Source organism: Peribacillus sp. TH16, assembly GCF_016651095.1.
GTDB lineage: Bacteria > Bacillota > Bacilli > Bacillales > DSM-1321 > Peribacillus > Peribacillus butanolivorans.
Map to the genome: position 1 here is coordinate 1,268,774 of NZ_JAEKEM010000002.1, position 230,686 is coordinate 1,499,459.

A 230,686-nucleotide genomic window follows, 5' to 3' on the forward strand; every position below is an offset into this window, starting at 1 on the left:
GCACGGAAGTTTATATTGACGGAGCGGAATCACTGTTATAAGAATTGAAAAAAGCAGCCCTGATTTTTATCAGGAGTACTTTCTAAACAGGGTAAAAAGCTGAAACCCTATAAAAGGGATTCAGCTTTTTATTTTTATTTTTATGCTAATCCCTTTAACCCACGGCGGGCAAGAACTAGATAAGCCAACATGGCGATGGCATGACAACTTACCATCACAATACCCATCGGAAGGGGTGAATCACCTGAACCTAGACCCACTAGGGGAGCCATTAGTGACCCTAATATAAAAGGGAGCAGTCCAATTAAGGCCGAGGCACTGCCTGCTGTTTTTTTCTGATTCTGCATCGATAAAGAAAAACTTGTTGTACCGACAATTCCAACGCTAGAAACGGAGAAGAATAAAGCTATCAAGATTCCTGCTAACCCAATTTCGAGAAGGATAGATGAAAGAAGTAGGATCCCTCCAAATAATGCAAGACATAATCCTATTTGAAGGAGTTTTTCCTCTTTTACCTTACCTGCCAGCCTTCCAGTCACTTGAGAGGCAATAATGATACCCATTCCGTTTGTTGCAAAAATAAGACTGAACGTTTGGGGAGAGACACCAAAGATATTTTGGAGAACAAAAGGCGAACCGGAAATGTACGCAAACATTGCGGCACTTACGAATCCTTGTGAAAAAGCATAGCCCATAAATACACGGTCTTTTAATAAATTCCCAAAAGTTCGGAGTGTATCGGTTACCCCTCCCGCACTTCTATGATTAGGAGATAATGTTTCCTTTACACCGAAAAATGCTGCGGCAACCATAAGCACACTTAATACACAAATGACTATGAAAACTCCCCGCCAAGATGTGAACTGTAACAGCTGACCTCCAAAAACTGGAGCCAAAATCGGCGCAGCTCCATTTACCAGCATTAACATGGAGAAGAATTTTGTCAAATCCGTTCCTGAAAAAAGGTCACGAACAATGGCCCTGGAAATGACAATTCCTCCTGCTCCTGCGATACCTTGAATAAAACGTAATAATAAAAGCAATTCAATGGATGGAGCAAAAGCACATAACAGAGATGAAACGCAATAAATAGATAGTGAAATGATTAACGGTACCCGTCTTCCTTTTGCATCACTTAGTGGTCCTAGATAAATCTGCCCTAACGCCAATCCTAATAAACAGGCAGTCAAACTAAGCTGGGCTAAAGACGTACTGCTGTTTAGATCTTCAGCAAGCGTAGGCAGACCTGGTAAATACATATCAAGTGACAATGGTCCAATCGCTGCAAAGGAACCAAGCATAAGAGCCATCAACAGCCTTTTGGATTTAGTCATTTCGTTACCTGATGAAATTGTTTCTTTCAATTCAATCATTACTACCCCTATCCCTTTTAACAAGTTGTTTTTTCTAAAAAATACGTGATCTTCTTTATTTTACAAAAAATCCAGTCAATTTACGATAAGTATGCTTTCCTTAAGTTAAAGATAATCCGAGTAATTCTATTTAGCACTCTTTTAAAATGATAAAGAGGGGATTCAAATTGCTTTGCACCATATTAACCTGTACACAGCAGTCTATCAATATTAAGGTGTATGACGAGAAGTCATCGAAAGTTTATGAGAAAGAAGGAGAACTAACCTTATCCACCACAAATAATGAATTAAAAATCACACGTGATTTTAGTAGAGGGATAGAAATTGACGGTTTAGAGACAGGAGGATTTTAATAAAAAAGGCATTTTGGTTGATATTTCACTCTCAAAAAAGGACCCCATTTTTTTTGGAGTCCTTTTTTCACATGTCATTTTCATAATACTACTAAATTACGAGGAGTATCACCTGCTAAGCCATCCATCAAGTTTTGTGCAGCAAGGCTTGCCATTTTCAATCTTGTCGCAATGCTGGCACTCCCGATATGCGGTAACGTAACCACATTTGGCAATGTTAGCAGCGGATGATCCAATGAAACTGGTTCTTCTTCAAATACATCTAATCCTGCCGCCCAAATTACTCGGTTTTTCAACGCCTGATATAACGCCTTTTCATCAACAATCCCACCTCTTGCCGTATTTATGAGTACAGCCGTCTCTTTCATTAAATCCAGCTGATCTGCGCCAATCATATAAGTGGTTTCCGGAGTAAGCGGCAACATTACACAGACAAAATCCGAAACTTGGAGCAATTTTTCAAGGGGCTGATATTCAATTCCTAATTCTTTTTCCTGTTCATATTTACGGCTTCGATTAAAATAAACTAGATCCATATCAAAGCCCTTAGCTCTTTTAGCCAGTGCCTCACCAATCCTCCCTAACCCGATGATTCCCATCGTTGCACCGTGTACATCCTGCCCGGTCAGCTGCATAGGTGACCACGTTTCCCATTGTCCACTCTTTAAATAATCTTCTGCTTCTATCAGCCTTCTTGCCGTTGCAAGCAGCAAGCCAAAGGTTAAATCGGCTGTTGTTTCCGTTAAAACCCCCGGCGTGTTCGTGACCATGATGCCTCTTTTTATTACACTATGTATATCAATATTGTTATAACCAACCGCCATATTGGCAATGATTTTTAGATTAACCGCCTTTTCAATCAGCGCCTCATCTATTTGTTCCGTCAACAAACAAAGCAGCCCATCAATTTCTTCTATTTCTTTTTCAAGCACATATCTAGGAACCGGTATATCCTCTTGTTCCCACATCGTGACATGATAATTCCCTCTCAGCCTATTAACTATTTGTTCTGGCAATTTCCTTGTAATATAGATCTTAGGTTTCAAACTAGTCCCTCCTATACACTTTCTATTTTCTATAGAACGCTTTCTCTCAACATACATTACATCTTCAGTTTTAGTTATAAAAAATACACGATATGAAACCTCAACAGCTAAAACTAATTATAAGAATATTGGCTCAATTATTGAGATGCTTATTCAATTTTAAAATAAACAAGATAAATAAACCATCCATTACCAGTTATTTTCTCTATTAAAATCTTTTTCATTTGGAAGTTTCCGCTTGACAGTTTCATTTCATTCATCTCATCATAGATTAATAACCCTTTATATATACTTGCTCATTATTAGTAATATCACTATTTAGTTAATCTCAATTTGGGAGGATAGGCGACGTTCATGAAAACTAATACATTACTTGAAATTTATCCAATTATGGCTCAAAGTGCTTTATCATTGAAAAGCATAAACTTTTACTTAGTAAAACAGGATGAATCTTTAACATTAGTAGATGCTGGTATGAATGACGATGTTTGCTGGAATGCATTACAGAATACATTAAAGGAAAATGGTTTTACCATTAAGGATATTACAGAAATTTTGTTAACCCATCACCATGGAGACCATGTAGGTTTGGTTAACCGGATTACTGCACTCCACCCGATTCCTGTTTATGCCCATTCTAAATCCGTTCCTCGTTTAAAACGGGATCCTGACTTCTTAAGTATGAGAATTGAATTTTATAAACAGCTTTACCTTCAAATGGGCTGTGGTGAACTAGGTGATAAACAAGTCGCCTATTTATTCAATGCCGTTGATAATAATAAAGATCAAAGACTGAATTGTGACATCATTGAAATCACGGAAAAAAAATGGCTGAACTTTGAAGTAATCGAATTTCCCGGACATGCCCCGGATCAAATAGCCTTCCTTGACCAAAAAGAGAAACGGCTGCTTGCTGGTGATTTATTGATTGAACATATTTCAAGTAACGCCTTGATTGAACCTGATGAAAACGGCAATAGAATGCTGACGCTTGTGGATCATATCGATTCATTAAAGCGGTGTTTATCATTACAGATTAATCTCATTTTACCAGGACATGGTAATATCATCGAACACCCCGGTTCTTTAATTGAAAAAAGACTCAACAGTATTGAGTCAAAATCACAAAAAATCTTGGCTTTAATAGAATCCGGAATTTTGACGGGTAATGAACTGGCGAAAACCTTTTACAAAGAAAAATATGTAAAAGAGTTCCCGCTTGTCATGTCAGAAATTATTGGTCATTTAGATTACTTAGAATATCAGGAAAAGATCAACAAGGAAATTATCAAAAATGTGGTTCATTATTACGTTAAGTAAAAATCAAAAAGGCTGAAATCCACAAAGATTTCAGCCTTTTTATCTTCCCAATTAAGCTTATACACACAAAACAATCTGTCTGGAAAAAATGCCTTTCTTGGCCACACATCGATCTGCAATTTCAAACCCGGCTTCTTCAATCATGTGATCCATCGTATCAATGGTTACGACAACCACCTTGTCAGCAAAGCTTCTGGCATGTTTAAGGATTGAGAGTTGATCTTCCGGAGTCGCATGTGTATATAGATTGTAAGGCATATCAATAATCGCTACATCATAATTTTTCGTAACATCTGAGATTGGACCGGTTGTTACATCACCTTCGAGTCCGAAATAAGCAATATTCTCTCTCGATCCATCTGTCACAAGAGGATTGATATCGCGACCATCAATATCTATGCCCATTGATAGGGCTTCCACTAACACTGTCCCAATGCCGCAGCATGGATCAATGGCTTTCACTCCATCTGGATGTGGAACCGCAATGTTAGCAATGGCTCTGGCTACTCTTGTGCTAAGTGCTGTTGAATACTCACGAGGCTTTTTCATATGATGTAACCAAACAGCTTCCGGTTTAACATATTTCCCGAAATACCAACGACCACCAAGTGGCACAATACCAAAGACCTGATCAGGATTACGTACATCGGCATTTCCCTGAATGTGCCAGCCAATTTCCCGTTCAATTTCACGTTGTCCATCATAATCTATTTTTGCTTCTTTATCCAAATCATTAATTTTAACAAATAACACTTTAAATGTTGAATATGGTAAGTGAATATTTTTTACCTGCTCAACAATTTCGGATATGCTTTCCCCTTCGTACATCACCTCGACCCGTCCTTTAATAAACGGACTTCTGCTCGGTTCAATTTCAATATTACTTTTCAAAATATTAACTGATGCTTCTAAACCGAAGAACGAGCGCATCTCCATATTACATAAAGAGCGTTCATCTGGGCTGCACGTAAAGGTATATATATATGCCGGCAAACGGCTATGATTATTCAATGTATTCCCATCCTTCATAATACTTTAGATTATATCTTTCTATCAAACATAGCTTTAAAAGATTAGAAAAGCAAATAGAATCATGACGAAAAACAGCAGGAACGCTGTTCTTTCAGCGTACCTGCCGTTTTTAATAAAATTTAACCATTTACCTTCCTCCATCTAAAGCTAAAAAATATACGCAATATCTTACAACTTCGATTGGAAAAACAAGTGAATGTTAAACAAGTAATTAATCTAATGTATGCAATTGACTATTTATATAATTTGCCCGTGACTCTATGAAATTGAGGATGAAATCAGGTTCTTTATCGAAAATTTCAATATTATCCCTAATATATGGATCTTTCGGAACATACGGTCTGATTTGGTTATACATATCCTGAATAATAGGTTCCATATATCTTACGTTAAACTGATTGTTCATAATCTCTTTTAAAAGACGTTGATATTTTTGACGAAATGTATCTATATCCAGAATTCTTGCAGTCAATGTATTAAAGCCTTTAATACCAACATAGTCCTCCTCCATCACCTTTCCATTTACATCTCTCCCCCATGTCGCATCATAATCCCACGGGATGATTTCAAATAGTCCAGTGTCTCCATTTCGGTACAAAGCATAATTGTGAACAAATCCATCAAAGTTTTGTGTGAAAATGACACCAGCCAGCCACCGCAGATACTTTTCCACATCTACATATTTTACAATTTCCTTTTCAAAATCCACTCTTGGAATTGTATTAATATTGATAATTAATTCTTGTAAATATAATTCATCCTGAGCTGTCCCACATTTTTTTTGATAGCCCAATTCTAAAGATTGTTTAATTCCTTTGTCTAAATCACTCATTAACGAGAAATTAGCATCTCCATCAACTGCATAAAAAATAGATCCTTTAGGCAAGTTTCCATTCTTCAAATAATGTTCATCTACTGATTCTAATTCTAGGTATACCCCCTCGTCCTTCCCATTCAAATTCAGGAAAACAAATTGGGATCTTGGTGATAAAGTTCCTATATCTGCAAAAAAATCTAATGATAATTTATTTCTTAGTAAAGATTTATCCTTATATTCAGCGTTTAAATGCACTTCTTTGGCATTTCGATAAGTATTTGGCTTGTAAAAGATTACATTATAGGACTTCTTCCGAAAATCTCGGATATGGGAGCCACGGTAAACGATATCAATATCGAGTTTTTTTCTGTTTATTGTTAACTTTGCACATACCGGATCATTGCACCAAATGTCTCTACGAAGTTCCATTAAATTTACAGGTGGAATAAAAAGCTGATATATAGGCATTTCCTTGTCAGCATTCATATAACCCTTCCCTTTCATTTTCATTTTAATTTATGAAAAAAAGCGAAGGATGCCACAAAAATAACTAATTTTTTTAAAAAGGTTTTGTGATAATCAATAGCACATTACGTACAAGCAACATAGTTTATTATGGAAAAGGAGGATAAATATATGTCAAATATTTCTCGTGATATACAAAATGCGGTGGATAGGGCTAATTGTTTTGGGTTAAGCGACTTCATGTATCAGGACCCTCGTTCAAGAGCCCGTTCTACGAGGAAAAAGAATAGAAAAAGGCGGAGTACTCGTCGTTCACCACGGCGCACCAGCAGAAATCGGGCCACGTGTAGCATTCAACGACGTACCAGCAGGAACCGCTCTACTTGTAGCACTCAACGACGCACCAGCAGGAACCGGTTTACTTGCAGGTCTCTCCGACGCACCAGCAGGAACCGTTCTACTTGCAGGTCTCATCGACGCTCTTGCTGGAGAAGGAGATGTACTTGCAGGACTCAACTAGGCTCTTGCTGGAGAAGGAGATCTACCTGCAGGACTGAACGACGTACTAGCAGAAATCGGCGTTCTTGCGGAAATCGACGTTCTTCCAACAATCGGCGATGCCATAGAAGGCCTTCCATTTGCTTCCGAAATAATTGTAGATGGAACTTTTAATTGTATGAATGTTTTGAGGAGAAATCTTTAGAAGAGGCAACTTCAGAACGTTGAAAATATTTTTAAAGAGGTGATACTTTTTTATCACCTCTATTATTATGAAAAAATATAACTAGCTTTTTTTAAACTACTAAAGAATCTGTCAAATCTCATGAACGATCACCCAATGTAGAAATCAGAATTACTACCATATGCATTAACGGCAATTCAACACATGCCCAATTAGGGGGGCATGGACCACCTTCATTATTTTTGCACAATGAAAGTGCGTACCTTGCAATGCAGTCAAAAAAAGGATCCTACCGGCTTTAAGACCGGCACGATCCATTTTAATTCTTATTTAACGGAGACCAATTCGAACTGTGCATATACATCCTTCAGCCCTGCTTGAATCGCTTGACCTGCCTTACCACGATAATACATTTGCACACGATCAATCAATTCTTCGATACCATCTTTAAGACAATAACCGCGAAGTAGTTGACGAATGTATTCCCTGCCATGTTCTGTAGCAAGGGTACAGGATGCATCAACGATAACACCATATTTAAAGTCCAATTCTACAGTGATTGTGATGGAATCATATACATTCCTCGCTGCCATACCTTGTGGAAGTTTTGCATGTCCTGCAATAAAATATGTGTTCATCATCTGATCTCCTCTGTCTGTAATTAATGTACGGAAACCTGCTCGAAGGGCCATGCAGGCAATTGCTTACGTAGTTCTTTATCTTGTCTGAAGCCCAGAGCGTATTCCCCCTGCATTACAGTATGAATTTCACGCGTTCCTTCGTAAATGACTGGAGCTTTTGAATTCCGTAGGAAACGTTCCACCGGATATTCATCCGAGTAGCCATAGGCACCATGGATTTGAACCGCATCATTCGCTGCTTCGTTCGCTGCATTACATGAAACCCACTTAGCAAGTGATGTTTCCTTGGTATTACGTTTGCCTTGGTTTTTTAATGTTCCAGCTTTAAAGACCAGCAATCTGGAAATCTCTAGATTCGCGCTCATCTTAGCAATCATCTGTTGAACAAGCTGATGCCTACCAATCTCTTTTCCAAATGTACTGCGCTCATGGCAATACTTTAAGCTTGCTTCTAGACTTGCCTCGATTAACCCTACAGCACCTGCAGCTACTGTAAAACGACCGCTGTCCAATGCTGACATGGAAATTTTGAAGCCCTCTCCCTCTTCACCAAGTCTATTCGCAATTGGAACCTTTACATCCGTTAAAAAGACTTCGCCTGTATTTCCTGCGCGAATTCCTAATTTTCCTTTAATGGCTTTGGATTCCACTCCCTCAAAAGTACGTTCTACAATAAAAGCAGTAATCCCTTTGGAGCCAAGATCATGATCCGTCTTAGCAAAAATGAGGAAATGATCCGCATAATCGCAGAGAGAAATCCAAGTTTTTGATCCATTCAAAATGTAATAATCCCCATCACGCTTAGCCGTTGATTTCATTGCTGCTACGTCAGACCCTGCATTCGGTTCAGTCAGTCCGAAAGCGCCAATCTTAGTTCCTTTTGCTTGCGGTACTAAATATTTTTGTTTTTGTTCTTCAGTTCCCCATTGCAATAAAGTCATGCTATTCAACCCTGTATGTACTGAAACTGCAGTGCGGTAAGCCGTATCACCACGCTCTAACTCTTCACAAACGATAGCGAGGGTATTATAATCCATTCCGACTCCACCATACTCTTCAGGGATACAAACACCCATCAGCTGCAATTCTGCCAATCTCTTTAGAATATGAGGTTGAAACTGTCCTTGTCGATCCCACTCTTGAATGTATGGGATAATTTCCTTATCCACAAATTTCCTTACCACTTTTTTCACACTTTGCTGCTCTTCTGTTAATTCGAAATTCATCATCTAAATTCCTCCTAAATAATTTTATTTTGTTTAAATTTGATTATTTCGTCTGGTTTATACCCAATTCCAGCCAAAATCGAATCAGTATGCTCTCCATACAGCGGTGGATGCTTTCTCATCGTGACAGGTGTTTTCGAAAGTTTTAAGGGGGATCCTGTTACTCTCAGATTTTCAACAGTAGGATGCTCCATATTCACCAACATGTCTCTCGCTTTTATTTGGGGATCCTCTAACATCTCTGCGATAGTATTAATTGGTCCATTTGGAATCCCCGCGTCATCAAGCAGCATTTTCCACTCTTTTTTTGTCTTTCTTTTTAACAAATCTTCAACTATCGGTATTAATTCTTCCTTGTTAAGCAAACGATTTTCATTACGCTTAAACTGTTCCTGCTCCGCTAAATCCGGTCTTTCTAAAACATATGTGAATCGCCTGAACTGCTCATCATTTCCTACAGCCACGACTAACTCTCCATCGCTTGCATGAAAAGTTTGATAAGGCACAATATTCGGATGTTGATTTCCCATTCGCTCAGGAGTTATTCCATTGAATAAATAATTACTGGCAACATTTACTAATGAAGAAACCTGACAATCCATTAACGAAATATCAATTTCCTGTCCTTCCCCCGTTTTTTCCCTATGATGTAAAGCTGATAAAATGCCTATGCATGTATATAAACCAGTCAATATGTCAGCAATAGCAACGCCGACTTTCATGGGACTCCCATCCGTTTCTCCCGTGATGCTCATCAAACCACTCATCGCTTGAATGATATAATCGTAGCCAGGTAAATCTTTATAAGGGCCGGTTAAACCAAACCCTGTGATCGAGGCCATAATCAATTGGGGGTTGAATTCCTTTAATTCCTCATAACCTATCCCCATTTTTTCCAAGGTACCTGTCTTAAAGTTTTGAACCACTATATCCCCCGAAGACACCAGCTTACGGAAAATCTCTTTCCCTTTTTCAGACTTTAAATTCAAAGTCATGCTTTGCTTATTTCGGTTGGCGCATAAATAGTAAGCGCTTTCTCCTTGGGCAAACGGTGGACCCCAGCCTCTCGTTTCGTCACCTGATTCATGGTGCTCAATTTTAATTACATCCGCTCCCAAATCTCCGAGAATCATTGAACAAAACGGCCCCGCCAAAACACGGGATACATCGATAATCCGGACTCCATCCAAAGCTCCATTCATTTTATCACCCCTTTCTAACTTTCGGGATACACAAAAAGAGCCAGCAAAACCAACAATGTTATTACATTGAACGTTTCACTGACTCTTATCCATGGCTTGTCTACCGGCAAAGGAAGATCAAGTGAACAAAGTCAATTTTATAAATTCTAAGTTTAAACCAAGCCGGCTTTGCAGCAAGGTAACTTGCCGTCATCGGTTTGGTAAATTAAGTATAAAACTATTAATTGAATTTTGCAATAATTTTGTTTATTACTTAATAATAGCTAATTTAATTGTACCCCTCTCTAAACTGTTTAATTATGAATTTGAAATATTGACATTCCTAATACACTCTGAAATCTCTCTACTCATCTTTATGGTGTTTGGAATTGCCTTAATAGTTGTGACATGTGATGATTAGAGTACCTATTTCTATATGTAAATATGATTCAAGAGTACTTGCTTTCTTTTCTTATTTAAATTTTTTAAAATTTAATATTGATCGGCGAGGTAATTAATGATTCAAAGGGAGATGGCAAAATGGAAAATATTAAAAACGAAATAGTCGAAGCCATCAAGAACTATTCTACTATTATCATTCACCGTCATATTAATCCGGACCCGGATGCATTGGGATCACAAGTCGGTCTACAACAACTAATTAAACATTCCTACCCTTCCAAAGAGGTTTATGTGGTAGGAGAAGAAGTGAATAGCCTGTTGTTTATTAGTAAAATGGAAGTTATCCCTGATAAAACTTACAAGGGCGCATTAGTGATCGTTTGCGATACTTCTAACACTTCACGCATTAGTGATTCCCGATATACACTTGGGGACATGTTGATTAAAATTGACCACCACCCCGAATATGAACAATTCGGTGACCTTTCCTGGGTTGACCCTTCTTATAGCTCTGCAAGTGAAATGCTTGTTGACTTATTTTTGAATTTTCCAGAGGATTTTAAAATAAACAAAGAAGCAGCTAAAGCATTTTATGCAGGGATAATTAGTGATACAGGGCGTTTCTTGAATGGAAATACTTCTCCTAGGACCTTAAAAACGGTTTCGCTCTTACGAACTTATAATTTTCAACCAGAAAGAATCCATAACCTCCTTAATACAAAGACTAAAAATTCTTCAAGGCTTCAAAAAGATATTCTTATGAGCTTCAAAGTAACCGATAAAGGGGTAGCTTACTTTATTATGACAAAGGAACTGTTAAATAAGTATGGTGTAGACCGAGTAGAAGCTTCAAATTTAGTTAACACCCTTTCTTCTATTAAAGGAAACAAAATCTGGGCGTTCTTTATCGAATATCCGACGGAAATCCGTGTCAGAATTCGTTCAAGAAATATCCCTATCTCTTCAATTGCCCGGCAATTCAATGGAGGAGGGCATTCATTTGCTGCCGGTGCAACCATCCATTCGTGGGAAGAAGTAGATCATGTTATTGAGGCCTTAAATCAAGTTTGCCCAAAGTAAGCTAGAGAAAAATTGCCTGCTCCTAGGTAAAGTAAAAAGCCTCAAACCTATATCAGTCTAAGGCATGAGGCTCTCTCTACCATTTATTTTTTAACTGCCTTCAGCTCCACTTTACCCAGTTCATCTACTAAGAATGTTAAATTTTCAGATTTATCATAAGAAGTTATTGGGAAATTCACAGCAATGGTTGTTTGACTACTCTTTTGACTCATTTCAAACCTCTCCGCTTGATATTCGAATTCATCTATTACTTTCATATGATTTGCAAAAACATTTTCACATTACTATATAAACCGTATTTAACATTCAATATTTCTCAAATCTATTAAGGCGCACAAAAAAAACGCCCAAGGCCAAAAATCGGCTGAGGCGTTTTTTTACATTAATTACTTGGATACTTCTTTAAGAATAGATAAGTCAACCATACCCTTAATATCACTGCTAGGAACATATCCCGCTTCTTTGCTTATATCAGCCATTTCCTGAATAACTTGTTCATTAACTTCCGTCGTTACTTCTAAGCGTGAAAACGCAGAGGTAACTTCTTCTTTGCTTAATTCTTTTCCAGTTAGTTTCTTTAAATGCTTAATAACTAATTCTTGGCTTTCTTCAGGATTGTTTTGGATAAAATCCACTGCTTTTTTGTGAGCTTTCAAATAAGATGCGGCGAGCCCCTTTTTATCCAAGAACTTCTGACTTGCAGCCACTACCGTGTTTGGTGAATCTTTTCCCCATGCAAACTGATCCCAGTCAAGCACTAACTTTCCCTTTGCCTGGTTTTCCAATACGTATCCCCATGGTTCCTGGGTAGCTGCAGCATCGACTGATTTTTGGACAAAAAGTGCTGTTGTGTCAGCGGGTGCTGCCGCATATAACTCAACTGTTCCTCCGTTAGTAGTCGGTTTTAAGTCAACGTCTTGAAGCGCTTTTCTAAGCATGACATCCTGTGTGCTCCCTATAACAGGAATCGCTACTTTTTTACCGTCTAAATCTTTTAAATCCGTTACCTTGCTGCCCTCACTAGCCACAAGAACGGCCCCGCCATTAACAGCTCCAGAAATCAGGTGGTATTCCGGGTTTTTAACGTAAAAGTTAAGTAATGGACCAGGCCCAACTGTTCCGACATCAATAGCGTTTGTAGCCATTGCTTCCATAAATAGCCCACCATTAGCCACTGTTTTGGTTTCAATCTTAACATCTTCACCGAACTCTTCTTCAAAAAAGCCTTTTTCAAGTGCAATAATCGTTGCACTGTGAGTTAAGTTAGGAAAATATCCAATTTTCACAGTTTGTTTCCCAGTGCCTTTTCCCTCTTCTTTACTTGTGGATTGTGTGCATCCGCTTACTATTCCGATTAACAATACAGACATAATAAGGGCAAAAAATGATTTTTTCAGCATATTTCCCTCTCCTTTTAAACTATAATCTTATTAAACTACCGTTGATTTACTCCCCATTTCAGTTGAACATTTCGTTCTAGACGTGAGAAGACAACATTATCCACGATTGTTCCGATAATTGCGATAATGATCATTACGGAGATGACCAAATCCATTTGTCCGAGCGATCTACCCATTTCTAGCAATTGTCCAAGACCGCCGCCACCGCCAAGTAATTCACCTGCCATCAATGCACGCCAAGAAAATGCCCATGCAATTCGCAGCCCGGATATTATTTGTGGAACAGATGCTGGTAAAATCACGGTACGTAGAAAATGAAACCCGGTCGATCCATATGTTTTGGCAACCCGTTGATACAGCTGGGGCACATTCCGGAATCCACTGGTTGCATTAACTGTCATCGTCCAAGTTGCGCCGATAGTGACGATAAAGAGAATCGAAAAATCATTCAATCCAAACCAAATTATTGCTAAAGGGAACCAAACGATACTCGGTATGGACTGTAAAGCCGTCACGACGAATCCAAGCGTATCTTCAACCAGTTTAAAGCGCCAAATGAAATATCCTAATATCAGACCTATTATAATGGCAATCGTGAAGCCGATCAGGATACGGCCAAGGCTTTTTCCGATAGCATCGGTTATTTGTCCGCTAACTAGTCCATTAAACAGAGTTTCCAACACTTGAGTCAGGCTCGGAAACATGAAATCTGGAAGACTGGAAAGTCTAGATGTGACTTCCCATATCCCCGCTATCATCGCGATGAATATGATTCGTCTTAAAGCTGTAATCATTCCCCATTTCCTCCTTCAACACTTTTTCAATTTCCTCCTGCAAGATCGATAGAACCCTTTGTTCAGTGTTCAAAGTTACACTATCTGGCATAACTCCATCTTTCATGGATGGGACGGAAATCGTCTCTTTAATTTTCCCGGGACGGGTTGCAAAGACGATAATTCTTTCAGAAAGCTGAACAGCCTCACGAATATTATGGGTAACAAAAAAGATTGTCACTTTTGTTTTTCTCCAGATTTCGAGCAGCTCTTTATGCAAGACCATCCTCGTTTGCTCATCAAGCGCAGAAAATGGCTCATCCATCAACAGAATATCCGGTTCCATAACCAGCGCTCTTGCAATGGCCACCCTCTGTTTCATGCCCCCTGAGAGCTGATGTGGATAGGAATCCACATAGCGGCTGAGGTGAACCATTTTTAAAATGTCTAATGCCTTCGATTTCGCCTCTTCTTTGGGCATTTTCTTTAACTTCAATCCGTATGTAACATTTTCAAGTACCGTTAACCAAGGAAATAACCCTGCCTCTTGAAACACTACGACTCGTTCCGGTCCTGGCTTCATCACCTTTTTTCCAGCTACACGGATCTCCCCTTTATCAGCCTTATCCAGACCAGCAATTAGATACAGGAGTGTCGATTTACCGCAGCCTGATGGCCCAACAATCGAAACGAAGCTTCCTTTCTCCACCTCTATGTTAATCTCATCGAGCACCTTTATGCTTTCTTTCTTTTCATTCAAAAAACTTTTTTCAATTCCATCTATTGTTAAATACATAAAGTCACCCCACTTTTAAATCGCATTGATTTACTAAACATTATTTCTTAATAATGATTAATCCAATGGTTTTTGTCAACTATAAAAATGCAAAAATTCTAATTTATCGGTATTTTTCAATCAACTCTTTTTATTGTATAAATAAAACAATACTACTTAATTTCGTAAGAAACATTATTCTAGTTCCAACCCATAAATAGACAAATAGCCTGAGACCCTTAATAAAACAAAGATCCAGACTATTCTGCAATGATTATTTTTGTAAACGCGCAAACCTTTCACATTTAAGAAAAGTAGTTGGACCAATTTCTAGCGCAAACATACTTGACAGACTTCAAAGACTACCCTACCTATTTGACGAACTGGAGACATACATATATTCTCGTTTCTATTTTAAAAAATTCTGCTTCCATATAATTTATCCTTCATTTTTTGCGTTCTAGCATGCAATGGTTTCTTCAGAACGATACCTAAGATGAGAGTGATTATTAAAAAGAGAAATAAGACAAAAATATCCTTGCCAGCGACACTCCAGGTTATTCCCCCAACCGATTCACGAAGTAAACCAACTGCATAGGTGAATGGCAAGAAGGGATTGATATGTTGAAAAAATGGTGGTGTCACTTGAATAGGGAAGGTCCCGCCTGAACTTGATATTTGGAGGACCATTAAGACAACACTTATTCCCTTTCCCACATTTCCAAGAACTGAAACAAAGGTGTAGACAATGAGTGTAAATACTGTACTAATCAAGACAGAAAACACGATGTACTCAAATTTATCAGCTACATATACATCAATTAGGATAATATTGCCTATAGAAACACTGAGTGCCTGCATTAACCCAATGATGAAGAATATTAGGTACCGCCCAATATATATTTGATACGGGCTGTAAACTTTATGAGAAACATCCACGCTTAGCATGGAAATTAATATTGTGCCACCCACCCAAAGTGAAAGTGCGGTGAAGAATGGGGACATGGCTGATCCATAGTTTGGAATCGGAAATAAACTGTGTTTATTGAGTAGCACTGGTTCTGAAAAGAAGTCGCTTTCTTGCTCGATGTCATTTTTTAAGAAAGCAATCACTTCTTCCATGTTATAAGACTTATCGATTTCTCTCATTTTAGCCGCTAGAGCCTTTATTTTCGTTTCGATTTCTGGAAACTTATTCTGTAACTTATCGATTTCTCCTGTGCGAGTTTCCAACGTTCGATTGGTCTCATTTAACAGTGTCCTTACTTCGGGAAGAACCTGGCTACCCTCTTCCATTGTGAGCTGAACTTTTTTCAATATGGAATCCGTTTCATTCCAAATTTCATTGAATTTTGGTCCTGTTTCCTTTGAATAGTTATCCTGGAAGCTTGCCAAGACTTTATCATTGTTCTCACCAAGATCTATAAGTGAGCCAAAGGAACGGTTATTCAGCGCTTGAAGTTGATTCGAAGCATTATCCCGCAGATTATCCATTAGCTTTATTTCTGGTTGAAGCCAGTTATTCTCACTAAATTGATTGACTCTCACCAATAAATTATACATACTGTCCAACAGATACAACTCTTTTTTTATCCTCGTTATCCCTTGTTCAACTATCTGATCCACTTCATCGCTAGGCAGCTCCTGATTCGTTAACCGGTTTGCTAGCACTAAAATAGATTCATTATCGCTTCTTACATTTGCAAGATCATTTTCTAATAATGGATTGATCCCCTCGAATGCCTGCCTTGTTGAATCTACATAACTAGAAACGTCTGACACTAATTTGTCTTTTTGTGACGTTATTCCTTCAATTGAATCCAGACCATCATTAACCATCTTAATGATGTCTTCAGCCCTTTTTACATGTGTTTGGACTGTTTTGATATTTTGCTCAAGCTCAGGCAGTTTCTCCTCTAATAAATACACCATATTCTTCATTTTTTGAATGGTCGGTAACTCATTTTGCAACGTGATTCCCAGTTCATTGAAGATTGAAAGGATACTCCCGCTAGCTGTTTTAATAAAGCTTTTGCTCACATTGTCCACAATACTATTAGCCCCTGCTGCAGTCATTTTAGGAGCAATGGAATTGATTTTTTCATTAACATAGTAATCAATCTCCGCTTTAATGGGGTCATCTGTCATGATGGTCGCAATATGTTCTGAAAAATCAGCTGGAATGATGATAGATGCGTAATAATCTCCCTTTTTCACCTTTGCAATGGCATCTTTTTCTGTTGTGAATCTCCAGCCTAAATCTGAATTCCCCTTTAGCCCCTCTATAACTTCATTGCCTAAGTTCACGGCTTTACCATTTAACTCTGTACCTTTATCATTATTGGAAACACCGACAAGGATTCCTTCCGTATTGGCATAAGGGTCCCAAGAAGCAACAATGTTGAACCAAGCATAAATAGACGGGATAAACATTAGAAAAACAACAACGATACAGACAAACAAATTCCTATAAATACTTTTTAAATCGTCAATGAAAATTTCTCGAATATTTTTCAAACCTTACCCCCGCGCAAATAGTTTTTTGTTACTATTATTAGAAAAATAGTCTCGATCAATACTAAGTAAACATATCCATAGTCTTTCCCCATATTGAAAAGAAGCCGGTGTCGTTAACGACACCCGCTTCTTAGAGTTTTGACTTATTTCTTTTTTTTGACTTATTTCTTTTAATAAAGAATTGCTAGTTGGTACGAATACTTTTTATCCTCTTCTGATTTTTACCTTACCTTCAAACATCTCAATAACACTTCCCAACCAGTGCCCGAGGCCCTTGTTTACTGTATCCTGAATTTTACTGTATAAGCGGTTACAATTTTGAGACCATAATTACTAACATTCCGGGTTCGTTCTTTATTATATTTTCTAAAAATTAATCAGAAATTCATTGATAAAAAAGTGATTTCTCCATGAGGAAAAACCACTTTTTTTGTCATATTATGTTTTAACGTTTTTCAATTACTTTTATCAATTCTCTTAAATAATCTGGAAGATCTGGAGGACGTCTGCTGGATACAAGATGTCCGTCTACTACAACAGCCTTATCTATCCATGTTGCCCCGGCATTCTCCATATCATCTCTAATACCAGGTGTACTCGTAACATTCTTCCCCTGCAAAATTTTAGCAGAGATTAAGACCCATCCTGCATGACAGATTTGTCCGATTGGCTTTTTACTTTTTTCCATGTTCTGGATAAGTGTAATCACTTCAGGAAAACGACGAATTTTATCAGGGGCCCAACCTCCTGGGACAAGGATGGCATCATATTCATCCGCTTTAATACTACTATATGCAAAATCTGATACAGCAGGCACACCATATTTTCCAATATATGTTTCATTCGCCTTTTCTCCAGCGAGGTGAACAATCGCTCCCTCTTCTTTTAAACGCAAGATTGGATACCAGAGCTCTAAATCTTCGAAATCATGGTGCACAAGACTGATAATTTTCTTTCCTACTAATCGCATGTAATCTCTCCTTCTTTATTAAAATACATGGTTCCCCTTCACTTACTTCCACATATATTGCCCTTTCCTGCTACCAGCTAATCTTTTAATATAACAATGAAAGTATCTATTTTTGCTACTCTGTTCCCATAGTTATTTTACCATTTAATTACCTTTTTAATATTTTCCTTGAAATTAAATTTTTAGTCTTTCATGATTTTTTCTCCGAAACTAGCATTTCCCCATACAGAAATTTACATTTTCAAATATCTATTATCGACACTGTTCCATTCTATTCTATGGACATAGAAAACCCCCGAACAAGATATTCGAGGGTAAGGTTTATACGTAACGATCTTCTTTGTATAGTAAAATGATAAAATAAAAAACGGCAAAAACATTGCTTAACAATGCTTCCGCCGTTCGGATGACCTGTGAGGGATTCGAACCCACGACCCCTTCCCTGTCAAGGAAGTGCTCTCCCACTGAGCTAACAAGTCGTATGTATTATTTAGCTTGTTCTATTACTTAAGTACATAATTTATTATAAGTTTTTTTAATAAAAAGTCAACGAATTATTTCAAAAAAATTTTATGTTTATCTTTCAAGGAATTTCTCTCCCAAAAATACGAACTAGTGTTCTTTTTTTATTTGCATAAAAAACATACGTTCGTATATAATAAAAGTAAGCTAAGGAGTGATAAAAAATGAAATATATTCTTCGTAAACATATGGAGGAAAATATTCCCTTAGAGATTATTTATCTCTCCGAACAAGGGAAGATTACCCAGCGGAAAATTCAGGTGCTTGAAATAAATCCAGGACATATTCGTGCCTATTGTTTTCTAAGGCAGACAAAACGAACATTTAAAATGGACAATATTCTTTCTGCCCGCCTTATTAAACCTAGGTATGATAGATCCGGATGAAAAATATGGTATTATTTCGTAAAAATTTAACCGATTAATTCTTCCTCTTCCTGAATGTCCTTTTCTTTCTCAGTTAATGATTCTTCTTCATCTCTAAGACGATGTGCTAATCTTGAAGCGGCACTCGCAGCAATACTTGCAACGATATCATCCAGGAATGTATGAACGACTCCTTCTTGCTTTTTATCCAGTTCGTGAATGACACCTATTTTATTTTTATCTAAATGTCCAAAGGTTGTTACAGCAATGCTTCCGTAGCCTAGAACTGCACCAAAGGCAATGGTTTCATCCACTCCGAACAAGCCTTCATCCGATTCAACAATTGATTGCAGCGGTTCTGATAACTTCTTTTGCTCAGCAAGTTTATCAAGCTCCACACCGACTAAAATAGCATGTTGAATTTCCCTTTTTAAAAGAACGCGCTCTACGCTGCGAATGCATTCCTCCAATTTCAAATCAGCTTTGTAAGGGAACTGCAATTCATATACAATTTCTGCAATGGCTTCCACACTGACACCACGTTCTATTAATGTTTGCTTAGCCGCTCTTGTTACTTCCCTGCTGTGTACGTGTACATCTGTCATTTCTCTGCCACCTCTTTTTTGTAATATTTTTCTATATCCTTTCATTATAGCATCTTATATTTTAAATTTTCAGAAAATAAAATGAAATTTTTCTATTTGAAATTCTTGTCACGAGAAAAAGATGCGAAGCTGTGATAAAATAGCCAAGTAAGTGGTTTTTCATTATTAATTATAGAGGTGCGGAAGAATGAGTTTACGTAAAGGCACGATAAAAGAGTACATGTTTAAAAGTGAAGCTTTAGCAGAAGAATTGGAGCTACTTGTTTACTTGCCTGCTAATTTTTCTCCACTATATAAATATTCGCTTGTCATTGCTCAGGATGGCCGTGATTACTTTCAGATGGGACGGATTGGTCGCGTAGCCGATGAACTATTAGGGAACGATGAAATTGAGAATATCATCGTCGTCGGTATTCCTTATAAAGATCGATTTGACCGCAGACGTAAATATCATCCAGATGGGGAACAGCACGTTGAATACATACGTTTTCTCGCCCATGAACTTGTTCCGTTTTTAGATGATGAATTCCCAACCTATCAAATGGGGCATGGTCGTGCTTTAATCGGTGACTCTCTTGGTGGCACTGTTTCTTTATTGGCTGCTCTTCAATATCCTCATACATTTGGGAAGTGCATCATGCAATCTCCTCTTGCAAATGAAGCAGTATTGGATGCCGTCCGTAATTTTGAGAATCCGCATCTCCTAGAACTTTATCATGTAATTGGGACCGAGGAAACCGATGTTCCCACGACAGATGGAAATCGGGCTAACTTTATAGAACCTAACCGGGAATTGCATAAATTATTAAACCAAAAAGGATTTCCTTGCTTCTATGAAGAATTTGAAGGTAATCATACCTGGAAGTATTGGCAGGCAGATTTAAAAAGAGCACTATTGGAAATGTTCTAACAAAACTAGAAACCCTTCTTTTAAGAAAGGTTTCTATAAAACATATCCAAATACAATATTACAACTATTAAAAATTTCAGGAGGTTTCAATTATGAAATATGGTGTTGCAATTTTCCCTTCAAAAAAACTTCAAGATTTAGCTAACTCCTATCGAAAACGTTATGATACGAAGTACGCTTTCATTCCACCACATATTACGCTTAAACAAACGTTTGAAGCTACGGATATGGAAATTTCTACTGTTGCAGAACGATTAAAAGACATTGCAAAAAAATTCCAGCCTTTTAAGTTAAATGTAACGAAAGCGAAGTCTTTCCAACCCGTGAGCAATACAATTTATTTTAAAGTCGAATTATCCGAGGAACTTCAAGAGCTGCATGTAGCACTTCACGATGAGAAATTTTGCAAAAGTGAAAGTGAACATGCCTTTGTTCCGCATATTACGATTGCTCAGGATTTATCCGATAATGAGCACTCTGATGTTTTAGGCCAACTTAGTATGCTAGATGTTAGCCATGAAGAAGAAGTAAAGCGAATCCACTTATTGTACCAGCTTGAAGATGGGGCATGGACTGTATATGAAACATTTAGATTAGGAGCTGAATAATTTCGTGTTTGTAAAAATTGCCGAAAACACCCAAGAGCGTGAGTATGCTTATATGATTAGAAAAAAAGTATTCGTCGATGAACAAAATGTCCCAATTGAAGAAGAGATTGATCAATACGAAGAAGACTCCACTCACTTCGTTTTATATAATGAACAAGAACAGCCGGTTGGGGCCGGGCGATTCAGGATCATTGACGGCGTTGGTAAGGTCCAGCGCATATGTGTACTTTCAACAGCACGAAAAAATGGAGCTGGTGCTATGATTATGAGTGCTATTGAGGAATTTGCCGAACAAAATAAAATTCCTCAATTAAAGCTTGATGCTCAGCTACACGCGATTCCTTTTTATTCGAAACTAGGTTATCAGATTGTTTCCGACGAATTTATGGACGCTGGCATACCCCATAAAACGATGAAGAAAAACATTTAATAATACAAAACGCTGTCCATCCATTTTTCTGGATGGGCAGCGTTTTTTTTTGTTTTCACGAGTTAATTTTTAAATCTTTAAAAAAAACCGTTTCCGTTCAATGGCAATCTTCGCAAATATACATAGTCTATATATAGAAAGCAAGAAGGAGGGAAAATTTTATGAGTAACAATGAATTTAACCTGGAGGAGTCTCAAAAAAGACTAATGGAACTGCTGGTTTCACGGACTTTGAGAAAAAATGGTTTCAAAAAAGAGAAAGTTGATTTGTCCGAAAAAGAGAGAAACAACTTAAAAGAAACCATCCGCTATTTACAGGAACAATCACAAATTCTCATAAACCAAGAAAAGAAAATCACGGAAAATGATGTTAACCCAGTAACAAATTCTTATCAAACCAAATATAGGGATTCGAAAGATAAATAACTTCACCATTATTTATCTAAAGAAACCTTACTTGCTGGAGAATTAAGTAAAACTAGACCTAGCAACACTTACATTTCATTCCTGAATTTCCAGCTTCGTTATAATTTCATCCCCGTCTCACTAATAATTTGCTTAAGTATTAAAAAATAGACGAATGAATTGATTTATTCGTCCAACCAGATTAACCATCCAAGCATATTTTAATAGGGAATAAAACCTAAGGAGGAAAAAACGACATGAACCAAAATGTATTTCGTAGCAACTGTAACACTCATGAAGACTCTGACAGATCATGGTCGGCTCTAGATTCCGCTTCACGCCATCCCTTAACAGGATTCTGCAACGAAGAAAACCAGATTGAACAAGAGGCAAGACAGGAGAATTCTCAACTTCAACTTTCTGAAGAACTAATTTACATTAAAGATTCTTGTAATGTAAATGTTACTTCTACAGATGTTAAAGCGGCACTTTCATTACAAGCGGCTCTACAAGCAGCAATTGCGGTCATCGTAAGTATTTCCATTGCAGATTCTGAAAATGCTGATCGAATTACCCAAGAGTTAATTCAATCTTCTAATGTAAGACAAATTACACGCCAAAAAACGATTGTTGAAAACAGCCGTGATATCGATATTACAACAACTGATGCAGATATCGCCATTAACATCCAACTTTTACTGCAATTGTTGTTAGCTTTAATTGTAGAAATAGACATTCTTTAAGAAAGAACAAAAAGGACACTTACGTGTCCTCTTTTGTTTTTTATTAAAGATTTACACTACTTCGTTAAAATCCCCCCTATTCCTGTTATCTCAGCCTTTAGTTCTTCTTTCTTCCTCATCCCGATTTGAATCTTATAAGTTCCTGTTCCATTTGTTATTTCCTGGTTTTGGTAATAAATTTGGTATTTTTTTTAAAACGTCCCGTTACGTCTTCCATAACTTGATTATAACGGATAGGTTGAATGGGTGCTGTTCCTTTCACATTTCTTACATTCTCTGCAGCCTTGACTATCCGGTTGGCGTATTGAATATAATCAAATTGTGTTACAGGTGCTATGTATCCCATCGTTATCCCTCCCATTATAAATAGAAATAATGTAATTTAATTTACTTACCTATCTGGGATGATATTGAAACATCATTTTCACATTCTTATTTTACTAATCTTCTGGTATGATGAATATTGCCGATATTTTTAATAGATTAGAGGTATCCATTTATATGAATCAAGCAAAATCTGGCAATGAAATCGTACATTTACATACTGTTTCAGCTGGTGAGCTGCAGACACTTTTTGAAAAAGGAAAACGTGACCAGCTTTCTTGTATCATTTGTCATAAACCATTAAAATTATTTATCGGGATCCATGAGACACCCTATTTTTATCATAGTGACCCTTCACGGTCAGACTGTGAAGTGCCAAATTTGGAACCAATAAATGAGGATAAACCATTAGAATATATGGAACAGAATGGGTTTAAGATTCCTAAATCACGGACCATTACTGAAACGAAAACAATTACTGAACCTTACCTAAAAAGCCGAACGATTACAGGTAACCCGCCTTTTACAGATAAACCTTCTATCCTAGAACAACTAGAAGACCCTTACTTTCAAGAATTATCCGTACGAGGAGTAGTACTCGATTCGGAGCAATTAAAAGCAGTAATGACGATTGATGGACCACTTCTTGTCCTATCGGGAGCCGGCAGCGGAAAAACTCGGGTATTAACTGTTCGCACTGCTTATATGCTAACGGTAAAAAAAATCAATCCAAAAAGTATCATGCTTGTAACCTTTACGGCGAAATCCGCCAAGGAAATGCAACAGCGCCTGCTAAGCTACCCTTATATGACTCCTTCCCTTGTTTCTCAAATTGTTAGTGGTACCTTCCATAGTATCTTTTATAAAATACTGATTTTCCATGAGCCAACCAAATGGCAACGGGATTTACTATTAAAGTGGGATTGGGAGAAAGAAAAAATATTGAAACAGGCTGGTCGGGAATTGGAACTCGATGATAAGGAATTTGCATATGATCAAGCTCTTCAGCAAATTGGTCTTTGGAAAAACTCATTGGTTTTTCCAGACGATATCAAACCGAATGACGAATGGGAAAAATCCTGTCTATTTTTATATAAGAATTATGAAGAATATAAAGAGCAAACAGGAAAATACGATTTTGATGATATGCTTGTCGGCTGTTATACATTTTTTAAAAATCACCCAGAATTTTTAAAAAAGTATCAGCAAAGGTTTCACTATTTTTTAGTTGATGAGTTTCAGGATATAAATAAAGTTCAATATGAACTGATAAAACTTCTTTCGGCTGAATCAAAAAATGTTTGCGCCGTCGGAGATGACGATCAAGCCATCTATTCATTCCGTGGGAGTGATCCGAAATATATTCTAAATTTCAATTACGATTTCCCCGGTTCTCAAGTTGTAAAACTAACCGAAAATTACCGGTCTTCACATGAAATTGTCGCTACAGCCAACCGGATGATTAAGCGCAATCAGCACAGAATGGAAAAAAAGATGCGTGCACAGCATAATCATGGCAATCCTCCTGTGTTATTTTATCCTCATGATGAGGAATTAGAGGCCACGATGATTGTATCCGATATCCAGGAAAAAATCGCCAAAGGAGCAAACCCTGGTGACTTTGCGGTTTTGTACAGAACACATACAATGTCGCGGGCCATTTTTGAAAGACTAGCAGCTTCCAATCTGCCCTTTGTAATTGAAAAAGATGCGGATTCGTTTTATCAGCGCCGAGTGATTCGAGGTATGCTTGCCTTCATGCGTTTGAGTCTATTTCCTCAGGATAGCAAGGCAGCATCGGATGTCCTTTCTTCATTATTTTTAAAGCAAAGTATACTACAGGAATTAAAGGCACAGACGATACTTCAGGATTGTGATTTTATTGATGCATTTGCTTTTGTTAAAACGGGGCATGCTTTTCAGGAACGGAAATTAAAGACGATTCCGACACAAATCCGTGCTATAAAAAGTATGTCACCGCTCGTAGCTTTAGAAATCATCGAGAAAGATTTAGGGTATCAAGAATATGTAAAAAAACGCGGAAATGAAGCCAATCTCGAAAAAGGTTCTGATGATATCCGCGACCTAAAAGTGGCTGCAAACCGTTTTCCAACCGTCGCCTCCTTCCTAGACCATGTCGACCATATGACAGCCATGGTCCAGGAGGTTAAACAGCTGTCAAAACATTTTAAAGATGCCATACAACTAACGACCATACACCGTTCCAAAGGGCTTGAATATCAATCTGTTTACGTTCTTGCTGCTGTCGATGGCAGCATTCCGCATGACTTTGCGCTTGAATCATACCGGAAAGGGGAACTTGCACCTCTTGAAGAGGAAAGACGCTTGCTCTACGTAGCAGCAACCCGGGCGAAGAAGGATCTTTACCTTTCCGTCCTGCAAACTAGACGCGGACGAACCGCCCACCCTTCACGATTCTTAAAGTTTTGACCCAAGGTTAACCTGTAACTAGATATTAAAACAGGGGGCTGCATCTACCGCAGGCCCCTGTTTTGATTATTTTTTATTTATCATATTAGAAATCGTCCCGAAATCCAGTTTATTCCCTTCAGCTACGATGGAGTGAACAATTTTATCCTCCATTTCCTTAGTAACAGGTTTATTAGCTATTTTCGAAACACGTTTAATAACGCTCCTTACAGTAGATTCATCTTTAAAATTGGCACCCTGTAGAGAGTTTGCCAACTCTAATACATCTTTCATATTTACGCCCGTTTTACCTTCTATGTTTTTAAAAAAGTTATTATCCATGCCTAAGCCCCTCCTTTTCTGTACCTATCCTATGGAAGTATCAGAAAAATGGTGCAAGGATTATGTAAATATAAATAAAAAGAAATGGAATAGGCTTCTTCTGCCTATTCCATTTCTTTTAGCAGAAGGAAGCCCCTACAATGATCAATAGGATAAACAAAACAACAATTACAACGAACGTAGATCCACCGCTGAAACCGCCGCCATATCCATAACCGCCACCGCCACAACATCCACCGTAGCCGCCGCCGTAGCCACCGTAACCAAACATACTCATTCACCTCGCTCTCGCTTAGCTTACTGATAACATATGTAGGTCAGGACAAATATGTATAGGCCATGTCCTAGTCCAGGCTGCCTATTTCTACTGAAACTTTATCCTTTAGGCCTAAAGACTAAGGCACCGATAAATCCAAAAATGATGGCTGCCGAGATACCGGAACTCGTGATTTCAAACATACCGGTAAGTACGCCAACGAGTCCATGTTTATCCGCTTCTAGCATGGCACCGCCTACAAGCGAATTCCCAAACGATACGATTGGTATGGTAGCTCCTGCCCCGGCAAAATCAACAAGCGGTTCATATAATTCAAACCCTCCAAGTACAGCTCCAATTACAACGAACAGGCTTAAGGTATGTGCTGGTGTCAGCTTAGCCACATCGAAAAGAAGCTGGCCGACTACACAAATCAAGCCCCCGATGACAAAGGCCCAAAAAAACATTGCTAACATCCAAATCTCTCCTTTTTCACGAATTCATCCCATACTCAATGGCCACCGCATGGGCAATACATGGAATTGAATTTTTTTGTTGAACAGATAGCGGTGATAATAATGCTCCTGTTGCAACAAGCAGGATTTTTTTATATTTACCTTGAATCATTTCATTAAGTATATGGCCATATAAAACCACTGCTGAACATCCCGCGCCACTACCGCCTGCCATAACAGGCTGGTCCTTTTTAAATATCATCAAACCGCAATCTTTGAATTTTTCCTGATTGATCTTGCAGCCTTTCTGCTTTAATAGATCCATTGCCGTTTCTCTGCCTATTTGTCCTAAATCACCTGTAATGATCAAATCATAATCATCTGGGGTCAGACCCGTATCGTTGAAATGTGCTAAAATCGTATCGACAGCCGCTGGGGCCATTGCTCCTCCCATATTGAAAGGATCTTTCAATCCCATGTCAATGACCTTACCGATAGTGGCTGAAACAATATGGGGAAATACTCCCTGCTTGCTACCGTTTGGAGCAACCAGCGCTACCCCTGCCCCTGTTATCGTCCACTGAGCTGTGGGTGGTTTTTGCCCGCCATACTCAGTCGGATAACGGAATTGCTTTTCAACAGCTGCATTATGGCTTGAAGCCCCCGTTAACACATAGTTCGCTCCTCCATAATTGGTTATGAAGGCCGATAGTGCAAGCCCCTCCATTGAAGTAGAGCAGGCACCAAACAGACCGAAATATGGAATACCATTTGTTCTAGCCGCAAAACTTGTGGGTGTAATCTGATTGATTAAATCACCCGCCAAGAAAAATTGTACCTTTTCCTTGTCTATCTTACCTTTCTCCAATGCAAGCTCCACCGCTTTCTCCATCAAATGACGATGAGCCTTCTCATACGAATCCTGCTCCATCCATAAATCACTGTACAGGATATCGAAATCTCCGGCGATTTCTCCATTTGCCTCAAAAGGCCCACCGGTTACCCCTGTTTCCAAAATGACCGGTTTATTGGCGAACGTCCATGTTTGTTTTCCCTTTAACACCGCTTAGCCCCCAATCATTTGATAAATCGTTTTAATCAACGCCACGACAAAGGCTGAAAATACACCAAATAGAATCACCGATCCGGCCAATTTAAACATATTGGAACCAACACCAAGAACAAATCCTTCCGTCCGGTGTTCGATTGCTGCTGAAATAACTGCGTTACCGAATCCCGTTACTGGGACAGCACTCCCTGCTCCCCCAAACTGTCCGATGCGGTCGTAAAATCCGAAGCCAGTCATTAAAAGTGCGAGAAACACCATGGTCGCAGTCGTTGGGCTTCCGGCTGTCTGTTCCGTAAAGTTGAAAAAATAAATATAAAAGTAAGAAATAGCTTGTCCTACTAAACAGAAAATACCGCCTACTAAAAAGGCTTTTATACAATTCTTCAGGATCGGCCTTTTTATTTCATGCTTCTCTTGAAGCTCTTTATACGCATCCTGCTGGGGGGTTGTGTTCTCCTTGCTGCTCATATTGAGAAACCTCTCTTTCTATATTAATTCTTTTTGAAGTTCTTCAATTTCCTTGAACTTCTTTATTGCCTTTTTCTCAGGAACCTCTTTTTCCTTAAGAAACTCATTCAATCTTAAAGATTCCAAAAAGATTTTATAATCGCTCGAAACGATAAAATCATACTTTGGAAACTTTTCTTCCAACTTGCCAGTCACGTTCTTTTCAATTTTTTTCATATGAAAACGTTTCAAGTGCTTAACTTTATAGGCGACGATAATCTTTTTTCCATTTTTCACCACGATTACATCATAGATGGTGTCTTCGTTGGCTACTGTCTCCTTGACCTTTGAAATGAGTCCTTTTTCATCCTTTTCATCCATTCCATTAATGATATCCATCGGTTCAGGATTCGTGCGCTTAATTAACGCTAAGTTTTCTGTTTTTCCGTCTCCTTTACTGCTACAGGCTGTTAGCAAACACACAACTACTGCAAAAACCATCCAGATAACATATAAATAACTTCCTCGTCTGAACATAGAATCACATCCTAATTTATTGTTCTATTTTTATTTTCTTGTTTAACTGTTTTTTTATGAATGGTAGGATTAGGAAATAAAAAAACCTTCCCAATTCTGAAAGGTTTCAGACTGTAGACAAACTCGATGAAAATCGAGTTTGTCTACAGTTTTTTTGAGGGGTTGTAAAAATTCGAACGTTGATTGGAACGTAGGGCACTCGCTTTCCGCGGGCGGTCAGGGAGCCTCCTCGGCGCCTTTGCGCCTGTGGGGTCTCCCTTGGACACGCTTTTCCCGCAGGAGTCTCGCACCTTCCGTTCCAATCAACTTTGTTTTAACAATTAGAAATAAACACTTTTTCCTACAGTCTTTTTTGTTTTAATATAGGAGTATTAAAACTTGTGGTGATGACGATGCTTTCGAAACATAATTCTATTCAGCGAGATCAACTTGAAATGATTACTTTGGATCAACTGGTGCCAGCGAACCATTTGGTTCGTAAAATTGAGGGGGCCATTGACTTCACTTTCATTTATGACTTGGTGAAAGAGATGTATTCAGAGATAGGCCGCCCAAGTATTGATCCAGTTATTTTAGTTAAATTGACATTCATTCAATATACCTTCGGTATTCGTTCGATGCGTAAAACGATTGAAGAAGTTGAAACGAATATGGCTTACCGTTGGTTTTTAGGTTACGGTTTCCATGATAAAGTACCTCACTTCTCAACGTTCGGGAAAAATTATGAGCTTCGCTTTAAAGATACAGACCTGTTTGAACAGATTTTTTATCGTATCTTAATGACAGCCTCAGAAAGAAAGTTAATTAGTGCAGAGCACGTATTCGTTGATTCAACACATGTGAAAGCCAGTGCGAATAAGCGGAAATTCGAAAAGAAAATCGTTCGTAAGGAAACACGAGCATATCAAGGACGCCTTCAAGAAGAAATAAATCAAGATCGTGAAAACAATGGAAAGAAGCCTTTTCCACCGGATAAATTTGATAAAGAAGAAACCAAAGAAATTAAAGAAAGTTCAACTGACCCTGAGAGTGGCTACTATGTAAAAGATGAACGAACAAAACAGTTTGCCTATTCATTTCATGCGGCTGCAGACCGCAACGGTTTTGTGCTGGGGACGATTGTAACACCAGGAAATACGCATGATAGTCATATCTTAGAGCCTCTTGTTGAACAAGTGATTGAGAAAGTTGGAAAACCTGAAGCTGTTGCCGCAGATGCAGCTTACAAAACACCAGCCATTACAAGCTACCTTTTTGGGAAAGAAATCACACCAGCTTTACCCTATACACGTCCACGAACAAAAGAAGGGTTCTTTCGCAAGCATGACTATGTTTACGATGAACATTTTAATTGTTATCTCTGCCCATCGGGCGAGATTTTAAAGTACTCAACAACAAATAAAGAGGGCTATCGCGAGTACAAATCACCCAAACACACTTGACATGCTCATTTTTATCACAGTGTACAGTAAGCAAAGACCATCAAAAAGTGGTGACACGCCATATCTGGCAAAATTATATGGAAGAAGCAGTCACCACAAGGATGTAAAACCTATATATGCGAAACGCAAAGAAACAATAGAGCGTGTATTCGCAGATGCAAAAGAAAAGCATGGTATGCGTTGGACTACTTTAAGGGGACTTAAAAAATTGTCGATGCAGGCGATGCTTACATTCGCTGCCATGAATTTAAAGAAGATTGCCAATTGGACATGGCAAGGTCCAATAATGGCTTAATAAAGTGGGCTCGTAGAGGCCCAATCTCTTAATCTTGATCAAAATTCAAAGGGAATTTCAAAAGGGGTCCAGAATTAAAACATTCTGGACCCCTTTTGTCTACAAACTGAAACCTTCCCAATTCGGAAAGGTTTTTTTTTCATTCAATAGCCCTTATTTTTATTATTATTATTATTGCAGCCACAGTCTTTTTTTATTTTGACCGGTTGTTCCTTTTTCACCGGTTTTGCATACGTCCATGGACTTTGCTTGTTATTCAATTGTGACTCCCCCTTTTCCCTCTATACCATACTATATGATTGAAGAGACAAGTTGTTTCCAATCAAATGTCCAAAATTCTGCTGATTATAACCTCTAAGATTGACCCTACTGCGGCAACTGCGAGGATTAAAATCAGCACTTCCCCTATAAATAACTGTTGTAGATAAAGCAAAACCAGAAATAGACTGACCCAGATACCCACACACCAAAAACAGCTTAGCAATTGTCCAAACCAGCCAAGCAAACCCTTTTCCTTAGGAATTAAATAAATCTCCACATCACCCTTTTCATTCTTTTCTTCTATCTCTTTAAAAAAAGGACGGCGCAAAGGTTCCATAATTTTATCGAAAACAATTAAGCGTGTCAGCCTAAATGAAGCTAAACCTAATAGAAGTATTAAGGTGAACTCATGCTGTGAGAGAAACATTCAATTCTGCTCCTTCACTTGGATTCTTCAATAATTTTGGCATCAATAATATTCGGGAGACCGACGAAGCGAATATGATTTCCTCTTTTAATTTTCACTGATTCCCCCCTCATTCCCAATACCTGAAACTTAAGCGTTTCTCCGTTAATAACCGCCTCACATACCGGCTTTGGATAACCTTGATGCTTGGATAGACGAGTTATGATTTCACTTGAGGATTCCTTTTTCTCCACCTTATCCTCCACCTTTTTCTTTTTCTTCTTTACAACCTTTTCCTTTTCTTCTTGTACAGGAAGTTCAGTTTGCTCAACTGATGGCTGCTCTGGAACATATTGATCAGTAATTTTTTTAATAGCCGTAATTTCTGATTCAATTTCTTTCATAGCATCAAATACTCCAAATTCCCGCTTGATTTTTTCTATTTTCTCTTCTCCCTGCTCCGTTTCCACAGATTCATGCTCTACCGTTTCCTGATGTGTACCTTTTTTCGTTCGGTAATCACTTTGCATATTCCCTCGTTGATCCGATATCTTAGCCTGATTGACATATAAAAGGGGTTTGGAGTCCTTATCGCTTTTATTCTCTGACATGCAAATCCTCCTTAATATTTCAGAATATCCACAGACTGCAGCTGCTCTATATGGTATTGAACAACCTTTTTACCAAATTTATGCCTAATAAAAAGACTGGATTCTTTTTTATGTTCCAACTTACCAAACATTGTACGACCATTGATGATGAACTTACAAACTGGTTTAGGTGCAAAGGCTGGAAGTCGGGACAATAACTCCACCATTTCTTCGGTACTAAACGAAGTGGTGAAGTTTTCTCTATTCAAATTTATTTGGCTCTTCGGAGTATTGTGTACTGTTTGCTTACCAACAGTACAAGGCAGACGATCCTTTTTCACGTCCATGATGTCCTCCTCCTTTTCTCATCGACCCAATAAGGTAGAAAACAGGATTCTGCTGATTTTCCCCAAACAATGAATATCTGCTCTATGTATCAACTATATGAAATTCACCCTTTTTTATGCTGGTGTTGTGCCCTTCTCCTAAAAAAGGGACACTCATTAAAACTTGGATAAGCTGGGGGTTAATGGAGTAACCTAAAAAAATAATGGTTATTAAAGGAGTATATTATAGATGGTTAAAAATGGTAAAATTTCAATCGTACAACTATCTTTAATCGTAATGACTGCGATCGGACTGAAAAACCATGTAACGATTCTTCCTCATTTGTTACCGGCTGCCAAAAGGGATGCCTGGATTTCTGTTCTATTTGCTTTTGGCCTGATATTGATTTGGTGTCTGCTCTTATTCTATATCCATAAAGCCACAGGTCAGGCAAATATATTTGTATGGGTGGAAAAAAATATCGGGAAGGTACCAGGCAGGATTTTATCCATTACTGTGAGTCTCTTTTTCACTTCATTAGCTGCGGTTTCATTGAAAGAGATGGTTGTTTGGACAGAGGTATCCTACTTGCCCGTAACTCCACCGATTTTTGAAATAATCCTATTTACAGGTTTATGCCTTTTCCTTGCCTCAACAAACATACAAACGATTGCTATTGTCAATACGTTCGTATTATCGGCGGTAATCTTGTTTGGTTTTTTTGTAGCAATCACAAATATTCAATTTAAAAATTATTCACTTTTGCAACCAATTCTTGAACATGGCTGGTCTCCTGTTTTTGCAGGTATTATTTATCCTTTGTCTGGGCTTATTGAATTGATCGTGTTTCTCTGTTTGCAACAAAAAGTTCATGGGAAAATAAAATTTAAAGTATTTGTTATAAATACCTTTATCCTTACCTGGCTTATCCTTGGGCCCCTTATTGGCTCCATTACTGAATTCGGTCCAATCGAAGCTTCAAGACAAAAGTACCCTGCCTTTGAGCAATGGGGATTAGTCACCTTGGGAAGATTCATTGAGCATCTTGACTTCTTGTCGATTTACCAATGGTTAACTGGAGCCTTCATAAGGGTATCCTTTTTCCTGTTTTTATCACTTGAAGTGCTATCTATAAAAAACAAGCGAAACAAAACGAAATTGCTCATTATCTATTCAGCTATTCTTATCGTTTCCAATTCATTTAGCTTCAGTGATGTCATTTTATATGACATTATTAAAACATTTATTATGCCGATTACATTCTGGTTCTTTTTAGCGGTTTCCATACTTTTAAGTATTTTTGTTTTCTTCAGTAATCGTAGAAAAAGGAGGTCCTCATCCGGTGTTCAAAAAAATGAAAAAGCAACCATCCAAACCGAATAGTAAAATTGAAAAATCAGAGAAGCTCGTAATAAAAGACGAATACGATTTAAAAGAAATTTTTCATAGTTCAGGAGATGTATTTTTCCAAAGCAGTTTATATCGTGATGAGTCTCCGATAAAAGTCACATTAATTGGATGTGAAGGGCTTGTCGATACTGAATTGTTAAATAATCTTGTATTTGAAAGGCTAACTTTATTTTTCCGCAAACATCCAAAAGGAACATTAACTATTAATGACATAAAGGACTCTCTTTATCTTCCTCAACTTGCTGATATAAACACAAAGGAAGAGTTGTTCGCAGATATCTATTCTGGGAAATTATTGATTTACTTTGAAGGATACGACTATTTGGTTTCTGTAAACATTGCAAATCGACCCCAGCGTAGTCCTGAGGAAACAACTACAGAAGTAACTATAAAAGGGCCGAGAGATAATTTCATTGAAGATTTATCCATTAATGTCGCTTTAATTCGAAAGCGAATGCGAACAAATTCCTTAAGTGTAAAATACTTCGAAGTGGGCAGGCGAACATTGACTAAAGTTGCCCTGTTATATATGGATGATATCTCTGACTCTGAAATGGTTCAAACTGTAGCTAAAAGGATTGAAGCAATTGATATAGATGGGATATATGGGGGCAATCAATTTATGGAGTTAATTGAAGAGCAGCCCTCTTTTCTCTTTCCAAGGCATGACTATTCTGGTAAGCCTGATTTTGCAGTGCAATGCCTTTTAAAAGGCCGACTATTAATTCTAATTGATGGCGTTGCCTACACAATGATCACACCCATCAACCTATTTATTGTGTTAAAAACATCGGAAGATCATGAATACACGTCTATCTATGCTTCCTTTGAAAGAGCTCTTCGATTATTTGGCATTTTTGTCGCTGCGCTTTTGCCAGGATTTTGGGTTGCTTTAACCACCTTTCATCAAGACCAAATTCCACTGATTCTGCTTGCTACTGTAGTCGAATCAAGAAGGGGATTGCCACTTCCCACTTCATTGGAAGCGATTACCATGGTCATCGTGTTTGAAATATTCAAAGAAGCAGGCATGCGATTACCTACTTCAGTCGGGCCAACATTAAGTGTATTGGGTGCTTTAATCATTGGAGATGCAGCAATTCGTTCCGGTTTGACAAGTCCCGCCATGCTCGTAGTCATTGCTGGTTCAGCGGTCGCTACTTACACATTGGTCAATCAATCCATCAATGGCGTCATCAGCTTAATAAGGCTCCTAGCTATTATTTCTGCTTCTTTTTTAGGACTTTTTGCATTTATGCTGGTAGCTCTATTTCTATGTGTGTATGTATGTAATATCCGAATATTAGGTGTTCCTTACATGGAAGTGACCGCCAACTTAAGCTTGTCCAATATTGTAAAAACTCTTTTTCAGATACCTCCCTCTTTGGATAAAAAACGCCCTTCTATCTTTTCTTCAAAAGATCCTACGAGGAAAGGCGATGATGGACAAAAATGAAAAAAATGAAAAATACACTCCTCCTACTGTTGTGCGTTACTATACTTTCAGGCTGCTGGGATTCAAATGAACCTGAACGTCTCGTTTATGCAAACGGTTTAGGAATCGATTACAAAGACGGGAAGGTCATTGTTTACCTTCAAATTATCAACGTGAAAGGGTTAGCAAGATCGGAAGCAAGAGGAGACCTCAGTTCACTTAGCCAAGCAGATGTTGGGCGCGCTACCGGAAACACATTGGACGAAGCCATATTTAATTTGTATCATACGACCGATCGCCGTATTTATTGGGGTCATCTCTCTTTTGTAATTTTTTCGGAAGAAGCCATGAAAGTAGGCGGCCTCAAGTATATTGCTGATTTTTTGGACCGCTACCGCGAAACACGCTACCGGATTTACTTTTTTATGGCTAAAGACCCACTTAAAGATGCAATGCTCATTTCTCCTATCGAAAATGTTTCCATGGCCTTTTCAAAATTAAGCGATCCAGATGGTAACTATAAGCAAAGCTCTTTTATCCCACCTATTAATTTAAGAGAACTCATTATTGAACTTGATGAACCTGCTCATCAAGTGGCGATTCCACAATTAAAAATCACAGAGCAATGGACCGGTCAGAATGAAAAGAAGCAGGATTTATTAATAGAAAGGGTAGCTATCATTTCAGAAAATAAAATAAAAACAATTCTACCTAAGAAGGTGATGAATGGAGGAAGATGGTTCAATAAAGATTTCGTTCGGGACAACTTAACCATTTTCCCAGAAACTAAAAATGACGCATTTGTTGTTATTTACGATAAAAAGACTAAAATAATTCCTGTTGTAGAGAAAAATGGAACAGTTCGTTTTGATGTAAAAATGAAACTTAAAGCTAGTGTTGAAATGATGATAATGGATATAACACGTAAACAATATGAAAAAGAAATAATGCGCTCTATCAAAAAGGAAATAAATAAAACGTATCAATATACACAAAAAAGGGAGATCGACCTCCTCAGGCTTTCTGAAACACTCTACCGCAAGGATAATAAAGCTTGGAAGAAAATTGAAATCAAAGGGAGAATTCCATTAGAAGAAGACACACTCAGGTCTATCCAGATTGATGTAGAAATTCAAGATACCGGAAAACAAAGATTAACACCAATCTTTGATGGACAGAAGGATAAAGGAATTGAAAATCAATAAAAAGGGGACCTTGATTGGTCCCCTTCTATCATCCGATTATATGGTAACCGGAATCCACATGAATATTTTCACCAGTAATCCCGCGGGACATGTCACTGAGTAAAAACACAGCCGTATCTCCCACTTCTTCAGGTGTCGTCGTACGACGGAGCGGTGCTTCTTCTTCAATCTTCTTCAAGATTGTATTAAAATCACGTACTCCTTTTGCAGATAATGTACGTATTGGACCAGCAGAAATTGCATTCACACGAATGTTATCCTTACCAAGGTCACTCGACAAGTAACGTACATTGGCTTCAAGTGACGCCTTAGCCACTCCCATTACATTATAGTTTGGCATAACTCGTTCACCGCCAAGGTACGTCATTGTGACAATACTGCCGCCTTCTGTCATAATTTCTTTCGCTGCTTTAGCTACAGCTGTTAAAGAGAACGAACTAATATTATGAGCAAGCAAGAAACCCTCACGGCTCGTGTTAACAAAATCACCGTCCAGCTCTTCCTTATTTGCAAATGCGATACTGTGTGCTACACCATGAATGATACCTGCTTCTTCCTTGATCGTCGCAAAACATTTTTCAATGCTTTCGTCCTTTGTTACATCACATTGCAATATGATTGCAGGCTCACCTTCCAAAGTGGAAGATAGCTCCCTGACGCTCTTTTCTGTACGTTCTTTCCCATAAGTAAATATCAACTTGGCACCTGCTTTGTGTAAGGAACGGGCCACTCCCCAAGCAATACTTCTTTTATTGGCAACACCCATTATGACAAACGTTTTTCCCTCTAATGAAAAAGTCATCGTATGTGACCTCCTATTTTGATACAAGTTATTAGTACCTGCTACTAATGACAGTATAACAAATTTATGGTGAGAAAAACACCGTTTTCTAATCTACTGCTTGCATTAAACATTTTGAAATCCTGTTAGCGAGTGGTTAACCTTTTCGCTACAGTAAATACCCCATGAATAATGTTGCCAATCCGAAGTAAATCAGTATACTAATAAGGTCGTTGATGGTTGTAATGAAAGGACCGGAAGCTACCGCTGGGTCAATCTTCATTTTATGCATGAGGAGCGGGACAAGTGAACCTGCAAGTGTGGCAACGATTAGAGTAATGAAAATCGAAATACCGACTAATAATCCAAGCATAAAATCATCTTGCCAAAAAAAGACGATAAAAATGATGGCAATTCCGCATGTTAGACCAATAATAAGGCCAGTTCCAGCCTCTCGAAGGACCAGTTTCCACTTGCTTTCCTGTTCTAATTCCCCTGTTGCAATTCCTCTAACCGCTACTGCCAGTGCTTGTGTTCCTGTATTTCCAGCCATGCCACCAATCAATGGAATAAAAACAGCAAGAATGGCTTTTTGGCTTAGTGTCTCTTCAAATCGACCAATCAGACTCGCAGTCAACAAACCTAAAAACAAGAGAATGACCAGCCATGGCAGCCGTTTTTTTGCAGCTGAAAATGGACTCTTATCGACGTGGTCAAGATCTGATATACCCGCTAATTTAGAATAATCATCGGATGCTTCTTCGTCCATGACATCGATGATATCATCAACTGTAATGATCCCTAACAAATGGTTTTGAAAATCTACGACCGGTACAGCGAGGAAATTATAATCCCTTATTTTACGGGCCACCTCTTCTTGATCTTCTGTTACAGGGACGGATACTACCCTGTCATCCATTAAATCACTAATTAAAGCCTCTTCATCAGCGATAATCAAGGTCCGGAGCGATAACACACCAAGCAGTTTCTTATCTTGGTCTGTAACAAATACATAATAAATCGTTTCTGCTTGCGGTGCTTCCCGTTTCAAAATCTGCATCGCTGAGCGAGCCGTTTCGTTCGCCTCAATAGCAATGAACTCTGTCGTCATTATGCTTCCTGCTGTAGATTCCTCATAGTTTAGAAGCTCCTGGATTTCACTAGCTGCTTCATCATCCATGATCGTCAAGTAGCTAACGGCCTGCTCATCATTTATCTCATTCAACACGTCTGCAGCATCATCCGCATACATATGGGATAGCATATCAGCTACGTAAGAAGGATTCATTTCAGCGAGGAGACTTTCGTAATCGTCTTCATCTATTTCAATGTTTTCAAATAGACCAGCCATTTCTTCCGGAGATAAATATTTGTACACAACTGACCTAAATTCATCCGACAAGCTTGTATAAAATTGAGCCTGATCGTATGGATGCATTTCTAGGAACTCCGTGCGGAACTGATCTAGGTTTTCTGTTTTAAGTGCGTCAAGCAATAGTTCATTATTCATTTGATTTCTTTCCAGTTCCCTCAACTCTTCCATAACTAAACACCTCCAATAAACTTATTTTTTAATTTCCTCGTTTATATTTTATTTTTTTAAATAATACTATACTAATACCATAAACATATACAAAACAAACAAAGGGTGTGACAAATGAACATTGATATCATTGGGGACATCCATGGATGTTTCACCGAATTTAGGCAGCTGACAGAAAAAATGGGATATACCTGGGAAAGCGGCATACCTGTCCATCCCTCGGGAAGAATTCTTGGCTTTGTAGGGGATTTAACCGATCGCGGCCCAAATTCTCTCCGTGTAATTGAAGTGGTCTATGAATTAGTCATTAACCAAAATATTGCGCTATATGCTCCAGGTAATCATTGCAATAAACTGTATCGTTATTTTTCAGGCAATAAAGTGCAAGTATCTCATGGTTTAGAGACTACAGTAGCTGAATATCAATCCTTAAACGTTCGGGAGCAGAAGAAAATCCGAAAAAAATTCATCGATTTGTATGAACGATCCCCACTCTATCAACTCATCGATGAGGGCCGTTTAATTATTGCGCATGCTGGTATTCGGGCCGATTATATCGGTCAATATGGAAGTAAAGTAAAAACTTTTGTCCTTTACGGAGATATCAATGGCACCAAGCATCCAGACGGCTCGCCGGTCAGAAAGGACTGGGCCCAGTACTACAAAGAGAAAGCCTGGATTGTGTATGGGCATACACCGGTTCCGGAGGCAAGACAAGTCAATCATACATACAACATTGATACAGGCTGTGTCTTCGGTGGAAAACTAACTGCTGTCCGTTATCCTGAAATGGATCTTCAAGATGTGCCTTCAACAATGCCTTATATAGCAGAGAAGTTCAGGACTTCTTTTGATTAACCAAAAAAAACTCGCCATTTTGGTGAGTTCTTTTGTGACGACAGATTTAAATTATATTCTTATTTTTGACGTTTTACCTTCATTACAAATGCAATGACCTCTCAACCATTAATTCCCATCAAGCAAATGTATCATATCCTGCGGTAATTTTTCTTGAAACAACATCACCTTCTTGGTAAAAGGATGAAGAAATTTTAATTCGAAACAATGCAGGGCCTGACGGGCGATCATTTCCCTGTGTCCTCCATATAAATCATCCCCAGCAAGCGGGTGTCCAATATGAGCCATATGGACCCTGATTTGGTGTGTCCTCCCAGTTAGGAGCTCCAAATTAAGAAATGTATAGGTTTCAGTTTGGGCTAATACCTCAAAAAGAGTACAGGCATAGCGGCCATCCTCCCGAACTTCCCTTTCAATAATGCTGGTCGATTTCCGTCCGATTGGCGCCTCTATCATTCCTTTTGGTCCGTTAACAAGTCCTTCAGCAATTGCTTGGTATCGCCGTTTAACTTGTCCAGATTTTTGTTGCTCACTTAAAAGATGATGGATATGTCGATGTTTGGCAATTAAAACCAAACCCGATGTATCACGGTCAAGTCTTGTAACAATATGAATCGTTGCATGGATTCCCATCTTCCTATAATACCCTGCCAACCCATTCGCAAGACTGCCATTGGGATGCTCACGAGATGGAATCGTGTTCATAGAAGGAGGCTTGACAACTACCAATACAAATTCATCTTCGTACCTGACAAGAAGTGGGATGGGTTCCGGCAGAAGGCCCTCACTTGCCTGTTCCGGAGGAAATATTACTGTGACGCTGTCACCAGTATTAATCCGCTCCCTCACTGTCACTTCTAAGCCGTTCACCTTGATTAAACCACCTTTAAACTTAATATCCGTTAATGCTCGTTTTGAGATATCGTATTTGCTGAGAAATTCCCGCAGTAAAGAGCCAGAATCCTCTTCAGAAACCGACCAAGTTAAAGAAAAGTTTTGATTTGACATGTAGTGATCTGAGCTCCTTAGTTAGCAATAAATGAATCATGAACTCTTTTCCAGAATGGAAATGGGCGGAATCTAGCGAAACGAATCTTTTCATCAGCAACACGGCATTGAATCGATTTTACATCTTCCTGAAGCAGGGTTAAATGATCAATCGTGATTTGAAAATTGACGGCATTGACGGGCCGGAACATACATGTATGATGAGCCGGCAGCAGAAGTGGTGATCCGACCGTCCTAAACACCCGGTTATTAATGGATGCCAATTCGGTAATCTGGATTGCATCAATCGAAGGATGGACAATCGCTCCCCCAAGCGCTTTATTATAAGCTGTGCTTCCTGACGGTGTCGCAATACATAAACCATCACCACGGAACGTCTCAAAGTGCTGGCCACGTATTTCCACATCCATGACAAGGGTTCCTTCAACACTTTTGACTGTAGATTCATTTAATGCCAAAAATCTTGCTTCACGTCCTCCATGCTGATATCGGACAATCGTTTCAAGTAGCGGATATTCAACAATTTGAAATGGTGTTTTTGCTAATGCTATCACCAATTTTTCAATTTCATCCGGGGTCCAATCTGCATAAAACCCAAGATGACCTGTATGTACTCCAACGAAGGCTGTCTTATCTAAGCGGTTCTTATAACGATGAAAAGCATATAACAATGTACCATCACCACCGACCGAAATTACAATATCCGGCTGATCTTCGTCATATTCCAAATGAAAGTCCTGAAGATACGTTCTCATCCTTTGCATTAAAGTATTAGATTTCGCATCTCCTTTTGACGTAATCGCAAATTTCATATAATCCCACCTTACTATTTTAGATTTCTTCTTATTTCACTATTATCGTTTTTAAGAATCTTTTTTCTTGAAAAAAGACGCTGTGCTTCCTGAATTTCCGTACGTATTTGCGACATTTCTGCATCCAGCAGAAATGCTGCTTCTGCTGCTCGTTTCAACCGTATTTGAATATCTTCGGGAAAAATACCTTTATATTTATAATTTAACGAGTGTTCAATCGTCGCCCAAAAATTCATCGCTAAAGTTCTAATCTGAATCTCAGCAAGAATATTTTTCTCGCCATGAATTGTCTGAACCGGATAGCGTATGACAACATGATAAGAACGGTAGCCGCTTGCTTTTTTATGAGAAATATAATTCCTCTCTTCGACTATTTCGAAGTCATTGCGACCGCGTAAAAGCTCTACAACCTGTTCGATATCATCCACGAACTGACACATCATCCGAAGGCCTGCGATATCTTGTATTTCAGTGCCTAATTTATCAATAGGAATATCCTTCTGACTCGCCTTATCCAAAATGCTGACAATCGGCTTTACTCTGCCTGTTACAAATTCGATAGGCGAGTGAATATTCTCTCTTTCAAACTGTTTCCTTAATCCCTTTAACTTAACCTTCAATTCTTCAACAGCCTGTTTATAAGGCGCCAAGAAATCGTCCCAACTCTCCATTGCCACACCACCTATATCTATCGAAAAAGCGCCTGTTCAACTCTGGTATGGGCAGGACGCTTCGATTCTTCTCTCTAATCCGGCAGCTCTATAGCTAACTGCCTTTACACATGGATCTTTTAAAATCGTCCAGAAATAATAATATGTATAATTTCTCTATATACTGTAATCCACTTCATCATGCTTAACGTTTATATTTTATCATATCCGGCAATTGATTCCTAAATATTCAAGTACAATAACTAAAAATTATTGTATTCAATTTGACAGCAGGAATGGTTCTTATATGATTAATCTAAGATAACAGGCAGAAAGGAAGGAAACACATGAGCCAGCATATTGAAATTGAATTTAAAAACCTTTTAAATGAAAAGGAGTTTAGTCAACTAATTGATTATTTTCAAATCTGCACCTCGAACTTTAAATCTCAGCAAAATCATTATTTTGATACTTTGAAATTCAATTTAAAAAATCAAAACTCTGCACTTCGAATCAGGGAAAAAAATGAACGATACGAGCTAACTTTAAAACAACCGGCAACAGAAGGACTATTAGAAACGAATCAAGATATAACTAAGGAAACCGCTTATTTATTTCTAAACCATAATACTTTTCCTGAAGGGCCAATCAAGCATCTAATTCTCGAAAGCGGGCTCAATCCTAATGAGTTTACTTGCTTTGGGACCCTACAGACAGACCGTTTTGAATTTCCATACCAAGGAGGGATTCTTGTTTTAGACCACAGTTCGTATGTAAATCAGGAAGACTTTGAGCTTGAATACGAAGTAACAGATGCTGAAACTGGAAAAAAAATTTTCCTTACTCTCCTAGAAACCCTTCAAATTCCGGTAAGAAAAACCGAAAATAAAGTTAAGAGGTTTTATATGGCCAAATTCCAGGACTAATCCTAACAAAACCCAAATTCGGAGGTGGAGCGTTTGAAAATCCAAGATTTCAAGACATTTATTGAACTGCTGTCCATCCAGAAATTCACAACTGGCGACATCACAAATACTAATTCATCTCAATCCATTTTCCAGGACATGCTGTCGGAACTGGTTTCGAGTGATACTTTAAAAGGTACATCGCAGTCATTGGGATCCTTGCTGTCTAATGTGGAAACTGAAGCAAAATCCATTCTTCAATCCACCAACCTGACATCTATAAATCCGTTAAAAACCGCCAATACTAGCCATAAAGCTAGCGAAACTGTTACAAATTATGATGACATTATCAGCCAGGCGGCCACTTTATATAATCTCCCAGAAAAACTAATTAAATCAGTTATTAAACAAGAATCGAACTTTAATCCTAAAGCTACTAGCTATGCAGGTGCTGCAGGCCTTATGCAGTTAATGCCCGCAACTGCCCGTAGCCTAGGTGTGGATGATATCACAGATCCAGAACAAAACATTATGGGTGGGAGTAAATATTTGAGCCAAATGCTAACTCGTTATAACGGAGATATCCAAGTTGCCCTTGCTGCTTATAATGCCGGACCAGGTAATGTCGATAAATATAACGGCATTCCACCTTTTAAAGAAACACAAAACTATGTTCAAAAAGTTTTCACCACATTCTCCAGCTAAAAAAAGCTGGCCCTTAATTTAAATTGGGTCAGCTTTTTTTAGTGGAAAGATATAGCTATATTTACACCTCACACAGATTTAAAAACCGCCAAAAAAGCGGTTTTTTTTATTTATTTTCCCTTGTCATAATACAGATGTAAAACTTTCTTCAAGCTATATAATTGTTTTATGAGTACGTCATTGTTAAAATATGAATAAATATCAACCATCTTTCTTTTAAAAGGAGTAATCAGCATGATGCAAGGGAACCCTACACCATATGAATTAATTGGAGAAGGGCAATTACACAAGTTAATTGATGTGTTTTACTCCAACGTTAGTCAACACCCGGATTTGCAGCCGATTTTCCCTGACGACTTAACAGAAACGGTCCGTAAACAAAAACAATTTATGACTCAATATTTAGGTGGACCCTCTTTATATACTGAAGAACACGGTCATCCTATGTTGCGGGCTCGACATATACCTTTTGAAATAACACCAGAACGTGCGAAAGCATGGCTTTCCTGCATGTATCAAGCTATGGACGAAGTAGGCCTTGAGGGTGAAGTACGGGAGTTTTTCTATCACCGCCTCTATTTGACGGCACAACATATGATCAATACATCCGGTATGGACGGGAAAGGAGAAGACAGTTGAGCGCACATAAACCAGTTTTCAATATTTCCGATTGGATAAAGACACAGCATTGTTATGATATAGGAAAAAAGCCAATTGAAATTTATGTTTTTGTTGATCCACTTTGTCCCGAGTGCTGGGGCTTAGAACCAATTATAAGAAAATTACAGATAGAATATGGCCAATTATTCAGCTTACGCCATGTTTTAAGCGGTAAAATCGATTCTCTTAATATGGGGAAAAATAAAAATTACGAAAACCTTGCTCAAGTTTGGGAAAAGACTGCCAGCCGCTCGGGAATGTCCTGTGACGGAAGCCTTTGGTTAGAAAACCCAATCTCTTCTCCATATTCAGCTTCCATTGCCATTAAAGCAGCCGAATTACAGGGCAGAAAACTAGCGATTCGCTTTTTAAGACAGCTTCAAGAGCATGTATTCATTGGAAAAAGGGATATCTCTAATATAGAAGTCCTGACCGATTGCGCCAAAACCGTAGGATTAGATGTTGAGGAATTTCTACATGATATCAATTCTTCCAGTGCAGCAAAGGGCTTTCAATGTGACTTAAAAATCACAAGTGAAATGGAAGTAACAGAAATACCCTCCCTTGTCTTTTTTAATCAAAATATTGAAGAAGAAGGAATAAAAGTTTCCGGTGTCTATTCTTACGAGGTATATGTTCAAATTTTGGAAGACATGCTGAATGGTCTTCCTGCCCCTGCTGAACCGCCATCGCTCGAAGAATTTTTAAGTTGTTTTAAACTAGTTGCTACTAAAGAAATCGAAACGGTTTACAATATGAATAAAAATAACGTCGAGTTAGAAATGAAGAAACTTGTTTTAAAACAAGTTGCTGAAAAAATCCCAGCTAAATACGGTACATTTTGGAGATATACAGAGAAGCAGTCATTAGAATGACTGCTTCTTTTTTAATTATAAAAAGGGAAAAACCATGCAAATCATTCTTTGCATGGTTTTTTTATAAGAAATAAGGGGATGGGAGAAACTTTTCACGATCAAACAAAGGGGTATAAGTTTGTTTGTGATTCACTTCACAATAAATAATATAACAGATAACTCACCTATATTTCAACTACATTGTGTAACATTTCACAATTTGTACATAAAATATTTTTTCTGTATTTGCAGTTCCTTATTAATATAATCAATAATCAATAAACCCTTGATTTGGAGCCTTTTTCAAAATAAGTGTTAAAAATTCATTTTATAATTAAAGATGGTGTGAATATATTGTGAAAAATTTCACAATATATTCACACCACCCTTCTTCTTATTTTTTATTTATTTGTATATTTTTTTATTAATAAAATATTTTTTGCAAACGTATTCACAGAGCTCAAAACCAATTTACAGAAGTGAATTCCCTTAAATACCTGCATTTTTCACTATATTTATCACTGAAAGTATGAATTATATATTTTCTAATGAAAAAAAACCGGCAAATCGCGAAATTTGCCGAGTTTTCATCTATTTATACGAACAAAGGGGATGGGAGAAATTTCACGACGATCAAACAAAGGGGTATATGTTTGGATGTGATAACTTCTATATCTGTACTATATCAGATAATACTTATCTAACGCAAGCACTTTGTGCGTCATTTCACATTATTGTCATATTCTTAGAATACTACCTATTCTAAAACATAAAATCTTATAAGGAGGCTTCAGATTTTCTACTTCTATCAGGTTGGAGGTGGCCAAATTGAAAGGCACTATTTTACTAATTCTCTTAATAGGGTCGCTGTTTGTCCAGCTACTCGGTATCATGAATCTCATTCCTCTGTATTTCACCTCCCCTATTTTATTTTTTGTTTTTTTCATGATTCTTCACAGTTTAAATCAAAGAAATCGTTTTAGAGGATTATAACGTAAGCTGAAAAGGACCCGCATCTTTGCGGGTCCTTTTTCCGATTCTTATTTAGCCAAAAGTTCTTCCAACTCATTTAATTTTTCTTCAAATACATTCATGGCTTCTTGCACTGGCTCTGCTTTTGTCATATCGACGCCAGCCTTTTTGAGAACCTCAATTGGATAATCGGAGCTTCCTGATTTTAAGAACTCCAAATACCTTTTGACAGCTGGTTCTCCTTCTTCTAGAATTTGCTTGCTTAAGGCTGTAGCTGCACTTATACCAGTCGCATATTGATAAACGTAGTAATTATAGTAGAAATGTGGAATTCGAGCCCATTCCAGACCGATTTCCTCATCAATGGCTACATTCTCTCCAAAGTATTTCTTGTTTAGTTCATAATATTCCTTCGTCAGCATATCTGCTGTTAATGCCTCTCCATTTTGAGCTTTCAAATGAATTGTATGTTCAAACTCAGCAAACATCGTTTGACGGAACAGCGTACCACGGAAGCCTTCTAAATAATGATTTAATAAATAGATGCGTTTCTTTTCATCCTCGATTGTATTTAATAAATAATCATTCAATAGATTTTCGTTACATGTCGATGCAACTTCTGCTACAAAAATAGAGTAATTTCCGTATGGGTATGGCTGATATTTACGTGTATAAAAGCTATGGACCGAATGCCCAAACTCATGAACGAGAGTGAATAAGTTATTCACGTTATTCTGCCAGTTCATTAAAATATAAGGATTCGTCCCGTATGTACCAGAGGAATAGGCACCGCTTCGTTTCCCTTTGTTCTCATGCACATCAACCCAACGATTTTCAAATCCTTCTTTTAAAACATTTAAATAGTCTTCCCCAAGTGGAGCAAGGCCTTTAAGGACATAATCTTTCGCTTCCTCATATGTCACTTCCATTTTCACTTCTTTTACAAGCGGAGTGAATAAATCATACATATGAAGTTCATCTAATTCTAATACTTTTTTACGTAATTCAAGATAACGGTGCAGTAACGGCAAATTGTCATTGACCGTTTTAACGAGATTATCGTATACGGTCTCCGGAATGTTATTGTTACTTAAAGCCGCATGGCGTGCCGAATCATATTTTCGAACTGTCGCATTGAAATTATGATTCTTCACTTCACCTGACAAGGTTGAAGCAAATGTATTGCGAAACTCTCCATACTTACTATATACCCCTTTAAATGCATCCTCACGTACACGACGATCTTCACTTTCAAGGAAACGAATGTACCTTCCGTGAGTTATTTCCACTTCATTCCCCTCTTCATCCTTGATGGTCGGGAATTTCAAATCTGCATTGTTAAGCATGCCGAAAGTATTACCTGATGCATCGAGTACTTCTGATGCTTGTGCCAATAAAGCTTCCTGCTCAGCAGACAAGATATGAGGCCTCTGAAGACTAATTTCCTCCAATGAATGTTTATATAAATTCAATTCTTCTTTTTCTTCTAAAAATCCAGCCACTTTGCTTTCGTCAATACTCAATAGTTCAGGAACCATATAAGAAAATGCCGCTGCTGCCTGGGCGTATAAAGCTTTTGCACGGTCTTCCATTCCTTGATAAAAAGGATTGGTTGTATCTTGATCATTGCGCATATGTGAATAAGAATAAACTTTCCCTAGCTTCTCAAATACTTCATCTTGGAATTGCAGGGCTCTAAATAACTTTTCAGCGCTTTCACCTAATGTTCCTTTGTGCGCATCCGCTTTCTTAAGGTCTTCTTTTACAGCTTTGAAGGCAGCTTCCCAGTCTTCTTCAGTCGCGAAGATATCTTCCAACCTCCAAGTATCTTCAGCTGCAATTTCACTTCTTGAGGGCAATGTATTTACTTTTGTTTCTTGTGTCATAATAATTTCCTCTCCATTCTATAGAAAACTTTCCAGTTAGCTAACCCTTTCCTTAAACCGGATTGAACGTTGTATTTACTATATACAACAATCACGCTTTCTTAAAGTATAAAAATCCTTCTTCTTACTATTTCTCCATTAACAAAAATAATCCTGCCCTTTCATCTGAATTCAAGGTAAATCGCGCTAGTATCATTCATTATTATGGATATTCCCCTTTTCTATCATCAACTTATGCTCATTATAAAAAATTCTTTCCATCACTTGACTTTCATCACTAGTCGAAGGAAGGGAGAAATGATTTACAATTTTAAAAACCCCTTCTTCCAACTCTGATATTAAACCCATTTGCTCTAAAAGCTGAATATATTGCCTAACCGGATACTCTATGTCTATTTCCTTAAGCAAGGGCAATGATCTGAACTTTATTCCCCCGTTTTTTGCCCGCTTCTTAAAAAAATGGATAACATCATTCATAATAATCTTTTCCCCAGGCCTTTTCTTTTGAAACACATCCATGTAAAGCCAAGCTTGCCATTCAATCGGCGGTGTTTCGATCAAAAGCATTCCTCTAACCGGCACCCCTATTTCAATAGGAATCGTCGCAGGCGAAATATGATGTGAATAAAGTCCCTGGAAAAATGAATCACTTCTCCGTGCAGTTTTCACACGGTTAAGGCACCAGTTTTTTCGTTTACTTCTCCAAGCAGATAGAAAAGGAAAGCTGAAGCAGTTTCGAGGCGATATCTGACTAGGTGGAAGTATCACTAATGAAGCAGTAGTTAATTCGGCAAACACGTTTCTAGGGGAAAAAGGGGTGAGGTTTTTTAAAGCTGATAATTGGTTAGTTTCTGGACAATACATCCAAAGAAACGGGTGATTGTAGCTGCCAGTAACAAACAACCAATGAAAGCCTGATAAACTGAATTCATGCAGATTCCTTCTTTTCAAGTGTTTAGCCGCCAGGATCCAAATTGGTTTGATACCGACACTTTGATAGGCGTTTGTTCGTTCTATGAATTCAGTCTCGGAAATAACGGAACATTGGAATTCTACTGCATAGCGTATACCTCCTATCGTTACTAAGATATCTGCCCTTTTCCTTATTTCAGGAAGGTAGGCTTCTAAATCAGCTTGATAGTGGTGTGATAAAAACCAATGAAACAATTTTCTTTTCCCCATTAAATGATAAGCGGATTCCGGTTCTGACGAAGCACGGCACGAAGAATTATTTTTGTGGGCAAAATGGGGGATTTTAATCATTCCAGCCTTGATTGTCATTTCTGCTTTGCAGCACGGACAGTAATAATCTGTTGACATTCTCAATTCAGCAAGCAAGTTTGCTGTCATTCTTTCAGGAAGGGTAATCCAAGTCCCATCCTTTTTTATCGCAGTTAGCATACATCACCTCTTTAATTTATATCCATTCGCTATTATCACATAGGATTCCTTTTAAATTTAAGCAAAAAAAAATGCCTGATTGGCATTAAAAGGTGCAAGCACTTAAAGAAGTGGTGAAAGTAATCTGCAAGTGGACTCCAGTATTTTTAACCCCATATTCCGTTTGGTGAATTCATCTAGATTCACTTCTTGTGAAACCTTTATATCTTCCAAAAAGTCATTCACCAGGTGTTGTGTACTTTCCGTCCGGTAGAGAAAGGCATTGACCTCAAAATTCAAGTGAAAACTCCTCATATCCATATTGGTTGTCCCAATTGAAGCCAGTTGATGATCAACGATGACAATTTTACTATGCATGAACCCTTCATTATATTGAAAAATCCGGACTCCAGCCGCAAGCATTTCTGGAAAGTACGTTCTGGAAGCATGGAATACAATACGCTTATCAGGATTCTTCGGAACGAGCAGTCTGACATCCAAACCACTCAAAGCAGCAACCTTTAATGCCTGAAAAATATCGTCATCAGGAACGAAGTAAGGAGATGCAATCCATACAGACTTTTCTGCAGATGTAATCATCTTAAAAAAAATGCTCTTAATGATTGTCCACTCACTATCCGGACCACCTGCAATCATTTGTACACCACCATGTTCATGATGAAGCGGCAGGCTGGTTTGGAGATATTCATCAGATAAAAAGCTATGGTCGGTACTGTAATACCAGTCCTGTAAAAAAATGAGCTGTAACGACCTTACTGCTTCTCCCTTCACCATAAGATGCGTATCACGCCAAAATCCAAAATTCGGATTACGTCCCAAATATTCATCACCTATATTGAGTCCCCCCATAAAACCAACAGACCCATCTATCACAATTATTTTACGATGGTTACGAAAGTTGAATTTATTGTTTAATAGAGGGAGACGCAGCGGGCCAAAGGCAACAATTTCGACCCCTACATTCCTCAGCTCATAAATATAGGATCTGGCTAACTTCCAAGAGCCAACCGCATCATATATAAAACGAACCTTTACCCCTTCTCTTACTTTTTGTATCAATACATCCTTTAGAACACCACCAATATGGTCATCCCTAACAATATAATATTCTAAATGGATATGATGTTTGGCTTTTTTTAATTCCTGGATGATATTAGAAAATGTTTCCTCTCCATTTGTTAAAATTCGAGTTTCAGTTGTAAATGAGATGGGACTATTCCCAAGCCTTTGTGCAAGAGAAAATAACTTCTGGGGGTCTTCCCCCATCTCCTTAAATTTCCGATAATTAAGTTCTGCTTCGCTGTCTACTTTTACGAAACTTTGCTTATCTAAAAAATATTTCTTACGAAATATCCGTTCTTTCCGGAAATTACGTCCAAACAAAAAATAAAACATGAAACCGATAATTGGGAAAGCACCAAATACAACAAGCCACGCTATGGTATGGGCGGGATCCCGATTTTCGAGGAAGATGATAAATCCAATAATCACCAAGAAAAGAGTCAATATCAGACTGAAATAACCGAAGAGCCCTCCATTGATCTCCTTTAATAGAAAATACCACGTGCTACCCAACAAGAGAATAAGCAGACTAATGCCGACTTTATTCTTCACCTAGACTACCTCCAATTAACAAACACAGGCACACTCTAATAAGACCTTCCTGTCTAAGATAAAAACATTCATTCTAGGGCGAAAAAACCGATTTCTACTGAAATCGGCTCCACAGTTATTAGTTATACGAAATATTTATCAACCGTTGCGAATACATCATTTTCTATCACTATTTTACCGTATTCGTCTAGCATGTGTACGGTTATCGGTGACTCCTGACTGTATTCCAATAAAAGACTTAAAATATTATCAATTTCTTCCTCGTCAATTTCGGCCTCGGAAAATTCGATATAGAGGTAATATTTATTTTGATAAACATAAAGTTTCGTTGTCCAGCTATCCAAGCCATGACGCTTGCTTAAAGAAATAACATCTTCGAAATCCTCGAATATTGTGATGAATTCAATCATTCCATCTTCAAAGGTAATACCGCTTTCTTCATCCTTATCATGAAAATGTTGGTCAAGAAGTGTATCCATCTTCTCTGATACGTTCAAATCCTTTAATTTATCTTCTGAAAGAGGCAGCTCGAGTTTCTGACCATCTTTGGCAAGTTGGGCTTTTGTGACCAAAACTTCCAAGCCTTTTTCAAGAGCTTGAACTTGAATCCATAAAGGTCCTTCAATCATGAATTCCTCTTCTTGATGCACTTCATCCATCATTTCCCAAAAAAGCTCCTCACTTCTTTCACGACTGTACCAAATCTCTTCGCGATCAAAGCCTCTTTCCTCAATATCTATATAGGAAATATAAAATTTAACTGTATCGTCATTAATGCGTTCGATTTCCATGATTCCCCTCTCCCTTCCTTTCTCATTTTGAAGGGATAATAACCCCCAAGCGAAAATTGCTCTTAAAAGCTCTTTACCCGTAAGTGAATACTGTAAATCATGTTAGTCATTAAAACAGACTATTTTACATCATTTTATGACAAAACCTTTAAGAAGGGAAATAAAAAACATTACTTTTCTAAAAAACAATTGTTTGCCTAATATTCCATACATTCTATAAAAAAATTCATCCGCATGCAACTATATCGGAACTTCCTTTAATTTTAGTTAATGCTCTATTATATACATAACATCGTGAGTTACATTCACCTTTTATCTTTAAAGGTGACCAAGTGTAGCCAAATCGAATGCTAATATCAAAAAGGTGCATTTTCCTAAAATCCAGATTAAAAGGTGAAATTTAAGTGGGAATTCAGTTATGTATAAAGAAAAAGCTCTGCACAATTCTCGGCAGAGCTTGAAAACCTTATTAATTGACCATACGTTGTGCTTCTCGTAACTGGAACGTACGAACTTTACGTGGTAAAAAGCGTCTAATCTCATCTTCGTTATATCCAACTTGAAGCCTTTTCTCATCAAGGATAATTGGACGTCTTAACAGTCCTGGATTTTCCTTAATCAATTTATATAATTCTTGAAGAGGCAGGCTCTCCAAATTTACGTTTAATTTTTGGAAAGTTTTTGATCTTGTTGAGATGATTTCATCCGTACCATCTTCAGTCATACGCAGAATCTCTTTAATCTCATCAATCGTAAGCGGTTCTGAAAAAATGTTTCTCTCTTTATATCCAATTTCGTGTTCCTCTAACCATGCTTTTGCTTTTCTGCATGAAGTACAACTAGGCGATGTATATAATGTTACCATGTTTACTCACACTCCCTAAATATAGAATCGGTGATCTATGAGGGGAAATCTACTATTAGTATTCATAAGTACCACTCTAATTTGAAATAATTTTAAATAAGTATTTCATAATGTTAATTATACACTAATTTATTTAAAATGAATACCCTTTTTCAAAATTGAAAAAATCCTTTAAAACTTCTTGTTTAGCCTGTACTATAGCTAATTCATTTTTTTATGTAATACATTTTAATCCACTTTTTCTAATTGAAAATACCTAGCTACCATTCTCATTTAACTCTCATTTTAACCCTCATATTTTTTTAATTAGTTCGTTACTTTTATTTACCCCCATTCCTTGTCAATAAACAAGTTCATTTTAATATATTTTCTTTAATGAAGAACAAAATCCTCCTTTCTTTCAAAAAACCATTCTTTTAGCACATATAACCATAAACATAAAAAAAAGGTAAATCAAAAGAATCAGAATGGGGTGAGATTTGTAAATATTCAAGAAGTTAATTCTTATTCGGTAGCCCAGCAAAAAATACATAAGAAAAGAGCCGGTAATTTTACCGGCTCTCAGTTTGTAGACAAAAGGAGTTCTATCTAAATGTTAAAACAAAGTTGAGTGGAACGAAAGGTACGAGACTCCTGCGGGAAAAGCGCGTCCAAGGGAGACCCCGCAGGCGCAATGGCGCCGAGGAGGCTCCCGGACCGCCCGCGGAAAGCGAGTGCCTGGAGTGGAAATCAACGGTCAAATTTTAAAAACAAAAAAAGACTGTAGAGCCGGTAATATACCGGCTCTAGTTATTCATGCTTATCTCTTCAAATATATCCGTTTCATGCCCCATACTTATACTCAGTACATCCTCTACATTTTGATAAGACTTTCCATAAAGGTGATTGTCCTTATAGGTATGAATTTCAGAGTAAATCTCTTTCATGAAATTAAATACGTCTTCGTCTTCTATAGATGAATCAGATGGCCAATATAAGATTTCCATCGGTGTATTCTCCTTGGTAGCAAGCGATTTCCTGCTATATGATATAGAAGAAGCATGCTTGAACCCTTCCCTTTTATAAAACCGTAGTCGTTTTAATGTATCATCATCATGTTCTTGCACAGGCTCAACTTCAAGTAATATTGTTTTTTGCCTTTTTTGCAACTTTTGAATCAGTTTTCTTCCTAACCCCTGCCCCCTTGATTTCTTGGAAACAAACAGGTAATCAATGAAAATAAACTCATCCCCTTCCACATATAATAAAACATGGTCAGGACCTTCATCTTTTTTGTAAATTTCCTGCTTATCCGTTAAAAGAATTTCTATATGCTCTTTTGACTTCATTTCTTCAATTGGAAAATACTGATTTAACTTTTCATACCAATTCATAATTTAATCTCCTCTTTTACTACTTTTTACTTTCCACAATTTTTCTTATCCACTACAATAGAACTTAAATAACTTGAAAATATTAGGAGGGTTAGGATGATTAGTTATTTTACAGACCTGATTTTGGTCGCGGTTTGCGTAATTGGCATTACAGCCGTGAATGGCGTAGTGACGAATGGGATCGGCGAAAAATGGTTTGGCGGTAAACGTCACTCTCATATTTTCGATCAATCAAAGCGAATTCAGTCAGGATGGAATCAAGTTGGTGGAAATAAGAAACGGTAATTCCTACAGAAATTGGATGACCGAAAGCCATTCCCTAACGGTCATCCATTTTTCACGGCGTATAATCTACCCCTTTGGTATACCGATTCGCTGCATTCCATAATAAATATTCATCAATTCCATTATCATTTAAAGCTTTAATTTGGGCTTCCACTTCTTCCTTACCATACTTTTGATAATTCCCCGCCCCTAAATAAGAAGCTGTAAAATCTTGAAGCCAAGGTCTAGAAGTCGGTGGTGCTTCCAGTTCTTTCAGCTTCCTATTCTCCAATTTTGCATATTCCTTAACGAGGTCATAAGGCTCCAAATCAGGTTTCTCGATACCGAAATAAGATGTCCAATGACTTGGATATATCATCGAGGAAATAACATCAACATTTTCAGATATTTTGGTGAAATTTTGGCCAATTCCTGGAGCTTCCGGTAACGTAGCGGCATAGCCAAAAATATCCACTGATACATCCACTCCGTATGGTTTTAGTTGTTTCTTCGCATAACTGACGAAATCCGTTACTGCCTGTACCCTTTTTGCAGTATGACTAATTTTTGCTTCATCATAGTCACCCATATTATATTTCAATTGGTCTTCTTTTTTTTCAAACCCTTCCGGAAAACGGACATAGTCGAACTGAATTTCTTTGAATCCCATCTTTGCCGCTTCAATAGCTATTCCAACATTATAATCCCATACCTCTTTCATGAATGGGTTAACGAAAGATTCTCCACGACCATTTTCCCATACCTTTTTTTCATCTAAAAATGACCATTCCGGCTTCTCTTTTGCGAGAAGGGTATCTTTGAACACAACTACCCTGGCAATCGGATAAATCTGTTTATCCTCCATTTTTCTCAGCATTTCCTTAGGATCTTTTATATGGTCTTTACCAATCCCAGCATAAGGAGAATCAGGATCTTCTGACTTATACGTAACGTTTCCCCAGTCATCCTTAATATCAATGACCATCGCATTCAAATCGGTTTCATCTACATATTTAATAAGTTCGTTGAATTTGTTGCCACCCGCTGCAGGTCCAGTCACATAAATTCCGCGCACAGCATCCGGATAGTCAAACTTCAAACCCGAATCAAATACAAAACGCGGGGCCCTCTCAGGCAGTTCTTTACTTTCAAGTGCTACATATCTAGTCTCGTTCATACTTTCTGCATGAACAGGCTGCTGAATCAGGAACATACACATCCCTGTCATCAACCATTTAGTCATTGGTTTCATTTCTCCACCTCATTCGCCATCAGTCTTCAATTTTATTTTACAATTACAACAGACCCCTTTCTTTAATACCACAACGATTGAACTTTACTCCTATATCTAGTTAATAAATAAAAGAACTTTGGGTTTTAGTCTCAAAAAAGGTAATAAAATCTATGTGTACCTTTGAATTACGTTGTCATACACGATAATTTTGTTAGAAACGTATTACCTTGTATCCTTCCCCAAAATCGTCTACACATTGAAAAATAAAAAACAATCTCACATTCTTGAAATCGTCTTATATAATTCAGAATGGTTATAGAAGGAAATAAAATTTCCTTTCATGGGCTCGATAATAGTCTTTATGCTGTTTCGATTATACATTTAATATGAATAAATGCTAAAATACATTTATAGTGGACAATTCGTATTTCTGGAATGACGTCGATACACGAAGTGATCACTTCAAAACGTCCCCTCCACGAGATATAAATGAGCGCTTTCCTATCTTAATAAGGCGCCAGTTACTTTCAAAAAAAGTGGCTTCATTTTCTATTTATCCTTTACAATAATGAAGAGCGAATATCCATTTACTTAATAAACGTATTTAGAGGAGTGACTAGCAGTTGAAAAGGATTTTCTCCGGCATTCAGCCATCCGGTTCCGTTACTTTAGGGAATTATATCGGAGCAATGAAACAATTTGTTAACTTACAAAATGAATATGATTGTTTCTTTTGTATCGTTGACCAGCATGCAATTACAGTTCCACAAGATCGTCTTAAATTAAGAAAAAACATTAAAACATTAGCCGCTTTATATTTGGCTATTGGCCTCGATCCGGAAAAGAATACAATCTTTATTCAATCAGAGGTACCTGCGCATGCTCAAGCAGGCTGGATATTACAAAGTATCTCTTATATTGGCGAACTTGAGCGTATGACTCAATTTAAAGACAAATCAGCCGGTAAAGAAGGGGTTTCTTCAGCACTGCTGACCTATCCTCCGCTGATGGCTGCCGATATTCTTCTTTATAGTACAGATGTTGTTCCTGTCGGCGAAGATCAAAGACAGCATCTTGAATTAACACGTGATTTAGCTGAACGATTCAATAATAAGTACAACGAGATTTTCAAGATTCCGGAAATCAGCCTTCCGACGGCAGGGGCGCGTATAATGTCGCTTCAAGAACCATCTAAGAAAATGAGTAAATCAGATTCTAACAAAAAGGCCACGATTGCCCTATTGGATGATCCAAAGCAAATCGAAAAAAACATCAAGAGCGCGGTTACCGATTCCGAGGGTATTGTCCGTTATGATAAGGAAAACAAAGCTGGGGTTTCCAACTTAATGTCGATTTACTCCATCTTTAGCGGGAAAACCTACCCCGAAATTGAAGAATTATACGTAGGAAAGGGTTACGGAGACTTTAAGAGTGATTTAGCTGAAGTAGTACTTGGAGAAATCTTACCAATCCAAGAGCGCTATTACAAATTAATTGATTCTCCTGAATTGGATGAAATTCTTGACCGTGGTGCAGAAAAAGCGAACATTGAAGCGAATAAAATGATCAGAAAAATGTATAACGGTATGGGGCTTGGCAGAAAAAGATAAAAGAAAAAGACGATCCTAATCGGATCGTCTTTTCTTTTTAAGAATGTTAAATGCTCCTATAATATTGATGGACTATCTCCTGTCTCAACTTGCCAAAGCTTTTCAAAAAATGGCTGCCCCTTTACTAAGTTTTCGCATAGTTGTAGGTGTTTCTCTGACCAGCCTTCCTTCATTTCCTCATATAACTCAAGCCAAGCTATTTGAAAATCCATTTCTTGAATGCTCTCATATTTTTCTGGAGCCCATTCTGTATACCAATAACGGATTTCAGCAGTGTTTTTCGCTGTAAATAATTGATCCATGGCCATGAATAGAAGCTGCTTTAGCTGTCTTTCTTTTCTTGTCAATCCATTCATAAATAAGGGTGACGGCGATAAAATATGATATTCTTTCTCAGATGTAGGTTTTTCAGTAAAAGTGTAATCCATCTCATCATGGTTTTCTATCATGTCATAAACAATTTGTTCCTGCCGAGGAATTATTCTGCTTTTCCGAATCGGAATATGATAACCTATTGTATCTACAGCTAGAATTCCATTTCCATCGGTAACGATAAAACAATAGTCAAGCTGAATTCGTTCATGGTTTTTCCTTGCATACGCTTTTTGATAGACATCGCTAAGCAATGGCTTAGGTAATTCTGATAAGTCATTTTCTATGTAGTGGAAGAGTGTTGCTGAGACTTTCAACAGAGGAACTTGATCTAATAGCTCGATCCCATCATCCTTCCTCCATTCATGAAAATGACAAATATTATAGCCGTTTTCTTCTCCTTCAAACCAATTAACCCATACATCATGAAGATATAACATCATTCATCCCTCACTTAAACAAATTTCTGTTTGTCAATCAGTATAGGCAGGAACCAGACATTTTATTCCTATTCTAGAAAACAGATTAAGAAAAATAGAACGTATAAATTAGTCCTTTTCTGTTAAGAATTCTTCAGATTGGATAATGAATGATTTTTTTACAGAGAGTTTTTCAGCATTCTTCGCCAGATAGTATCCTGTACAGTATCCTAGCATATACGGATACCCCTTCTTCCCCAGCAGAAGAACATCATGAAGCGGGTCTGTACGCTTTATGGTATGCTTTGCTTTTAAGTGCTTACTCCAAAATCCCCGGAGTTTGTCTTCCTGATATAACTTTGTCCATTTCGCTAAATATTTCGTTCCTAAATATTTACAAACAGTTCTTTCAGCGAGCCCTTCCATAATCATCGTATCGAGAAGTGTATAATCTTTCTGTTCTTTTTTCAATTGGTGTAATCGGCAAACATGATGATATTCATGAATCAAAAGGGCCTCCATTTCCCTTTCCGCTATACCATTGTCATAAAAAAGAAACAATTTATCTTCAAAGGCCAATCCTGATTTCGTTTCAATAGATTGCTTCCACATACCTGAAGACATAAGAGGAAAGATATAAACGGGAACGTCTGGCCCTTCCCATAACTTCTTATAAGAAGTAAAAAGGCTTTGTGTCTTTTCCCAAACATTATTTTCTGTTAAGTTTCCCCATGTATTTTTCGTTTTTTGATTTGGAGAATACATGCCGTGCTTTTGTAAGTGGCGATAAATCATATCTCCATTAATATTGTTGTTGAATTTATCTTTCAGTCTGTCCATCATCTGAACCGGGCGGTCGAAATCCTTCTTCAACCATTCATTTGTTGAAATAACACCCATCCCATACACCCCCGCCTCTTTTAACTATCGTATGATTTTATAATTGCGGGTGACACATATTATTTCCCTATACATGTTTAAGAATGAAACAAAGCTTTCTATCAATGAAGGTAACCGCTTCGATCCATGGACCATCACAAACAAAAAAAGAGCAAATCTCTAAAGATTTGCTCTTAACATTAATTATTGATATTTTTTGAAAAGAATAGTTGCGTTATGTCCGCCAAACCCAAGTGAATTGCTGATGGCCGCATTAATTTCACTTTTCCTTGCTTGATTTGGCACATAGTCCAAATCACACTCAGAATCCGGTGTTTCAATATTAATAGTCGGTGGCAAAATGCTGTCTCTGATTGCCTGAATGGTGAAAATTGCTTCGACTCCACCTGCTGCCCCTAACATATGTCCAGTCATTGACTTTGTAGAGCTTAATGCAAGTTTATATGCATGGTCACCAAAGACTTCTTTGACTGCCATCGTTTCATATTTATCATTGTAAGGCGTACTTGTTCCATGGGCGTTTACATATTGGATGTCTTCCGGTTTCAAACCTGCATCATCAATCGCAATCTTCATCGCTCTTGCTCCGCCTTCTCCACCAGGCGCTGGAGCCGTAATGTGGAAAGCATCTCCAGTCGATCCATATCCAGCTATTTCAGCATAAATCTTGGCTCCACGGTTTAATGCATGTTCTAAATCTTCAAGAATAATTACCCCAGCTCCTTCTCCGATTACAAACCCATCACGGTTTGCATCAAAAGGACGGCTTGCCGTTTTTGGATCAGGATTTGTCGATAAAGCCGTGTTCGCACAGAAGCCTGCAACCGACATTTTCGTGATCGGCGCTTCGGCACCACCTGTGATCATTACATCGGCATCGCCACGTTGAATTGCTTTAAACGCGTCACCAATTGAATTTGTTCCAGTTGCGCAAGCTGTTACCGTACAAGAATTGATTCCCTTAGCTCCTAGTAAGATAGAAACCTGGCCAGCAGCCATATCCGGAATCATCATTGGCACGAAAAATGGACTTACACGCTTATAGCCTCTATTTAAAAAGTTTTCATGTTGTGTTTCAAGCGTCTCTAGTCCACCAATACCTGAACCGATCCAAACACCAACACGTGTGGCATTTTCATCTGTTATTTCTAGCTTACTATCATTTAATGCCATAACTGATGCAGCAATGGCATAATGCGTAAAACGGTCCATCTTACGCGCTTCTTTACGATTGATATATGTCTCAATATCGAAGTCTTTTATTTCAGCAGCCACTTTTACAGGGAAATCATCAGCATTCAAGCGTGTTAATGGCCCTATCCCTGAGTTCCCCTCAATTATATTCTTCCATCCAGTTTCTGCATCATTACCAACTGGAGAGATTGCTCCAATACCTGTTACAACAACACGGCGATTAGTCATTAGAAATGGCTCCTTCCTTTTATAAAACTCGTACGATTTTTTTGTTTTCTATTTTTATTTCCCCCACCTTAGAGCAATTGCTCCCCAAGTGAGTCCTCCTCCAAAACCGACCATGACGATTAGGTCATTTTCCTTAATCCTGCCCGCTTCCATTTCTTCTACAAGAGCAATCGGAATCGATGCTGAAGAGGTATTTCCATATTTATGAACGGTTTTTGTCATTTTTTCAACTGGCAGTCCCAAACGTTCCCTCGAAGCTTCCATAATTCGAATATTGGCTTGATGAGGGACAAGTAAATCCACATCTTCTTTTGTCAATCCCGCTTTATCAAGTACATTCAGGCTAGATTCTCCCATCTGACGGACAGCAAACTTAAACACTTCACGTCCGTTCATGGAAATATAATCTCCTTCCTGTAATAAATGCTTACCACCAGTTCCATCTGCACCTAATTCGAAGGAAAGAATCCCTTTTCCTTCTGCAACAGGCCCAAGGACAGCAGCACCCGCTCCATCCCCAAATAGGACAGCAGTATTGCGGTCTTCCCAATTGGTTATTTTTGAAAGCTTTTCAACACCAACAATTAACACATGCTTATAAGCACCTGACTGAATAAATTGCTGTGCTGAAATCATCGCATACATAAAGCCAGCACATGCAGCACTAACATCCATAGCAGCCGCCTTATTTGCTCCTAATTTCTCCTGAATCATACAAGCAATAGAAGGAAACGACTGATCAGGTGTCACGGTAGCTACAAGAATTAAATCTATCTCGTCCGCTGAGATGTCTGCATTTATCAATGCAGCTTTTGCCGCTCCATAAGCCATATCAGAAGTATTTGTATTATCATCGGCTATTCTTCTTTGCTCGATACCTGTTCTAGTCCGAATCCACTCGTCAGAAGTGTCCATGATTTTCTCTAAATCCGCATTTGTAACGATTTTTTCGGGTAAGTAGCGTCCAAGCCCTAATATTCCAGCGTTCATTTTGCCATCCCCTTATTTATTTTAATAAATAATTATCATCATCTATTATTACCTGGTACTAATTTTATATAAAAAAACTCTTCCTTGCAAGAGCTAACAGTTTGAAAGTATAAAAGAATCTGTTTCTTGAATCGGACAAGGGCCTACGCCAAGGTGTTTTATAGACATACATTATAGAAAAAAGGAGGAATTTATTATGGACATTTTCACTCGCAACAATCGAAGTACACAAGATGATCATTTTTCGGATTTGATGTTTGGTAGAAAAGCGGAGCCTGAACTCCAAAAGGAGGAATCAAAAGTTGACTACATGCAATTGATGGTGAGCGTAGAAACATTAATGGGATTATATGACCAATACAAACCAACCATTCAGAAAATGAACCCATTGATTACCAAGTTCTTAAACAAAGATTAACTGAAAAAAATGATGGCTGTCCGCATGACTGGACAGCCTAAGCTTAATTAACGCTGAGCATCTTGTTTTCCAAGCTCATAAGCTTCTTGCATAACTTTTTTAAACAGGTCCATGAACGGCTCTGCCATATCCATTGAAAAAGGAATTCCATTTGCCTCCAGCTTTGCTTTAGCCTCTGGGAAGTATTTCATAGCGATTCCCATAAATTCAAGTGTTTTATCTGAACTCATTTTTAGTTGCCTCCTTATCTACTTGATAATTTACCAGATAATCATTTTTTCACTTAAAGAATATCTCATTATTATCATAATTCCCCGTAGCCTTTTCGTAAAGGCACAGACATTAAAAAATGAATTTCCTGATAGTTTTATTCCATTCATTAAAGTATGAGGCATATAAGATACAGGCCAAATTAACAGGTTTTGGATTTTCCCTAGAATTAATGTCTATTGATACTGTACCTGCCTTGTCATATACATTTACCTAAAATAGGATTTGATATTCATGTTTTTAGTTTCTTGAATTACTCGCACCCTTTTTAACAGTGCTTCTAGAGTTTAACCAAAGGCTCTCTTTAATCACGCATTCTCCACTTTTTAAGTAAGTTTAATCGTTTATTATGTTTCCTTTGTAAGGAAACACCTTCTTCTGGACCCGTTTTACTTTGCACCTCAAAGACGGTCCCTTTTATTATCTTAGTTGCTGGTTGAATAAATAAGTAATCAATACTTTCTCCAAAAATAAACTTGGCACATTTATTCCAGTGATCATCTATACTGCTGCACAGCTGGATGTTTCTATCTGATAAGGTAGCAACTCTTTCTAAAGCGTTCACAAAATCAGTAATAAAGAGCGCATCCTCGGTATATTCACGAGCAAGCGTAGCTTTGATAGCTGATTGTTCAAGTTGGTTGATTCCGGCTTCAAAGCACATGCTTTCTGGTTGCCAGGGGCCATAAATCGTCGGTAAAAATATGATTTTAACAGAAGCAATTCCTTCAATTGAGGTTATTATTGACTGAAAATCCTCCACATCGTCTTCAACAGGCATGAGAATCACAATATTTGGCGTTTTATCTAAGCCATTTTTTTTGCATTTCTCAAGAAAGAAAACGATATCGTCTATAAGACAATTGATTCTACCTATTTTACCTTTTCTAATATCGTAACAAGATATAAAAACTGTGTCCTGCTGGGAAATATCTAATAATCTAAGTTTATTTATCGGAAAATATATATAATTAGCACTTCGACCAATTTCAAGTTCCTTTTCTTCTATAATACACTGACTTGCTTGGGAATCTGTCCAATCAATTCCGATTACCTCTTCGCCCTGATTCAATAAATATTGGGTCACATAGAAACCTACAAATTGATAAGAGCCAATGACAATGAATGTTTGCATAAATACAGCCTCCTCGTATGCCATCAAGCTCGCTTCATCCGGCACGTCAAGTTTTTTTAGATGCTGTATCGTATGCAAACTATTGTGAAAATATATCCACTCTTATAAAGACTCTTCATTCTCATTAAAAAACTTCTGAATTTGATAAGGTATTTTATAGCGTTTTTCAGGTAATAAATAAGTTAGCTGCAAGTCAGCCTTTCTAGCCAGTTGGATTTGCCGATAAAAGGAGGCTTGTTCTTTACGCAAGCTTCCAAAAACCTGAATTACTTTTACAGGGATGTTCTCCGCAATTAACGGATCTTCAGAATCCAGAATATGCTGTTCACATTCGGCTGGGTTCATCTCATAAGCAGCCGAAACCTCAGTCAACCACTTTTTATAAAAAAACTTATTTTCCTTTTCTTTTTCCAGTTGTGCTTTCAATGAAAAAACCGGATCAATAAGAACGACAGAACGTATTTTACTTCCTAGTTCATTCATTAGCCTTAATGCGAGAAGTGCGCCTGTCCCCTCTGCCAACACATGAAACCTTTGATTGACTATTTCCTTTTTCATGAAGAGAATATATAGTTTAAGGGAAAGATCAAGAGCTTTTGGACTACCCCAGCTGGCTCCGTGGAAATTGGATGAAAATAGTGTGTATCCGCATTCTTTTAAATACTCCAATATTCGTAACCTGCCAGGATGCTGGAGCCAAAAGCTGCTGTCTTTTTCGACAAAATGACTACGGTCTCCGATTACCATTACGGAAAAACCACTGGGCTGCTCCGGATAATAGACGATACTCCATTGGTCATCAATTTGAAAAGTTCGCTGTTCCAGTTCCATCTTTTAAACTCCTTTAAGGAATATTCCTACAAATACTACTACTACTTAATTTATGTTGAAATATTGAAAAGGTCAGGGGAGACGCCTATTTTCTTTTCATAAATTAATCAAGGTGGAATAATTTCGTGAAGATCTCGAAATATTATCGTTTTTCTTCTTACTAAAGACAACTTTTCAATCCCAACCCATCTGTCAGAAAAGATTACCTTTGTTATACTGTATTTAATTATTTAATGGTTATTATGAAAAAGCCGTTTTAACTGTATATTAATTATGGTAAGATAAAAATGAATGTAGTGGAATGAGGTGAAATTCGATGCGTTATGCTTGGACAATTTTTTGGACATTCTTATTAGTGCATATGACTGTATATGTTGTTTCTTCCATGATCGGAGTTTCATACGATGCTGCACAGGGAACAATTTTAGGAATCGCTGCGGCTATTCTAATATGTATTATCCCTGCTGTTATGCCTGCTGGGCCAACAAAAGACTCTCATCAACATTAAGAAGCAAAAGAGGACATCCTTTGGGGATGTCCTTTTTGTTATACCGTTCTTTGCTTTTGATTAAACTACATTTCATAAACTTTAGATTAGTACTAATTCGTTATGAACATAATCAATCGTGATTCCTTCTTCGTTTTCAACTGTCCCCGCTATAATTCGGCGAGCGATTTTTGTTTCCAAATGCTTTTGAATAAATCGCTTAAGCGGTCTTGCCCCATATACCGGATCATACCCTTGTTCGGCAATGAATTCCTTAGCCGCTTCGGTGACGTGGAGATTTATATTTTGTTCAGTTAACCGCACTTGTAATTGCTGAACCATTTTCTCTACAATTCCAACGATTTCATGTTGAGTAAGCGGTTTGAATAACACAATGTCATCTACTCGATTCAAAAATTCAGGGCGGAAATGTCCTCTTAATTCTTTGAACACTTGATCCTTTATTTCTTCTTCAATGGCTCCATCGCTACGGTTGGACTGCAACAAGAAATGGGAGCCAATATTGGATGTCATGATAATAACCGTATTTTTACAGTTAATAGTTCTACCTTGGGAGTCTGTTATACGTCCGTCATCCAACATTTGCAGCAAAATATTGAAGACCTCCGGATGTGCCTTTTCAATTTCGTCCAGTAGCACGACGGAGTATGGGTTTCTTCTAATAGCTTCGGTTAGTTGTCCGCCCTCCTCAAAACCAACATATCCAGGAGGCGCACCGACTAGTCGGGAAACGGAATGTTTCTCCATGTATTCCGACATATCGATTCGAATCATATGTTCATCACTATCGAATAACGTTTCTGCCAACGCTTTGACCAGTTCAGTTTTACCCACTCCGGTCGGTCCCAAGAAAATAAACGAACCAATCGGTCTGTTTGGATCCTTAATTCCTGCCCTAGCCCGTAAAACAGCATCAGATACAAGTTCCACCGCTTCTCCTTGGCCTATTACGCGTTCGTGAAGAATTTCCGAAAGACGAAGCAGCTTCTCTCTTTCACTTTCCACCAGCTTGCTTACCGGAATACCCGTCCACCTCGCAACAATCGATGCGATTTCCTCTTCCGTCACTTCTTGGCGAAGCAATCGTGATTCCTGCTTTTCCTTTTCCAATTCATCTTCCATAGCGTCCAATTCTTTTTGAAGCTGTGGAATCCTTCCGTGCCGTAGTTCAGCAGCCCTGTTGAGGTCATAGTCATTCTCTGCCTGTTCCAGTTCATGACGAAGCTTCTCGAGCTCTTCACGTTGGTCCTGTACTTTTTGAAGCGCAGATTTCTCCATTTGCCACTTTGCTTTCATGCTATTCGCTTGATCCTTAAGTTCTGAAAGTTCTTTTTGGAGTACACCTAGCCTTGCTTTACTTTGAGGATCCTCTTCATTCTTCAAGGCGGCTTCTTCAATTTCGAGCTGCATAACCTTTCTTGTAATTTCATCTAGCTCTGAAGGCATTGAATCAATTTCCATTCTGATCATCGCACAAGCTTCATCCACTAGGTCAATCGCTTTATCTGGTAAAAATCGCTCCGTTATATAACGGTTGGAAAGGACAGAGGCAGCAACAATCGCCCGATCATGTATCCTGACGCCATGGTGAATTTCAAACCGTTCCTTTAATCCGCGCAATATTGAAATAGTATCTTCCACATCTGGCTCGGGAACGAGAACTTGCTGGAAACGGCGTTCTAGAGCGGGATCCTTTTCAATATACTGGCGATATTCATCCAGGGTTGTTGCACCGATACAGTGCAGCTCACCACGCGCAAGCATCGGCTTTAACATATTCCCTGCATCAAGTGCGCCATCCGTTCTGCCTGCTCCTACAATTGTATGCAATTCGTCAATGAATAAAAGAATTTTACCATCACTCTTTTTAATTTCATTCAGTACAGCTTTTAAACGTTCCTCAAATTCACCACGGAATTTGGCCCCGGCAACAAGAGCACTCATATCAAGTGAAAAAACTGTTTTGTCTTTTAGTCCTTCCGGGACATCCTTCCTGACAATCCTTTGCGCCAATCCTTCGACAATCGCTGTTTTACCTACCCCAGGTTCCCCAATCAATACTGGATTATTTTTAGTCTTTCGTGATAGAATCCGGATGACATTGCGAATTTCCGTATCACGCCCGATGACAGGATCAACCTTCCCCGATTTAACTTCAGCAACGAGATCTCTGCCATATTTTTTTAGGACTTCATATGTGCTTTCTGGATTTTGACTAGTCACTCGTTGATTCCCCCTTATATCGTGTATAACTTGTTTTGCTTTATCGTAATCTATTCCACAAGTTGAAAACAGCCTGTTTATATTCGGTTTTTTTTCCTTTAACAACGCCAACAGGATGTGTTCGACAGATAAATATTCGTCCTCCCACACTTGCATTTCTTTTTCTGCAACCGTCAATAACTGTTGTAGGGAAGCTGACATATATACCTGAGCAACACTGCCGCTCACTTCCGGCAATTTATTAAGTTCCTTATTTAGCTCTATTTCAAAACGACTGACCGTTTTATCGGAATCAGATAAAATTCTAATTAATAAACTCTCGTCCTGTTCCATTAAGGTTTTTAATAAATGAAGCTCCGTCAGTTCCGGATTTCCCCTATCCTTGGCTAGTTCCTGCCCGCCAATAAACGCCTGTTGGGTTCTCTCTGTCATTTTATTAATATCCATCTTAAAACCTCCCATTCATCAATTCCATGAACGAACTCTTACAACGTTTGACCATTTTTGACCTTTATGGTTTCATTATACTTTTTATTTTTCCCTTGTAAAGAAATGTTATAAAAAATACAAAGGTTATTAAGGGATAAACAGTAAAAGCCTCTCTTCATAAGGAAGAAAGGCAAAAATCTAATATTGATTTAAAAAATATGCTAACCACAACTTTTGGATGAATGAAGCAAATGCAGGTTATTATGCTTTTACAAACGCTTTGTTGTAACCGTGGAAATCATCAACAAATTTAAAATCCTTATCCGTGCGATTTAATAGAATCGTATCACGAAGCAGTATCCCCGCATCGGTAGTATTGTGGATAATTTCTCCCCACATTCTTGCACTTGTTTGAACGTTCGCTGTACGTGGAATGCGTTCTTCTTGATATTCCAAAAATGCCTGCTCCACATTATTCCCATTCTTATGAAGCATATCAGTCAAATAAGCCGCATCTTCTAAAGCTTGGCAAGCTCCTTGTGCCAAGTATTGAAGCATTGGATGTGCAGCATCTCCCGTAAGTGTGATCCTGCCTTTTGTCCAGTTATTAATTGGCAAACGGTCGTACATCGGCCAGCGACGTTGACGCTGAATGAATGAAATCGCATTTTGAACAAGCTCACAAGTTCCTGCAAAGACACGGTCCATTTCTTCCGGGGTACCCCATTGATCTGTTTTTTCATTTTCTTCGGTGTATTGAGAACTTTTGAAAACAACTACCTGATTGTAAAGCTCTCCTCTTCTAACCGGATATTGAACAAGATGAAGATTCGGTCCAATCCACATATATACATCATCTAAATCTCCGTGACTCGTTACCTCTTCCATTGGAAGCGCACCTCTGTAGGCAACATATTGAGAGCATACCGGTTGATCTTCCACGAATAATTTACGGGCATTAGACCATAAACCATCCGCACCAATAACAGCCGTTCCTAAATGTTGATCTCCATTTGCAGAAGTAACAGTAACTTGACCTTCATTTTCTACCGTTTCAATAATGGTTTGGTTCGTTACAAGTTCGATATATGGGCTACTTTCACATGCTTCAGCTAACACTCGATGCAAATCAGAGCGATGTAACACAACATAAGGTGCTCCATATCTTTCTTTATATACGTCACCTAAATCTAAAGCGGAAAGCTCTTTGCCCGAAAAAGCATCCATCAAAACTAATCTTTTTGGAAAAACTGCAATTTCGTTGATTTTATCCATAACGCCTAAACGTTGTAAAACATTGGTTGCATTCGCAGCAAGCTGAATTCCAGCTCCAATTTCACCAAATTCAGGAGCTTGCTCCAAGACTTTTACATACTGTTTTGTTTCCGCAATTCCTAGAGCCGTTGCCAACCCGCCTATTCCTCCACCGATGACAATGAATGGTTTTTTTTCTGTGTTCATTATTCAATTCCCCCTAAAATAAGTTGTCATAAGTCCAAAGTTGTAGACCATTAACACAGTAAGCGTTTTCATTCGACCAGCATTATCGTAATATTTATGACAATCAGGCTGGAAGTACCAACCTGATTTTTCTTATACTAAAACAGCCTTAAATTCACTTTCAACTTTTTGGAAACCATTGTTTGTATCAAGTGACTGTTGTTGTTCTAAATCAAATCGCTCCATTATTGGAAGATCGTTTACCGAGAATAAGTAAGAATCTACTTCTGCAACGTGCTCATGCCAAGCCCAGTTTGGAACTACAAAGTAGTCACCCTTAGACCATTCAAACCGTACTCCATTAATAACTGTATAGCCGGAACCCTCATGCACTTGATAGATTGTTGAATGAGTATGGCGATGTGCTTTAGAATGGAAACCTTTTGGAAGTTTCTGCATCCAAGCTCCCATCGTTGGATTAGCTGTTTGTCCATTAGATGGGTTGATATATTCAACGGCAAAGCCTTCATATGGATCTGGTTCAAAGTTCATTAACCCTTCAATCGCTGCTTTCGTGCCTTTCCACTTGTAGTTTGCAAGCGGAGCTACTTGTGAATAACGATCGGATACCGGACGAACCATTCCTCCTTGATAACGAAGTTCCGAAAAATTATCCGGACGTTTCGGCGTTTCAATACGGTCTGGATACGGTTCAAAGAAAGTACCGCCAATAGAATAGATAGTAGGGATATCAAGAGCGTCCATCCAAATCATCGGTTTATCTCCAACATGACCATGTCCATGCCAAAGATTTTTAGGTGTGATTAAGAAATCTCCTTCTTCCATGAAGATTCTTTCTCCTTGAACAATTGTGTAGGCACCTTCACCATTCGTAATAAATCGAAGAGCGCTTTGAGAGTGACGATGAGAAGGAGCTACTTCACCTGGCAACAATAGTTGAACCGCTGCATAAAGCGTTTGGGTTGTTGAAGCCCAGCCCCAAGGCTGGCGATAAGTTAGGCCAGGGTTTTGAAAATAAATGGCTCTGCGCTCACCGCCGCGATCAGGTGTGAAGATTTCAGCTGCTTCCATCAACTTTTTTGTCAGAAGCTCTTCTTTCCACAAATAAGCATGGGCATGTGGTTTAGGTTCATGATCCATTAGAGCGGGAATAGCTTCCCATAGGGGTCCAAGATTGTACTGCTGAATATCCCTTGTAAAATCTTTTACAATTGCACTGTTCATGTAATCTGATTTTTCAGCCACATTACTCCCTACTTTCTTTTTTCATTTTTTATCACTTAATTTTAGAAAGATTTCGCTTAATTTGGTCATAGTGCCCTGAAACATGGTCATCGATGAAATGATCTACGATATAAGAAACAGGTTTGTTACCGAATTTGGCAAAGTTCCGGTGCGGTGATTCTTTAGATAGTGTTTCTTCATCTAATTTCCCGAGGCCGCTCTCAACTTTATATTTCAGTTCATCCACTTGTTTTAAAACTTCATCAACTGATAGTTTTTCCGTATCAGTAACCGCTGCTAGTCGAGCTGGATCTTGCAATCCACGTCCCCATTTTGAGCCCGGAGTGGCTACTACCGTTTCCACTTCACCTAGCCAGTAAGGAATGGCTTCCGCTATATGAGAAAGGATTTGCATGATTGACCACTCTTCCTCTGTCGGGTTGAAACGGATTGTTTTCTCTGAAAGGTTAGCTGTTGTCTCAAGAATGTGATCGATTGATTGTTGAAAAGATTGGATCGATGTACCGATTGATTGATAAGCCATTCTTATTTTCCCTCCCCAGCACGTTTCACACGGTTTTCGAGATAACCGATTTTGTCGATTTCGATTTTGACAACGTCACCATCTTTTAAGAACACTTGTGGATCGCGGGCTACTCCTACTCCACCCGGCGTTCCAGTTAGGACGATGTCACCTGGTTCAAGAGTCATTAAGTTCGATAAAAATTCAACTAAATATTTCACATCGAATACGAAGTTAGATGTATTCGTTTTTTGGCGTTCTTCACCATTTACAGTTAAGCGGACATTTAATCCAGAAGGATCAGATAACTCATCTGATGTAACTAGCCAAGGTCCCATTGGTGCACTGCCTTCGACTGTTTTCCCTTGAAGCCATTCAAGTGTACGGCGTTGAATATCACGATACGTGACGTCATTCGCAATTGTATAACCTGCTACATAATCAAGTGCATCATCTTGAGAAACATTGCGTGCCCGTTGGCCCACTACAAAAGCAAATTCTGCTTCATAATCTAGTTGTTCTGAAATAGGAAAAAACGGAATATCATCTTGAGGTCCAATTACTGCATTAGCGAATTTGGCAAACACGACCGGGAATGGAGGCAGTTCGCGACCCATTTCTGCAATGTGTTCACGGTAGTTATGTCCTACACAAATAATTTTCCCTGGCTTTTGGACAGGTGCCTCAAGCTTTACGTTTTCAACAGCATGTACCAGAGTACGTTTGAATGAATCGCGATTATTCAATGCATAATCCGCAGCTTTTCGTGCGATGGAAAGGCTTTCATTCCCACCCTGTAGAAATGCTTCCATAGTTGAAGGTACATAAGCTTCAGCGATTTGTTCACTACGAAGTTTCCCTTCACTTTCAAGAAGTGCTTGATAAGCATAGTTTAGGTCTACAATCTCTTTATTTGGATAAATTGCGCCAATACGTGTAAATCCTTCACGGCTAAAAGTTACTAATTTCATTTTTCATTCTCCTTTATTTATCATTATTTTTTAAAAGCTGTCTTTTAGTTGTTTTATTGATGCACCTATCTTTGTCTGAAACAAGGCATTGTTTATAAAATGAATGTCCTTTCACAAACTAGAGGACAAATGGTAACTATACCTCGCATCAATTTTTCATTTTTCACTTATAGATAACTTAGTTCACTATTTATATACATGATAACTTAATTTTCGGAAAATTGTCAAGAAAGTATTCAAAAATTTTTATGAAAATGATATTATCAACATCATTATGAAGCTTTCAGTAGCAAATTTAACAAATACATATATGACTAGACTTATCTAAAACTAGAAGTATATTAAACAGATGTGTTTATGCGGACGTTATGGAGTATACTTTTTATTTATTTTCATTTAAATTTTACATACTCTGATATACTAGACCTAAATTAAAACAGATTAGGGAGATTGTCATATGGAAATCGTAAAATCTGGTTCAACGATTCAATCCTTGCAAATCGGGATGAGCATTATTGATTTACTCGCTTCACAAAGAAACCCTTTAAGATTCTCTGATATTCAAGAATCTACAGAAATAACTAAAAGTAACCTTTATAAGTATTTAAATACTTTGACCCAACTCGAGTTACTATATCGCGATAAGACAACTGGTATGTATTCCCTCGGGAGCAAACTGATTCAATATGGTATGGCAGCCATTGGGAATGAGGACGTCACAAGCCGAATTACTCCTTATTTACAGGAAATCAGCCATCATACCTCCTGCACGGTGTTATTTTCCGTTTGGACATACGATGGACCAATCACAGCAAAAATATGGAATTCCAATCAAAACTTAAATATTGGGGCCCAGCTAGGCACGCGCCTTCCCCCATCTTCTTCTTCCGGCAAAGTATTCACTGTATTCCAGGATTCTTCCATAACGGCAGACTGGATAGAAAAAGATAATAATGTAGGAACTAAGGAATATCAAGCGATACAGAAATACAAAATTGCTTTTGCAAAAGAGCCTTTAGTACCTTCTGTTTCTTCCATGTCCATTCCGATTTTTAACTATAATGCAGAATTATTGGGAGCGATTACTGCTGTTGGCTTCACTGAAAGTATACCGGATCATTATGAAGATCCCTTAAGCCAATATTTAAGAAAGAGTTTTTTAGAAATCTCGAATATTTTCGGTTATTCTGAAGAATAGGATAGGTTATTTCCCATAAAAAAAGCAGGAAAAGGAAGTGAATTGTCCCTTTTCCTGCTTTTTATTTTATTATGGCTTTCGCTGATAGGTCCATATCCTGTTATGATTTGAAGTTTCAGGAAAAGTATCTCCTGCTTCTAGCTTTACCTTTTTCGGATTTAATACCGTGCTACCCGTTTCACCGATTTCTACGTAAGCCCCATTATTAGGTGCCTTCTGACCTGGTTTAAATTGACGATTTTGCCCCATAGATTTCACCCCTTTACATGCTTTCCATTTTATTATTACCGGGTTCACTTCTTTCATGTCTGAAAAATTCAGGGCAAAAAGGAAATTAGTCCATGGGAAACAAATCGTATTGGTATAAAAAAAGCGTCTGCTCATAGAGTAGACGCTTTTTTTTAAGACATTAAATCCACAAGAACCGCCTTTTGAGCATGAAGACGATTTCCAGCTTGGTGGAAAACGACGGAATTCGGTCCATCGATGACTTCAGCGGTTACCTCTTCTTCTCTGTGTGCAGGCAAGCAATGCATAAATATATAATTATCCTTTGCATGCTTTACAAGTTCACTATTGATTTGATAATCCTTAAACGCCTCTAAACGGATACTATTTTCGATTTCCTGCCCCATAGAGGTCCATACATCAGAATAGACGATATCTGCATCCTTAATAGCTTCAACTGCTGAACTCGTCACAACAATTTCACATCCATTTTCCTTTGCCACTTTTTGAGCATAGGCGACAACATTTACATCAGGTTTATAGTTATCCGGGCATCCAATAGAAAAATCCATGCCCATTTTTGCGCAGCCAACCATCAATGATTGTGCCACATTGTTACCATCACCGATGTAGCTCATTTTCAAGCCTTTTAATTGTCCTTTTAACTCTATAATTGTCAAGAAATCCGCCATCACCTGGCAAGGATGGGCAAGATCTGTTAGCCCATTGATGACTGGAATAGAAGCATTTTCAGACAATTCCATAATTTTTTCATGCTCGAAGGTACGAATCATGATGCCATCAATATATTCGGAAAGGACTTTGGCCGTATCGGAAATAGATTCTCCACGTCCGATTTGCAAATCATTACCGCTTAAGAACAAAGCGTGCCCGCCAAGCTGCATCATGCCCACTTCAAAAGACACGCGGGTACGGGTGGAGGATTTTTCAAAAATCATCCCCAGCGTTTTCCCTTTTAAAGGCGTATATTCCTCGCCCGCTTGTAATTTGGCTTTAATGGTCTGCGCTAGCTTTAACAGATCTGCAATGGCCGTGGGTGTAGACTCCTTCATGGTCAAAAAATCTTTCCCGTTTAAAATCTTCGTTTGTGTCGGTGCCGTTAGTGAACTCATACGTGTGACACTCCTTTCGAATATGTTACAAGCCATTCCTGCAGCGCGGTAACGCCTGGATCAGCATTTTCTAACGATTGAAGATAGGCTTTAAAAGTCTCTTCTTCTGTAAATGCTAGAAGTCGATATTTTGCAGCCAATAATCTTAGCTTCTTATCTTCTTCTGTAGTTCCATAAGCTAAAACAACAGCTGCATTTCCTTCATTAAGCCATTTGTCAAAATCGGAATCCATCAATGTCAACCCAGCTTCATTGATTAGTACAAGCAATTCTTCACTTAATTGGACAGATTCGGATTGATACACACCTGAAGTATGTTTAGCCTTTTGAGCATGAAATACTTTTGTTAATGCTTCTGTCATCGTTTTTCCGATAGCGATGCCTTCACCAGTTGATTTCATTTCCGGCCCTACTTTTGAATCAAGACCGCTTAGTGCAAACGTTGAGAACACTGGATATTTGACGACTGAATACGGAATTTCTTCCATTAACCCTGTTTTTTCGAACACATTCGACAACGAGTATTTCCCAAGCAATATTTTTGTCGCAATCTGTACTAAAGAAACATTAGTGATTTTACTGATGATTGGAATCGTCCGGCTAGCACGCGGGTTTACTTCCAAAACATATACGTCATTGCCTTCAATCACAAATTGGATGTTCATAAGACCTTTATAACCAAGCTCTACTACTAACTTTTGTGCAAAAATAGTCATTTTATTTTTGATATCCTCTGATAAGGATTGAGCTGGTAGTAATGCCATGCTATCTCCCGAATGGACGCCTGCTTTTTCTACATGTTCAGCAATAATTGGAATATAAATCTCTTTGCCATCCGCAATCAAATCGATTTCCGCTTCTTTACCTGGAATATAAGAATCGATTAACACAGGAAATACAAGTGCCGTTCCATTTTCAATTCTATTCAGTAAGCTTTTCTTCGAGCGGATAATTTCCATCCCCTGACCACCAATTACATAGGATGGGCGTAATAGAACTGGGAAGCCAATCGCCTCAGCACACTCAATTAATTGCTCTGCACTATTGGCCATCGAACCCGGCACATGTGGAATCTCCAGCTTTTGCAGAAGCTGATAAAAGCGATCACGATCTTCTAGTTGGTCAAGCGTATCAAATGAGGTACCCAACAAATTAATTCCGTAATCTTCCAGTCCCTTTGCCAGATTTATGGCTGTCTGTCCCCCAAATTGGACAATTACATCCTCAATACCTTCCGCTTCTATAACATTCAGTACATATTCCAAGGTTAATGGCTCGAAATAAAGACGGTCTGCTGTTGCGAAATCCGTACTTACCGTTTCTGGGTTATTATTAATCATGATCGTTTCAACATTTTCATCCTGAAGTGCATAAACACCATGAACGGAACAGTAATCGAATTCAATTCCCTGTCCGATTCGGATTGGGCCACTGCCAATCATCAATACTTTCTTTTTATCTGTTTTTTTCTGTTCGTTCTCTCCAAAATATGTTGAATAATGATAATTCGTATGTGATTCAAATTCAGCTGCACATGTATCAACCGTTTTGTAAACGGCGGTAATGCCTAGTGATTTACGGTGTGCTCTCACTTCGATTTCACTTACTTTCCATACGGAGGCAAGATAACGGTCAGAGAAGCCCTTTTCCTTGTACAGCTGCAGTTCTTCTTTGGTGACCAAATCGATTGTCTTAGCAGTGATTTCATTTTCTTTCTCGATCAGCGAAGCAAAAGATTGAAGGAAGAAATAATCAATGATGGTTGCTTTATGGATTTCTTCAACTGTCACACCTTTACGAAGCATTTCAAAAATGACAAAAATGCGTTCGTCAGATTTTTCAGCGAGCTTTTCCCAAAGTTCTGGAACAGTTTTATCTTTTAATGATAAAAGTTGCAGTCCATTCGTTTTTAATTCTAATGAATCGATAGCTTTTTGGACTCCACCTTCAAAGCTACGGTGTAATGCCATAACTTCGCCTGTCGCCTTCATCTGAGTTCCTAATTTGCGGTGGGCAGTCGTGAATTTATCGAATGGCCACCGTGGGAATTTTACTGCTACATAATCAAGAGCAGGTTCGAAGCTTGAATAAGTACTCTTCGTTACAGGATTGATAAGTTCAGATAAATGATAGCCGATAGCAAGTTTTGCAGCGATGCGTGCAATCGGATAACCGGTTGCTTTGGATGCTAGTGCCGATGAACGGCTAACACGTGGATTTACTTCTATTAAATAGTACTGTTTGCTATTCGGATCAAGTGCAAATTGAATGTTACAGCCACCAATGATACCTAAAGCAGAGATAATTTTAATAGAGGCAGCACGTAACATTTGAAACTCATCATCAGATAAGGTCTGGGATGGAGCTACAACAATGGAATCACCTGTATGAATACCGACAGGATCGATATTTTCCATATTACAGATGGTAATGCATGTATTGTTTCCATCGCGCATAACCTCATATTCGACTTCTTTATACCCTGCTATGCTTCTTTCAATCAAGCACTGTGTAATCGGGCTTTCTTGAAGTCCGCCTCGTACAAGTTCCTTGAATGTCTCCATGGTCTCAGCAATCCCTCCGCCAGTACCTCCAAGTGTATAGGCAGGACGAACGATTATGGGGAAACCAATTTTGTCGGCGAAAGCTTGCGCCTCTGCTAAAGTATGGACAATTGTACTGTCAGGAACAGGTTCATCAATTTCAAACATTAGTTCACGAAACAGTTCACGATCTTCTCCTTTTTTGATGGAGTCTATTGGTGTTCCTAATAGTTTGACATTATATTTTTCAAGCACTCCTGCATCATCCAATTGATAAGCAAGATTCAATCCTGTTTGCCCCCCTAATGTAGCAAGCAGGCCATCCGGCTTTTCTTTAGCAATGATTTTTTCCAGTACATCTACTGTTAAAGGTTCGAAATAGACAGCATCCGCGTTCATATCATCCGTCATAATCGTTGCCGGATTGTTGTTAACTAGGATGACTTTATATCCTTCCTCTTTTAAAGCGAGGCAGGCCTGTGTACCTGCATAATCGAATTCAGCAGCCTGCCCTATTACAATCGGCCCTGAACCAATTACTAAAATAGTCTGTATCGTGTTGTCCTTAGGCATATGCTTTTTCTCTCCCGCTATATTCATTTATCATTTGTAAAAAGTCGTTAAACAATAGTGAGCTTTCTATCGGTCCTGGATTCGCTTCAGGGTGGTATTGAGTCGTAAATATCGGTAAATCTTTATGCATAAGTCCCTCAACGGTACTATCATTCACATTCCGGAAGCGAACTTGAAGCGATGTTCCTTGTAAGCTTGGCTCATCCACTTCATAGCTATGATTTTGAGAACTCATATACACCTTTTTCGTTTTCAAATCGACCACGGGCTGATTCGCACCACGATGTCCAAACAGCATTTTTTTTGTATTTCCCCCAAAAGCAAGGGCCGTTAATTGATGACCTAGGCAGATGCCCATTGTAGGAAAATTCGTAATGATTTTCTTAATATTTTCCAATAGATATTCAAGCTGTTTTGGATCCCCAGGCCCATTTGAAAGCAAAATACCATCCGGATTCAAGTCCTTGATATGTTCGAATGTAGTATCAAAGGGAACGACTGAAACTCGGCATCCCTGTTCAATCAATGAATTTAATATGGATTTTTTATAACCAAAATCCATCATTACAACGTGTTTAGAACCTTTCCCGAAGCTTTCAATCTCTTTAGTAGAAACCGCGGCTACGTGCGCTTCTAGTTCATTCAAACTGGATTCGAATGTGAATGCAGTTTCTGCTGTGATGGCTGCCTGCATGGAGCCTTCTTGTCGTATATTTTTAACTACCGCTCGCGTATCCACATGACTCAAAAGAGGGATGTTCCATTTGTCTAAATATTCACCAATGGAATATTTAGCTTGATAATGAGAATGGCTCATATTTCCTTCATATACAATAACACCGGCAACATGCGGCTTCTTACTTTCGAAATCAATTTCATTAATTCCATAATTTCCGATTAAAGGATATGTGAAAATGACAATTTGGTCCTTATATGAAGGATCTGTCAATACTTCTTGATATCCGGTCATTCCTGTAAAAAAGACAATCTCTCCAGTGATTGCTTTTTTAATTGATTTAGTCAACAGTTCCCCTTCAAAGACGGAACCATTCTCTAAATGTAGATAGTTTTTCATGTTCTTCACCTCTGTAGATGACGTATATTTATATATAGAATAGCATAATTATTCATTTTATTCTATAAAAATTCATTAAATTTAGATTGTTTGTTTTATTGCTAATACTTTTTTTATTTTCTTAATTGCAGTATCGATCTCTGATTTAGTCGCTGTCAGAGGTGGAAGTAAACGAAGAACATTAGGTCCTGCACTTAATACGAGTAGGCCATCTTCTTGAAGCTCCATTAAAAACGACTGAACATCTTGTTTGCATTCGATCCCGACCATCATCCCAAGTCCACGAATTTCTTTGACTTCTTCTGAATCCTTTAATGCCTTTGTCAATTCACATTCAAGGTATTCAGCTTTTTCCACGACTTCTTTTAAGAATCCCGATTGGAAAATTTCTTTTAAAACAGCTTCTGCTGCTGCAACACTTACCGGATTACCGCCAAAAGTGGATCCATGGCTTCCAGCACTAAAGAATTCCGACAACATTTCTTTGCCAATCATCGCCCCGATAGGTAGACCATTTCCTAGCCCCTTGGCCGAAGTAATGATATCTGGTTGGATATTAAAATGCTGAAATGCAAATGGTTTGCCTGTACGGCCAATTCCCGTTTGTATTTCATCGATAATAAGAAGTGATCCGTATTTTTTACATTGAGCTTGAATTGCGTCCAAATACGATTGCTGAACAACATGAATGCCGCCCTCTCCTTGAACTACTTCGATCATTACCGCTGCCGTATCCTCATCTACTGCAGTTTCTAAAGCATCGTTGTCATTGAATGGCACATATTCAAACGAAGCTAGCATCGGCCCGAAACCAATCTTGATTTTTTCCTGTCCCGTTGCTGCCATCGTTGCAAATGTACGGCCGTGGAATGACTGCAGACATGTGACAATTTTACTTTTCCCTGTAGCTTTACGAGCAAGTTTGATAGCTGCCTCATTTGCTTCAGCGCCGCTGTTGGCAAAGAACACTTGACCTAATCCTGAGGCATCTGCTAGCATTTTTGCTGTCCGTTCCTGTAAAGAACTTTGAAACATATTCGATACATGCCAGTATTTATTAAGTTGCTCCGTAACAGCCTTTTTCACCTTTTCATGACTATGGCCAAGGTTTAAAACTCCGATTCCCGATGTAAAATCAAGATACTCCTTACCTGTTGTACTGATAAGTTTCATTCCATTCGCTGTTTCCGGTTCAATGTTCCACCTTGCATATGTAGGAAATAAAGAACTCATTAAAATACCCCTTCTTCCTGTAGAAATTTCGTTCCGATAAATTGCCCGTTTTCATAGAAGTGTTCCTTGCCGCTTACAATCATCACTTTCTCAACTCCTTTATTCAACACCGACAATGCTGTGTTAACTTTCGGAATCATACCGCCATAGATACTGCCATCTGTAATTAAAGCCTGTGTCTCCGTTTCAGTCAGTTTTTCGATAATCTGCTGATTCTTTAAGACCCCTTTAACGTCTGTGACAAATAAGCACATTTCAGCCGAGAGTGCCTTCGCTACAGAACCTGCAGCCATATCCGCATTCACATTTAACTTATTTCCATCTTCTGTAGTCGAAATCGGTGTCAATACCGGGCAATAGCCTTTTTCAAATAGAAGTCCAAGTAATTCTGTATCGACTTGATGAATCTCACCAACAGCCCCTAACTTCTTTTCATCAATATACTCACCAGTCAGGATTCCGCCGTCCGACCCATTTAGACCGACAGCCTTAATACCATGTGCCTCCAATTTATGGACGAGACATCGATTAGATTTGCCTGCCAACATCAGTTCTACAACTTCCAATACTTCAGTGGTCGTTTTTCTTAAACCATTTTCAAAGACCGGTTCAATTTCATATTTTTCAAGCATCGAATTGATATCAGGGCCGCCTCCATGAACAAAGACAATCTGGTAACCGCGGCTTTGTAACTCTTTAACACTTGTAAAAAACGACTCTGATAACTCGTTAATAATACTACCGCCGCACTTTATGACTAAAATGTTCACTCTTTTCAACACCCCTTATGATCGATAACTTCCGTTTATTTTTACATAATCATAGGTTAAATCACAGCCCCATGCCGTTCCTGATTCCTTACCATCTTTCAAGTAAACATTAATGATAATACTTTCATTTTCCAAGTATGCCTTTGCATCTTCCTCAGAAAACTGTATAGGCTCGCCATCTTTCAGTACAATGATTTCACCAAATGAAATCGTTGTTTGTTCCGGTTGGAACCCTACTCCGCTTCGACCCATTGCAGCAATAATACGTCCCCAGTTTGCATCCGCTCCAAAAGCTGCCGTTTTCACTAAATTTGAACCAACAATCGTTTTCGCCATCATTTGTGAATCTTGTTTGGAATTCATGCCATGGACATTCACTTCAATTAATTTTGTCGCGCCTTCTCCGTCTTTCGCAATTTGTTTAGCTAAATTTTCAGAAGTCTGTTTTAATAATTCCAAAAATACAGACCATTCTGGGTGCGTGTTTGTCAAAGGTTCATTTCTTGCTGCTCCATTTGCTAGGACCAGCACCATGTCATTCGTCGAACAATCACCGTCAACAGTTATTTGATTAAATGTATCATTCGTTATAGAAGATAATGCTTCCTGTAAATCATTCGGTTCAATGACAGCATCCGTTGTAATGAAACCGAGCATTGTAGCCATGTTCGGATGAATCATCCCTGACCCTTTCGCCGCTCCGCCCATTTTCACGCGTTTACCATCAATGACTGTTTCATAACCGCAACTTTTAGTTACTATATCCGTTGTTAAAATAGCAGTACCAAAGTCTTCAGCAGCTTCAGCTGTATCTGTTGGCTCCAATAAATCTATGCCGTTTTTAATTTTATCCATTTCCATAAATTCGCCAATAACTCCAGTCGAAGCAACTGCAAATGAATGATCTTCCAAGCCGAACTTTTGGGCAGCAAGCTTTCTCATTTCAATAGCATCCTTTAACCCTTGCTCTCCAGTACAAGCATTCGCACATGCACTATTAACTACTATGCCATGAAGCTTTCCAGTAACTGCTATGCTATCCTTCGTTACATTGATTGGAGCCGCTTGAACTACATTTTGTGTATAAACAGCAGCGGATGATGCTGCAGTTTCTGTATAAATAATGCCGATGTCTTTTTTTGAGTAGCGCAACCCTGCATGAGCGCCTGAGGCTTTGAACCCTTTAGGCATTAAGATGTTTCCTTCTTTAATTTGTTTGATTTCTTCAACTGGCTGTAGTGTATTCATTATTTACCTCCAATAATTTTACGGATATAGTGGGCTGCTCCATAGTCCTGCTGTTTCCTCTAGCCCCATTAATATATTTGCACTTTGAATGGCCTGCCCTGCAGCACCCTTTACTAAATTATCAATAACTGAAACAATCGTTACCTTACCTGTTCTTTCATCATATGCGACGCCTATATCACAAAAGTTTGAACCATACACTTGTTTCGTAGACGGGAAGCGATCAAGCGGCTGTACCCGTACAAATGGATGATCCTCATAAACAGTTTCATACAAATCTCTTAGTTCAGCTGTTGAAGTCTGCCTGTTTACCTTAATATACATCGTAGCCATGATACCCCTAGTCATAGGAACAAGATGGGTATTAAATGTTATAGGTTGTAAATCTGATGACCACCTTCCAAGCTGTTGTTCGATTTCCGGTATGTGTTGATGCTGATTCACTTTATATATTTTAAAGTTTTCATTCATTTCACTGTAATGTGTATCGGATGAAAGTGATTTCCCTGCCCCGGACACTCCGGATTTAGCATCAATAATGACATCTGTGGCTGTAGCCCATCCTTCAGTGAATAAAGGAGCAAGACCAAGTAATGAAGCAGTTGGGTAACATCCTGGATTCGCAATAATAGTGGATTGTCTAATTTCTTCTGCATTCCATTCAGCCAATCCGTATACAGCTTTTTCAATAATATGCTGAGGCGCGGCTGTTTTTTTATACCAGTGTTCATATTCACCTGGAGTTTGAAGCCTAAGATCCCCTGACAAATCGATTACTTTAATATTAAGGTCGGAAAATTCCGAAATTAACTGTGAGGAAACACCCGAAGGAGTAGCAAGAAAAACAATATCAGATTTTTTTGCAATTGCTTCCGGGTCAATTTCTTCTAATTTATCTTTCATATGCATTAAATGTGCATTTTCTTCATATAAACTTCGACCAAATTGGGATGACGTATGCAGTGATTTTATTTTCAAATGAGGATGATTATTCAGGAATCTTATCAATTCCACTCCTCCATACCCTGTTGCGCCTACTATTGATACGTTCACAAAAACCAACTCCTAGATTTTAAGTCCCTGCAATTCTTTGATTCTATTATTATAAGACTGAATAAAAATAAAATCAAATGTATTTTTATAAAATTCTAAACTTAAATTTCAAAAACAAGTTCCACCGCGCAAACTTCTAGTTTTATCCAAAGTTGTTGACTACTAGTGTTTTTTCCGTTTAAATCAAATAAGGTAGTAACTGAGTTATAACGGTATCTGAAAGGCGGTTGTAATAAATGAACGAATTTACGTTATCTAATCGAATGCATGCATTTTTTGATAATAGACATCATGTTAAACGTATAGAAAAAGGGTGCTTCCTTTTTCAGGAGAACACCCTTGCTAGTGATTTGTATTACATTTTAAAAGGCAAAGTTGAAGTGAGTAAGGTTGTTCCAGACGGTCGAGAATTGACAATGCGCATTTGTTCAGAGAATGACCTAGTTGGAGAAACTGTCCTTTTTTCTCAGAACCCTAAATATATGATGAATGCAAAAATGTTAGAAGATGGTGTTGTAGCGGTTATTTCTAAAGAATTATTAGAAGAGAAAATCGCGTCGGATAGTCATCTTGCAGTTGAAATGATGACATGGTTATCCGCTCAAAATCGTAAAAATCAGGCTAAATTCCGCGATATGCTCCTGCACGGTAAGAAAGGCGCATTTTACTCCACTCTCATTCGCTTATCAAATAGCTATGGTACTGAAGTTGAAGACGGTATAGTCATCACTCTTCCCTTTACAAACCAAGAGCTTGCTAATTTTTGCGGCACATCCCGTGAAGTAGTCAATCGAATGCTCTCTCAATTAAGAAAAAACAATGTAGTTTCTATTAAAAAAGGACGCATTAAGATACTTAACCTTGAGTATTTAAAGCAGGAAATTGACTGTGAAAATTGCCCAATAGAAATCTGTACTATCGAATAACCCCCCGCCCTCCATAATTAGCAGAGAATACTTCATATACTGACCAGTACCTTAAATATATATGTAATGGATTAGATTCATTTTAAAGTCCTTGCATCTCTTTCTTTACTGGGTCATTTGATTTATTTTTACTTTAATAAAAATGGATAGTTATTATGATATAGCATTATAAAAATGTATAAATTTAGTATAAAAATACATTGAGATGAATTAATCCAAATCAGGACAGACATTCATGGCCTTACCAACTATACATAAGAAAATACGGGATGGCATAGCTGCCATCCCGTATTTTCTTATCTAGAGACTCTTCAATCACAATAATTTCACATAGTTAAATAAATCATTGTTCTTCTGAGCTCATTGAAAGTTAGCCGCCAATAAATGACATTTCTATTTTTTCCTGTTTCTTTCTCGTTCCGGCAGCCCGCTCATCTGAATAGCGGTCGTCTCTATGGTTCCAAAGTGAAATGATAAAGTCAGTCAATTCTTCATCTGACATCTCTGAACGAAGCAATGACTTCAAGTCATGTCCTTTTCCATTAAATAGGCATGTATATAAACTGCCATTAGCAGAAAGACGAGCACGGGTGCAGCTTGAACAAAAAGACTCAGAGACGGATGTTATGAAACCTACTTCGGTAGTCGTCCCCTTATAGCGGAAGCGCTTCGCGACTTCTCCAAAATAATCTTCTTCCACCGGTTCCAGCTCGAATTCAGCCTGCAGCATCTCGAGCAATTCTTTTTTCGTTATGACGTTTTTCAACTGCCAGCCATTTGTATGCCCAACATCCATGAATTCTATATAACGTAATTGAATACCCTCTTCTTTGCAAAAACGGGCCATCGGCAGGATTTGAGATTCATTGGTTTCTTTTTTAACAACCATATTTACCTTAACACCAAGCCCCGCTTCTTTTGCAGCAGCTATTCCCTCCATAACCGGCTTTGTCCCGATATTTCTTCCGTTCATCTGCTTAAAAAGCTCATCATCGAGGCAGTCTAAACTGATATTTACCCGCTGTAATCCAGCTACCTTTAAATCTGCCGCGTGTTTTTTCAAAAACACACCATTCGTAGTCAATCCAATATCTTCTATTCCTTCAATTGAAACAAGTTCGGAAATGAGCGTAGAAAGATTTTTTCGCAGCAACGGTTCCCCGCCTGTCAATCTTAGTTTTTTAACCCCTAAGCTTGCAAATATTTTAGAAATCCTTACGATTTCTTCATAAGATAAAAGCTCACTTTTAGGAAGGAACTGAAAATTTTCATGGAAAATTTCAGCCGGCATACAATACTGACAGCGGAAGTTGCAACGATCAATGACAGAAATTCTTAAATCCCTTAACGGCCTGTCTAATGAATCCTTTATATGACGGTTCAATTTCCCACCCCTAACCGGACGTATTAGAAAAAGCCAGACCAATAAAAAGTAGCTCCATAACAATGGTTCACTGTTTTTTGGACTGGCTTAATATTCTATTACCTGTTAATTATTTAATTCCTAACGCGATTTTGGCATATCTGGACATGCGATCCCTAGACCATGGCGGACTCCACACAATCTTCACGTCTGTTTCTTTAACTTCTGGAATATCTTCCAGCACTAGTTTCACTTGATCGACAATCGTTCCAGCTAGCGGACAGCCCATGGCAGTCAATGTCATCGTTACTGTCGTTAGTCCTGCATCATCCATATCCACATCATACACCAAGCCTAAATTCACGATATCTATTCCAAGCTCCGGGTCAATGACCTGCTCTAAAGCTCCAAAAATAATGTCTTTTGTATCTTGATCCACTTCAATCACTCCTTTTATGAATAATACTCCCCGATTTGTAATAATCGGTTTATAGTCGGTTGCGGCAATAAATGTCCGATTCAGACTTTACACAATGTCCTTAATAGAATCATACCAGATTTAGCATGTGTGCTTAAGCTTTTTGCACAGCTGGTCGTAAATGTTTCTCGAACCATTCCGCAGTCCGAAGCACACCTTCTCTACTTACCTTATGCCCAGCCTTCTGATCGAGGATAAAATCAATTTTTTCATGTGCTTCATTATAACCCGCTTTTACTCCTTCATAAAAGCGATATGCATGTTGATATGGTACAACAGGATCTTTAGCACCATGCCAAAACAGAAGCGGTCTGTTTGAAAGCTTGTCTTGATTGAGGCTTAAGTCAAATGGTTTGAGCTTTTCAATCACTTTATTTACTTCCTCATCCGTGATTGGGAAATTCACTTTCCTTTTCTTAATCTCCTCTATTTGAAGCTCCGCATACGCTACATAGGATGGATTCCCCATTAAGCTAACTCCAACTGTAATCCAATCATAGGCCGCCAGAGCTCCGTTGGTCACAATACCTCCCATTGAGGTACCCGCTACACCAATTTTTTTAGAGTCAATTAATTTTCTGGCTAATAAATCATCCTTAATCAAAGCTAAATCCTTGATGGTCTGTAATACCATTTCCCAAAAACGGGGCATCAATTGCGAATCACTATATCCAACTTCCCTCTCCCCATGATAAATTACATCAGGAAGAAGCACACGAAAACCCTTTTCAGCCATTAAATAAGCATAATGAAGATTGTGTTCTTTTGCACTTTGAAAACCATGTATAAAAATAATAAGCGGCAGTTCTTGATTGAAAGCCGACTGCTTACTTAAGTGTAAAACAGGAATATGTCCAATCTTTTCTTTTTCAATTATTATCAAGATAATCCCTCCGAATATTTAAATACTGTCGGTTTTTTCATTAAAGAAGCTTCAGAAGCTTTCTCAACAAATCTTTCGTTGTCCCTTTGCTGATTCCTAGTCATGTACTATGCTTTAAATATTATAATCCTTCATATAGTAATATCATACAGGAATGCATAAAGAATGAAAAAGATTTACAATTACTTTAAAATAGTCTTAACAATATTTGCATATAATGAAATCAAAAAGAACAGAAGGTGTGTACATGAATGAGAAACATTTAATCGTATTGGATCTTGATGGTACTTTACTTACTGATAATAAAACAATTTCTCCTAGGACTAAACAAACACTACTAAAACTAAAAGAAAATGGGCACGAAGTTATGATCGCTACCGGGCGTCCGTTTCGCTCAAGTGAACTTTATTACCGTGAATTGGGATTGACTACACCAATCGTTAATTTCAATGGTGCTTTCGTGCATCACCCATTACAGACAAGCTGGGGGGTATACCATTCACCACTGGATATAAGTGTTGCGAAAGATATTGTAGAAGCTTGTGATCAATTTGAATATCACAACATAATTGCTGAAGTTCGTGATGATGTATATGTCCATTATCATGATGAAAAATTGATGGACATGTTCAATGTAGGAAATCCGATAATGAAGACGGGTGACTTACGTAATTTCCTTGAGGATTCACCCACATCGATGCTCATTCATACAGATAGTCAGCATGTCGGCCAGATCCGCCAGCATTTATCTGATGTTCATGCCGAATTAGTTGATCATCGCCGCTGGGCAGAACCATTTCATATCATCGAAATTATTAAGAGCGGATTAAGTAAAGCGGTTGGTCTGCAACGTGTTTCCAACTATCTAGACATCCCAAAAGATAGAATTATCGCTTTCGGTGATGAAGATAATGACTTGGAAATGCTTGATTACGCTGGAACTGGTGTCGCAATGGGAAATGCTATTTCCCCTGTAAAAACGGTCGCAAATACGATGACTTTGACGAATGAAGAAGATGGCATAGCAGTATTTCTTGAGGAAAAATTCAACTTAAAATCCAAATCCTAATCCGCCATTTTTTACCTTTATAAAATCTCTTTTTGAAGCCAAACTAATAGGGACAACAGCTTCCTGTTATGTTGTCAAACGCTCAGAATCGGAGGAGATAAGCATGGGTAAAAGCAGACGATTTGTACAGCAAGGCAAAGAAAGTGTTGCCAAGCATGCCGAAAGAATCCCTTATCACACTACGTTTGCAGAAGCTGAAAAAGACAGATTGAGAATTATGTCAGAACAAAGCTATGGTGGCTTCTAATGGGAAACAAATTATTCCAGAAAGCTAGAGAATTTGTTGAAGAAGCTCTCCACTCTGAGCATGATGGTGACCAGCAAAAAACTGAGGAAATCGCTAAAAATGCTCTTTCATCGGCTTTTGCCAATACGAATGATGCTGAAAAAGAGCAATTACGCGAACTTCAAGAGGAACTGGAAAACCACCCAAAATAAGTAAAAGCCTCCAGGATTCTGGAGGCTTTTACTTATTTTATTAGTAGTTGTTTCGTGCTTTTCCACCTTTTTCACCGATTTCTTTATAAAAATCTTTTCCATGAGAATCGGAAGTGGCCTCTCCTCCCTTTTGTCCAATCTCTTGATAAAATTCTTTATCATGGTTGTCCGATGTAGCTTCGCCGCCTTTTTGTCCAATCTCCTGGTAAAAATCTCTATCGTGATTTTTCGAGGTGGCTTCGCCGCCTTTACGTCCTGCTTCTTCTCTACTCATTTTTTCGTTGTTAGCCATTATTATCACTCCTCATTAAGATTTAATATTGGCGCTACATTATTAAAATTAGCCGATTTGTACTGGCAATAAACGTAAAACACCGCAATAATTCTATTTGTCATAGAAGTGTAATGGCCTTAACTTTTTGTTAATATTCTTATTCCCTTCGGAAAGTACCAACAATTCCAGAAGTTTCGATGATATTGGTAAAAGCATGTGGATCAACTTCTTTAATGATCCGTTCCAGATCATACAGTTCATACCTTGTAATGACTATCAAAAGCATTTCCTTACTTTCGTTTGTAAATGCTCCTTTTGCCGGTACCCTTGTAATACCGCGAACTAACTTAGCATGAATTGCCTGTTTAAGTTCTTCGCTTTTCTTTGTAATAATCATAGCTGTAAGCTTTTCATGACGTGTATGTATCGCGTCCACCACACGGGTTGATGTGTAAAGCGTAACAAGTGTATATAATGCTTTTTCCGGTCCATAAACAGCGCCTGCCGTTACAATAATCACGCCATTTAACAGAAATAAATAAGTACCTACAGGCTTATCTTTCTTCCGTGAAAGAAGCATCGCGATAATATCCATCCCGCCTGTTGATGCCCCGAATTTCAAGGTAATCCCAACTCCTACTGCAGCTATAACTCCGCCAAACACCGCGTTCAATAATATGTCCGGTGACCAGCGGGTAATTGGAATGATTTCCATGAAAAGAGACATTAAGATAACACTGAGAAAGCTATAAAAGGTAAAGGACTTTCCAACTTTTCTCCAAGCAAGGATGGTTACTGGGATATTTAATAAAAGCAATAGAATCCCGGTCGATATATTAAAAGGTGCAAAAGATCCTATAATCCTTGATAGGAGCTGTGCCACCCCAGTAAAGCCGCTCGCATATACGTTAGCCGGGATTAAAAAAAAGTTCATCGCGATGGCATTCAATAATGCACCAACTATTACTATGAGAATTTTCCTTATTTCACTTCTATACATCCTAAAAACCTCCATTTCACCCTAATTCTATTATCTTTTTACCCTTAATTATTTATTCTATTTATGAAGAGATTGAAATTTTGCCGTTACGTGCTACACTAAAAAGAGTAAAACCCATTTACTAAAAATTGTAAAAAGAAAGCAGGTGTATTATGGCTATCACAATTCTTGCAGATAGTGCATGTGATTTGCCATTGTCTTTCTATAAGGAAAACAATGTATCATTAATCCCTTTACAAGTTCATCTTGATGGGGAGAATTATGAAGACCTACTTACCATTAATTCTCATGAAGTCTATCAAGCGATGATTGACGGAAAAGCTCCAAAAACATCGCAAGCTTCTCCGGAATACTTTATAGAACTTTTCACACAGTTTGCTAAGGAGAAAAGACAAGGTATCTATATTGCATTTTCCTCTGAGTTATCAGGAACTTATCAAACAGCTGTAATGATTCATAATCAGGTAAAAGATGAATACCCTGACCTGGACATTGAAATCGTCAATACGAAATGTGCTTCAATGGGAGTCGGGTTAATCGTAAAAAGGGCAGCCGAACTAGCAGCAAGCGGCGCCTCTAAAGAAGAGATTTTAGCTGACATCGAATTCCGCACTCATCATATGGAGCATCTATTCACAGTAGATAATCTTGAATACTTAGCTCGTGGCGGACGTATATCCAAAACATCTGCCCTTGTTGGCGGATTATTAAACATTAAACCGTTATTGCATGTTGAAGAAGGAAAGCTGGTTCCACTCGAAAAGATACGCGGTAAAAAGAAATTAATTAAACGAGTTATCGAATTAATGCATGAACGAGGCAAAAATTTGACAACCCAAACGATCGCTATCAGTCATGGTGACGATGCAGAAACCGCATTGGAGTGGAAGGACGCCATACAACATGAATTTGGGACAACTGAGTTCATGATTCATTCAATTGGTTCCGTAATTGGTGCTCATGCCGGTCCTGGAACAATTGCTCTCTTCTTCTTAAACGATACCCCTGCGAAATCATAAACATACATACTCTCTTTCATAATTGTGAACAATATATATTGATCATGATTATGAAAGGGAGTTTTATTATGTCAAAAACAACTGATAACAATAAAAAACCAAAAGATAACCAAGCTATAAATACTGAAAGAAATATCTCTTATCAGGAAAACCTCGAAGCGAGTAAGCACTCTTATTCGAAGAAAACAGACCATAAATGAGGCGGGGGCTGTCCCCTGCTTTTTTATATGTAGTTGTCGATATATACATATACAGCCTATATGGTTGTCTTCCTATCCTACTTTCTCTATAATAAAGGAAATAAACCCTGCTGGAGGTAAGTGATGGCAAAGGAAAATTCATTTGATATTGTATCCAAAGTAGACTTTTCAGAAGTAACAAATGCAGTTACTATGGCTATGAAAGAAATTCAGACCCGTTATGATTTTAAAGGAAGCTTAAGTAGCATTACCATTGATAAAGAAGACTTAGTTTTAGTATCTGACGATGAGTATAAACTCGATCAATTAAAGGATGTTCTAATTAGTAAGCTCATTAAACGTGACGTACCTATTAAGAACCTGGATTACGGAAAATTAGAAGGCGCTTCTGGTGGTACTGTTCGCCAACGGGCTAAACTCATTCAAGGCATCGATAAGGAACAAGCGAAAAAAATCAATACCATCATTAAAAACAGCGGACTTAAAGTGAAAAGTCAAATACAAGATGACCAAATCCGTGTAACTGGAAAAAACAGGGATGATCTACAAGGTATTATCTCTGCTATCCGAGGCGCTGACCTATCCATTGACGTACAATTTTTAAATTACCGCTAATATTAGAGGCTCACCCACTATGGGTGGGTCTCTTTTTATGTTCTAGGACGCTCTCAGTCCTTTTTCCGAATGAATCACCATAATGGAATATGGAAATGCTATTCATGTTCCCTTATATCCGAAGAATCTCATATACTTTTTACTTAGACATTATGCCCTTCTTCTAGGCTTTCTACAGGTCTTATTAAAAAATGATTTAATCTATTGTTTTAAGTTAAAGTAATGGGGATTTTACTCCAGATTTATTTTATTGGTTATTTTTACCGTGTTTTCATATTCCAAAAGCAAGGAATAGGAATAGTGTAGATAATTAAACAGGAGGGGTTTTAATGACTAGTCAAAATCAAAACCAAAATAAACAAGGATTTCCACCGCAACATCAACAGCATCAGCCTGGTGTGGAAACAAAAATGAATCCGAACCCCAAGTCGGTTAAACCTGAATATAAAGGAAGCGGCAAATTAAAAGGGAAAACCGCAATCATAACTGGCGGAGATAGCGGAATAGGTAAATCCGTCGCTATCTATTACGCAAAAGAAGGAGCTAATGTTGCAATTGCATACTTAGATGAACATCAGGATGCTAAAACAACAAAAGAATTGGTCGAAAAAGAGGGACAGAAATGTTTACTCATTTCCGGAGATATTGGCGATGAAGCCTTTTGTCAGGATGTCGTCAAAAAAACTGTCGATGAGTTCGGCGGTTTGGATATTCTAGTCAACAACGCAGGTGAACAACACGTTCAGACAAGCATCCTTGATATTTCAGCTGAACAATTAGAAAAAACGTTCCGAACTAATATCTTCTCGATGTTCCACTTAACAAAAGCTGCGTTGAAACATCTCAAAAAAGGAAGCAGCATCATTAATACAACCTCTATCACAGCCTATCAAGGTAATCCAAAATTAATCGATTACTCATCAACTAAAGGCGCAATTTTAGCATTCACAAGAGCACTTTCGAATTCTATTTCAAAAGATGGAATCAGAGTTAATGGTGTTGCTCCAGGTCCAATCTGGACACCACTTATTCCTGCCTCATTCGGAGAAGAAGATGTTGCCAAATTCGGTCAAAATACACCTATGGGCCGCGCTGGCCAGCCAGAAGAATTAGCACCTGCCTATGTATATCTGGCAAGCGATGATTCATCCTATGTCAGCGGACAAGTTATTCATGTTAACGGTGGTTCCGTTGTAAACGGATAATGAAATAAACTTCAAAAGCAGTGGTTTTCGTAAATGAAATCCACTGTTTTTTTTCATTATTTACGAAGGATTTTGACTGAACATATAGAAATCTAAGTCTAAGTGAGGAGTGATTTTCTTTGACGTACATTGTGGATCCATGGTTTACCGTTCAAGAATTAGACTCGAAAACGTTTGCGATCAGTGAATATGGTCATTGGGAGAAGGTACATTCCTTTTTACTGTTGGGAGAGAACCAGGCTGCGTTAATTGATACTGGGTTAGGCATAGATACGATTAAACGGATAACAGACCAGTTAACAGATCTTCCTATTATCGTCCTGACGACACATGTGCATGCAGATCATATTGGGAGTCATGGTGATTTTGATACTATTTATGTTCATAATGATGATGCCGACTGGCTGATTAACGGAATTAAAGGATTGTCGTTGAAACAAATTAGAAAAGATATGTCTCGCGATATCACCATACCCGTCCCAGAATTATTTGATCCTTTTACATACAAGCCATACCAAGGGAATCCTGATAAGCTCCTTTCAGATGGGGATACTATTGATATAGGAAACCGGATCTTAGGTATATTTCACACACCGGGGCATTCCCCGGGACACATCTCAATTTTAGATTATAAAACAGGATATTTATTTACCGGTGATTTACTTTATGCCGAGACTCCAATTTACGCCTTTTATCCCTCAACAAACCCAGTAGACCTTGTTAATTCATTGAAAAAAATTGCTAAGATCAAAGGAGTTTCCAAAATCTATGGAGGACATAACCAACTCGGTCTCGAACCAAAGATTTTTGATGAAGTCCTGGAAGCCTTTCAGTACCTTAAAGAGAACAAACTAGCCAAACACGGAACCGGTGTCCATACATTCAAAAGCTTCAGTGTACAATTTTAATAAAAGAGCATTGCTTTTACACAATACTCTTTTTGTTTAATAAGTCATAGCCATCGCTTCTTGCTTTATTGGTCTGCAAGAATGTCTTTCCACAAAATGATGGGGAATAATGGACCCTGCCGGAGTATCACCATTCTGTAATTTTTGAATGATGCTTTTAGCGGCCTGATATCCTAAATCGAAAATGTTAATATCTATAGAAGTTAGGGCAGGTAGTGATAGCTCAGAGAAAAGAACATTATTAAAGCTGACAATTGACATTTCCTCAGGAGTCCGTACTCCCATCGCTCGAAGAGAATGTACGACTCCTAGTGCCATAAGATCATCACTGACGACAAGAGCGGTTGGTGGCTCGTCAATCGATAGTAATCTTTTCGCTGCTGCTAGTCCACCTTCATGTAAAAAGTCCTCATGTATAGTATATTCCCTTATTGGAACGATACCAGCCCTTTTCAATGCACGTTCATATCCTAATAATCGATCGAGGGTCATCACAAAAGTTACATCTCCTCCAATGAATCCAATCCTTTCATGGCCTAATTGAATGAGATAGTCAGTTGCCTGTTCGGCAGCCAAGACATTATCGTTATCAACATACGTTATCTCCTCAATAAAATCATAGGGTTTCCCAATGACAACAAACGGAAAAGCCCTTGCTTGTAAATAGGTTAGAATGTGATCATTCATCCTTGAATACATAAGGATAATTCCATCCACCATTCCCCCTTGAACCATATTCACGACTCCTTCGTAGACTTCCTCCTCTGTTTTCCCCGTGCTTAGTAACAGAGAGTAATGCTCTTCCTGAGCCCCTTCACTAAGACCCTGGAGGATAGCCGGGAAAAATGGATTTTGATAAAAAACGTTTGACGAACTTGGTAACACCAATCCAATGATCCTAGTTGATTGATTAGCAAGACTACGAGCAATGAAGTTTGGATGATATCCTAACTTTTCCATTGCCTTACGAACTCGTACCTTTGTTTTTTCACTTATCCGAGGATTATTAGCAATCACTCGAGAAACTGTTGAAGGAGCAACATTCGCCAGTTGTGCCACATCTTTTATCGTGACGGCCATGCGTTTCCCCTCTCCCCTCTTTAGCCTTTATTGACTTCATTCAAAAAAAAGGTGAAAACCAATAAACACTTTTCTAATTTATTTTATAATTATACATTTGTATGTATCTATAATACACTCACTTCAATAGTTATATCCATACTTTTTTAACTGTTTTCAACAATTTTCAGAAAATACTTACTTTTTTGTTTTTTACTTCTCTTTTAAAAATCAAAAAGAAGCTGATTTAAGATCAGCTCCTAAAAAACAGCATGTGTCTTTGGGCGAGGACAGAAGTCAGACGACTAACAATACTGGATTTAAAGCTTATTTCCATTTATAATCCAGAAAGGTATTACAGGTTAATAACGATAAATCCTTGTTTCATATGGTCGCAAATTAACCATTGTTTCTTCCGGACAATCATCATAATTCGCTAGTAAAAGTTCCATTTTCCCCCAATGAGACAGGTCAATTTGATGATAATTTGTGCTAAAGTTGCATACAACCTTAGCTGAATCACCATTCATATTCCTTGTATAAATATAAAGTTCAGGATGATCTTCCCATAATAATTCATATTCTCCGTAAACAAAAACCTGGTGTTTTTTTCGAAGTTCGATCATCTTTTTGTAAAAATGATAAATAGAAGATGGATTATTCTTCTGCTGTTCTACGTTAATTGCCCGATAATTGGAGTTGACCTTCATCCACGGTGTGCCATCCGTAAACCCACCATTTTTCTTATCGTTCCATTGCATTGGTGTTCGAGAATTATCACGGCCGCTATGCCATATGATGTGCATGATTTCATCATGTGAACGACCTTTGGAGGTCTCAATCCGGTAAAAATTTTTCATTCCGACATCATCATAATCATCTATCGAATCAAATTGGACATTCGTCATACCTATTTCCTGCCCTTGATAAATAAACGGAGTCCCCTGCATGAAAAAGTATAGGGCCCCAATCATTTTCGCACTTTCCAACCAATATTGATGATCATTTCCCCATGTCGATACACTTCTAGGTTGGTCATGATTTTCAAAAAATAAAGCATTCCATCCTTTGTTTTGCAGCCCTTTTTGCCATTTAGTCATGGTACGTTTTAGACCATTAACGTCAACATTCTGATTCTGTCCACGATTCCAAAGTCCAAGGTGCTCGAATTGAAAAATCATATTGAACTTTCCATTCACTTCTCCGACCCAATCTTCAGCTTGCTCAATCCTGACACCATTGGCCTCACCGACCGTCATGATATCATACTTAGAAAAAGTCTCATCTTTTAATTCCTGTAGATAATCCAGAATCCCTTCCTGATTGGTATGCATTTCAAAGGCAGGTACATACTGATGCCAATACGGATTAGGCATATCCGGTAGGCCTTCACGCTTATGAATATGTGTGATAGCATCTATTCGAAAGCCATCAATGCCTTTATCGAGCCACCAATTAACCATTTTATACAGAGCCTGCCTTACATCTTTGTTTTTCCAGTTTAAGTCTGGCTGCTTTTCTGCAAATAGGTGTAAATAGAATTGATTGGTCAATTCATCGAATTTCCAAGCACTTCCGGAAAAAATACTTTCCCAATTATTCGGTTCCCGGCCATCTTGGCCATCTCTCCAAACATACCAATCTCGTTTCGGATTATCTCGGGAGGAACGCGACTCAACGAACCATGGATGTTCGTCACTTGTATAGTTCAAAACAAGATCAAGTATCACTCTCATGCCACGTTGGTGAACCTCTTTCAACAGAAGTTCAATGTCTTCAATCGAACCAAACTCTTCAGAAACTGCCTGATAATCACTAATATCATAGCCGTTATCTGCATTGGGTGACTTATAAAATGGACAAATCCAAATAACATCGATTCCAAGTTCCTGCAGATAATCCAGCTTTGAAATTAACCCCCTTAAATCTCCCACTCCATCACCATTACTATCCATAAAGCTACGGGGATAGACTTGATAACAAACCGCTTCTTTCCACCAGGTCTTATTCATGCTGTAACCTCCCGATTCTGTTTTCCACAAAGCCAAGGGGACAATGTTTTGCAGCTACCAAAAATCGAGAGGTATATGATTATTTTGGCTGGTTTCGTTTTGAACGTTTAATAACCAAAGCAATAAATATACCAAATATAACAAGAACCAATCCTATAACAAACAGGTAAGGAATATTTATAATCGACTTAGGTGATAGAGTGTAGACTTCTGTCGTCTCCCTGTCGATTACGATTGAGTAGCTGTTGTCCTTACTACGGACCAGATCCCCATTCAGCATACCTCTCAACTCTTTATTCTTTTCAAGTTCCTTATCAGTGAGGATTATCGATTGAGTTTCAGTCGTATTATTCATGGCGACAACTATTGTTTCATCACCATAGACGCGCTTGAATACCGATGTTCCTCCCTTTTCATATAAAAGCTCCATATCCCCTTTTGTCAAAGCAGGATACATGTCTCTAAGTTCAGAAAGCTTCGTTATATAATCCACTAATTCCTGTTCCGTCTTGAAATCCATTAATTTATGATTATCAGGGGCCTTATCGCCGTTTAAGGCAATTTCCGATCCATAAAATACGATTGGTACTCCTGGCATCGTATAAAGATATGATAACGCCATTTTCCACCGTGTACCGGGGTTTTCATTATGATCGGCTGCAGCCTTTGTAAAACGAGGCATGTTCTGAGTATCCATAAACAATGCCTGCGAACCTTTGCTCTCGCTTACATCTTCACTTTTCATAAATGCATCAAACACCGGATTCAAATCTTTATCGGGCGCAGCAAATGTCTCCTTTAACTCAACATTTTGCGGATAAGCCATAAAAGCATCGATACCCGTTTTCTTATAGCTGGAAATCAGGTCGGCATCACCTTGAACATCGCCAATTGTATAGAAATTTGATTTTTCAGACTTGACTGTTTCGACAAAATCCTTCCAGAAATCCTTTGCTACGTATTGGACTTTATTCAGACGGTACCCATCAATATCCGTTTCCGTAATCCACCATTTGGCAGCATCAAGCAAATAATCTCGCGTTTCCTTGTTATCCTGATTCAAATCCGGAAGGCCATCGATCCAGGCTGTTTCCAAATCTTCCTGATTACTGTCATTAGAAATCTCTTTTTCTTCATGGAACCAGTCTTGTTTATTAGGATCAGTTAACCAAGAATGATTAGGGCCTACATTATTGACCTGAAAGTCAATAATTACTTTCATATCACGGTTATGAGCCTCATTCACAAGTTTTTTAAATTCTTTAATCGTACCGTAGTGCTCATCTGTTTTATAAAAATCTTTAACCCAATCCCCATGATAGCCATTTTCTTCATTAGCGAAAATCGGCGATAGGATGATAGCGGTATATCCCATATCTTTTAAATAATTTAGTTTCTTTGTAATACCTTCAAAATCTCCACCATTAAAAGCAGAAGGATTATTTACATCTGCATCTCCATTATTTTGTGTATTACCATCGAAAAATCGGTCAATCATTAATGAATATACGATTTCGTCCTTCCATGTTCGTTGTTCTTTTTCAGCTGCTCCTACTGGAATGGCGTAAAAAAGAAGCAACGGAATTAAAGCGAGTGATAACACTCTTTTTCTCATATCCGCTCTCCTCCTAGCTATCTCTTTACGCCTTTAAGATTAGCCTTTTGCCCCAATAACGTCAAATCCAAATTATAAAAATCTTTACACTAAAGGGACAAAATGGAGATACAAATGAACGCGGTCGAATTGGAAAAAGTAATTCGCAAATTAATATTCTTTTTTTATCCTCTTTACTGCTTCATCTAAAGTCCTTTTCGGCTTTGATTTTCCAGAAGCTATCTCTTTCATGGCAGATTTCATCGGCTTCCATACTTCATTCATTTCCGGTATATTCGGCACAGGTTCAGCATATTGTAATTGTATGCTTAAGGCTTGTGCTCTTTCATTTTCATTGATTGCTTCATTGTTCATGATAGATTTTACAGGAGGTATTTCTCCTGTTTTTTCATAGCGGAGCATTGCATATTTATCTTTTGTCAAAAATTCTACTAACTTTGTAGACCAGTAAGGATATTTTGTGAAGGCTGTTACATGCCAGCCTTTGATATCCATGAATGTTTTCATCGGCTGGCCATTTGGCAATACAGGCAATGGCGCCACCCCTGTATTCTTCCTATCAGAAAGTGTACTACCTTTACTCATGAAAGAAGCCAATTTCCCTTCTATAAACAACTTCTCTATCGCTGCTTCGTCCCCTTTTGGCATCACATCTGCTTTATACCATTTTTGAATATACTTAGCACCCTTTACAGCACTTTTATTATTTAATCCGATGTTCGTAGGATCTAGATCCCCATCTTTTTCTTTAAATACATAACCGCCCATCCCGGCCATTATTCCATACGCATCATATAAGTCATTCCATTCAGCATAGAAACCGTATACTTTTCCTTTTCTCAATTCCTTCGCCTTTTTATATAAATCATCCATCGTTTCAGGAACGTTAGCCATTAATTTTTTGTTGTAAATTAAAACAGAGGTTACAGCGTACTTTGGAAGTCCAAAAACCTTTCCTTGATACATTTCGGCTCGGATTGAGGATTCAATAAAGGTATTTAGTACGTCTTCATTCACCTTCAGTTCCTGAATCAGGCCTTCTTTCACAATCCGCCCGACCTTTTCATGCGAAAAAGTCACTACATCTGGAGCTTTCCCGATTGGCCCATTGCGACGAAGTTGGTCATACATCTCATTAGCCATTTCTATCTCTTCATATTCAACCTTGATTCCGTATTTCTTTTCAAATGCTTCAATCGCCGGCTTTAGACCATTTGCTTTACCTTTTTCCTCCCAAACGATCAATTTTTCTGGTTTCGCTTCATTCGTGTCTTCTTTTTCGATTTTTTTATTTTCTTTTACTATTTTACTTTCCAATTCTGAACTGGATTCACAAGCACTTCCAATAACAATCAAGAACATGGACATGAATAAATGAAAAATCAACTTCTTCACTTTCATTCTCCTTTTTAAAATGTTTATTCTATCATGTCCAAAAGCACCAGATTGTTTACACTTCAGTTTGCCAGCCCATCTAATCGAATAAAGTTTTTTAATAATGAAAGCGGCACCAAATCCTTCTGTTATCATTATATGAAAGGCTTCGATTTTTACAACATTTTCCTTTATCTATTTATTTTCTTGTAGTGATGAGTACTTTTTGTTATTTTTTAATTAATAGGTGCTTTTTTCTATTAATTGGGTATATAACCATATTGGAAAAATAGCATTTAATACTACTTAAAAATGGCTAAATTTTAACTACATATAGAAAACCTCATAACAGCCTAAAATTCCCTGTTTTCAATATTAATTTCCTCAAATATTCTTTTAAGAATTGGAGTGGTTTTCTATGGAACGTTCATCCATCCATCATAGAGCTAATGACAATTACGCTTATACCACCAACGCTGAAACTCTTCATATCCGACTTCGTACAAAAAAACAGGATATCTCATACGCCGGACTTATTTTTGGAGACCCATATATTTCGGATAAAGGACAATGGCAGCATGAAGAAAAAGCAATGAGCCTCTCCGGCAGCGATAACCATTATGATTATTGGCATATTTATGTGAAGCCTCCCTACAGAAGGATTCGGTATGGATTTAAAGTTCTCTCTGGAGATGAAGAGGTCATTTACACGGAAAAGGGATTCTTTAATGAACCTCCGAATGACCCCGGGAGCTATTTCGCCATCCCCTATCTTCATCAAAATGAAGTATTTGGGGCACCAGAATGGGTCAAAGATACTATTTGGTATCAAATATTCCCTGAACGCTTTGCGAACGGAAACCCTAACAACGATCCTGAAGGTGCAAAACCTTGGGGTAGTGAAGACCCGACCGTAGATAATTTTTTTGGTGGAGACTTCGAAGGAATCATTGAACACCTTGATTATTTAGAGGAGCTTGGCATTAACGGAATCTATTTTACGCCGATCTTCCTAGCATACTCTAACCATAAATACGATACGATTGATTATCGGGAAATTGATCCGCAATTCGGAACAAAGGAGACTTTGAAAACACTAATCGAGGAATGCCATAAAAGGAATATCCGTGTCATGCTGGATGCCGTTTTTAACCATAGTGGATACTACTTTCCTCCTTTCCAGGATCTCCTTGAAAAAGGCGAGAACTCAGAATATAAGGATTGGTTTCATCCTCACGGCTTTCCTCTAAAAGGAGGGGAAAGACCTAATTATGAAACATTCGGTTTTTTTGAATCGATGCCAAAATTGAATACTGCGAATCCGGATGTAAAAAAATATCTGCTCGAAGTCTCAACTTATTGGATTGAGGAATTCAATATAGACGGCTGGAGACTTGATGTGGCCAATGAAGTAGATCAACCATTCTGGCGTGAATTCCGAAAAACGGTGAAAGATATCAAACCTGATCTTTATATTCTCGGTGAAATTTGGCACGACTCCATGCCGTGGCTACGCGGCGATCAGTTTGATGCCGTCATGAATTACCCATTTACTAACCATGTTTTCCGCCTGGTCGCTTCGCAAACCATCCATGCGCGCCAGTTTATTGAGGAAATGACAGCTGTCTATCAAAGTTATCCCACCAATGTTTTTGACGTGATGTTCAATCTTCTCGGTAGCCATGATACACCTAGGATTTTCACGGATTGTGGGGAAGACGTAGCTCGAGCTAAGCTCATCCACGCTATCTTGCTGACATTCAATGGCAGTCCCTGTATATATTATGGAGATGAAATTGGCTTAACCGGAGGCCAAGATCCAGGTTGCCGAAAATGTATGGTTTGGGAAGAAGAAAAACAGAATAGCGAGCTTCTTAATGAAATTAAAGCTTTAATTTTGTTAAGAAAAGAGGAACGATTGCTTGCAAATGATGGAAAGTTTAAATTCCTTGATACAACCGGAAACGAAAATATAGTTGCCTACCAAAAGTACAACGATGCTCGTTCTGTCGTGATACTAATTAATCCGACGGATGTCCAGCAATCATTTACGCTTCCTTTTGATTTAGAAGGCCGTTCACTTACAGATTTAAGGACAAAAGAAACAACGAAGGATAGTCAATTTGAAATAGATGGCTATCAATATAAAATTCTCGCATTTAATCATTGAGAAAAGAGAAACGGGGCAAAGAATATCATCCAGCCCCGTTTTTTCATTCAATAATCTGAATATCATATTCCTTGAACCACACATGAGTTTGCGCCAAATGGGCTAGTAACTGAGGGCCAGACATCAATTGCCCGAACCATGGTACCTTAAAGGCAGCACCTTTAGAATCTACAATATCGGTTAGCTTCTGTTTATCGAAAAACTCATGCAGGACCGAACTTTTGTCCGTTAGTAAGTCTTTCAGCCACCCTTGAACACGGTCCGTATATATCGGGTTATGGGTTTTAGGGTATGGACTTTTTTTACGGTACAAAACCTCATCCGGTAACAATCCTTCCAATGCTTTTCGCAGTATCCCCTTTTCACGGTTTCCAGCCATTTTCATTTCCCAAGGAATGTTCCATGCATATTCCACAAGGCGATGATCGGCAAACGGCACGCGAACCTCCAGGCTGGCTCCCATACTCATTCGATCCTTCCGATCAAGAAGTGTCGTCATAAACCATAATAAATTCACGTAGAAAAGCTCCCTGCGCTTTGCCGCTTCACCACTTTCTCCTTCCAATCTAGGTGTTTCAGCAACAGTTGTTAAATAGGCTTCTTGCGCATATTCTTCCAACTTTAATTTCTCACGCCATCCCGCTTTCAATAAAGATACCCGCTCTCCAGTCGATCTCATCCATGGAAACCCAGCACGACTCAAATCGTCTTCACGATGAAACCATGGATAACCTCCGAAGATTTCATCCGCGCACTCTCCAGATAGACCCACGACAAAATCCTGCTTAATTTCCTTACAAAACCAAAGCAAAGAAGAATCGACATCCGCCATGCCGGGGAGGTCACGGACATGAACCGCTTCGGTTAGATAATCTGTTAGCTGTTCTTGAGTAATTATCGATGAATGGTGCACCGTATTAAAGGTATCCGACATCTTTTTAATCCAGTGCCCATCAGAGTTAGGCTGGAAATCATTAGCCTTAAAATATCGTTCATTATCTTCATAATCAATAGAATACGTATGAAGCGGGCCTTTACCTTCTTTTTGATAGGCATTTGCTGCAATAGCCGTAATAGCGCTTGAGTCCAGTCCTCCTGACAAGAAGGTACATAGTGGAACATCAGATACGAGTTGTCGCGTCACTGCATCTTTAACAAGGAAGCGGACCTTCTCGGCCGTCTCATCGAGGGTATCTCGATGTTCTTCACTTTTCACATTCCAATACCTCCAAATTCGGAGCCCTTTCCTTGATAAGGTAAGCGCATGGGCAGGTCTTAACTCCTGGATATTATGAAATACACCTGATCCTGGCTTTCGGGAAGGACCAACGCCAAACACTTCAGATAAGCCTTCGCGGTCGATCTCCGTTTTGACGTCAGGATGGGCAAGGATTGCCTTTAATTCCGAACCAAAAATGAGCCCACCGTCTCTTTCCGCATAAAAGAATGGCTTTACTCCCATCCGATCTCTTCCGATGAATAATTTCTGTTCTTTTTCATCCCAAATCGCAAACGCAAAAATCCCATTAAACAAGTCGACACATTTTTCTTTCCATTCTATATAAGAAGTTAGTAAAACTTCTGTATCAGAATGACCTTTAAAGGAATATCCTTTTAATAATAGCTGTTTTCGAATGTCTTCGGTGTTATATAGCTCTCCATTATAACAAAGCGTATATCTGCCGTATTCGTGTTCTTTCGTCATCGGCTGTTTTCCGCCTTCTGCATCGACAACCGTCAACCTTTTATGACCAAAAGCAACATGGGCTTCGCTCCAAACATTTTCCTCATCCGGGCCCCGCTTTGCCAACGTTTTTGTCATATTTTCAAGTGTTTTTGTTTCTGTCCGTAAATCCTTTTGAAAATGCACCCAGCCTGTAATCCCACACATCACACTTCATCCTTTCTATCCGGTCTATCAAAAAAATATCCGTCCCTATATTTCTGAATTGAGCGCCAATTGCAAAGAAATCTTAAGTATTTATTAGCATGATTCCGTGGGACTCCCCTACCCTCAACATTCATGTAAATAATGAATTGTTGAGCAAAGCATCCACTGTTTAAACATAGCCTATGCAAAGACGGAAAGTTGGTTATTTGTCCATAATATTTTAAAATATACAGTTATATTTTCATTGGATTTTGACTAAAAAGTAGGTGAGGATTCCACTATTGGAGGTATATGTATGAGTCAGCAACAACGAACTAAGTTAATGAACAGACAAACGAGAGCTTTTACCGAAGGAACAGTGGAAAATATCAATCAACAATGGATTTTTTTTGATGATGAAACTGATGAGGCTTGTTCCATTGAAGACCACATTGACAGTATCATCGAAGTGTACAGGGGGGGCCGTTGGCAGCAAGGAGTGGTAGAAGAAGAGGGGAAAATCCTCCTTCATCGAGAAATAACCTTCTTAAGAGAAAATGAACCCATCCGGATTCGCAAAAAACTGCTTTACTCTTTTGAAAGATTATTGGAAGAATTGAACGACGACTCTTTTTTTCAATTTGTAACGACCTTAAATTCACTTGATTTTTCTATTTATGATTGTATATATAGCTATAATCAGCTCACTTTTTTAAGGGCACTCTCTAACCAGTCCGGGGTAAACTTCTTCACCTTTGATAATGAAGCCCAAATTTGCCTCGTTCAGCACCATTTTTCATATGGTAAAAAGGATCACGATCGCTTTGAGTTCACCCTGAACACAGGAAAACGGATCATCATAGAAAAAGTGAATTCACAATAAAAAAATATAACACAATTCCCACCAGTTTCGAGTATAAAAAAAACGGGCGAATGAGATATCCTCATTCACCCGTTTTCATTATGTCTTAAAAAAAGTCCATTCCTTGTGGTAGGGAGAGCCCTAAATAAAGGACGAAAATAAATGCAACGATGAACAATATCCACATTGCACTCGTGCCTTTTCCTTTTTTCGTACGGACCAACACCATTTCCATCGCGGCAATAACGATGATTCCGACAATCATTTTCACTGCGTAAACACCAAAATCTGTAATCAGCATTCCGCCAGTAAGGAAAATCAATAGATAGAATAAACGTGTTATCATATGTACCATTTTTGCTTTCGGATTTCCACTTTTAAGCATCGAATATGTGACAAAGAAAAGAATGATTCCGATAACCCAAGCTGTAATGTGTATATGAGTCATTTTTTTGCCCCCTCGTTCAGTTTCTATTTCATCATATCATAGGCTTTTACAAAAAAACAAAACTAAGGTTTCGCCTAAATAGTTAAAACCAACAATTTAATGAACATCATTTACATTTCTTCTCCACTAGTCCTCTCCGACTCATAATTGGTTTTTTACCATATGTAACAAAACGCCATACATATTCAACCGGTCCGTATCTATACATTTTCATCCACAATAGGCTGAGTAGAATTTGAACGAAAAACACACCAAGAAGTAAGATAAACCCTGTTGTGTAAGAGACTGTGCCATATAAGCCTAGGCCATACGAGTAAAAAATGGACGTACAAACAATCGATTGAAATAAGTAATTACTCATCGACATCCTACCGACATACGAAAGCGCTTGGAACAGGCGAGAAGCTCTGGTTTTTTCAGCCAGCAGAGTAATCCCAGTGATATAAAACATCGTCAGTAGCGGTCCACCAAAATAATCCTGCACAAATATCGTGCCAAAATGGTATACGGTCACATATGGCAGAACCTTAATCGACAATCCTAATATCAAGCTTACGATCGATATCGCCTTCAATTGTCGTTTATACCGAACTGGATTATGTAGCCAGCCTTGCTTTGCTACGCCAGCACCAATTAAAAAGAACGGAAAAATGGATAAAAAGAGGATAATAGCATTAAATGGGTTATTCACCATATACCAATCTAGTGCCCTTTGACTTATTATTTCCGTAAATGTACCAGATTGATAAATTTGAAGAGACTGTTTCATCATCGTCAAATCAGTCGTAATCTCCATCTCTTCCCTATCAAAAACTCCTATAATAAGAAAAAGCGAGCCCAATATCGCAAAAGGCATGACATAAAAAAACGAGCCCAGCAAAATCAAATTCTTTCCCCGCACCTTATAAAAAAGTAAAAATGCAAATCCAAATATCGCATAATTAATAAGTATGTCCCCATGCCAGATGGCAAAGGCATGAATGCACCCAAGCATTAGTAGAAAAAAGAGTCTTTTCATATATAGGAAAGGAAATGAAACACCCTTTTCCTCACATCGTACCGCTAGTATGATTGCCCCGAAACCGAATAGAAACGCAAATAGCGGATAGAAACTGGCTTGCGCAACAATATCACTGAATCTGTACAAAATCCGGTCCCAACCTTCAGTCCATCGTTCAACACCATCTATATACAAGAGCGGAGAATGAAAAGAAGGCATATTCACTAAAAAGATCCCCAAAATGGCTAATCCCCGTAAAATATCAATGCTGACAATCCGTTTACTTTCCTGCAATGGAACCATCGTGTCCTTCACAGTTTCACCCTCTTTCATTCAGATTTAGCTCCAGTCCTTGTTGCAAAAAGGTACAAGAATAAGAAATGGAGCGTACACGAATATTTTATAGCCTCATTGCATCATCTTTAACCAATAAATCCGATTTTTGTTTTTTTATTAGTATGATAAACAAGCTACCCAATACGCAAAAGATTCCTGCAAGAAAGAATGCCCATGTATAGGAGCTGAATATTTTAAATATAAGTCCCCCGCCATACGCCGCCACTGCTGCACCTGCCTGATGGGACGCGAATATCCAACCGTATACAATTCCACTTTTCTCTATCCCAAAGACTTGTCTTGAGATACTAATGGTTGGAGGTACAGTCGCTATCCAATCCAATCCGTAAAACACAGAGAAAATAATCAGTAGGATGATTGAGCCTTCTTGTAGCGCAAAAGGTAGTAATACGAGAGAAGCCCCCCTTAGACCGTAATACCAAAACAACAACCAACGGTTATCAAAACGATCTGATAACCAGCCAGATACAGTCGTACCAATTAGATCAAAGATTCCCATAAAAGAAAGCAGAGACGCAGCCGTAACAACAGGTAATCCAAAACTAATACAGTAAGAAATGAAATGAGTCCCTATCAATCCACTCGTTGAAAGTCCACATATAAAAAAGCTTCCTGCTAATAACCAGAATTCCTTTACTCTCACTGCTTCAATTAAAGACTGGAAAGCCATAACAATGGGATTCTTCTTTTGAACTAAAATAGCCTCTTGGCTTTCCTCTTCTAGTCCATATGGAAGAATGCCAACTTCCTTCGGGGTGTTTTTCATAAATAATAGGATGATTGCTAGCATGATTAAGCTAAGGACCATAATTAAGCCAATCGCCCATCTCCAAGAATAATTCTCTATAATAATGGCTAAAACAGGCAGTAAAACCAGTTGACCTGTAGCCGTACTTGCTGTTAATATCCCTACTGCTAGTCCCCTTCTCTTCTCGAACCAACGATTCGCCACATATGGACTTAATACCGTTAAAAATAGTCCGGACCCTAATCCAATAATAATCCCCCAAATTAGAATTAGTTGCCACTCATGCTCCATGAAAAATGTGAGAATAACCCCTGCCAATAAAGTTGACATGGCAAACACCATCATTTTCTTTAATCCAAGCACTTCAATTAAAGCGGCCATAAATGGACCTGATAATCCATATAGAAAAAGACTTATCGCAAAGGCTAAAGAAATGACGGAACGATCCCATCCGAACTCATTTTCAAATGGTACGATGAATACCCCTGATGATGACCTAACTATTCCCGCTACGATAATGGAGAAGAATGTAATGATTAAAATAATCCAGCTATAATGAAAACGATTCATGCTCACACCCACATTCTCAATAATTTGAAATATTAATAATATTAACACTATATAGTTCAACAGGAGCTTTTTTATTGAACAAATTCAAGGATAATATCTGATAAAATAAAGAATATTAGAAAAATGAGCTTAGAGGAATGGTTTACAAATATACTTTGGAAAATTGCCAATAGGTTAAAATTACCTTTACTTTACTAATTGAATATGAGCTTTCTGATATAAAGATTGTTTTTACATGCAGGGAAATGTTGGGCCGCTAAAGTGGTCATATGTGCCAATCAATCCTACTGTACATTATAAAAGGGATTTTGATATTCGAAAGAGAGTATGTATATTTTTTTGTGAGGCACCTTCTCTAACGATTTAGAATAGGAAACAAATAATCAAGCTGGGAACACAATTAAAATAAGTGCAGATCCTCCCAATTTTATTTCATTTTCCAACTTCCACATCTCTGGATCTATAATACAATTTAGCAGTGTTAGTCGTCGAACATGAAAAAACGCTGCCCATCACTGAGCAGCGTTTACGAGCATTAATTAACGAATCTACCTGATTTTCCTTTAGCCTCCCAATAATCATTACGAAGATGGATTTTTTGTATTTTTCCGGATGCCGTTTTTGGCAGTTCCTTAACGAAAGTTACACTGGTGACTGACTTGAAGTGAGCTAATTTTTCTCGTGTATAGGTCTTGATATCCGCTTCGGTTAACTCCACCCCCGATTTTAGCACAATAAAGGCATGTGGCGTCTCTCCCCATTTTTCATGAGGAACGGCTATGACTGCCGCTTCAAGAATATACGGGTGTTCATATAGTATTCCTTCGACTTCAATGGAAGAGATGTTTTCTCCTCCGCTTATAATTATATCCTTCTTACGGTCGACAATATCGACATTCCCATCCTTATCAATTGTCGCCATATCTCCTGTATGCAACCAGCCATTTTTCAGTGCCTGCATGGTCGCTTCTTCATTTTTCCAATAACCTAACATTACCCCGTGACTGCGGATAATGAGCTCCCCGATATCCACGCCATCATGAGCTACTTCCTCACCGCTGTCATGAATAACCTTTACTTCACTGCCTATGATAGGATAACCGGCTTTCGCTTTCATTTTGTATTTTTCTTTTTCAGAAAGGTCGTCGAATTCAGAACGAATCAATGAAATCAAACTAATCGGGGTTGATTCAGTCATTCCGTATATTTGGATAAATTCCCACCCTAGCTCTTTTTCTACCCTTGTGACAAATGCAGGCGGCGGAGCGGAACCCGCAACAACTATACGGATATCCTGCTCTATTGTGGGCACATTCTGTTCATAATATTGAAACAATGAATTAAGAACGGTTGGTGCCATATGCATAATGGAAACCTTATGCTTTTCAAGCGCATTAAATATCAATTCAGGGGTGGTTTTTCTTAAACAAACTTGAGTGGCACCATTGGCCGTATAATAAAATGGAGCGCCCCAGCCATTCACGTGGAACATTGGCAGAACGTGCAAATATGTATCGCGATCATTGACTCTGATATGATGCATCGCACCTAGTGCATGCAAATAGTTATTGCGGTGAGTCAGCATGACCCCTTTAGGGTTACCGGTCGTTCCGCTTGTATAAAGGAGACTCGAAACATCATTTTCATCAACTTGCTCCCGATCGAAGCTCTCTTTATCAAAATGCTCCAACCACTTGTTGTAATCGGTTTCATTTATTTCTTCCTCTTTATAGTGCACAATGATATGTTCCACTGATTCAAGTTGGTCCTTAACAGATGAAATAAGATGGTACAAATCCTGGTCTACGAAAAGCACCTTGGACTCACTATGATTCAAAATGAATACATAATCAGCAGGAGTTAACCGGATATTCAAAGGAACAATTACGGCTCCAAGTTGAAATACCCCATAAAAGCCTTCAAGCATTTCAATCGAATTCGGTGCCAAATAAGCCACTTTATCTCCCTTTTTAATTCCAATATCCCTTAACCCATTAGAAAGCTGGTTGACACGGCCATTTAACTCCAAGTACGTTAAGAGCTTATCATCTCCAATAATAGCTTTCTTATCGCCATATAGTAAGGCTGCTCGATCCAAAAAATGCGATAATACCAAAGGTACGTTCATCTCATCACCTCTTATTTTATTTGAAAATTGCGAATTTATCATTATATTACCATATCTGTATCTTATTATCCAATGACATTTATCGCTGTTCTATAACAATATGAAATAGACAGATGAATCACATCAATAAGGAAACAACATACAATACATTGAAACTTCCAATAACAAGGTAGGCTTACTGCCTATTCACTCGGGAAAAAACAGAAAAAAAAAAGGGTGATTTTTCATGCCGGCTATCGTAGGAGTTGTTCAAGTTATTAACGTCGGTAGCAGTGGAGTTGTCCATATTGGCGACGTCTTTAAGATAAGTCCATATTCCACTTCAAAAACATTTGCAGGTGCTGGCTCTTTTAATACAGGGGAATCCGTTTCACTATATAATGCCTACAGTACCACTAATACGTATGATTCTGATGGTATTGATCAGCCATTGGTATTAAATCTCTAGCCGTATTATTTTAGAAAGGAGGTCGCCATGATCTTCAATATCCACCAAACGATTCAAATCAATATGATTAAAATTGAAAGCATAGCCAATTCATCCGTTTTTCAAATAGGCAGCGCCGGAGTGATTAAACCATACTCCGAGTTAGCCAATACCGGGGGATACACTACAGCCGCTCCTCAGATTGAGGCTGATGTAGTTCCAGAGACCACTTTCGTCCCATTTAGACCTCCAAATTCTTAGGCATTCACCTACATCCATCAATTTCATATACTGTCATATATGAAACTTATATCAGGTAAAGTTGAGGTGTTGAATCGTGAATCATGATTTATATTCATATTCCATACAAATGCAGCGTTTTCTTGAAGCCCAGGATAAGCGGATTATGAAACTTGAACACGAACTCAAACGCCTGACAGATGAACTTGCCGAATTGAAAAAAAAACCGCCAATCCACGTTGATAAAATTGAATATAAATTTGATCAATTAAAGGTCGAATCTTTAGATGGAACGCTGAATATCGGTTTAAACCCTAATGATTTAAGTAACATTGATGAATTTGCTGTAAATAACCAAACGGTCCCACCTGCACCTTATCTATTTCCTGGCCGGGAGATTGTCGCACAGGAAATCTACAACGAGATTCTTTCAGACTTAGAAAATATGATCAGTGATACGGAAGGACAATTGAAAATATCTCTTGAACCTGCCTATCACGACTTCATGAGACAGGATGTGGAGCGCCAGCTACATCAACGCATCAACATGTATTTTGATAATCTTACGTTTCCAGAACGCGCACCGCAGCAGCGGGATAACGTTAAAGAAAAAATCAGAGAAAAAGTAAAGTCTGATATTCAGGCAGCTTTGATTCAATTCATTACCAACTCACAAGCCGAGACAGGAGGAAATTCAAATGGAGTTTAATGTAACCAATCACCAACTATGTGTTGGCGATATTCAAATTACCGGGGTAGCAAGCTCTGCTTTATTTCTCATTGGGGACGTCCAAACCGTCCAACTATCTTCCGCATTCGATACGCCCCCAGAATCTTTTATCGTCGGACCATTTGTTCCGCTAGGTCCAAAAGCATAAAAGACATGTTTTCAAGAATCTCAAAAGTAAAGTCCCTTTCTTCCAAGACGTTAATTTTAAGTTCCACCATGCAAATCGGAGACTGTTCTTATATTGACGGAAATTCACAAGCATTGGCAATTCAGAAGAAAAGCGATAATTTCCAGCCACAAGAATTTCAATTCAGCGATTTCAGCATCTTTAAGAGGCCCCTCTATATTCCGAGGATTGATGAACCTTTTCTTCCACAATTTTCAAACCCTAACCCCTTTATCCGTGTTGGCAATGTCCGCATTATTGGGATATCATCTTCATCCGTTGTCAGTGTTGGCAATGTCGGCCATATACGCATGGAATCCAGAGTGCATCACATTCGACAGGTTCAAAAAAAAAATGAAGAGACACAAACAGAGGATGGATCGAATGAAACTTAAAATGAAAAAGGAGGAATTCATATGCCAGCCATTGTCGGCCCAGTTCAAGTATTCAATGTAGCGGATGGAAATCTATTATTCGGTGATGCAGCCGTCATTTCGCCGAAATCTTCCAACAAAACTGTCACTGGATCCGGCTCAGCAAACACAGGTGGAATCGTCTTTACGGCCAGTGGTCTGAACGGAAACAATATCCTTGATATCAATGGAGTCGATCAACCCATTTCAGGGAATAATTAGCCAAACAAAAGCCTCCTATTTCCAGGAGGCTTTTCCCATTACATTTATTTATCAAGCATTTTAAATACTTGCTCTACATCTTTATCACCACGTCCTGATAAATTAACAATTAATATGTCATCCTTTGTTAACTCTTTTGCCAAATTCAGCGCGTGCGCTACAGCATGAGAGCTTTCGAGAGCCGGAATTATCCCTTCTGTTTTGGACAAAATTTGAAAGGCCTCAAGAGCTTCTTCACCTTTTATTGTTACATACTCCGCTCGACCACTATCTTTCAAGAAGCTATGTTCCGGACCCACGCTTGGATAATCCAAACCTGCAGCAATTGAAAAAGTTGGCTGCGGGTCTCCCTTTTCATCCAATAACGTCAAACTTTTAAATCCATGCAATACTGCCGGTACACCTTGTGAAATACTTGGGGCTTCAGCCGGTTCGACACCAACTAAACGGACATTTTCTTCATCGATATAGTGAGTAAAAGCACCGATGGCATTACTTCCACCTCCAGCACAGGCAATAATGGCAGTAGGCAGCTTGCCCTCTTTTTCAAGAATCTGGCGTTTTGATTCTTCACTTATGATTGCCTGAAAATGCTTAACGATAGATGGATAAGGATGTGGCCCTACAGCTGAACCAAGCAAATAAAAAGTATTTTCGTAGTTATGGACCAAGTCATTTAACGCCTCATCAACAGCATCCTTTAATCGTCCCTGTCCTTTTTCAACTGCAACAACCTTGGCACCCAACAATTCCATCCGAAAGACATTCAGCGCCTGTCTCTCTGTATCTAGCTTGCCCATATAGATAACACACTCTAAACCAAACATCGCACAAGCTGTCGCAGTCGCTACACCGTGCTGCCCTGCTCCTGTTTCTGCAATGATGCGTTTAGCACCCATCCGTTTAGCCAGCAGGATTTGGCCAATCGCATTATTGATTTTGTGAGCACCCGTATGATTTAGGTCTTCACGCTTTAAATAAATTTTGGCTCCACCAATTTTTTTCGTTAAATTTTGTGCATAGGTTAAAGGATTTTCACGTCCCACATATTCTTTTAGATAGTATTGAAACTCCTCTTTAAATTCCGGATCATCCTTATATTTCAAGAATTCTGCTTCTAAAATATCCATTACTTGCTGAAGTTCTTCCGGTACAAAGCTTCCCCCGAACTCACCAAAGTATCCTCTGCTCTCCATCTTACTCGTCATACTCAGCTCTTCTCCTTTAGAAAGGTATTTTATACATTAGTATATAGCAACCTTGCAATATTTTTCAAACAATTCTGTTTATTTTTTAAGTAAAAAGAGTGCCTTAGTATTATCACCTACTGTCTACCTATGTGGGGATTTTTATATGGCAAAACGGTCTTTCCCCGATTGAATATCGAGAAAAGACCATAGCTTAATCTATTCTTTTTTTCATTGTCTATTTGCCAGGGTTTTACGCACTTCTCTTTATACTTCCAATAAATGCGCTCCATCGAAGAAAAATAAATAACGGCTCGTTACTTTTTTATTTAATATTCCTTCGACAGCCCTTGTGTAAAGCTGTAGCTGCATCCGGTATCGAGCGGCAAGAATCTCTTTTGCCCCTTCATACCCACTAGCAAAACGACCAGTTATTGTATCCGTTTTATAATCAAGCAACACAAGCCCTTGTTCATCCTCAAAAATACAATCAATAACACCCTGAATCAGAATTTCCTCTTCTCCAGTTGCCCAATCACTGTAAGCCTCTTTAGCCGGCAATGACATTGTAAATGGCACTTCACGGCGAATACTTTGAGCCTTCTGCATTCTTTGACCGATATCACTGTCAAAGAAATCAACAATCGTATCCGGATTCACAGCTTCTTTCTGTTCGTCGGTCAACAACTCGCGTTGAATCAGTTCAACCATCAATTGCTGAATCGATTGAATGGTAATCTCGTTTGATAAATCGATATGCTGCATGACTAAATGGGTAATCGTTCCTCTTTCAGCAGGAGTTAGTGACTTTTCTTGCATAAAAGTCGGACGCTTCGTGATTGGCCGCTTAAATTTTCTCAACAACTCTGTGGAACTTTGCTCATCCTTCAGTTCATATTGACGTTTTAGTTCAGAAACGGACTGCTTGGAACGATGCACGGAAGACTCATGTTCTGGGTACTCCCATTTAAGCTGTTCCTTGATATCCTGAGAAAACTCGGAAACCATTTCGACCTTCTCTGACTTATGAACATGCTCTAGTAATTGCTCTTGTGCGAGTGCCTCTTCATCATCCAGAACTGCCAGCTCTTCACTAGGAATGACAGAGATGGACCAATTTGATGGATGTGACTCCATTTCCCAGCCAAGACCAGCTACCCCCTGAAAGTCTCGATGACGGACAAGGGATGGACCGATCCAATCAAGATAGCTTTTTGCACCTGCTCGTACATAGTCCTTTAATAACCAATCACCGTGTGTCGCATTACTTGCCCAATTATGCTGCATTTTTTCTGCATCACTGATACTGGCAATTAAATACAGCTTTTCCTTAGCCCTTGTAAGCGCAACATAGAGGACACGCATCTCCTCTGCAATTAATTCAAGCTGCTTCTTCTTCTTAAAAGCCAACTGTGGAAGGGATGGATACGTTATCCGCAATTCAGAATTCACATACTTAGCCGCAAAACCATAATCCTTATCCAGTAAATAAGGCTTTCGTAAATCCATCATATTAAATTGTTTAGAAAGTCCGGCAATAAACACAATCGGAAACTCCAGACCCTTTGAGGAGTGAATCGTCATCAGGCGGACTACATCTTCCTGTTCACCTAAAGCCCGAGCTGCCCCTAAATCATCTCCACGTTCCTGCATTCTATCAATGAAACGCAGAAAACGAAACAGACCACGGAATGAACTCGCTTCATATTGCCTTGCCCTGTCGTACAATGCCCTTAAATTGGCCTGACGCTGTTTGCCACCCGGCATTCCTCCTGCAAAATCATAGAACTGAGTTTCACGATACAGCAACCAGATTAAGTCGGACAACGCCTCCTGCCTGGCAAGCTTTCGCCATTTTACTAGCTTTTTATAAAATGATGAAGCTTTTTCATAAAGCCCAGGATGCTCATCTGAGTCACTCTTTCTGTAAAAATCAGCTAATGCTTCATAATAGCTACCTGTATGGAATAAACGGACCTGCGACATTTCTTCTTCATCCATCCCGACGATAGGTGAACGCAGAACGGAAGCCAAAGGAATATCCTGCTGGGGATTATCAATCACTTTTAATAAGGAAATCATGATTGCTACTTCTGTCGCCTCAAAATACCCTGATGACAAGTTAGCATAAACAGGAATCCCCTGCTTCTTAAATTCTTCCATAATTTGCGGTGCCCATGGCATAGAACGAAGGAGAATGACCATATCACGATAAGTCGCAGAACGGTATTGTTGGGTTTTCATATCATATATCTGATTCTTTTCGTTTATAGTCTTTTTAATGAGCTTGGCCATCAATCTTGCTTCGAGTTGCGCCTTTTCAAGTTCCTCGGCCTCGAATCCGATTTCCGACTCTTCTGTTTCTGAATGGGATTCTGCTCCATCAATTAAATGGAGTTCAATAGGGTTTGGTTTGTCTTCGGGATACGGCGCTCCTTTTTTCAACTGGGCGTCCTCATCATAATTAATCTCACCGACTGTAATCCCCATCAGCTGTTGAAATAAGAAGTTCGTTCCATCGAGAACTTCCTTTCGGCTCCGGAAATTCCGGTTTAAATCGATCCTCAGACCGGATTCGTTCCCATCATGGGTAAAGCGTGTGTACTTTCCAAGGAAAAGATTCGGTTCCGCAAGCCTGAAACGGTATATCGACTGTTTGACATCGCCCACCATAAACAGATTCCCACTATATTCTCCATCTGCCGTCACCAGTTTTAAAATTGATTCCTGAACTAGATTGGTATCCTGATATTCATCGACAAGTACCTCTTTAAACTGTTTCCGATATTCAATAGCGGCTGCTGATGGCTTTCGTTCACCATCTACGGTTTCCTCTGTCAAGATTTGAAGACAGTAATGCTCCAAATCAGCGAAATCGACCAAGTTTTTTTCCGCTTTTGCGGCGAAGAATCTTTCGTCAAACTGTTTAACGAGCATAACCAGGGTATCGACATATCCCTTCAGTTCTCTTATATCACGTAGATAACTTTCGGGCTTACGAGAAAATAACTCTTCCTGCAACGATTTTATAATTTTCTTTGCCTTATCACGATATTTGGTAGCCTCATCTGCAATATCTTTGATAAAGTCTGCTCCCGTGCATCGTTTTGCCGTACCAAACTTCACGTTTTGGATTTCTTCATAAAGAGCGTTCCAAGAGTGATCTTTAACTCCCGATAATTTGGCAACAAGAGCAAGGTCAGCTAAATAATTCTCTGCCCTTGGTGCTGGCCCCCCTGGTACCTTTGTCAGTTCGAGGGAGCGCTCCAATAAATCCTTGGCTGTATCCAACTGCAAACCAATATCGAATTTCAAGGACTCTATAAATGTAAGATCGTCTATTCCTGCATCATCAGCCAGATCATACATGGCAGCGGCACTATTTAGCCATTGATTTGGATCTGGATTCGATCGCGAAAAATCATAGAGAGATCGGACTATATTCTGAAGTGCATCGTCGTTTCGATCACTTGTAAAAGCATCAACCAAATTAAAGAACTCTTCATTATCACTCTGACCATACTGCTCTTCGAAAAGCACTTCCATTACTTCATCACGTAGTAGCTGTGCCTCTGTAGAGTCCGCAATTCGAAAGCCTGGGTCGATTTCCGTCAGATAATAATACTTCCTAATCACCTCTAAACAAAAGGAGTGAAGCGTGGAGATCGAAGCTCGATTAATCAAGCTCAACTGCTTACGCAGATGCTGTGAATGCGGATTTTCATTAATCGCTTTTTCTAATGCCTCGCTGACCCTGTGACGCATCTCGGCAGCCGAAGCATTCGTGAATGTCACAACAAGGAGTTCATCAACATCAATCGGATCATCTTCTGAAACAACCTTTTGAATAATCCGATTGACTAGCACCGCAGTTTTCCCTGAACCTGCCGCCGCTGCAACCAGAATGTCCTGATTTTTTGCCCAAATCGCTTTCCATTGATCTTCCGTCCAAGTAACGTCACCCGGAAGCGCAGGAATTATTGTTTTACTCATCTTTCACCCTCCCCTCTTAATAAATCCAGAACATCATTTTGTTTCTTCTGTGCTAAATTCCTAAATTGATTCTCCTCCAAAGACTGATCGAATTGACATACTGATTTAAACGAACAGAAGGTACATGGGGTTTTTTCCTTTAATTTATATGGTGTGATATCTACGTCACCATCGACCATTCGATCACCAGCCTCCTGATAGACCCGGCGTACGTGATGATTCAAAAGTGAAAACTCTTCCCTACTCGCAACTTTGGAAGCTGCTAAAAGCGATCCATCCTTTTTAAATCCAGCTGGAATGATGTCAGATTTACTGGAAGTCTCTATATCAAGCGATGTATCCATCATCTGAATAACATTTGTATGATCTAATACAAGTCCATTCATTTTAAAGCTCTTATAGATTTCTTCCTCAATTTTATCCAAACTGAGCATACCCTTTGATTTAACAACCGGATTATGAACATGAAAATACAAAACACCAGCTGGAATCGCTTCTTTGCCGATAAGTGAATGGGAGTGGGTAACGACGATATCGAGATATGTCAGCATTTGCAGAGCAAGTCCATAGTACACTTCACTCATGTTTAGCTCCTTTTCACTCGATTTATAATCGAGCACTCGCAAATAGACACCCTCACCTTCTTCCGCTTTATCAACACGATCAATCCGCCCAATTAATTCCATTTCCGTCCCGTTTTTCAGTGTGAATGAAAGTGGCGGCAGCTCTCCATTTTTCCCGAAGCCAAGTTCCAATCCTATTGGAGCAAATCCGCTCACCTTGGCATGTTCACTTAAGACGATTGATGCCCGACCAATTACATGTTCCAATTTCCTTCGCAAATAATGATGTCGGTTCGTACTTAACAAAATCTGATTTTGAAGCTTTGGAGCAAGCCTTTCCACTGCGTTTCTAGCCAATTCCAAGCATTGCTCTTTTGTCAATGAAGACCAAGGAATATCATTTTCCTTTAAATAATCCGAAATCATTTTTAGCGCTCCATGGAACATTTCACCAATATCCGGTGCATCCAGACGAAAAATCTGCCTTTCCCTTAATTTCAAACCATGAGCAGCGTAATGGGAAAACGGGCAGCTATTAAACATTTCCATCCGCGATACACTTGTAAGAATGCTTTCACCATATAATTGCTTACTTGTTTCTTCAGATAATTTCTTCGTTTTATTTTGGTAAAAAAGACTCGATAATACCTTAGCTGCTGCGGGACCAACCATTTCATCTTCAATAATGGTATTGTATACATCCCACCAGAGTGAATGGATGGGGTAGTTTCGTTTTTTCAACTGCAATTGGGCAGCCAGATAAGACAGGGCCACATCATAATTCGCGGCATACTTCACCTGCTCCTCAGCAGACAGGTCCGATGGGTCGTTCATATAAAAAGAATCGGTAACGTGCGGCAGGACGTCCCTTACCCTCTTTAAATAAGAAGAGGGTAAGAGAGCTTTTCCTTCCTCATCGGCAAGCGGATACGATAAATAGAGCGCTTCAGCCGGTGTAGTAAATGCTTTATACGCTGTAAACTCCTCATCCAAGAGGCGAACCTTCGAGCTTGGGGCAACGTCAAGTCCACTTGCCAAAAGCGTTTCGCGATCACTATCGGAAAATACTCCATCAGATACAGCTTTTCCTGGCAAGACCCCTTCATTTAGACCAATGACAAAAGCTGTCTTAACATCATCAAGACGAGATAGATCGAGATTAGCGACAAGGACTTGGTCAATTGCCGGCGGTACTAAAGAAAATTCAAGGGATTCCAGACCTGCTTCAATGATTACCGCAAACTGTTTCATAGAAAGCTCTTCTTCGCTTAACAGCTCGACGAATTGATCTAGCAGGTCGACGACTGCGTTCCACGATTGTTCATGCTCTCTAGCTGAAACCAAATCTCCTGCTTCTTCGGCCTCCAGCTTTAGCTTTTCCAATTTTTCCGGTACATGTAATTCTTCAAGATATAGATAAAGGGCTTCGCATATTTCTCTACCATTTTGAGACTTTTTCACTCGTTTTGAGAGCTTCAAAATGGGCTCAGTAAATAATTGCTTCAGCTCATTCAGTTCCTGCTCAAGCTTCATTTCCCTATCCGTTTGGGCTCGGTCTTCGAGCTCTAGTCCACGGAAGCGGCGGTAGGTCCATCGATCTTTAGAAGTCCACTTACCTCCTTTAATCCCACGAGCAAGCACATAATTTTCAAGCTTATCTACCTGCTCACGCATTCGGTCGTGGCTTTTTTGAAGCGGGAATAGTAGCTCCGTTTTGATTGCCCGAAATACTGGTTCATAACGCCAATAGCCATTTATGATCTCCAATGTCGATCGAATCAGTTCAATCAGGGGATGATTGAGCATAGTTCGTTTTGAATCCACGAACAGTGGAATTTGATAATCCCGAAAAACTGTTTGTAAAATATCTTCGTATGCTTCTCCATTGCGAACTAAAATCGCAATATCCCGAAAGCGGTGCTTGTTTTGTCTGACAAGTGTCAAAATGTTCCGGGCGACCCCTTCAATTTCAGCCCTGCGGTTAACTGCCTGAGCAATCGTTACTTCAGAGGGGTTCTCAAAAGTTCGCGCAGGACGTTGGGCAAAATAGGTTTCCAGATGATTCAGCCCTGGACTCCCACCAAACCTTGCTGTACCGTTTAGGATGCGATCTTCTGCTATTGGAATTCCAGCCCTTAATCCCGCTTGATAAAGCTGATGATACAGATTCCCTGTTTGCCTGAAAAGCTGCAGATCATCAGGCGCATATTGTCTGTAGGGCTGATCTAATGTCAACGCAATTGTTACACTCTTGCACAGCTTCATCATTTCTTCTACAATCAATAATTCCTGTGGTGTCAAACTGTAAAAACCATCGATGTATATATCCGCGTCTCTTATATATGAAGACTCTGACATTTTTTCTATAAGTAAAGTAAAATAGTCTTCAGAATCTAAATATTTTCCAATCATTTCATCCTCAAAAGCCTGATAAACCAGTTCAAGGTCATGTAGTTTATCCTGAATTCCATTGCCTCCCGGTGATGTTTCGGTCAAATAGTTTTGAATGTCATCCGGTTGGATGCAATATTGCTTGAATTCAGCCAGTATTTGTTCCATTTGAGCAATGAATCCCTGCTTATCAGCAGATCGGCGAAACATTTTCAAATCTTCTTTTTTATCATCCACAATCTTTCGTATCAACATATTAACGCCAACACTGTCCAAATGAAGACGGCTCATTCCTCCAGTTTCCTGCAGAACGCGCCAAGCTAGCCTACTAAAACTGAATACCTGTGTCCGTATCATTCCAGCGAGGCCTGGCGTTTTAATTAATTTATATTCCGATAGAAACGTCATCTGATCAGGAACGAGGTAAATTATTGGATTGCCTTCGGGGTCCTTATCCAATCTGGAGCGAATTTCGTCCAAAACATTCGAAGTTTTCCCTGCACCCGATCTTCCTAGTAAAAAACGTAGTGACATCTTTTTCCCCCTTATACAACATAATATCTAGATCTATCATACCAGAAATACTGCCGTCTTTTTGACCTGGTTTCTGTTTCCAGTTACGATTTGTTTCCTATTATTTTACCGTTTCCTTAATAAAAATACCAATCGTACGTTCGTGTTTTAATCAAAAGAAAAAGCCCTCAATAATTTCGGGCTTCCGCAATCATTCACCTTTAAACTGCAAATTAAATTCTTTGATTGGCCAATATCGCACATCAACTTTACCAACTACATTTTCAACTGGTATGTAACCAAAGTGGCGGCTGTCCGCACTTTCAAGACGATTATCCCCCATGACAAACAGCTTGCCATCTGGGACAGTGGTCGTATCAGTGATTTCTTTTAATGTAAAATCACCCGTAAAGTTCTGCCCCGGGAACCCCTCCTTAAACTTCTCAAGATAAGGCTCATTCACTTTCTCACCATTTACATAAAGCCAATCATCCTTGTAACGAATACGGTCACCTGCAATCCCTATAACTCGTTTAACATAATCTTCGTGTGAATTCGCATGAAAAACAATTATGTCAAATCGGCTGATATCCCTGATTTGATAATTAATTTTATTCACAACAAGTTTGTTACCTTCTTCAAGTGTCGGCTGCATCGACTCCCCTTCAACATCATAGCTTGAAAAGAAAAATGTACGGATTAAGATGTAAATAACAAAAGCAATCATGGCTGCTTTTACCCAGTCGGATAAAGAATTTCTGTTTGTTTTTTCCATCTATTTCAACCCCTACTGCTGCATTTATATTCTAATACTTATTTCCCTTCTTCTCTCTTCATGCTTTTATTTAGCCGGACTTCCAGTCTTTTTCCTACATACCATAAGATAAAAATGACAATACCTATGATGATTGTACGCACAGGCTTATGAATAAGCGATACAAGATCATAACCTACGAAGCTAATCGTAAAGATCATCACCGCTTTCCCTCCTATGACAGCTAGTCCATATTGCAACGGGCTGACCTTTGAAAGACCCGCCACTATGTTCACAATAGCCGATGGTGTAAAAGGGAAGCAGAGCAGTATAAACAGCGGTCCGAATCCATGATTTTCTACCCAAACCATTAGCCTTTGCACCTGTTTATGTTTCTGCAAAAGTCGAAAAAGCCTCATTTGACCATATCTTCTAATAACTAAAAAGATCAGAAAAGCTCCCGCTACCGCCCCAATCCAAGAAAATAAAAAACCCCACCAGAGACCAAAAGCCGTTGCGTTAGCGAGTACAAACACTACTAAGGGTAAAAAGGGCAAAAAAGCTTCCAGCATCGGTAGCAAAATTCCCGGGATTGGACCGAATGAGCGATATTGCTGAATAAGTGCCGATATATTATCAAGTGTAAACCACTCACGTATAGTATCCAAGTCCATAATTATCTCCCTCGACATGCCGACTATTAAAGCAGCATAAACTTATTAAAAAGCTGTTCTATTTTAGATATATCACTTTCCTCTGAAAAATTGCAAGAATTATTATCCATATATAATCATACTTTCCCTATCTCAGGAAAACATAATCTTATTAACAAAAATTTCATCATTCCAACAAACCGCTTGCATATCAACTGATAATCCATTAAGATGGATTAGAGAACATATGTTCTTATTTTTACGAAGCATACATATTAATATGGAAACCTGCTTTTTTAGAAAGGAGCGGTCATGATGACCCGCATTCCAGAGGATGACCGAAATATGATTGAAAAAGCCATCTACCTTCCTATGGTGATTACAGTCTTAAACCGGGATCTCAAGGTCATCGAAATAAGTCCGTTTAAATTAAAAAGGCCCTATTCAGAACTAGTGGAACATGTTTTAAAAGCCGTTCAGGAAGAGCTTGCCGAGGTGCGGCGCTATTTGCGCAAGGAGAATATTAAGGTAAGTGAAATTAAACGCGATGAATCCTTTACGATGTATTGTTTTTTATATAAAGGATACGAGGAACATCATAATTATTTCAATCCCCGCCTTCGCAACAAAACCGAAGACTTATTGTGTAATTACTTTTTCGAAAGAAGTCAACGATCCAAGGAAGTTTAGGGGATGTATTTGTTTAAAACCGCCTATTGAAAGTTATAATAATTTAAATGATGGGCTACTTGGTTTTATTATTCATTTCAGAAACTTCATGCACTTACTAGGGGTTGTTTATTCCTATATATGAATGTGAATATTTACATTCAAAGAAATTCGTAGAGAGATATATAAGGGGTTAATGGAACGCTGTTGGCTATATTTTTCTTGGAAAAATAGTGTTATAGGCTCAAACTCTTCAGAAGAAGTATCTGTATATCACTCACTCCAATTGCTTCATAACTTTTAGTCAATATAAACACCTTAATTATGGTTAAAAAGGTTCTCCATGATAATAACAATATTGTTAAAGAAAATGACTCCAGAAGATTTAAAGGATTAACACCTTTATTCCATAACTATGTAAATCCATCTGGTGCGTTATAAAGAAGCATTTCTGACTGGATTTTTTCAAAAAGGGCATGTTTTAATCGTATGGTGGTTCTCTTAAAAAAAAGATTGGTCATCTTCTGTCTACGATGTCTCACAAGTCCCCTATTGTTAACAACTAACAACATAAGTATAAGAGATATTAAAATGGCAGATAAACGAAGTATATACGTATTGTTTGGAAAGGGATGTCCCTCTCTTTATACCCCTTACCAAATATTCATTTTAAATGGGGGCATATAAATATCCCCCATTTAAAATGAATATCAGATTCAAACAGCATCTTGGTGTATAAAAGGACTCGTCATGCAATCGTGAATTTCGCAAGGTAGTTTTACAACGCCACCATTTCGAACAAATCCTCTTAAAAAATAAAAGAGTACTAAATTATAAGTATAACAAAATCATTTTCTTTAATATCATGAAACAATTGACATCCATTATACTGATGCCTATACCACTAATAGTATAATTCGTTTAATATTTTTTAATTTTTTGAAAAAAAGCATTCCACTCAAAACGCTTATGCCATCTGAACCAATACCAGTCCAGATGGCATAAGCCTATCCTACAGGAAGAGTTTGTATGGCCACAGATAATAAATAAAAGCTAATTCCGGCGAAAAAAGACAAGAAATCGTTGGTTGAATTTTGTAAAGCCATCTGTAAGTTTCAATGAAATCACACCGCCAATTTATGCTAATATTGCCATTATTAACATGACCCATGCCGTTTTTATCATTTCTTCTTTACTTATAAAATGCCAATCTCTAACATTCCTCTAATAAAAAATAGAACCTAGCTATATTATCACCTCTTGTTTGTCATTCTATTCCAATGACGTTTTTCACTTTATTTTCAATTGTTATTACGATGATGTCATCTTTAAACCAATGACCCCTATTAAAATAAGACCAAGTGATATAAATTGAGAAAAAACAAATCGTTCTTTAAACCATAATATACCGACTAAAGTGATTCCTACACTACCAATACCAGTCCATACTCCATAAGCAACTCCAGCAGAAAGTACTTGCATAGCTTTAGAAAGACAGTAAAATGAGAGTAAAAAGCCGATCGTCATCACGTATATAGGCCATTTTTTTCTTGTACCATCCATGTATTTCATTGCAATCGTAGCAATGACTTCCTCAAGACCAGCTATTAATAATAATCCCCAAGCCATTAATGCTCACCTCTTGTTTTCTCATTATCTTTTTTAGTGAATGTCTTCATTCCGATAATTCCTGATAAAAGAATCATTAGAAAGAAAATTTGTCCAAAAGAGTAAGATTCACCTAAAAATACCCCCGCGATATATGTGCCTACAGTTCCAATTCCTACGAATACAGTATAAGCCGCGGCTACAGGAATCGTTTTATAAGAACGAATGAGTAAAATGAAACTTACTGCAATTAAAAGAAAGGTGATTACCCAATCTAAAAAGGAATCTGCATACTTAAGTCCTGATGCCCAAACTACTTCTAAAATACCAGCAACAAGCACTAATAACCAACTCATATTAATCACCTCTCTTACTGAATGAATGTCAGTCATTTTTAATGAAATAAAAAGTATTGGAAAAGATCCAATAACTTATTTATGTTCTAAATAACGCTCTTTTTAAAAAGTTAAATATCTCACCCTTAAATACTTCGAGGGTATCATCTTGCTCATGACTTATAAAAAATCGTTCCGCTGAATTTTCAATAAGGTTTATAATCATTCTAGCCGTCCATTTAACATTAATGTCACTGATTATCTGGTTATTTTTAATGGCATTATCTATTATATCCTCAAGCCAAGAATAATAAGGCTGATATATCGATTCCCATTTCTCCATTGAATAATCTATAGCAAGCCCGGAATAACAAAGGACAATAACATCTTTATGTGCATCTGTTACGTTAAAGGTTTCATCAATCACAACTTCCAAGACGTCCCAAAAGTTTTCTTCCGTTTGAATCTTTTCCTTAATTCCTTCTAAAGTAATGGTAAGAAGGTTATCTGCAATAGCTGGTATTAAAGCCTTTTTTGAAGAGAAATATAAATAAAAAGTTCCTTGTGCCACTCCAGCCTTTTTTACGATATCTGAAATGGAAGTCTTATCAAGGCCTTTTTCAGGGATGACATCAATGGCGGCCTTTAAAATTTTTTCATATTTTCCATCAGGACTGCTTGCCATATTATGAACCTCCTTCGCGAATGAATGACTGTCATTCATTATATATTAATACTAATGAAATGTCAAAAAGGTTATGATGTTTTCCACAATCGAATGCATATAAAAGGATGCTCAATTCCTGATTCAGCGAAAAGGTTGATGGGTTTTTCATATCATTGTAAAATATATCTTTCCATTGATTTCATTATAGGAGATATACTTATTACGGCACATCTATCTAAATGACGCCTGTCTTACAGTTTTGTAAGGCAGGTTTTTAATTTAGGGCAGTTTATATACCTGCTTAAATTAGAATAGGCGAACCTCCTCTTAGGAAGTTCGCTTTTTGAGGTTTTAATATTGATTGATACAAATCAACACTTCTTGCAAATGCTTTGCTTAACATAATTAGCTAGCGTGGATTATACTTTGACATCATCTCTGAAGCTTTTCCCCCATTTGCATCGGTGAACAAATAGAAAGACTTCCTCTTTGTTTCCTCAATCCTTTGAATTAGTTTAGTTTTTAAAAAAGATGTCCGATGCAGCTGGTTTTCAAAAGAACTGCATGATACTTCTATATCGATGGTTTGTTTATTTCGGAATGTAACCTTTGTATGTTTTGAATCTACGCGATCATAGGATACCACATGCTCATGAGATAACCAGATGCATTGAGGACGTAAGGGAGATGTAGTCGGAAAGAAGAAAATTGAACTAGTTGGGTCAATCGCGATCGGTGCTTTATGAGTGATATTTATAAGCTGTTTCGTTCCATCCTTTCGTCCCTCATAACTCGATCCAAAGTACTCACAGCTTTTCTTGACAATTTCCAAAGGTTTGAAAGGGGAAATGAACTCGTCCTCCAATTCAACGATTTGGGCGTATATTTTACTTCCATAATTGATTGGCATTACCATTAAAGTATAGGGAGTGATTTCATATTCTTCGATAATTCCCTGACAACTTTCCTTCAACTTACAACCACCTCTTCCTCACTGCATTAAAAAGTGTAACTTTCAGCATTTGGTTATTATTTTCCCTCTACTGAGAAAACAGCTAAGATTTCGATCAAACCTTTTACCCTGTCCCCTCCCTAATACCTCATATGGCTATAGAATATAGGACAGTTAGTTAATATGTGTTAAATTCCTCACTATAATAGCACAATTAGAATAGGTTATAAGCAAGTTCACAAAAAATTAAAAATTCTTTTTAAACGTGGTCATTTCGTCATCTAAACGACACATTTCCAAATATTTTAAATTTTCTGTTGATTTTATCCACTTAAATCCATATACTAATAAAAAGGGTCAGGGGTGGTTACTTTGAAAAATGAAAAATCTTATTCAGAGTCAGTGAAGTCCTTATCAATGAGCGAAATGAAAAACGATGCTGTAGTTCAGGAAATGTTAATTGATATGATTATTCTAGAATCCGTCCTTAATACCAAAAAGAATATCCTTGCGAAACAAATTGATGAAGCGTTAGATACTAAAGACAAACCTTTATTCCTAAAACTAAGTTCTGAAATGAACATTTTGCTAAAACAGTTTGGAAATTAAAAATGTTTGATTAAAAATAGCTAAATAATCAAAAAGCCTCCCCAAATGTCGGGAGGCTTTTCTATTTCTTTATCATTCTTTATGAAACATCCCCATGACCTCGGCTGTTTCAGTAATATTTACAAAAGCATTCGGATCCACTTCTTTTATCATAGCTTTTACATCGGTTAATTGATAACGAGTAATGACGGTCATCATTACTTTACTCTTTTCTCCGGAGTATGCACCTTCACCATCCATGACAGTAATTCCCCGATATAAGTTGGTAAGAAGCTTCTCTTTCAATTCGTCACTCTGTTTCGTAACAATCATTAATGTTAATTTAATGTGATTAGAATGAATTGTATCGATCACTTTTCCTGCTGCATATATTGAAATCAATGTATATAATGCGGCATCCCAACCAAAGATGAACCCTGAGATAACAACCACAACTGCATTCATCACCGATAGTAATGAACCAAGTGGAAAGTCGCTTTTCTTAGCCAAAAGCATTGCAATGATATCAAATCCGCCGGAAGATCCTGAAGCACGGAAGATGATACCGATACCAACCCCCGAAATGATTCCTCCAAATAAAGAAGACAGAATTGGTTCAGTGGACACTCCATGAATCGGAATGATATACAAACTGACAGATATTACGACAACTGATAATATCGTATATGTGATAAAACGTCTTCCTAATTTTATATATCCCAGAATCAACAGTGGCAGATTTAACAGGAAATTCAATATCCCTGTGTTAACTGGGGTAATGATTCCTAACATAATCGCAAGCCCACTAAGTCCGCTGCTCAAAATTAAATGAGGAATCAAAAATAGATTGTAGGCTAATGCAACAAGCACTGAGCCTATAATGATGAAAAGTACATTATACATAACTGATCTCCTTATAAACCAACTGGGAATTTAATTTATTATAGTAGAGAACCTAAGATTTATAAATTAAAAGTTTTTTCTGAAAACAAACTACAAACTTCCACTTTCCCCGAAATAAGGCAAGTAAAAAAGCCAGCTGATTTTCAGCTGGCTTCAGTTTGTAGACAAAAGGGGTTCGGAATGTTTTAATTCCGGACCCCTTTTGAAATTCCCTTTGAATTTTGCTCAAGATTAAGAGATTGGGCCTCTACGAGCCCACTTTATTAAGCCATTCTTGGACCTTGCCATGTCCAATTGGCTATCTTCTTTAAATTCATGGCAGCGAAAGTAAGCATCGCCTGCATCGACAATTTTTTAAGTCCCCTTAAAGTAGTCCAACGCATACCATGCTTTTCTTTTGCATCTGCGAATACACGCTCTATTGTTTCTTTACGTTTCGCATATATAGGTTTTACATCCTTGTGATGACGCAGATGATCTGCTTCTTCCATATAATTTTGCCAGATATGGCGTGTCACCACTTTTTGATGGTCTTTGCTTACTGTACACTGTGATAAAAATGAGCATGTCGCACAAGTGTGTTTGGGTGATTTGTACTCGCGATAGCCCTCTTTATTTGTTGTTGAGTACTTTAAAATCTCGCCCGATGGGCAGAGATAACAATCAAAATGTTCATCGTAAACATAGTCATGCTTGCGAAAGAACCCTTCTTTTGTTCGTGGACGTGTATAGGGTAAAGCTGGTGTGATTTCTTTCCCAAAAAGGTAGCTTGTAATGGCTGGTGTTTTGTAAGCTGCATCTGCGGCAACAGCTTCAGGTTTTCCAACTTTCTCAATCACTTGTTCAACAAGAGGCTCTAAGATATGACTATCATGCGTATTTCCCGGTGTTACAATCGTCCCCAGCACAAAACCGTTGCGGTCCGCAGCCGCATGAAATGAATAGGCAAACTGTTTTGTTCGTTCATCTTTTACATAGTAGCCACTCTCAGGGTCAGTTGTACTTTCTTTAATTTCTTTGGTTTCTTCTTTATCAAATTTATCCGGTGGAAAAGGCTTCTTTCCATTGTTTTCACGATCTTGATTTATTTCTTCTTGAAGGCGTCCTTGATATGCTCGTGTTTCCTTACGAACGATTTTCTTTTCGAATTTTCGCTTATTCGCACTGGCTTTCACATGTGTTGAATCAACGAATACGTGCTCTGCACTTATTAACTTTCTTTCTGAAGCTGTCATTAAGATACGATAAAAAATCCGTTCAAACAGGTCTGTATCTTTAAAGCGACGCTCATAATTTTTCCCGAACGTTGAGAAGTGAGGTACTTTATCATGGAAACCGTAACCTAAAAACCAACGGTAAGCCATATTCGTTTCAACTTCTTCAATCGTTTTACGCATCGAACGAATACCGAAGGTATATTGAATGAATGTCAATTTAACTAAAATAACTGGATCAATACTTGGGCGCCCTATCTCTGAATACATCTCTTTCACCAAGTCATAAATGAAAGTGAAGTCAATGGCCCCCTCAATTTTACGAACCAAATGGTTCGCTGGCACCAGTTGATCCAAAGTAATCATTTCAAGTTGATCTCGCTGAATAGAATTATGTTTCGAAAGCATCGTCATCACCTCAAGTTTTAATACTTCTATATTAAAACAAAAAGGACTGTAGGCAAAAGTGGTTATATCTAATTGTTAAAACAAAGTTGATTGGAACGGAAGAACGGAAGGTGCGAGACTCCTGCGGGAAATGCGTGTCCAAGGGAGACCCCACAGGCGCAAAGGCGCCGAGGAGGCTCCCTGACCGCCCGCGGAAAGCGAGTAACTGGAGTGGAAATCAACGTCGAATTTTTACAACCCCTCAAAAAAACTGTAGACAAACTCGATTTTCATCGAGTTTGTCTACAGTCTGAAGCCAGCTGATTTTCAGCTGGCTTTCAATAATCCTTTGTATCATCATTTTCAACAGTAGAAATCCGCTCAAGCATCGTTGGATGGGAATAACGCAGCCATTTAACTAGTAATGGGGGATTCACCTGACTCAACCCCGCCCTCGTGAGTTCCTGGAACGTTGTGATTGCCGATTCTTTATCACCAGTCATTTCAATAGCATAACGGTCAGCCCTTGTTTCTTGATATCTGGAAACATAATTGGAAAGCGGACTGGAGGCAAACAGTAATACAGCCGTAATTAAGAGAAATAATGGAAGTGAAGAGATGCTATCAACCGAATGTATTTTTAACATGTGGCCCCAACGTCTAATAAAGTAATTCATGATTTTCGATGTCAGCCACAAACCAACTAAAGTCATTCCTAAATAACCTGCTATACCAATATATATATGCTTTTCAACATAATGAGCCATTTCATGTGCCATGATAAAAAGTATTTCATCTTCTTCTAGTTTGTTCAAGATCGTATCCCAAAGAACAATTCTTGAGTTCGAACCTATACCAGTTACATATGCATTCAAGGCATTTGTCTTTTCTGCCATATTTACTTCATATACATGTTCCGCCGGAATTTCGGCCTGTGCGGCAAGTGCCAATATTTCCGTTTCTAATTCTTTATTTTTCAGTGGATAAAATTCATTATACAGCGGATCAATCAATACAGGCTGTAAAAACATCAGGAACAATGAAAATGGAATCGACAACAACCAAGCGTAGAGCCACCACTTCTTCACACTTTTCTTCATTAACCAATATAAAACTGAAACGATGATGAACATCATCCCAAAGTTCACCCAGAAATCGATGACTTCATCCTTCATCCACGAAGAGAAACTCTGGGTACTGATATGGTAACTTTTACTCATCCTGTAACCAATGAAACTGATTGGAAACAGCGCTAGATAAGAAACCACCGAAAGCCAAAATAAATAAATACCTGTTTGGATCACTTTCCATTTAGAGGTCCCCAAAGCCGATTTTTCAAATGCTTTTGAAAACCCAAATAATAAAACAAAAAAATACATTAGCCATTCATATGGAGTCGAAACGAAAAAAAGAAAATTCCGCAACCCTGAATACTCTTCGCTAAGCTTTAGTTCCCTTGCATTCAGAAATGTTGCAGGATCTGCTGCAGTACCACGTAATGCTTGGGGAATAGAGGTATCTGCCCCATAGAAAATATACCAATACATCACTGCTACAAAAAGTATATATAAAAGAACTGCTCTTCCTGCCCATTTCCTAACCATTACGACCCTCCTTTAAATCTAACCTACCTCTTATAGTTTAATCCAAAATGGACAGGTTAGAACCGTATTTCCGTCTCCATATCATATAATGACAATAAATGTTCAAATAATCTTCATTATTTCGCCCGTTTTCATTCCATTGTTTAGAATTCAGTCCTGTATAGTGAAGATAGATAATTATAAAGACTTGGGGTGACCAACAAAGATGAAAAAATTTATATTATTTTTACAATTTTATTAGTGATGGGCATTGGATCAGGTATCTTTTATTTTACAGAATACCGTCAGTCAAAAATGTATTTTCCAGATGATATAGTGATGAAAACACAAGAGGGTGAAACATTCAGCTTCTCTGAATTAGAACCTAAAGTCCGGCTATTGGAGTTTATGTATATTGATTGTCCAGATTTATGTCCAAATACCACATTTCAAATGCAAAATATTCGAGATCAATTAGTTAAGAAAAATATTTTTGGAAGTAAAGTGGAGTTTTTAACTATCACTTTTAATCCGGAAAAGGATTCAGCTGAAAAAATAGATGCGTATGCAAATACCTTTGAAGTAAATAAAACGGATGGCTGGGAGATATTACGAGGTTCACCTGAAGATACCAAAAAGCTAACTGACCAATTTGATTTTCTTTTTCGAGATTCAGGAACCGGCGAATTTGTCCATACTACCGCAACCTATTTGCTCGATGTTGAAAATCGTGTCGTCAAAGTTTTTGGAATGGGTGAATTTGATTTCGATAAAGAGGCAGTGTATAAAGCTATTTTGAAAGAAGTCGATTAATTGCGAAAAAAACACCCTCTTGAGTAGTAACCCTTTCATACTCCATATAGAACTCCTGTTTTTAATCACAAAAAAAGCTATCACCGTATATTTTCAGGATGATAGCCTTTTTCTTTGTTCCTCATCAATGAGTTTGTCTAGTTGGATTATGCTTTCCTTTGCACGTTGGAAATCAATTTTGCGATAATGGTGTTTTCCACCTTCTTCTTCATCTTTTTCGTCGGCCCATTTGACGACTTGCTGAAGCGGTGTTCGAATAATATCATTTGAAGGTAAAAATGAATCGGTGTGAAATAAAATGGCGAGGGAAATAGTCTTGGCTTTAACCGGATTTTCTCCAAGCCGGATTAACAGTTTATGCGCTCTTTCTGCACCTTTAATAGGATGGATATCATTTTGTTTGTACAAGTCATAATCCCATTTCCCATTGCGATACCAGGTGAAATGACCCATATCATGCAAAAGACCAGCTTTGGCAGCAATATCAGGATCTACGTTATATTCGTTTGCTAGGTGAAACGCATGATAGGCAACGGCAATCGCGTGTGCAAGGCCTGATCTGTTCAAGTATTTTTGAGCAATAGGATGTGTAAAAATATCTAAAAGCTCTACATCTCTCATCTTACCCCTCCTTACATGTAGTGAAATTTTTAATGACAATCATAACTCTTTTTGAAATAAGAATCAAGACTTTAAGCTCCCCACTATATACTTTATGCATGGCGATACACTTTGCTTGTACAAAAAGGAGACTATTGCATGTGATAGGCAATAATCTCCTTAGATACAAATCATATTTAGTTTTGAGTTACATGAGTTTTCAAGGAACGACGTAAAATTTTTCCTGTCGTATTTTTTGGAAGTTCATCTAAGAACTCAATTTTTGTTGGGACCTTATATTTAGCTAAATGTTCTAAACAATAAGCAAGTAATTCTTCCTCGGTCAATGCATTATTTTTTTTCACCACGAAGCATTGAACGACTTCACCTTGATTAGGATCCGGCACGCCTATCGCTGCGGCTTCAACCACTTCAGGATGGGCGTATAGAACCTCTTCGACTTCACGCGGATAGACATTATAACCACCAACAATGATTAATTCCTTTTTACGATCTACAATAAAAAAGTAGCCTTCTTCATCCATCCGGGCTAGGTCACCAGTATATAGCCAGCCGTTTTTTAAAACAGCAGCCGACTCTTCCGGCATTTTGTAATACCCTTTCATTACATTCGGACCTCTGACAATCAATTCGCCCACTCCATTGACAGGCACTTCTTCATCAAGCTCATTTACGACTTTGTTTTCAACATGAAGGATTGATGTTCCGATTGATCCGGCCTTCCTTGGACGATCCAAAGGGTTAAAGCATGTGACAGGTGATGCTTCAGACAAGCCGTAACCTTCTGAAACAATAATATTAAATTTCTGTTCAAAGGATTCCAGCAGCGAAACCGGCATGGCAGACCCACCTGAAATACATATTCGTAACGAATTCAAATCTTCTTCTTTACCATCTGGATATTGGAAAAGGAAATTATACATTGTTGGTACGCCAGCAAAAACAGTCGCATTAAATTTTTTGATTAGCCTGAATATTTCCTTTGGACTAAATTGCGGGACAATTAACAGTGTACCTCCGCTCAACAATGGAGCATTCACAACGACTGTTAAACTGAAAACATGAAACATTGGCAGTGTCGTAACAACACGGTCATTTTCCGTGATTTTTAAATATTCGCCGACATCATGTGCATTGGAGTAAATATTTGTATGTGAGAGCATGGCCCCTTTTGGTTTTCCAGTGGTCCCAGAAGTATATAGAATGATTGCCGTATCTTCAGGATCCAGTCTCGGTCCTAAAAAGTGGACATCCCCCTTTTTCAGCATCTCTGTAAACGATTTCATTTTAGGGTAAATATTCAGTTTACTTATATCCCCATTAGCCGGTTGCGTTTCACAAATTACATATTGTTCAACACTTGAAAGAATGGGGTTCATATTCTCTAATAAGGGTAAAAGCTTATCTAAAGCTACAACGACCTTTACATCGCCATTATTCAGGATGTACCCAATTTCATCAGGTGTGTAAATTGGATTTACTGGTATTACGGTCGCCCCTGCTCGTAAAGCCCCATACAACGAAATAATAAAATGTGGAGAATTGCCTAAAACCAACGCAACATTATCACCAGTTGAAACACCAAGCTTATGTAGTTCGTCTGCAAACTTTGTTACAGCTTCATCCAATTCTCCATATGAAGTGGATTGATCCATAAAATAATAAGCTGGCTTATCAGCCTTTCTTAAAGCCGTTTGATGAAGCTGTTCAGATAAATTCATCGTTCTCCCTCCCCTGTAAAAAGCATGAATGAATAATCATTCATTTTTAGCTCAAACTAAATACAGTTTTATTATATTAAAAGTAAATGATTACAGCAACATTTTTATCCAAATTCAAGCAATTAATGTCATTATTAGACACAAAAGCCGTCCTTATAGGCTCGGACGGCTTTTCAAAATTAATATATTAAAGCTACTATCTCATCTTTTGTTACATTGCCAAAATAATGTCGAACATCTATTTCACCTAATACCGAGCTGATAGATTCTTTTTCATAACGAGTTCCAGTAAGCTTTTGTTCTATGTCAATAACTTCGCCAACTCCAAAGAAGTCACCGTAAATTTTACAGTTCTCAATGATTCCCCTATTCACTTCAAGACGGATATCAACCGACCCAACCGGGAACCTATGTGAGTTTTGCAAGTTGAATTTAGGTGATTTTCCGTAGTTCCACTCCCAGTTTTGATATCTTTCCTCTGAGATTTTATGAATCTTATCCCAATCTTCTTCTGTTAAAACATACTCTGTAATTTCTCCACTATCTTTAAAAATATTTTTCAGAAGGAAAGAACGGAATTCCTCAACAGTCATCGGTTTTTTTAGAAAATCAGCGATATTACCGACACGGCTTCTAATTGATTTAATCCCTTTTGACTCAATTTTATCTTTTTTCACTTTTAAAGCGGAAACAATATGGTCCATTTCTGAATGAAACAACAATGTCCCATGACTGAACATCCTGCCCTTCGTTGAAAACATCGCGTTGCCAGAGATTTTCTTTCCTTCAGCAAGAATATCATTACGTCCACTTAATTCAGCATGAATTCCTAGTTTTTCAAGCGTTTCTACCACAGGTTGAGTGAATTTCTTAAAATTATGGAAGCTGTCCCCATCATCTTTCGTGATGAAACTGAAATTGAGATTTCCTAAATCATGATAAACCGCTCCACCCCCGGAAAGACGTCTGACAACAGTAATACCGTTATCTTCAACATAATCGGCATTAATTTCTTCAATCGTATTTTGATTTCTCCCTATGATGATTGAAGGACGATTAATATAGAATAAAAGATAGGTTTCATCTATATTTAAGTGTTTGAGTGCATACTCTTCAATAGCCAGATTAATCTGTGGATCTGTGATTCCTTTGTTATCAATAAAAAGCACCGTTGTTCCCCCTTGTCGACTTCATTCATACCCCTGATGATTCATTTATAGTTGAAATTCGAGATTGCTTTTCGCTACTGCAATTTCCCGTTTGAATACCTCTGATGCTTCTTTTTTCAGTTGATTCAGATCACCATAATGTGGAAGATGAGTTAAGAGTAAAAGCTGGACGTCTGCCTTATCAGCAAGTATGCCCGCTTCCCTAGCTGTCATATGACCGGCCTTTGAGCCGTCCATATTACTGTAAAAGTTGCTTTCACATAATAAAACATTTGCATCCTTGGCGAAATCAGCCAACTCATCCATATAAGAGCTGTCCCCTGTGTATACAATCGAATGATTTTCAGCCTCTATTCTCATTGCAAAGCATGGAACTGGATGTTTTGTTTTCATAAAAGTAAATTTGCATGGACCGATGGTTAAAGGCTCATCAGCAGAGTAGGCAATCCCCTTTGTTATATCTTTATAGGTTAACTTTTCAAATTCGGCTGCATCTAAATCATGACCATAAATAGGAATAGTCCTTTTTTCGCTGCCCAGTATTTGCTGAATTAGCGCAGCGTGTTGCAGGACACCTACATCCGCTACGTGATCTGGATGATAGTGGGATAATACTACCGCACTGAGTTCCTCCGGCTTCATATGATTTTGTAGCTGTGATAGAACACCGCTACCGCAATCAAGCAGAATGCGAAAATCTTCATATTCAAGCAAATAGCCAGAACTTGCCTCATTTTTAGCTGGATATCCGCCCCAACAACCAATTACGGTGATTTTCATGCTTAGGCACTCCTTTTTTCTCACAATGACTTCCCCATTAATATAAACTATTCTTCCCCTATTTTCATCTTTTTTACCCATGTTATAAAACATACATTGACACAGTGATTCTGTTATAATACAATGAATACTATAGAAAAGAAATTAATAAAAAATTCAGGAGATGATGTTCATGATTCAAAGTAGCGTTGAGTTCTTTAAAAACCTGCCTCCTAAACAATGCACGGAATGCGGAAAAAAGATTGAAGAACAGCACGAATGTTATGGAAACCACTGTGATCATTGCCTTTCTGTAAAGTAATAGTTTACGTGTTTCACCATCCGCTTCCCAATTAGCAGGATGATCCCATATAAAGTTCCAGTTTCGCAGCTGGACCTATCCCCAAATATAAAAAGACGATCCAATTAATTGGATCGTCTTTTTATATTTCCTTCAATTTGAATGTGCTGTTTTAGGTCATATAAGCAAAAAAATAGAATTATCAAGTAACAGATAATCCTTTAAATAAATATATTTTGAATAGCTCAGCAATTTCTTCTTTTCCTAATGGTTCATGATTCCTCTCCCAATCGAAAATAAGGGCAAGGTACATTTTTAACATGAGGAAAGCTGTTATTTCTGGATCACAAGGCTGAATATAGCCTTTATCAATCGCTGATTTAAGTTTTTCTTTAATATAGGAAACAATAGCTTCTTCCATTTCATTAACCATTTCCTGAACAGCCGGTGTGCCAATTTCCCGTTCTTCCTGAAGAAGTTTTAAAGATAATTGATGTTCCTGTCTAAACTCCAAAATACGATAAACAGCTCGATGAAGATTTTCAAAAAAGGAGAATTGATCATCCAGGGATTGTTCAGCCTCATATTTCATTTCCTCTATCATCCGCTGAACAATTTCTTTAAAAAGCTCTTCTTTATTTTTATAAAAGGTATAGATTGTTCCTTTTCCGACATTGGCAATTTTAGCCACTTGATCCATTGTCGTTGCCTTGTATCCAAAAAGGGAAAAAGACTTGGTCGCGGCTTCTAAAATTAATTTTTTACGATCAACAGACATTTTCCACCTCAATTCCGACCAAACGAACAGAATAGTCAATAAGTTCAATAATATCTTACCAAAATCTTTCTGTTTTTTCAATTAATTTTTTGCGAACTTACAGAACATACACAGTATTCATCTTAAACGTATATAGAAAGTGGCTATCCTCGTTACTGGACAGCCACCTTATTAGAATTGAAGATGTTATTTTGTTTGATGAACTCAACGACTTTATCGACTACGGCCTCAGATTGATCAATGCAGTCCGGCAAACTGAACCCGTCATATACTACCTGCAAGGAATACTCAGCTGCAGACCAGTTATTCCTCCTCCGATTATAGCAATCGTTTTCATTGTATGATTCACCATTCATCGCCCTATTTTGAAAATTATTTCTCCTGTAATTTCTTTATAATAATTGTAGACAAGGCGTCGATAAATGCAGGTTTTACATTTGGCATATCAGGTCGGTAGTAACCGGCTCCAATTTCTTCTGTAACAACTTTACATTCATAATCATTATCATAAAGAACTTCAAGATGCTCGGATACAAAACCAACAGGAATATAAATGAAGGCCTTATAACCTTTTTCTTTATAGAGATCTCTAGTCAAATCCTGCACATCCGGTCCTAACCACGGTTCAGGCGTTTGTCCGGCACTTTGCCAGCCTACTGCATAATTGGAAACCCCTGCGCCTTCAGCGATTAGATTCGCCGTTTCTTCAAGTTGCTTTGGATATGGATCTCCTAATTGTAAAATCTTTTCCGGAAGGCTATGTGCAGAAACAACCAAAGCATAATTATCGCGTTCTTCCGAAGTCATTTTTCCAATTGTCTCTTTTAGTTGGTCCACCCAATATTGAATGAATTTTGGCTCATCATACCAGCTTTCAACAGAAGTAATGGTCAGACCACCCAATTTAGCTGCTTCATCCTGCGCACGCCCATTGTAAGACTTCACACTGAAAGTTGAAAAATGCGGTGCCAATACGATACTGACCGCTTCCGAGATACCATCATCATGCATTTGTTTAACAGCGTCTTCAACAAATGGTTCGATATGTTTAAGCCCTAAGTATGCCTTAAATTCAATTTCTTCCTGAATTGAATTTAATTGTTTTTCAAGCGCTTCTGCTTGTCCTGCTGTGATTTTTGCAAGGGGAGACAATCCACCAATCGCTTCATATCTGCCTTTAAGATCGGCAATCAATTCTTCACTAGGTCTTCTTCCATGACGAATATGTGTATAATATCTTTCAATATCCTCTTCTGTGTATGGAGTACCATAAGCCATGACTAAAAGGCCCATTTTTTTTCTTGACATGAATTTACACCTCTTTTAAAAATTCCGTTCTTTTATTGTGCATCCACATAAGGTTTTTTAGCAAACAGTTCGATCAGGTTTACTTCTTATTTGATGAGTAATCATGAATGAAAGCGGTCAATTTCTTCAAAGTTTCCGGATTCACGGAAGGGAACACCCCATGTCCAAGATTGAAGATGTAGCCATCCTGCTGCATACCTTGGTCAAGGATTTGTTTCGTCCGCTCTTCTATAACATCCCAAGATGATAAAAGGAGGGCCGGATCAAGGTTACCTTGAACTGTTTTCTGTATACCCATCTTTCTTGCTTCCGAGATAGGAAGTCTCCAATCCAATCCCACCACATCAATCGGCAGATCATTCCACTCCAATGCCAAGTGACTTGCACCAACACCAAACATAATTAAAGGTACATTTTCTTCACGTAAGGAGGCAAAAATGCGATTCATGATCGGCTTGATGAACACCCGATAATCTTCTACATTTAACGCCCCAACCCATGAATCAAAGATTTGAATGGCTTTAACACCCGCTTTAATTTGTGCCTTTACATAGATGATAATCATATCTGCTAACTTGTCCATCAAAGCAAACCAAGCTACCGGCTCAGAATACATAAAAGCTTTCGTCTTATTGTAGTTTTTGGAAGGACCGCCCTCTATCATATAAGAAGCAATCGTAAATGGAGCACCTGAAAAACCAATCAAAGGTACAGTCAATTGCTCTGTAGTTAATAATTTGATAGTGTCCAACACGTATGGTATGTCTTCCTCAGGATTTAATTCTCCTAATTTTTCAACATCTTTCACCGATTGAATTGGATTAGATATGACTGGACCGATTCCTGACTTAATTTCTACATCCACTCCAATGGCTGGTAGCGGTGTCATAATATCTTTATATAAAATCGCCGCATCTACATCATATTGCTCCACAGGCAATCTTGTCACATAGGCGCATAATTCCGGCTGGTGAGTAATTTCAAAAAGGGAGTACTTTTCTTTCAATTTACGGTATTCTGGCTGTGAACGGCCAGCTTGACGCATATACCAAACAGGCACATGATCCGTTTTCTCACCTCTCGCAGCTTTTAAAAATGTATCATTCGTAATTTCCTTAGACATTAATATCCACCTTTCAAGCAGTCACGTTCTATTTTTTTATTCATACTTACATAGAATATCAGATGGAAGTTGAATTTCAAATTGAATCTCCTTAAACTATAGCTTTTTCTATAATAGAAGTATAGCCAAGCTAATTATTTGTCAGAAAATCGACGTTTTTAGGATTTTCTCAGACTAATTTCCAAAGCTATTTGAATTGGACATGAAGATTTATATTTGATTAGAAATGGTAAAAACACTATTGATTGGGTAAAATGGGTATACACCTACTATTAGTGTTTGGAGGGGATCTATATGAATGTATTCATTACATCAGGCACATACGATTTTTTAAAAATCAAAAAAGATAAGCACCCGAATGAAAAAATATTACTTATGCAAAATTCTGAAACTGCAGTACTTTTGCATGAAACACCAGGGAAAACAATCTTTAGCTCACCACGTAAATTTGAAGTAGTGGATGGAAAGGGTGACCTTCAAAATCATGGATATGTGGTAATGAACAATATCCCTGTCAGTGAAGAAGGACGTCCGGTATTTGAACACCGTTTTAAAAACAGAGCAGGCTTCATTGAAAAAGAACCTGGATTTGTCGCCCTCCGTGTCCTGCGACCAACCAATTCAGAAACTTATGTCATCTTGACTATATGGGAAAAGCAAGCGGACTTTTTGAATTGGAAAAAATCTAGTTCTTTTCAAAAAGCACATAATGGCGATTCTAAGCCTCCTGTAACGAATTCCAGCCAGAAGATGTTCTCAGGGGAAGCGTATGTGACGCAATATACTTTGATGAAGGATTCTGAAGAATAAAATATTCTTGTCGCAACCCCGCATCAATAACAAAAGGCCCATCCTTAAGAGGATGGGCCTTTTTATCTTTCAAATCCGAATTGTTTGATTTAGATTAGCTGCTTGCGACCTTCCAAAATGATACTGACATACGGCTTTGAGTGTTTTAATTCCTATGAAATACGACAAATTTCTTCTTTATTTCCGGGGAAATGATTTTGTTAGTTACAAATATCGCACCTGTAAATCAATGTTTCATATTACTCTCCGTTCCAGCCACTGATACAAACACAGACACGTTAAACTATATCCAACACCAAGCACAAAACCAGCCAGGACATCCGTGGGAAAATGTACTTTCAGGGCAATCCTGCTGATTCCTATGACGAGTACTAGAAGAGTGAAACTAATTCCTACTCCCCATTTTACCGATTTCGATTTGACTTCTTTTATTATAAAGTAAGCAATCATACTGAAAAAAATAAGGCCCACCATGGAGTGGCCACTTGGAAAACTGAAGCCAGCTGCATTGACCAAATGATTTTCCGGTCTTTCTCTTTGAATAAGGTTTTTTATCCCTCTCTTCAACAAGTCCCCTCCAGCAACTCCAATCGAGAAAACGGCTATAGCCAAATAATCCTTCTTTTTCATCCATAAATAAAGGATAAAAAGTAAACTTCCAAAGCCAATAAATATCGAACTGCCGAAATATGTAATCGATTTAAAAAATGTAAACAAATATGTATTCTCCACCACGGTTAAATGATCCAAAATAAATTCATCAAACGCTAGAACCTTCCCATTTTGAACTTCATTCATCAAAAAAATGAATATGATCATGCAAAGCAAAATTACGGTAATCCTTGCATATTTAATCATGATATAACTCTCCTCGGAGTGGTATTATAATACTTTTGATTATTCAGATTATGATATACTATTTACAATTAACAATCATTTAGGAGGTGCATAATGATACACCAATTACACGCTCTTTTAGAAGGGTCTTATGAAGAAATGGTTTCCATTAGGCGATATCTTCATCAACATCCAGAGCTTTCTTTTCAAGAAACCAAAACTGCAGCCTTTATCTCTGATTATTATCAAAATCTAGGTATAGACTGTCAATCAAATGTGGGAGGTAATGGCGTAGTTGCAAAGATTACCGGCAGTAAACCTGGTAAAACAGTGGCATTGCGCGCTGATTTCGATGCCTTACCTATTCAAGATGAAAAAGAAGTATCCTATAGGTCTACTGTCCCAGGGGTCATGCATGCATGCGGTCACGATGGCCATACGGCGACTCTTCTAGTCCTTGCAAAAAACCTTCATGAACTGAAAGATGAGCTCGAAGGTCAGTATATTTTTATTCATCAGCATGCGGAAGAATATGCTCCAGGGGGCGCTAAACCAATGATTGATGCTGGCTGCCTTGATGGCGTGGATGTAATTTTCGGCACCCATTTATGGGCTACGGCTCCTACAGGAACGGTTCAATACACTTTAGGGCCAATAATGGCTGCTGCTGATCGATTTGAAATCCTGATTCAGGGGCAAGGAGGACACGGAGCCCAACCACACAAAACCCGTGATGCGATTGTTGTAGGTTCACAGCTAGTGGTCGCATTACAACAAATCGTAAGTCGGCGTCTTAACCCATTAGATTCTGCAGTTATCACTATTGGTTCCTTCGTGGCCGATAATGCCTTTAACGTCATTGCAGATAAAGCTAAAATTGTGGGGACCGTCCGCACTTTCAAGGAAGACCTCCGCTCATTTATAAGCGAAGAAATAGAGCGGGTTGTCAAAGGAACTTGTCTAGCTGCCGATTGCACCTATGACTATCAATATTTTCAAGGTTATCCAGCTGTTATCCCCCATAATGAGGAAACAAAATTTCTTATCGAATGCACCAAATCAGTCAAAGAAGTTCTAGTTACAGAGGAAATTGACCCAGATATGACAGGAGAAGATTTTTCTTATTATTTACAAAAAGTGAAAGGTACATTCTTCTTTACAGGAGCCAAACCCAAAAATGATGTCCATACCTATCCTCATCACCATCCTTTGTTTGACATCGATGAAAAGGCGATGCTCATTGCCGCCAAGACATTAGGCACTGCAGCGGTTACATATCATAATAAATAAAGATAAAGGGCGGGATATCCCCGTCCCTTTATTTAGTTAGAAGTCTAACTCGGTAACAATTAACTGCTGTCTCGCCAAGGTGTTCAAGCAAATGATGATTAGCATATGCACCAACTGCAGCCCCAAATCCTGGTACCAGCTGAAACATTTTGATTACATCTATGTGATCGCGATATTCCTGTTGAAATTCCTGCCAGTTGATTTCGTGCACATTCTCTGAATCCCATTCTTCTATAAACTGTAATGTTTCCATCTTTTTTTCCTCGCTTGAAAAAGCCAGCTGAAAAATATGAAGAATAAAAAGGCGTTCCTCATACTTGTTTGGGTCAAAACCATACAAACGTGATATTTCAAATAATAACTTCATCTTAATGCTTAAAAGGAGAGGAAAATCAGCCAACCCTATTAAAAGACCGGCTGCTCCTGTTCCTACACCTTCAATAACAGCTGTTTTTCGATAGGCCGCTATAGTTTCCGCAACCCATTCTTCTTTTTGTTGTAAAGATAGCAGCATCACATTTTTTTCTTTTGACATATATTTAGACCCTGATAATACGGCATCTACCATACTTTTAATGCTATCAGCAATTACTTTATGCACTCGGTTTGGAATATAACTGTTCACTTTTATTTGAGCCTTTTTGGACATGCGCTCAAGCATGCCCGATTTCTTAGCAATTTTCTTTTTCCATGAAACAAGTTCAGAAAGTGCCATTTGTTCGTATGCATTCATTTCCCCACCCCCACTATTCATGTATATACTCCTGATATGGCTTTTAGTTTCAATTTTCTTTCTTAAAGGCTCAGTTAAACAAACATGTTGATTTTTTGAAAAATTAAAAGGGCCGTTACCGGTCCTTTTGGAAGTACCTTGATGAACTAAAGCACCCGTTCAGAGTAATTTTATGTTGTAATTCAACATTTCTTCCACGATTGTGAAAGAAAAACTTACTATCGTTTAACAGAGCCTTTTTAAAAGATGAAGCTGATTTTTCTTTTGAAAAATCAGCTTCATCTTTAAAAGTTTTTTATTTTCTTTATTGCATAATTTTTAAAGCCCAACAGGAAAACAAGCCCCATCGCCAAAGCAGCTAAAGCAGACATCCATTCCCCTTTTATAAGCAGGACTATACTGAAGACAAGGTCCTCAAATAATAGGAAATAAGAAATAAGCTTTATTACTGCGAATTCTCTCATTTTTGCTGGCAAAGGATACAGTGACACCCATACTTTCCATTCATGTGCCTTCCAAACCGGCAGAAGTTGGAGAGCTGTCATAAATAGGAAAATAAAGGTGACAATCAAATGTGCCCATATGTTTGTAAAAACAGCTAAAACAACTGAGCCAATTACCGTTAATCGCAGGCAAAGTCCAACATAATCATTGGAACGCAGTAATGTTCGGGCATAAAGATAATTATACGTTGATTTCTTACCATACGGTATGAAGTCTAACAGCCAGTCCATCCATTTCCTTCTTGCAACCTTCCCTCTCAAATGAGGAACATCAGTAAACATATTCGCGATCTTGTAAAAGGAAGTCATTCTTTTGTTTTCAAGATCAACAAGCCGCTCCCACTTCAATACAAAGCCCCTAGTTGCACTACGGTAATACCTATACAGTCCTACCAATAATATGAAGGTTATAAGTACAAATAGAATATTGGCTTTTGTGCAAACAAAATAGAGCAGCACACCATTAAGTAAAAAACGGATGTAGGAGTCCCAATGACTCACTGATGCATCCTGATATTTCAACACGTGCCAACGCATAATTAAATTTAAATATTTAATTATCAACAAAACAACAAGAATGACCCCAAAGTCTGCACCGCTTGCACCCGTAACCTTCGCATACATCGGTATAAATGCAGTTAAGACAATCAACAGGATAAAGCCTTGCATAACCCAACTTAATAAAAGAGAATTTTTGAAATAGCTCTTCAATTTAGTTTCAAGCGGAAGCAAAAACACTGTATCTGGTTCTTTTAAAAATGTATTTATTGGGCTTCTGGTTACAATGATTGCTAAAACAAAGGCCATAATCAATTCAGCCGGGAAGTTACTGTCTAATGTTCTAACCCAGTCACTGTAATAATAAGCCAAACCACCAAATGCCAATACCATTACGAAGACAAGATGGCCGTTAAAAATATAGCGCAAATATTTTTGCATTTCCTTGATGTAGCCTAAATATCTTTCCGTCCAGAGATTTTGACTATTCATGACCAATTTCTTCTTTCGTTAATTGGATATACAAATCGTCAAGTGTTGCCCCCGGCATGGAGAATTGTTCGCGAAGTTGCTCTAGATTACCTTTTGCCCTAATTTCTCCATTGTGCAGAATGATGAAAGAATCACAATACCTCTCGGCCGTTGCCAGAATATGAGTGGACATTAAGATCCCGGCTCCACTCTCTTTCATTTTCCTCATTAAATCAAGCAACGATTGAATGCCTAGCGGATCGAGACCTACAAAAGGTTCGTCAACAATATATAAAGATGGCTGTATTAAAAAGGCACACATGATCATGACCTTTTGTTTCATCCCTTTTGAAAAGTGGGCCGGAAACCATTTCAGTCTCTTTTCCATATGGAATTCCTTTAAAAGGACATTCATCCTTTCTTTATATGTCGCTTCTTCCAAATCATGCGCCATGGCCGTCAACTTTAAATGCTCCTCAAGTGTCAGCTCATCATACAAGATAGGAGTTTCTGGTACGTAAGAGAATTGTTTTCGATATGTATCCGGATCCTGCGCAAGTGTTTTTCCATGAATCGAGACACTTCCGCCTTTCGGTTCCATGAGTCCGATAATATGTTTAATTGTTGTACTTTTCCCAGCCCCGTTAAGCCCGATTAATCCAACTAGCTCATTGGGTTGAATGTCAAAACTTATTCCTTTTAAAACGGGCGTTTTCGTGTATCCCCCGACTAGTTGCTTAATTTCCAATAAGGACATATAAACGATCCTTTCTATATAGAGGTTCTTATTTCCATTTTATCAAATTCTTCTGCTTTTATATAGTCGAGTGTCCCCAGAAATAAATTTCCACAAATAACCAATTATATTTTTTCACTTAATGGCCATCATAATTAAGGAAGAAGGGGTTAGTCATTACGTGTGATTCACATCATATTGTAAATGAGGTGTCAGTTAAAGACGTATTACACTGAAATGCCCAAACGTTTTATTACAAATGATTCACATCATATTGTAAATGAGGTGTCAGTTAAAGACGTATAAACTGAATTAAACCAGAAGCTTCATAAAAAATCGTATCGAGCAAGGAGATGGTTCGCTTGCACGTAAAAGCAGAAAAATCATTCAATAATTATCATTTATGCTTTGAAAGTTGATGAAACTTTAAAGATATAGGAGATGGTTGCTTTGAATGGAAAATCTCTAATCAGATAACCGTATTTTACTTTACTTTACTGTAGATGAGGTGTTTGTCGCAGAGAATTTATGCTAATGCGAATTGAAGCAAAACCCCCTTTTTCAAACAGACAGGGTGCAACTTTCCGTTGCATCCTGTTTTTATGGTTTTTTCTTTTCTCAGGGAATCAAGCTATGGTACGATTAACCAAATACATTAATTTTTTTAAAGGGGCGTTTTTAATGAGTGATTGCATTTTCTGCAAAATAATCGATGGTGAAATTCCAAGTACGAAAGTTTTTGAAAATGAACATGTGCTAGCTTTTCTTGATATCAGTCAAGTAACAAAAGGCCATACTTTGGTGATTCCTAAAGTACATAAGGAAAACCTTTACGAGTTAACACCGGAAATCGCCAAAAATCTATTTGAAGTCGTGCCTGAAATTGCCCGTGCCATGAAACAAGAATTCCAACCTGTCGGCCTTAATCTTTTAAATAATAACGGGGAAGCAGCCGGACAGTCCGTTTTCCATTTTCATATGCACTTAATTCCACGACACGGAGAAAATGACGGCTTTGGGGCAGTTTGGAAAACACATACACGTGACTATACACCCGATGACCTGAAACAAATAGCCGACTCTATTGCACAGCATATTAAGTGAAACTCCCGCTACCAGTAAAGGGTTATTGTCTATCTCCCAAAATGTTTAGAAGATTACAACTTACGTTCAATACTATTCAGTTGTACCGTGACAATTAAATACCCTAAATAGGTCCTCACTCACAGTGAAGGACCTATTTATTTCCTCCTCTTCTACTCCTTCCTAAATCAAAATGATTATCCATCTAAAATTCTAAATTTTCCTCCTATTGAATTTAGTTTTCTGGTAGGATATAAATAGACTAAAATACTTTAACACATAGCCGTATAGGAGGAAGAAAATTGAAACGTGCACGCAATTTTAACGCTGGGCCAGCCGCCCTTCCCTTAGAAGTTTTACAAAGAGCTCAAAACGAATGGTTGAATATTGAGGATTCTGGTATGTCTGTCATGGAATTAAGCCATCGAAGTGCTGAATTTGAAAAAATTCATAACCATGCCATTCAATCCTTAAAAGATCTTTTGGAAATTCCTGAAAATTATGAGGTTCTTTTTCTGCAAGGGGGAGCCAGTCTTCAATTCTCTATGATTCCTATGAACATTTTGAATGAGGGACAACGCGCAGATTTTGTACTAACAGGTTCTTGGTCGGAAAAAGCTTTAAAGGAAGCCGAAAAAGTTGGTAATACAGCAGTCGTTGCTTCATCTAAGGATGAAAAATATACGTTCATTCCTAAACTTGAGGATATCAAATTGAATGAAGATGCGGCATATCTTCATATTACAAGTAATAATACAATTTACGGAACACAATGGAAACATTTCCCAGAAACAGGTAACGTTCCACTAGTAGCTGATATGTCAAGTGATATCCTTAGCAAAAAAATTGATGTTAGTAAATTCGGAATCATTTATGCTGGTGCACAAAAAAATCTAGGACCTTCTGGAATTACCGTCGTTATCATCCGTAAAGATTTAATAACTGATAATGAAAAAATCCCATCCATGTTGAATTATTCTATTCATTCAAAAAATAACTCATTATATAACACACCGCCGACATTAGCGATTTACTTATTGTCACTTGTGTTGGATTGGGCCAAAGAACAGGGCGGTGTAGAGAAGATTGCCGAAGTAAATGGAGAAAAGGCAAAAGTCATTTACGATGCTATCGACAACAGCAATGGTTTTTACAAAGGCCATGCCCTTCCAGACAGCCGTTCACATATGAATGTAACGTTCACACTTCCGACTGAAGAAGCTGAAAAACAATTCCTGAAAGAAGTTAAGCAAGCTGGATTTGTGGGACTAAACGGTCACCGATCTATTGGAGGCTGCAGAGCATCCATTTATAATGCGGTACCGCTTTCACATTGCCAAGATCTTGCTGACTTCATGAAAAAGTTTCAAGAATCCTATAAAGCAACTGAAGCACAAGCCCTCTAGTTTCTATGCAAATTTAAGACTTCTAAAAAAATAGGTCTTATGATATACTATTTTAAACTTCTTGCAACAAGCAGTAGTGCATTGTTGAAGAAAAGATTTTAGTTGAGATGAGAATAGGAGAGATGAGTAAATGAAAACGAAAACTCTTGTGTCAATATCCCTTTTAATCGGGATTGGGGCTGCTTTGCATTTTATTGTTCCAGGATTCTTCCTAGGAATGAAACCGGACATGATGCTGTTGATGATGTTTTTGGCGATTGCACTGTTTCCCGAGAAAAAGAATGTATTCATTGTAGCCTTGGCTGCTGGAGCTATCTCTGCCATGACAACAACATTCCCCGGAGGACAAATTCCAAATATCATAGACAAGTTGGTAACAGCTTTTCTGTTTTATCTTTTATTCATCAGTCTTAAGAAGTTTTCAACATCCGTTGTCACCGTAAGTATATTGACTGCCGTAGGAACAATTATTTCCGGCGCTGCCTTCCTTGGTTCGGCTTATTATATCGTCTCCCTACCAGGGCCTTTCGTTGCACTATTCGGAGCTGTTGTCCTTCCTGCCGTACTGCTAAATACAGTTGCGATGGTTATCATTTATCCAATTGTGAACGGCATTGTAAAAAAATCAAATATACCCGCTCATGCTTAAACAGCAGGAATATCATACTTAAAAAAGCACCGGAATGACCGGTGCTTTTTTTTCTCCTTATGAATCTGGGATTTAGTCAGCATCTAGACTTATCTCTGACATTAAAACAAATCCTCTGAGGCTTAATGAATCAATACCCACATAAACCAAATAAAAAGCAGAAAGACCCCAGGTAGGCCCAAAGCGAACGCTCTAGTTTGATGCACCCTCTTAGGAGGATAGATACCAGGATTTTTTGCTTTCCTTAGAAAATACCCCATTCCACACAGGCATATTAGGCCTAATAAAAATATAAATTTCATTATTACCCACCAATGCCATCAATGATCCGACAGCTAGTTTTTTACTATCTATATGCCGTTCTTTTCTTTATATGAAGCATTTATAGATTAATTTTCAAGTTATTTTTAAATATTATATATTTAATATCTAAGTTTAAAAAAATATTTTTGTGATATAAAGATAAAATGGTAGAGACTCTTCCCTAAGGATGAAAATTATGGTATTTTGTTATCAATAGTATTTATATCCCTATATAACTTAATTTCCAATTGATGTTTTTCCAGCAGGGATTTAGACCATGTAAAGCGAAATCAATATTATAAAATGAGGTGATCCTAATGAAAGCAAAATCATTACTAATTGGCTTTTTAACTGGAACAGTTGTAGCGGGAGCAGCAACCTTACTTTCTGCACCAAGTTCTGGTAAAGACTTACGGACTCGCATCAAAACAAACACGGAAGAAATTAAGGCAGCCATTGATGAGTTAAAGGCAAAATTGTTAAATATTAAAGATGACACAATGGAAGCTACACAAATCAGCAAAGAAACGGTGAAAACCTTCATTTCAGATGTTCAGGTGGTCATTGAGAACTGGAAGCAGGAAATTGAACCAAATAAAACGGAATTATTGAAGAATGTTCAAGAAATTGAAGATTCTCTGAAAGAATTAGAAACAGCATTACCTTCTCCTAAAAACTAAAAGTTAACACCATCATACAAGGCTGATTCTCCATTTTTCCCAATAATTTACATAGTTTATTAGAGAAAAATGGAGAATCTATTAAAAAACCTTAAATTTTCTAAAAATTTTGCAAATATTATCTTTATTAATTTTTATTTTATTGTCATAATAAATATACAGAATCTGATAAGTAGGTGAGCCCATAAAATGCAGAATAAAAATTATTCTATGAAAGAAGCAATGATTTTTAGTCAACGAATTGCACAATTAAGCAAAGCATTATGGAAATCGATTGAAAAAGATTGGCAGCAATGGATTAAGCCCTATGATTTAAACATCAATGAGCACCATATTCTTTGGATTGCTTATCATCTTAATGGCTCTTCCATTTCAGACGTTGCAAAATTTGGGGTCATGCATGTTTCAACAGCATTTAACTTTTCAAAAAAATTAGAGGAACGTGGATTTTTAACATTCTCCAAGAAAGAGAATGACAAAAGAAATACGTATATTGAGATAACTCCAGAAGGTGAAAGAGTTCTACTTGAGTTAATGGAGTCATATGACCCAAGTAAAAACTCAGCTTTCTCAGGTGCACTTCCACTTCGTGAACTTTATGGTAAGTTTCCGGATATGATTGAAATGATGGCTGTCATTCGTAACATATACGGGGAAGATTTCATGCAAATCTTTGAACGGTCATTCGATAACATTGATCAGGAGTTTACTGACGTTGAAGGCAAAATCACAAAAAAAAAGATAGAGAAAGAAACTGAGCCAGTTTAATTTAATCTCACACTCTATTCATTTCCTTCATGAATGATACATATAAACCTTGTGAGAGGCATGCGTTAATACATTCTTTTATGGTTATTTTAGGATTCAACCTTTTTTCAAATTGAATAAAAAGCGGTCGAAAGTTCATGTACCCTTCCGCTTTTTCTATTTCATAGCGTTTGCTCAATATATCACATGTCTCCAACAACTCTTCCGCTTCCTTCTTCGTGAAATTTTTTTCCACAAAAAGAAAGTCTAACTTTGCCTCCGGATTACGTATAAGGTTTAATAATAGTTGCTGATGAAAACGGAGTATTTCTATTTCTTCATTTATATTTCCCATACATTATTAATCCCCAATCAATCATTATTTAGCATAAAGACTCCAAACCATTATTCCGCCCAAAATCCACCTTATTCTTCATTTAGAACTCGATTTTATCTTATTGTAGCCTTCTTCATTCTGCACTGTTTTTTATCTTCAAACTAAATCCAAAAATTCTATTGCTTTTTCAACTCATTCATCGTAATGTATGTAAGTAAATTCAACGGTCTATGGAGGGCTGATTTCAAAATGAATTCGTGGAAAACAATAGACGTAACAAAACAATATGGGAGTTGCCGTTTAATTATTTTTTCAGTTTTTACTATATTGATGTCTTTTGTTATGATCTATACATTATTAAGTGTCTTTTCAACTCATGTCGTTTTGTATGACGATCAAACAATGGTATTTTTTAGCCTATTGCTCTTATTATATCCTGTTCACAAACTATTACACTATTTACCTCTACGATTACTATGTAAAAAAGTGAAAACATCCTGGTCTTTGAAGTGGAGACTCGTGCTCACATGCAAAATAAATGTGCATTACCCCATTCGAAAGCACCTATATCTCTTGACGCTAGTGCTACCCTTTTTAATTATGTCTGTCATATTAATTGGGTGTGCCCTTAGTTATCCACATTACATCCATTATTTCACTATTTTATTTTCCCTGCACACCGGATTATGTGTATCGGATTTCATTTATATAAAAAATCTAGTTGGTTCGCCAGGGCATTCCTTTATTGAAGAACATGGAGAAGGATACGACATCCTCATCCAAAAGTAATTGATTGTCTTTTTATTCATAAAGATGACTGACAGATTTTTAGGTATCTTTTTTCATTATAATTTGGTATCGTATTTATACATGATGTTTTGTAAGGAGGGATTTTAGGTTTTGATCTCGTTCTGGTTTATTATTTTTGCTATACTGATTCTTTATAATATTAATAGAATGACAAATTCTTTATGTATTCAAAAGGAAATTGCTGAAGACCGGCAGCCTAAAGTATTCAGGACCATTAATGTATTAATTACTATTATGTTATTATCCTCCTATATTGAAATTTTGTATACGTAGAGATGAGCAACAAATGTTGATTATCATTTGTTACATACATTGATGATACCCGGGGCATTATCCACATAAAGAAAAGGGCGAAGCGAGCAGCTTCGCCTTTTTGTTTATGAGTTTATAACCAAGAAGCTCCAATTATGACTAACAGGATGAAAAGAACGACAATTAGAGCAAAGCCTCCACCTATTCCTCCAGACATTGATCTTCCTCCTTTCCATTCTTAAGTAATAGCAATTTCATGCACACTCTTATATCCGCTAAAAGGAATCATTCCTTTCATTAGCTTGATAAGCATTTTAATCATTTCTTGTTGAGCGGCTACCCTATCCTATTCAACTCCATTGCAAAAGGAGTGGGCTCTTTCCATTATTAATTTTGAGTATAATTAGCAAAAGGCTGCCCCTACAATTATTAATAAAATGAATAACACTACTAACAAAGCGAAACCTCCGTTAAATCCATTACCCATTTTCCTACCTCCTTTGTTGTCCTCGATTTATCATATGTTAAGGTTTATTATCCGGTTAGGTATTTACCCAATTTTCGTAAAATTCTTATTCATACATCAATATATTATTTTTTGTAAAGTAACCAGAATATGTTATAGTTAATTTTGTGGAAATACTAAGAAGAGCAAACAAGAAACTTAAAACTAGGAGTTGTTTTTTAATGAAGAAATGGGCATTATCGATTGCTGTTACAGCAGGATTGATCGGACTTACAGCATGCAACAGCGACAAGGAAGCAGTCGTAGAAACTAAAGCAGGAGATATATCTAAAGAAGAGTTTTACAATGTCATGAAGGACCGTTATGGTGATACAGTTCTTCAAGAACTTGTTTATGAAAAAGTTCTTTCTGAAAAATATACCGTAACGGATAAAGAAGTTAAAGCTAAAACGGACGAGCTGAAAGAGCAAATGGGTGAGAATTTCGAAACAGCTCTAGCCTCTTCCGGATATAAGAGCGAAGATGATCTTAAACGTGCACTAAAAATCGGCATGCTTCAAGAGAAAGCAGCCATCGCGGATATTACCGTGAAAGAAGCTGAAGTAAAAAAAGCTTATGAAGACTATAAACCACAAATCAAAGCTAGGCATATCCTTGTAAAAGACAAAAAAACAGCAGACGAAGTTAAAGCAAAATTGGATAAAGGCGAAGACTTTGCTAAACTTGCTAAAGAGTATTCTACTGACACAGGCACAAAAGATAAAGGTGGAGAGCTAGGCTGGTTCGGTAAAGGTGATATGGTTCCTGCATTTGAAGAAGCAGCCTACAAAATGAAGAAAGACGAAATCAGCGCACCGATTAAATCTGATTACGGCTACCACATTATCCAACTGCTTGATACAAAAGAAAAGAAACCATACAAAGATATGAAAAAAGATCTTGAATATGATTTGAAGGTCGCTCAAATTGACCAAACTAAAGTTCAAGATATTCTGGATGCAGAGGTTAAAAAAGCAGACGTGAAGATTAATGATAAAGATTTAAAAGATGCTATTACATCTGGTGGCACAACTAAAGAAGAAAAGTAATTTTGAATAGTAAAAGCGACAGGACTATGTCCTGTCGCTCAGTTTGTAGACAAAAGGGGTCCAGAATGTTTTAATTCTGGACCCCTTTTGAAATTCCCTTTGAATTTTGATCAAGATTAAGAGATTGGGCCTCTACGAGCCCACTTTATTAAGCCATTATTGGACCTTGCCATGTCCAATTGGCAATCTTCTTTAAATTCATGGCAGCGAATGTAAGCATCGCCTGCATCGACAATTTTTTAAGTCCCCTTAAAGTAGTCCAACGCATACCATGCTTTTCTTTTGCATCTGCAAATACACGCTCTATTGTTTCTTTGCGTTTCGCATATATAGGTTTTACATCCTTGTGGTGACGCAGATGATCTGCTTCTTCCATATAATTTTGCCAGATATGGCGTGTCACCACTTTTTGATGGTCTTTGCTTACTGTACACTGTGATAAAAATGAGCATGTCGCACAAGTGTGTTTGGGTGATTTGTACTCGCGATAGCCCTCTTTATTTGTTGTTGAGTACTTTAAAATCTCGCCCGATGGGCAGAGATAACAATTAAAATGTTCATCGTAAACATAGTCATGCTTGCGAAAGAACCCTTCTTTTGTTCGTGGACGTGTATAGGGTAAAGCTGGTGTGATTTCTTTCCCAAAAAGGTAGCTTGTAATGGCTGGTGTTTTGTAAGCTGCATCTGCGGCAACAGCTTCAGGTTTTCCAACTTTCTCAATCACTTGTTCAACAAGAGGCTCTAAGATATGACTATCATGCGTATTTCCTGGTGTTACAATCGTCCCCAGCACAAAACCGTTGCGGTCTGCAGCCGCATGAAATGAATAGGCAAACTGTTTTGTTCGTTCATCTTTTACATAGTAGCCACTCTCAGGGTCAGTTGAACTTTCTTTAATTTCTTTGGTTTCTTCTTTATCAAATTTATCCGGTGGAAAAGGCTTCTTTCCATTGTTTTCACGATCTTGTTTTATTTCTTCTTGAAGGCGTCCTTGATATGCTCGTGTTTCCTTACGAACGATTTTCTTTTCGAATTTCCGCTTATTCGCACTGGCTTTCACATGTGTTGAATCAACGAATACGTGCTCTGCACTAATTAACTTTCTTTCTGAGGCTGTCATTAAGATACGATAAAAAATCTGTTCAAACAGGTCTGTATCTTTAAAGCGACGCTCATAATTTTTCCCGAACGTTGAGAAGTGAGGTACTTTATCATGGAAACCGTAACCTAAAAACCAACGGTAAGCCATATTCGTTTCAACTTCTTCAATCGTTTTACGCATCGAACGAATACCGAAGGTATATTGAATGAATGTCAATTTAACTAAAATAACTGGATCAATACTTGGGCGCCCTATCTCTGAATACATATCTTTCACCAAGTCATAAATGAAAGTGAAGTCAATGGCCCCCTCAATTTTACGAACCAAATGGTTCGCTGGCACCAGTTGATCCAAAGTAATCATTTCAAGTTGATCTCGCTGAATAGAATTATGTTTCGAAAGCATCGTCATCACCTCAAGTTTTAATACTTCTATATTAAAACAAAAAGGACTGTAGGCAAAAGTGGTTATATCTAATTGTTAAAACAAAGTTGATTGGAACGGAAGGTGCGAGACTCCTGCGGGAAATGCGTGTCCAAGGGAGACCCCACAGGCGCAAAGGCGCCGAGGAGGCTCCCTGACCGCCCGCGGAAAGCGAGTGCCTGGAGTGGAAATCAACGTCGAATTTTTACAACCCCTCAAAAAAACTGTAGACAAACTCGATTTTCATCGAGTTTGTCTACAGTCTGAAGCGACAGGACTATGTCCTGTCGCTTTTTTTATTTCAGGCTAGGCTCCCTGGTTTATATCCTTTTTACGCCTCTCTCTTTCCTCTTCCATCCTTTCAATATACTTCTGACCTTCCTTCTCAATCCAAGCATCATCTATAAGGCGTTCTTGCCTAGCTGTCCATATTGACATGACTGCACTAACGATGATTCCAATAAACACAAACCAGATCCATATTGGCATGTCCTTTTCCCTCCCAAATAAGTCTCCTAGTCATTTACTAGAGAATATGCAGAAACAAAAAAAATATGCTTCTTTCTCGATTGAGAAAGAAACATATTTCATTAAAATGTTGGTTTATAGAATGAACGGTTATCGAGTGCAAAGACTCTTTCCGTAAACTCACCCGGTTTTACTTTTTCCAATGCCCGGTCCATCATATTTATTTTGGCATCCATGTTATCTATATAATGAAGTACTTCTGCTTCCCTTACCATTGGTGGTTTAGGACTGCCCCATTCAGCTTTACCATGGTGACTTAATATTAAGTGCTTGAGGATCATGATTTCTTCTGCATCGATCCCTAATTCCTCTGCAGCTTTACCGACTTCATTTACCATGATGGTGATATGGCCTAGAAGGTTACCTTCAACCGTATATACAGTCGACACAGGTCCAGATAGTTCATGTACCTTTCCAAGGTCATGTAGAATGACCCCTGCATAAAGAAGATCCTTATCGAGCGAAGGATATAGGCTTGAAATGGCTTTAGCTAATCCCAGCATCGACACAACGTGATATGCGAGTCCTGACATATACTCATGGTGGTTCTTAGTAGCAGCAGGAAACGTCAAGAATTCATTCTGATATTTTTTGATAAGGTGTCTGGTCACCCTTTGGATATTTGGGTTCCTCATTTCGAAAATGAATTGAGTAATCGTTTCCATCATTTCATCCTGACTTAAAGGTGCCGTTTGAATCAAATCCGCTTTTGTGATGCCATCAGCATCCGCAGTAAGTCTAATATTACGGATCTTCAATTGGCTTCGTCCTCGATAATTCTGGACTTCCCCCTGAACTTTCACCGTAGCTTCTGCACTGTATGTTTTCTCATCAGTCTCGGAGACATCCCATAACTTAGCCTCAATCTCCCCAGTTTTATCAGACAAAATCAGTGTCAAAAACGGCTTTCCATTACTCGCAACCGCCTTTGTACTCGTTTTAATATACATATATATATCTACTACTTCACCAATTCCATAGTGAATAATCCCATTTCCCATGCGACTGCCTCCGTTCAATTAAATATCAACATTATAACATATCAACCCGATTAGTGCGTTTAGTTTCTATAATAAGTGATAGACAACCCGAAAGAAAAAGACTGGACAGATGAAACTTTTCATCCCATAAGAAAACCAGGCTCGAAGTCAAAGCCTGGTTTTCTTATGATTATCTATTCAACAGTTCTTATTCGGACAGTATGAGCATTTTTCCTGACCGTCAATCTGGTAATATAAACAGCATGTCACTCGTTTATAAGGATTCATGGACTCAGGAATGGTTTTTTCTCCAATGAATCGTTTAAATGGTGAATGCCTTTCTATATTCATCCAAATCTCATCTTCAAGCAGCCTTTCAATGTCCGTTTCAACTCGTGTTTTTATATCTGGCTGTTTCAGTAACTCGGCATACATCCATACCGTATAGCCCCAAATGTTCTCCCAGAGTACAAGTTTTGATATTTTAGTAGCTTTAGAAAGTGGAAGAATAGCTTCCGCACCAAACCTGCTTAATATGGATTTGAGTGCTAAAGGGCTATCCTTTTCCGAAACATCTCTCCAACTGTTATTTTTCAGCCAAAAGTTTGGCAGCCAATTTTTATCTTCGGGATTATCCAAGACACCCATGTCCTGAAGTGTACCATTCCAAGTAAGCCGATGCTTGCTGATCATGTACAATTGTGCCGTAACAAAAAAGGCATAACGTCTGAACCACATTGAGGCTGCAACTCTTGTCGTTTCCGCTCCAGTCCGGGCTTGTGCATACTGAAGCAGCCCATCAATATGATCAAACGACTTGGAAACTTGAGCTTCATCTTTGAGGGAAATCCGATACGTTTGCAGCTCTTTTTCTATAGAAGAAGAAAGTTTATGCATTTGCCAGCGCTTTTACCTGACTTTGGGCATAACGCCCCTTTCCAAACGGGATACACATTGGGCTGCCAAAAATCGGATCAAACGAAATTTTACACTTCATTCCGAATACTTGATGAACCATTTCAGGAGTGATTATATCCTCTGGCCGTCCCTGATCATATATCGCTCCATCTTTAAGAGCCACCAGATTATCCGCATAGCGGCAAGCCAGATTCAAATCATGAAGCACCATCACAATTGTTCGATTCTCAGATTCATTCAAATCGAATAATAAGTCCAAAATGTCGATTTGATGTGCCATATCAAGATATGTAGTCGGTTCATCCAATAAAATGATGTCCGTATCCTGCGCTAGGGTCATCGCTATCCAGGCCCTTTGCTTCTGACCTCCTGATAATTCATCGACCGCCCGATCCTTCAATTCTGTTAGGTTCGTTGCTTCAATTGCCTTTTGAACTTTTTCCTCATCCAAAGAGCTCCACTGCTTCAACCAGCTTTGATATGGATATCTTCCTTGTTTAACAAGTTGATAGACCGTAAGTCCTTCAGGGGCAATAGGCGATTGTGGAAGAATCGCCATCTTCCTTGCTACATCCTTCGATGACATGGAAGAAATAGCTTTTCCCTCAAGTAAAACTGAACCGGATTGAGGCTTTAACAAGCGGGCAACCGAACGAAGAAGTGTTGATTTCCCACATCCATTTGCACCAATGAATACGGTGATCTCCCCATGAGGTATTTCTATATTCATTTCATTTATAATTAATTTTTCACCATAACCGAGCGATAAAGACTGTGTGTTAATAGCTGGTCGCATTAAAATACTCCCCTTATTAGTCTAATAATATCAGTTTAATGAAAATGATTATCAATGTCAATTTTAAAAAAGATAAAAACAAAAAAACATAGTTTCTGTTCTTCTTTATGAATACAAAAATAATTATCCTTTAATAAAGTTATCCTTCGATTAAATATATGAAGAATCCTTAGTTAACATTAATATCATCCAATCAAAAATGAAAAAACTGAGTCCATTATTCAGACAAAGGTAATTTGCTGAAATAACACACAAGCTACATCGTTTAATTTAAGGCATTGCCATATCGGTTAAATAGTCCACCATCAACTTCTTGTTACATGGCACATCTACCTGTATCAGCTCTACTAGGCGGGAACTTAGTATGCAAGCATGTTAATTCTGCCACCACTTGAAATAAATGCGGGCTTTTCAGTAAGGATAGATGACCCTTCTTCATTTATAGGTAAAATCAAGAAAAAACAAAAAACCTCTCCTATATTGGGAGAGGGTTTTTTTCAACCAACAAGCAGGCGGTTTGTGCAATAAACCAATGATTCATTTCTAATTAGGAAGAACAAATCCTGATCGATAAAAGGAATTAGTTCCTCGGCAATATTCCATGCATTGACTTCTATTTGATAAAGGATATCTGGATTTTTCGTACAGGATAACTCCTCACTCAGCATAGCAAGATTCGGATCTAACGCGTGACCTAGCTCATGTGTGAAGATAATCCAGGTATACTCCTCAAGTCTTTCAAGCGAGCCTAGGACACCTTCGCACTGAATTTCGATATCTCTATTATATAAAGTGATTGTATGTTCTTCTGCAGAATACTTCCCCCCAACACACCGTTTATCAGGAAACTCCTTTTCGATGATTAACTGTAGAGAAGAATCATGATGGCTAACAAACTCATTCATATTCAATGCCTTCACTCTCTTTATTAGTAATTTAAATTTCATTATATTTCAGAAATAATTATATCCTTCTCATTTTGATGCAAAACTTGCTTAGATAGCCGAATTACTTGATTTTCTGTGAAATGTTCCAATACATGTTGGTGACATGTAAAAAAGAAAATTTGCCGCTTTTCCGACACCTTCTTCAATAATTCAAGCATCCGTTTTGTTCTTACCCCGTCAAAATTAACAAAACTATCATCAATGATGAGTGGGAATGAATCATCCTCAAAAGTATGATCAGCAAGCGCGAGCCTTAAGGAAACATAAATTTGCTCTGCTGTTCCACGGCTGACCTCCTCAGCACTGAAACTCAAGCCATCACTGCGCTCTACCCAAAGTCCATCACCTGACTGATCAAGGTTTATCTTCCTATAGCGCCCATTTGTTAAAAAGGCAAAATGTTGTTCTGCTTCAGCGATGACCTTCGGGAGACGTTCTCGTTTATATCGGTCTAAGGTTTTATTTAATAAGCTTTTGGCTATGGCAAATTTTGCCCATTCCTTCGCTTCCTCGTTAAAAGCCGCTTTTTCTTCATAAAAATGATGAAGTAAATCGTCATAAATACCTGAAGCCTCAAGCTGTTTGATTCTTTGCTTCGTATCGGACCGCTTCTCCAATAAAAGTGATTTTTCCTTTACTAAATCCTTACGCTTTTGTTCCAATTTTTCAAGAGTATATGTGCTGATTCCCTGTTTATAGAGAGTTTGAATCAGTTCAGACTGCATTCGGGATTGCCCTATTTGAATGTTTAGCAAATCATATTGTTTTTGCAACATGACTTTCTCCTCAGACAAGACCGCGTTTTGACGAAACTCTTCCTCACCCTTAACATGCGCTATGGCAAAAAGCTGTTCCTTTTCCACATCAAGATAGTCTTTTTCTATCGACAGCCGCTCTATTTCATTCGTTAAACGGCTCAGTTCCTGCATCCATTGTGTAAGTTGAACGTTTTTTTCCATCGTATTGTTTATTTCTCGTTTCAAAAGGCTGATTGCGTCCCTCCAAGTGGAGGGCTCCAGACCACTCCCTAGAGCAAATTGAAATAAAGCCTCCGATTTACCTTCAAACTCTGAATCTAAAAATTGATATTGTCTGATTTTTTCATGTTTCCTTTCAACGGCTTCCTTCCACTTCTCAAGCAATTCAAATACGGATTCAAGATTGATTTCCACTCCGGAATAAGGCATCCCCCAGCCATTAATGATGGTGCTCACCTCTTTATTTAGTCGGTCCCTGCTTGCTTCCCAGGCGGCGTATTCCTGGATAGTCGTTTCGAAGGCTTCCTCTCGCTCTTCATATTTAAACCGTTCATTTTCGAGCTGCCTTTGAAGACGGTAATCTTGTTCCAGCAGTTGCCCCATCGACTCTCCTTCAATCTCTCTGTTAGTTTTTGCCTCACTCTCAAATACAGCCCTTTTCCTTTTCGCTTCATCAAGTTGACGGGTAAACCCGGACAATATATCATCTCCCTTGAATAAAGACCTAGAAACTGCAAACAAAACGGCCGCTGTCAGAAGTATACTTCCTACTAATATCTGGTCACTGAAAAAACTTCCTATTGCACCCAAACAAAAAAGTCCTATTAAACTGCCATTTATGAGCAGCGAACGTTTGCGATTATTCTCCTCCTTCTTCTTCTGTAATTTTAATTGTTTTTCAAGCTCCAAAATTTGCTCATCAAGAAGCAGGATTTTAGCTTCTTCAGAACCGGTACTATTCTGCTTGTTATATAAAGACTCCAGCTTGTTTCTTTTTTCTTCTGTCAATAGCTGTTGCTTTATCTCCTTCAAGCGTGCTTCCGTCGTTTCTAGATTCCCTTTTTGCAATCCATATTTTTCATCGAGCTGTCTTTTATCATTTTGCAGACGATGCTTCTCCCTCTCTGCTTTTTTTACCTTTTCCTTATTGAATGTACTGATATCGAGTTTCCTGATTTCTTCATCAGAAACATCCCAGAATAATTCCTGCTTTACCTTTTCAATATTCTTTTCTTCCATCAGCCTTTCATGTTCCGCTTTGCGCATGTCCAACTCAAGCTTATCCAGCAATGACCCTTGGTCGATTGCATGTTCGATCCGTTCTTTATGATCCCTGATAAACGGGTTGATCTCGATTTGTACTAGATTTTGTTCAAGTTGCTCTACCTTCTCAGTCAAGGCGGCTAGTTGGGCATTAATTGGCATTCCAACTGCTTGTAACTGTTCAAACCTTTTTAAACCATCAACAGGAAAACTGACATCCTTAATCTTACTGTGTCTTGATTCAATTTCTTCCCGTTCCTCAAGCAACGGTTTAATTCGTAAAAAAGTACTCGAGTTAACATGGCTTACCTCTATCTCTTGGATCTGGTCCGTGATTTCAGAAAGTTCACCTGTAAGTTTTGTTTCTTCCAGCAGTAAAGCCGTATATGACTTTTGTTCATCTTCTGCCGCTTTCACCTTTTTTTGAACTTCTCTGAGTTCTTTTAATCTGACATTTAGTAGAGGTTTATGACCTGATGGCTTGAACCTGAGATCCAATTCTTTTTGCAGCTTCGTTTCTGCCTCGAGAAGTTTATCGTTCCCAATCAGCCCGGCTGAAAGCAAATATTTACTCATGGTTCCTTCACTGAGTGTATGTAATCCCTGCAGACCCTGAAGGTCGAAAGAAAAAATGGCTTGGTAATAGTTTTTATCAACTCCATGGAGAATATCATTCAGTTCTTGCTCGCCTCCAACCCTCCCGTTTTCGAAAGTCACTTTCACATCACCGGTGGCTTTTCCCTTCACCCGTTCAATAAAGATTTCCCCGTCCTTTTTTGTGATGAGAGTGAGTCTCCCGCCATATTTGGCATGCATTTTAGGCTCGTAACGCGGTTCATTTTGAACTTTTGTTGGAAACCCAAAAAGAATACTATGAATGAAAGACATAATTGTGGATTTGCCCGATTCATTTTCTCCAAAGAAGATTTGCAGCTGTTTCATTTCTGGAAAACGTTGATTTTCCAGTTTGCCATAACCATAAACATGGAGGTCTTTAATTATCAAACCATTTTCCTCCTTTTTATAAATATCCTTTTGATTCAAAAACCTGCAAAAGCCATCTTTCTGCTTCATCCATAAGCTCCTGCTGCTCTTCTGCCTCTAAGGAATCAAGGAATCTTCTTGCTCCTGGCTGCTTATAAAGCGGTGACAGGGCAGTCTCAATATCCTCAAATTCAGAAGCAAGCATTGATATTTCAGCCACAAACGGCGTTATTTTTTCTCTCGAACTTACCACGGATATAGGCTGAATGATTTTGATTCTATACAGCCAAACAAACGACTCACCTTGCTCCTCATCCTGTAAAATCCTGGTCAATTCTTCAAGAATTTCACCATAATAGTTTACCGAACCTACAATGTCCAACTTTATCTCTAAAAGATAGCATCTACCATCAAAGCGCTTTTTCTCAAGAATATCCTTGCATACCTTATACAGAGCATCAAAATTTGAATCTGCAGAAATTTTTATTGTTTCACTTTCCCATATCACCCCGGAGGTTTCGATAAAGGAATGTCGCTTAGTGTCACCGTCCAGTTCGACTAGTAGGCAGCCTTTTACGCCAGACTCCTTACGATTTCTACCTTGAATATTCCCTGGGTAAATTACAAGCGGATTTTCTGATACCACCTGATGCTTATGAATATGGCCTAATGCCCAGTAATCAAAATCTTTGGCACAAAGTTCCTTTAGCGAAAAAGGGGCATATGGGCTATGCTCAGAATTTCCTTCTAAATTGCCATGAAGTAGACCGATATGGTAATCTGCCCCTTCAGCTTTTATGTATGTTTCGATCATTCGCTCTGTTACATGACGCCGTGGATAACTAAATCCATAAAGGTGGACAGACGTTCCATCGCTTTTTTGAAATAATTTCACTTCGGTTTGCCCCGAAAAAACGTGAACATTTCCCGGAAGCTCAACCATGACCCATGATCCGCTGAGATGATCATGATTTCCATGAATGATAAAGGCTGGAATCTGGTGTTGCTGAAGTTTTTCCATTTCGCTTCGAAAGCGGACCTGTGTCCGAAGACTTCGATTTTCCCCATCAAATAAATCACCCGATAACACAATAAAGTCAACCTGATGGAAAATTGCCTCATTAATCATTTTTTGAAAGGCCTTAAAAGGACTTTCTCTTATTTCCTTTAATAAAGATGGCGGCATATCCTTCAATCCGGAAAAAGGACTATCCAAATGTAGATCGGCCGCATGAATGAACTTCACACTGCTCACTGAAATCACCTCGGTTCCTAACATCAATTTACTTTTATTTTAACATAAATAGAACATACTTTCTCATCCGAATTACAGTACTGCCGTTATAGTAATGGATCGGGATAACCAGTATCGGCAATTTCAGGAGAAAAAAGACCGAATGGCAGACACTTTGTTTCGTGCACAGCATTCGGTCTCTACTATTTATTTAAAAATATCCATACTTAAGTAACGTTCACCATTATCCGGTGCAATGCAAAGGACACGTTTTCCAGTTCCAAGACGACGAGCTTCCTGAAGGGCAGCCCAGACAGAGGCACCGCTTGAAGGCCCGATTAATATACCTTCCTTCGCAGCCATATCCTTCATCGTCGAAATCGCATCTTCATCTGCCGCTTGCACAATTTCATCAAGTACTTCGGTATTTAAAATGCTTGGTACAAAACCAGGGCTTGTACCTACCAGCTTATGGGGACCTGGCTTCCCTCCTGAAAGAACAGGAGAACCTTTAGGCTCGACAACGACGACTCTTAAATCAGGAAGTTGTTCTTTTAACGCTTCACCCGTTCCTGTAATCGTTCCACCTGTTCCAGCAGTTGCGACAAACACGTCCAACTTGCGGTCCATCTGCTCTAAGATCTCGACCGCTGTCGTTACTCGATGTATATCAGGATTGGCTTTGTTTTCAAATTGCTGAGGAATAAAGCTATTAGGAATCTCTGCAGCAAGTTCTTCGGCTTTACGAATTGCTCCTGGCATCCTTTCTGACGCAGGAGTGAGGACAACCTCCGCTCCGTATGCTTTTAATATGTTAATTCTTTCTTTTGACATATTATCCGGCATGACCATAATAGCCCGATAGCCTTTTGCTGCAGCATTCATTGCAAGTCCGATACCTGTATTTCCAGAGGTGGGTTCAATGATTGTTGCTCCAGATTGAATAATTCCATCCAGTTCAGCCTGCCTAATTAAGTTAAAGGCAGCCCGATCTTTTACGCTGCGACTCGGATTAAAATATTCAAGTTTCACATATACTTCCGCGTCACCCTCTGCTGTTAAATGATTAATTCTAACAACTGGTGTATCTCCTATCAATTCCGTAATATTATTTACGATTTTTACTGTCATTCAAAAAAGTCTCCTTTCGGCTTATGCACTTTCTACTACATTATTATATCATTTATGATTTTTTGTTTTAAGGAAAGAATTCCGCTTAAATAAATAGGTTTAATTTTCATTCTGTCCAAATCAGTGTCCAAAAATAAAAAGCATACTCATAGAGCCCTGTAGGCTATAGAGTAGCCTTTCTCATTATTTACCAGCTTTTATTTCTTTTAAATCTTGTTCGATATATTTCTTTTCAATCACTAAGGATGTATCCCGTTTCTTATATATTCCCCACTTAATATTGAAAGTCTGCTTGTTTCTGATGCGGCTATGCACAGTCAGGCGTCGCTTCTGATAAAATGAAGTCGGATTTTTCAAAAGCGGCCTGAATGAAAACGGAATCTATTGATATTCTATAAATTAATAATGTTTACTAAATATATTTTCCTTACATAGTAATAGTCAAAATTTACAGAAAATGATAAAATTTTCAATAACCGTTTAAATATTACGAAAAAAACAGTCTATTATTTGAAAAGGGAGTTTTGAAAATGAGCAGAATATACAAATTAACCGTATTTGAACCGTCAGGGGAAAAACTCTTGGATGAATCATTTACGGCTGAGAATGATGAACATGCAAAAGAATTAGGTCAAAATTTATTAAATGAAAAAAACTATCAAGATCAAACACATCGCTGTACATCACCCGCAGGCGCGTTATTACTTTTTCATCGTTGATTGGAAAAATGGAAGCGTGATCATTTAGATGTCGACTAAGTTTTATACATCTTCTTTCTGATTATATAAAAAGGCAGTCACAATATCGTGACTGCCTTTTCCGTTTCATTTTCCGATAAAATTTGGTCTTCTTTTTTCAACGAAAGCCTTTATTCCTTCTTGGTGATCCGCTGTTTGGCGCATTTTAAATTGGGCAGCCTTTTCAATTTCAAGCATCTTTATTAATAATGGACGATTTTTTTCACTTAGAATCTTTTTCGTCTTGATCATCGCTTGAACAGGACTTTTCAGCCATCCTTGTACTTTTCTCTCTACCGCCTGCTCCAAAGTTCCATCTGCTATTTCGTGAATGAGGCCTTTTTCTTTAGCCTCCAGCGCTGTTAGCACTCTACCTTCCCAGATTAATTCTTTCGCCCCCACTTCACCAAGACGTCGCTCAAGGAAGAAATGTCCACCCCCATCAGGAATTAATCCAATGCCGATAAAGTTCATGGCAACCTTACTTTCTGAGTCAGCAATAAGATGGTCAGTTGCAAGCGCAATACTCAAACCAAGACCTGCTGCTGCACCGTGAATGGCACTGATTGTCAATTTAGGCATGAAATATAAGGTTGTTACTAATTCACTAATTCCATCCATCAGGTCATTAAAACCATCTTCTTTATCAGGTGCGAGCATCATTTTAATATCTCCGCCTGCTGAAAAAGCTTTCCCATTGCCTTTTAAAATGACGACGTCCACGTCCTCATTCTCACTTACTTCTTTAAGAGCAAAAATAAAATCATTTAGCATTTGCGGATTTAATGCATTCATAGCCTCTGGACGATTCATTGCAACAGTTGCTGTTCGTTCCGAATATGTGACTAAAACCGTACCTGAATTTAATGATGTTTCATTACTCAATCTATTTCCTCCTCTTTCATTCTATAAATTTATTATATATGCTCACTCTACTATCGTAATAGAAAAAAGTTATATTTATTCAATTTTACCTTTTATTTCTTAATATATTTATCCTGAAGCTGATCACGCAACGCCCTTTTCAAGAACTTCCCTACACCCGTTTTTGGAATATCATCCAAAAAGACTACTTCATCCGGTAACCACCACTTAGCAAACTGCGGTTTTAAAAATTCTATTATGTCTTCTTGTGATACCTGCTCTTTATATGCATCCTTCAAGACAACACAAGCAATTGGGCGTTCCTGCCATTTTTCATGAGGCACTGCAATGACTGCCGCCTCAAAGATACCCTCATGAGCCATTAATGTATTCTCTATATCTACAGAGGAAATCCACTCTCCACCGCTTTTGATTAAGTCCTTCGTCCGATCGACAATTTTCACAAAGCCTTCCTCATCTATCGTGACAACATCTCCGGTATAAAGCCAGCCATCTATAAACGTCCCCTCGGATCGCTCATCTTTAAAATACTCATCCGCTATCCATGGACCCCTTATAAGTAATTCTCCCATTTCTTTTCCATCCGCTTTCACTTCACCATCCTGCCCGACAACTTTAATTTCGATCATCGGCGAGACAAGCCCCTGCTTGGCCTTCAACTCATAAAGTTCATCCTCAGGTAAGTCTTCCTGATAGCTTTTTGGTTTGGAAACAAATACGAGCGGGCTTGTTTCCGTCATACCATAAGCATGCAGGAATGGAATACTGTACTTTTGCTCAAAAGTTTTAATCATGCTTTTTGGAGCCGCCGACCCTCCGCATAAAACAGCGCGAATACTGCTCGTATCATGGCTACCTTCTTCAAGCTCCTTCAACAACCCAAGCCAAATCGTCGGAACTCCTGCAGCGATTGTGACCTTTTCCGTTTCTATAAGCTCTGCCAAAATTTTCGGGGTAAAGTTCGGTCCCGGTAAAACCATCTTTGTGCCAAACCAAACACTCGCAAATGGCATTCCCCATGCATTAACGTGAAACATTGGTACGACTGGCAAAGCCACATCCCGTTCGCTTATTGCTGTAGAATCAGCAAGTCCCAGCGCAATCGCATGCAACAAAATTCCGCGATGTGAATAAACCACACCCTTTGGATTTCCTGTCGTGGCGGATGTATAACACATGCCGGCAGGTGCATTTTCATTTAAATCCTGAATGAATGTCTGCTTAGGATTCCCTTCAGCCAATAACTTTTCATAATGGTAAACAGGTGATAGTGTCGTTTCAGGCAGTTCATCATTATCAGTCATAATGATGTAGCCTTCTACCGTTGTTAACTCATCTTTAATCGTTTCCAACATTGGGATGACATCAGGATCTATTAGCAATAATCGATCCTCCGCACTATTGACGATATAAGAAACATGCTGAGGAGACAGACGCATATTAATTGTATGTAGGACAGCCCCATGACAAGGAATCGCAAAATATGCTTCCAAGTGCCGATGATGATTCCATGCAAGTGTTCCGATCCGGTCACCTGTCTTGATACCGAATTTTTCAAGGTTACTCGCTAGCCTTCTTGTACGCTCAGCAATTTTTGCATATGTAAAAGTGTGAATTCCACCGTCCGTACGCGAAACTACCTCTTTTTTTGGAAAATATTTTTCAGCTCTCTCAATGATTTGCGTCATAATCAATGGAGTATCCATCATAACAATCTCCCCCTTCTCTAGAAAACGCTTTCACATATATATTCGACCAGAAAAAAAATAATCCTTTTTCCCTAGGTTCGGTTTTACATTTTATTTTAAGACTCTGGTTTACATTATTGGTTAAACAAAAAAAGGACCTTAAACTTGATCCTTTGTCTGTCTTATTCAGTTCTTACAACCCATAACTCTAGAGGGACCTAAAAAAGAAAATCGCCGTCAAAAATTGGGAATTCCCTAATATCCATCGTCTTAAAAATGGATATTCAGTACTATGAGATGGCCTTAGAACCGTCAGGAAGAGAATCTCAGATAATGCCTTAAAAGAAAAACTACAATATTTATTTATTTATTTATTTAAGGTTAAAAAGTCAATTAACTATTCTTTCCCTTATTGACTTCTACCTTAAAGCTTTAATACCGCTAGGTACATGAATTAAGATGCTATATAGAAGCCTTGGTCAGCTCCTTTAAATAAATCAAGGATTCTTCTGCATAGGTATAAATTAGGTTCATTGCTGGATATCCTTTACCTGCTTGGAAAGGATCAACCCCTGGAGCCATACATTCCACAACAATATGACCATTAAAACCAGATTTATTTATACCGGATGCAAATTGTCCAAAATCAATATGTCCCCTGCCAAGAGCTCGCCTGTTGCTATCCGCTACATGGATAATTTCTAGGTGTTCTTTTGTTTTCAGAAATGGTGTTTCCATATCTTCTTCTTCAATATTCATATGGTATGTATCCAATAGCATTTTCACTTTCGGATTACTTACCTCTTGAACAAAGAGCAATGCGTCATCTCCGCTGTTTACTATACAGCTTTCATACCTATTTAATGGTTCAATCACAAGTGTAATATCTAATTCACCTGCTTTTTCTACTAATTTCTGGACGGAATCAATGGCCCATTTCCAATCCTCTCCATTTAATCCCATCGGCGAAGTTTTTCCGACAGCAGAAGGACATACAACGAGGTATTTTCCTTCTACCTCCTTTACAGCCTCTATCTGTCTTTTAAAATACTCTATAGCTTTTTGACGATTTTCCGAGTGAGCATTGGCAAGGTCTTGTTCTTCATTTGGCCAGCCTGAATCTCCTGTCAAACCTCCAATTTCCAAAGACAATTCTTTGGAAAGATGTAAAAGGTCTTTCCACTTATAGTCATTCACAGCTGCTCGAATTTCTATTGCATCATATCCTGTTTGTGACACAAATTGCATAACCTTTTCTATAGGTATATCGCCGAAAATCCAGCTACATATTGAAAATTTCATTACGTTACTCCCTTATTGTTAGTAAGATCACTTCCAAAAAAGTTTTTCGTAAAACTTTTCTCTCTGACACTAACTGGCTTTCCAATTGCTGCACCTCGGACTGTTAATACTATTAACCTCGGGTGTTACCTATCAGTCAAAAAGCCTGCGCACTTTTAGTAACGTAGAAGTATTTTCTTAAATTTCCCGGCAAAATTTTCGCATCCGGCTCTAGAAGCCATTTCTATTTCAGCTGGTTCATATTATTCTTTCTTCCGTTTAATTAATATGTAGCAATTTGGTCAGTCTGCTTCAACTGAACCGGAATTCCCGTTTCTAGTGATTGTTTTGCAGCTTTAGCAATACGCTCAGCTTGTATGCCATCAAAGCCACTACAACTCACTTCAAGGTTTTCAAGACATGCCGATGAAAACTCAGTTACTTCATCTATATATGCTTGAGTGTAGCGTTCAAGGAAAAAGTAAAGCGGCTTTTCTTTCTTTACATGATCATTTGTTGAAACCTCAACAGTTGTTGCCCTGTTGTTATCCACTTGTGCAGTACCCTTATCCCCAAAAATCTCAAGACGTTGATCATATCCATAGACGGCACGGCGGCTATTATCGATAACCCCTAGTGCACCATTTGCAAATTTCAAAGTTATGATGGCTGTGTCAATATCGCCTGCTTCCTCAATAGCGGGGTCCACTAACACAGCTCCATTTGCGAACACCTCCACAACTTCACTGCCCATAACGTAGCGAGCCATGTCGAAGTCATGGATCGTCATATCCATGAACAATCCGCCTGAAGATTTAATATAATCAGCACTTGGCGGTTGAGGATCACGTGAAGTGATTCGCAAAATATGAGGTATCCCGATTTCACCTTCTTGAACGAGGTTTCGAATCTTACGAAAATTCGGATCAAAGCGACGGTTAAAACCAACTTGAAGCTTTACACCTGCACTTTTCACCGCAGTAAGTGCTTCTTCTGTTTCTTCCACTGAGAAGCTAATTGGCTTTTCACAGAAAATATGTTTTCCAGCTTTAGCCGCTTCTTTAATAATATTTGCATGTGTATTTGTTGGTGAGCATATAAACACTGCTTGGATTTCAGGATCACTAAGCAATTCAAGGTAATCCGTTGTCAATACTTCAATTCGTTTCTCTATCGCCCACTCTTCAAGATGTTCAATTGCAACATCCGAAACACTTTTAATTCGGATTTGCTGAATCACCTTCAAATTATCTACATGTAATCTTCCAATACGACCTGCTCCAATAATTCCAACAGTCAGTGTCATTGACCTAATCCCCCTAATTAAGCGCTTAACCTAATAAATAAAACACCGGGTTGTAACCGGTTGACTCATTAAGCTTAACTTTTTATTTCTTTTAAGTCTCTTACTGAATTACGTTCTATAAGTACTGGTGCAAGCATGATCCTATGCCCAGATTTATTCGGCTTTTCAATTGACAGCAACAGTTGATTAATGGCATAACTTGCCAATTCATCTATAGGTTGAGCGATTGTCGTTAAGCCTGGGTATGCTATTTCTGCATGTATGGTGTTATCAAAACCAATCACCGATATTTCATTAGGAATAGCTACATTTTCCTTTCGTGCTTCATTCATAAAAATGGCAGCAATTAAATCGGTTGACGCAAATACCGCAGTGGGCCTATTCTCTAATTTTAAAATTTCCTTGGCAGCTATTCTTGCGTCTTCAATTTTTGATTTAGAATGAATCACTTGTTCTTCATTCAACTTAATCCCCTCATCAATCAGTGATTGTTTAAAGCCCTCTAATCGAAGGTTTCCACTTGCACGGTTTAATTCGGCAATCACTGCAATATGCCTATGTCCTTTATCCAACAAATAACGCCCTGCAAGATATCCACCCCGTATATCATCTGTCGTAACAACATTAGTTGTAACAAAAGAGGGGTGATCGACTGAGAACATCAAGAGTGGGAAATTCCTGCTTTGAAGCTTCTTAAAAACCTCCCGATCATTCGGTTCAGTTGCGATGATAATTCCATCCACCTGTTTTTTTATAAGGAGCTCTAAATAGTCGTGTTCCCTTTCCCGTTGATAATCTGTGCTGCATAAAATAATGGCATAGCCAATTTCACGAGCATTATTTTCCAGGGCTCTCGCAACCTCAGCAAAAAAAGGGTTTGAAATATCAGGAACAAGCACTCCTATTGTGAATGTCTTCTTCCCTGTCAACGCAGCTGCAACAGTGCTTGGCTGATATTCAAGTTCTTGCATGATTTCCGTTACTCTATTTCTCGTTTTATCGCTAATTCGTCCTGTTTTATTTATCACCTTTGATACCGTGGCAATTGAGACGCCTGCCTTTTCTGCTACATCATAAATTGTAGGCTGCTTCATATGTTTTCAAAACTCCTCCAAAATATCCTTTACTTTATTTTAGCATGAAGGAATTTTGCGGGTACTATAGATTTCCTTATTTTGAAATACTTTTTAAGAAGTCTAATTTTTCTTCTGCATTTTTTACTGTTATGATGTCAATCCCGCTATCTAATCGCTCATCAATCTTGTCCCCATTTATTGCTTTCAAGGCATTTTCAACACCTTGATACCCCATGTTATATGGGCTCTGGGCTATGGTGCCAGCCAGCTTGCCTTCCAAAATGGATTCAACTGCTTCTTCCGTTCCATCAGTACCAATAACTTTAATATCCAGTGCTTTTGCTTCAACAGCACGCAATACACCTAATGCCATATCATCATTTGCTGCGAAAACACCTTTAACATCTCCATTTTTTTGCAAAATATTTTCCATTACTGACATCGCTTTTGTTTTATCACTATCTCCAGGTTGTTCTGCAACAACTTCCAGACCCGCTTCTTCAAGCGCTTCTTTCGCCCCTTTAATCCTCGCATCAGTAGCCGGATTGCCGAGTGCTCCTGAAATTAAAACCACTTTATCTCCTTTCTGAAGCATAGAAGCCAACAATTTCCCACCTTCCAAACCTGCAGTCCGGTTTTCTGTTCCGATAAAGGTTGTTTTTCCTTCAAAATCAGCATCTGAATCTATAAGTAATACAGGTACATTCTGAGCTGCGGTTTCTAACACCGGTACAACCGTTTCAGGTTGTGAAGGAGCGACTACGATTGCGCCAGGTGACTGATTTATTTGATCTTCAAGCATATTAACTTGCTGGATCACTTCCGACTCTGCAGATGGACCCACCACTGTTACAGTTACCCCAAGGTCCTTACCAGCAGCTTTTGCTCCCGCCTCTACATATTTCCAGTAAGGACTTGATAAAGTTTTTAAAACGACTGCTACACTTTCATCTTCACCGCCGCTCGCTTTTTTATCTGCGTCGCCGCAACCAGTCACTAATGCCATACACGTTACCATTAATGCCGCTCCAAACCATTTTAGTTTCCTATTCATTCTTCTACCTCCAAATTATAGTGATATACTTGAAATGAATTTATGATTGATTATCTTTTTTTACTTTTGCGTTGACGGAGTACGTCAACAAAAACGGCTGCGATAATTACAAAACCGATTACTGCCATTTGGAAATCAGCAGGCACGTTCAGAAGGTTTAAACCATTTCTGAGCACAGCAATGATCATTGCCCCAATTAATGTACCCCAGACAGTACCGACACCTCCCATGAAGCTAGCGCCACCAATAATGACTGCCGCTATTGCATCAAGTTCATATGATTGACCTGCAAGAGGGAATGCGGAATTTACTCGTCCAACCATTACAAGTCCTGCAAGACCTGCCATTAAACCACTAATTGTGTATACTATGATCAATACACGATCAACATTGATACCCGAGAGACGAGCGGCTTCTTTGTTACCACCGATTGCGTATATATATCGCCCTGTCTGTGTCCTTGTCAAGAAAATATGAAAGATGATATATACAGCGATTACTAGAAGGAAGCTAACAGGTATGGGACCTACAAATTCCCGTCCTAAAAATTGAATTAAATATGGAAAACCAGCAATTGGAGCCGCTGCCGTAATGATTAGTGCAATTCCACGTGCAATATTCATCGTACCAAGTGTAGAAATAAACGGGTGGGGCAAACGTAATTTCGTTAATAGCAATCCATTAATTAAACCGAATCCAGCGCCTACGAACAGACAGGCAAGAAGACCCAAGATTGGACTTAATCCCATCGTGACTGAAACAATTCCCATAACCATGATAGAGACTGCAAGAATGGAACCAACAGATAAATCAATACCGGCTGTTAAAATCGGAAGAAGCATGCCTATTGCAAGTATGGCGTTAATTGAAGACTGACGAGCAATATTCATGATATTGTTCAATGTCATAAACTTGTCCGATAGAAATGTCAGGACTGTCGTTAAAAGGATAAGACCGATTAATGGCCCAAATTTACTTACGTAAGTCTTAATGGTTCTACTCTGTTTTGGTGAATCATTCTCTGGTTTTTGTATGACTGCTTCATTCATAATTTCATCCTCCTGTTGCCGCCTTCATTATTCGCTCTTGAGAGGCTTCTCCAATTTCTAGGTCAGCGGTTATTTTCCCTTCACTCATCACTAAGACCCGATCACATATACCAAGAATTTCAGGAAGATCAGAAGATATCATCAGCACAATGGCACCGCTTTCAACTAACTGATTCATTAAGCGATAGACTTCAACTTTTGCACCAACATCAATCCCTCTTGTAGGTTCATCAAAGATATAAACCTTTGCTTTTGTGCATAACCATTTGGCAATAACGACTTTTTGCTGATTTCCCCCACTTAGATTTCTAGCATGAAGATCAATGTTATTTGGGCGAACTTTCAATTCCTTTATATAATTTATTGCTTCTTCACGTAGACCTTTTAAATCAACGAGTCTTAATTTATTCGTAAATTTATTCATATTAGCCATGGCAATATTAAAATCGAGCGGCTGATCCAGTAAGAGACCTTCACTTTTCCTATCCTCCGTTATAAAAGCAATGCCCGCATCAATTGCATCCCTAGGTGATTTGATTCGAACTTCCTTTCCATTTATGAAGACCTTTCCATTCCCCCGGTCATCTGCACTGAAAATAGCTCTTGCTAATTCTGTACGTCCAGCCCCAACTAGTCCGGAGATGCCGACTATCTCACCGTGTCGGATTGAAAAGCTTACTGGTTCTTTTGACCCGGCCACTTCCATGTTTTCAACCTTGAACCCTTCACCGCCAAGCGTAAATGATTGCTTAGGATATTTCTCATCCAGCGCCCGTCCAACCATCAACTCAATCCAATAATCAGTTTCTGTTGTCTTGACCGGTAGCGTTTCTATTTTAAATCCGTCGCGAAGGATGGTAAGCCTATCGCCCATTTCTCTGATTTCATCTAACCGATGGGAAATGAATACAATCGCAATGCCCTTTTGCGTAAGTTGTTCTACACATCGATATAACTGCTCCACTTCTGTTCCACTAAGACTGGAAGTCGGCTCATCCATAATGATTAATTTAACATCGAGAGTAAGCGCTTTCGCAATCTCCACAAGTTGTTGCTGACCGATTCCCAGCTCCCCCAATTGCTTATCTGCAAGTTCAGGGCTCTGGCCAAGCATCTCCAAACAGCGTTTTGCTTCCTTACGCATTTCATTTTGATTAAGTAATGAAAATTTTCCGCCACGTTTCAATTCCCTTCCAAGGAATATATTTTCATATACCTTTAATTCAGGAATGACATTCAATTCTTGATAGATCGTAGCAATTCCTAGATTCATAGCATCAAGGGGTGTATCAAGTTGGACAGAATTACCTTCCCAAAAAATTTCTCCGGAATCCTTTTCATATGCTCCTGTTAAAATTTTAATAAGTGTGGACTTACCTGCACCATTTTCCCCTAGTAATACATGAACTTCACCTGCCATTACATCTAAATCAATTCCTTTTAAAACATGGTTTTGACCAAAACTTTTTTTAATCCCTTTCATTTCGAGGAGATATCCTGAATGATTAACCATGTGCAAACCTCTTTTCGTCATTTACCTTTTCTTTTAAAGAAAGCGCTTTCCTAACTAAAGTATAATTTTATTATATTTATTTTTCAATACATTTTTTGAATATTTAGTATTTTCAGATTAAAACTCGTGAACAAAATGAATTCTTTATCCTTCTATATACTAAAGTTCGACTTTTTTTCCATTTTGATAAGATTCCCGTGCAGCAAAAGCGATTTCGAGTGCCTTTACGCCATCGTCTACTGTGACACTTGGTGTTCTTTTTTCAGCCACTACCTGGAAAAAGCTTGAAAGCTCCAAATTGTAGGCATCCGTAAAACGAGTTGGAAAATCCGGTAATATATCATGCAGGTTACCCGCTTTCGTTAAAATCTGAATATCATGATTTCGAAGATTCCCTATAAAGATCGAGCCTTCTGTCCCAATGACCTCTGCACGAATATCGTAGCCATAATGGGCATTACGACTTGCCTCTGCATCTCCTGCAGCCCCAGATGAAAACTCTAAATACGTAAGAGATTGATCAACATCTCCGTATTTTTCCATGAACGGGTATTTCAAGATTCGTCCATGAGCATGAACTGAAGTCACTTCGGATTTCATCAAATAACGAGCAATATCAAAATCATGGATGGAAACATCGACAAACATACCACCGCTATTCTGGATAAACGCTTCATGGGGTGCATGAGGATCACGGGAAATACCACGGAAGTATATCGGATCGCCAATATCACCAGCATTAATTCGCTTTTTCGCCTCAACGTAAGCCGGATCGAATCTACGCATAAAACCAACCTGGCATATGGTATTGTTATTTTCTATTATTCTCTTAATATCATTTGCTTCACTTAAATCTATCGTAAGTGGTTTTTCAACAAAAATAGCTTTACCTGATTCAGACGCTTTTTTCAATAAATCAAAATGTGTGCTGGTTGGAGAGGCAATAATCATTACTTCGATTGTATCGTCTTGAAGAATATCATCCGGATTGGTAGTGAAAAATGGCACTTCTAACTCTGTTGCAACACGCTTGGCTGTCTCCATGTTCACATCACATATTGCCGTAAGTTCTGCATTTCTAATTCTTGTAGCGACATTTACTGCATGCCAATATCCAAGTCTTCCAAGTCCAAGTACAGCTGCTCGAATTTTTTTTGTCATATTATTTTCTCCTTTTTAGTTAACATTCGTCACCACAGACTTACTGTGCAATGATTGATAACTTATTTCAAGATAACGGGCCATCTTAAGCGAATGATCCACGTTGTAGTCAGGATTTCCCCCTTCTAGAATACAATCATGAAAATGTTCAATCTGGTTTAAATATTGATCGTCTTTAAACTTCTCAAAAAGAATCACGCTGCCATTGTCATCTTTAACAGTTATTTTGCCGTGTTTATCATCCGATACGTCAGGACGAAAAGCGCAATCAACAGTAATGGACCCCCTTGGACCAAAGATTTCATAACGATTAATAAACGAGAGTTCCAATGAAGCTGTTACTTCAGCAGTTCGTTTCTGATCATCAATCAATACGCAAGTCGATGTTATATCCACTCCGTTGTCTTGATCCATTTTACCGCTCATTGAGATTTGGACAGGTTTAAAGCCAACAATTTGTGTCACCGCATGCAAGCCGTAACATCCGACATCTCGCATAGCACCTCCTCCTAGTTCAGGTTTCAAACGAATATCACCTGAGTCTTCAAGCATCCAGGAAAAATGAGCTTTAACATGGAGATAATTCCCGATAATACCCGATTCCAGTAATTCCCTCACTCGTTTGTGCTGACAATGAAATTGGTACATGAAAGCTTCCATAAAAACTACATTATTTTCTTGGGCTGCTGTTTTCACATCGTACATATCGGCTTCTGTTAACGCTGCTGGTTTTTCAAGAAGAACATGTTTTCCCTTTTGCATTGCCCTCACCGCCCATTTTGCATGAAGAGAGTTTGGCAAAGGGATATAGATTGCGTCAATCGATGAATCTTCAATTAGTTGTTCATACTTTCCATATATGTGCGGGGAATTGAATCGTTTGGCCTTTTCTAAGCTTTTCGATGCTACAGCTACTAATGCTAAAACGGTCTGAACGGATTAATGCCGGTAAAAATTCATCATATGCTATATTGGCAGCACTAATAATTCCCCAACGGATATTTCCCATTACTCACACTCCTTCTATTAATTTTAATGTTTGGTTTGCAACGAACCTTAAAGATATTTAATATTAAGAAAATTTAGGGAAAGCGCTTTCCTTTTTGCTATTGTAACTCACTATTTTTTATTATTCAATTACATTTACAAAAATGTAAAATTTTATTTTTCAGAATTATTAATTTTCAAATTACATACAAACGGACTTTAAAAATAGATTGTAAAACTTTTAACAAAAGTAACTGCTTTATGTATATTTTTAAGATTTGTCTGTATGAAGAAAGCTTCCAAGTAAAAATCAACAATGATTAATACAAAAGACTATATTAAAAAATGACTTTTTTTTATGTTTCTTTCCAGAAAAAAGAGGTAATAGTAAAGATACAATGATATTTAGAGGGAGCTCATCTATGGTAAACAAGATAAACGAAGAACTAGAGGCTTACTGCGCGAGCGAATATTCAAAGCTATTACGGGTAATTGTATGTGAACCAAAATATATGGAGATTCGTGAGATCATCAACGAAACACAAAAAGAGTTTAAAGATGAGAACATTGATCGTGTACTTGCTATGGAGCAGCATACCAATTTTGTAAAGTCGCTTGAACATGAAGGAATTGAAGTCATAAATCTACCACCCCAATCTGCATATCCAGAACAAGTCTTTACGAGAGATATTGGATTCACTCTTGGCAATACCGTGTACGTCGCCGAGATGGCTACAGATATCCGGCAAGGTGAAGAACTTATTTTGAAAACCTGGCTCGAAAAAAATGATGTCCCATTCTTCAACTTATGTAGGAATAGAATAGAGGGCGGGGATGTCATAATTGATGGAAAGACCATTTATATCGGGGTCAGTGATAGAACAGATAAAAAATCAATCAAGAATCTTCAAACCTTATTATCAGAATACGATATCATCCCAATTCCTTTCATTGAAAAATTCCTTCACTTGGACTGTGTATTCAATGTTATCTCACCAACGGAGGCCCTTATCTTCCCAGAAGCCCTTACAAAAAAAGAGTTAGCCTTATTAGAATCACGTTATGACATAATTGAAGTGACTAAAGAGGAGCAATTCACATTAGGAACAAACGTGCTCTCTATTGGAAAAAGAAAAGTGTTTAGTCTTCCATGCAATAAAAAAGTAAATCACAAGCTTCGTGAACGCGGATATAGCGTCATTGAAGTCGATATAAGCGAGATCATCAAGTCCGGAGGCTCTTTCCGTTGCTGCACCATGCCTCTGTTGCGAACAACGAATAAGAAAACTGAACTTGCTTAGAGAAAGAAAACTGCTCATAATCAAGATAGATTTAAACCGAACTTGCTATAATGAAGTTCGGTTTATTTTACTTTCAGAAATGAGCGCACCCTAAAGAAAGCGATCGTGCCCAGAAGGACAACTAGGAAAATAGGCAATTCTAAAATACCAAGCCCAACTTCCCTACCTACAGAAACTTGAACAGATTTCCAGCTGGTATAAAGTAAAAAAACAATAATTTCCGCCTTCAAAATCACACTCATCACCTGAGCATTTTTGTATAGACGCTCCGCATTTTGTCCCGTTACTTTTACCGAGAAATTAAAGATATACGGCACTCTCTCTAAAGTCGTCAATATTGACCATAAAAAAATACTTACGATCGGAAGAAACCAAATTACAACTCTCCCTCCCCAACCATCTGCTTCTCCTTTAGCATTAAAATGAATCGGAACCTGATCAGGTAAAGTACTCCACTCATTAATCAAATAAATCAGGTTGAGCACTATTATAATAAGTGAAAAAATATCAATTAGTTTTTCATAAATCGTTTTTGGTATCTTTAATACCGGTTGATTATTTTTCATACTTCCCCCTAATCTTACCAAAAAAGATCTTATTCCATCTGTTCTTTTATTGTATCAAGTTTAATACAATTTCAGAATCCGCTTTATTTAATTGTACATACTTGCTATGTTTACCTTTCGTCAATTTCAATATATTTTCACCAGAAATAACCCAAACATAGTAAACGACTATTTTATCCTCATTCTTTTCATCATTAAAATAAAAGATATAATCCGCTTTAGGACGATCTTTCTCCATTTTGGAATTTTCCCAGTTAATATTTTTTAATATTTCTTTTGTTTTTATAGTCTTTTCAATTTCTATACTTTCTTTATAAGCTTCAAATTTGTAGATTTTACCCTCACGCTTTTGAATCGAAATATGTTCTTGTTTATTTGAACATCCTACAGTTAACGCTAAAGATACTATGAAAAGTGCAAGTAAAAATAGTCTCCATTTCATTAATTGTCATCCCCCTTACATGAATAGACTAATAGCCAATATTTTCATTATACTAGTCTACCAGAAGCGTAATAGGAATGTGTATTTAATGACGACAAAAGAGTGCAGAACCATCTTTTCTTAAAGCAAAGAACTCCCAAGCTTTTACCTAGAGAGTTTCTGACTCTAATATCCCATGTAAATAATAGACGTTGTTCACCCAAACCAAACCGTAAATAACTCATCATTTACGCCCAGGTTGTACATATAATAGATCCCGAATACCACGCTGACCACACCTGTCAACTGAATGAGTGAGTGGTTCACTTTTATAGAAGAAGTACTTGTGTCAAAGGGGATGCTTAAAATCGTTGTAAATAGAAGCATGCCCACACATGTACCAACTCCAAATATAATAATGTAAATGGCACCCTGCCATACTGAATCTATTGTACTCATCGTAAGAAGAACCATGGCTGCACTTCCGGCAAGTCCGTGGACAATCCCAACAAACATCGATTTCAAATAGGTAGCTCTGCCTGAATGATCATGTTGATGCATTTTCTCCCAAGAAAAAATCGTCGTTATACCTAGATATACCAACATGATTCCTACAAGAAATTCTAATGACATTGCCCAGGCTTCCGAGATTTCATTTTTCAAAAGGATCAGGATGACACCAAACACCAATAGCGTAAGTGTATGACCGAGAAAGTCTTTGTTATTAATACATCATTAATTTAAACTAATTACTTAACTTTTCTTTGGTGGCATAAATTATCTTGAAAATGGTACGATAAAAACGTTGATATCTAAATAGGAAATGACTTAAAGATGGGAAAAAACGAAGATATTTTGAATTGGATAATTATGTTTCAAAAAAAAATCTTAAAAATCCTTGACCTCAACTTAGGTTTAGGTTGTATCCTTGGTAAAAAGATAAAAAATCATATGAACTATAAAATTGGACAAGTCGCAAAAATGAATCATCTAACAATGTTTCTCAATTACGGTACTATGATAATCGAGGACTGTTACCCTTTCTCAAAAGAACTGAGAAGGGAGATTGAGTTTTTGACGAAGAAGCACTGAAATATTTAGAAATGATCTTATGCTTAAAGAATACTGGGATGCCAATTAAAAAAGTTAAACAATTTATTGATTGGTCAATGAGTGGCGATGATACCATCTCCCAGAAATTAGAAATTAGGAGTGGAGTAGATGAAACGTATTTCGATTTTAATAGCTGAAGATGAGGAGGAGATTGCTGATCTGATTGCCATCCATTTAGAAAAAGAAGGATACCATGTCATTAAAGTATCTGATGGACTAGAAGCCATTCATGCTATCCAGACTCAATCGATTGATTTGCTAATTTTAGATATTATGATGCCAAAAATGGATGGATACGAAGTAACCCATCACATTCGAGGACAACATAATTTACCTATCATTTTCTTGAGTGCCAAAACTTCTGATTTCGATAAGGTACATGGACTAGTGATTGGAGCAGATGACTATATGACTAAACCATTCACCCCCATTGAATTGGTTGCTCGTGTAAATGCTCAATTGCGGCGCTTTATGAAATTGAATCAACCCAAAACAGATAATAAATTGATCTTGGAAATTGGTGGATTAGTTATTTCTCCTGATCAACGCACAGTTATTCTATATGATGAGACCATTGAGCTGACGCCTAAAGAGTTTGAGATTTTGTATTTACTAGCCAGTCATCCAAAGAAAGTTTATAGTGTGGAAAATATTTTTCAGCAGGTGTGGGGCGAAGCCTATTTTGAGGGTGGTAATACCGTTATGGTCCATATTCGTACTTTACGGAAAAAACTTAAAGAAGATAAACGGAAAAATAAATGGATTAAAACTGTATGGGGTGTCGGGTATACATTCAATGGTTAAAATCATTAGAAGTTTTCGCTCAAAAATGATAGTGTTATTCGGATTAAGTATGTTTTTTTCTGGCATCATAACTTATCTAATCTTTAAAGGACTTCAATTTTATTATCACACGATGGTTCGTTATGAGGATCCATTGGCTCGTTTTCGCTTATTTATAAACAATATTGGAGACATTAATTTCTTTTTACTACTATTTATCCCACTTTCAATCTTTTTTTTCTTTGTCCTTACTAAGCCCTACTCTACCTATTTCAAAGAGATTTCAGAAGGAATTCATTATCTCGCTCGTGGTGACTTTAAACATCGAGTTCAAATCATATCAAATGATGAATTTAGAAATATTGCGCAAGATATTAATCTGGCAAGTGAAAAATTGGAACAAGCCATAGAAAGAGGAGATTTTTCGGAAAGCAGTAAAGATCAGTTAGTAGTAAATTTAGCTCATGATTTGCGTACTCCGCTCACCTCTGTTTTAGGTTACATTGATTTAATCCTTAAGGATGAGAATCTGACTAAAGAACAAGTCAGACATTTTTTAACAATTGCCTTTACTAAATCTCAGCGTTTAGAAAGACTTATTGATGAATTATTCGAAATAACTAGAATGAACTATGGCATGCTGCCAGTTGAAAAAAAGCAAATTAATTTAAGTGACCTACTGATTCAATTAAAGGAAGAATTGTATCCTATCTTCGAGAAAAATGATTTGATAGCTCGAATGAATAGTACTCCCTATTTACCTATTATTGGTGACGGAGAGTTGTTAGCACGTGTGTTTGAAAATCTTCTGACCAATGCCAATCGTTATGGATACGATGGCCAGTTTGTAGATATTAACGGCTTTATTGATTCAGGAGAAGTGGTTGTTCAGATTGTGAATTATGGAAATAGTATTCCACCGAATGAGCTACCGCATCTTTTTGATATGTTTTATACCGGTGACAAAGCACGAACTCAACAAGAAGATAGCACAGGTCTTGGATTGTTCATTGCGAAGAATATTGTGGAGCAACATAATGGAACGATTACTGCAGAAAGTAGTTTAATACGTACGATATTTGAGGTTCGTTTACCACAGGACAGTGTACCAAATAATCAAATTTAATACCCAAGTAAATGATTTAAGAAAAATTTAATATTTACCCTACTCTTTTTTTAATAGTTTCTCCTATTATATAAGCAAGTAAGATCAAGGAGGAAACTGAAAATGAAGAAGTGGGGATTTTTATTGTTTTTAATATTGTGTTTGGGATTTGCTATCGCTAATATAACACCGTTGTTTCAAGATAAAGTAGAGTTTCAAAAAATTGTTCAAAATCATCAAGATAATATAAATTATCTAGGAAGTTCTGAACGTATCCAAAACAAGGAGATTGCAAAAGAACAGATCTATCAAGGAAATCTACTCTTGGTCAACAAGGATTATCCTGTTCACCAAGAGAGTATAAAATCAGATGTCGTAAATTTATTTACGCATAAAGAATTGAAAAAGGGATACGAGTTACTTGATAGTGATATTAGATTGTCAGAGGATGTCGCACGTAAATTTTCAGAGATGACAACTGCTGCTGAAAAAGAAGGAGTTCGTCATTTTTCAATTAGTAGTGGCTTTCGAGAATTTGATGAGCAAAGTGTACTTTACCAAGAAATGGGCTCTGACTATTCCTTGCCAGCAGGCTATAGCGAACACAATTTGGGTTTATCGCTTGATGTAGGATCTACTCAAATGAAGATGAGTGAAGCACCAGAAGGAAAGTGGATAGAAGAAAATGCTTGGAAATACGGCTTTATTTTACGCTATCCAAAGGATAAAACTGATGTCACAGGAATTCAATATGAACCGTGGCATATCCGCTATGTTGGCTTGCCTCACAGCGCGATTATGAAGGATAAGAATTTAGCTTTGGAAGAATATTTGGATTATCTAAAAGAAGAAAAGAACATTTCTGCTAGTGTTAATGCGAAAAAATATACTGTTTCTTATTACTCCATTTCTCATAGCAGTCCAATTAAAGTACCAAAGAATCTCTATTATGAGATTTCAGGCAACAATATGGATGGAGTAATTGTGACCGTGTACGAATGATAAATGGATAAAAAAAAGGAACTAAAAAAATTCTGATGACCTAATACTATCATTTCAATAAATCATTACTTCTTGATTTAGAAAGATATGATTATTTGGTTGCTCATTTCTCTAATCCTATTGCCGACACATATTTAAACTTCAAGAAAGTAATTTTTGAACAAAGTGATTATTATCCTGTGTTGTTTATAAAATTCCATCTATGTTATTCCATTAAAGGGTGCAATTGTTGAACAACATAGGTAGAAAATGATCAAACTTTTTTATAAAAATCAAACTTAAATTTGCTGGAGAAGAATCCATTTTGATCAATCTTTTTTCAAGATGGATTCTTTTTATTTATCGTAAAATACTGGTTTACGAGGTATCTTTGATCAAACTTTATTTCAAAGCTTCAGTGATAGCTCAAAAACTGACAAGGGCTTCTATATAAGCATAACTGAACCTCTCTTAAATAAACAATGTCCTTTTCCACCCATCTGGCCAATTGATATAGGCACTATCGCCTAAATATCGTCATCAATCGTCTGAAACACAATCATATTCTTTTCATCCACATAAAGGATGTCTCCATCCATTAATTCTTTGTATTCCTTAAGACGAATCCCAATTTCTTTCCCATGATCCGTTTTCGCTCATAGAATTTGTTTTCTTAATGCATCACTTTCTAAACCCTTTTCATATGTTTCGTGTTTTTTTCAAAAAACTCTATATTTCCTAATACCTTTTCCAGAATCATGGTATCATCTCAGAATAAAAAGTATCGTTGTGCCATCGGCAGGACTTCTGCGGGCTCACACGTAATTAAATCACCGTCCACCGTCACTTCATACGTTTGCGGATCAACCTCTATGACGGGGGTTTCCCCATTTAACTTCATATCTTTTTTTGTAAGATTACGAATATTCGAGACAGTCTTCATTATTTTTTTCAAACCCAGGTCTTTGTGAATTCCTGCTTCATAGGACGCCTTTGATAGGAACGTAATGGACGTACTCGCTACAGCCTGGCCATAACTCGCAAACATCGGACGGTATAACACAGGTTGAGGCGTTGGAATCGAGGCATTGGGGTCACCCATAATACTGTGGGCAATCATGCCGCCTTTTAATACCATATCTGGTTTCACTCCAAAAAAGGCTGGATCCCAGAGCACCAAGTCGGCGAATTTCCCTTCTTCTACCGAACCAACCACATCAGAGATTCCATGGGTAATGGCAGGGTTTATCGTATACTTGGCGACATAACGCTTCACGCGTAAATTGTCTCCTTCCCCTGTTTCTTCTTTCATTTTCCCCCGTTGCTTTTTCATCTTATCTGCTGTCTGCCATGTCCGTAATATGACTTCGCCTACACGTCCCATTGCTTGAGAATCCGAGCTAATCATACTAAAAACGCCCAGGTCATGCAGAATGTCTTCAGCGGCTATCGTCTCTTTCCTTATTCGGGAATCAGCAAAAGCGATATCTTCTGGTACGGATGGATCCAAATGATGGCAGACCATAAGCATGTCCAAATGCTCTTCTAGAGTATTGATTGTGTAAGGCCGGGTAGGATTAGTCGAGGATGGAAGAATGTTGGAGTAGCTTGCCGCCTTGATGATATCAGGAGCATGCCCGCCACCTGCACCTTCAGTATGATATGTATGAATCACACGGCCCCCGATCGCTTTAATCGTATCCTCAACAAAACCTCCTTCATTAAGCGTGTCAGAATGAATCGCTACCTGAACATCGTATTCATCCGCCACCGTTAAACTTGTATCGATTGCAGCGGCCGTCGTTCCCCAATCTTCATGCAATTTCAGCCCAATCGCACCAGCTTCTATTTGTTCAGCTAGAGGTTCTTTGGCCGAGGAATTACCTTTCCCTAAAAACCCAAGATTCATAGGGAAATGATCTGCTGCCTCAAGCATTTTATGTATATTCCAGGCTCCTGGCGTACATGTCGTGGCGTTCGATCCCGTTGCCGGTCCGGTTCCGCCGCCAATCATCGTGGTAATTCCGCTTGATAGTGCAGTCTCAATTTGCTGCGGCGCAATGAAGTGGATGTGAGCATCAATGCCTCCGGCTGTTATTATCTTTCCTTCAGCTGCAATTATTTCAGTTGCAGCCCCAATCACCATAGTCACTCCATCCATCAATAGCGGGTTGCCAGCCTTGCCGATAGCTGCAATATTTCCATCCTTCACGCCGATATCTGCTTTATAAATTCCTGTATAATCGACGATGATTGAATTGGTGAAAACGAGATCCATGACCTCGTCTCTTGAAGCAGTAGGATGTTGACCCATACCATCACGAATCACCTTACCTCCGCCGAATTTCACTTCATCTCCGTATTTTGTAAAATCCTTTTCTATTTCTATGAAAAGCACTGTATCTGCCAATCTAATTAAATCGCCAGTTGTCGGACCAAACATGTCTGCATATTGCTTACGTGACATTTCATGACTCATATTTCCCAATTCCCATCGAGCGGACCATTAGTTTGATTGCTTAATCCATAAACTTCCCTCTTGCCGCTAAATGGCACCAGTTCTATTTCTTTGGCATCTCCCGGCTCAAAACGGACCGCTGTGCCGGCAGGAATGTTTAGCCTTTTCCCAAAAGCATCTTCCCTAGAAAATTCCAACCCAAGATTCACTTCGTAAAAGTGAAAATGTGAGCCAATTTGAATCGGCCGGTCTCCCCTATTGGTCACGGAGATGACTGTCAAAGGCTTCCCTACATTACATACAATCGGTCCTTTTTTCAAAATATATTCTCCAGGTATCATGGCTTAAAACTCCTTACTGAATCGGATTATGAACCGTCACAAGCTTTGTACCATCAGGAAAAGTCGCTTCCACTTGAATATCGTGAATAATCTCCGGGATTCCTTCCATCACATCTTCACTTGAAAGAATTGTCTTTCCAAACTGCATCAGTTCTGCGACAGACTTACCATCGCGTGCCCCTTCCACAATTTCATATGTGATCAAGGCAATCGATTCCGGATAGTTCAATTTCAAGCCGCGATTTTTTCGTCTTCTTGCCAAATCTGCTGCCACTACGACCATTAATTTTTCTTGCTCCCTAGCTGTTAAGCGCATGCCCTCTCTCCTTCTGCCAATCAAAACCATAAAGCACCTTATAATAAGAGTCTATTAAAGATACAACACACAATATTAGTCATTACCTAACGCACTTACGTTATATAACATAACATATATCTAATTATATTAAATTTTCTGATAATTTCAAGTGTAAAAATGAAATTATTTGTAAATTAATATACACCTCTCGTTTTGAAAGTGCTTACCTAAAATTTGATAATACCCAAACAACCTTGATATAATTTCATGAGGAACTATTTGCTAAAAAAGTAGTGAGAGGGGAACAAAAAAATGAGTTATGTGAAAAATCAACTTAAAGTTATGCGCGAAAATTTACTAAAAGAAATCGAGGGATTAAGTCCAGAGCTTATGGATGTGCAGCCGAAAGGGTTCAATAATACAATCCATTGGCATCTTGGACATGTCCTATCCGCAGCGGAAAAATTTTTATTGGACTCCCCAAATAACAGCAACTTGCCTGCTAATTACGGACAACTATTTGGATACGGTTCAAAACCAGCTGACTGGACAGGCGATATCCCTTCTGTTGAAGTTTTAAAGCAGCAGTTACAAGAACAACTTGGCCGGCTTCTTGAAATTCCGGAAGAAAGCTTGAACGAAAAAGTAGCACAACCTTTCAGAGAAATGGAAACAGTAGGAGAGTTTATTAACTTCGTAGTCCTACACGAGGCAAGTCACATTGGACAAATTCATGCGATGAAACTTCTCATCCAATCCTAACTAATAAACCACAAGCTGCCATTCCGATTTTTCGATAAAAACCGGAGTGGCAGAAATTTCTTGTTAAATAAATCTCGATTTACTTAACAAGGAACAACCTTGATATAATTCGAAGGACGTTTTTATATAATTACATATCATTCACAGGAGCTAAAAAAGGGGGATCTAGCATGAATCCATTACAGAAACGATTCTCACTAATTAGAGGGAAATTTTTCGAACGAGCTATTGATTGTGTTACTCCTGAACTGGCAAGCATTCAGCCAATAGGATTCAACAACAACATTCACTGGCATCTTGGCCATACGTTGTTCGTAACAGAAAAATTCTTGCTCGATCATCCGCGAGCAGGGAACTTGCCAGACAATTATGTTAATTTCTTTGCACAAGGTACAAGTCCGGCTGACTGGACAGACGATGTTCCATCAGTTAACGTTTTAATTCAGCAATTTAAAGAACAGCTTAATCGCCTTCTGGCCATTCCTGAAGAACGCTTAAATGAAAAACTGGAGAAACCATTCAAAGGTTTTAGAACTTATAGCGAAATGGTCAATCTTGCACTTTTCCACGAAACGTACCACATGGGACAAATTCACGTGATGTTACGAGTGATTAATGCAGCCCAAAAATAAAAGCCCCCGCTTTTCAAAGCGTGAGGCTTTTTTCATTAATACTCATTAAAATATGATAATCAAAGACCCCCACTTCAACTTTACATCATCTGGTTGTCCATATAATCGTTATAGGCTTTTTCAGCAGCGGCTTCTGAAGAAAATAAAGCATCATCATCTTCAATTGTATGAAATGTATCGTTCAGAAACAAAGCAACTGCATTAGGATCTTTTGGATGAGGGACAATTTCTGCTGCCCTCACATTCGAAACAGTAGGAACATGGGGATTATTATAAATTACAAATACCTCGTCACCTACTTGTACTTCTTTCGCATTGATAATACCCATTGAATTCTTCCTTTCCTTTACAGATTTTCTTTAGTTTATGGAAAGGTGCTTAGAATTATTATATAAAATCACATTGCCAGCGACATAACTAAATAGGACTCCTTCGTGATCGAAGGAGTCTCCTTATTCATTTAAGCATATTCATCTTCTGCAAAAACTCAATCGGATGTTGTTTACGGAAAAATTCTCTTAACATATAGGCAACACCGTGTTCATCATTAGAGCGGGTCACCCATTTCGCGACTTTCTTAACTTCCTGATCTGCGTTGCCCATGGCAACACCCAGACCAGATCCAGCTATCATCTCCATATCATCTAACCCGTCTCCAATCGAGACAATTTCACTTCTTTTTACCTTTAAATGATCTGCTAAATACAATACACCGCTCCACTTGGATACACCCTTTGGAACAACCGTCAGCTTGTATCCTGGATGTAAGATAACATCAACCTCCGGGAACATATCCTTTATCAGTTTTAGCATATCTGTTTGGTCACTTTGTTCCGAAAAAATGATATCTATTTTTGTCGGAGCCATTGGCTTATCAATTAACTCTTCACTGATATCATCCACATAATTTTGAGCATATATATTTTGATCATTCAAATACATAACTGATTTACCGAGCAAATTCTCTGGAAGGTTGACTCGATTGCCAAGCGAGTATTTTTCATGAATGAGTAGAATTTGGCAGGTAGTTTTTTCAAGCATTTGAACTAGTTCCACAGTCAATTCTTCTGAAATTCTTTTCACCAATATAGGCTTCTCAATTGATGCTCCAACAAAAGCTCCCTGCTGAGCAACGATCATCGGATTTATTTTTAGGGCTTTGGCCGCTTTTTTTGCAGAGTGATAGTTTCTTGACGTCACAAGCGCAACATGGACACCTTTTTGGTGCACATAATCAATTGCTTCTTTAGTTGATTTATTTAAACGGCCATTCGACTGGAGCAATGTTCCGTCAATATTAATCGCAAGTAGACGATATACCATGTTGATCTCCCCCATCTATAGTATCCTCTTTCAAATTTATGACTAAAATTTGAAGAGTAGAACAAATAGAAGTTCAGAGCACCTTACACTCGATTTGGCACTAACTTTTCCGACAAAAAAACTCCCTACCATAAAGGCAGGGAGTTCTCAACAGCTTACTACTGTTGTTCAGGCAGACCATATAAATCTTCAAGCGGCTTCATGATAATTTTATTAAGGTCAGCAATGACCATGCTCATCCTTTGTTCCGCTTCCATCAATTTTGAGATGGTTGGGTTTTGTTGAACAAGCTGTACTGTTTTTTGTGCTTGCTCCACCTCTTCCGGAGCAATTTCCTGCCCCATCATTTGCTTTTGTTGCAAAGACATCTGCAAATTTCGAAAGTTTTCAAACATTCCTTTTGTTGCTTCATCCGAATTGACGATTTCATATAAGCGTTGCAAGTCGGCATATTCATTACTTGCTCGAATTGCCTTTTCCATTTCATATGCTGCATCATATACGTTACTCATGGTTTTCCCCTCCCAGTAATCATTGTATTCCTACACCTTTACCACTATAACAAATCCCTTTGCTAATTACACGTCATCCTAATAAAACAGTTACAAAACCTTGGAATAAACCGATGATTCCTCCAAGCAATGCTCCAAGGTATGTGATCATTGACAATTCCTTCTTAGTGATGGAAACGACCATTTCCTCAAGTCGCGAAACGGAAAATGAGGCCACCTGTTCTTCCACAATATCATCCAAATGAAGCTTTTGGAAAAGCGGCTGAAAGTGATTAATTAAATAGTCGGCACCTTTTTCCACAAGAATTGGGACCCCTTTTTCAACAATCTTATCAGAGAAATTGGCAGTCAACTCACGAACTGGTTTTTCCATGATAGTAGCGACTGGTATCATTTCTGTCGTTTTTTCGGTAATAAACTGTCTTATCGTTTCTTTCCCAATCAAGCTTTCTACTTTCATAACATCCCATTTCTCGAGGTTTTCCCACTCTTTTACCATCATCACTGACAATATATCAATAGTTCGTGATTGTTCAAAAAATTTAATGATTTCCGGCTGAATTTTATCAATTAACTTTTCATTCCCGATAAACATCTGAATTAAATTGATCAATTTACCCCGTTCCTTGAAAAAATCATCCAACATGTCTTCAAGGCGCCCCTTACCTTCTTCACTGTTAAAATATTCTTTTCCTTTTGTTACGATGAATCGAGAAATATCCGGGATCGACTCCACTGCTTTTTGCTGAATGTGCAATGGGACGATGTCCTGTAAGCTCTTGCCGCTATTTTCGTCCAACCATGTTTCGTATTTACCAAGAACGAAAGTCTGTAATTGCTGTTCTAACGAGAAGGAAGAATTCTTCATTCCCAATTGATCAAGCAATTGAGCTGTACTTTTTTCCGTGGACAACGCTTTCTTTACTTCTGCCTGAACGAAAATTTTCATATTCTGTATAGAGGCATCATTGATAACCTTACTTTGAATGCTTTCAGGTGTGATTAAATGTTCAACGACCAATTTACCTAACTGACTAGCTAACTCATCTTGCCGCTTAGGAATTAAACCTGGTGTCAACGGCAGCTGTTTCCCGAAAATATAGATTGGTTTATAAGGTCTAAACAGCATCCGGATAGCCAATAAATTAGTGAACCCTCCAATTACAGCACCAACAACAACCATAAACAGTATTTTTACCCAAAACTCATCCATGAGGATTTCTCCTTTTGTTGCTTGAAATAAAGGCTTAATGACACGTTCTAATTGGAAAAACATAGAATGTGTTATCCACTTTTGCCCATCATTTAATTATAAAAGGATATCAAACTTAGTGCAAACGGGGAATTATAATGAATCTTAAATTTCAAAAAATTTTCATTACGGTAAATCCTGCAATCACTAGAAAGAAGGCACTACTGTTCATCGAAGAAAAATTATTCGAGGCGTGGGATCTTCAATATGGGGAACCCCTTACGCTTATGGCGGGATGCCGTTCCGTTCCTGTACTCGTCCAACCATTCCCTTCATCCCAGCCAACAATAAAGCTTTCATTTGATACAAAACAAATTTTATCCCTGCCTGCTTTTTCAGACCCAATTTCCGTGACCTTCCATGCGGAGGATAGATCAATAAATATAGGGCCCTTCTTTGCTGCACTCATCAACCAACTTCCCTTGAAAGATGGGACATTTGGGGAGATGGAAAAATTTTATCAGGAGATGAAATCCTACTGTCATCAACAAGGCTTTTCCTTCTTTTTAGTAGGAATACAGTCTCTAAAAGAAGGCGTAGTGGAAGGATATTGGCCAGGGCAAAATGGGTGGCAAACCCTTACTCTACCTATCCCTAATGTGTTTTATAATCGGATTCATTCGCGCAGAATGGAAGAATCGCCAACCTTCGATCTGTTTACAAATGAACTAAAATCATATTCAATCCCGATGTTTAATGGAGGGTTTCTTTCTAAGTTCGATGTACATGAGCTTCTTCTCTTAGAATATGAACTGCTTTCAAATCTGCCTGATACCATACTTTTTAACGAGAAGGAAGCCTTCTTTACATTTTTAGAGAACCATTCTGTTATCTATTTAAAGCCTACTTCCGGCAGTCAAGGAAGGAATATTTGCAGGTTAACACAAGTAGATGGAAAATGGAAAATCGAGCAAACCGGACATATACAAAATGTGCATATTGCGGATACGAATGAAAAGTTGTATAACGCCTTGAAAAAATTCTGCAGAAAACAAGCCTACATCCTTCAAAAGGGGATTTCCTTGTTTGAAATCGATCAGAGAAAAGTTGATTTCCGAATCCTTCTTCATCAAAACGAGCAGTTTCAATGGAAAGTTACCTCCATGGTTGCCCGGATAGGAGATCCAGGTAATATCGTTTCCAATCTTGCACAGGGCGGTATGATGAAAAACGGCTCAGACTTTTTAAAGGAAGTATTTGACCCTCAGGAAGCCGCACGTTTGCACCAAAAGCTTATAAGACTTGCTAAAAAAACTGCCCATACTTTGGCAGAAAATCATGATGATTTATTCGGGGAGCTCGGAATCGATTTAGCACTTGATGTTGACACACACCCTTGGATTATTGAAGTGAACTCGAAACCTTCGAAAAAATTTCAGGGCAACTATGAAACCTTTCGTCCATCAGTAAAGTCCATTGTTGAATTTATGCTTACTCTTGACCGAGAAAACCATCCATAAAAGGAGTTGCTGGCACGTGTTAATAGGATTAATGGCAACGTCAGATACACATGAAAATCATTATTTTACTGAAATAGCAAAAGCAGCTAAATCATTTAATATGAATGTATGTAAATTCACACCCGAGAATATTGATATCGATGTGAAGAAAGTTCGAGGAGAACGTTTTGATGCCGAAAAGGAAACATGGCGCTCTGAATCATTTGATCTCCCTGATTTTGTATATGACCGCTGTTTCCATGGCTTATCTCGTGTTTCGACGGAAATGCGCGATAAAATCAATTGGTTAAAAGTTAACTCAAGTTTCCTTGGCCTTGGCCTTCCAGGAAAGTGGGAAGTTTATCAAATTTTAAAAAAACATCCCCTGCTAGAGGCATTTTTTCCAGAAACCGTTCAAGTTACCACACCTGAAGAAATCAGCGGGCATTTGGAACGTCTGGATAAAATTATTATCAAACCAGAGTTTGGAGCAGGTGGTACGGGAATCTATCTTCTCACAAAAACCGAAGGCGGCACATTGGTGTCCATGACAAAAAAGGGCACCAAATACGACCGTAAATTTGACTCTAAATCTCAACTGAACAAATGGCTGCAGCATTTATTAAATCGATATAGTTACCTTTGTCAGCCTTATTTAGAACTTTGCAACCAGAAAAAGGAACCGTTCGATTTACGAATTTTACTTCAAAAAAACGAAAAAAATCAGTGGATGGAACGCGGCAGAGGCATTCGCCTGGGACAACAAGATGGAATCACGTCCAATTTAGCCACTGGTGGGGAAGCTATTTCGCTCGAGGCTTTCATCAAAAAAAATCCTGAATCTATTCCAATTGCTGCCGAACAAAAAATCCAGCATATCCTCCGTACCTTACCTGTCGAAACCGAAGCCGTTTTTGAAAGGCTATTTGAGCTAGGAATCGACCTAGGCATTGATAAAAAAGGGCAAATATGGATAATGGATATTAACTCAAAACCAGGTAGGAAAATCATCCAAACACTTCAACCTGAATCGATGAAGGATATCCATCGCGCACCGTTCCAATATAGCCAATTTTTAGCCGATCATCTTCAGAAAGCAGGTGAATAGAGAGTGAGAAAGACTTATCCTGCCGAGATTGCCGATACTCCCGGCAACGTTCTCTTCTATCCATCAGAGCTTGGAGATTTGGCAGAGATTGAATTAATATATTTTGGCCAGCATTCATGTCCTGCCATTGTTAAACAAAATCCTGCAATCAAGCAAACAATCGTCCTGTCAGAAAGTCTCGCGGAATCTTTAATATTTACTCAGGTCGATATGCCTCTTCATCTATTTATATACGGTAAGAGCATTCATATTGGGCCAGTCGTCGGGATATTTTCATCAGGTTTTACCGGCATTTCAAACAAACCGCTCGGGGAACGTTCAGATTTTTTTTCAAAACTCCTTTCTCTGAGCCAAACAACAGGCTGTATCCCTTTTGTTTTCGGTGAAAATGTAATCAATTGGGAAAAAGAAACAATCAAGGGCTATGTCTATGAGAACGATGACTGGAATATTAACGAATTTCCTTTTCCAAATGTCATCTATGACCGGCTCCCTAACCGTTTGACGGAAAACCGGGATGGCCCTAAGGAAGTGAAACAGAAATTCCAAAAAGAGTATACAATTCCTTGGTACAATCCAGGTTTTTTTAATAAATGGGATATAAATGAACGGTTATGTGCGGATGAGCGTGCACTTCCTTTTTTACCGGAAACGTATCCTTTTCAATCTCTGTCCGTCGTAGAAACCCTGCTTTCTCATTACCGCCAAGTTTATATAAAGCCTATTCATGGCAGCCTTGGGCTTGGAATTCACCAAATTCTTTATGATAAACATGAAAATGTCTACTATTGTCGTTATAAAAATGATGCTCAGGAAAATAAATTGCAAAAGTTTTCTACTTTAGAATCCATTGTAAAACACATCTTTCATAATCGACCGCTTGAAAATCTCATTGTGCAGCAGGGCATACCATTAATTCGTTCTTCTAAACGACCTGTAGATTTCCGAGTGCATACGAACAAGGACAGCAAGGGAATTTGGCAGGTAACTGCAATCGCCGCAAAAATAGCCGGCGCTGGAAGCGTTACTACCCACATTAAAAGCGGAGGTGTCATCAAGACGATTGCCGAGCTATATGGTGATGATGATGAGGCGAAAGAAGTCGAACGAAAGCTTTCGGAAGCCGCCCTAATATTAAGTGAAAGTATTGAAGAGCACTTAGATGGCATCATTGCAGAAATCGGTTTTGATTTTGGATTAGATAAAAAAGGGCAAGTTTGGATGTTTGAAGCTAATTCTAAACCAGGACGTTCAATCTTTTCCCATCCAAAACTCAAAGAGTTCGAGCTGCTAACAAGAAAGCTCAGCCTTGATTATGCTATTTATCTTACGGAACAAACCATTACAAATGCTGTCGGTGTGCAGAGATGAATATTTTTTACGATATTCCAACTGAAAGCTGGTACCACGACCAAGAAAACATGCAACTATTCGCCGGCGCGGAAAAAGAGGAAATACACTATAAACAGAATCAAAATAATCAAACACTTATTCCTATTTCTATTTTTCCAGGTAGCCGGATGCTCGTCGTCGGAATTTTAACTTCTTCAAATCCCAAAAAGGAATCAGGAATAGGGGGAAACTTGACCCTTTTTCAGGATTTATCACTATATTTGCTGGAACATGGGATTTTAGTGTTTGTATTTACGGTTGAGACCTTTCATTCCATCCCAGTAAAAGGCTTCCTTTTTTCCTCCATTTCAAACAAATGGATCGAGGTTAAGATGCCGCTTCCCGATATAGTTTATAACCGAATTCCCTCAAGGAGCTTCGAGGCATCAGAGGATTTTCAACGGCTTATCAACTACTTTCAAGATCATGGTATGAACCTTTTCAATCCTTGTTTTTTAGATAAATATATGATGTATGAAGCATTGATGGAAGATGGCTCCCTCACCAACCATCTTCCATCAACAATTATCCTAGGTGATTGCGATGGACTGAGGGCTTTTTTAAAATCCCACAGACATATTTACCTAAAACCATCTAAAGGAAGCCAAGGGAAAGGTATTTACACACTAATAGAGAATCCTGATGAAACTCTTCAGTTTAATAGCCTAAAACATAGTGAATCCTTCCCAAATTTCTCCTCATTTTGGGAGCATAAAAAAATGCTACTGATGAGAAGAGCCTATCTCGCCCAACGCGCGGTTATACCAAAGAAACTGAATGGACATCGTTATGATTACCGAGTTCTCGTTCATTATGAAAATGGGTTCTATAAAATTACTGGTAAGGCTGTACGGATGTCACAAACCCAGGAAATCACAACCCATACTCCAAGAGGCGGGAAACTTTTCCCTTACAAAAACTTACAATCGAGGAATTTAAACCGGAAGTTGGCGTACATTGCTCAAAAGTGCGGTCTGATTCTTTCGAAGAAATTCGGCTTTCTCGGGGAATTCTCTATTGATATTGGCGAAGATTCAACAGGATCACTCTTCATTTACGAAGTAAACTCTAAACCCATGCAATTTGATGAAGAAGAAATTGAAGCAAGCCGACTCTTGCATTTGAAAAACCTGTTTATTGAATTAACTTTATTAAATCAAACGAGAAAATAACCTCCATCTGCCGTTTTCCATTATAATGAAATGAGAGACAGCTTATATGGAGGTTATACATATGATTACTCATTTTCAATGGACACCATTACATAAAAATTTACCAGGTTGGAAAATTTCCTTTTACTTTAACAAGCAGGCCGTCCAAGCCTTATACCATAAAGACGGGTCCATAGAATGGACTGCCAATCCCCCTTCAGAAACAGACGAAGCTAAGCTCAAAAGCATCATACATGACTTAATGGTCTATCATGTATATGAATAACTTAGTGCTAAACTCCTCATTTCATTCATGAGGACTTACTCAGAATAAAAAGCCCTCTTTTGCCTACACTATAAAAAAAGGTTAGGAGGGATTTCTTTTGGATAAAGAAGAATTCACATTTTTGAAGGATACCGAATATGAAGGCAAGAACTCTGCTTTCTTAGACATCGACCGTTACATCAATGAAGGGCTGGCCGGCGGGAATGTTTATGCAGCTGCTGACCTTCAGAACATTGAAGAAGCCCATGATTTTTATGATGAAACCGAGCCAAACAAGAATAAATAATTAGTGTCCGGAGCCTCCTTTAGGTGGCTCCTTTTTATAAAACTGTCAACTCCTCCTTTTGACCGAACATTTCCTTATTAATTATTCCATAAGCCTTTTCAAGAAAAAGTAAATACTCTACTTTTTCTTTTGAATTTTTTGCCTTCACATTAATTTCCTTGTTCAACCTTGTATGATTTTCGCTTAAAGAAATCATTTTTTCCCCAGAAAAATTATACATAATCTTAGCTTTTAAAAAATCCGTAAAGTATCTAACTGTTCCAAACATGCATTATCCCCCCTTAAATTTTGTTCATAAAGAAAACTTTTCTCTTGTTCCATAGAGAGACGAGATTTCCTTATAATTTTGTTAAAAAATCGACTATTATAATTGATTACATCTAAAAAAATAAAAAAACAACTTCCCGATTAGAAGTTGTTAGAGTGCAAAAGAAAACATAACAAAAAACAAACATGAATTTTCCATTTTTCAAAAAATGAAAAACATGCTCTTGTCAATTCTCGCACTTAACACCTCCTATCCTCGTAGGTTTATGATGCTGTGCTAAAAATAGGCAGGTATCCTGGCTCATGATCATCGCTTTTCGAACCTTCCCATCCCCTTTTGCAGGAGACAGTGGCATTACTCGAATCGCTCTCATATACAGTTGCGGGACAGCGCCGGATTCTAACCGGACTTCCCTTTTAAGCAGATAATCTTCAATATATTATCTGCACCTTTTTCTAGACGTATTTAATTTTCAGTTTAAATTATAAAATTATCCCTTAAACTACAATGCGTGCTTCTGTGTTCAAAAGGAAATTGATTAACAGCTCTTCCATTACACAAAATCACTAATTAGTATTTCGCTCCATTATCCTTATTAATCAATATCTTTTCTTTTAATATCGATGTGATAATATGCTCCGAATCCCATTCGTGGCCAGATATCTCGATAAGCGGATATTGATTCGGCAAAACAATTTGCTGGATTTCATGTACTGCCAAGCCTTGATTATGTAATCGTAAAATTTCACCACGCAGGTTTTCCAAATAGTCGAGCTTTCTTTGAAACATTTCCTTCCCATTAGGGACATGACCGGCATGACAACAAAAAACCTCTCCAAAATCATATTGAAGTAATCTATTTATAGAATCGATGATAACAGGGACAGATTCTTCCCGTAAAACAAGCTTCGTTTTCGGTGTAACGAATAGGTCACCTGAAAACAGCATGCCATTACTGTGATTCAAATACACCATATGGTCCATAGCATGACCTGGGGTAAAGATTGGCTCCCACGTTTGGGTACGGGAATGAACAGCCCTCCCCAGCGGCTCAGCTTTGAAGCCATCTCTCCTTCCCCAAAAAGTTTTGCGATAATCAGGATATTCAGCATCCTTCGCACATACATCAATCGACACCGGATGAATATAAATTGGAACTTTTCTATGTTCCTGTATCCAGGAAGCACCGCCAGTATGGTCCTCATGATAATGCGTTAGCGCCACTAAATCGAAGTTGGCTGATTCATAGAAAGGGATAAGTTCTTCCAATAAAATTTGGGCTCCCGTATCAATCAATAGGCCGTCTGTTAAAAAAACATATACACTCATCCCCGACTTTATTCCTTCAGGGGTCCCTTGTACACAAACCACATCATTTATCGTCTTAATCTCTAGCATGGCTTCCCTCCTCATCAATTGTATAAAAATACCCCTTGTTCATTACAATAAATGTAATATTCCTCCATACTTTTGACAAGCAAATAGTATTTTCCTAGCAAAGACCCGTAGTATATTTTCCGGTAGAATCAAGGCACTTTTTGAAACCATTGTCATTGATTTAAGGTATTCTATTATGCAACTAAGAAAAGAAACAGCAAAAATCTGGCTTCGGTTAAAAGGAAGTTGTTAAGAAAGGGTACTCCGTATTTAAGTTTGGGCGATAAAAAAATTCACGGCTAATCATTAACGCTGAGTAACTATCAATATTACCTTGGTTGATAAAAAAGCTAAAGCATTCATGATACAGACTTTGAAACAATACTTTCCTGACAAAAAATTCACGTAATTATTAAAAAAAATCGACAAGCTGCTAAAAAGAACGAAGCTTATCTTACAAAAATCATGAAAAAGTATGGCTTTACGACCATTAACGATCAATGGTGACAATACCCCGATTCCAAAAGGTATGATTATCCAATTCTAGATTTACCATAAAAAAATTAATTAAATCACCAGAAAGTTATTCTAAAATTACAGAAACGATTGACAATATGTGAATTTACAAATAATATAGATTATATTAGAAAACTTGTAATATTCCAAAATAATAATTTACTTATCAAGAGTGACTGAGGGAACAGGCCCTGTGATGTCCGGCAACCGCCCCAATCGGGAACGGTGCTACTTCCTGCAGAATGATTACATTCTGAAAGATAAGACGAAATAATTTCGCTGCCTCTTTCTGAATGATAGAGGCAGTTTTTTATGTTTAAGGGGGAAGGCTCATGATTGAAATCCGATCAGTCCGAAAGGAATACATATCGAAAAATACCCGAGTTGTCGGAGTGGATAACGTATCTTTGACAATTCAGACTGGTGAAGTTTATGGGATTGTTGGCTACAGCGGAGCCGGAAAAAGCTCATTAATACGCTGCTTAAATTTGCTTGAACGTCCGACAAAAGGAAAAATCATTATTGACGGGATTGACTTAACGTCTTTATCAGGCAAAGAGCTTCGAAAACAACGACAAAAAATCGGTATGATATTTCAGCACTTTTCCTTAGTCAGTTCCAAAACCGTTTTTGAAAATGTTGCTTTCGCCTTGAAAGCCGCACACAAATCAAAGGGCGTCATCAAAAGTCGCGTTCTAGAACTGCTGGACATAGTTGGGCTTAGTGATAAAAAGGATGTCTATCCGGCCCAGCTCAGCGGAGGTCAAAAGCAACGGGTCGGCATAGCGCGAGCCTTAGCCAATAACCCTACTGTACTATTATGTGATGAAGCGACTTCTGCCCTTGATCCAACAACAACAAAAGCGATTTTACAGTTATTAAAAAAGATTAGTCGGGAACTTGGTATCACTATAGTATTGATTACCCATGAAATGGAAGTAGTCAAAGAACTATGCCATCGAGTCGCTGTCATGCAGGATGGCAGGATTATCGAAGAAGGATCTGTTTATGAGATATTTTCACAACCAAAGCAGCAGTTGACGAAGCAATTCATCAGCAGTGTATTGGATTTTGAGCTTCCCTCACACTTAATTGAGGAAAGCAAAGGAACGATTATTCAAATTCAATTTGAAGGGCCCACCGCCGGTGAATCGATTCTTTCCGATGCTCTACAAAAGTATTCAGTAAAGGGAAATATCTTGCACGGCAAAATTGAATATATTCAGGATGTTCCATTAGGAATCTTAATCATTGAATTAATTGGTGAGGCTGCTGAAGTTCAATCGGCACTGGAATATATAACAAATCGGACCAGTTCTGTGGAGGTGTTGAAACATGTCACTGTTTGATTCCGTCGTCAATATTTTACCTGACCTTAATAAAGCCTTTCTCGAAACAATCTATATGGTTGGAATCTCCCTTGCGGTAGCCCTTCTAATTGGTTTGCCACTTGGAGTATTGCTGTTTACAACGACCAAGAATTTAATCTTTGAAAATAACGTCGTGAATCGATCTCTCGGTTTCGCTGTCAATATTGTCCGTTCAATCCCGTTTATCATTCTCTTAGTCGCCCTCCTTCCTTTAACGGATTTGCTTACTGGATCAACGATAGGGCCAAGAGCGGCTTCTGTTTCCCTATCTGTATCCGCGATACCTTTTTTTGCAAGAATCGTTGAATCGGCATTACGCGAAATAGATAAAGGTGTGATTGAAGCTGCAATTGCTGTAGGTGCCACTCCATGGATGATCATTAAGGATGTACTTCTTCCTGAGGCAAAACCGGGAATCATTCAAGGGTTGACGTTAACGACCATTTCACTTATCGGTTACTCAGCGATGGCTGGGACAATCGGTGGGGGCGGAATTGGTGACCTGGCCATTCGGTACGGCTATTACCGTTATGACAACACAGTCATGATCACGACAATCGTCGTGTTAATCTGCCTTGTACAAATCATTCAAATGGTTGGTGACAAGGCCTCATACTTAGTAAATAAACGATAGAATCAGTCATTTTAACAATGATTTAATACAACATATTACAGGAGGAATTTCCAATGAAAAAAATAGCTTCTTTATTATCTGTTTGCGCACTAGCCCTTGGCTTGGCAGCTTGCGGAAGCGATGATGCTTCCCCAAAAACTGAAGACAAAAAAGAATTGAAAATCGGAGCAACTACCGGTCCTTACGCGGATATGGTAAAAGAGGCCATTAAGCCAGGCCTAGAAGATCTTGGCTACAAAATAGAAATCGTTGAATTCACTGACTATATCCAGCCAAATAAATCGCTTGGCAACAATTCAATCGACGCCAACCTTTTCCAGCACAAAGTGTATATGGATAACTTCGCTAAAGAAAATGATTTAGAGCTTTCTGACCTTGTTATTGTACCGACAGCACCAATGGGTATATACTCGAACAAATATAAATCGTTAAAAGACATTAAAGATGGTACATCACTAGCCCTACCGAACGATCCAGTTAACCTTGCACGTGCACTTAAAGTCCTAGTAGATGAAGATTTAATTGAAGTCAAGCCAGATGTGGATCCCTTAAAAATATCTGAAAAAGATGTAACAAAGAACCCAAAAAACATTCAATTCAAACCATTAGAATCGGCTCAATTGCCGCGTGCAACAGACAGCGTTGACCTATCAGCGGTCCCAGGTAACTTCGCTCTTGCAGCAAAAATGGATCTCCAAGATGCCCTTGTTTTAGAAAACATGCCGGATATGTATCGTAATGTTGTTGCTGTGAATACAAAAGATGCAGATGCACAATTTGCTAAGGATATTAAATCAGTAGTTGAATCAGACAAGTTTGAAGAAGTAATCGATAGCAAGTTTGCAGGCTTCGGAAAACCAGATTGGATGAAATAAGAAACCAAACCATAAAATTCAAGGCCTGCTCCCTTTTTGGGAACAGGCCTTGAATTTTTTCCGTCATACTATGCGAAGATATCAATCAATGCAATTAATAAGCATTTGTAGTAGGGTTTTACATATATTTTATCATAGATGGATGCTCTCTGAAGGTTCGCATGTTTCTCGGGGAAAACACAATATAATGATATAGTTGTCAATAAAAGCGATAATCAATTATTACTAATTTCATTTTCTCGTTGTTCACACAGTGTCTCCTTGTTTAAGCCTAGCTACATATTGTTCAATTTTTTCGAGAAGTTCAACTGGATCGTTTGCGACAATGTTTACACCATTTACAACTGCAAACGGCTGCATTAAACATTGTCCGCAATACAACAAGCATCTATCCTCAATAACCTCTAGACCGCTACACTCCATTAATTTATCTTTAATAGTTTCCAACTCATCTTCAAAGTTACTAGGGCAGAACTTTACACTAATTTTCATATCTAATTCCCCTTTTATTTAGTTGCTAACATTTTAAGTAGATATACAAAAAATGTGCAAGAGTACACCTAAACGCAAATATGTTTTATCGCGTTAAAATGTTGCTACCATGATGGTCAACCGCGGTAAAACACATATTTGCGTGGTAAATTTTTATGTATTATGATGTGAACTATCACTGGCGGAAAATTAAGAAAATTCAGCTTTTTTATGTAAAAAAAACGATTAAGGAGCGGTAAATATGACTAAAAAAACAGTTGGATCTTCTAAAGCAAAGAAAGAGGAATTGTTTCCGGTTAAGAGTGTCCATTACGTAGAAATCTATACTGGGAACGCAAAGCAGGCTGCTTATTATTACGCAAACGCTTTCGGATTCAAGCTTATAGCATATAAAGGACTAGAAACAGGCTCCCGTGACCGTGTATCTTACGTTATGGCACAGGGCACCATCCGATTGATTTTAACAGGTACTCTATCAGACAGCACAGATGTGGCTGAGTTTATTAAAACTCATGGCGAAGGAGTAAAAGATATCTCCCTTCTCGTAAAAGACCTAGAAAAAACATATGCGGGTGCTATTGAACGCGGTGGCATCGCTCTTCGAGAACCATGGGTGGAAGAAGATGAAAATGGCAAAGTAAGAAAAGCAATCTTAGGCACATATGGGGATACGATTCACACGCTTGTTGAGCCAATCGATTATAAAGGTGGATTTCTGCCAGGTTTTAAAGCTCGTGAGGACAACTTTGGAGCTCAACTTTCAGGCTTAATCGGTGTTGACCACCTTGTTGGTAATGTGGAAGTAATGGACGAATGGACAAATTATTATGAAAAAGTATTCGGTTTTACTGTTCTGAAACATTTTGATGATGAAAACATTTCGACCGAGTACTCAGCCCTAATGTCAAAAGTTATGATGAATGGAACAGGACGCATTAAGTTCCCGATCAATGAACCTGCTGTAGGAAAACGCAAATCTCAAATTCAAGAATTCCTAGATTACTATAATGGTCAAGGTGTTCAGCATCTTGCCCTTTTAACAAACGATATCATCACCACAGTGGCCACACTAAAAGAAAATGGTGTTGAGTTTTTAAAGACTCCTGACACTTATTACGCAGACCTCGCCAATCGTGTAGGAGATATTGATGAAGATGTGAAACGACTTCAAGAACTTAATATCCTTGTCGATCGTGATGATGAAGGGTACTTGCTCCAAATTTTCACAAAACCATTAGTTGACCGTCCAACTATGTTTATCGAAGTCATTCAGCGTAAAGGTGCACTTGGTTTTGGCGATGGAAACTTTAAAGCATTGTTTGAATCGATTGAACGCGAACAGGAACTTCGTGGAAATATTTAATATGAACCGGCCATCTGGCGTAATACCCAGTATGGCCTCCTATTATAGGAGGTGTGAGGTTGTTGTTAACAAAAGTAAATGGAATGTGGAAAGAGGAAGCGCTCAGTCATTTTATGACCGAACTTATTGATTATGCAGGCCTGTTTCCACCAAGTGCACTTCCGCTTCCAGAAGCAATTTCAAATTATCATGCATATATCCATGATTCAGACAGCTGGATGCTTGGTCCATTTGTTATTCCCGCTTCACGACTGAGTGAACTCGAACCATATAAAGATCAATTTAATGATCAATATCCACTTCGATTATCTGTTATTTTAACGAAACCCCTAGAAATTGAAACGGCTATGGGAGATATTCACCTTTTTTTAGAAACATATAAAACAGCTGGTACCATTGAGGCGATCGAAGTTCCGCTTCCAAAAAAAGTTGATTCTTCTTTCTTAGAGAAACTCGAAAAACAAACAGCCAGTTATCCGATTTATTGTGAAATAACAGGAACGATTGATCAACTTCCATACACATTGGATACTATTCGCTTGATCAATCAAAAATCTTTGAAAAGTATTGGTATTAAAATGCGCATGGGCGGCATTACATCGGATTTATTTCCTACTGCCGAACAAGTAGCGATTGTTATTCATGAATCCCGAAAAAGAAATCTAACTTTAAAGTTCACAGCGGGTCTGCATCATCCGATCCGCCAGTATCGAAATGAAGTGGAAACAAAAATGCATGGCTTTGTTAACGTATTTACAGCAGCCCTACTTTCCTACTGCCATTCAATAGACAGCAAAATCATTGAAACCATATTGTTGGATGAGGATCCAACACACTTTTCGTTTACACCAGACACGCTTTCTTGGCGCAGTATATCTGTCAGTTCTTCTCAAATCAACAAAGCACGCACAGTCTTCGCTGCTTCTTACGGAAGCTGTAGCTTTGATGAGCCGCGTAAAGAACTTGGTGAACTGACTATTTTTAATGGGGAGGCACCACGATGAAATATTCTTTTATCGAAACAACACCGGAATCACATTTTCCGATTCAAAATTTGCCATATGGCATCTTTCAATTCAAAGACAAAGGCCCGCGTGCCGGTACAGCCATTGGTGAATATGTTCTTGATTTATCTGTAATTGACGATGCAGGGCTGTTAAAGGGGACCGGTGCAGAAGAAAAGAATGTCTTTTCCGCTTCTTCACTCAATCTATTTATGGAACTCGGCCGTCCCGCCTGGACTTCTGTACGTAAGAAATTACAATACCTTTTGGATGCGAACACGCCTGATTTACGTGATGATGAAGAACTTCGTTTAAAAGCGTTCCACCCATTGAAAGATGTAGAGATGCTACTTCCTGCAAAGATAGGAGACTATACAGACTTCTATGCCTCAAGAGAGCACGCGACCAATGTGGGGACTATGTTCAGAGGAAAAGATAATGCACTCATGCCAAACTGGACACACTTGCCGATCGGATATCATGGACGGTCCAGTTCTATCGTTCCAAGTGGTACAAAGGTGCGGCGCCCTTCGGGACAGCGCAAACCAAAAGATGCAGATCCAGTATTTGGTCCATCTATTCAGCTTGATTTCGAACTTGAAATGGGTTGGTTTATTGGACCTGGCAACCGCCCTGGAGAACCAATTCCAGTTAATCAGGCTGAAGATCATGTTTTCGGGCTAGTTCTCGTGAATGACTGGAGTGCACGTGATATTCAAGCATGGGAGTACCAGCCTCTTGGGCCATTTAATTCTAAGAATTTCGCTACATCAATCTCTCCTTGGGTTGTGCCGCTAGAAGCATTAGATCCTTTTCGCACACCTGGGCCGCAGCAGGAACCGGAGCCGTTTCCATACTTACAGCAAACAAAAGATGGCGCATTCAATATTAACCTTGAAGCTCATTTGACACCAGAAAACACAGAACAATCAACCAAAATTACGAATACAAATTTTAGCTATCTGTATTGGTCGATTGCTCAACAGGTGGCTCACCATACCATTACTGGATGTAATCTACGCCCTGGTGACATGCATGCATCTGGTACTATCAGCGGTCCTAACAGTGAAGAACGTGGCAGCCTGCTTGAACTTTCATGGCGTGGCACAGAGCCGCTTAAACTTAACAGCGGCGGTAAACGAAGCTGGATTGAAGATGGGGACAAGTTGACTATCAGTGGCTGGTGCCAAGGAGATGGATATCGAATTGGTTTTGGTGAAGTAAGCGGTCAAGTTTTGCCGGCCCTTTCAGAGGCAAAGATTTTAGGTACGCAAAACGTGAAGAAGTAGCACCTATATATAAAAGATGACAGCTACGGAAAAGGAGTTTAGTCAATGACACATTATGTTAAAATGGGCCGCATTCCACATAAACGTCATACTCAGTTTCGTAAGGACGATGGAAGCCTATATTATGAGCAATTGATGGGCACGAAAGGTTTCTCTAGTATTCAGTCACTCATTTATCATATCAATCAGCCTACACAAGTTAAGAAAGCAGCAAAAATTCGTGATGTTCATTATGAACTTGAAGAAAAAGATGCGTTAATACATCGTCATTTCCGGACTTGGAATACAAGTGTAGGCGGTGATTTTCTAGAAGCCCGCAAAATTTTCCTGGCTAACGATGATGTAGCTCTCGGCGTTGCACGCCCTAATAAGCAGATGGATTATTTTTATCGGAACGGTGAAGGTGATGAATTGTTGTTTGTTCATGAAGGCACGGGCAAGATTGAAAGTATTTTCGGCGATTTAAGTTTCGGACCTGGTGACTATCTTGTCATTCCAATAGGCACAACATATCGTGTAGTTTTAGAGTCAAAGGAAGCTAGATTTTTCATTGTTGAATCAAATTCCTCTATTGTTCCTCCAAAGCGCTATCGCAATGAATTTGGCCAACTCCTTGAGCATTCACCTTATTGCGAGCGTGATTTCCGGACACCAGAAAAACTGGAGCCGAAAGATGAAAAAGGAGAATTTGAAATACGAGTGCGAGCACAGGGTATGATTACATCCTATACGTATGATTTTCATCCGCTTGATGCGGTAGGATGGGATGGTTACCTCTTTCCTTATGCGTTCAGCATTCATGATTTTGAACCGATAACAGGGCGCGTTCATCAGCCACCGCCAGTACATCAGACGTTCGAAGCGCATAATTATGTTGTCTGTTCATTTGTGCCGCGTATGTATGATTACCATCCAGATGCCATTCCTGCTCCTTATGTCCACAGCAATGTGGACAGTGATGAGGTTCTATACTATGTTCATGGTAACTTCATGAGCCGTCGAGGTATTGAAAAAGGCTCACTTACCCTTCATCCAAGCGGTTTGCCACATGGGCCGCATCCAGGCAAAATTGAGGCAAGTATCGGTAAAAAAGAAACACAGGAACTAGCCATCATGGTCGATACATTCCGTCCCTTGTATATCGTAAAGGACGCACACGATATAGAAGATGAAGAATATATGAGCAGCTGGCTGGCAAAATAATTGCTGATAATATCTTAATACCTTACTGAATCTATCATGCACATGATTGAGCATCTCCCCAAATAGATCGATTCTCCCATTATTCTTAATATATTGCCGGAGTAAGATTTCCCCTTGCCCCGGCATTTTGTTTGTAACCTACTTTGTCATTACAAGTGGGGATTACAAAAATGACCCCGATTCAAAATCGAGGTCACAGCATCAATAGTATAGGCTCTTTATGCTTGAATGATAGGGTATATTCAAATCGTTACTTTCTACTTACTCATATTTAATGCGCTTACATTTTTAGCTGATTTATAAATATCTTTCTTGTTAAATAAGTATGGCTTGAATTTCCATTCGGCGAACATAACTAGTTGGTCATCATAGTGGTCACTTATCGTTCCATCTTTTTTTACAAATCCAATTTGACCAGGCGGTGTGATGTTAAAGCCACTCGGCCCTTTCGGAGTCATTTCAATATAATGATTTTCACTTCCACGATTCATTTCAATAATTGGAGTCATTGAGCCATACCCGTGGGGAATACCAATCAATGATTTTTCACCAAAAGTCATCGTTTTTATAGGCATACGCCATTTTTCAGCTTTTAACCCTTTTTCTGATTGCAATTTAGCAAGTACTTCGTTTGTGCTTTCCATTATTATTTTTTCCTGATCTACGTTCACCCATTTATAGTTTGTAGATTCCTTGCTTAATATTTTATATGCTAATGAAGCCCCATAGCGATGATCGGTAATTTCTTTCGTTATTCCATAGAAGTCTCCCAATTCATCCCTAAAGAGTTTATCATGGAGATTATTCCACCATTCATCAAAGAATGCCGCAATCCCTGCATCATAATATCCATCTTTATTTTCGTCTTCTTTTAGATTATTCCATTCTTCCAGTTTTTCAATTAAATAGGTGTAGTTCCAGTTGGTTGATTTATTCTTGTCCAACACATCAATCAATAACGGTTTAAAGAGGTTTGCTCGTAGCTGTGCAAAGCTTGCCGTATAATTAATTTCATTAATATCTTCTAATGTAACTTTCCCTCTCGCTTCCATCCCATTGATATATTGTTGGACTCGATTATCCTCGCCCCAATAAAAACTATATTCACCATTTACCCACTCTTTAGAAGGCTTATTGTTCCAATTAACTACATAGCCATTCTTCGGATTGATTACATGAGGGTTCTCTTTAAAAGGAATAAAACCTTTCCACTCATATTCTCCTGTTCCAGGTGTAGGGATTCTTTCATCAATTTTGCTGTTTCTTACTGGATATCTTCCTACATGATAATACGCTATATCACCTTTCTTATCCGCATAATACCAATTCAAAGACATCGTATATTCACTAGCTGCATTCTCAAATTCTTTTAAGTTTTTTGCCCAATTCGCTTTCATGTAAGCCGACATGCTTTGGGCCTCAGTTCCACGGAAAGACCACGACTTACTGTAAGCAACTTTATTTGTTTCATCTCTACTAATTACAGGACCATGTACTGTCCGATAATAAATCTTTTCTACTGTTATCTTTTCTCCATTGTCTCCTTTGACTGTGAAAGATTCCTTCCTCTTTTCCATGTCTCTCCACTTCCCTTTGTATAAATACTGGGAAGAGTTGTTCGCATTCAATTTTTCCTCAAAGATATCGGTTACATTTCCGTACCCAGCTGTCGCACTTAGAGCAAAGTGATTGTTGGCTCCGAACATGATGAAAGGATAGCCTATGAATCCTGAACCTTCCATATCAAAACCTGGCGAATGCAAACCTACCTCGTACAAAAATCCAGGAGCAACAAAACCTACTTGTGGTCCACTGAATAATAAAGCATTTCCTGTTGCAGATTTCTCAGAACCGACTATGGCGGCATTACTGCCTATCTTTAACGGTAATCCAAGTTCTTCAGATGATTGGACAAAATTCTCCCTTTCCTTTCCGACTTTTTCAGAAGCTTTGATTACAGCTGAAGACAGTATTTGAAGGGATTGAGAAGACGAGTCCCTTTTTGGTTTCCCCTCGCTTACAATGCTTGTAGGAGCGCTAGGATCATTTTTCCACACTAAATCATCAAACATTTTCCGGGAAACTTCTGTCCCATATTCATGTTCTAGCTTTGCAAGTATCTCTGCGTTTTTTAACTCCTGGTGATTATCCATAAAATAGGTCATGGATACCATATAAACACGGACAACATCTGTTGAAGTCCATTTTTGCGGTAAAAACTGATATTCATGAAACTCCTTCGAAAGTTTATCATCTGGATCTTTTAAAGCTTCATTTACATAACGTGAAATACCTTCAGCAAATTTTGCTATTAATTCTTTTGGCTGACGATCCAGACCGTCAATCATTTTTTTAATTTCTTTATCACTATATCCATCTCTTCTGGATTGCTCATCTTTTGAAAGATAATCCTCTCCAAAAATTTCTGAAACGGTCCCCTCATTTCCGCGACGGAACATTTCCAACTGAAATAGTCGATCCTTTGCCATAACATATCCATACGCTTCATATAAATCTTTTTTATTTTTAGCGTATAAATGGGGTACTCCAAAATTATCACGTACTACTTTGATCCCTTCATTCTTATCCTTCCCAGCAAAAACTAGATTTTGAGGAAAAATGAAAACAAATAGGATTATGACTGATATTAGCCACTTCGTCTTCATAATTACATTTCCACCTCCACTTTTTTATAACACTTATATTACGAATCATAACCTTGCTGTTATACTAATTCAAGATAATATTTAAATATTTAGAACTTTCAGGAATATATTATTAGTTTTTATCTTACACTATCCAACTTTTGTTCTAAATCCCTTAGTCATGTGAGTATTCCATTAATTCCAGCAAATCATTTATTATATTAAAATATCAAATTATCCTTATTATGAAATCAGAGAGGTATGAGAAAATAGCTCATAATATTAAAGAAGGAACGACTTCTTCCTTCGTCTTTGACTGCATAGGTCAAAGTAATTTTGCCGGTAACTTGATCGCTTCTGATTTGAATATGACATTTATAAGGAATCATGTTTGCAAGGTTGCAAGAAAATCATACGTTGAAAAACAGTGTCTTTCACAAATTACATAATAAAAGCAATACGACTATTTCCTCCGTCCATTTGGGTTTATTGGTGTAATTTTAGGTATAGAATCATTACTTCGAAAAAAACTATTAAAATAGCTTGAAAATCAATGTCCTTGTCCTATTGTTTTTCTAATAACTTGTAATACCATTGTTTCTTTTCCACTTTATTCTTTTTCGCTATAATGAGATAGATAGTGAGAAAGAAGGTGAACACGATGCTTGAAAAGCTTAAACAAAAATTCCCAAACGCTCTTTCCAATATACAAGATACGAAGAACATTACTTCTTATATTTGGTTTGAAGACTCTATTGGGAGCACAATCGGTATTCCCCGTTCAGAAATTTCGGCCGAGGAAATCCGTTTGTTGGAACTACTCTTTACTCCTTTATTTTACCAAAATAAAATTAACACGTTTCCTCACACACCATGGAATACTTTTTTATTCGAACCGAATGCATCCTTGCCTTTAACAAGCTGGGAGAATGTCCGGTTTATCCACTTTAATCTGACTCATGCTGATTTTTCGCACTCCCATTTCGAGGATGCCTTCCTCGCATTTGTCCCATCTGATTCAGTCTTGATCTGGGAAAATGAAAAGGCGGGTATTTTAATTGAAACAGACACAGATGAGTCGTTATCAAAAAATGAACTGCTTGCTATTTCAACCACGCTTGAGAGTGATTTTTATGTTAAGACTCGAATGTTTACCGGTCGCTTTCACTCTGTAAACCAAGAACTCCCTTATCACAGAAATCAGGAGAATAAGTGTTTTGACCTGGCACAATTGCATTTGCCAGATTTAAAAGTGACTGATTTGGCCGACATCATTCCTCACTCACTGATAAGTGACCAATCTGCAACGAGTAAAACTTGGTATATCAATGAAATACTCGGTAAAACCATGAATGATACTGAACTAATGAAGACGATAAAAACGTATATTGAGTGCAATTCCAATGCAACCTATGCCGCAAAGCAACTTTATATACATCGAAACAGCCTACAATACCGAATAGATAAATTTACTGAAAAAACTGGACTCGATATTAGAAACTTTCCGCATGCCTTGGCTGCTTACTTAATTCTTTTGCTGAATGATTAACTACTATTTGCAAAGTTAACAAAGGAATTATTATCCTTTTTTGTGCAGTGTGCCTATACTTTTTTCCAATTTGATAGATTAGACTATAGTTATTGGTACAAGTAATTAGGAGTTTAAAAGGAGGAATTTTCATGGCAGAGTTAGTATTAGATCATATATTTAAGGTTTATGATAAAAAAGAAACAGCTGTTAAAGATTTTAACCTTCGTGTGGCCGATAAAGAATTCATTGTTTTCGTGGGACCGTCCGGTTGCGGAAAATCGACGACTTTACGGATGATTGCGGGACTTGAAGACATTTCCCAAGGAGATTTATATATTGACGGCAAGCGGGTCAATGATGTCCCACCGAAAGATCGTGATATTGCGATGGTTTTCCAGAACTACGCCTTATATCCTCATATGTCCGTCTATGACAATATGGCATTTGGATTAAAACTCCGTAAAACGCCAAAAATGGAAATCAAGCAGCGGGTCAATGACGCAGCAAAAATCCTCGGTCTAGAAGACCTTTTAAATAGGAAACCGAAAGCACTTTCAGGTGGACAACGCCAGCGTGTGGCACTCGGTCGTGCAATTGTACGAGACGCAAAAGTTTTTTTAATGGATGAGCCATTATCAAATCTTGACGCCAAACTCAGGGTTCAAATGCGTGCTGAAATCGCAAAACTACATAAACGACTGGACACTACAACAATTTATGTCACTCATGATCAAACAGAAGCAATGACCATGGCCACACGACTTGTTGTTATGAAGGACGGTATCATCCAGCAGGTCGGCGCACCAAAAGACGTGTACGAGAAACCAGTGAATGTCTTCGTGGGTGGCTTTATCGGATCACCAGCTATGAACTTCTTTACCGGAACATTAAAAGAAGGCATCATTAAAATTGGGGAGCAAACGCTTGAAGTACCCGAATTGAAAATGAATACGCTGCGTGATCAAGGCTATATCGGAAAAGAAATTATCCTTGGCATCCGTCCAGAGGATTTCCATAATGAAGGGGCTTACATCAAGGAGTCTCCAAACACTACATTCACGGCTCAAGTCGATGTAGCTGAACTCATGGGTGCCGAAATTATGCTCTACTCGACATTCGCTGGCCAGGACTTCGTCGCGCGCATCGATGCAAAAAACATCATCCAAGCAGGCGATAATATTGAACTTGCTCTCGACATGAATAAAGCCCACTTTTTTGATAAAGGGTCCGAGCAGCGCATTTTTGCTGAAGGAGAATCACAAATGGAGTATGGCTTGAAGTTACTTTCTAATTAAATTTCATATCAAAACAAAGACCCGTTCATATGAATGGGTCTTTGTGCGTATATTTCAGCTAAGGTCTTGAACTCTACTATATCTATAAAATCTATTCCTGCACAAGTACCACTTCATCATGTCCACATTTAGAGCAGTTCATGATGTGTGGACATTGACCTTTTTGGAGCGATTGCGGGTATCCATCGTTTTGCTTAAGCGTATCTATATCCATGTATGCACTGTATGAATCAGCATAATCCATGAATTTCCCTTTATCATCAAGATCACTGCCACATTCCGGGCAATTCATATGAATTTTTCTGAGGCCGTTGCAAAGCGGGCATAAAGCCATTGTATTCCCTCCTGTTCTAGAAACTTATATACCCAGTATTTGTTTATTCTATTATTTTAACACCTTAAAACACCCTCCCTAAAAACAGCGGGAGGGTGATCATAGGCAATTATTTATTAACCATGTTAGCAGGATCTACCCATGCTTTAAATTCATCATCAGTCAAGAATTCCAATTTCAACGCTGCTTCTTTTAATGTAGAGTTGTCTTTGAATGCAGTTTTGGCAATTTTAGCTGCTTTTTCATAACCGATATGTGGGTTCAATGCTGTTACTAGCATAAGAGAACGGTCAACATTTTCTTTGATTTTATCTTCATTCGCTGTGATGCCTACTGCACAATTATTGTTGAAAGAGTGAATGCCTTCTGTCAATAATTTAACAGTTTGTAGGAAGTTATAAATGATAACTGGTTTGAATACGTTCAATTCGAAGTTACCTTGGCTTGCTGCAAAGCCGATTGTTGCATCGTTACCAACAATTTGTGTCGCAATCATTGTCAACGCTTCACTTTGTGTAGGATTTACTTTACCTGGCATGATAGAGCTGCCTGGCTCGTTTTCAGGAATAGCGATTTCACCGATTCCGCTTCTTGGGCCGCTTGCCAGCCATCTAACATCGTTCGCAATTTTCATTAAGTCCGCTGCTAATGCTTTTAATGCGCCATGAGCGTAAACAATTTCGTTATGACTTGTTAATGCATGGAACTTATTATCCGATGTTACGAAAGAATGTCCTGTATCCGCCGCTATTTGTTTTGCAGAAAGTCCTGGAAATTCTTTTTTCGTATTGATCCCAGTACCTACAGCTGTACCGCCTAGTGCTAGATTCAATAGTTTTTGACTGCTTTCTTCAATCATCACTAAGTCTTTATCAAGCATCGCTTTCCAACCAGAGATTTCTTGGCCTAAAGTTAGTGGTGTTGCATCTTGAAGATGTGTACGTCCAATTTTCACAAGATCCCAGAATTCTTTTTCTTTTGCTGCAAAAGTATCACGAAGTACTTTAATAGCCGGTACTAATTTTTCAGCAACTTCCATATAGGCTGCAATATGCATAGCAGTTGGGAATGTGTCATTAGAGCTTTGCGCCTTGTTGACATCATCATTTGGGTGAAGGGTTTCGGACTCACCGTTTTCTTTTAACCATTCATTCCCTTTGTTAGCGACCACTTCATTCACATTCATATTACTTTGCGTGCCACTGCCTGTTTGCCAGACCACAAGAGGGAAATGTTCATCAAGTGTACCTTCTAGAATTTCGCCACAAATTTTAACGATGGCATTCTTTTTCACTTCAGAAAGATCACCAAGGTCATAGTTCACTTTAGCTGCCGCTTGCTTTACATATGCAAACGCACGGACTAATTCAATCGGCATTTTTTCATTACCAATTTTGAAGTTGTTACGGCTTCTCTCGGTTTGTGCTCCCCAATACTTATCAGCAGGAACTTTCACTTCACCCATCGTATCTCGTTCGATTCTGTATTCCATGTGTTCTCCTCCTATGTTTGCACTATCCACCGAAAACCTTATGTATATGAAATGAATAATGACATATTATTAATTCTTCTCTCTATACATTGTACAAACTTTATTATTTTAAAGCAAAGAAACAGAACAAATCCTTCCCTATATTTCAGAAAATCCATTTAATTAAACAAAGTCTTTTAAAGAATCTCAACACCTTATACCATCGCGTTTTCCACAATATTTAGGGGTTTTTCATTGGACCAATCATGTTTTGACAACGCTAGTCTTAATTAACCAATAAAGAATTATCGAGCAATATTTTCCCAGAATGTTCTTGACAGCACTTTATATATATAGTAAATTCAAAAGAAATTGAATAATCTAAACTCTTATCGAGAGAGGTATAGGGAATGGCCCGATGACACCTCAGCAACCTTCATTTGTTTCAAACCAATGAAAAGGTGCTAATTCCACAAGTTTGTGAACTTGGAAGATAAGAAGAATGACTCGTCCATGCTTAACCAAGTCTTCTTCTTAAAGAAGACTTTTTTTTATTTTATAAAACACAAAGGAGCAGTGAAAACTATGTATAAAACAGAAACATATCTTGCTCAACTAGGTAATCGCAGTGAAACGGCGACAGGAACAGTCAATCCGCCGGTTTACTTTTCGACAGCTTTCCGCCACGAAGGAATTGGCCAATCAACTGGATTCGATTACACAAGGACAGGTAATCCAACACGTCAACTTTTGGAACAATCCATCGCCAACCTTGAAAGAGGTGACCAAGGATATGCTTGCAGTTCAGGAATGGCGGCCATTTCTACCATACTAGCCTTATTTAAATCAGGTGATGCATGGATAGTCAGCGAAGATCTATATGGTGGTACATATCGTTTGCTAGAACAAGGTTTTAAAAAATGGGGCTTACAGTGTGACTATGTAAACACTTGTTGTTTAGAGGATATCGAAAAAGCTATTACTCCTCAAACAAAAGCCATCTTTATCGAAACTCCCACTAACCCTCTTATGCAGCAAACAGATATTAGCGCTGTTGCCGCACTTGCCAAACAATTTAATTTACTGTTGATTGTTGACAACACTTTTTATACGCCGCTTCTGCAGCAGCCTATCCTGCTTGGAGCCGATATTGTAATCCATAGCGCAACGAAGTATCTCGGTGGTCATAATGATGTTCTTGCTGGACTAATCGTGGCTAAAGGTGCAGAATTATGTGATTCGATTGCCTTCCATCATAATGGAACAGGAGCGGTGTTGAGCCCATTTGATTCATGGCTGTTAATGCGCGGAATGAAAACCCTGGCACTGCGGATGGAACGTCATGAAAAGAACGCCAAAATCCTTGTAGATTATTTATCAGAACATGAATGTGTAACGGACGTCCTGTATCCCGGCAGAGGTGGTATGATTTCTTTCCGGATAATTGACGAAGCAGCGGTCAATCCATTTTTACAATCACTTTCATTAATTTCATTTGCAGAAAGTCTTGGAGGCGTTGAAAGCTTCATCACCTATCCTGCTACACAAACACATGCCGATATCCCTCTTGAAGTTAGAACTGCTAATGGGGTTTGTAATCGACTTCTACGCTTCTCGGTTGGCATCGAAGACAGCGACGATTTAATTCAAGACCTGCAACAAGCATTTGCACATGTAAAAAGGGAGGCACTACGATGACTAATCATGATTTCAGTTTTGAAACCAAATTACTTCATAACCAGCATAAATTCGATCCGACAACAGGCGGTGTGAGTGTCCCTATTCAGCACGCTTCCACTTTCCATCAAACTGATATCGATACATTCGGCAAGTACGATTACAGCAGGAGCGGAAATCCAACACGGGAAGCACTTGAAGATATCATTGCCGAGCTTGAAGATGGTACTCGCGGCTTTGCCTTTTCATCAGGTATGGCGGCCATTTCAACAGCATTCCTTCTGCTTTCTGCTGGCGACCATATCGTCATCTCAGAAGATGTGTATGGCGGTACGTTCCGGATGGTTACAAGCGTGTTGACCCGCTTCAACATCGAGCATACTTTCGTTGATATGACGGACCTCGAAAGCGTTAAAGCGGCCGTTCAACCTAATACGAGAGCGATATACATTGAAACACCTTCAAATCCATTGCTTAAAGTGACTGATATTAAAGCCGTTTGTGATATCGCAAAAAAAGTCGGCGCATTGAGTTTTGTCGACAATACATTCTTGACACCAGCTCTGCAAAAACCGCTGAACTTAGGGGCGGATGTTGTCCTTCATAGTGCGACGAAGTTTTTATCCGGACACAGTGATGTCGTAGCTGGGCTTGCTGTCGTAAAAGATCCTGAATTGGCTGAAAGACTCGGTTCCCTTCAAAACTCCTTTGGAGCGGTACTTGGTGTCCAGGATGCCTGGCTTGTTATGAGAGGTCTGAAAACCTTGTCTGTACGAATGGAACACTCTCAAAAAGGAGCAGAAAAAATTGCAGACTACTTAAAACAGCAGCCATTAGTGAAAAAGGTGTATTACCCTGGGCTTACTGATCATCCACAGCATGCAATCCAGGAAGGACAGGCCCTTGGTGCAGGTGCAGTTTTATCATTTGAACTAGAAAGCGAGGAAATTTTCCGCTCATTTGTGAACACTGTCGAACTTCCTGTTTTTGCGGTTAGTCTTGGAGCAGTAGAATCGATATTATCCTACCCGGCAAAAATGTCCCATGCTGCCATGCCTGCTGATGAAAGGGAAAAACGAGGCATCACCAACAGCCTGCTTCGCCTCTCTGTCGGCCTTGAGAATCCAGATGATTTAATTAAAGACTTTGACGCTGCTCTTGTAAAAAGTGCAAAAGCGCATGCTATTCCAGTTAAATAAAATATATAGAAAAAAAGGGTGCCTGGAGCAACCCTTTTTTCTATTATTAGGATTTTAAATGAGGCATTCACTACGTTATTACTAAAAAAATTATAAACCTTAATTTACCCACGAGTTCTTCCATCTCCCAAAATAAAAATAAAGGCCATCGATTTCTCGATAGCCTTAACATCATTTCTTCATATTATATTTTTCTAAGAAGCGATCCACACGTCCGCCTTTTTCAGCAAATTTCTGCTTGCCGGTATAAAAAGGATGCGTATCTGAACTAATCTCTACTTTTAATAAAGGATAAGTTTGACCGTCTTCCCACTTAATTGTTTCGTTAGATTTTTTCGTAGAGCCTGTAATAAATTTATAACCACTGTTAGTATCCATAAATACTACTTGCTGATAATCAGGATGAATTCCTTGTTTCATTATTATCACCTCTTCGTAAGTATCCCTCATTTTCTGAAAAATTATTCTTAATTTCTCCCTTCATTATTCCACTAGGTTTTATCCAGCCATTCCCTTATGCGACCCAGCCTGCAGTTCATACATTTGATAGTACTTTCCTTTCAACTCCATTAATTCTTCATGTGTCCCCTGCTCAGAAATCCGTCCTTTATCCAGTACAAGAATTTGATCGGCATTTTTAATCGTGGAAAGCCTATGTGCAATGATAAAGGTCGTTCTTCCTTTCTTTAGTACTTCCATTCCTTCCTGGATAATGGCCTCTGTTTCTGTATCGATGCTTGCAGTGGCTTCATCCAAAATCAAAATCGCCGGATTAAATGCGAGCGCGCGTGCAAAAGAGATTAGCTGCCGCTGTCCTGAAGACAATGTCCCGCCTTTTTCAATAACCGGCTCATCTAGCCCTAGAGGCAGATGCTTCAGCACTTTGTCCCCGCCTACATCTTTTAATGACTTTTCAACCATTTCCCTTGTGATATCTTTATGATTAAGGCTGATATTGGAAGCTATGGTTCCAGTAAATAAATATGGATCCTGAAGGACAATTCCCATATGCTCTCTAAGTGTTTGATGAGGAATATCTAAAATATCCCTTCCATCAATCTTGATTTGTCCTTCACTACTATCATAGAAACGGAACAACAAATTCATTATTGAACTCTTTCCCGAACCAGTATGACCAACTAAAGCTACTGTCTCACCTTGTTGCGCAGAAAATGAAATGTTTTTTAACACATATTCATTTTCTTTATAGCCGAATGAGACATTTTCGAATTGCACGTTTCCTTTATATCGGGAAATGTTTTCATCACTGACTTCTAATCCCTGCTCATCCAATAAACTGAATGCCCTCTCCCCTGCAACAAGCGCTTGTTCTAGGTTAGCAAACTGATTGACAATCCCGTGAAGCGGATGAAGCAGACGACTGATCAAATCAACAATTGCATACATTAACCCTAAAGAAATAGCTGAACTTGCTGTAAGCGACATCCCGCCGAAATACCATACAAATGCTATTAGCGCCATGACCTTAATGACACCAATCAAGTTTCCTCCCGTTAATGAATTTAAATTGAGCATTTTATTTTGATACGAGTAATGCTCCCGGTTCAATTTTTCGAAAGAATGTTTTGTCTCCTTTTCACGTCCGAATGCCTGAATGATGTTCATTCCTTGAATGGATTCATTGATCATCCCGTTAATATCACTGACTCGTTCCCGAATAATGTGATTATATTTCGAGGCGAATTTGCGATATACCTTCGTCCAGATAACGATAATGGGAATAAGTAAAAGGCCCATGAGCCCTGCACGCGCATCCAAAATATACAAAGCAATGAGAACGCCGATAATATTAATCGTGCTTGAAAAGAAGTTGGCGAGCACCGTCACATATAACTCTCGAATCGCCTCAGTGTCATTAGTAACCCTAGCAACAACTTTCCCAGCGGGCATATTATCGAAATAACGAATGGGCAATCGGGAAATATGAGTAAAAATATCATTTCTCATCTTCTGAATAATTCGATTCGCAGCTTTCTGTAAATAAAAACTCTGCCCATATTGAAAAACAGAAGAAATGATAACAAGACCAAAGTAAAAAGCTACAAGCTTTATAATTCGCGGAATTTCTGGTTGGTAAAACTCCATTAATTCCTGACTTGTTAATTTCTCTACTGATACCATTTGCTCTTTTCCGTTTTTCTCAATTATTAATGTTTGGTTTTCTAAGGTTCTATCGCCATCGATGGCAACAGCTTCATTGACGAAGACGAATTGATTGCTAACCTGCAATACATGGACTTCTTTTCCTTTCTTCTCATCTTCAGTAAAATAATCTGCCCGTTTATACCAATTATCACCGTACTCGACAGTATCTTTCCCTTTTTCCGTTTCATACCAAGAAGATTCGATACCAAGTATGTGAGAATCAATGATTTTTTTAGCGATGAATGGACCCGTTAAGTCAGCGGCAACGGAAAGCGCTAGCATGATTAGGGCACCAATAATCAATTTTTTATAAAGAGCAGCGTATTGATAGAGTTTCTTTACCACCTTCATGCTCTCACCTCCGTTTCTGCGTCAATTTGTTGTCGCTCATATTGCTCCCTATACCAGCCATTTTGCTTCAGTAAATCTTCGTGAGTTCCTTCTTGGATAATCTCTCCGCTGTCCAACACGATAATTCGATCGGCATGCTGAACGGCTGATAAGCGATGTGTTGTGATGATGGTCGTTTTCCCCGACCGTTCATTTTGGATATTTTCAATGATTGTCGTTTCTGTCTTTGCATCGACGGCTGATAAGGAATCATCCAATATAAGGATTTCCGGATTTTTAATCAGGGCCCTTGCAATCGAAATCCGTTGCTTCTGCCCACCTGAAAGAGCGACCCCCTTTTCACCGACAAGTGTCTCAAGACGCTTAGGCAGCATCGTTAAATCCTTCTCAAAATCCGCAAGCCGGATAGCTTCAGCCAGTTCATCTTCCGTTGCATCCAATTTACCGAATAAGATATTGTCTCTCACAGACTTTGAGAATAAAAAATGATCCTGCGGAACGTACCCGATCCATTTACGAATATCTTCAAGCTCCAGTTTCTCTAACGGCATACCTGAAAAAGCAATCTCCCCGTTTCCTAATGGATATTCCCGTAGTAACTGCTTCACGAATGTCGTTTTTCCACTTCCAGTTTTTCCTACGATTCCCAGGGTCTGCCCACGCTCAAGTTGAACGGAAATATTGGAGAGATTAACAACTGTTGAAGATGGATACGTAAAAGAAACTTGATCAAACTTAATATCTTCCGGATTAGAAATCCTCTCCGGCTTCAATGAATTTTTCACATCCGCTTCATAAGAAAGAGTATCTTGAACACGGTCAAGCGAAGCATTTCCCCTTTGCATGACGTTAATTAGTTCACCAACCGCAATCATCGGCCAGATTAACATTCCAAGATACACATTGAATGAAACAAGACCTCCAAGTGTAATGGTTTGTTGAAAAACAAGATAGGCACCGTAACCCAAACTGATTAAATAACTGATACCGATGATAATGCTAATCGTCGGGTCAAAGAGTGCATCAATTTTCGCTACCTCGAGGTTTTTACGATATACATCCTCAGTCATTTCATCAAATCGCTTTTCATCCTCCCGTTCCTGAACATAGGCCCGGATGACCCGTACACCAGAAATGGATTCCAGCACTTTGTCATTTAAGTTACCAAAGGCTGCCTGTGCATCCGTAAAACGTTTATAAATTTTTTTCACGTAAATTTGCATCATTAGGGCCATGATTGGAAGTGGCAACACCGCCGCAATCGTCAATTGCCAGCTGATAGTTGCACCCATCATAATCACAACCGTGATAGTAAATAGAACTGAGTCAACGAGCGTTAATATCCCAAACCCAGCAGTGAGCGAGATTGCCTTTAAATCATTGGTGGCCCTTGCCATTAAATCTCCTGTCCGGTTTTTTTCATAAAAAGCCGGCGTCATTTTCAACAAGTGCCCCATAAACCCGGATCTAAGTTTTCGTTCGACCAAGTTTCCGCCGCCGAATAAAAGATAACTCCATAAGTACCCAAATAGATAGCTGACACACAGGACAATGAGCAAATAGATAACGTATTTCATGATTCCTTCTTGCGTCATGTTGCCGTTGTTCATGTCATCAATGGCATTCCCGACAAGCTTTGGTGGAATAACCTCCATAATATTCACTAGGCATAAAAATAAAATGGCCCAGGTATAACGCTGCCATTGCTCTTTAAAGTACCAGGACAGCTTTTTAAATATCGCAAACATGAATTCCCCTCCCTTATGTTCTCACCATTAATTTACTAGCCGCTTTCTGGATCTCCTGGTTGGAGTAGAACCACCATTGTTATTTGTCTCATTAATAATTCCTCCTATCTTTTATATTGAAAGGATGCTATTGCATCGGATTCCCTAAATAACAAAAAGCCCCCGTTAATTAAGCGGAAGCTTTTTTAGATGCGTAAGAAACACATATAAAAGGCGCAGGCCGCGAAACTTCCACAACCTGCGCTTAAAAATGATTAATGAGCACGTTCGACCCTTTGTCTATAAAGACAAAGTTTCAAGGCAGGCGGATGTATGAAAATATACGATTATCACATCAATGTGCTTATCTAATTTAGTCATGACGTTCGCCTCCATTTATTATAAATTATTGGATATTTTTACCTTGTGATTAAAGATTACTATGGGTGTATATTTTTGTCAATTGTGACTTTTCTAGATTATTAATGAATAATCCTTTATTCTTATAAGAACGACTCAACCTTAAGGAGGTTCAGCATATGCATTGGAGAAAATATATACTCCTAGCGGTACCCTTTTTATTTTCATCCATATTCATCTTATTTGCCGTTCCGGTCCAGTATAGACCGCTATCATTCATTCCCGTGTTACTTTTCTGGATAGTTTATTATATTTTATTGAACCGGGAAAAGAAGAAGAAAAGTAATCGATGACGATAAAATTTCTTCATCAGTCAACAATTTGAGGGCGATGCAAAGGCAAAGCCCTTTCTTGGTGCGCTGCATATAATAATTAAAAAACATTCGTGGTGATTGTATGTTCTCGCAATATGTGCAGAAGTTGTTAGGCAAACCACCTGTCAAAACTAATCCGATTATTGATGCAGAAAGGTTTGGCACTCTAAAATCCCAATTACAAAAAGAGCTTTTTCACCCTTTAGATGAATCCAAAGCATTTTTGCCTGAGGAAACGGCTCTAGTAAAGAGCGTACGTACAGAGACAGCTGCCATGAACCGGAATAATGTAACAAGGACTCAAGCCTATCTTTCCTATTACAGGCGGAATCCCGAGGTTCATTGGTCTTTTTTAGCTCATATGGTTTCCAGAAACGGTGGATACCATATGACTGATTTAAAGAGTTCATCCATGACCCATCTCTTCAGCAAAGAGGATCGGCAAAAATTTTTCCTTTTCCTCGAACGCGCAAATTCAGCAGTCTTTGCAGATTCCTTTCCACAGCTCCTTTTATATGAACATTCCAAACGAAGAAAGTTTTCTTTAAGAAAGTTTCTACAAATCTTTCATATTTCAAGATTCATGGCACCGATATGGGAATCGTTTTTAACTGAACCTCATTCACCTCTATTAACATCCGCTCTTATCATCAATGAACAAAGAATGCTTCAGGAAAGGGTAATTAACCGTACCCGACATGGTGAAATCCTAAGAAGGCTCGATTTTCAGCTGCAGGAACTTTTAGGGTTTACGACGGTTATCTTTCCTTATGCAAAAAAGCAAGACAGACTCTATTCCTTAACTGGACTAACCGTTGAGCGCTTTACTGATCCGAAGCAGCGTATTGAAACTGGAAAAATCTTATATCAACTTCTCTTTCAGAATCCAACTGTTTTTCAAGGTGTGGGGCAATTTGCAAAAGCAGTTCACCATACCGGTTCTCGGGAGGATTATTGGAAGTCCATTTTCACCTCTGAAACACCTTCTGCAATAGAATGTAAAGTTTACAGTCCCACTCTACTTGATGCCTGGGACGACCACACCTTCTTTCCTTTACCTTCAATCGATTGGTTTACAATGGAAAGCTTCATCGAAGATTTACAAACCTTCCCAATTATAAAAAAGGTGGACTTGACCAACAAGGTGCTCGAAAATATCCAGCAACTCAAAAACATCAATAAATTGAAGTCAATTATCTAGTTTCACGCCTCTTACTTTGAATACCCCATCCTCCATTTGGCAAGAATGGTTAGCAAAAAGAATGGGTGAAGCGAAATGAGAGGCATTGTACTAATGAATCCAAACTACATGATCGGTGATTTACATACGAATGAAAGCTTTGCAATCCAAAAGATTGTGACTGACAAATATATAGAAGAAAAAAATATTTCCCCGGTCATACTAAATCCTTATCAGCTCTATCCTTATTACACCATCCCACATGTACTTCTCTCTAATTTACAAAATAAAAAGGCAGATACGATTGATTGCCTTGTGCTACATTCTATTGAAACGATAGAACGGTTTATCTATATCTACCCTGAAAAGTGGCTCGATCTTTGCGGATATTTCAAAGAGATAATCTGTGTAGTAGACCAAACTCCTGTAAGGAAAAATGAAGTAAATTAGGTATAGGCATATTTATAAGTCACAAAAATCAACATACTTAAGGCGGTGTGAATCAGCAACAAATAAAATGATTCTCTATCACGAGTTCCATATTCTATGAATGCGCTTGATTCCAAAGAACGAACATCACGATGGTGGTAAGCGCTGAAAGCGCAGTCAACATCCTGGTTGTTCATAGTCTATTTACAGCAGCAATCTACCAGGTTTAAATACCCTGATGAACAAACCGGTTCCAGAGACAGTATATATTTTCTCCTCTTCTTTATCTTTTTTTCTCCGCCTCCCATTTGAACTTCCGTATTACATGAAAAACCATACTTTTTCTATAGAGCATACGTCTTTTTCCAATCTTTCTCTTCACCGCATAAATGGTTTAAATCTGCATCCTGCAGATTTTTTAGGCTGTTCGCCCGACAGCCTTTCTACTACCCTTTATACCTATTATTAATAGATCATTTAATATATTTAAACGTTTCTAATTGTTAGAATACAAGGAATTTTTAATATATTTAACAATATTTTGGTAATATAGATAATTTTACGGATAAAGCATAGAAAAAATAGTTAATTTTATATATCATTAGAGATAGGAATTTTCTTTTATTTTACTTTTACTAGAAAGGAATGATTAAAATGGCTAAAGAAAAAAAGAAAAAAACCCCAATTCCTTTCCGCCTGAACTTTATGTTCTTTTTAATATTCATTTTATTTTCAAGCTTAATAATAAGACTTGGGATCGTCCAAATTGTGTATGGAGATGATTATCTCCGTGAAGTTGATCGAACGGAAAATGATGTGGCTAATACCCCCGTTCCCCGTGGCAAGATGTATGACCGCAACTTGAATCCAGTTGTTGATAATGATCCTCTCAATGCTATTACTTACACGAAATACCCGAATACAAAAACAGCTGATATGGTGAAGACAGCTGAGATTCTTGCTACATTGATAAAAATGGATACGAAAAAAGTTAGAGACCCAGATATAAAAGATTTTTGGATTTTAAAAAATCCAGAAAAAGCGGAAGCATTGATTACCAAGGCCGAAAGGAAGAAAGTAGTCGAAAAGAAATTAGAACAAAAAGATCTATACAAACTTCAATTAGAGCGAGTCACTGAAGATAATCTCAAGGAATTTACCAAGGATGAATTGGAAGTTATAGCCATCTTCCGTGAATTCAATAGCGGTTATGCCCTTACCCCATCCATTGTTAAGAATAAAGGGGTTTCCACAAATGAATTTGCCCGGGTAAGTGAACATTTGGATGAATTGCCCGGCGTGGATGTGACAACCGATTGGGAAAGAACCTACAAGTATGACGAAACTTTACGTTCGGTACTAGGCAAAGTTTCTTCTTCTGAAGAAGGTCTTCCAAGTGAAAATATTGATTATTATCTAGCCCGTGACTATACCAGGAATGACCGTGTTGGAAAAAGTTATATCGAAAAACAATATGAAGATGTCCTGCGCGGTCAAAAAACTCGGGTTGAAAATGTCCTGAGTAAAGGGGAAGTCATCAAAACGGAAACTCTCACGGAAGGTCAAAGTGGAAAAGACTTAGTACTGTCAATTGATATGGAGCTGCAGCAAACGGTTGAAGATATCATTGAAAGAGAATTACGCCGAACGAAAGCTAGAGGAAATACCTACCTATTAGACCGTGCCTTCGTTGTTTTAATGGACCCGAACACAGGCGAAGTACTTACGATGGCCGGTAAACAATACGGACGTAATAGTAAAACCGGTTTAATTGAAATGAACGATTTTGCCCTTGGAAACATTACGACCTCCTATACGATGGGATCATCTGTTAAAGGGGCTACGGTCTACACAGGTTTTCAAACGGGAGCCATTTCACCGGGGTCAGCTTTTTTTGACCGAAAACTACAGTTAGCAAGGGCTAAACCAAAAGGGTCTTATAGCGATTTGGGTTATGTAACGGATGTCACCGCGTTAAAAAAATCGTCGAATGTATTTATGTTCATGACAGCAATCAAAATTGCCGGCGGGCATTATATTCCCAATCGACCGCTCGGAATCAACCGGGAAGCTTATGCGATCATGCGCAACCATTATGCCCAATTTGGATTGGGTGTCCGTACCGGCATCGATCTGCCGAATGAATCGGTCGGGTTTAAAGGCGTTGACATGTCAAAAGATGGGTTGCTCCTGGATTTATCGATCGGGCAGTATGATACATATACACCGATGCAGTTGGCACAATACGCATCAACGATTGCAAATGGCGGAAAAAGGCTGGAGCCGCGGATGGTCAAGGAAATCCGGAACCCTTCCGAAGAACACAATCAGTTGGGCAGCGTCTTTAAATCGATGAGCCCCAAAGTGCTGAACGAATTAGGCGGTAAGGATGTTTGGATTCAGCGTGTCCAGGAAGGTTTCAGGCAGGTTGCCCAGGAGCCAGGCGGGACGGCATATAAATATTTCGGCGGTAAATCCTACCGTGCGGCTGCCAAAACGGGTACTGCTCAAGCCTTTTATGATGGACCGCGAAGAAATCAATATAGTAAACCAGTCGATACTATCAATCTAACACTTGCAGGGTATGCACCTCACAATAATCCAGAAGTGGCATTCTCTGTCGTCGTGCCATGGGTATATCAAGGCAAACCTTCTGACGATATTAACAAACGAATCGGCCGAGACGTAATGGACGCCTATTTTAAGTTAAAGGAAAAAAGATTAAAAGGTGAATCTGATAAAGACAAGGAAATTGAGAATACTCCGTGATATTTTCCTTATTTATTAATTAGAGATACAGTACACAAAGAGGCCTGCTCCATTTAGAGCAGGCCTCTACTATATGCATCAATCTATTACTCTAAATTTTGAACGAATTCCTTATAAAGAGCCCGCAGTGCATCTCCTCTACTGATAATGCCGATAACCTTATTATTTTCGTCTACAACGGGTATTTTCTTGAAATGATGCTTAGAAAGGACCTTTATTAATTCATCCAACGGATCTTTTGGGGATAGCTTTGTGATTTTCTTATTTTTAATGATCTGCGATACTTTGTCATTCATCTTAGATGTGACCTTTTCATCCAGTTTTTCACCTGGAAGAATCGTAATGTACGTAAAATATCCCATTATCGCATCCTCTGCAGGTGCCAAATAACGTAAGATATCCCCATCTGTTACCATCCCTAAAAGCTTATCCTGTTCATCAACAACCGGGACCCCGCCAACTTTATTTTCTATTAAAATTCGCAAAATTTCCTTTAATGTAAAATCCGGACGGGCCACATATACTTCTCTGATCATGAAATCTTGAACTATCACAAAACCACCCCTTTTCATAGGTTTGACTTTCTATATCTTATCTCTATCTATTAATACCCTTATTTATTCTATTTAAAAACCCTTGCGGCCTGAACTGCCTTTTTCCAGCCATTATATAAATCCTTTCGTACCGCTTCTTCCATGTCAGGCTCAAATGTTTTATCGACGGCCCATTGCTTAGAAATCTCCTCTTGACTGCCCCAATAACCGACCGCGAGTCCAGCTAAGTACGCTGCCCCTAACGCTGTTGTCTCACTAATGACCGGTCTTTCGACAGGTACATTTAAGAGTCCGCTTTGAAATCCCATCAAGAAGTCGTTTTTGACAACACCGCCATCAACCCTCAATGCCTTTAAGTTAATCCCTGAATCGACCTCCATGGCGCTAAGGACATCTTTTGTCTGGTAGGCTAATGCTTCCAATGTTGCCCGGACGAAATGCTCCTTCGAAGTCCCCCTTGTTAACCCGAAAACCGCTCCTCGGACATCACTATCCCAATAAGGAGTACCAAGTCCAACAAACGCAGGGACTACATAGACCCCATCCGCTGAGGTAACCCGCTTTGCATACATTTCACTATCTTTCGATTCTTGCAAGATCTCCAATCCGTCCCTAAGCCACTGTATTGCTGAACCTGCGACAAAAATACTGCCTTCTAATGCATACTCGACTTTCCCGTTAAGGCCCCATGCAATCGTAGTCAACAGACCATGTTCAGATTTCACTGCCTGTTCTCCTGTATTCATCAGCATAAAGCACCCGGTGCCGTATGTATTCTTAGCCATTCCTTTTTCAAAGCATTCTTGGCCGAACAATGCGGCCTGCTGATCTCCTGCTGCTCCAGCAATCGGAATTTCATGTCCAAAGAAATGATGTGTGATAGTTTTCGCATAGACCTCTGAAGAAGGCCGAACTTCCGGCAGCATTGAATGAGGCACCTGTAAAATTTCGAGAATCTCTTCGTCCCACTTCAAATCATGAATGTTATACATCAGCGTTCTCGAAGCATTCGAATAATCGGTTACATGGGCTTTGCCACCTGAAAGCTTCCATATCAGCCACGTATCAATCGTGCCAAACAATAAGTCCCCGGCTTCTGCCTTTTCCCGAGCACCGTCTACATGATCGAGAATCCATTTCACCTTTGTCCCGGAAAAATAAGCATCAATCAACAAACCCGTTTTCTGTAAAAATAAATCACTGTGACCATCCTTCTTCAATTGCTCGCAGATTTCGTTGGTCTGTCGGGATTGCCAAACGATTGCATGATAAATAGGCAGTCCTGTTTCCTTATCCCAAACCACCGTCGTTTCCCGTTGATTCGTTATACCGATTCCCGCAATCTGTTCCGGCTTTACATTCATTTCCGATAGACAGGAAGCGATGACTGATAAAATAGAACCCCAAATTTCATTGGCATTATGCTCTACCCATCCAGGATTCGGGAAATATTGGGTGAATTCCTTTTGGGCAATATGCAAAACTTCACCTTTTTTATTAAATAAAATGGCCCGAGAGCTTGTTGTTCCTTGGTCCAATGATAATATATACGTCTCCATCGTTGTCTCCTCCTACACAAAAAGATCTATTTCATCTTCAGTGTCATGCTGTTTTAATATTTTCATTTTACTCGATATATCCCTGAAAATAAAAGATATAGAAAAGTCCCAGCTATAGATTGAAAAATATTGGCAGATTTATAGAATATCTTTTACAATAAAAATAGTTAAGATTGGAGGAATAGTAAATGAACAATCATGAAATAGACTTCAAATTACATGGTGATGATATGCAGTTTGTAGAAGTGGAATTAGATCCTCAAGAAACAGTAATCGCCGAAGCAGGAAGTTTGATGATGATGGAAGATCAAATCAAGATGGAAACTATCTTTGGTGATGGGTCATCAAGCAGTGATAGCGGAATGATGGGGAAGCTTTTTGGTGCTGGTAAAAGACTTCTTACCGGAGAAAGTCTTTTCATGACCGCTTTTACAAACGAAGGTTATGATAAAAAACGCGTTTCCTTTGCTTCACCGTATCCAGGTAAAATCATTCCCATGGATTTGAGTGAGCTCGGCGGAAAAATCATTTGTCAAAAGGATGCTTTCTTAGCAGCAGCCAAAGGTGTATCTGTCGGAATTGAGTTTCAAAGAAAAATAGGAACAGGCTTTTTTGGCGGTGAAGGCTTCATCATGCAAAAACTTGAAGGCGACGGAATGACCTTCGTTCATGCTGGTGGCACGATCCATAAAAAGGAATTGGCTGCAGGTGAGGTTTTACGTGTTGATACAGGCTGTTTAGTGGCTATGACTAGCGGCGTGGATTATAATATCGAGTTCGTAAAAGGCGTAAAAACGGCTTTATTTGGAGGCGAAGGTTTATTTTTCGCAACTCTAAAAGGACCAGGGACCGTCTGGGTACAATCATTGCCGTTCAGCCGTCTTGCCAGCCGTGTATTTGCTGCTATGCCGCAAAATGGCGGATCTTCTGACGAAGGCAGTATAGCGAAAGGTTTATTCAATTTATTCAACGATAAATAAGAACTGGACCTATGGCTGCCACTTTGACAGTCATAGGTCAGTCTTTGAAAAGGATGGATAGCTAGATGTAACTTGTTAAGTGGGTCTACATAAGAAGCTATAATATCAAAGCAATTTTCAATTAATTTCCGAACTCTCCTGTTATTTTCCGAAAAATAAGAGATTACTATTTTTTTTATACCATTCAATGGACAGCCACAGATTACCTTGTTGGCACTAAAGAGCTTGAAGAAATGAAACAGCTTCTCAACCGGGAGCTCGGAACTGAACTGCAATATCTCTATCGAAGAAAATAGGGTTATTCCTCGTATATCATTTTTCTTGTCATCCCGCCATCGACAATAAGGTTAACACCGGTAACGAAATCATTTTCTGATGCTGTCAAATAGAGACAGGCCCTTCCAATATCTTCTGGTTTGCCAACACGATTGGAAAAATGCTGTTTATGATCCTTATCACTTAGCGCTTCATAATCCCCCGTTTCAATCCACCCCGGTGAAATCGAATTAACCGTAATATTCTCTTTGCTGAACGAAGCAGCGAGTGCATGAGTTAGAGCAACGATTCCACCTTTTGTTGCGGCATAGGATTCCGAATCCGGCTCTGACATAATTGCTCTTGTTGATGCCAAATTGATGATTGCCCCTCCCATTTCATTATCTCGCATATATGTTGCTGCCGCCCGGGAACAAAGAAAAACACTTCGCAAATTCGTATTCATCATATCGTCCCATTCCTCAATCGTCAGATCATATAGAGATTTGAATAAAGCTTTCCCTGCATTATTAATTAATATATCAACTGTCTCGTATGTTTTTCGAGTAACGTCCATCAAATGAAGGATGTCAGCCTCCTTCCGAACATCCGTTTTTACGAATAACGCTTCATACCCTTTCTTTTTGAGTTCCTCTACAAACCGTACACCCTCCTGCTCGTCCAAATCTGCCAGAACGACCGAAGCACCATTTTCTGCGTATTCTTTCGCGACGCCTTTTCCTATTCCATTAGAAGCACCTGTTATAATCACTGTTTTTTTGGTAAAACTCATTATATTTCCCTCTCTTTCGCTACAAACTTTTTTCCTATCATAATATCCAAACAGCTTCTCTTCAAACACATCGCTAAAATATTTGTCATATCTTTTACTATATTATCAACAATCAACAATCAATAAGACCCATTATATTTTAGTAGTAGTCCTTAATGATGTATGATAATAGAAACATCATGGTTTAACTAGGGTGAAGAGCACCCACTATTATCTTTCTTACAGTGTAAAAAATCTTATATTGGAGGAATGTAAAAATGGACTTATTAAAAAATGTGTTTTCCTTAGGCTTAGGTGCTGCCGCCGCTACAAAAGAACAAATTGAAAAAGCAGTTGACTCTCTTGTGAAAAAAGGGGATATCAGTAAAGAAGACTCTAAAGTTCTTATGAAACAATGGGTTGAAAAAGGTGAACAAGCCCAAAAACAACTGGATGAGTCCGTCAAAGCTAAGGTCAATCAAGCACTTAATGGTTTGAATCTGGCAACCAAAGAAGAAGTTCGGGAATTAGAACGTCGGATAGTAATTTTAGAGCAAAAAAACCAAAACATACAACCGTGATCTGGAGGAACTTGAATGTTTGGCAAGCGACTGAAACACGCACAACGTTACCAGGAGATCATTAATGCCTTTTTGAAAAATGGCTTTGGTTATTTCATATACCGTTTGGGATTATCTGAAAGTAAATCCGCTTCGAAGCTACAACCCGATGAAAACCTGAACCTTCGTTCAATTGGGGAGCGGTTGCATACGATTTTACAAAGCTTGGGTCCTACATTCATAAAGCTTGGTCAGATTGCAAGTACAAGGCGTGATTTCGTTCCGGAAGAAATTGTCCGTGAACTTGAAAAATTGCAGGACCAAGTCACACCTTTTCCATTTGATAAGGTAAGAAAGATTGTTGAAGATGAATTGGGTGATTCTTTAGAGAACCTTTTTCTCGAATTTCATGAACTCCCTCTTGCAACTGCTTCGATTGGGCAGGTTCATGTTGCACAGCTTCCATCACAGGAAGTGGTAGCAATCAAAGTTCAGCGGCCTGATATTCTGCCGACAGTGGAAACGGATTTGGAAATTCTCGATGATTTAGCAAGACTGATGGAAGCACGCATTTCTTGGGGGAGACGATACCAAATCAGAAAAATGATTGATGAATTCGCTAAATCACTGCGGGCAGAACTCGATTATAACTCCGAGGGGCGAAACGGGGAAAAAATAGCCAAACAATTCATGAATAATCAAGGGATTAAGATACCAAGGATTCATTGGGAATTTTCAACAAAAAGAGTCTTAACCATGGACTTTATTCAAGGCATTAAGATCAATCATTATAAGCAGCTTGATGATGAAGGCTATGATCGTCGAAAAATAGCGGAAAGATTAGCGAATTCCATGCTTCAACAAATTTTAATTGATGGTTTTTATCACGGCGATCCTCATCCTGGCAATATCGTCATATTGCCGGGGAATATCGTCGCACTCATGGAT

At 38.4% G+C, this 230,686-nt stretch carries 224 protein-coding genes, 1 tRNA gene, 6 pseudogenes and 3 riboswitches (2 of these 234 cut by a window edge); of the genes and pseudogenes, 88 read left to right on the forward strand and 143 right to left on the reverse strand.

From position 1 onward, the window contains the following. Positions 1 to 41, forward strand: partial view of an SDR family oxidoreductase gene (locus tag JFV29_RS06085; protein WP_201183405.1) — the 3' portion only. It extends 745 nt beyond the left edge of the window; the window shows 41 of its 786 coding nt (coding positions 746–786); its start codon lies beyond the left edge, outside the window; it ends in the stop codon at positions 39 to 41. Between the two features lie 99 nt (positions 42 to 140). Here JFV29_RS06085 and JFV29_RS06090 read toward each other — a convergent pair whose 3' ends face one another. Then, a complete protein-coding gene (locus JFV29_RS06090) occupies positions 141 to 1,373 on the reverse strand; it encodes a multidrug effflux MFS transporter (RefSeq protein ID WP_201181763.1) in 1,233 nt (410 codons plus the stop codon). A gap of 167 nt (positions 1,374 to 1,540) precedes the next feature. Here JFV29_RS06090 and JFV29_RS06095 point away from each other — a divergent pair, with 167 nt between their 5' ends. After that, positions 1,541 to 1,726 carry a hypothetical protein gene (locus JFV29_RS06095; protein WP_201181765.1) on the forward strand — a complete coding sequence of 62 codons (186 nt, stop codon included), beginning with the start codon at positions 1,541 to 1,543 and terminating at the stop codon, positions 1,724 to 1,726. Between the two features lie 80 nt (positions 1,727 to 1,806). Here the strand turns inward: JFV29_RS06095 and JFV29_RS06100 are convergent, their stop codons facing one another. Then, entirely contained in the window at positions 1,807 to 2,772 is a 966-nt protein-coding gene (locus JFV29_RS06100) for a 2-hydroxyacid dehydrogenase (protein WP_201181767.1), read from the reverse strand. Positions 2,773 to 3,126: 354 nt separating this feature from the next. Between JFV29_RS06100 and JFV29_RS06105 the strand changes: the two genes are divergently transcribed. After that, the gene (locus JFV29_RS06105; RefSeq protein WP_201181769.1) at positions 3,127 to 4,092 is read left to right on the forward strand and encodes an MBL fold metallo-hydrolase; all 966 of its coding nucleotides are present in this window, start codon (positions 3,127 to 3,129) and stop codon (positions 4,090 to 4,092) included. A gap of 57 nt (positions 4,093 to 4,149) precedes the next feature. On the opposite strand, the gene JFV29_RS06110 is transcribed toward JFV29_RS06105, so the two are convergent. After that, complete coding sequence (locus tag JFV29_RS06110) at positions 4,150 to 5,103, reverse strand: TRM11 family SAM-dependent methyltransferase (RefSeq protein ID WP_201181771.1); 954 nt, start codon at positions 5,101 to 5,103, stop codon at positions 4,150 to 4,152. Positions 5,104 to 5,335: 232 nt separating this feature from the next. After that, entirely contained in the window at positions 5,336 to 6,427 is a 1,092-nt protein-coding gene (locus JFV29_RS06115) for a CotH kinase family protein (protein ID WP_201181773.1), read from the reverse strand. Between the two features lie 150 nt (positions 6,428 to 6,577). Here JFV29_RS06115 and JFV29_RS31580 point away from each other — a divergent pair. Beyond that, a pseudogene (locus tag JFV29_RS31580) lies at positions 6,578 to 6,655 on the forward strand (CotG/ExsB N-terminal domain-containing protein); the annotation flags it as partial. Positions 6,656 to 6,718: 63 nt separating this feature from the next. Here JFV29_RS31580 and JFV29_RS06120 read toward each other — a convergent pair. The 4 genes from JFV29_RS06120 to JFV29_RS06135 form a co-directional block, all read right to left on the reverse strand. Continuing rightward, the gene (locus JFV29_RS06120) at positions 6,719 to 6,922 is read right to left on the reverse strand and encodes a hypothetical protein (protein ID WP_201181775.1); all 204 of its coding nucleotides are present in this window, start codon (positions 6,920 to 6,922) and stop codon (positions 6,719 to 6,721) included. Between the two features lie 492 nt (positions 6,923 to 7,414). Continuing rightward, positions 7,415 to 7,726, reverse strand: a complete 312-nt coding sequence (locus JFV29_RS06125; protein ID WP_053345038.1) for a DUF3870 domain-containing protein — start codon at positions 7,724 to 7,726, stop codon at positions 7,415 to 7,417. A gap of 23 nt (positions 7,727 to 7,749) precedes the next feature. After that, positions 7,750 to 8,955 carry an acyl-CoA dehydrogenase family protein gene (locus tag JFV29_RS06130; protein ID WP_201183407.1) on the reverse strand — a complete coding sequence of 402 codons (1,206 nt, stop codon included), beginning with the start codon at positions 8,953 to 8,955 and terminating at the stop codon, positions 7,750 to 7,752. 14 nt (positions 8,956 to 8,969) lie between these two features. After that, positions 8,970 to 10,157, reverse strand: coding sequence for a CaiB/BaiF CoA transferase family protein (locus tag JFV29_RS06135; RefSeq protein WP_201181777.1), 1,188 nt, complete (start codon positions 10,155 to 10,157; stop codon positions 8,970 to 8,972). Positions 10,158 to 10,676: 519 nt separating this feature from the next. Between JFV29_RS06135 and JFV29_RS06140 the strand changes: the two genes are divergently transcribed. Continuing rightward, entirely contained in the window at positions 10,677 to 11,618 is a 942-nt protein-coding gene (locus tag JFV29_RS06140) for a DHH family phosphoesterase (RefSeq protein ID WP_201181779.1), read from the forward strand. 83 nt (positions 11,619 to 11,701) lie between these two features. On the opposite strand, the gene JFV29_RS30920 is transcribed toward JFV29_RS06140, so the two are convergent. The 7 genes from JFV29_RS30920 to JFV29_RS06170 all read right to left on the reverse strand — a co-directional run bounded on the left by JFV29_RS30920 (position 11,702) and on the right by JFV29_RS06170 (position 18,532). Beyond that, complete coding sequence (locus tag JFV29_RS30920; protein ID WP_274606908.1) at positions 11,702 to 11,830, reverse strand: hypothetical protein; 129 nt, start codon at positions 11,828 to 11,830, stop codon at positions 11,702 to 11,704. A 174-nt stretch (positions 11,831 to 12,004) separates the two neighbouring features. Further along, a complete protein-coding gene (locus JFV29_RS06145) occupies positions 12,005 to 13,018 on the reverse strand; it encodes an aliphatic sulfonate ABC transporter substrate-binding protein (protein ID WP_201181781.1) in 1,014 nt (337 codons plus the stop codon). A 35-nt stretch (positions 13,019 to 13,053) separates the two neighbouring features. Further along, positions 13,054 to 13,812 carry an ABC transporter permease gene (locus tag JFV29_RS06150; RefSeq protein WP_053345034.1) on the reverse strand — a complete coding sequence of 253 codons (759 nt, stop codon included), beginning with the start codon at positions 13,810 to 13,812 and terminating at the stop codon, positions 13,054 to 13,056. After that, the gene (locus tag JFV29_RS06155; protein WP_201181783.1) at positions 13,745 to 14,587 is read right to left on the reverse strand and encodes an ABC transporter ATP-binding protein; all 843 of its coding nucleotides are present in this window, start codon (positions 14,585 to 14,587) and stop codon (positions 13,745 to 13,747) included. The genes JFV29_RS06150 and JFV29_RS06155 overlap by 68 nt, the downstream gene beginning before the upstream one ends. Before the next feature lie 393 nt (positions 14,588 to 14,980). Continuing rightward, complete coding sequence (locus tag JFV29_RS06160) at positions 14,981 to 17,083, reverse strand: YhgE/Pip domain-containing protein (protein WP_201181785.1); 2,103 nt, start codon at positions 17,081 to 17,083, stop codon at positions 14,981 to 14,983. A gap of 445 nt (positions 17,084 to 17,528) precedes the next feature. Next, the gene (locus JFV29_RS06165) at positions 17,529 to 18,053 is read right to left on the reverse strand and encodes a type 1 glutamine amidotransferase domain-containing protein (protein WP_201181787.1); all 525 of its coding nucleotides are present in this window, start codon (positions 18,051 to 18,053) and stop codon (positions 17,529 to 17,531) included. 407 nt (positions 18,054 to 18,460) lie between these two features. After that, positions 18,461 to 18,532, reverse strand: a tRNA-Val gene (locus tag JFV29_RS06170). Between the two features lie 207 nt (positions 18,533 to 18,739). Between JFV29_RS06170 and JFV29_RS06175 the strand changes: the two genes are divergently transcribed. Next, positions 18,740 to 18,961: a hypothetical protein gene (locus tag JFV29_RS06175; protein WP_201181789.1), complete on the forward strand. Its 222-nt coding sequence runs from the start codon at positions 18,740 to 18,742 to the stop codon at positions 18,959 to 18,961. A 26-nt stretch (positions 18,962 to 18,987) separates the two neighbouring features. Here JFV29_RS06175 and JFV29_RS06180 read toward each other — a convergent pair whose 3' ends face one another. Continuing rightward, positions 18,988 to 19,545: a phosphatidylglycerophosphatase A family protein gene (locus tag JFV29_RS06180; protein WP_201181790.1), complete on the reverse strand. Its 558-nt coding sequence runs from the start codon at positions 19,543 to 19,545 to the stop codon at positions 18,988 to 18,990. Positions 19,546 to 19,732: 187 nt separating this feature from the next. On the opposite strand from JFV29_RS06180, the gene JFV29_RS06185 reads away from it, so the two are divergent. The 5 genes from JFV29_RS06185 to JFV29_RS06205 all read left to right on the forward strand — a co-directional run bounded on the left by JFV29_RS06185 (position 19,733) and on the right by JFV29_RS06205 (position 22,640). After that, positions 19,733 to 20,455, forward strand: a complete 723-nt coding sequence (locus JFV29_RS06185) for an alpha/beta hydrolase (RefSeq protein ID WP_053345028.1) — start codon at positions 19,733 to 19,735, stop codon at positions 20,453 to 20,455. A gap of 92 nt (positions 20,456 to 20,547) precedes the next feature. Next, the gene (locus JFV29_RS06190) at positions 20,548 to 21,063 is read left to right on the forward strand and encodes a YjcG family protein (protein ID WP_053345027.1); all 516 of its coding nucleotides are present in this window, start codon (positions 20,548 to 20,550) and stop codon (positions 21,061 to 21,063) included. 4 nt (positions 21,064 to 21,067) lie between these two features. After that, on the forward strand, positions 21,068 to 21,493 hold the full coding sequence (locus JFV29_RS06195; RefSeq protein ID WP_201181792.1) for a GNAT family N-acetyltransferase: 426 nt from the start codon (positions 21,068 to 21,070) through the stop codon (positions 21,491 to 21,493). A 161-nt stretch (positions 21,494 to 21,654) separates the two neighbouring features. Then, positions 21,655 to 21,918 (forward strand): hypothetical protein, encoded by a 264-nt coding sequence (locus JFV29_RS06200; protein WP_056528256.1) that lies wholly within the window; start codon positions 21,655 to 21,657, stop codon positions 21,916 to 21,918. A 236-nt stretch (positions 21,919 to 22,154) separates the two neighbouring features. Further along, positions 22,155 to 22,640 carry a spore coat protein gene (locus tag JFV29_RS06205; RefSeq protein ID WP_201181794.1) on the forward strand — a complete coding sequence of 162 codons (486 nt, stop codon included), beginning with the start codon at positions 22,155 to 22,157 and terminating at the stop codon, positions 22,638 to 22,640. Between the two features lie 154 nt (positions 22,641 to 22,794). On the opposite strand, the gene JFV29_RS06210 is transcribed toward JFV29_RS06205, so the two are convergent. Then, entirely contained in the window at positions 22,795 to 22,986 is a 192-nt protein-coding gene (locus tag JFV29_RS06210) for a hypothetical protein (protein ID WP_201181796.1), read from the reverse strand. A 155-nt stretch (positions 22,987 to 23,141) separates the two neighbouring features. Between JFV29_RS06210 and JFV29_RS06215 the strand changes: the two genes are divergently transcribed. After that, entirely contained in the window at positions 23,142 to 25,415 is a 2,274-nt protein-coding gene (locus JFV29_RS06215; protein WP_201181798.1) for an ATP-dependent helicase, read from the forward strand. Between the two features lie 66 nt (positions 25,416 to 25,481). Here the strand turns inward: JFV29_RS06215 and JFV29_RS06220 are convergent, their stop codons facing one another. The 6 genes from JFV29_RS06220 to JFV29_RS06245 form a co-directional block, all read right to left on the reverse strand. Further along, entirely contained in the window at positions 25,482 to 25,736 is a 255-nt protein-coding gene (locus tag JFV29_RS06220; RefSeq protein ID WP_053345022.1) for a stage VI sporulation protein F, read from the reverse strand. Positions 25,737 to 25,854: 118 nt separating this feature from the next. Continuing rightward, complete coding sequence (locus JFV29_RS06225; RefSeq protein WP_201181800.1) at positions 25,855 to 26,007, reverse strand: YjcZ family sporulation protein; 153 nt, start codon at positions 26,005 to 26,007, stop codon at positions 25,855 to 25,857. Between the two features lie 104 nt (positions 26,008 to 26,111). Continuing rightward, complete coding sequence (gene spoVAE / locus JFV29_RS06230; protein ID WP_053345021.1) at positions 26,112 to 26,468, reverse strand: stage V sporulation protein AE; 357 nt, start codon at positions 26,466 to 26,468, stop codon at positions 26,112 to 26,114. 16 nt (positions 26,469 to 26,484) lie between these two features. After that, positions 26,485 to 27,510 (reverse strand): stage V sporulation protein AD, encoded by a 1,026-nt coding sequence (gene spoVAD, locus JFV29_RS06235; protein WP_057217808.1) that lies wholly within the window; start codon positions 27,508 to 27,510, stop codon positions 26,485 to 26,487. Between the two features lie 3 nt (positions 27,511 to 27,513). After that, entirely contained in the window at positions 27,514 to 27,984 is a 471-nt protein-coding gene (gene spoVAC, locus JFV29_RS06240; RefSeq protein ID WP_053345019.1) for a stage V sporulation protein AC, read from the reverse strand. A gap of 18 nt (positions 27,985 to 28,002) precedes the next feature. Next, positions 28,003 to 28,500 carry a YhcN/YlaJ family sporulation lipoprotein gene (locus JFV29_RS06245; RefSeq protein WP_098174851.1) on the reverse strand — a complete coding sequence of 166 codons (498 nt, stop codon included), beginning with the start codon at positions 28,498 to 28,500 and terminating at the stop codon, positions 28,003 to 28,005. A 392-nt stretch (positions 28,501 to 28,892) separates the two neighbouring features. Here JFV29_RS06245 and JFV29_RS06250 point away from each other — a divergent pair. Then, positions 28,893 to 30,237: pseudogene (locus JFV29_RS06250) on the forward strand (IS1182 family transposase). A 322-nt stretch (positions 30,238 to 30,559) separates the two neighbouring features. On the opposite strand, the gene JFV29_RS06255 reads toward JFV29_RS06250, so the two are convergent. Genes JFV29_RS06255 through JFV29_RS06265 form a run of 3 tightly spaced genes read right to left on the reverse strand, consistent with a single transcriptional unit; the run spans position 30,560 to position 31,841 of the window. Then, complete coding sequence (locus tag JFV29_RS06255; protein WP_053345017.1) at positions 30,560 to 30,925, reverse strand: DUF1360 domain-containing protein; 366 nt, start codon at positions 30,923 to 30,925, stop codon at positions 30,560 to 30,562. 14 nt (positions 30,926 to 30,939) lie between these two features. Further along, a complete protein-coding gene (locus JFV29_RS06260) occupies positions 30,940 to 31,515 on the reverse strand; it encodes a hypothetical protein (protein WP_201181802.1) in 576 nt (191 codons plus the stop codon). Positions 31,516 to 31,526: 11 nt separating this feature from the next. Then, positions 31,527 to 31,841, reverse strand: coding sequence for a hypothetical protein (locus JFV29_RS06265; RefSeq protein ID WP_053345015.1), 315 nt, complete (start codon positions 31,839 to 31,841; stop codon positions 31,527 to 31,529). A 229-nt stretch (positions 31,842 to 32,070) separates the two neighbouring features. Between JFV29_RS06265 and JFV29_RS06270 the strand changes: the two genes are divergently transcribed. From JFV29_RS06270 to JFV29_RS06280, 3 genes are read left to right on the forward strand one after another with little or no spacing between them, the layout of a single operon-like run. Next, complete coding sequence (locus JFV29_RS06270; protein WP_201181804.1) at positions 32,071 to 33,204, forward strand: GerAB/ArcD/ProY family transporter; 1,134 nt, start codon at positions 32,071 to 32,073, stop codon at positions 33,202 to 33,204. Further along, positions 33,164 to 34,687 (forward strand): spore germination protein, encoded by a 1,524-nt coding sequence (locus JFV29_RS06275; RefSeq protein ID WP_309558768.1) that lies wholly within the window; start codon positions 33,164 to 33,166, stop codon positions 34,685 to 34,687. Before JFV29_RS06270 ends, JFV29_RS06275 begins: the two co-directional genes overlap by 41 nt. Then, complete coding sequence (locus JFV29_RS06280; protein ID WP_201181806.1) at positions 34,684 to 35,871, forward strand: Ger(x)C family spore germination protein; 1,188 nt, start codon at positions 34,684 to 34,686, stop codon at positions 35,869 to 35,871. The genes JFV29_RS06275 and JFV29_RS06280 overlap by 4 nt, the downstream gene beginning before the upstream one ends. 28 nt (positions 35,872 to 35,899) lie before the next feature. On the opposite strand, the gene fabI is transcribed toward JFV29_RS06280, so the two are convergent. Both fabI and mgtE read right to left on the reverse strand, forming a co-directional pair. Next, entirely contained in the window at positions 35,900 to 36,673 is a 774-nt protein-coding gene (gene fabI / locus JFV29_RS06285) for an enoyl-ACP reductase FabI (protein WP_056528230.1), read from the reverse strand. A gap of 148 nt (positions 36,674 to 36,821) precedes the next feature. After that, positions 36,822 to 38,195, reverse strand: coding sequence for a magnesium transporter (gene mgtE / locus JFV29_RS06290; protein ID WP_201181808.1), 1,374 nt, complete (start codon positions 38,193 to 38,195; stop codon positions 36,822 to 36,824). Between the two features lie 114 nt (positions 38,196 to 38,309). Between mgtE and prpE the strand changes: the two genes are divergently transcribed. Beyond that, positions 38,310 to 39,053 (forward strand): bis(5'-nucleosyl)-tetraphosphatase PrpE, encoded by a 744-nt coding sequence (gene prpE / locus JFV29_RS06295; RefSeq protein ID WP_201181809.1) that lies wholly within the window; start codon positions 38,310 to 38,312, stop codon positions 39,051 to 39,053. Positions 39,054 to 39,161: 108 nt separating this feature from the next. Here the strand turns inward: prpE and JFV29_RS06300 are convergent, their stop codons facing one another. From JFV29_RS06300 to JFV29_RS06310, 3 genes are read right to left on the reverse strand one after another with little or no spacing between them, the layout of a single operon-like run. Beyond that, on the reverse strand, positions 39,162 to 40,061 hold the full coding sequence (locus tag JFV29_RS06300; protein WP_201181811.1) for an RluA family pseudouridine synthase: 900 nt from the start codon (positions 40,059 to 40,061) through the stop codon (positions 39,162 to 39,164). A gap of 17 nt (positions 40,062 to 40,078) precedes the next feature. Next, the gene (locus JFV29_RS06305; protein WP_053345008.1) at positions 40,079 to 40,873 is read right to left on the reverse strand and encodes an NAD kinase; all 795 of its coding nucleotides are present in this window, start codon (positions 40,871 to 40,873) and stop codon (positions 40,079 to 40,081) included. A gap of 14 nt (positions 40,874 to 40,887) precedes the next feature. Beyond that, positions 40,888 to 41,544: a GTP pyrophosphokinase gene (locus JFV29_RS06310; protein WP_207196287.1), complete on the reverse strand. Its 657-nt coding sequence runs from the start codon at positions 41,542 to 41,544 to the stop codon at positions 40,888 to 40,890. Between the two features lie 326 nt (positions 41,545 to 41,870). On the opposite strand from JFV29_RS06310, the gene JFV29_RS06315 reads away from it, so the two are divergent. The 4 genes from JFV29_RS06315 (at position 41,871) to JFV29_RS06330 (ending at position 44,668) form a co-directional block, all read left to right on the forward strand. After that, a complete protein-coding gene (locus JFV29_RS06315; protein ID WP_201181814.1) occupies positions 41,871 to 42,449 on the forward strand; it encodes a CYTH domain-containing protein in 579 nt (192 codons plus the stop codon). 24 nt (positions 42,450 to 42,473) lie between these two features. Next, the gene (locus JFV29_RS06320; RefSeq protein WP_342214681.1) at positions 42,474 to 43,133 is read left to right on the forward strand and encodes a lytic transglycosylase domain-containing protein; all 660 of its coding nucleotides are present in this window, start codon (positions 42,474 to 42,476) and stop codon (positions 43,131 to 43,133) included. 234 nt (positions 43,134 to 43,367) lie between these two features. Beyond that, positions 43,368 to 43,772 carry a globin domain-containing protein gene (locus tag JFV29_RS06325; protein WP_201181816.1) on the forward strand — a complete coding sequence of 135 codons (405 nt, stop codon included), beginning with the start codon at positions 43,368 to 43,370 and terminating at the stop codon, positions 43,770 to 43,772. Beyond that, positions 43,769 to 44,668, forward strand: coding sequence for a ClpXP adapter SpxH family protein (locus JFV29_RS06330; protein WP_082527662.1), 900 nt, complete (start codon positions 43,769 to 43,771; stop codon positions 44,666 to 44,668). Before JFV29_RS06325 ends, JFV29_RS06330 begins: the two co-directional genes overlap by 4 nt. 1,019 nt (positions 44,669 to 45,687) lie before the next feature. Here the strand turns inward: JFV29_RS06330 and pepF are convergent. The 6 genes from pepF to JFV29_RS06360 all read right to left on the reverse strand — a co-directional run bounded on the left by pepF (position 45,688) and on the right by JFV29_RS06360 (position 53,549). Beyond that, the gene (pepF, locus tag JFV29_RS06335; protein WP_056528213.1) at positions 45,688 to 47,505 is read right to left on the reverse strand and encodes an oligoendopeptidase F; all 1,818 of its coding nucleotides are present in this window, start codon (positions 47,503 to 47,505) and stop codon (positions 45,688 to 45,690) included. Positions 47,506 to 47,697: 192 nt separating this feature from the next. After that, positions 47,698 to 48,906 carry a competence protein CoiA gene (locus JFV29_RS06340; protein WP_201181819.1) on the reverse strand — a complete coding sequence of 403 codons (1,209 nt, stop codon included), beginning with the start codon at positions 48,904 to 48,906 and terminating at the stop codon, positions 47,698 to 47,700. 102 nt (positions 48,907 to 49,008) lie between these two features. Then, positions 49,009 to 50,520, reverse strand: a complete 1,512-nt coding sequence (cls, locus tag JFV29_RS06345) for a cardiolipin synthase (RefSeq protein WP_201181820.1) — start codon at positions 50,518 to 50,520, stop codon at positions 49,009 to 49,011. 122 nt (positions 50,521 to 50,642) lie between these two features. Then, the gene (mecA, locus tag JFV29_RS06350) at positions 50,643 to 51,311 is read right to left on the reverse strand and encodes an adaptor protein MecA (RefSeq protein WP_053345000.1); all 669 of its coding nucleotides are present in this window, start codon (positions 51,309 to 51,311) and stop codon (positions 50,643 to 50,645) included. A gap of 469 nt (positions 51,312 to 51,780) precedes the next feature. After that, positions 51,781 to 52,176, reverse strand: a complete 396-nt coding sequence (gene spxA / locus JFV29_RS06355) for a transcriptional regulator SpxA (protein WP_034314502.1) — start codon at positions 52,174 to 52,176, stop codon at positions 51,781 to 51,783. A gap of 785 nt (positions 52,177 to 52,961) precedes the next feature. Beyond that, positions 52,962 to 53,549 (reverse strand): GNAT family N-acetyltransferase, encoded by a 588-nt coding sequence (locus tag JFV29_RS06360; RefSeq protein WP_201181822.1) that lies wholly within the window; start codon positions 53,547 to 53,549, stop codon positions 52,962 to 52,964. 96 nt (positions 53,550 to 53,645) lie between these two features. Between JFV29_RS06360 and JFV29_RS06365 the strand changes: the two genes are divergently transcribed. Continuing rightward, a complete protein-coding gene (locus tag JFV29_RS06365) occupies positions 53,646 to 53,834 on the forward strand; it encodes a hypothetical protein (protein ID WP_053344998.1) in 189 nt (62 codons plus the stop codon). A gap of 52 nt (positions 53,835 to 53,886) precedes the next feature. On the opposite strand, the gene JFV29_RS06370 is transcribed toward JFV29_RS06365, so the two are convergent. Further along, a complete protein-coding gene (locus JFV29_RS06370; protein ID WP_242486832.1) occupies positions 53,887 to 55,026 on the reverse strand; it encodes a putative glycoside hydrolase in 1,140 nt (379 codons plus the stop codon). Positions 55,027 to 55,670: 644 nt separating this feature from the next. Between JFV29_RS06370 and trpS the strand changes: the two genes are divergently transcribed. Next, positions 55,671 to 56,657, forward strand: coding sequence for a tryptophan--tRNA ligase (trpS, locus tag JFV29_RS06375; RefSeq protein WP_053344997.1), 987 nt, complete (start codon positions 55,671 to 55,673; stop codon positions 56,655 to 56,657). Between the two features lie 56 nt (positions 56,658 to 56,713). Here the strand turns inward: trpS and JFV29_RS06380 are convergent, their stop codons facing one another. The 4 genes from JFV29_RS06380 to JFV29_RS06395 all read right to left on the reverse strand — a co-directional run bounded on the left by JFV29_RS06380 (position 56,714) and on the right by JFV29_RS06395 (position 60,760). Continuing rightward, positions 56,714 to 57,469, reverse strand: a complete 756-nt coding sequence (locus tag JFV29_RS06380; RefSeq protein ID WP_053344996.1) for a YjbA family protein — start codon at positions 57,467 to 57,469, stop codon at positions 56,714 to 56,716. A gap of 108 nt (positions 57,470 to 57,577) precedes the next feature. Next, positions 57,578 to 58,348 (reverse strand): DUF2268 domain-containing protein, encoded by a 771-nt coding sequence (locus tag JFV29_RS06385; protein WP_201181827.1) that lies wholly within the window; start codon positions 58,346 to 58,348, stop codon positions 57,578 to 57,580. A gap of 183 nt (positions 58,349 to 58,531) precedes the next feature. Beyond that, positions 58,532 to 59,770: a beta-ketoacyl-ACP synthase II gene (fabF, locus tag JFV29_RS06390; RefSeq protein ID WP_201181836.1), complete on the reverse strand. Its 1,239-nt coding sequence runs from the start codon at positions 59,768 to 59,770 to the stop codon at positions 58,532 to 58,534. A 54-nt stretch (positions 59,771 to 59,824) separates the two neighbouring features. Beyond that, positions 59,825 to 60,760 (reverse strand): beta-ketoacyl-ACP synthase III, encoded by a 936-nt coding sequence (locus JFV29_RS06395; RefSeq protein ID WP_201181838.1) that lies wholly within the window; start codon positions 60,758 to 60,760, stop codon positions 59,825 to 59,827. 196 nt (positions 60,761 to 60,956) lie between these two features. On the opposite strand from JFV29_RS06395, the gene JFV29_RS06400 reads away from it, so the two are divergent. After that, on the forward strand, positions 60,957 to 61,178 hold the full coding sequence (locus JFV29_RS06400) for a hypothetical protein (RefSeq protein ID WP_053344992.1): 222 nt from the start codon (positions 60,957 to 60,959) through the stop codon (positions 61,176 to 61,178). 47 nt (positions 61,179 to 61,225) lie between these two features. Here JFV29_RS06400 and JFV29_RS06405 read toward each other — a convergent pair whose 3' ends face one another. The 3 genes from JFV29_RS06405 to JFV29_RS06415 form a co-directional block, all read right to left on the reverse strand. Then, positions 61,226 to 61,408, reverse strand: coding sequence for a ComZ family protein (locus JFV29_RS06405; RefSeq protein WP_053344991.1), 183 nt, complete (start codon positions 61,406 to 61,408; stop codon positions 61,226 to 61,228). Between the two features lie 344 nt (positions 61,409 to 61,752). After that, positions 61,753 to 62,583, reverse strand: a complete 831-nt coding sequence (locus JFV29_RS06410; RefSeq protein ID WP_201181840.1) for a hypothetical protein — start codon at positions 62,581 to 62,583, stop codon at positions 61,753 to 61,755. A gap of 102 nt (positions 62,584 to 62,685) precedes the next feature. Then, positions 62,686 to 63,414 (reverse strand): alpha/beta hydrolase, encoded by a 729-nt coding sequence (locus tag JFV29_RS06415; protein WP_201181842.1) that lies wholly within the window; start codon positions 63,412 to 63,414, stop codon positions 62,686 to 62,688. Between the two features lie 316 nt (positions 63,415 to 63,730). Between JFV29_RS06415 and JFV29_RS06420 the strand changes: the two genes are divergently transcribed. Beyond that, a complete protein-coding gene (locus JFV29_RS06420) occupies positions 63,731 to 63,922 on the forward strand; it encodes a YjzD family protein (RefSeq protein WP_053344988.1) in 192 nt (63 codons plus the stop codon). A gap of 81 nt (positions 63,923 to 64,003) precedes the next feature. Here JFV29_RS06420 and clpB read toward each other — a convergent pair whose 3' ends face one another. The 5 genes from clpB to JFV29_RS06445 all read right to left on the reverse strand — a co-directional run bounded on the left by clpB (position 64,004) and on the right by JFV29_RS06445 (position 70,753). Continuing rightward, complete coding sequence (clpB, locus tag JFV29_RS06425; protein WP_201181844.1) at positions 64,004 to 66,592, reverse strand: ATP-dependent chaperone ClpB; 2,589 nt, start codon at positions 66,590 to 66,592, stop codon at positions 64,004 to 64,006. Positions 66,593 to 66,835: 243 nt separating this feature from the next. Further along, on the reverse strand, positions 66,836 to 68,035 hold the full coding sequence (locus tag JFV29_RS06430) for an FAD-dependent monooxygenase (protein WP_201181846.1): 1,200 nt from the start codon (positions 68,033 to 68,035) through the stop codon (positions 66,836 to 66,838). A 132-nt stretch (positions 68,036 to 68,167) separates the two neighbouring features. Further along, complete coding sequence (locus JFV29_RS06435; RefSeq protein WP_201181849.1) at positions 68,168 to 69,280, reverse strand: cupin domain-containing protein; 1,113 nt, start codon at positions 69,278 to 69,280, stop codon at positions 68,168 to 68,170. A 31-nt stretch (positions 69,281 to 69,311) separates the two neighbouring features. Beyond that, positions 69,312 to 69,803 carry a DinB family protein gene (locus tag JFV29_RS06440; RefSeq protein WP_201181851.1) on the reverse strand — a complete coding sequence of 164 codons (492 nt, stop codon included), beginning with the start codon at positions 69,801 to 69,803 and terminating at the stop codon, positions 69,312 to 69,314. A 2-nt stretch (positions 69,804 to 69,805) separates the two neighbouring features. After that, positions 69,806 to 70,753 carry a fumarylacetoacetate hydrolase family protein gene (locus tag JFV29_RS06445; RefSeq protein ID WP_056528173.1) on the reverse strand — a complete coding sequence of 316 codons (948 nt, stop codon included), beginning with the start codon at positions 70,751 to 70,753 and terminating at the stop codon, positions 69,806 to 69,808. A 457-nt stretch (positions 70,754 to 71,210) separates the two neighbouring features. On the opposite strand from JFV29_RS06445, the gene JFV29_RS06450 reads away from it, so the two are divergent. Next, a complete protein-coding gene (locus JFV29_RS06450; protein ID WP_201181853.1) occupies positions 71,211 to 71,951 on the forward strand; it encodes an IclR family transcriptional regulator in 741 nt (246 codons plus the stop codon). A 69-nt stretch (positions 71,952 to 72,020) separates the two neighbouring features. Here the strand turns inward: JFV29_RS06450 and JFV29_RS06455 are convergent, their stop codons facing one another. The 8 genes from JFV29_RS06455 to argC all read right to left on the reverse strand — a co-directional run bounded on the left by JFV29_RS06455 (position 72,021) and on the right by argC (position 81,807). Beyond that, positions 72,021 to 72,200 (reverse strand): YjzC family protein, encoded by a 180-nt coding sequence (locus JFV29_RS06455; RefSeq protein ID WP_053344981.1) that lies wholly within the window; start codon positions 72,198 to 72,200, stop codon positions 72,021 to 72,023. Between the two features lie 152 nt (positions 72,201 to 72,352). Next, positions 72,353 to 73,312 (reverse strand): ornithine carbamoyltransferase, encoded by a 960-nt coding sequence (argF, locus tag JFV29_RS06460; protein WP_201181855.1) that lies wholly within the window; start codon positions 73,310 to 73,312, stop codon positions 72,353 to 72,355. Continuing rightward, complete coding sequence (locus tag JFV29_RS06465) at positions 73,309 to 76,428, reverse strand: carbamoyl phosphate synthase large subunit (RefSeq protein WP_201181857.1); 3,120 nt, start codon at positions 76,426 to 76,428, stop codon at positions 73,309 to 73,311. The genes argF and JFV29_RS06465 overlap by 4 nt, the downstream gene beginning before the upstream one ends. After that, positions 76,421 to 77,503, reverse strand: coding sequence for a carbamoyl phosphate synthase small subunit (locus tag JFV29_RS06470; RefSeq protein ID WP_201181859.1), 1,083 nt, complete (start codon positions 77,501 to 77,503; stop codon positions 76,421 to 76,423). Before JFV29_RS06470 ends, JFV29_RS06465 begins: the two co-directional genes overlap by 8 nt. A gap of 81 nt (positions 77,504 to 77,584) precedes the next feature. Then, on the reverse strand, positions 77,585 to 78,736 hold the full coding sequence (locus JFV29_RS06475; RefSeq protein WP_201181861.1) for an acetylornithine transaminase: 1,152 nt from the start codon (positions 78,734 to 78,736) through the stop codon (positions 77,585 to 77,587). Continuing rightward, positions 78,736 to 79,506, reverse strand: coding sequence for an acetylglutamate kinase (gene argB, locus JFV29_RS06480; RefSeq protein ID WP_201181863.1), 771 nt, complete (start codon positions 79,504 to 79,506; stop codon positions 78,736 to 78,738). The genes JFV29_RS06475 and argB overlap by 1 nt, the downstream gene beginning before the upstream one ends. Positions 79,507 to 79,521: 15 nt before the next feature. After that, on the reverse strand, positions 79,522 to 80,754 hold the full coding sequence (gene argJ / locus JFV29_RS06485; protein WP_201181865.1) for a bifunctional ornithine acetyltransferase/N-acetylglutamate synthase: 1,233 nt from the start codon (positions 80,752 to 80,754) through the stop codon (positions 79,522 to 79,524). An 18-nt stretch (positions 80,755 to 80,772) separates the two neighbouring features. Beyond that, positions 80,773 to 81,807 (reverse strand): N-acetyl-gamma-glutamyl-phosphate reductase, encoded by a 1,035-nt coding sequence (gene argC / locus JFV29_RS06490; RefSeq protein WP_201181867.1) that lies wholly within the window; start codon positions 81,805 to 81,807, stop codon positions 80,773 to 80,775. A 236-nt stretch (positions 81,808 to 82,043) separates the two neighbouring features. On the opposite strand from argC, the gene JFV29_RS06495 reads away from it, so the two are divergent. Further along, on the forward strand, positions 82,044 to 82,733 hold the full coding sequence (locus tag JFV29_RS06495; RefSeq protein WP_201181869.1) for a Crp/Fnr family transcriptional regulator: 690 nt from the start codon (positions 82,044 to 82,046) through the stop codon (positions 82,731 to 82,733). Positions 82,734 to 83,103: 370 nt separating this feature from the next. Here the strand turns inward: JFV29_RS06495 and moaA are convergent, their stop codons facing one another. From moaA to JFV29_RS06510, 3 genes are all read right to left on the reverse strand, one after another. Beyond that, positions 83,104 to 84,117, reverse strand: a complete 1,014-nt coding sequence (moaA, locus tag JFV29_RS06500; RefSeq protein WP_201181871.1) for a GTP 3',8-cyclase MoaA — start codon at positions 84,115 to 84,117, stop codon at positions 83,104 to 83,106. A 109-nt stretch (positions 84,118 to 84,226) separates the two neighbouring features. Next, positions 84,227 to 84,535, reverse strand: a complete 309-nt coding sequence (locus JFV29_RS06505) for a metal-sulfur cluster assembly factor (protein ID WP_053344973.1) — start codon at positions 84,533 to 84,535, stop codon at positions 84,227 to 84,229. 133 nt (positions 84,536 to 84,668) lie between these two features. Then, the gene (locus JFV29_RS06510) at positions 84,669 to 85,457 is read right to left on the reverse strand and encodes a prolyl oligopeptidase family serine peptidase (RefSeq protein WP_201181873.1); all 789 of its coding nucleotides are present in this window, start codon (positions 85,455 to 85,457) and stop codon (positions 84,669 to 84,671) included. A gap of 217 nt (positions 85,458 to 85,674) precedes the next feature. Here JFV29_RS06510 and JFV29_RS06515 point away from each other — a divergent pair, with 217 nt between their 5' ends. The 3 genes from JFV29_RS06515 to JFV29_RS06525 all read left to right on the forward strand — a co-directional run bounded on the left by JFV29_RS06515 (position 85,675) and on the right by JFV29_RS06525 (position 86,964). After that, positions 85,675 to 86,526: a Cof-type HAD-IIB family hydrolase gene (locus JFV29_RS06515; RefSeq protein ID WP_116822313.1), complete on the forward strand. Its 852-nt coding sequence runs from the start codon at positions 85,675 to 85,677 to the stop codon at positions 86,524 to 86,526. Positions 86,527 to 86,629: 103 nt separating this feature from the next. Then, the gene (locus JFV29_RS06520; protein ID WP_201181875.1) at positions 86,630 to 86,773 is read left to right on the forward strand and encodes a hypothetical protein; all 144 of its coding nucleotides are present in this window, start codon (positions 86,630 to 86,632) and stop codon (positions 86,771 to 86,773) included. Beyond that, complete coding sequence (locus JFV29_RS06525; RefSeq protein WP_201181877.1) at positions 86,773 to 86,964, forward strand: DUF3813 domain-containing protein; 192 nt, start codon at positions 86,773 to 86,775, stop codon at positions 86,962 to 86,964. Before JFV29_RS06520 ends, JFV29_RS06525 begins: the two co-directional genes overlap by 1 nt. Before the next feature lie 46 nt (positions 86,965 to 87,010). On the opposite strand, the pseudogene JFV29_RS06530 reads toward JFV29_RS06525, so the two are convergent. Continuing rightward, a pseudogene (locus JFV29_RS06530) lies at positions 87,011 to 87,256 on the reverse strand (KGG domain-containing protein); the annotation flags it as partial. Positions 87,257 to 87,395: 139 nt separating this feature from the next. Continuing rightward, positions 87,396 to 88,238 (reverse strand): YitT family protein, encoded by an 843-nt coding sequence (locus JFV29_RS06535; RefSeq protein ID WP_201181881.1) that lies wholly within the window; start codon positions 88,236 to 88,238, stop codon positions 87,396 to 87,398. Between the two features lie 152 nt (positions 88,239 to 88,390). Between JFV29_RS06535 and JFV29_RS06540 the strand changes: the two genes are divergently transcribed. From JFV29_RS06540 to JFV29_RS06560, 5 genes are all read left to right on the forward strand, one after another. Next, positions 88,391 to 89,257 (forward strand): DegV family protein, encoded by an 867-nt coding sequence (locus JFV29_RS06540; RefSeq protein ID WP_201181883.1) that lies wholly within the window; start codon positions 88,391 to 88,393, stop codon positions 89,255 to 89,257. 68 nt (positions 89,258 to 89,325) lie between these two features. After that, the gene (locus JFV29_RS06545; RefSeq protein WP_201181885.1) at positions 89,326 to 89,457 is read left to right on the forward strand and encodes a DUF3941 domain-containing protein; all 132 of its coding nucleotides are present in this window, start codon (positions 89,326 to 89,328) and stop codon (positions 89,455 to 89,457) included. A 123-nt stretch (positions 89,458 to 89,580) separates the two neighbouring features. After that, entirely contained in the window at positions 89,581 to 90,072 is a 492-nt protein-coding gene (locus JFV29_RS06550) for a YajQ family cyclic di-GMP-binding protein (protein ID WP_053344966.1), read from the forward strand. A 329-nt stretch (positions 90,073 to 90,401) separates the two neighbouring features. Then, a complete protein-coding gene (locus tag JFV29_RS06555; RefSeq protein ID WP_201181887.1) occupies positions 90,402 to 91,277 on the forward strand; it encodes an SDR family oxidoreductase in 876 nt (291 codons plus the stop codon). 119 nt (positions 91,278 to 91,396) lie between these two features. Next, positions 91,397 to 92,185 carry an MBL fold metallo-hydrolase gene (locus tag JFV29_RS06560; RefSeq protein WP_201181889.1) on the forward strand — a complete coding sequence of 263 codons (789 nt, stop codon included), beginning with the start codon at positions 91,397 to 91,399 and terminating at the stop codon, positions 92,183 to 92,185. Positions 92,186 to 92,221: 36 nt separating this feature from the next. Here JFV29_RS06560 and JFV29_RS06565 read toward each other — a convergent pair whose 3' ends face one another. From JFV29_RS06565 to JFV29_RS06580, 4 genes are all read right to left on the reverse strand, one after another. Continuing rightward, positions 92,222 to 93,265, reverse strand: coding sequence for a LacI family DNA-binding transcriptional regulator (locus JFV29_RS06565; RefSeq protein ID WP_201181891.1), 1,044 nt, complete (start codon positions 93,263 to 93,265; stop codon positions 92,222 to 92,224). A gap of 341 nt (positions 93,266 to 93,606) precedes the next feature. Continuing rightward, on the reverse strand, positions 93,607 to 95,256 hold the full coding sequence (locus tag JFV29_RS06570; RefSeq protein WP_201181894.1) for a glycoside hydrolase family 13 protein: 1,650 nt from the start codon (positions 95,254 to 95,256) through the stop codon (positions 93,607 to 93,609). Between the two features lie 79 nt (positions 95,257 to 95,335). Continuing rightward, positions 95,336 to 96,871, reverse strand: coding sequence for an alpha-amylase family glycosyl hydrolase (locus JFV29_RS06575; RefSeq protein WP_201181897.1), 1,536 nt, complete (start codon positions 96,869 to 96,871; stop codon positions 95,336 to 95,338). Between the two features lie 150 nt (positions 96,872 to 97,021). Further along, positions 97,022 to 98,266 carry an extracellular solute-binding protein gene (locus JFV29_RS06580; protein WP_201183414.1) on the reverse strand — a complete coding sequence of 415 codons (1,245 nt, stop codon included), beginning with the start codon at positions 98,264 to 98,266 and terminating at the stop codon, positions 97,022 to 97,024. 397 nt (positions 98,267 to 98,663) lie between these two features. Between JFV29_RS06580 and JFV29_RS06585 the strand changes: the two genes are divergently transcribed. Beyond that, positions 98,664 to 100,415, forward strand: a complete 1,752-nt coding sequence (locus JFV29_RS06585; RefSeq protein ID WP_201181899.1) for a glycoside hydrolase family 13 protein — start codon at positions 98,664 to 98,666, stop codon at positions 100,413 to 100,415. 43 nt (positions 100,416 to 100,458) lie between these two features. Here the strand turns inward: JFV29_RS06585 and asnB are convergent, their stop codons facing one another. Then, the gene (gene asnB, locus JFV29_RS06590; RefSeq protein ID WP_201181901.1) at positions 100,459 to 102,306 is read right to left on the reverse strand and encodes an asparagine synthase (glutamine-hydrolyzing); all 1,848 of its coding nucleotides are present in this window, start codon (positions 102,304 to 102,306) and stop codon (positions 100,459 to 100,461) included. 295 nt (positions 102,307 to 102,601) lie between these two features. Here asnB and JFV29_RS06595 point away from each other — a divergent pair, with 295 nt between their 5' ends. Next, positions 102,602 to 103,168, forward strand: coding sequence for a DUF2777 domain-containing protein (locus JFV29_RS06595; protein ID WP_056528121.1), 567 nt, complete (start codon positions 102,602 to 102,604; stop codon positions 103,166 to 103,168). Positions 103,169 to 103,253: 85 nt separating this feature from the next. Here the strand turns inward: JFV29_RS06595 and JFV29_RS06600 are convergent, their stop codons facing one another. From JFV29_RS06600 to JFV29_RS06615, 4 genes are all read right to left on the reverse strand, one after another. Then, positions 103,254 to 103,595, reverse strand: coding sequence for a YisL family protein (locus tag JFV29_RS06600; protein ID WP_053344957.1), 342 nt, complete (start codon positions 103,593 to 103,595; stop codon positions 103,254 to 103,256). Positions 103,596 to 103,701: 106 nt separating this feature from the next. Next, complete coding sequence (locus JFV29_RS06605) at positions 103,702 to 104,928, reverse strand: DUF418 domain-containing protein (RefSeq protein ID WP_207205089.1); 1,227 nt, start codon at positions 104,926 to 104,928, stop codon at positions 103,702 to 103,704. Positions 104,929 to 104,995: 67 nt separating this feature from the next. Further along, a complete protein-coding gene (locus JFV29_RS06610) occupies positions 104,996 to 106,270 on the reverse strand; it encodes an MFS transporter (RefSeq protein WP_201181905.1) in 1,275 nt (424 codons plus the stop codon). Positions 106,271 to 106,805: 535 nt separating this feature from the next. Then, complete coding sequence (locus JFV29_RS06615) at positions 106,806 to 108,398, reverse strand: long-chain-fatty-acid--CoA ligase (protein ID WP_201181907.1); 1,593 nt, start codon at positions 108,396 to 108,398, stop codon at positions 106,806 to 106,808. Positions 108,399 to 108,624: 226 nt separating this feature from the next. On the opposite strand from JFV29_RS06615, the gene JFV29_RS06620 reads away from it, so the two are divergent. The 6 genes from JFV29_RS06620 to JFV29_RS06645 all read left to right on the forward strand — a co-directional run bounded on the left by JFV29_RS06620 (position 108,625) and on the right by JFV29_RS06645 (position 110,596). Next, on the forward strand, positions 108,625 to 108,846 hold the full coding sequence (locus JFV29_RS06620; protein WP_201181909.1) for a spore germination protein: 222 nt from the start codon (positions 108,625 to 108,627) through the stop codon (positions 108,844 to 108,846). Between the two features lie 27 nt (positions 108,847 to 108,873). Then, positions 108,874 to 109,086: a spore germination protein GerPB gene (locus tag JFV29_RS06625; RefSeq protein WP_201181912.1), complete on the forward strand. Its 213-nt coding sequence runs from the start codon at positions 108,874 to 108,876 to the stop codon at positions 109,084 to 109,086. Positions 109,087 to 109,162: 76 nt separating this feature from the next. Further along, positions 109,163 to 109,774: a spore germination protein GerPC gene (gerPC, locus tag JFV29_RS06630; RefSeq protein WP_201181914.1), complete on the forward strand. Its 612-nt coding sequence runs from the start codon at positions 109,163 to 109,165 to the stop codon at positions 109,772 to 109,774. Next, positions 109,764 to 109,943 carry a spore gernimation protein GerPD gene (locus JFV29_RS06635; protein ID WP_201181916.1) on the forward strand — a complete coding sequence of 60 codons (180 nt, stop codon included), beginning with the start codon at positions 109,764 to 109,766 and terminating at the stop codon, positions 109,941 to 109,943. Before gerPC ends, JFV29_RS06635 begins: the two co-directional genes overlap by 11 nt. A gap of 5 nt (positions 109,944 to 109,948) precedes the next feature. Next, on the forward strand, positions 109,949 to 110,356 hold the full coding sequence (locus tag JFV29_RS06640; RefSeq protein ID WP_201181918.1) for a spore germination protein GerPE: 408 nt from the start codon (positions 109,949 to 109,951) through the stop codon (positions 110,354 to 110,356). Between the two features lie 21 nt (positions 110,357 to 110,377). After that, positions 110,378 to 110,596, forward strand: a complete 219-nt coding sequence (locus JFV29_RS06645) for a spore germination protein (RefSeq protein WP_201181920.1) — start codon at positions 110,378 to 110,380, stop codon at positions 110,594 to 110,596. Positions 110,597 to 110,640: 44 nt separating this feature from the next. Here the strand turns inward: JFV29_RS06645 and trpB are convergent, their stop codons facing one another. From trpB to JFV29_RS06670, 5 genes are all read right to left on the reverse strand, one after another. After that, positions 110,641 to 111,804: a tryptophan synthase subunit beta gene (gene trpB, locus JFV29_RS06650; protein WP_201181922.1), complete on the reverse strand. Its 1,164-nt coding sequence runs from the start codon at positions 111,802 to 111,804 to the stop codon at positions 110,641 to 110,643. A gap of 246 nt (positions 111,805 to 112,050) precedes the next feature. After that, positions 112,051 to 115,776, reverse strand: a complete 3,726-nt coding sequence (addA, locus tag JFV29_RS06655; RefSeq protein ID WP_201181924.1) for a helicase-exonuclease AddAB subunit AddA — start codon at positions 115,774 to 115,776, stop codon at positions 112,051 to 112,053. Then, positions 115,773 to 119,264: a helicase-exonuclease AddAB subunit AddB gene (gene addB, locus JFV29_RS06660; RefSeq protein ID WP_201181926.1), complete on the reverse strand. Its 3,492-nt coding sequence runs from the start codon at positions 119,262 to 119,264 to the stop codon at positions 115,773 to 115,775. Before addB ends, addA begins: the two co-directional genes overlap by 4 nt. A gap of 190 nt (positions 119,265 to 119,454) precedes the next feature. Next, positions 119,455 to 120,018 carry a signal peptidase I gene (lepB, locus tag JFV29_RS06665; RefSeq protein WP_201181928.1) on the reverse strand — a complete coding sequence of 188 codons (564 nt, stop codon included), beginning with the start codon at positions 120,016 to 120,018 and terminating at the stop codon, positions 119,455 to 119,457. 38 nt (positions 120,019 to 120,056) lie between these two features. After that, positions 120,057 to 120,671: a TVP38/TMEM64 family protein gene (locus tag JFV29_RS06670; RefSeq protein ID WP_201181930.1), complete on the reverse strand. Its 615-nt coding sequence runs from the start codon at positions 120,669 to 120,671 to the stop codon at positions 120,057 to 120,059. 294 nt (positions 120,672 to 120,965) lie between these two features. On the opposite strand from JFV29_RS06670, the gene JFV29_RS06675 reads away from it, so the two are divergent. After that, positions 120,966 to 121,340, forward strand: a complete 375-nt coding sequence (locus JFV29_RS06675) for a hypothetical protein (protein WP_201181932.1) — start codon at positions 120,966 to 120,968, stop codon at positions 121,338 to 121,340. An 875-nt stretch (positions 121,341 to 122,215) separates the two neighbouring features. On the opposite strand, the gene JFV29_RS31350 is transcribed toward JFV29_RS06675, so the two are convergent. The 5 genes from JFV29_RS31350 to JFV29_RS06700 form a co-directional block, all read right to left on the reverse strand. Then, a complete protein-coding gene (locus JFV29_RS31350) occupies positions 122,216 to 122,281 on the reverse strand; it encodes a hypothetical protein (RefSeq protein ID WP_342366538.1) in 66 nt (21 codons plus the stop codon). Positions 122,282 to 122,630: 349 nt separating this feature from the next. Further along, positions 122,631 to 122,948, reverse strand: a complete 318-nt coding sequence (locus JFV29_RS06685) for a DMT family transporter (RefSeq protein WP_056528086.1) — start codon at positions 122,946 to 122,948, stop codon at positions 122,631 to 122,633. Next, positions 122,948 to 123,283: a DMT family transporter gene (locus tag JFV29_RS06690; RefSeq protein ID WP_056528084.1), complete on the reverse strand. Its 336-nt coding sequence runs from the start codon at positions 123,281 to 123,283 to the stop codon at positions 122,948 to 122,950. Before JFV29_RS06690 ends, JFV29_RS06685 begins: the two co-directional genes overlap by 1 nt. Positions 123,284 to 123,362: 79 nt before the next feature. Continuing rightward, a complete protein-coding gene (locus JFV29_RS06695) occupies positions 123,363 to 123,947 on the reverse strand; it encodes a TetR family transcriptional regulator (protein ID WP_201181934.1) in 585 nt (194 codons plus the stop codon). A gap of 391 nt (positions 123,948 to 124,338) precedes the next feature. Then, positions 124,339 to 124,902, reverse strand: coding sequence for a competence protein ComK (locus JFV29_RS06700; protein WP_201181936.1), 564 nt, complete (start codon positions 124,900 to 124,902; stop codon positions 124,339 to 124,341). A gap of 351 nt (positions 124,903 to 125,253) precedes the next feature. On the opposite strand from JFV29_RS06700, the gene JFV29_RS06705 reads away from it, so the two are divergent. After that, complete coding sequence (locus tag JFV29_RS06705) at positions 125,254 to 125,490, forward strand: IDEAL domain-containing protein (RefSeq protein WP_056528078.1); 237 nt, start codon at positions 125,254 to 125,256, stop codon at positions 125,488 to 125,490. 72 nt (positions 125,491 to 125,562) lie between these two features. Here the strand turns inward: JFV29_RS06705 and JFV29_RS06710 are convergent, their stop codons facing one another. The 3 genes from JFV29_RS06710 to JFV29_RS06720 form a co-directional block, all read right to left on the reverse strand. Further along, positions 125,563 to 126,372, reverse strand: a complete 810-nt coding sequence (locus tag JFV29_RS06710) for a YitT family protein (protein ID WP_053344938.1) — start codon at positions 126,370 to 126,372, stop codon at positions 125,563 to 125,565. 263 nt (positions 126,373 to 126,635) lie between these two features. After that, entirely contained in the window at positions 126,636 to 127,994 is a 1,359-nt protein-coding gene (locus JFV29_RS06715) for an IS1182 family transposase (RefSeq protein ID WP_201181938.1), read from the reverse strand. Between the two features lie 317 nt (positions 127,995 to 128,311). Beyond that, positions 128,312 to 129,577: a M48 family metallopeptidase gene (locus tag JFV29_RS06720; RefSeq protein WP_201181940.1), complete on the reverse strand. Its 1,266-nt coding sequence runs from the start codon at positions 129,575 to 129,577 to the stop codon at positions 128,312 to 128,314. A 192-nt stretch (positions 129,578 to 129,769) separates the two neighbouring features. On the opposite strand from JFV29_RS06720, the gene JFV29_RS06725 reads away from it, so the two are divergent. Next, positions 129,770 to 130,369, forward strand: coding sequence for an SCO family protein (locus JFV29_RS06725; RefSeq protein ID WP_342366507.1), 600 nt, complete (start codon positions 129,770 to 129,772; stop codon positions 130,367 to 130,369). A 93-nt stretch (positions 130,370 to 130,462) separates the two neighbouring features. Here JFV29_RS06725 and JFV29_RS06730 read toward each other — a convergent pair whose 3' ends face one another. The 4 genes from JFV29_RS06730 to JFV29_RS06745 all read right to left on the reverse strand — a co-directional run bounded on the left by JFV29_RS06730 (position 130,463) and on the right by JFV29_RS06745 (position 134,660). Continuing rightward, positions 130,463 to 130,990 carry an HD domain-containing protein gene (locus JFV29_RS06730; RefSeq protein ID WP_053344935.1) on the reverse strand — a complete coding sequence of 176 codons (528 nt, stop codon included), beginning with the start codon at positions 130,988 to 130,990 and terminating at the stop codon, positions 130,463 to 130,465. 176 nt (positions 130,991 to 131,166) lie between these two features. Continuing rightward, complete coding sequence (locus JFV29_RS06735; protein WP_201181941.1) at positions 131,167 to 132,711, reverse strand: fatty acid--CoA ligase family protein; 1,545 nt, start codon at positions 132,709 to 132,711, stop codon at positions 131,167 to 131,169. A gap of 179 nt (positions 132,712 to 132,890) precedes the next feature. Then, positions 132,891 to 133,880, reverse strand: coding sequence for a lipoate--protein ligase (locus JFV29_RS06740; RefSeq protein WP_201181943.1), 990 nt, complete (start codon positions 133,878 to 133,880; stop codon positions 132,891 to 132,893). 45 nt (positions 133,881 to 133,925) lie between these two features. After that, positions 133,926 to 134,660 carry an MBL fold metallo-hydrolase gene (locus tag JFV29_RS06745; protein WP_201181945.1) on the reverse strand — a complete coding sequence of 245 codons (735 nt, stop codon included), beginning with the start codon at positions 134,658 to 134,660 and terminating at the stop codon, positions 133,926 to 133,928. A 172-nt stretch (positions 134,661 to 134,832) separates the two neighbouring features. Here JFV29_RS06745 and yhfH point away from each other — a divergent pair, with 172 nt between their 5' ends. Then, positions 134,833 to 134,961 carry a protein YhfH gene (gene yhfH / locus JFV29_RS06750; protein ID WP_082527657.1) on the forward strand — a complete coding sequence of 43 codons (129 nt, stop codon included), beginning with the start codon at positions 134,833 to 134,835 and terminating at the stop codon, positions 134,959 to 134,961. 181 nt (positions 134,962 to 135,142) lie between these two features. Here yhfH and JFV29_RS06755 read toward each other — a convergent pair whose 3' ends face one another. From JFV29_RS06755 to hemE, 4 genes are all read right to left on the reverse strand, one after another. Then, a complete protein-coding gene (locus JFV29_RS06755; protein ID WP_056528061.1) occupies positions 135,143 to 135,718 on the reverse strand; it encodes a TetR/AcrR family transcriptional regulator in 576 nt (191 codons plus the stop codon). 152 nt (positions 135,719 to 135,870) lie between these two features. Next, positions 135,871 to 136,074 carry a hypothetical protein gene (locus JFV29_RS06760; RefSeq protein WP_201181947.1) on the reverse strand — a complete coding sequence of 68 codons (204 nt, stop codon included), beginning with the start codon at positions 136,072 to 136,074 and terminating at the stop codon, positions 135,871 to 135,873. 16 nt (positions 136,075 to 136,090) lie between these two features. Continuing rightward, complete coding sequence (hemH, locus tag JFV29_RS06765) at positions 136,091 to 137,026, reverse strand: ferrochelatase (protein ID WP_201181949.1); 936 nt, start codon at positions 137,024 to 137,026, stop codon at positions 136,091 to 136,093. Positions 137,027 to 137,105: 79 nt separating this feature from the next. Then, the gene (gene hemE / locus JFV29_RS06770) at positions 137,106 to 138,149 is read right to left on the reverse strand and encodes a uroporphyrinogen decarboxylase (protein WP_053344929.1); all 1,044 of its coding nucleotides are present in this window, start codon (positions 138,147 to 138,149) and stop codon (positions 137,106 to 137,108) included. 294 nt (positions 138,150 to 138,443) lie between these two features. Here hemE and JFV29_RS06775 point away from each other — a divergent pair, with 294 nt between their 5' ends. Continuing rightward, positions 138,444 to 138,959, forward strand: coding sequence for an antibiotic biosynthesis monooxygenase family protein (locus tag JFV29_RS06775; protein WP_056528055.1), 516 nt, complete (start codon positions 138,444 to 138,446; stop codon positions 138,957 to 138,959). A gap of 234 nt (positions 138,960 to 139,193) precedes the next feature. Here JFV29_RS06775 and JFV29_RS06780 read toward each other — a convergent pair whose 3' ends face one another. After that, the gene (locus JFV29_RS06780) at positions 139,194 to 139,817 is read right to left on the reverse strand and encodes a phosphatase PAP2 family protein (protein WP_201181951.1); all 624 of its coding nucleotides are present in this window, start codon (positions 139,815 to 139,817) and stop codon (positions 139,194 to 139,196) included. 93 nt (positions 139,818 to 139,910) lie between these two features. On the opposite strand from JFV29_RS06780, the gene JFV29_RS06785 reads away from it, so the two are divergent. After that, positions 139,911 to 141,086 (forward strand): M20 family metallopeptidase, encoded by a 1,176-nt coding sequence (locus JFV29_RS06785; RefSeq protein WP_201181953.1) that lies wholly within the window; start codon positions 139,911 to 139,913, stop codon positions 141,084 to 141,086. A 28-nt stretch (positions 141,087 to 141,114) separates the two neighbouring features. On the opposite strand, the gene JFV29_RS06790 is transcribed toward JFV29_RS06785, so the two are convergent. The 3 genes from JFV29_RS06790 to JFV29_RS06800 all read right to left on the reverse strand — a co-directional run bounded on the left by JFV29_RS06790 (position 141,115) and on the right by JFV29_RS06800 (position 144,048). Then, positions 141,115 to 141,819: an EcsC family protein gene (locus JFV29_RS06790; RefSeq protein WP_201183422.1), complete on the reverse strand. Its 705-nt coding sequence runs from the start codon at positions 141,817 to 141,819 to the stop codon at positions 141,115 to 141,117. A 284-nt stretch (positions 141,820 to 142,103) separates the two neighbouring features. Next, entirely contained in the window at positions 142,104 to 143,312 is a 1,209-nt protein-coding gene (locus JFV29_RS06795) for an ABC transporter permease (RefSeq protein WP_201181954.1), read from the reverse strand. After that, positions 143,305 to 144,048 carry an ABC transporter ATP-binding protein gene (locus JFV29_RS06800; protein WP_053344923.1) on the reverse strand — a complete coding sequence of 248 codons (744 nt, stop codon included), beginning with the start codon at positions 144,046 to 144,048 and terminating at the stop codon, positions 143,305 to 143,307. The genes JFV29_RS06795 and JFV29_RS06800 overlap by 8 nt, the downstream gene beginning before the upstream one ends. Positions 144,049 to 144,708: 660 nt before the next feature. Here JFV29_RS06800 and JFV29_RS06805 point away from each other — a divergent pair. The 5 genes from JFV29_RS06805 (at position 144,709) to JFV29_RS06825 (ending at position 148,916) form a co-directional block, all read left to right on the forward strand. Beyond that, positions 144,709 to 145,131, forward strand: coding sequence for an HIT family protein (locus JFV29_RS06805; RefSeq protein ID WP_053344922.1), 423 nt, complete (start codon positions 144,709 to 144,711; stop codon positions 145,129 to 145,131). A gap of 281 nt (positions 145,132 to 145,412) precedes the next feature. Next, complete coding sequence (gene serC, locus JFV29_RS06810) at positions 145,413 to 146,516, forward strand: 3-phosphoserine/phosphohydroxythreonine transaminase (protein ID WP_201181956.1); 1,104 nt, start codon at positions 145,413 to 145,415, stop codon at positions 146,514 to 146,516. Positions 146,517 to 146,646: 130 nt separating this feature from the next. Next, positions 146,647 to 147,165: a tryptophan transporter gene (locus JFV29_RS06815; protein ID WP_098174919.1), complete on the forward strand. Its 519-nt coding sequence runs from the start codon at positions 146,647 to 146,649 to the stop codon at positions 147,163 to 147,165. 620 nt (positions 147,166 to 147,785) lie between these two features. Next, positions 147,786 to 148,148 carry a YtxH domain-containing protein gene (locus JFV29_RS06820; protein WP_201181959.1) on the forward strand — a complete coding sequence of 121 codons (363 nt, stop codon included), beginning with the start codon at positions 147,786 to 147,788 and terminating at the stop codon, positions 148,146 to 148,148. A 189-nt stretch (positions 148,149 to 148,337) separates the two neighbouring features. Continuing rightward, a complete protein-coding gene (locus tag JFV29_RS06825) occupies positions 148,338 to 148,916 on the forward strand; it encodes an HTH-type transcriptional regulator Hpr (RefSeq protein ID WP_053344917.1) in 579 nt (192 codons plus the stop codon). Between the two features lie 7 nt (positions 148,917 to 148,923). Here the strand turns inward: JFV29_RS06825 and JFV29_RS06830 are convergent, their stop codons facing one another. Next, a complete protein-coding gene (locus JFV29_RS06830; RefSeq protein ID WP_201181962.1) occupies positions 148,924 to 149,250 on the reverse strand; it encodes a DUF1878 family protein in 327 nt (108 codons plus the stop codon). Positions 149,251 to 149,634: 384 nt separating this feature from the next. Between JFV29_RS06830 and JFV29_RS31585 the strand changes: the two genes are divergently transcribed. After that, complete coding sequence (locus JFV29_RS31585) at positions 149,635 to 150,021, forward strand: DUF3267 domain-containing protein (protein ID WP_223305572.1); 387 nt, start codon at positions 149,635 to 149,637, stop codon at positions 150,019 to 150,021. 111 nt (positions 150,022 to 150,132) lie between these two features. Beyond that, complete coding sequence (locus JFV29_RS30230; RefSeq protein ID WP_034314696.1) at positions 150,133 to 150,315, forward strand: hypothetical protein; 183 nt, start codon at positions 150,133 to 150,135, stop codon at positions 150,313 to 150,315. 112 nt (positions 150,316 to 150,427) lie between these two features. Here JFV29_RS30230 and JFV29_RS06840 read toward each other — a convergent pair whose 3' ends face one another. Together JFV29_RS06840 and JFV29_RS06845 are read right to left on the reverse strand one after the other, a co-directional pair. Next, positions 150,428 to 150,511 (reverse strand): YjcZ family sporulation protein, encoded by an 84-nt coding sequence (locus JFV29_RS06840; RefSeq protein WP_034314699.1) that lies wholly within the window; start codon positions 150,509 to 150,511, stop codon positions 150,428 to 150,430. Positions 150,512 to 150,697: 186 nt separating this feature from the next. Next, a complete protein-coding gene (locus tag JFV29_RS06845) occupies positions 150,698 to 150,781 on the reverse strand; it encodes a YjcZ family sporulation protein (protein WP_083450669.1) in 84 nt (27 codons plus the stop codon). 200 nt (positions 150,782 to 150,981) lie between these two features. On the opposite strand from JFV29_RS06845, the gene JFV29_RS06850 reads away from it, so the two are divergent. Beyond that, complete coding sequence (locus tag JFV29_RS06850; RefSeq protein ID WP_201181964.1) at positions 150,982 to 151,848, forward strand: peptidylprolyl isomerase; 867 nt, start codon at positions 150,982 to 150,984, stop codon at positions 151,846 to 151,848. Between the two features lie 148 nt (positions 151,849 to 151,996). Here the strand turns inward: JFV29_RS06850 and JFV29_RS06855 are convergent, their stop codons facing one another. The 9 genes from JFV29_RS06855 to cysK all read right to left on the reverse strand — a co-directional run bounded on the left by JFV29_RS06855 (position 151,997) and on the right by cysK (position 162,912). After that, positions 151,997 to 153,355, reverse strand: coding sequence for an IS1182 family transposase (locus JFV29_RS06855; RefSeq protein WP_201181966.1), 1,359 nt, complete (start codon positions 153,353 to 153,355; stop codon positions 151,997 to 151,999). Positions 153,356 to 153,679: 324 nt separating this feature from the next. Further along, complete coding sequence (locus JFV29_RS06860) at positions 153,680 to 153,862, reverse strand: sporulation YhaL family protein (RefSeq protein ID WP_053344914.1); 183 nt, start codon at positions 153,860 to 153,862, stop codon at positions 153,680 to 153,682. A 101-nt stretch (positions 153,863 to 153,963) separates the two neighbouring features. Next, positions 153,964 to 154,902 carry a 3'-5' exoribonuclease YhaM gene (gene yhaM, locus JFV29_RS06865; RefSeq protein ID WP_201181969.1) on the reverse strand — a complete coding sequence of 313 codons (939 nt, stop codon included), beginning with the start codon at positions 154,900 to 154,902 and terminating at the stop codon, positions 153,964 to 153,966. A 177-nt stretch (positions 154,903 to 155,079) separates the two neighbouring features. Continuing rightward, positions 155,080 to 155,778, reverse strand: coding sequence for a (2Fe-2S)-binding protein (locus JFV29_RS06870; protein WP_053344912.1), 699 nt, complete (start codon positions 155,776 to 155,778; stop codon positions 155,080 to 155,082). Continuing rightward, positions 155,771 to 156,595 (reverse strand): ABC transporter ATP-binding protein, encoded by an 825-nt coding sequence (locus JFV29_RS06875; protein ID WP_056528024.1) that lies wholly within the window; start codon positions 156,593 to 156,595, stop codon positions 155,771 to 155,773. Before JFV29_RS06875 ends, JFV29_RS06870 begins: the two co-directional genes overlap by 8 nt. A 497-nt stretch (positions 156,596 to 157,092) precedes the next feature. After that, a complete protein-coding gene (locus JFV29_RS06880) occupies positions 157,093 to 157,542 on the reverse strand; it encodes a hypothetical protein (protein WP_242486111.1) in 450 nt (149 codons plus the stop codon). Continuing rightward, positions 157,542 to 160,637, reverse strand: coding sequence for an ATP-binding protein (locus JFV29_RS06885; RefSeq protein WP_201181972.1), 3,096 nt, complete (start codon positions 160,635 to 160,637; stop codon positions 157,542 to 157,544). The genes JFV29_RS06880 and JFV29_RS06885 overlap by 1 nt, the downstream gene beginning before the upstream one ends. Then, positions 160,585 to 161,802, reverse strand: a complete 1,218-nt coding sequence (locus tag JFV29_RS06890; RefSeq protein WP_201181975.1) for a metallophosphoesterase — start codon at positions 161,800 to 161,802, stop codon at positions 160,585 to 160,587. The genes JFV29_RS06885 and JFV29_RS06890 overlap by 53 nt, the downstream gene beginning before the upstream one ends. 186 nt (positions 161,803 to 161,988) lie before the next feature. Beyond that, a complete protein-coding gene (cysK, locus tag JFV29_RS06895; RefSeq protein WP_053344908.1) occupies positions 161,989 to 162,912 on the reverse strand; it encodes a cysteine synthase A in 924 nt (307 codons plus the stop codon). A gap of 530 nt (positions 162,913 to 163,442) precedes the next feature. Here cysK and JFV29_RS06905 point away from each other — a divergent pair. Next, positions 163,443 to 163,631, forward strand: coding sequence for a YhzD family protein (locus tag JFV29_RS06905; RefSeq protein ID WP_056528009.1), 189 nt, complete (start codon positions 163,443 to 163,445; stop codon positions 163,629 to 163,631). Between the two features lie 105 nt (positions 163,632 to 163,736). Here JFV29_RS06905 and JFV29_RS06910 read toward each other — a convergent pair whose 3' ends face one another. The 11 genes from JFV29_RS06910 to JFV29_RS06960 form a co-directional block, all read right to left on the reverse strand. Further along, positions 163,737 to 164,534 (reverse strand): enoyl-CoA hydratase, encoded by a 798-nt coding sequence (locus tag JFV29_RS06910; RefSeq protein WP_201181981.1) that lies wholly within the window; start codon positions 164,532 to 164,534, stop codon positions 163,737 to 163,739. Positions 164,535 to 164,626: 92 nt separating this feature from the next. Then, positions 164,627 to 166,243, reverse strand: coding sequence for a long-chain fatty acid--CoA ligase (locus JFV29_RS06915; protein ID WP_201181984.1), 1,617 nt, complete (start codon positions 166,241 to 166,243; stop codon positions 164,627 to 164,629). A gap of 441 nt (positions 166,244 to 166,684) precedes the next feature. After that, the gene (locus tag JFV29_RS06920) at positions 166,685 to 167,524 is read right to left on the reverse strand and encodes a sugar phosphate isomerase/epimerase family protein (RefSeq protein ID WP_201181987.1); all 840 of its coding nucleotides are present in this window, start codon (positions 167,522 to 167,524) and stop codon (positions 166,685 to 166,687) included. A 262-nt stretch (positions 167,525 to 167,786) separates the two neighbouring features. Beyond that, positions 167,787 to 168,809, reverse strand: coding sequence for an inositol 2-dehydrogenase (iolG, locus tag JFV29_RS06925; RefSeq protein WP_201181990.1), 1,023 nt, complete (start codon positions 168,807 to 168,809; stop codon positions 167,787 to 167,789). Between the two features lie 74 nt (positions 168,810 to 168,883). Further along, positions 168,884 to 169,903, reverse strand: a complete 1,020-nt coding sequence (locus JFV29_RS06930) for a LacI family DNA-binding transcriptional regulator (protein ID WP_056527995.1) — start codon at positions 169,901 to 169,903, stop codon at positions 168,884 to 168,886. Positions 169,904 to 169,979: 76 nt separating this feature from the next. After that, positions 169,980 to 170,939, reverse strand: a complete 960-nt coding sequence (locus JFV29_RS06935; protein ID WP_201181992.1) for a sugar ABC transporter substrate-binding protein — start codon at positions 170,937 to 170,939, stop codon at positions 169,980 to 169,982. Between the two features lie 50 nt (positions 170,940 to 170,989). Beyond that, a complete protein-coding gene (locus JFV29_RS06940) occupies positions 170,990 to 171,988 on the reverse strand; it encodes an ABC transporter permease (RefSeq protein ID WP_056527988.1) in 999 nt (332 codons plus the stop codon). A gap of 4 nt (positions 171,989 to 171,992) precedes the next feature. Beyond that, positions 171,993 to 173,501: a sugar ABC transporter ATP-binding protein gene (locus JFV29_RS06945; RefSeq protein ID WP_056527985.1), complete on the reverse strand. Its 1,509-nt coding sequence runs from the start codon at positions 173,499 to 173,501 to the stop codon at positions 171,993 to 171,995. A gap of 159 nt (positions 173,502 to 173,660) precedes the next feature. Then, positions 173,661 to 174,662, reverse strand: coding sequence for an inositol 2-dehydrogenase (gene iolG, locus JFV29_RS06950; RefSeq protein WP_201181995.1), 1,002 nt, complete (start codon positions 174,660 to 174,662; stop codon positions 173,661 to 173,663). Positions 174,663 to 174,677: 15 nt separating this feature from the next. Next, positions 174,678 to 175,523: a Gfo/Idh/MocA family protein gene (locus JFV29_RS06955; RefSeq protein ID WP_342366540.1), complete on the reverse strand. Its 846-nt coding sequence runs from the start codon at positions 175,521 to 175,523 to the stop codon at positions 174,678 to 174,680. Further along, positions 175,507 to 175,671, reverse strand: coding sequence for a hypothetical protein (locus tag JFV29_RS06960; RefSeq protein WP_201181997.1), 165 nt, complete (start codon positions 175,669 to 175,671; stop codon positions 175,507 to 175,509). The genes JFV29_RS06955 and JFV29_RS06960 overlap by 17 nt, the downstream gene beginning before the upstream one ends. A gap of 400 nt (positions 175,672 to 176,071) precedes the next feature. Between JFV29_RS06960 and JFV29_RS06965 the strand changes: the two genes are divergently transcribed. Then, the gene (locus tag JFV29_RS06965) at positions 176,072 to 176,950 is read left to right on the forward strand and encodes a dimethylarginine dimethylaminohydrolase family protein (protein ID WP_180319920.1); all 879 of its coding nucleotides are present in this window, start codon (positions 176,072 to 176,074) and stop codon (positions 176,948 to 176,950) included. A 62-nt stretch (positions 176,951 to 177,012) separates the two neighbouring features. Here JFV29_RS06965 and JFV29_RS06970 read toward each other — a convergent pair whose 3' ends face one another. The 3 genes and pseudogenes from JFV29_RS06970 to JFV29_RS06980 all read right to left on the reverse strand — a co-directional run. Continuing rightward, positions 177,013 to 177,516 (reverse strand): DUF1648 domain-containing protein, encoded by a 504-nt coding sequence (locus JFV29_RS06970; protein ID WP_201181999.1) that lies wholly within the window; start codon positions 177,514 to 177,516, stop codon positions 177,013 to 177,015. Between the two features lie 46 nt (positions 177,517 to 177,562). After that, positions 177,563 to 177,958: a hypothetical protein gene (locus tag JFV29_RS06975; RefSeq protein WP_056527973.1), complete on the reverse strand. Its 396-nt coding sequence runs from the start codon at positions 177,956 to 177,958 to the stop codon at positions 177,563 to 177,565. Between the two features lie 195 nt (positions 177,959 to 178,153). Continuing rightward, positions 178,154 to 178,648 (reverse strand): annotated as a pseudogene (locus JFV29_RS06980) (urease accessory protein UreH domain-containing protein); the annotation flags it as partial. 240 nt (positions 178,649 to 178,888) lie between these two features. Here JFV29_RS06980 and JFV29_RS31590 point away from each other — a divergent pair. The 4 genes and pseudogenes from JFV29_RS31590 to vanY form a co-directional block, all read left to right on the forward strand. Next, positions 178,889 to 179,145 (forward strand): annotated as a pseudogene (locus JFV29_RS31590) (MerR family transcriptional regulator); the annotation flags it as partial. A 13-nt stretch (positions 179,146 to 179,158) separates the two neighbouring features. Then, positions 179,159 to 179,854 (forward strand): vancomycin resistance response regulator transcription factor, VanR-F/VanR-M family, encoded by a 696-nt coding sequence (gene vanR / locus JFV29_RS06990; protein ID WP_201182001.1) that lies wholly within the window; start codon positions 179,159 to 179,161, stop codon positions 179,852 to 179,854. Next, the gene (locus tag JFV29_RS06995) at positions 179,847 to 180,959 is read left to right on the forward strand and encodes a sensor histidine kinase (protein WP_201182003.1); all 1,113 of its coding nucleotides are present in this window, start codon (positions 179,847 to 179,849) and stop codon (positions 180,957 to 180,959) included. The genes vanR and JFV29_RS06995 overlap by 8 nt, the downstream gene beginning before the upstream one ends. Before the next feature lie 102 nt (positions 180,960 to 181,061). Then, the gene (vanY, locus tag JFV29_RS07000) at positions 181,062 to 181,940 is read left to right on the forward strand and encodes a VanY-A/VanY-F/VanY-M family D-Ala-D-Ala carboxypeptidase (RefSeq protein ID WP_201182005.1); all 879 of its coding nucleotides are present in this window, start codon (positions 181,062 to 181,064) and stop codon (positions 181,938 to 181,940) included. Positions 181,941 to 182,446: 506 nt separating this feature from the next. Here vanY and ureE read toward each other — a convergent pair. From ureE to JFV29_RS07020, 4 genes and pseudogenes are all read right to left on the reverse strand, one after another. Next, positions 182,447 to 182,560 (reverse strand): annotated as a pseudogene (gene ureE / locus JFV29_RS31595) (urease accessory protein UreE); the annotation flags it as partial. 128 nt (positions 182,561 to 182,688) lie between these two features. After that, the gene (ureC, locus tag JFV29_RS07010) at positions 182,689 to 184,398 is read right to left on the reverse strand and encodes an urease subunit alpha (RefSeq protein ID WP_201182007.1); all 1,710 of its coding nucleotides are present in this window, start codon (positions 184,396 to 184,398) and stop codon (positions 182,689 to 182,691) included. Beyond that, entirely contained in the window at positions 184,395 to 184,718 is a 324-nt protein-coding gene (locus tag JFV29_RS07015; RefSeq protein ID WP_057219534.1) for an urease subunit beta, read from the reverse strand. The genes ureC and JFV29_RS07015 overlap by 4 nt, the downstream gene beginning before the upstream one ends. 13 nt (positions 184,719 to 184,731) lie before the next feature. Continuing rightward, entirely contained in the window at positions 184,732 to 185,034 is a 303-nt protein-coding gene (locus JFV29_RS07020) for an urease subunit gamma (protein ID WP_201182009.1), read from the reverse strand. 294 nt (positions 185,035 to 185,328) lie between these two features. On the opposite strand from JFV29_RS07020, the gene JFV29_RS07025 reads away from it, so the two are divergent. Together JFV29_RS07025 and JFV29_RS07030 are read left to right on the forward strand one after the other, a co-directional pair. Then, the gene (locus tag JFV29_RS07025; RefSeq protein ID WP_056527958.1) at positions 185,329 to 185,778 is read left to right on the forward strand and encodes a DinB family protein; all 450 of its coding nucleotides are present in this window, start codon (positions 185,329 to 185,331) and stop codon (positions 185,776 to 185,778) included. Positions 185,779 to 185,948: 170 nt separating this feature from the next. After that, positions 185,949 to 186,410, forward strand: a complete 462-nt coding sequence (locus tag JFV29_RS07030; protein WP_201182011.1) for a DinB family protein — start codon at positions 185,949 to 185,951, stop codon at positions 186,408 to 186,410. Positions 186,411 to 186,490: 80 nt separating this feature from the next. Here JFV29_RS07030 and JFV29_RS07035 read toward each other — a convergent pair whose 3' ends face one another. From JFV29_RS07035 to JFV29_RS07050, 4 genes are all read right to left on the reverse strand, one after another. After that, on the reverse strand, positions 186,491 to 186,739 hold the full coding sequence (locus JFV29_RS07035; RefSeq protein ID WP_053344899.1) for a transcriptional regulator SplA domain-containing protein: 249 nt from the start codon (positions 186,737 to 186,739) through the stop codon (positions 186,491 to 186,493). Positions 186,740 to 186,866: 127 nt separating this feature from the next. After that, positions 186,867 to 187,733 (reverse strand): Cof-type HAD-IIB family hydrolase, encoded by an 867-nt coding sequence (locus JFV29_RS07040; RefSeq protein ID WP_201182013.1) that lies wholly within the window; start codon positions 187,731 to 187,733, stop codon positions 186,867 to 186,869. A 158-nt stretch (positions 187,734 to 187,891) separates the two neighbouring features. After that, complete coding sequence (locus JFV29_RS07045; RefSeq protein WP_053344898.1) at positions 187,892 to 188,245, reverse strand: YlbF family regulator; 354 nt, start codon at positions 188,243 to 188,245, stop codon at positions 187,892 to 187,894. Between the two features lie 73 nt (positions 188,246 to 188,318). Then, on the reverse strand, positions 188,319 to 189,458 hold the full coding sequence (locus JFV29_RS07050; protein WP_201182015.1) for a DUF445 domain-containing protein: 1,140 nt from the start codon (positions 189,456 to 189,458) through the stop codon (positions 188,319 to 188,321). A 137-nt stretch (positions 189,459 to 189,595) separates the two neighbouring features. On the opposite strand from JFV29_RS07050, the gene JFV29_RS07055 reads away from it, so the two are divergent. The 6 genes from JFV29_RS07055 (at position 189,596) to JFV29_RS07080 (ending at position 195,159) form a co-directional block, all read left to right on the forward strand. Then, positions 189,596 to 190,957, forward strand: a complete 1,362-nt coding sequence (locus JFV29_RS07055; protein WP_201182017.1) for a YheC/YheD family endospore coat-associated protein — start codon at positions 189,596 to 189,598, stop codon at positions 190,955 to 190,957. A gap of 16 nt (positions 190,958 to 190,973) precedes the next feature. Continuing rightward, on the forward strand, positions 190,974 to 192,044 hold the full coding sequence (locus tag JFV29_RS07060) for a YheC/YheD family endospore coat-associated protein (protein WP_201182019.1): 1,071 nt from the start codon (positions 190,974 to 190,976) through the stop codon (positions 192,042 to 192,044). 3 nt (positions 192,045 to 192,047) lie between these two features. Further along, complete coding sequence (locus tag JFV29_RS07065; RefSeq protein ID WP_053344894.1) at positions 192,048 to 193,415, forward strand: YheC/YheD family endospore coat-associated protein; 1,368 nt, start codon at positions 192,048 to 192,050, stop codon at positions 193,413 to 193,415. Further along, entirely contained in the window at positions 193,412 to 194,608 is a 1,197-nt protein-coding gene (locus JFV29_RS07070; RefSeq protein WP_201182021.1) for a YheC/YheD family endospore coat-associated protein, read from the forward strand. Before JFV29_RS07065 ends, JFV29_RS07070 begins: the two co-directional genes overlap by 4 nt. Before the next feature lie 61 nt (positions 194,609 to 194,669). Then, positions 194,670 to 194,873: a YheE family protein gene (locus tag JFV29_RS07075; RefSeq protein WP_053344892.1), complete on the forward strand. Its 204-nt coding sequence runs from the start codon at positions 194,670 to 194,672 to the stop codon at positions 194,871 to 194,873. A 97-nt stretch (positions 194,874 to 194,970) separates the two neighbouring features. After that, positions 194,971 to 195,159: a hypothetical protein gene (locus JFV29_RS07080; RefSeq protein ID WP_053344891.1), complete on the forward strand. Its 189-nt coding sequence runs from the start codon at positions 194,971 to 194,973 to the stop codon at positions 195,157 to 195,159. A gap of 34 nt (positions 195,160 to 195,193) precedes the next feature. On the opposite strand, the gene JFV29_RS07085 is transcribed toward JFV29_RS07080, so the two are convergent. Together JFV29_RS07085 and JFV29_RS07090 are read right to left on the reverse strand one after the other, a co-directional pair. Then, positions 195,194 to 195,427, reverse strand: a complete 234-nt coding sequence (locus JFV29_RS07085; RefSeq protein ID WP_201182023.1) for a hypothetical protein — start codon at positions 195,425 to 195,427, stop codon at positions 195,194 to 195,196. 268 nt (positions 195,428 to 195,695) lie between these two features. Beyond that, positions 195,696 to 195,895: riboswitch (cobalamin riboswitch) on the reverse strand. A gap of 102 nt (positions 195,896 to 195,997) precedes the next feature. Next, positions 195,998 to 196,825 carry an MBL fold metallo-hydrolase gene (locus tag JFV29_RS07090; protein ID WP_201182033.1) on the reverse strand — a complete coding sequence of 276 codons (828 nt, stop codon included), beginning with the start codon at positions 196,823 to 196,825 and terminating at the stop codon, positions 195,998 to 196,000. A 655-nt stretch (positions 196,826 to 197,480) separates the two neighbouring features. Further along, positions 197,481 to 197,587: riboswitch (SAM riboswitch) on the forward strand. A gap of 65 nt (positions 197,588 to 197,652) precedes the next feature. Between JFV29_RS07090 and JFV29_RS07095 the strand changes: the two genes are divergently transcribed. Genes JFV29_RS07095 through JFV29_RS07105 form a run of 3 tightly spaced genes read left to right on the forward strand, consistent with a single transcriptional unit; the run spans position 197,653 to position 200,199 of the window. Further along, a complete protein-coding gene (locus tag JFV29_RS07095) occupies positions 197,653 to 198,669 on the forward strand; it encodes a methionine ABC transporter ATP-binding protein (RefSeq protein WP_201182035.1) in 1,017 nt (338 codons plus the stop codon). After that, entirely contained in the window at positions 198,656 to 199,324 is a 669-nt protein-coding gene (locus tag JFV29_RS07100) for a methionine ABC transporter permease (RefSeq protein ID WP_053344881.1), read from the forward strand. Before JFV29_RS07095 ends, JFV29_RS07100 begins: the two co-directional genes overlap by 14 nt. 53 nt (positions 199,325 to 199,377) lie before the next feature. Then, positions 199,378 to 200,199: a MetQ/NlpA family ABC transporter substrate-binding protein gene (locus JFV29_RS07105; protein WP_098177490.1), complete on the forward strand. Its 822-nt coding sequence runs from the start codon at positions 199,378 to 199,380 to the stop codon at positions 200,197 to 200,199. Between the two features lie 246 nt (positions 200,200 to 200,445). On the opposite strand, the gene JFV29_RS07110 is transcribed toward JFV29_RS07105, so the two are convergent. Continuing rightward, positions 200,446 to 200,691, reverse strand: a complete 246-nt coding sequence (locus JFV29_RS07110; protein WP_201182037.1) for a DUF1450 domain-containing protein — start codon at positions 200,689 to 200,691, stop codon at positions 200,446 to 200,448. Between the two features lie 241 nt (positions 200,692 to 200,932). Here JFV29_RS07110 and hppD point away from each other — a divergent pair, with 241 nt between their 5' ends. The 4 genes from hppD to JFV29_RS07130 are packed head-to-tail and all read left to right on the forward strand — an operon-like array spanning position 200,933 to position 205,550. Then, positions 200,933 to 202,054, forward strand: coding sequence for a 4-hydroxyphenylpyruvate dioxygenase (gene hppD, locus JFV29_RS07115; RefSeq protein ID WP_201182039.1), 1,122 nt, complete (start codon positions 200,933 to 200,935; stop codon positions 202,052 to 202,054). Between the two features lie 59 nt (positions 202,055 to 202,113). Continuing rightward, positions 202,114 to 203,058 (forward strand): hypothetical protein, encoded by a 945-nt coding sequence (locus JFV29_RS07120; protein WP_201182041.1) that lies wholly within the window; start codon positions 202,114 to 202,116, stop codon positions 203,056 to 203,058. Beyond that, the gene (gene fahA, locus JFV29_RS07125; protein WP_201182043.1) at positions 203,055 to 204,347 is read left to right on the forward strand and encodes a fumarylacetoacetase; all 1,293 of its coding nucleotides are present in this window, start codon (positions 203,055 to 203,057) and stop codon (positions 204,345 to 204,347) included. Before JFV29_RS07120 ends, fahA begins: the two co-directional genes overlap by 4 nt. 45 nt (positions 204,348 to 204,392) lie before the next feature. Continuing rightward, positions 204,393 to 205,550 (forward strand): homogentisate 1,2-dioxygenase, encoded by a 1,158-nt coding sequence (locus JFV29_RS07130; protein ID WP_201182045.1) that lies wholly within the window; start codon positions 204,393 to 204,395, stop codon positions 205,548 to 205,550. 257 nt (positions 205,551 to 205,807) lie between these two features. Here the strand turns inward: JFV29_RS07130 and JFV29_RS07135 are convergent, their stop codons facing one another. Further along, positions 205,808 to 208,216 carry a penicillin acylase family protein gene (locus JFV29_RS07135; RefSeq protein WP_201182047.1) on the reverse strand — a complete coding sequence of 803 codons (2,409 nt, stop codon included), beginning with the start codon at positions 208,214 to 208,216 and terminating at the stop codon, positions 205,808 to 205,810. A gap of 640 nt (positions 208,217 to 208,856) precedes the next feature. Between JFV29_RS07135 and JFV29_RS07140 the strand changes: the two genes are divergently transcribed. Further along, positions 208,857 to 209,744 carry a PucR family transcriptional regulator gene (locus tag JFV29_RS07140; protein WP_201182048.1) on the forward strand — a complete coding sequence of 296 codons (888 nt, stop codon included), beginning with the start codon at positions 208,857 to 208,859 and terminating at the stop codon, positions 209,742 to 209,744. A gap of 131 nt (positions 209,745 to 209,875) precedes the next feature. Next, the gene (locus tag JFV29_RS07145; RefSeq protein WP_053344872.1) at positions 209,876 to 211,021 is read left to right on the forward strand and encodes an ABC transporter ATP-binding protein; all 1,146 of its coding nucleotides are present in this window, start codon (positions 209,876 to 209,878) and stop codon (positions 211,019 to 211,021) included. Between the two features lie 91 nt (positions 211,022 to 211,112). Here JFV29_RS07145 and JFV29_RS07150 read toward each other — a convergent pair whose 3' ends face one another. Both JFV29_RS07150 and fumC read right to left on the reverse strand, forming a co-directional pair. Continuing rightward, positions 211,113 to 211,355 (reverse strand): hypothetical protein, encoded by a 243-nt coding sequence (locus JFV29_RS07150; protein ID WP_201182050.1) that lies wholly within the window; start codon positions 211,353 to 211,355, stop codon positions 211,113 to 211,115. Between the two features lie 109 nt (positions 211,356 to 211,464). Beyond that, a complete protein-coding gene (gene fumC, locus JFV29_RS07155) occupies positions 211,465 to 212,847 on the reverse strand; it encodes a class II fumarate hydratase (protein ID WP_053344870.1) in 1,383 nt (460 codons plus the stop codon). Between the two features lie 365 nt (positions 212,848 to 213,212). Then, positions 213,213 to 213,326, forward strand: a riboswitch (SAM riboswitch). Positions 213,327 to 213,411: 85 nt separating this feature from the next. Between fumC and JFV29_RS07160 the strand changes: the two genes are divergently transcribed. Both JFV29_RS07160 and metC read left to right on the forward strand, forming a co-directional pair. After that, positions 213,412 to 214,524 (forward strand): methionine biosynthesis PLP-dependent protein, encoded by a 1,113-nt coding sequence (locus tag JFV29_RS07160; protein ID WP_053344869.1) that lies wholly within the window; start codon positions 213,412 to 213,414, stop codon positions 214,522 to 214,524. Continuing rightward, complete coding sequence (metC, locus tag JFV29_RS07165) at positions 214,521 to 215,702, forward strand: cystathionine beta-lyase (RefSeq protein WP_056527873.1); 1,182 nt, start codon at positions 214,521 to 214,523, stop codon at positions 215,700 to 215,702. The genes JFV29_RS07160 and metC overlap by 4 nt, the downstream gene beginning before the upstream one ends. Positions 215,703 to 215,873: 171 nt before the next feature. Here the strand turns inward: metC and JFV29_RS07170 are convergent, their stop codons facing one another. The 3 genes from JFV29_RS07170 to JFV29_RS07180 all read right to left on the reverse strand — a co-directional run bounded on the left by JFV29_RS07170 (position 215,874) and on the right by JFV29_RS07180 (position 219,967). Continuing rightward, on the reverse strand, positions 215,874 to 216,122 hold the full coding sequence (locus JFV29_RS07170) for a type B 50S ribosomal protein L31 (RefSeq protein WP_053344867.1): 249 nt from the start codon (positions 216,120 to 216,122) through the stop codon (positions 215,874 to 215,876). Positions 216,123 to 216,200: 78 nt separating this feature from the next. Beyond that, positions 216,201 to 218,219 (reverse strand): ABC transporter ATP-binding protein, encoded by a 2,019-nt coding sequence (locus JFV29_RS07175; RefSeq protein ID WP_201182052.1) that lies wholly within the window; start codon positions 218,217 to 218,219, stop codon positions 216,201 to 216,203. Further along, positions 218,216 to 219,967: an ABC transporter ATP-binding protein gene (locus JFV29_RS07180; protein ID WP_201182061.1), complete on the reverse strand. Its 1,752-nt coding sequence runs from the start codon at positions 219,965 to 219,967 to the stop codon at positions 218,216 to 218,218. Before JFV29_RS07180 ends, JFV29_RS07175 begins: the two co-directional genes overlap by 4 nt. A 795-nt stretch (positions 219,968 to 220,762) precedes the next feature. Here JFV29_RS07180 and JFV29_RS07185 point away from each other — a divergent pair. From JFV29_RS07185 to JFV29_RS07195, 3 genes are all read left to right on the forward strand, one after another. Then, complete coding sequence (locus JFV29_RS07185; RefSeq protein WP_201221773.1) at positions 220,763 to 221,881, forward strand: DUF2515 family protein; 1,119 nt, start codon at positions 220,763 to 220,765, stop codon at positions 221,879 to 221,881. 75 nt (positions 221,882 to 221,956) lie between these two features. Continuing rightward, a complete protein-coding gene (locus JFV29_RS07190; RefSeq protein WP_201182064.1) occupies positions 221,957 to 222,310 on the forward strand; it encodes a hypothetical protein in 354 nt (117 codons plus the stop codon). Between the two features lie 633 nt (positions 222,311 to 222,943). Beyond that, positions 222,944 to 225,058: a peptidoglycan D,D-transpeptidase FtsI family protein gene (locus JFV29_RS07195; RefSeq protein ID WP_201182066.1), complete on the forward strand. Its 2,115-nt coding sequence runs from the start codon at positions 222,944 to 222,946 to the stop codon at positions 225,056 to 225,058. A gap of 86 nt (positions 225,059 to 225,144) precedes the next feature. On the opposite strand, the gene JFV29_RS07200 is transcribed toward JFV29_RS07195, so the two are convergent. Beyond that, positions 225,145 to 225,594 (reverse strand): CBS domain-containing protein, encoded by a 450-nt coding sequence (locus JFV29_RS07200; RefSeq protein ID WP_207196278.1) that lies wholly within the window; start codon positions 225,592 to 225,594, stop codon positions 225,145 to 225,147. An 86-nt stretch (positions 225,595 to 225,680) separates the two neighbouring features. Then, complete coding sequence (gene glpK / locus JFV29_RS07205) at positions 225,681 to 227,171, reverse strand: glycerol kinase GlpK (RefSeq protein WP_201182069.1); 1,491 nt, start codon at positions 227,169 to 227,171, stop codon at positions 225,681 to 225,683. 188 nt (positions 227,172 to 227,359) lie between these two features. Between glpK and JFV29_RS07210 the strand changes: the two genes are divergently transcribed. After that, complete coding sequence (locus JFV29_RS07210) at positions 227,360 to 228,151, forward strand: TIGR00266 family protein (RefSeq protein ID WP_053344859.1); 792 nt, start codon at positions 227,360 to 227,362, stop codon at positions 228,149 to 228,151. A gap of 298 nt (positions 228,152 to 228,449) precedes the next feature. Here the strand turns inward: JFV29_RS07210 and JFV29_RS07215 are convergent, their stop codons facing one another. Further along, positions 228,450 to 229,199 carry a glucose 1-dehydrogenase gene (locus tag JFV29_RS07215; RefSeq protein ID WP_201182071.1) on the reverse strand — a complete coding sequence of 250 codons (750 nt, stop codon included), beginning with the start codon at positions 229,197 to 229,199 and terminating at the stop codon, positions 228,450 to 228,452. Between the two features lie 257 nt (positions 229,200 to 229,456). Between JFV29_RS07215 and JFV29_RS07220 the strand changes: the two genes are divergently transcribed. Beyond that, the gene (locus JFV29_RS07220) at positions 229,457 to 229,759 is read left to right on the forward strand and encodes a phasin family protein (protein WP_201182073.1); all 303 of its coding nucleotides are present in this window, start codon (positions 229,457 to 229,459) and stop codon (positions 229,757 to 229,759) included. 15 nt (positions 229,760 to 229,774) lie between these two features. Continuing rightward, on the forward strand, positions 229,775 to 230,686 hold the 5' portion of the coding sequence (locus tag JFV29_RS07225; protein WP_201182076.1) for an ABC1 kinase family protein. Its footprint extends 759 nt past the window's final position; only the first 912 of its 1,671 coding nucleotides appear in the window; the start codon lies at positions 229,775 to 229,777; its stop codon lies beyond the right edge, outside the window.

Coding starts and splice junctions, on each gene's coding strand:
- JFV29_RS06315 (WP_201181814.1), top strand. CDS start 41,871: ATGAGCCAGCATATTGAAATTGAATTTAAAAACCTTTTAAATGAAAAG.
- JFV29_RS06180 (WP_201181790.1), bottom strand. CDS start 19,545: ATGACAGATGTACACGTACACAGCAGGGAAGTAACAAGAGCGGCTAAG.
- JFV29_RS06520 (WP_201181875.1), top strand. CDS start 86,630: ATGGGTAAAAGCAGACGATTTGTACAGCAAGGCAAAGAAAGTGTTGCC.
- JFV29_RS06575 (WP_201181897.1), bottom strand. CDS start 96,871: ATGAGAAAAAGAGTGTTATCACTCGCTTTAATTCCGTTGCTTCTTTTT.
- JFV29_RS06470 (WP_201181859.1), bottom strand. CDS start 77,503: ATGAAAAACTATCTACATTTAGAGAATGGTTCCGTCTTTGAAGGGGAA.
- JFV29_RS07090 (WP_201182033.1), bottom strand. CDS start 196,825: ATGCTAGAGATTAAGACGATAAATGATGTGGTTTGTGTACAAGGGACC.
- JFV29_RS06640 (WP_201181918.1), top strand. CDS start 109,949: ATGTTTTCAAGAATCTCAAAAGTAAAGTCCCTTTCTTCCAAGACGTTA.
- JFV29_RS06455 (WP_053344981.1), bottom strand. CDS start 72,200: ATGGGGCAAAATCGTCAATTTAAACCAGGTCAGAAGGCACCTAATAAT.
- JFV29_RS06400 (WP_053344992.1), top strand. CDS start 60,957: ATGGACATTTTCACTCGCAACAATCGAAGTACACAAGATGATCATTTT.
- JFV29_RS06565 (WP_201181891.1), bottom strand. CDS start 93,265: ATGGCCGTCACGATAAAAGATGTGGCACAACTGGCGAATGTTGCTCCT.
- JFV29_RS06675 (WP_201181932.1), top strand. CDS start 120,966: ATGACCCGCATTCCAGAGGATGACCGAAATATGATTGAAAAAGCCATC.
- JFV29_RS06600 (WP_053344957.1), bottom strand. CDS start 103,595: ATGACTCATATACACATTACAGCTTGGGTTATCGGAATCATTCTTTTC.
- JFV29_RS06550 (WP_053344966.1), top strand. CDS start 89,581: ATGGCAAAGGAAAATTCATTTGATATTGTATCCAAAGTAGACTTTTCA.
- JFV29_RS06880 (WP_242486111.1), bottom strand. CDS start 157,542: ATGAAATTTAAATTACTAATAAAGAGAGTGAAGGCATTGAATATGAAT.
- JFV29_RS06140 (WP_201181779.1), top strand. CDS start 10,677: ATGGAAAATATTAAAAACGAAATAGTCGAAGCCATCAAGAACTATTCT.
- addA (WP_201181924.1), bottom strand. CDS start 115,776: ATGAGTAAAACAATAATTCCTGCGCTTCCGGGTGACGTTACTTGGACG.
- JFV29_RS06370 (WP_242486832.1), bottom strand. CDS start 55,026: ATGTTCCTGATTCAGCAGCCTGTTCATGCAGAAAGTATGAACGAGACT.
- JFV29_RS06525 (WP_201181877.1), top strand. CDS start 86,773: ATGGGAAACAAATTATTCCAGAAAGCTAGAGAATTTGTTGAAGAAGCT.
- JFV29_RS06205 (WP_201181794.1), top strand. CDS start 22,155: ATGAACCAAAATGTATTTCGTAGCAACTGTAACACTCATGAAGACTCT.
- JFV29_RS06260 (WP_201181802.1), bottom strand. CDS start 31,515: ATGTCAGAGAATAAAAGCGATAAGGACTCCAAACCCCTTTTATATGTC.
- JFV29_RS07030 (WP_201182011.1), top strand. CDS start 185,949: ATGAATCCATTACAGAAACGATTCTCACTAATTAGAGGGAAATTTTTC.
- JFV29_RS06840 (WP_034314699.1), bottom strand. CDS start 150,511: ATGTCTGGAGGAATAGGTGGAGGCTTTGCTCTAATTGTCGTTCTTTTC.
- JFV29_RS07035 (WP_053344899.1), bottom strand. CDS start 186,739: ATGGGTATTATCAATGCGAAAGAAGTACAAGTAGGTGACGAGGTATTT.
- JFV29_RS06515 (WP_116822313.1), top strand. CDS start 85,675: ATGAAATCAAAAAGAACAGAAGGTGTGTACATGAATGAGAAACATTTA.
- JFV29_RS06105 (WP_201181769.1), top strand. CDS start 3,127: ATGAAAACTAATACATTACTTGAAATTTATCCAATTATGGCTCAAAGT.
- JFV29_RS06855 (WP_201181966.1), bottom strand. CDS start 153,355: ATGCTTTCGAAACATAATTCTATTCAGCGAGATCAACTTGAAATGATT.
- JFV29_RS07150 (WP_201182050.1), bottom strand. CDS start 211,355: ATGGCTTTATGCCCGCTTTGCAACGGCCTCAGAAAAATTCATATGAAT.
- asnB (WP_201181901.1), bottom strand. CDS start 102,306: ATGTGTGGGATTACAGGCTGGGTGCATTTTCAAAAGGATTTACGGACA.
- JFV29_RS06475 (WP_201181861.1), bottom strand. CDS start 78,736: ATGAGTTCTTTATTTCCTACATATGCAAGGTGGAACATTGAACCGGAA.
- trpB (WP_201181922.1), bottom strand. CDS start 111,804: ATGACGAGTAAGATGGAGAGCAGAGGATACTTTGGTGAGTTCGGGGGA.
- lepB (WP_201181928.1), bottom strand. CDS start 120,018: ATGGAAAAAACAAACAGAAATTCTTTATCCGACTGGGTAAAAGCAGCC.
- JFV29_RS07050 (WP_201182015.1), bottom strand. CDS start 189,458: ATGGATGAGTTTTGGGTAAAAATACTGTTTATGGTTGTTGTTGGTGCT.
- fahA (WP_201182043.1), top strand. CDS start 203,055: ATGAAATATTCTTTTATCGAAACAACACCGGAATCACATTTTCCGATT.
- JFV29_RS07160 (WP_053344869.1), top strand. CDS start 213,412: ATGTATAAAACAGAAACATATCTTGCTCAACTAGGTAATCGCAGTGAA.
- JFV29_RS06730 (WP_053344935.1), bottom strand. CDS start 130,990: ATGAGAGATGTAGAGCTTTTAGATATTTTTACACATCCTATTGCTCAA.
- JFV29_RS07025 (WP_056527958.1), top strand. CDS start 185,329: ATGAGTTATGTGAAAAATCAACTTAAAGTTATGCGCGAAAATTTACTA.
- clpB (WP_201181844.1), bottom strand. CDS start 66,592: ATGGATATTAATAAAATGACAGAGAGAACCCAACAGGCGTTTATTGGC.
- JFV29_RS06165 (WP_201181787.1), bottom strand. CDS start 18,053: ATGCGATTAGTAGGAAAGAAAATTATCAGTCTTGTGCACCATGATTTC.
- JFV29_RS06175 (WP_201181789.1), top strand. CDS start 18,740: ATGAAATATATTCTTCGTAAACATATGGAGGAAAATATTCCCTTAGAG.
- JFV29_RS07195 (WP_201182066.1), top strand. CDS start 222,944: ATGGCTAAAGAAAAAAAGAAAAAAACCCCAATTCCTTTCCGCCTGAAC.
- JFV29_RS06610 (WP_201181905.1), bottom strand. CDS start 106,270: ATGAATCGTTTTCATTATAGCTGGATTATTTTAATCATTACATTCTTC.
- JFV29_RS06820 (WP_201181959.1), top strand. CDS start 147,786: ATGAAAGCAAAATCATTACTAATTGGCTTTTTAACTGGAACAGTTGTA.
- JFV29_RS06150 (WP_053345034.1), bottom strand. CDS start 13,812: ATGATTACAGCTTTAAGACGAATCATATTCATCGCGATGATAGCGGGG.
- JFV29_RS07145 (WP_053344872.1), top strand. CDS start 209,876: ATGGCAGAGTTAGTATTAGATCATATATTTAAGGTTTATGATAAAAAA.
- JFV29_RS06440 (WP_201181851.1), bottom strand. CDS start 69,803: ATGGCTTATCAATCAATCGGTACATCGATCCAATCTTTTCAACAATCA.
- JFV29_RS06715 (WP_201181938.1), bottom strand. CDS start 127,994: ATGCTTTCGAAACATAATTCTATTCAGCGAGATCAACTTGAAATGATT.
- fabI (WP_056528230.1), bottom strand. CDS start 36,673: ATGACTTTTTCATTAGAGGGAAAAACGTTTGTCATAATGGGTGTTGCC.
- pepF (WP_056528213.1), bottom strand. CDS start 47,505: ATGACACAAGAAACAAAAGTAAATACATTGCCCTCAAGAAGTGAAATT.
- JFV29_RS06410 (WP_201181840.1), bottom strand. CDS start 62,583: ATGCAAACATTCATTGTCATTGGCTCTTATCAATTTGTAGGTTTCTAT.
- JFV29_RS06135 (WP_201181777.1), bottom strand. CDS start 10,157: ATGAATGGAGCTTTGGATGGAGTCCGGATTATCGATGTATCCCGTGTT.
- JFV29_RS06690 (WP_056528084.1), bottom strand. CDS start 123,283: ATGAGTTGGTTATTAGTGCTTGTTGCTGGTATTTTAGAAGTAGTTTGG.
- JFV29_RS07070 (WP_201182021.1), top strand. CDS start 193,412: ATGAATATTTTTTACGATATTCCAACTGAAAGCTGGTACCACGACCAA.
- JFV29_RS06710 (WP_053344938.1), bottom strand. CDS start 126,372: ATGTATAATGTACTTTTCATCATTATAGGCTCAGTGCTTGTTGCATTA.
- JFV29_RS07170 (WP_053344867.1), bottom strand. CDS start 216,122: ATGAAACAAGGAATTCATCCTGATTATCAGCAAGTAGTATTTATGGAT.
- JFV29_RS06220 (WP_053345022.1), bottom strand. CDS start 25,736: ATGGATAATAACTTTTTTAAAAACATAGAAGGTAAAACGGGCGTAAAT.
- JFV29_RS06790 (WP_201183422.1), bottom strand. CDS start 141,819: ATGAATGCATACGAACAAATGGCACTTTCTGAACTTGTTTCATGGAAA.
- JFV29_RS06670 (WP_201181930.1), bottom strand. CDS start 120,671: ATGGACTTGGATACTATACGTGAGTGGTTTACACTTGATAATATATCG.
- JFV29_RS07085 (WP_201182023.1), bottom strand. CDS start 195,427: ATGTTTGGAACAGTTAGATACTTTACGGATTTTTTAAAAGCTAAGATT.
- JFV29_RS06860 (WP_053344914.1), bottom strand. CDS start 153,862: ATGCCAATATGGATCTGGTTTGTGTTTATTGGAATCATCGTTAGTGCA.
- metC (WP_056527873.1), top strand. CDS start 214,521: ATGACTAATCATGATTTCAGTTTTGAAACCAAATTACTTCATAACCAG.
- JFV29_RS06940 (WP_056527988.1), bottom strand. CDS start 171,988: ATGAATGAAGCAGTCATACAAAAACCAGAGAATGATTCACCAAAACAG.
- JFV29_RS06595 (WP_056528121.1), top strand. CDS start 102,602: ATGAGTCAGCAACAACGAACTAAGTTAATGAACAGACAAACGAGAGCT.
- JFV29_RS06935 (WP_201181992.1), bottom strand. CDS start 170,939: ATGAATAGGAAACTAAAATGGTTTGGAGCGGCATTAATGGTAACGTGT.
- JFV29_RS06635 (WP_201181916.1), top strand. CDS start 109,764: ATGGAGTTTAATGTAACCAATCACCAACTATGTGTTGGCGATATTCAA.
- JFV29_RS07045 (WP_053344898.1), bottom strand. CDS start 188,245: ATGAGTAACGTATATGATGCAGCATATGAAATGGAAAAGGCAATTCGA.
- JFV29_RS06445 (WP_056528173.1), bottom strand. CDS start 70,753: ATGAAATTAGTAACTTTTAGCCGTGAAGGATTTACACGTATTGGCGCA.
- argJ (WP_201181865.1), bottom strand. CDS start 80,754: ATGAATACACTACAGCCAGTTGAAGAAATCAAACAAATTAAAGAAGGA.
- JFV29_RS06625 (WP_201181912.1), top strand. CDS start 108,874: ATGATCTTCAATATCCACCAAACGATTCAAATCAATATGATTAAAATT.
- hemE (WP_053344929.1), bottom strand. CDS start 138,149: ATGTCTAAGGAAATTACGAATGATACATTTTTAAAAGCTGCGAGAGGT.
- JFV29_RS30920 (WP_274606908.1), bottom strand. CDS start 11,830: ATGAGTCAAAAGAGTAGTCAAACAACCATTGCTGTGAATTTCCCAATA.
- glpK (WP_201182069.1), bottom strand. CDS start 227,171: ATGGAGACGTATATATTATCATTGGACCAAGGAACAACAAGCTCTCGG.
- JFV29_RS06190 (WP_053345027.1), top strand. CDS start 20,548: ATGAAATATGGTGTTGCAATTTTCCCTTCAAAAAAACTTCAAGATTTA.
- JFV29_RS06800 (WP_053344923.1), bottom strand. CDS start 144,048: ATGTCCTTATTGGAAATTAAGCAACTAGTCGGGGGATACACGAAAACG.
- JFV29_RS06975 (WP_056527973.1), bottom strand. CDS start 177,958: ATGAAATGGAGACTATTTTTACTTGCACTTTTCATAGTATCTTTAGCG.
- JFV29_RS07015 (WP_057219534.1), bottom strand. CDS start 184,718: ATGATACCTGGAGAATATATTTTGAAAAAAGGACCGATTGTATGTAAT.
- JFV29_RS06200 (WP_056528256.1), top strand. CDS start 21,655: ATGAGTAACAATGAATTTAACCTGGAGGAGTCTCAAAAAAGACTAATG.
- JFV29_RS06930 (WP_056527995.1), bottom strand. CDS start 169,903: ATGAAGCAGCCTACAATTTATGATGTAGCAGAAAAGGCAGGCGTCTCA.
- JFV29_RS06130 (WP_201183407.1), bottom strand. CDS start 8,955: ATGAATTTCGAATTAACAGAAGAGCAGCAAAGTGTGAAAAAAGTGGTA.
- JFV29_RS06615 (WP_201181907.1), bottom strand. CDS start 108,398: ATGAACGTACCTTTGGTATTATCGCATTTTTTGGATCGAGCAGCCTTA.
- argF (WP_201181855.1), bottom strand. CDS start 73,312: ATGAGTTCACTAACGGCACCGACACAAACGAAGATTTTAAACGGGAAA.
- JFV29_RS06775 (WP_056528055.1), top strand. CDS start 138,444: ATGAATGTATTCATTACATCAGGCACATACGATTTTTTAAAAATCAAA.
- JFV29_RS07215 (WP_201182071.1), bottom strand. CDS start 229,199: ATGAGTTTTACCAAAAAAACAGTGATTATAACAGGTGCTTCTAATGGA.
- JFV29_RS06620 (WP_201181909.1), top strand. CDS start 108,625: ATGCCGGCTATCGTAGGAGTTGTTCAAGTTATTAACGTCGGTAGCAGT.
- JFV29_RS07075 (WP_053344892.1), top strand. CDS start 194,670: ATGATTACTCATTTTCAATGGACACCATTACATAAAAATTTACCAGGT.
- JFV29_RS06415 (WP_201181842.1), bottom strand. CDS start 63,414: ATGGAACTGGAACAGCGAACTTTTCAAATTGATGACCAATGGAGTATC.
- JFV29_RS07040 (WP_201182013.1), bottom strand. CDS start 187,733: ATGGTATATCGTCTACTTGCGATTAATATTGACGGAACATTGCTCCAG.
- JFV29_RS07095 (WP_201182035.1), top strand. CDS start 197,653: ATGATTGAAATCCGATCAGTCCGAAAGGAATACATATCGAAAAATACC.
- JFV29_RS06735 (WP_201181941.1), bottom strand. CDS start 132,711: ATGAATTTATCTGAACAGCTTCATCAAACGGCTTTAAGAAAGGCTGAT.
- JFV29_RS06570 (WP_201181894.1), bottom strand. CDS start 95,256: ATGAATAAGACCTGGTGGAAAGAAGCGGTTTGTTATCAAGTCTATCCC.
- JFV29_RS06255 (WP_053345017.1), bottom strand. CDS start 30,925: ATGTTTCTCTCACAGCATGAGTTCACCTTAATACTTCTATTAGGTTTA.
- addB (WP_201181926.1), bottom strand. CDS start 119,264: ATGTCACTACGTTTTTTACTAGGAAGATCGGGTGCAGGGAAAACTTCG.
- JFV29_RS06605 (WP_207205089.1), bottom strand. CDS start 104,928: ATGAAAGAGGGTGAAACTGTGAAGGACACGATGGTTCCATTGCAGGAA.
- JFV29_RS06875 (WP_056528024.1), bottom strand. CDS start 156,595: ATGCGACCAGCTATTAACACACAGTCTTTATCGCTCGGTTATGGTGAA.
- JFV29_RS06720 (WP_201181940.1), bottom strand. CDS start 129,577: ATGGTTAGGAAATGGGCAGGAAGAGCAGTTCTTTTATATATACTTTTT.
- yhaM (WP_201181969.1), bottom strand. CDS start 154,902: ATGGGAAATGGGATTATTCACTATGGAATTGGTGAAGTAGTAGATATA.
- JFV29_RS06805 (WP_053344922.1), top strand. CDS start 144,709: ATGAGTGATTGCATTTTCTGCAAAATAATCGATGGTGAAATTCCAAGT.
- JFV29_RS06845 (WP_083450669.1), bottom strand. CDS start 150,781: ATGGGTAATGGATTTAACGGAGGTTTCGCTTTGTTAGTAGTGTTATTC.
- JFV29_RS06965 (WP_180319920.1), top strand. CDS start 176,072: ATGGTAAACAAGATAAACGAAGAACTAGAGGCTTACTGCGCGAGCGAA.
- JFV29_RS06405 (WP_053344991.1), bottom strand. CDS start 61,408: ATGAGTTCAGATAAAACACTTGAATTTATGGGAATCGCTATGAAATAC.
- JFV29_RS07140 (WP_201182048.1), top strand. CDS start 208,857: ATGCTTGAAAAGCTTAAACAAAAATTCCCAAACGCTCTTTCCAATATA.
- JFV29_RS06905 (WP_056528009.1), top strand. CDS start 163,443: ATGAGCAGAATATACAAATTAACCGTATTTGAACCGTCAGGGGAAAAA.
- prpE (WP_201181809.1), top strand. CDS start 38,310: ATGAACATTGATATCATTGGGGACATCCATGGATGTTTCACCGAATTT.
- fumC (WP_053344870.1), bottom strand. CDS start 212,847: ATGGAATACAGAATCGAACGAGATACGATGGGTGAAGTGAAAGTTCCT.
- JFV29_RS06970 (WP_201181999.1), bottom strand. CDS start 177,516: ATGAAAAATAATCAACCGGTATTAAAGATACCAAAAACGATTTATGAA.
- JFV29_RS07135 (WP_201182047.1), bottom strand. CDS start 208,216: ATGAAGACGAAGTGGCTAATATCAGTCATAATCCTATTTGTTTTCATT.
- JFV29_RS06795 (WP_201181954.1), bottom strand. CDS start 143,312: ATGAATAGTCAAAATCTCTGGACGGAAAGATATTTAGGCTACATCAAG.
- JFV29_RS06145 (WP_201181781.1), bottom strand. CDS start 13,018: ATGCTGAAAAAATCATTTTTTGCCCTTATTATGTCTGTATTGTTAATC.
- JFV29_RS06385 (WP_201181827.1), bottom strand. CDS start 58,348: ATGGGTGTTATTTCAACAAATGAATGGTTGAAGAAGGATTTCGACCGC.
- JFV29_RS06465 (WP_201181857.1), bottom strand. CDS start 76,428: ATGCCTAAGGACAACACGATACAGACTATTTTAGTAATTGGTTCAGGG.
- JFV29_RS06090 (WP_201181763.1), bottom strand. CDS start 1,373: ATGATTGAATTGAAAGAAACAATTTCATCAGGTAACGAAATGACTAAA.
- mgtE (WP_201181808.1), bottom strand. CDS start 38,195: ATGGAAGAGTTGAGGGAACTGGAAAGAAATCAAATGAATAATGAACTA.
- JFV29_RS06645 (WP_201181920.1), top strand. CDS start 110,378: ATGCCAGCCATTGTCGGCCCAGTTCAAGTATTCAATGTAGCGGATGGA.
- mecA (WP_053345000.1), bottom strand. CDS start 51,311: ATGGAAATCGAACGCATTAATGACGATACAGTTAAATTTTATATTTCC.
- JFV29_RS06340 (WP_201181819.1), bottom strand. CDS start 48,906: ATGCTAACTGCGATAAAAAAGGATGGGACTTGGATTACCCTTCCTGAA.
- JFV29_RS06545 (WP_201181885.1), top strand. CDS start 89,326: ATGTCAAAAACAACTGATAACAATAAAAAACCAAAAGATAACCAAGCT.
- JFV29_RS07100 (WP_053344881.1), top strand. CDS start 198,656: ATGTCACTGTTTGATTCCGTCGTCAATATTTTACCTGACCTTAATAAA.
- JFV29_RS06540 (WP_201181883.1), top strand. CDS start 88,391: ATGGCTATCACAATTCTTGCAGATAGTGCATGTGATTTGCCATTGTCT.
- JFV29_RS06760 (WP_201181947.1), bottom strand. CDS start 136,074: ATGAATGGTGAATCATACAATGAAAACGATTGCTATAATCGGAGGAGG.
- JFV29_RS06920 (WP_201181987.1), bottom strand. CDS start 167,524: ATGAAATTTTCAATATGTAGCTGGATTTTCGGCGATATACCTATAGAA.
- JFV29_RS06215 (WP_201181798.1), top strand. CDS start 23,142: ATGAATCAAGCAAAATCTGGCAATGAAATCGTACATTTACATACTGTT.
- JFV29_RS06585 (WP_201181899.1), top strand. CDS start 98,664: ATGGAACGTTCATCCATCCATCATAGAGCTAATGACAATTACGCTTAT.
- JFV29_RS06430 (WP_201181846.1), bottom strand. CDS start 68,035: ATGAACACAGAAAAAAAACCATTCATTGTCATCGGTGGAGGAATAGGC.
- JFV29_RS07130 (WP_201182045.1), top strand. CDS start 204,393: ATGACACATTATGTTAAAATGGGCCGCATTCCACATAAACGTCATACT.
- JFV29_RS07110 (WP_201182037.1), bottom strand. CDS start 200,691: ATGAAAATTAGTGTAAAGTTCTGCCCTAGTAACTTTGAAGATGAGTTG.
- JFV29_RS07055 (WP_201182017.1), top strand. CDS start 189,596: ATGAATCTTAAATTTCAAAAAATTTTCATTACGGTAAATCCTGCAATC.
- JFV29_RS06185 (WP_053345028.1), top strand. CDS start 19,733: ATGAGTTTACGTAAAGGCACGATAAAAGAGTACATGTTTAAAAGTGAA.
- JFV29_RS06310 (WP_207196287.1), bottom strand. CDS start 41,544: ATGGAGAGTTGGGACGATTTCTTGGCGCCTTATAAACAGGCTGTTGAA.
- JFV29_RS06815 (WP_098174919.1), top strand. CDS start 146,647: ATGAAAACGAAAACTCTTGTGTCAATATCCCTTTTAATCGGGATTGGG.
- JFV29_RS06780 (WP_201181951.1), bottom strand. CDS start 139,817: ATGATTAAATATGCAAGGATTACCGTAATTTTGCTTTGCATGATCATA.
- JFV29_RS06210 (WP_201181796.1), bottom strand. CDS start 22,986: ATGGGATACATAGCACCTGTAACACAATTTGATTATATTCAATACGCC.
- ureC (WP_201182007.1), bottom strand. CDS start 184,398: ATGAGTCATGAAATGTCACGTAAGCAATATGCAGACATGTTTGGTCCG.
- JFV29_RS06125 (WP_053345038.1), bottom strand. CDS start 7,726: ATGAACACATATTTTATTGCAGGACATGCAAAACTTCCACAAGGTATG.
- JFV29_RS07180 (WP_201182061.1), bottom strand. CDS start 219,967: ATGTTTGCGATATTTAAAAAGCTGTCCTGGTACTTTAAAGAGCAATGG.
- JFV29_RS07190 (WP_201182064.1), top strand. CDS start 221,957: ATGAGAGGCATTGTACTAATGAATCCAAACTACATGATCGGTGATTTA.
- JFV29_RS06685 (WP_056528086.1), bottom strand. CDS start 122,948: ATGGCTTGGGGATTATTATTAATAGCTGGTCTTGAGGAAGTCATTGCT.
- JFV29_RS06785 (WP_201181953.1), top strand. CDS start 139,911: ATGATACACCAATTACACGCTCTTTTAGAAGGGTCTTATGAAGAAATG.
- JFV29_RS07220 (WP_201182073.1), top strand. CDS start 229,457: ATGGACTTATTAAAAAATGTGTTTTCCTTAGGCTTAGGTGCTGCCGCC.
- JFV29_RS06830 (WP_201181962.1), bottom strand. CDS start 149,250: ATGGGAAATATAAATGAAGAAATAGAAATACTCCGTTTTCATCAGCAA.
- JFV29_RS07020 (WP_201182009.1), bottom strand. CDS start 185,034: ATGCGCTTAACAGCTAGGGAGCAAGAAAAATTAATGGTCGTAGTGGCA.
- JFV29_RS06450 (WP_201181853.1), top strand. CDS start 71,211: ATGGAAATCGTAAAATCTGGTTCAACGATTCAATCCTTGCAAATCGGG.
- JFV29_RS06395 (WP_201181838.1), bottom strand. CDS start 60,760: ATGAACGCTGGAATATTAGGGCTTGGACGCTACTTACCCGAAAAAATC.
- spxA (WP_034314502.1), bottom strand. CDS start 52,176: ATGGTAACATTATATACATCGCCTAGTTGTACTTCATGCAGAAAAGCA.
- JFV29_RS06115 (WP_201181773.1), bottom strand. CDS start 6,427: ATGAATGCTGACAAGGAAATGCCTATATATCAGCTTTTTATTCCACCT.
- iolG (WP_201181990.1), bottom strand. CDS start 168,809: ATGACACTGACTGTTGGAATTATTGGAGCAGGTCGTATTGGAAGATTA.
- JFV29_RS06420 (WP_053344988.1), top strand. CDS start 63,731: ATGCGTTATGCTTGGACAATTTTTTGGACATTCTTATTAGTGCATATG.
- JFV29_RS06850 (WP_201181964.1), top strand. CDS start 150,982: ATGAAGAAATGGGCATTATCGATTGCTGTTACAGCAGGATTGATCGGA.
- JFV29_RS06695 (WP_201181934.1), bottom strand. CDS start 123,947: ATGGCAAGCAGTCCTGATGGAAAATATGAAAAAATTTTAAAGGCCGCC.
- JFV29_RS06380 (WP_053344996.1), bottom strand. CDS start 57,469: ATGTTATATCTTCATGATGTATGGGTTAATTGGTTTGAAGGAGAAGAA.
- JFV29_RS06945 (WP_056527985.1), bottom strand. CDS start 173,501: ATGGTTAATCATTCAGGATATCTCCTCGAAATGAAAGGGATTAAAAAA.
- JFV29_RS06885 (WP_201181972.1), bottom strand. CDS start 160,637: ATGAAGCAGAAAGATGGCTTTTGCAGGTTTTTGAATCAAAAGGATATT.
- JFV29_RS07210 (WP_053344859.1), top strand. CDS start 227,360: ATGAACAATCATGAAATAGACTTCAAATTACATGGTGATGATATGCAG.
- JFV29_RS06360 (WP_201181822.1), bottom strand. CDS start 53,549: ATGAATTGGTATGAAAAGTTAAATCAGTATTTTCCAATTGAAGAAATG.
- JFV29_RS06300 (WP_201181811.1), bottom strand. CDS start 40,061: ATGTCAAATCAAAACTTTTCTTTAACTTGGTCGGTTTCTGAAGAGGAT.
- JFV29_RS31585 (WP_223305572.1), top strand. CDS start 149,635: ATGGTATTTTTTAGCCTATTGCTCTTATTATATCCTGTTCACAAACTA.
- JFV29_RS06280 (WP_201181806.1), top strand. CDS start 34,684: ATGAAAAAAATGAAAAATACACTCCTCCTACTGTTGTGCGTTACTATA.
- JFV29_RS07200 (WP_207196278.1), bottom strand. CDS start 225,594: ATGATCAGAGAAGTATATGTGGCCCGTCCGGATTTTACATTAAAGGAA.
- JFV29_RS06305 (WP_053345008.1), bottom strand. CDS start 40,873: ATGAAATTTGCGATTACGTCAAAAGGAGATGCGAAATCTAATACTTTA.
- JFV29_RS06495 (WP_201181869.1), top strand. CDS start 82,044: ATGAACGAATTTACGTTATCTAATCGAATGCATGCATTTTTTGATAAT.
- JFV29_RS06960 (WP_201181997.1), bottom strand. CDS start 175,671: ATGGGAAATATCCGTTGGGGAATTATTAGTGCTGCCAATATAGCATAT.
- JFV29_RS06995 (WP_201182003.1), top strand. CDS start 179,847: ATGGTTAAAATCATTAGAAGTTTTCGCTCAAAAATGATAGTGTTATTC.
- iolG (WP_201181995.1), bottom strand. CDS start 174,662: ATGACAAAAAAAATTCGAGCAGCTGTACTTGGACTTGGAAGACTTGGA.
- JFV29_RS07105 (WP_098177490.1), top strand. CDS start 199,378: ATGAAAAAAATAGCTTCTTTATTATCTGTTTGCGCACTAGCCCTTGGC.
- JFV29_RS06365 (WP_053344998.1), top strand. CDS start 53,646: ATGATTAGTTATTTTACAGACCTGATTTTGGTCGCGGTTTGCGTAATT.
- JFV29_RS06745 (WP_201181945.1), bottom strand. CDS start 134,660: ATGAAAATCACCGTAATTGGTTGTTGGGGCGGATATCCAGCTAAAAAT.
- fabF (WP_201181836.1), bottom strand. CDS start 59,770: ATGACTAATCGCCGTGTTGTTGTAACAGGTATTGGAGCAATCTCTCCA.
- JFV29_RS06155 (WP_201181783.1), bottom strand. CDS start 14,587: ATGTATTTAACAATAGATGGAATTGAAAAAAGTTTTTTGAATGAAAAG.
- spoVAC (WP_053345019.1), bottom strand. CDS start 27,984: ATGAGCAGCAAGGAGAACACAACCCCCCAGCAGGATGCGTATAAAGAG.
- JFV29_RS07175 (WP_201182052.1), bottom strand. CDS start 218,219: ATGAAGGTGGTAAAGAAACTCTATCAATACGCTGCTCTTTATAAAAAA.
- JFV29_RS06555 (WP_201181887.1), top strand. CDS start 90,402: ATGACTAGTCAAAATCAAAACCAAAATAAACAAGGATTTCCACCGCAA.
- JFV29_RS06825 (WP_053344917.1), top strand. CDS start 148,338: ATGCAGAATAAAAATTATTCTATGAAAGAAGCAATGATTTTTAGTCAA.
- JFV29_RS06265 (WP_053345015.1), bottom strand. CDS start 31,841: ATGGACGTGAAAAAGGATCGTCTGCCTTGTACTGTTGGTAAGCAAACA.
- JFV29_RS06535 (WP_201181881.1), bottom strand. CDS start 88,238: ATGTATAGAAGTGAAATAAGGAAAATTCTCATAGTAATAGTTGGTGCA.
- JFV29_RS06325 (WP_201181816.1), top strand. CDS start 43,368: ATGATGCAAGGGAACCCTACACCATATGAATTAATTGGAGAAGGGCAA.
- JFV29_RS06270 (WP_201181804.1), top strand. CDS start 32,071: ATGGTTAAAAATGGTAAAATTTCAATCGTACAACTATCTTTAATCGTA.
- vanY (WP_201182005.1), top strand. CDS start 181,062: ATGAAGAAGTGGGGATTTTTATTGTTTTTAATATTGTGTTTGGGATTT.
- spoVAE (WP_053345021.1), bottom strand. CDS start 26,468: ATGTTAGCAATGTTTTTTTGGGCCTTTGTCATCGGGGGCTTGATTTGT.
- JFV29_RS06870 (WP_053344912.1), bottom strand. CDS start 155,778: ATGCATAAACTTTCTTCTTCTATAGAAAAAGAGCTGCAAACGTATCGG.
- vanR (WP_201182001.1), top strand. CDS start 179,159: ATGAAACGTATTTCGATTTTAATAGCTGAAGATGAGGAGGAGATTGCT.
- JFV29_RS06225 (WP_201181800.1), bottom strand. CDS start 26,007: ATGTTTGGTTACGGTGGCTACGGCGGCGGCTACGGTGGATGTTGTGGC.
- JFV29_RS06915 (WP_201181984.1), bottom strand. CDS start 166,243: ATGATGGATACTCCATTGATTATGACGCAAATCATTGAGAGAGCTGAA.
- JFV29_RS06755 (WP_056528061.1), bottom strand. CDS start 135,718: ATGTCTGTTGATCGTAAAAAATTAATTTTAGAAGCCGCGACCAAGTCT.
- hppD (WP_201182039.1), top strand. CDS start 200,933: ATGACTAAAAAAACAGTTGGATCTTCTAAAGCAAAGAAAGAGGAATTG.
- yhfH (WP_082527657.1), top strand. CDS start 134,833: ATGATTCAAAGTAGCGTTGAGTTCTTTAAAAACCTGCCTCCTAAACAA.
- JFV29_RS07185 (WP_201221773.1), top strand. CDS start 220,763: ATGTTCTCGCAATATGTGCAGAAGTTGTTAGGCAAACCACCTGTCAAA.
- cysK (WP_053344908.1), bottom strand. CDS start 162,912: ATGACAGTAAAAATCGTAAATAATATTACGGAATTGATAGGAGATACA.
- JFV29_RS06245 (WP_098174851.1), bottom strand. CDS start 28,500: ATGTTCAGACGAGGAAGTTATTTATATGTTATCTGGATGGTTTTTGCA.
- hemH (WP_201181949.1), bottom strand. CDS start 137,026: ATGTCAAGAAAAAAAATGGGCCTTTTAGTCATGGCTTATGGTACTCCA.